The sequence below is a fragment of the Pantoea sp. XY16 genome (assembly GCF_025153065.1).
GTDB classification, from domain to species: domain Bacteria; phylum Pseudomonadota; class Gammaproteobacteria; order Enterobacterales; family Enterobacteriaceae; genus Pantoea; species Pantoea alfalfae.
This window is the reverse complement of sequence record NZ_JANZNP010000004.1, coordinates 1-230,686: the sequence shown is the minus strand read 5'-3', so window position 1 is coordinate 230,686 and position 230,686 is coordinate 1. Positions and strand designations below refer to the sequence as shown.

The following is a 230,686-nucleotide window of genomic DNA, read 5'->3' as shown; positions in this document are numbered from 1 at the left end:
GAGTCATCCCTGACTGCTCGACCCGCGCGATTACGCACCTCATCCATGAGGTGTGCCCGTAGCCGGGCCAACGCGTTGCGTTGTTCAAAAACGCTCCCGGCGTTTTTGTCCATGGCGCAGGACGCTTTCCTCTTCTGACCCGGTTCCCTGCGCATTAAACTTTTGTATTGCTGTCAGTTTCACCCGGATTAGGGTTTCTCTGCGATTGAAAGGGCCATGGCGGCCCTTTCGTCTGACTGCACTATGGATTCAGACGACGACGGGTACGACCCGAGCTGAGATAATCCGCGATATAATCCTGCGAAATTTCCCCGCTGTAGCGCCCCTCTTCATCAACAATCGGCATCCAGACCGTGTTGTGCTCATAGAGTTTCGACAACACCACTCGCAGGTTCTCTTCGGCTTTACCGGTCACCTTAAAGGTATGCAGCTTCTCTTCACAGCGGCCGCTAACGTTACGCGCCTCACGACGCTTCACGAAGCCCAGCGGTTTGCCATCCTCATCGACAACTGTAATCGACCGCATGTCGTTATCATCCATCATGCCAAAGGCTTCATCCAGCGGCGTCGAGCGGCGCACGGTGATGGTCGGCTGCTGATCGGTTACGTCACCCGCCTGCACCAGTAACAGACGCTTAAGCGTGCGGTCCTGACCGACAAACGAGCCAACGAAATCATTGGCTGGCGTCGCGAGCAGTTCATCCGGACTGGCGCATTGCACGATCCTGCCCTGACCAAATACCGCGATGCGATCGCCGAGTTTCAGCGCTTCATCGATGTCGTGACTCACCAGCATCACGGTTTTCTTAAGCTGACGCTGCATGTCGAGAAACTCGTTCTGAATCACTTCACGGTTAATCGGGTCGACAGCACCAAACGGCTCATCCATCAGCAATACCGGTGGATCCGCCGCCAGCGCACGAATGACGCCGATACGCTGCTGCTGACCGCCAGACATCTCACGCGGATAGCGGTGCAGGAACTTTTTAGGGTCCAGTGCCACCATGCTCATTAATTCCGTGGCGCGCTCATGACACTGCTTCTTATTCCAGCCCAGCATGCGTGGCACAACGGTAATGTTCTCTTCGATAGTCATGTTGGGAAACAGGCCAATCTGCTGGATCACATAGCCAATGTTGCGGCGCAGGGTGGTGGTGTCCTGAGTACTGGTATCTTCGCCATTGATCAGGATCCGACCACTGGTGGCCGGAATCAGACGGTTAATCATCTTCAGCGTGGTGGTTTTGCCGCAGCCTGATGGACCCAACAACACGCACATCTCACCGGCTGGCACATGCAGGCTGACGTTATCGACGGCTTTATTAGTCGTGCCGTTTTTCTGGGTAAAGGTTTTCGTCAGGTTTTCCAGCGTAATCATTATCGAATCCCCTTTGGAGTCAGCGCCTGCTGCAAACGGTGCAGCAGCCAGTCAAGAAAAATAGCCAGCAGACAGATCATCAATGCGCCGGCAATTAACATACGAATATCACTGCCACTGATACCATCCAGCAGCAGCTGGCCCAGACCGCCCGCGCCAATCACGGCGGCAATCGCCATCACGCCAACGTTCATCACCACAGCGGTTCGGATGCCACCAAAAATCACCGGTAGCGCCATCGGGATTTCAACCCAGCGCAGACGCTGCCAGAAGGTCATGCCAATGCCGCGACCCGCTTCACGCAGACCGTCCGGCAGATTCTCCAGCGCGGTATGGGTATTACGCACAATCGGCAGCAGCGAGTAGAGGAACACGGCGGTAATGGCTGGCAGCGCACCGATGCCCTGACCGATCAGCGAAAACAGCGGGATCATCAGACCAAACAGCGCAATGGTCGGGATAGTCAGTACTACGGTAGCGATACCGAGGATCGGCGTTGCTAACCATCTGACGCGCACGATCAGAATGCCCAGCGGCACGCCAATCACAATGGCCAGACCGACCGCAACCAGCACCAGCCAGCTGTGCTGCCAGCTCAGAGTGAGCAGGGTGCTCCAGTTATCCATGATGTAGTGAAGGGTATCCACAGTGCCTCCTTACAGCATGTTTTTGGATTGAAGGAAATCACGTGCCACTTTTTCCGGTGACTGATGATCGATATCGACCCGCTTGTTCAGCTCGGTAATCGCCTCATTGGTGATCTGTGCAGAGAGCTGATTAAGGGCACTATCCAGCCCTGGATGACTCGCCAGCACATCCTGACGCACGACCGGCGTCACGTTGTAGCTCGGGAAGAAGTGTTTATCATCCTCCAGCACTTTCAGGTTAAAGCCCTTAACCCGGCCATCGGTGGTGTAGATCAGACCGGCATCCACAAATTCGTCGCGAATGGCGTTATAGACCAGGCCCGGATCCATCTGACGGATCTGCGGGCGATCCAGCGCCAGGTTATAAGTCTTCTGCAGCGGTTTCAGGCCGTCTGAACGACCTGCAAACTCCAGGTCCAGTCCCAGTCGCCAGTTGTGGTCCGGGTCAGACTGACGAACCTGTTCCACTTTCGCGACCAGCTGTGACATCGTAGTGATGCCCTCTTTTTTGGCCCGCTCCTGAGTCATGGCAAAGGCGTAGGTGTTGTTCATCGGTGCCGGGTTCAGCCAGACCAGCCCCAGTTTTCCGTCCAGTTTTTTCACCGTCTCATAGGCCTGTTGTGAAGACATCGGCTGGCTGATGTGGTTGAAGATAATCAGTGACGTACCGGTATATTCCCAGACCATATCAATCTGCTTATTCAGCAGCGCGTTACGGCCAATGGTGGTGGCGATATTACGTTTGGGCACCACCTCAAAGCCTTTTTTCTGTAGCCACAGCACCGTCATCGCTGACAGGATATGCTGTTCGGTAAAGCTCTTGGTCGCCATCACCAGCGGAGCCGCCGCCTGTGCCGTCTGGCTAAGCAGCAGCGTCGCGGTCAGCGCGACAGCGCTTTTCTTAATCCACTTCGTTAGCATTGCAAAGCTCCTTGTGGTCAGGCCGCAGCGTGCGGACTCAGAAAGCGGCCCAGCGCGGCCAGCATCATATCCAGAACCAGTGCCACCAGCGCAGTAGCAACGGCACCCAGAATCAGTGTCGGAAAGTCATTCAGATAGATACCCGGGAAGATCAGCTCACCAAAGCTGCTGGCACCAATCAGGAAGGCCAGTGGCGCGGTGCCGACATTGATGGCGGTGGCGATGCGCACGCCTGCCAGGATCACTGGCATCGCGTTGGGCAGTTCAACCTGACGCAGACGTTGCCATTTGGTCATGCCGATGCCGTTGGCGGCCTCAATCAGCGACGGAGGAACTGCGCTCAGACCGGAGAAGGTGTTGCGGACGATGGGCAGCAGCGACGCCAGAAACAGCGCAATCAGCGCCGGACGGTCGCCAATCCCGATGATAACCATCGCCAGTGCCAGTACCGCGAGCGGTGGCAGAGTGTTACCGACATTGAAAATCTGCATCACATACTCGGCCCAGCGACGCGCAAACGGGCGACTGAGCAGGATGCCGCTGGGAATACCGACCAGCAGAGCGAACAACATTGACCAGAAAACTAAGAAGAGGTGTTGCTGCCCGAGATAAAGCAGATCGACTTTACGTGCGACCAGCTGATCCCAGCCTAAGCCCCAGATCAGTACTGCGATCACCGCGACCACTGCAAGCAGTGCCAGACCGGCGCGTCGGGCCAGTGAAGCATTTTGCATAGGAGAATCTCCCTGATGACGATCTCAATTGTTATAACAACCATAAACAGCCCGACAGGTGCGACAAAAACTGCCGCCGCGCCCAAAACAGAAACTGCGATAAAATGTAGATAAAATGACTGTTTATCCACTCTTTTTCAGTAAATACCGAACAAGATGGGGTAATGCTATAGCAGGCCTTTTTTGCACAAGCCAGCTTTTAAGCCATCTATCAGGCAGATAGAAACAGGTTAAAAGTGTGTTAAAGCCGCGTAGCCGCTGGGCTAATGCAACAATAAAAAATATTCATCGACTTTAGGTGACACCGTCACAGATGGCGCAGAAGATGCGCACGCGCGGGAAACTGCTTTGGCTGTTTTTGAGCTAGCCTTGCAGATTAAAAAAGGAACCCTATGACTGAAAGCGCACAACTCCAGACCGGGCATCGCCACTGGATCTTAATTGCCTGCATGCTGGCAATGTTTATGGCGGCCATTGAAGTCACTATTGTGGCCACTGCGATGCCGACCATTATTGCTGACCTTGGCGGTTTTTCTCAGTTTGGCTGGGTCTTCTCAATCTATCTGCTGACGCAGGCGGTCAGCGTGCCGCTTTACGGGCGGCTGGCGGATATGGTGGGTCGGAAAACGATGTTATTTGTCGGCACCGCCATCTTCCTGGTGGGATCGGTGCTGTGTGGCTTTGCCCACACCATGACCTGGCTGATTCTTTTCCGGGCGTTTCAGGGCCTGGGAGCGGGCGCGATTATGCCGCTCAGCTCCACCATTGTGGCCGACATCTATTCACCGCGTGAACGCGCCAGCGTGCAGGGCTGGCTCTCCAGCGTGTGGGGTGTGGCGGCGATAGTCGGGCCATTGACCGGCGCCTGGCTGGTGCAGCACTTTAGCTGGTCGGTGATTTTCTGGGTCAATCTGCCGATAGGCCTGATCAGCATGCTGATGCTGGCGCGCTGGTTACCGGCGCACCAGAAGGAGGAGACAGCGAAGCCGCTGAATCTGGCGGGCAGCAGCTGGCTGATGCTCTGCGTGACCGCGTTGCTGATTTCGCTGTTGCAGGCTGAACAGCTTGGCGTCTGGCTGGTGCCGTTCCTGCTTTTCTCCCTGTTCGCGGGCTGGCAGCTTAAACGCCATGAGCAGCGTTCAGCGGCACCGCTGTTTCCGCTAATCATCTGGCGCAGCCGGCTTATTGTGGCGGGCAATGCGGGCAACCTGATTATCGGAGCGGCTATGATGGGCATCAGTGCGTTTCTGCCCACCTGGATTCAGGGGATACACGGCGGCTCACCGTTACAGGCGGGCAGTGTGCTGGCGATGATGTCAATTGGCTGGCCGCTGGCCAGCACGCTGAGCGGCAGGCTGATGCTCCACACGTCCTACCGCTTTACCGCCCAGCTCGGCGCGCTGTTGCTGGTCGCTGGCAACGCCTTGCTGCTGTTCCTGCAGCCCGCCAGCTCCCTCTATCAGGCAGGCTTCACGGCGTTTCTGATTGGCACCGGCATGGGGATGACCACTACCACCTTCCTGGTCTCTGTGCAGAACCAGGCGGACTACCAGATCCGCGGGATCTGTACCGCGTCTATCATGTTCAGCCGGATGATCGGGTCGGCGGTGGGGACGGCGATTATGGGCGCGGTGCTGAATCTCAATCTGCAGTGGCGACTACCGCAGGTGCAGGATCCGGTACAGCAGGTCATGTCTGAATCCAGTCGTCAGCAGTTACAGCCGGAAAACCTGCAGCAGATGGTGGCGGCGATAGCCGTCTCACTGCACTGGGTGTTCGTAGTCGCACTGGTCATTGCGCTGTTTGCGGTGGGGGTGGCATGGATGATGCCGCGTCAGCGGCCGGAACAGGCGGACTAGCTGGCAGGGCGACAGGATGTCGCCCTGGTTTGACGTTGACTACTGTGCTGGCGCGTCCTGAGAACTGCCGGCACTGGCAGGGACGCTGGCTTCATCGTCACGGCCTGTTCGCTTGTAAACAATCTTCTGTGTGTCGTTTTCACAATGTCCGACGACCTGACCGCCCGCCTGATCAACCTGATCGTTGGCAACAACGTCGAGACTAAAACCTGATTCAGGCACACCGTTCTGAATGATTTTCTGACTGATATCGGCTTTCACCGATTCACAGGATGCCTGCGCCATCAGCGGCAGAGATAAAAACGCCGCGCTTAACAAAACCCTCTGTAGCTTCATCACGTCTTCCTTATGTTAGTCGTCCGTCATTACTATAGCTCAAATTTACGGCGCTACCGGGCGACCTGAACGGCGATCCAGGCAACGCAGGGTGTTAGGTTCCCAGTACGCGTTGAGATTGAGGCTCTGCTCGCACTTGTCTCGGGTATCAAAGGCGCGGTCGGTTTTATCAAACTCTTTTTCGACGCGGGTGTTTACTTTGTTGCGCAGCATACGTGTGTCATTCCATTGCTCTTTGTCCTGACGCGCTGCTTCATTGCTCAGCGCAGAACTGCCATCTTCAATGATCAGACGGTTAGTATTCGCAGTGGCAGTCAACGCCGCGGTAGAGAGCAGCACCATCAGCACGGCAGGGATCATTTTTTTCATCACAATATCCTTTAGTTAACGCAAACATCGCCATCCGGGACGGCTGTTGCAGCGAGTTCTCATAGTATATCATCGCCGTTTCTTTGCTCACCAGCGGTGAGTCGTTTGTTTACGTTCAGGAGAGGTAAGGGTGCTGATTAAGACCGCCTTGCTGTTTTTTATAACCGCGCTGGCGGAGATCACCGGCTGCTTTCTGCCGGGGCTATGGCTTAAAAAAGGGGGATCGGCGTGGCTGTTACTGCCTGCCGCGGCCAGTCTGGCGCTGTTTGTCTGGCTGCTGACTCTGCATCCGGCTGCCAGCGGACGAGTGTATGCCGCCTACGGTGGCGTCTATGTGCTCACCGCACTGCTCTGGTTACGGGTGGTGGATGGCGTGAAGTTAAGTGCGTGGGACTGGAGCGGGGCACTGATTGCCTTTAGCGGCATGCTGATCATCGTCATGGGCTGGGGACGCGGTTAACGCCAGCCATCATGGCTGGCGCGGCAGAGGTTTACGGCTTATGTACTTTAAGACCCGCCAGCGTCTGGCTGACCGGCATCATCTCCAGACTATTGATATTGACATGCTTAGGCAGCGTGGCGACCCACCAGACTGCTTCTGTCACATCCTCTGGCGTCAGAGCAGTAGCGCCTTCATAGACCTGACCGGCTTTGTCATCATCGCCTTTGAAGCGCACGTTGGAAAACTCGGTGCCGCCAACCAGACCCGGCTCAATGTCGGTCACACGCAGCGCGGTGCCGTGCAGATCGGTTCGCAGGTTCAGGCTGAACTGGCGCACAAAGGCTTTGGTCGCCCCATAAACGTTGCCTCCGGCATACGGCCAGCTGCCGGCAATGGACCCGATGTTGATGATATGACCTGCATCCCGCTCCACCATCTGTGGCAGCAGGGCACGGGTCATATAGACCAGCCCCTTGGTGTTGGTGTCGATCATGTTTTCCCAGTCTTCCACGTTAGCCTTGTGCGCAGGCTCAATGCCCAGTGCCAGACCGGCGTTATTAACCAGCACGTCGATATTGCGCCATTCGGCCGGTAACTGTGCCACCGCCTCTTCAATAGCGGCACGGTTACGCACATCCAGCTGCACGGTATAAAGGTTGTCGCCCAGCTCATCCTTCAGCGCTTTCAGACGTTCAGCGCGTCGGCCGGTCGCAATCACTTTGTGACCGTTCTTAATAAAGCGGCGGGTGATGCTTTCACCAAAACCGGCAGTCGCGCCGGTGACAAAGATAATCATCTCACTGTTCCTTATGCCATTTTCAGAGTCGATGGCTTCACCATAGCATTTCATTTCTGCTTCTGCGCGAGGAAAAGCAGCCTGGCCCGTAAACGGATTTTAACGGGCATCCCGCTGCGCCTTTTCAGGGCAGTCTGCACCGCAAAAGGGCAGATTGTCAGGCAACAGGCCATACTCACATTAAGTCATCCGGGCAATATCGAATCGCAACCGTTTGCATCGGCTTCGCAAACGGTTGCGACGCTAACGAAGGCCACCTTTGTTGCGCAACGCTTAACTTTTGTCGATAGGGTTTTGATTTTAAAGGGTTTTGTTGTATTTCAGATCTGGCACGCAGGTTGCAAGATTTTTACAGAGATTCATCTGCAGATAATCAATCGCGCTTTCAGAAAGGACATACCATGCTATCAGCAACCGATATGGCGATACGCGCCAGCTTTTTTGACTTCACAGGCGTGGTGGATCATCCCGACGACCTGACCGGAAAGGCTCGCTATCTGGAGGATGGCCTGCTGCTGCTGCGTGACGGACACGTGGTTGGGCTGGATAGCTGGGAGAACAGCGAGGCGAGGCTGGCGGGTCAGCCTGTTACCGATATGCGCGGCAAACTGATTGTGCCTGGCTTTGTCGATACCCACATTCACTATCCACAGACGGAGATGATTGGTGCCTTTGGCGAACAGCTGCTGGAGTGGCTGAATCACTACACTTTCCCGGTTGAAGCGCAGTATCACTGCCCGGATCACGCCGCAAAGATGTCCGCCTTTTTCCTGCATCAGCTGCTCTCCAACGGCACCACCAGCGCGCTGGTGTTTGGCACCGTGCATCCGCAATCCGTCGATGCGCTGTTCAGCGCGGCCGAAGCCCTGAACATGCGGCTGATTGCCGGCAAAGTGATGATGGATCGCAATGCACCCGACAATCTCATCGAAACCCCGGAACAGAGCTACCAGCAGACGCGAGCGCTGATTGAGCGCTGGCACAAGCGTGGACGGCTGAATTATGCACTGACACCGCGCTTTGCGCCGACCTCATCCCCGCAGTTGCTGGAGAAAGTGCAGCAGCTGCGTCAGGCGTTTCCGGATACCTGGCTGCACACTCATCTCAGCGAAAACCCGCAGGAGGTTGCCTGGGTAAAAGAACTGTTCCCGGAGCGCGAGGGTTATCTGGATGTTTATCATCATTACCAGCTGACGGGTCGCCGCAGCGTCTTTGCGCACTGCCTGCATCTGGAAGAGCAGGAATGGCAGTGTCTGCACGATACCGATTCCTCCATTGCCTTTTGTCCTACCTCAAACCTGTTCCTCGGCAGCGGCCTGTTTAACATTAAACGCAGCTGGCAGCAGGGCGTGAAAACAGGCATTGGCACCGATGTCGGCGCAGGCACCACCTTTAGTATGCTGCAGACCCTGGGCGAAGCCTACAAGGTAGGCCAGCTGCAGCACTACCGGCTCAGCGCCGCCGAAGCCTTTTATCACGCCACGCTGGGCGGGGCGCACGCGCTGGATCTCGACCATGCAATCGGGAACTTCAGCGTCGGTAAAGAGGCGGACTTTGTGGTGCTCGATCCGGCGGTCTCTGCGCTTCAGCAACTCCGCATCGGCAACAGCAAAGACATCTGGGAAAAACTGTTTGTATTAATGACGCTGGGCGACGACCGCAACATTGCCCAGACCTGGGTCGGTGGTCGTCCGGTCTGGCAGCGCGATGCACAGGAGCAAGCCACATGATCCAGTTTCTGTTAAATAACCAGCTGGTCAGCGAAGACGCGCTCGACCCGAATCTCACGGTGCTCAACTACCTGCGCACTTGTCAGCATCGGCCTGGCACTAAAGAGGGCTGCGCCTCCGGCGACTGCGGTGCCTGCAGCGTCACGCTGGGTAAAGCTGTCGGCGGTGAGATGCAGTATGAAACGATCAATAGCTGCCTGACGCTGGTCTCCGCGTTACAGGGCAAACAGCTGATCACGGTTGAGGATCTGCGCCACGGTCGCGCACTGCATCCGGCGCAGCAGGCAATGGTCGACTGCCACGGCTCACAATGCGGATTCTGCACGCCAGGCTTTGTAATGTCGCTCTTCAGCCTGCAAAAAAAGTCAGCGGGCTGGGATCGGCATCAGGCGGAAACTGCGCTGGCGGGCAATCTCTGCCGCTGCACCGGCTACCGGCCAATCATGGCTGCGGCCGAACAGCTCTGCTCGCAGCCGGTCAATGACCAGTTCGATCACAGTGCCGCCAGCACCGTACAGCGGCTGGCGGCGCTGGCCACTCCCGAGATGCAGGAGATAGGCGTTGAGGGTCATCGCTGCTTTCTGCCAAAAACTCCATCCCAGCTGGCCGCAATCTATCAGGCACATCCCGATGCGAAGCTGATTGCGGGTGGCACCGATCTCAGCCTGCAGATCACCCAGCAGCATAAAAAAATACCGCTACTGATTGCACTTGAGCAGGTTGCCGCGCTGAAAGTCTGCAGCGAATTTGACGATCACTATCTGCTGGGTGCGGGCGCATCGCTACAGCAGGTTAGCGAGTTTCTTGCCAGCCGCATTCCCGGCGTCAGCGAGATGCTGCAACGCTTTGCTTCACTGCAAATCCGTTTGCAGGGGACACTCGGCGGTAACATCGGTAATGCATCACCCATAGGGGACGCGTCGCCGGTGCTGCTGGCCCTCAATGCCAGCTTGCTGCTGCAGCGCGGTGAGCAGCAGCGGAGCCTGCCGCTGGATCAGTTCTTTACCGGCTATCGCCAGACGCAGCTGGAAAAAGGGGAGTTTATCCGCGCTATTCGCATCGATAAAGTGACGGTGTCACCAGATTTTGTTGCCTGGAAAGTCTCTAAACGGCTGGATGATGATATCTCCGCCGTGTTCGCTGCCTTTAATCTGCAGATGGAACAGGGCGTGGTAAGTTCCGCCCGTATCGCCTTTGGCGGCATGGCGGCCACACCGCAACGCGCCCGGCAGTGTGAACAGGCGCTGGTCGGTCAGCTGCTGAGTTCCGTGACAGTGTCACGAGCAGCCGCCGCGCTGGCAGAAGATTTCCAGCCGCTTTCTGATTTCCGTGCCAGCAGTAACTACCGCCTTCAGGTGGCACGCAATCTGCTCCGCCGCTACTGGCATCGCCACAACGGCGAAATCACCTGCCTCGAGGTCTCCCGCTATGTCTCATAACCGTCCTGAACTCAACGAAGAGGTGATCAAGGCGCAGTATGCCGCGGATTTACAGAGCGGCGTGGGTCGCAGTCATCGTCATGAGAGCGCGGAAAAACATGTCTCCGGCGAGGCGCGTTTTATCGACGACAAGCCGGAATTGCCTGGTCTGCTGCACCTCTGTCCGCGCCTGAGTGAGCATGCTCATGCGCGCATCCTGCGCATAGATGTGCAGCCCTGTTATGCCGTGCCCGGCGTGGTGAGCGTATTAACCTGGCAGGATGTGCCGGGCATCAATGATGTCGGGCCGCTGGAGCCGGGCGATCCGCTGCTGGCACATGACAAAGTAGAGTACCTGGGGCAGATCGTGATTGCGGTGGCGGCGGAATCCCCTGACGCTGCGCGTCTTGGCGCGGCCGCGGCAGTGATTGAGTATGACGTGCTGGAACCGTTGCTGGATGTGGAGCAGGCGCTGGCGCAGGGCAGCTTTGTGCAGGAACCGCACATTCACCAGCGCGGGGATGCAGACGCGGCACTGGCACGCGCGCCGCATCGGGTCAGCGGATCGTTCCATATCGGCGGCCAGGAGCATTTCTATCTGGAAACCCAGACGGCAATGGTCATTCCTGGCGAAGATCAGCAGTTGCAGGTCTTCTCCTCAACCCAGAATCCCACCGAAGTGCAGAAGCTGGTGGCGGAAGTGATGGGCATCAGCCTGAATCAGGTGACCATCGATATGCGCCGGATGGGCGGCGGCTTTGGCGGTAAAGAGACACAGGCGGCCGGGGTTGCCTGCCTCTGCGCGATCGTGGCGCGTCAGACCGGCCGGGCGGCAAAGATGCGGCTCTCACGCCGCGACGATATGCGCGTCACCGGCAAACGCCATCCGTTCTTTGTACGCTACGACGCGGGCGTTGAAGAGGACGGGCGTCTGTGCGGCATCAGAATCGATCTTGCCGGCAACTGCGGTTATTCGCTGGATCTTAGCGGATCAATCGTCGATCGTGCCATGTTCCACGCCGATAACGCTTATTACCTCGGCGATGCGCTAATAACCGGCTATCGCTGCCGCACCAATATGGCCTCGAATACCGCCTATCGCGGTTTTGGCGGACCGCAGGGCATGGTGGCGATTGAACAGATCATGGATCATATCGCCCGCGACCGTGGACTGGACCCACTGGCGCTGCGCAAGCGTAACTATTACGGCAAGCAGGAGCGTAACATCACCCATTACCACCAGCAGGTAGAGGATAATCTGCTGGATGAGATCACTGAACAGCTGGAGCTGAGCAGCGACTATCAGGCACGGCGCGCGGAAATCACAGCGTTTAACGCCCGCAGTCCGCTGCTGAAACGCGGCCTGGCGCTGACGCCGGTAAAATTCGGCATCTCCTTTACCTCCAGCTTCCTCAATCAGGCGGGCGCGCTGATTCTGATCTATACCGACGGCACGGTGCAGCTTAACCACGGTGGCACCGAAATGGGCCAGGGACTGAACACCAAGGTGATTCAGATTGTTGCCGAAGTGCTGCAGATTGAAACCGATAAAATCCAGATTACCCCCACCGACACCGGCAAAGTGCCCAACACTTCGCCGACGGCGGCCTCCAGCGGCGCTGACCTTAACGGTAAAGCAGCGCAAAACGCTGCGGAAATCCTGCGCGACCGCATGACCGCCATGCTCTGCGAACTGCATCAGTGCGATGCGGCGGCGGTGAGCTTTCGTAATGGCGTAGTGCGCGCTGGCGAAAAGCATTATACCTTTGCCGAGGTAGCGAAGCTGGCGTGGCTCAATCAGGTGCCACTCTCTGCCACCGGCTATTATCGCGTGCCGGGGATTCATTACGACCGGCTGGCCGGGCGTGGCACGCCGTTCTACTACTACGCCTTTGGGGCTGCCTGCTGCGAGGTGGTGATCGATACTTTAACCGGTGAATCCCGCCTGCTGCGCGCCGATATTCTCCATGACGTCGGGGCCTCGCTGAACCCTGCCATCGACATCGGGCAGGTCGAAGGGGGCTTTGTGCAGGGCGTCGGCTGGCTCACCTGCGAAGAGCTGGTATGGAGTGACAAAGGCCAGCTGCTGACCGATGGTCCGGCAAGCTACAAAATTCCCGCCATCAGTGACGTCCCGGCAGATCTTCGGGTGACGCTGGTGGAGAACCGCAAAAACCCGAAAGACACAGTGTTTCACTCCAAGGCCGTAGGCGAACCGCCGTTTATGTTAGGGATAGCCGCCTGGTCTGCTCTGCAGGATGCGGTCGCCAGCGTCGCCGGTTACCAGCAGCACCCTGGGCTGGATGCGCCTGCGACACCGGAGCGGATCTTCTGGGGCGTGCAGCGCCTGACGGGAGTTGTTGATGATCTATCATGACTGGATCGGCGTGCTGCATCAGCTGCGTGAAAAACGCCAGAGCTGCGTATTGATCACCGTGCTCAGTGAGCACGGTTCGGTGCCGCGTGACAGCGGCAGCAAAATGGTCGTCACGCAGCAGGAGAGTTTTCTCACTATCGGTGGCGGTCATCTGGAGTTTGCGTGCATCGCTCAGGCCAGGGCGATGCTGCAGAGCGGGGCAACTGCGCCCCACATCGAGGATTTCAGCCTCGGCGCGCGGCTCGGACAGTGCTGTGGCGGCAAAACCACACTGCTGTTTGAGCCGCTGCTTCAGGCGCAGCCGGAAATTTACCTGTTTGGCGCGGGCCATGTCGGACAGGCGCTGGTGAATCTGCTGGCGACGTTACCCTGTCACGTAAACTGGATCGATAGCCGTCCGGCGCAGTTCAGCCACGTTCCCGCTGGCGTGATGACACTGCAGCCGGACGATCCGCTCGACTGTGTGACCCAGGCGCCTGCGGGCAGCTACTTCATCATCATGACCCATCATCATCCCCTCGACTTCGATTTGTGCGAGGCGGTGCTGAAGCGCGGCGATTTCCGCTATGCCGGGGTGATCGGTTCTGAAACGAAAAACCAGCGTTTCCGCTACAGGCTGGCAGGCAAGGGTGTGGCAAGCGAGCCGCTGGCGCGCCTGCGCTGTCCGATTGGCCTGCCGGACGTCAAAGGCAAGCTGCCCGCCGAGATTGCGGTGGCGATTGCCGGGGAAATCATCAGCGTGTATCAGCAGCAAATCGCCTGAGTTGCGCTTTCGCGGCAACCTGTCAGGATAAGACTTTGCGATGCCCACCAGGAGCGAACCATGAACGCCCGTCAGAATCCCTTCTTTAGCGTCAGCACACTGCCTTATCAGGCGCCTCCCTTTGACCAGATTGAGGAGCAGGATTTTCTGCCCGCGCTGCAGGCGGGCATTGAGGAGAAGCGTCAGGAGATCGAGGCGATCGCACTGAACAGCGACGCGCCCAGCTTTTTCAACACTTATGAGGCGCTGGAGAGGAGCGGACAACTGCTCAACCGGGTGAATCTGGTGTTCAGTGCCATGACCTCGGCGCATACCAGTCCGTATCTTCAGCAGGTGGATGAGGAGATTGCGCCTCAGCTTACCGCGCTCAACGATGACATCATGCTGAACCGCCCGCTGTTTTCGCGGCTCGATGCGGTCTATCTGCAGCGCGCTAAACTGGATGCTGAATCAAAACGGCTGGTCGAGGTGATCTGGCAGCGTTTCCAGCTGGCGGGGGCCAATCTGCCGGAAGCGCAGAAACAGCAGCTTAAGGCACTGAATCAGGAGGCGGCCCGCCTCAGCACCCGCTTCACCAACAGACTGCTGGCCGCCACTAAAGCGGGTGGGCTGGTCGTCGATGATCTGCAGAAGCTGGAGGGACTCTCACCGGCCGATCTGGCGGTGGCGCAGGCGGAAGCGCAGGCACGCGGACTGGAAAAGCGCTGGCTGTTGGTGCTGCAAAACACCACCCAGCAACCCGCACTTCAGAGCCTGGCCGATCGCGCAACCCGTGAAGCGCTGTTTAAGGCGGGCGTGACGCGCACGGAAAAAGGCGATGAGAACGACACCCGCGAGCTGGTATTACGTCTGGCGCAGGTCAGGGCGGAGCAGGCGCGGCTACTGGGATTTGCCAGCTATGCCGAGTGGAAGTTACAGGATCAGATGGCCAAAACGCCTAAGGCGGCGCTGGCGTTTATGCATAACATCGTGCCTGCCGCGCGCGGTCGTGCGGAGCGTGAAGCGGCGGCTATCCAGCAGACCATCGACCAGCAGCAGGGCGACTTTACCCTGCAGGCCTGGGACTGGCGTTTTTATGCCGAACAGGTGCGGCGTGCCCGTTACGATCTGGATGAGAGCCAGATTAAGCCCTACTTTGAACTGAATTCAGTGCTGCAGAATGGCGTGTTCTGGGCGGCGACGCAACTCTATGGCATCCGTTTCACGCCGCGACAGGATCTGCCCGTTTACCATCCCGACGTCCAGGTCTACGAGATTTTTGACGCCGATGAGACCCCCCTGGCGCTGTTTTACACCGACTTCTTTAAGCGCGACAGCAAAGGCGGCGGCGCCTGGATGAGCAACTTCGTCAACCAGTCTACGCTGCTCGACAGCAAACCGGTGATCTACAACGTCTGTAACTACACCAAGCCGCCAGCCGGTGAACCTGCGCTGCTGAGCTGGGACGACGTTATCACGATGTTTCACGAGTTCGGTCACACGCTGCACGGTCTGTTTGCCAGCCAGCGCTATCCGAGCCTGTCGGGAACGGAAACCCCGCGCGATTTCGTTGAGTTTCCTTCGCAGATCAATGAGCACTGGGCCAGCGAGCCAGCGGTGTTCCGAAACTATGCCCGTCACTATCAGACTCATGAGCTGATGCCTGCTGAGCTACATGAAAAGATCGTCCGGGCCGCGACGTTCAATAAAGGCTATGAGATGAGCGAACTGCTGGCTGCCGCGCTGCTGGATCTGCACTGGCACAGCCTTAACCGTGATGCCGCACCGCAAAGCGTAGAAGGGTTCGAGCAGCAGGCGTTGCAGAGCGACAATATGGCGCTGTCGGCGGTGCCGCCGCGCTATCGTTCCAGCTATTTCCAGCATATCTGGGGCGGTGGTTACGCCGCAGGTTATTACGCCTATATCTGGACGCAGATGCTCGCCGACGATGGCTATCAATGGTTTGCGGAGCATGGCGGACTGACCCGTGAAAACGGCGACATCTTCCGGCAGAAGATTCTGTCACGAGGTAACAGCAGCGATCTTAAAACGCTGTATGAAAGCTGGCGGGGCGCAGCACCTCAGCTTGAGCCCATGCTGAAGAATCGCGGTCTGGCGAATTGATAATTAAAAGGGCTGTCATGGTGACAGCCCCTGTTTTTTTGGTCAGCCCAGCGGGCCGCCTTCGATGGTTTCGCACATTCCGGCCAGCACTCGCTCACCGGTTTCGTTTTTCAATGACTGATACCACTCCGCCGTGACCGCCGGGTCGCGCGCATGAGTCACGTCACAGCGTTTGCGTGCCTTCAGCACCAGATCTTTTACCCGCTCAACCCGTCGCGCCTGATAGCGCAACAGGGCATCTTCTATACCCAGCGAATGAGAGGCCAGCGTCGCGGCCAGCACGACGGCATCTTCCATCGCCGCACAGCCACCCTGACCAATATCGGGCGTGGTGCTGTGGGCCGCATCACCAAGCAGCGCTACACGCCCTTTGACAAAGCGGCTGAACGGTTCAATGTCGTGGATCTCAACCCGGTTAGTGGTGTCGGGATGAATTGCCGCAATCAGTTGCTGCACCGGCTCCGCCCAGCCCTGGAAGTAGCCGGTCAGGTCCGCTTTCACCGTGCTGCGATCCTGCGGCAGTCCCTTCGGTAGCGGCACATCAAAGAAGAAGTAGAATCGATTGCCGCTGACCGGCATCAGTGAAACACGCTTACCGTCACCAACAAAGGTGGTCCACTGATCGGCGGGCGCAATATGTTCGTCTATGGTGACCAGGCCATTCCAGTTAACGTAACCGGCATAACGTCGTTCCAGCTTCTGCTCCAGCACATAGTCGCGGACGACGGAATGGGTGCCATCGGCGGCAATCAGAAAATCGCCGTGCGCCTGACTGTTGTCAGAGAAAGTGGCGATGACGCCATTTTCAGTCTGTTCGACCTGGATCACCCGCTTGCCAAACTGCACCCGTTCTCGTCCGAAGGTATCAATCAGCATCGCCTGCAGTTCTGCTCGTGCCACCGGACAGGGATATTCGCCCACCTGCTGCACCAGCGGAGCCATGCTGAAGCGGGTCAGGGGCGCACCGGTTGCGCCGTCGTGATAGGCCATATAGGCCATATTGCCGCCCAGGTTACGTAGCGCGGTTTTCATTCCCAGCGCATTCAGGCATTTAACGCCATTGGGCCAGATAGAAATCGCCGCGCCGACGGGTTTCATCGCCTGAACGGCCTCAAACACCTCAACGTCGATCCCGGCTTTCTCCAGCGCAATCGCGCTGCTCATTCCGCCAATACCGCCACCAATTACGATTGCTTTCATAATGCTCTCCTGTCTGCATGGAGAGACTCCTGCAACTTTTGTACCAGAGAGGTGGCTACGCTGGGGTTTGCTACAAAATTAAATTAAAACATGGATTTACTTTCATTCTTGCGGTGTGCGGCAGGCAACCTCTTTCTGATGTGATGCACTTAAATGTGGCAACTCAGGGAGCCAGAAGAGTGCAGATGTGATCAGGCTGCATCTTTTGTTTCATCATTTGTTTTATGGTCGCTATCAGGTTTCCGGGACATTCATCAGTCAGTGAGAGTCGACATCCCGTTATCCCGCGCCGTAAATTACTTTAAAAGTTGTAAACTAAATAACTATCTCGCTTTGATAACATTACTAACAAATAATTAAACATACACATAATAAATGGCGCAGGTATTGCCCGGGAAAACCTTGCCTTATTCAACAGGCAGTTGGGCTGAAACAATTAAACATACCTGTTAATAAAAAATGCAGATTCATAAAAAGACACAGTTATGACTGTTTTATCACCGGGCGCAATCATTAGCAAAACTGTGCAAGCCACAGCAGAAAGGGCTTTTAGGAAATTGCTCAGACTTATCCGCCGCGATCGCGTGATATAGATCACTCTGGACATAAAGGACTCTGGAAGACGATCATGAAAATTGGAATCACGAATAACCAGTATCCGGAGCAACGTAATATCTTAGTTAATCCGGATAACGACTATATAAATCTGAAAAAGAGCAATCTGTTCTATTTTATTAATCCGTTACGTACCCGATTGCTTAAAAAGAATAAAACCTTTGTCTTTCAGCCTGTGCCTTTTTCCGGGGCATCGCGGGCTGACATCCTTCATCTGTTCAACGAAGTCGCCATCACTCAGCAGAAGTGGGTCGCCTCGTTTGAAACCGAGCTGCCGCGCGTGTTGCCGGTAGCGGGTGTTGCCAAGCAGGATAACCCTGAGCTGCAACGGCTTATTCCTTATCTGTTAAAAGATAACTGTCTGGGGCTGATTGCCATCTCAGACGCTACGCTGAACATTCAGATGAAACTGTTCAAACCGGATGTTGCGCAGCAAATCCGCCGTAAAACCCTGGTGCTGCATCCGCCGCAAAAGCTGTTCGTTCAGCAAAAAACGCCGCGTCAGCCCGGTATTCTGAAGCTGATCTTTGCCGGTAATGAGTTCTACCGTAAAGGCGGGGCGGAAGTGGTGCTGGCAATCAGTGAGCTGATTGAAGAGCACCGGCTGGACGAGTCGCAGCTGGATCTGCAGCTGATTGGCGATCTCACCAAACGTCGTAATGTTGCTCACCGTCAATTCCAGGATGCTGATGCTTTTTGTCGCGACATTGAGAACCGCATCAAGCGCTATCGCTGCATTACGCATCATTCACAGATGGAAAACAGTGCGCTGATGCAGCTGTTCCGTCAGAGCGATGCCGGTTTATTACCGACCTGGCAGGAGACTTACGGTTTCTCCGTGCTGGAGATGCAGGCCAACGGCTGTCCGGTCATCACCAGCAACGTGCGTGCGCTGCCGGAAATCAATCCTGCCAATGCGGGCTGGGTCATTGCGAGTCCGCTGAATCCCGATCGCGAATACAGCATCACCTCGGCAGAGCAAAAATCGCAGTTGCGCCGGTCGCTGGTGGACGGGCTGAAATCGACGCTGCTCGCCATCATTGAACGTCCTGAAATATTGCAGGAGAAAGGGGACGCGGCCATTCTGCGTATCAAAGAGCAGCATGACACCCAGCGTTATATCGCCCGGCTCAATGATATCTACAGTCGTGGCGTGATGAATGTCACTCAACACCCTCCTGGGGTCTCAATTTGATGAGATTTCTCTGACGGCGCGCGCCAGACTGGCCATACTTAGTGCTGCGTACCTCAGGAGAAATGTTATGAAAATTATCCTCGCTCTGCTGCTGTCCGGATTACTGGGCAGCAGCGCCTTCGCTCAGCCTGCACCGATTTTTCCGGCCCGCGCGCCGCTGGTGCAGTTGACGCCCGTCGCTGACCGCTGCGATCTCTCCACCTGTCAGACCAATTGCTACGTAGAGCAATCCCATTGCAACACCCGGGATAGCGGTGCCTGTAGCTCAAAGGCTCAGATGTGCGTACAGGCCTGTTCCAGCCAGTGTAAATAATTCGATTCAGTGAAGAACGCTTAGTTAACAATGAAAAAGTCCTTTTTTTACCTTGCTTTATTTTCTCTCTCTGCCAGCTGTGTTGCCGCCGATCTCTCCTCACAGCAGGTCACTTCTCTGGTTAAAGCCGTGATCGAACCGCTGATGGAGCAGCAGGCGATCCCCGGTATGTCGGTGGCGGTGCTTTACAAGGGCCGGGCGCAGTTTGTGAACCTCGGCGTGGCCGATCTTGAGTCACGCCGCCGGGTTACGGAAAACACGCTGTTTGAACTGGGGTCGGTGAGTAAAACCTTTACCGGCACCCTGGCCGGAATCATGATCCGCAACGGCGAAATCCGTCTTAACGATCCGGTACAGAAAGTCTGGCCTCAGCTGACGGGTGAGCAGTGGCGTCCGGTGCGGATGCTGCATCTGGCGACCTATACTGCGGGCGGCCTGCCTCTACAGCTGCCCGATGAGGTGACCGATCAGGCTTCGCTGCTCCGCTTCTATCAGAACTGGCAGCCAGAGGCAGCACCCGGTCTGCAGCGCCAGTACTCTAACGCCAGTATCGGTCTGTTTGGCTCGCTGATGGTGAAGGGCGATTATGAGCAGGCGATGGAGCGACATGTGTTTCAGCCGCTGCGCCTGACGCGCACTTACATTACCGTGCCGCCGTCGATGATGCTGAACTACGCCTGGGGCTATAAAAATGGTCAGCCGGTTCGGGTTTCCCCCGGCATGCTGGATGCCGAAGCCTATGGCGTCAAATCCACCGCGCGTGACATGCTGACCTTTATGCAGGCCAACGTCGATCCCAACCGGTTGTCGGCGGGCAATGCCGTATTGCGCAATGCCATCCGCACCGCGCAGTCGCGCTATTTTAACGTCGGGAGTCTTTACCAGGGGCTGGGCTGGGAGATCTACGACTGGCCCGTCGATGCTGAGACGCTGCTCAAAGACAACGATAATGGCGTGGCGCTGAAACCGCGTCCGGCGACCCTGATCAATCCGGCCGGACCGTCGCAGAGCGCCAGCTGGGTGCATAAAACCGGCTCTACTAATGGATTTGGTGCCTATATCGCTTTTATTCCTGAGCAGAACAGCGGCATCGTGCTACTTGCCAACAAAAATTACCCCAATCCGCTTCGCATCCGCGTAGCGTGGCAGATTCTGCAGGCGCTCCGGCAGGGTACGGCTGAATAATACGCCTCACGCCTGCTCAGCCCGAGCAGGCTGGCACCCTCTGTTCATTTGCGCTAAAATGAAAATCAAATGAACAGGAGGGCTGCTATGTCCATCGCCATCTACACACCCGCTCAGCATCAGCACAACCGTTCGCTCCTGCACGCCCTGAACCTGCCGGAAACGCTGCCTGATGCACACCAGCGTATCGCAACAGGATTCAGCAGCGGCGTGCTGAAACGCACCGCGTCATTGTCCACCTTTGATGAGGGCTGGCTGTGCCGTCTGGCGGGCATCGATCGCACCACTTATAACCGTAAAGTCAAAGATCCGCAGCAGACCTTTTCGCCCGATCAGAGCGGACGGATCTATATGTTGATCCGCGTCCTTTCTGCCGCCAGCACCCTGTTTCGAGACGACAGAGAGCGGCTGGTGCAGTGGCTTGAAACGCCCGCCAAAGCGCTGGGCGGTAAAAAACCAGCCGAAATGACCACCACGGTGGTGGGCGCTGAAGCGGTGATTAACCTGATTGGTCAGCTTGAGCATGGCGTGATCACCTGATGGCGGTGCCTTTCTTTCGCCTGGTGAAGCGTGAGTATGCGATGACCGCCTTTGATGGGTTCGGTGCCCGTACTTATGGCGGGCGCTGGAATTCTGTGGGAACGATCTGTGTCTATATGGGATCGAGCCGGGCGCTCTGTGTGCTGGAGGCGCTGGTGCACCTCACCATTCAGGATCTGGCGCATGACTACACAATGCTGGCGATTAACGTACCGGAATCGCTGATCACAGAGCTTTCGCTGGCGGCGTTACCCGCTGACTGGCAGGCCGATCCTGCACCATCTTCTACCCGACAAATTGGTGATGACTGGCTCGCCAGCCCGGACAACGGCCTGGTGCTCAAGGTGCCGAGCACGCTGACGGGTGAATGGAACGCGCTATTCAATCCCCGTCATCCGGCGGCAGCGGGCATCATCAGTAAAGTGGTGGCAGAACCGTTTTTCTTCGACCCGCGCTTCCGGCTGCAACAGGACGCCGGTTCCCTGACCTCCCTGTAACATGAGTGATGCATCATGCTGACGACTGCGATTCCGATAACGCCTGCGCCGCACAGATCAATGCCAGATGGCTCAGCCCCTGCGGCATATTGCCTCGCCAGCTCTGACTGCGGACATCATACATCTCATTGAAGATATCGACGTTACCGTGGCCGTTCAGCGTATCAAGAATCTCCTGCATCGCCTGTTCCGCCTGGCCGGTCTCGCCCATCTCTGCCCATGCTTCTACCAGCCAGAAGGCGCAGGCGAGAAAGGTACTCTCTTCCTCTCTGACGCCGCTGTAGCGATAGAGCATGGCGCTGCCGTCGCCCAGCGCCTGCTGGATTGCGCGGTAGGTCGAAAGCATCCGCTGCGGATTAACCGCGTTGCCGTAGCCGTGAACCAGCGCCAGCGATGCGTCGAGGCGATCGTCACTGCCGGCGTAAAAGAGATAAGCCTGCTGTTGCTCTGACCAGCAGTGCGACTCAATCCAGTCGCGAATGCGGTCACGTTCCCGCTGCCAGCGTCCCAGCCAGGTCGGTTCGATATGCTGGCTTTCGGCCAGCGCGACCGCCCGGTCCAGCGCCATCCAGCAGGCCATCTTGGAGTGGGTGTAATGTTGCAGCTCCGGCAGTTCCCAGATGCCGCAATCTTTCTGCCGCCAGTGATCGGCGCAGCAGTTTGCCAGCTCACCCAGCATGCGCGAGGTGGTGATATCCAGTACGTGTCCCGCTTCAATAAAGTGCTGTGCGGTGACCAGCATGTCGCCATACATGCTGAGCTGCAGCTGGTCGCGGGCGTTGTTGCCAACCCGCACCGGCTGAGAGTTTTTATAGCCGCTCAGCGGCGGATAACGCTCGGCGGGCACCTCATCGCCATTCAGGGCATAGCAGGCCCGCAGTCTGACACCGTGACGCATAATGGTCTGCGACAGCCAGGAAAAGGCCGCCTTACAATCTTCCAGCGCCCCGATATAGACGAACGCTTTAATAATCAGGCAGGCGTCGCGCACCCAGGCGTAGCGGTAATCATAATTTTTCTCGCCGCCGATACCTTCCGGTAAGGAGGTGGTCGCGGCAGCGGCCAGCGCACCGGTCGGAGAGTACCAGAGAAACTTCAGCGACAGGGCAGAGCGCTTTACCAGTGCCGGATAGCTGCCAGCGTAACGCAGGCTCTCCACCCAGCTGGTCCAGCCGGTGTGACTGGTTTCGATCCGCTGATCGATAGCCTCCAGTGGCGGCACCGCCAGCGGCTCTTTTTCGGTCACCAGCAGCGCGCAGAGCGATCGGGAACCGGCCGTTGTGCGCAGCGTGGCGCAGACCTGCTCATCATCCAGCTCGGTTATATGAATATCTTCGCTGGTGCGAAACATCGCCATGATCTCCGCGATGTGAAATACCTTGCCTTTCTCATTGTCAGCCACCCAGGGCGAACGGGTTTCAGCGGCAGTGCCGAAACGCAGGGTGATCGCTAATTCCACCTCCCCGCTGACGCCCTCAATGCGACGCGCCAGTTCACACCACGGCAGACGGCCCGCCAGCGTGCTGTTGATTGATTCCGTCAACAGTACGCTGCCGCTGTCCGTTTCGAAACGGGTTTCCAGCACATTGCTGTTGTCACGGTAGCGGCGCGAAACCTGATAGGGCGTGCGCGGCACGATCTGAAAGTAGCCACCGAGTCCGGCATCAAGCAGGCGATCAAACAGCGGTTTCGCATCGAGATTAGGCGCGCACCACCAGTCAATAGCCCCATCCGGCGCGATCAGCGCCACCGAGCGGCCTTCACCAATGGCGGCATAATCACCCAGACCCGCAAAGCCATCTTCTCTGACCGGCGAATGAATGATCGGGTTTTGCATGGTCTGCTTCCTTATTTCACTGTAACGAGAATTCTTCTGTGGGCAAAAACGGGACAAAAAAATGGCCGCGTTATGCGGCCATCAGAGACAATTTACAGCGTGCCGGTGCCGCCATCAGAGCACCAGACCTGACCGGAGGAGTAGCTGCTTTCGGTTGAGGCCAGGGTAACGTAGAGTGGGGCGATCTCAACCGGCTGACCGGGACGGCCCATCGGTGAATCGGCACCAAACTGCTTCACTTTTTCCATCGGCTGTCCGCCGCTGGATTGCAGTGGCGTCCAGTATGGGCCTGGCGCGACTGCGTTGACGCGAATACCGTCGCCACCCAGCTGCTTAGCCAGCGATTTGGTGAAGGCAACGATACACGCTTTGGTCTGCGCATAGTCGAGCAGAATATCGCTGGGTTTAAAGGCCTGTACTGATGAAGTATTAATAATCGACGCACCGCGTGGCAGATATTCCAGCGCCGCTTTGGTGATCCAAAACATCGCATAAACGTTGGTTTTAAACGTTGCGTCAAAATCTTCCGTACTCAGAGTACGAATGGACTCATTAAATTGCTGACGACCGGCGTTATTCACCAGAATATCCAGACCGCCTAATTTATCAGCGGCGTCTTTCACCAGCTGCTGACAGAATTCTTCAGAACGAATGTCGCCGGCAATAGCGAAAACTTTACGGCCTTCCGCTTCGATTAATTTAATCACTTCATCGGCATCGGGCTGTTCTTCCGGCAGGTAGTTAATCACCACGTCTGCGCCTTCACGGGCATAAGCGATGGCTACAGCGCGGCCAATTCCGGAGTCACCGCCGGTAATCAGCGCCTTACGGCCGGTCAGTCGGCCAGTACCGCGGTAGCTGGTTTCACCGTGGTCGGGAACCGGGATCATCTTGCTGGCCAGGCCTGGCGCCTGTTGTGGCTGGTCCTCAAACGGAGGCTTAGGAAATTGATCCAGATCGAGCGTCTTGTTAGTTGGTGTAGCCATTGTATGCTCCTTGAACAGAGTTATCTGAGACATTAAGCCTGGCACAAATGTGATATTTGTCACATCTGACTGCTGATTCATTGAGCAGATAAAACCAGAAGAACTTAATAATGCAGATAAAGCGTAGTCAGGAAATCGATATTGTGTGCGGCACTGTCCGATTATTTTCAAAGGGGGCAGGAAATAAGTAAAGCGAAGCGTAAAACCGACTGGGGATTATTTCAGCAGGTGAAATGTTCCGGCTGAAAATAAACAAAGGGCAGTTAACCGCCCCGTACTGAACCCCGCCAGACCACATCGACCGGATATATTCTCCGCTCCTGCTGTTGGTCATTTTTGGGTGTTAGCGTTTCCGGTTGCGCTTCTTTCTCCACCAGCCAGGCAATCGCATCGCGGGCAAACTGCTCCACTGGCTGCGCAAAGGTGGTGAGGTTATACGAGGACCAGCCCGACTGCGGGATATTGTCATGCCCCATGATGCAGAGATCCTCCGGAATACGCAGTGCAAAGCGGTGACGCGCCTCATCCATAAAACCGCAGGCGAGCAGGTCGGTAGCACAGTAAACCGCATCCGGGCGAATGTTACGCGTCAGCAGACGCTGGGCCAGAATCTGGCCGCTTTCATAGGAGGTGGTGCCGAATCGCTCCACCTGAACTGTGATACCCGCTTTTTGCGCCGACGCCAGAAAATCGGCTTCGCGCTTCAGCAGACTCGGCGTGCCTGCCAGCGAATTGACAAAGGCGATGCGATTGCAGCCTGCCCGGACAAAGGCGTTAACCGCCATTTCGGCGGCAGGGCGGGAGTCGGGATTAATATTGAGCGTACCGGGCAGGGATTCGTCGCGGTTAATCAGCACCAGATGCTGACCGTGCTTGTAGCAGAGCCGGGTAATGCCGCTGTCCGGCATACCGGAAAGAATGATTGAGGCGTCGGCACGGAAATTAATCGCCTGTTGCAGTGCGTCGGAAACCCGCGCATCCGAGCGGTCGGTGTTGATCAGCATCGCCACTTTTCCCGCTTCCTGCAAATACTGGGTCATCCAGCGCACCAGGCTGGCACGGTAGGGCGTATCCACTTCGGAGGCGATTAAACAGACAATGCCGCTGCGGTTGCGTACGAGACCGCGAGCCAGATGATTGACGTGATAGCCCAGCTCTTCAGCCGCTTTCATCACCCGCTGACGGGTGGACTCCGACACGCTGGCACCTTGCGTAAAGGTGCGGGAGACCGCTGACCGGGAGACGCCTGCCCGGTCAGCGACATCCTGCGCACTCACTACTGCTTTAAGCTGCTGCATCTTTTGCCTCGCCCCTCTGTTGCCTGTACTGAGTCTGCCTGAAATTGCAAGGGTGTGCAAAGGGTGCCTGCTTGCGAGATGTTTCAAATTTGTGACAGACCCTGACAATTGCATAACAACTCAATTGACAGGGTCGCCGGGTCGCCGTACTACTTTGCTTACATCTTTGCACACATGTGCAAAAGCTGGCGCACATGCGTCATCCAGCCCCAGGAGAACACCATGCGTTATCCCTCTCTGCTCGCTGTTGTCATCATCTGCCCTCTGGTGCCGTTTGCTGCCTCGGCGGCGGGCCTTAATATGATCTGCTCTGCAGATGTGGTGGTGTGTGAACAGATGACCACGCTGTTCAGCCAGAGTCATCCCGACATCAAACTCAGCATGGTGCGGCTCTCTGCCGGTGAAGCTTATGCCCGTATCCGCAGTGAAGCGCGCAATCCCCGTACCGATATCTGGTGGGCGGGCACCGGTGACCCGCATATGCAGGCCGCCGAAGAGGGCTTAACCCAGGCCTACAAATCTCCTCTGCTCGATGAGCAGCAGCCGTGGTCACAGAAAGTCGCGGAGATCTCCGGGTATCGCACCGTGGGCGTCTATGCCGGTGCGCTGGGCTGGGGCTACAACACGAAACTGCTGGCGGTGAAAAAGCTGAAGGTCCCGGCCTGCTGGGCGGATTTACTCGACCCTGGCTTTAAAGGGGAAATTCAGATCGCCAATCCTAACTCCTCCGGCACGGCCTATAACACTCTGTCGACGCTGGTGCAGATCATGGGTGAAGACAAGGCCTTTGACTACCTGAAGAAGCTCAATGCCAACATCTCTCAGTACACTAAGTCCGGCTCTGCACCGGTTAAGGCCGCCGCGCGCGGTGAAACCACCGTCGGCATTGTTTTTATGCATGATGCCGTGGCGATGGAGGTGGATGGCTTCCCGATTAAGCCCGTCGCGCCCTGCGAAGGCACCGGCTATGAAATTGGTTCAATGTCGATCATTAAAGGCGCGCGCAATCTGGCTAATGCTAAAAGCTGGTACGACTGGGCGCTCAGCGCGGAGGCTCAGTCGCACATGAAAGAGGCGAAGTCGTTCCAGTTGCCTTCTAACCGCAAGGCGGAGATCTCTCAATACGCGCCGCGCTTCGAGAATATCAAACTGATCGATTATGACTTCAAAACCTATGGTGACTCGGCAAAACGCAAGGCGTTGCTGGGTCGCTGGGATAAAGAGATTGGTGCCAGCGCGCAATAACGGTGGTGTGCGCCCGGCCTGCTGAGCCGGGTCTGTGCCAGACCGCGGTGGCGTAAGCCTGATGTCCGCTTCCTGATGGAGGTGATTTATGAATGCGCACAATCGTCGCTTAACCGGCACGCTTCTGGCGGGGGCCATCGCGCTGACGCTGCTGCCCTGGTATAGCCTGGAGCAGGGCTTTTTTACGGGAGACTGGCTGTCTAGCCTGTGGGCCGATGAGAACAACACACCGGCGCTGGGGCAGCTCGCGTTACGCAGCTGGCTGGGGATCGCCGTCGCGCTATGGCTGCTCTCTGCGGCCAGCGTCTTTCTGCCGCCAGGCCGCTTCCGCAGCACGCTGCTGCTGCTGTTCAGCGTGGCGGGCATTCTGTTTCTGGTGCTGGAAGGGCATGCCATTGGGTTTAGTGGCTGGAACTGGCTGTGGCTGGAGAACCTCTTCGGGCCGCTGGCGCAGGGGCAACCGGCAATGGGTGCGGGCGCACTGCTGCTGCTGACCGTCTTTCTGCTCATCTTCGCCTTTGCCCTGGCGGAGCGCGGCGTGCTGAAAGGCGATGCCTTTGTGGTGGCGTCAATTGTGCTGCTGGTGGCGCTGGTTACGACCTTTGTGCTCTATCCGGTGCTGAGCCTGTTTGTTGCCTCGGTGCAGGATAGTGACGGCAGCTTTAAACCGGACGGGCTGATTGCCAATGTGCAGGATCCCGCCATCTGGAGCCTCGGCTGTTTCACCGGCGGCTCCTGCGGCACGGCCTGGCGCACGCTGGGACTGGCGCTGATGACCGCCAGTGGTTCTACGCTGCTGGGCCTGGCGTTTGCGCTGGCGGCCACGCGTACGGGGCTGCCCTATAAAAAAGCGCTGCGGATGCTGACCATATTGCCCATTATCACGCCGCCATTTGTTATCGGTCTGGCACTGATCCTGCTGTTTGGCCGCTCCGGCGTGGTGACAGCATCGCTGGCGACGCTGTTCGGTATCGAGCCGGGCCGCTGGCTCTATGGGCTGACCGGCATCTGGATTGCCCAGGTGCTGTCGTTTACTCCCATTGCGTTCCTGGTGCTGATTGGCGTAGTTGAGGGGGTCAGTCCGTCACTGGAAGAGGCGTCGCAGACCCTGCGCGCCAGCCGCTGGCGCACGTTCTCCCGCATCTCGTTGCCGCTGATGGCGCCAGGTCTGGCCAACGCGTTCTTAATCAGCTTTATCGAAAGCATGGCCGATTTCGGCAACCCGATGGTGCTGGGCGGCAGTCACGGCGTGCTCTCGACAGAGATCTTCTTCTCCGTGGTCGGCGCTCAGAACGACCCAAGCCGCGCGGCGGTGCTGGCGATGATCCTGCTGGGTTTTACCCTTGCCGCTTTTCTGGTGCAGCGCGTCTGGCTCTCAGGCAAAAGCTTCGCCACCGTAACCGGCAAAGGCGACGGCGGCCGTCATGTGATGCTGCCGCGTCCGGTGCGCTACAGCGTCTATGGCATGGTGATCCCGTGGGGACTCTTCACCCTGGTGATCTACGGCATGATCATGATTGGCGGCTTTGTGCAGTCCTGGGGGCTGAATAATAACCTGACGCTGGATCACTATATCCGCGCCTTCAGTGTCAGCGTGAATCAGGGGCAGCTGGTCTGGAGCGGCGTCGCCTGGAATTCCTTCTGGACCACGCTGGAAATCGCCCTGATTGCCGCACCGCTCACCGCCATTGTGGGGCTGCTGACTGCCTGGCTGATCGTGCGACAGAAGTTTGCCGGCCGTCAGACCTTTGAATTCATGCTGATGCTGAGTTTTGCCATTCCCGGCACGGTGATAGGTGTGAGCTATGTGATGGCCTATAACCTGCCGCCGCTGGAGATCACCGGCACCGCGATGATCCTGATCGCCTGCTTTGTCTTCCGTAATATGCCGGTCGGCGTGCGGGGCGGGATGGCGGCGATGAGCCAGCTGGATAAGAGTCTGGATGAAGCCTCACTGACGCTGGGCGCCAACAGTTTCCGCACGCTGCGCAAAGTGGTACTGCCGCTGCTCAAACCTGCGATCAGCGCCGCGCTCGTCTACGCCTTTGTGCGGGCCATTACCTCGATCAGTGCGGTGATTTTTCTGGTCAGCGCCCAGTACAACATGGCGACCTCTTATATTGTCGGGCTGGTGGAGAATGGCGAGTATGGCGTCGCGATTGCCTACTCCTCGGTACTGATTGTGGTGATGCTGCTGATCATTGGTCTTTTCCAGCTGCTGGTGGGCGATCGTCGCCTGCGCCGTGCAACCCAACCGGCGGTAATTGTTGCCGCACCCTCTGCATCTACTCTGACTCAGGAGAGAGCCGTATGACGACCATTAACGCCGGATCGGTGGTGTTTGAACATGTCGCGAAGCGATTTGCTGGTTTTACTGCAGTGCCGGATCTGTCGCTTACCGTAGAGCCGGGCACGCTGGTAACGCTGCTCGGGCCATCCGGCTGCGGTAAAACGACCACGCTGCGGCTGCTGGCCGGGCTGGAGCATCCTACCTCGGGGCGGATTCTGATTGGCGGCAAAGAGGTGACCCATCTGCCCGCTAATGAGCGCGACGTGGCGATGGTGTTTCAGTCCTACGCGCTGTTTCCGCATATGAACGCTATCGACAACATTCTTTACGGTCTGCTCTCTTCTGGCATGAACAAACGCGAGGCGCAAGACAGGGCGCGCGAGGGGCTGAAGCTGGTGGGGCTGGAGAGTCAGGGACAGCGGCTGCCATCCGAACTGTCCGGCGGACAGCAGCAGCGTATTGCGGTGGCCCGTGCGCTGGTGCTGGAACCGCAGGTGCTGCTGCTTGATGAGCCGCTGTCGAACCTCGATGAGCGTCTGCGCCGTCGGGTGCGCACCGATATCCGCGATCTGCAGCAGCGGCTCGGGTTTACCGCCGTCTACGTGACCCATGACCAGGAGGAGGCGCTGGCGGTCTCCGATAAGATTATTGTCATGAAAGAGGGAGATATTGCTCAGCAGGGCGCGCCGGAGACGCTTTACCATTCGCCCAATTCAGTCTTTATCGCTGATTTTATGGGTGAAGCCAATATTCTGCCCTGTGAAGTAGAACAGGCGGATGCAGATGACGCGCTGGTGCGGCTGGGTAATCAGCGCTTCCGGGTGCGGGGTGCCGGCGCTAAACCCGGCACTGCTCAGCTGGCGGTGCGGCCACAGTTTATTACGCTGTCCGGCGACGGTCAGGGTGCGTTGCAGGGTGAAGTGATCCACAGCACCTGGCTGGGCGATCATATCGAATATGAAGTCGCTACCGAGCTTGGCGCGCTGTTCATTATCGACCCGCAGATGGAACAGCGTCTGCCGCTCGCCGCCACGGTTGGCGTCAACTTTAAGCCGCAGGGTTTAGCCCTGATAGCCCGTTAATCTGATTAACCCGAGGAGTTCGCATGGAATCGCAGGAAATAATGGCGCGACTGGCGTTAGCGGAAGCCGTTGCCCGCGAAGGGGGCGCTACCGCGTTATCCTGGTTTAACCGCCGCGAGACGCTGGTAGTGGAGACGAAGTACGATTTGCAGGATGTGGTGTCGATTGCCGACCGGGAAGTGGAGCAGCTGATCGCCAGCCATATACGGGATGCGTTTCCCGATGATGGCTTCCTGGGCGAGGAGACGGGTCTGCAGGCGGGAACCTCTCACTATACCTGGGTGGTGGATCCGATCGATGGCACCAGCCCGTTTCTCAATGGGATGCCGAGCTGGTGTGTTTCCGTGGCGGTGCTGCGTGGCGATGTACCGGTCATCGGGGTGATTTTCGCACCCACCTATGAGGAGTGCTACGTAGCGGCACTGGGGCAGGGCGCGACGCTTAACGGGCGTCGTCTGCAGGTCGATGCCACACGCACGCTGCAAAACCACGTTACCGGCTTTGGTGCTAACAGCTATGTCAGTCCGCAACAGGTGGGCGAGATTGTGGCGGCGCTGTTGTCGGCGGGCGGTAACTTTATCCGCATCGGCTCCGGCGCGCTGATGCTGGCCTGGGTCGCGGCTGGTCGGGTCGTGGGTTACTACGAACCTTATATGCACGCCTGGGATTGCCTGGCGGGTTACTGCCTGGTGAAAGAGGCGGGCGGCTGGTGCCACCCGTTCAATACCGAAGGCGACCGCATCACTAAAGGGGCCCAGGTGCTTGCTGTGGCACCCGGCGCCGAAGCGGACCTCCGCCGCATTGCTGATTTGTAGGTCAGTGACCCTGTCACGCTGACTGTACTCAGGTCAGCGTGATGCCGCAGGGCTTAGCGTTTTCGTCAGATAGTGGCGCTGCATGCCGTCCTGCGGAAAATCGGGCAGGGACATCTGCTGCTGATAACCCTGTTTCTGATAAAACGGCAGCGCCTGAAAACTAAATGTATCCACCAGCGCAAAGAGACAGCCCAGTTTAACCGCTTCCTGCTCTGCCGCTTCCATCAGCGCACGCCCCAGACCACTGTCACGCAGCGTTTCGTCCACCCAGAGATAATCAATACAGAGCCAGTTTCCTTTGCGCGAGGCGATCAATCCGCCGCGTAACACACCTTCTGCATCTTTGTGAGAAACCGACAGCGGCCCCCAGTTCTCCCGACTGATAAATTGCCGGTTGTAAGCCCCTAATCCTGCCAGTAGCGCTTCCCGATCGTCGTCGTTTTGCTGATGGGTAAGGATAAATGTGCTCATCCTGTTCCTCTCTTATCCATGCGTTGTCTTTATCCCTCAAAAAGGATAAATTCAATTTTATCCTCTAAAAGGTATAATCTGTATATTATCCTCTTAAGGGTATAAAGTGCGCTTTATACCCTATCGGGGATAAACCCTCTGCGCTATGCTTACAGCCTGTGATTCTTTAGGAGTTACCCCATGATATACAGCCCGCTACAGCTGGCAAACCGGCTAAAGCTTATCCGCCAGCGCAACGGCTGGACCCAGAGTGAACTGGCGAAAAAGGTTGGCCTGAAACAGGCTACCATCTCTCACTTTGAAAATGCGCCTGACACTACCTCGCTGGCCACGCTGTTTAAGCTTTTACAGGCGCTGGAAGTGAGTCTGGACGTAGTGGAAAAAGAGGAGGCCAGTGCGCCTCAATTGCATGATGAGGATGCGTGGTAATGCAAAGGCTGATTGCGTGGATGAACGGCGAGCGGGTAGGCGTGCTCACCCGGCAGCGGAATGGCGCTCATGAGTTTCAGTATGACACCGGCTGGCTGAGTAACCCGCTATCCAGGCCACTGTCACTTTCTCTGCCGCTGCAGGTTAAGGCAATCACCTCACACGCCGTGATTAACTTCTTCGATAACCTGCTGCCAGATAGCCCGCTGATTCGTGACAGAATCGTGGCGCGTTACCAGATTAAATCCCGTCAGCCGTTTGACCTGTTGCAGGAAGTGGGACGTGACAGCGTCGGGGCGACTATGCTGTTGCCGCCCGATATGCCGCTGCCCGCGCTGCAGGCTCGCTATGAGGTGCTGGATGAAGCCCGGCTTGAGAGTGTGCTGTCAGCCTATCAGTCAGATATCCCGCTGGGGATGTTGCGTGAAGAGACTGACTTCCGCATTTCGGTGGCGGGCGCACAGGAGAAAACGGCGCTGCTGCTGACCGAAGAGGGCTGGAGCATTCCTGCCGGTGCCACGCCCACCTCGCACATCATTAAGCTGCCGATCGGTGAGATTAAACAGCCAGCCGCGACGCTGGATATGCGTGAAAGCGTAGAGAATGAGTATCTCTGTCTGGCGCTGGCCCGCGCACTGGGTATTGATGTGCCGCAGGCGACGATTATCCGGGCCGGTAAGATGCGCGCCCTGGCCGTTGAGCGCTTTGATCGCCGCTGGTCGCGCGACCGAACCCGGCTGATTCGTCTGCCACAGGAGGATTTCTGTCAGGCGCTGGGGCTGCCATCCTCGACCAAATATGCGTCGGACGGCGGGCCGGGCATTGCAGAAATAATGCAGATACTGATGGGATCGAGCAACGCCATTGAAGATCGCTATCGCTTTATGATGTTCCAGGTGTTTCAGTGGCTGATTGGTGCTACCGATGGTCACGCAAAAAACTTCTCGCTGTTTATTGAGCGCGGCGGCAGTTATCGACTGACACCCTTTTATGATGTGATCTCCGCTTATCCGGTGCTGGGCGGTACCGGCCTGAACAGGCGTGCACTAAAGCTTGCGATGGGGCTGCGTGCCACTAAGGGGAAGAAGACAGAAATCGACAAAATCTTTCCGCGCCATTTTATCGCCACGGCAAAAAGCGTCAGTTTTGATCGTGACAGTTTGCAGCAGATCTTCGACTTCTTCGTCCGTGAGTTTCCCAAAGCGGTGGTCTCAGTGCGCGAGGCCTTACCGGCCGATTATCCACAGCACATCGCCGACGCCATTTTCAGTCATTCACTGATTATGCTGGAGCGGCTGCGGCACAAAGAGTGATGGCGCTATAAGCTGGCACTATCCTGAAAAACCTCGCCTCCTGTGTATGGCTAAAAGCCTGTCGGCTAGGCTTATCTGACAGGCTTAACAGGAGAGTCATGGTATGAAGTGTCCGGGATGTGAAGGAGAGGCGTTTGTGTACGCCACGCGCGACGTCAGTCTTAATACGGGTAATCCCGAGGACGTTGTGCCGGATGTAAAGGGCGATCACTGCATCCGCTGTGGCGCGGTGATTATGAATGCCGGAACGTCGGAGTTATATCCCGAAAAGGCTGAAGCGCTGGAGAATGCCGGCGTGCCTGTTAAATGAGACAAAGAGCCCGCTTAGTGCGGGCTTTCGTTTTATTCATTCACCGCTTGAGAAACTCTTCAAAACGGGCCTGGTTATCCACCAACCATGCAGGCAAATACTCCTGCGTTACTGGCCGGATTACCATTTTGCGGGGGCGGTTCCAGATATCAATATTCTGCTCAACGCAGCGCCGAATATGATCGGGATTGTTGAACTCAGGGAGATTATTTTCTGTGTGAGAAATCGTCTCCATTTTCTCGCTTATACGCGCGTCGGTCATTACCCATGAGAAGTGCCAGCCAGCGTCTTCAATTGTTCTGGTACGCATCTTCAGTAGCTTCCAGCGCCACCAGCTGTCCCTGATTGGCGTACCCTTGCGTTTAACGTTGCGTAACAGCTCTGGCTGGCCTCTGAAAAAATGCTTCAGATTCTTCATAGTGGTCATCTTTGGCAGGCGGCAGAGACGGGCAGAGCCATCGTCATTAAAAACCTGAACGTTAAATTTATAATTATAGAAGTTATGGTACAGCGTCGTGCAGAGGTGGCGCGGGCTGAACTGCTTCAGGGCTTCAGGACGGGGGATTTCATCTACATCTGATACGATGATGATATCGTCGTCCTCAGCGAAGTCCAGACCGCGCATAATGGCGTTGCGCGCTATCGTCTCATTTTCCCACGGGTCGGATTCACCGGCTTTCACCATTGAGCTGCCAGACACGAAATCATGCTGATGGATCGTCGGTACTGAGTCATTAACGACGTAAATAATTTTCTCGCGAAATGCCGCAAACTTTTCGATATTAAAACTGAGTTTTTCTCGACGCTTGCCAGTAAAGGTATAGAGGGATTCAACAATGACGAACTTATCAACATGTTCATAAAGCGTATTCAGCCGAAGCTCAAGAAGCATGTCTTCATCGTAGTAAAGGAAACAATCGTAAATCATTGGCTAACAAACCTTCCTGGCATAATTTTCACATTATTTGAAACAATTATACCGCATGTTAAGCGTAAAATTACCTTTTCGTTACGTTATCTGTACTTTTTGATGCGGTTAAAAAGAAAATATGATCTCGGCCAAAAAATTACAAAATAATAAAGAATCTCTGTAAAACGTACTCCAGGCATCAGGCCAGTGTAAAAGTTTCAAACAGGTTGCTAATAAGTGATGCTTAAATATCAAACACCGTGCATGCTCACAAATTGAAGATAAAAAAAGCCTGCACAAGGCAGGCAAAATCGTTACAAGGGAATGTCCCTCTTTTGATAACACGCAACGAGTAAGTTGTGTGATGGTGGCACCGTACAGGAGAAACCTCAGGTTTACCCTGGAAACGGGAATCACAATCACATCAATCTGGCCACTGGAGTGCGTTATGGATGCCAATCGCTATGCCCTGAAAACAATCCCGTCACCGCCGGTCTTTCCCGGTGCTGCCAGCCCTGTGATATCTGATGAAACACTGCATCGCCGTCTGGCCGCCATTATTGAGCGGATGCAGCAGCAGCAGATTGCGCAACTGATTATCTATGCCGACAAAGAGCACGGCAGCAATTTTGAATATCTGGCGGGATTCATTCCGCGTTTTGAGGAGGCGCTGCTGGTGGTGAATCAGCAGGGCGAGCTTACCTATATCATGGGTAATGAGAACCTCAAGCTGGTGCCTTTTGCCCGCAATCCGGGACGCTGTCTGCATGCGCCGATCTTTTCGTTGCCCAATCAGCCGATGCATGGGGAGCAGCCATTGGATCAGCTGTTAACAGAGGCAGGCATTAAGGCGGATGAACGCACCGGGCTGGTGGGCTGGAAGCTGTTTACCGGCAGGCAGCAGGCGCTTTTTGATCTGCCGCAGTTCGTCTACGCTGCAGCGGCTCAGGCGGCGGGTGGCGATGTGCATCTGGTTAACGCCACCGGATTGTTTATCTCGCCAGACCTCGGTGCGCGTTGCGTTAACTGCGCCGATGAAGTCGCCTTTTATGAGGCTGGCGCCAATCTTGCGTCAACCGCGATGCTGGCTGCGCTGGATAGCGTAGCGCCGGGTGTGACAGAGAAGGCGTCAGGCGCACGGCTGAATGCAGAAGGGCAGCCAAACAGTGTCGTCACGATTGCCGCGACCGGCGATCGTTTCGCCCAGGCCCGGCTCTATCCGTCAGACAAACAGATTTCAACTGGCGACAAACTCTCACTGACGGTCGGCTATAAAGGCGGCCTGACCAGCCGCTCTGCGTATGTCGTCAGTGAGGCTTCTGAGTTACAGTGTCACGTTTCTGACTGGTTAGACCGGCTGGCGATCCCCTATTATCATGCTGTGGTCAGCTGGCTGGAGCAGTTGCGAATCGGAATTACCGGCGGCGAACTCTATACGCATATCGAAACGGTACTGCCCAAAGCGCAATATGGCTGGCATCTCAATCCAGGACATCTGGTGGCTGACGAAGAGTGGTTAAGCTCGCCCATCTATCCCGATTCAGCAGTGACCCTGAAGAGCGGTATGCTGTTGCAGATTGATATTATCCCATCGGTGCCGGGGTATGGCGGCTGCAGTATTGAAGATACGGTCGGACTGGCAGACGCCGCATTGCGTGATGAGCTGGCGAGCCGTTTTCCGGCGGTGTGGCAGCGTATGACCCGGCGCAGAGCCTACCTGACCGAGGTACTGAAAATCCGGTTGTCCGGGGAGGTGATTTTACTCTCGAACACGGTAGGCTATCTGCGCCCTTTCTTACTGGATAAGCATCGTGCGCTGGTGCGCCGGTAGAGAATGCACCGGCCGCCTCAGGCCGGTAATAATTTGTAAAATTTAACTGAGAGTAAAACCCAAACGCATCTGTCAGGATACGCGCCTCAGAAAGTTCCTGGTTGCTCTCATTCGATGAAATGGTTTACCAAAAACGCGGTTTTGTTTGCCTGCAAAACCTCCCTTGCCGCGTTTATCGCACTCTCTGTGGCGCTGTTACTCAACTTTGAAAAACCGGCCTGGGCACTAACCACCGTGTTTGTCACCTCACAACTCTATGCCGCCTCGACCGTCTCGAAATCGCTGTTTCGTCTGATGGGCACGCTGCTCGGCGGCATCTTTATTCTGCTAATCTATCCCGAAACCGTGCAGTCGCCGGTGCTGTTCAGCCTCTGTGTGTCGCTATGGGTGACGGTCTGCCTGTATCTTTCTCTGCATGACCGCACGCCGAAGAGCTATATCTTTATGCTGGCGGGTTACAGCGCGGCGATTATGGGCTTTCCCGATGTGGATACGCCATCTGCGATTATCAGTACCGTGATTTCACGTATTGAGGAGATCACGCTGGGGATCCTCTGCAGCACGCTGGTTCACCGGCTGGTGTTCCCGGTGTCGATGCACCATCTGCTGGGGCAGAGCGTCAATCTCTGGTTTCAGAACGCGCGCAAATTATGCGATGAACTGATTAGCGGGATGGCAAAGAACAAATCGCTGGAGCGGGAAGATATCCTGATCCAGATGGCGGGTTATCCACTGAGTGTTGAAACGCTGCTGACCCACTGTGTTTATGAGGGCGAAGCGGCGCGTAATGTCATTCGTCTGGTCAGCGTGCAGTATCAGCATCTGACCTATCTGCTGCCAACCCTGACCGCGATTGAGGCACGGCTGGGCGTGCTGGCCGAACTGAATATCCGTTTTCCGCAGTGCGTTACCGATGTATTTCAGGCGTTTCTGCTGTGGCTGCATCATGACCGCATTAATGATATCGCCGGACTGCGTGAGGCGATTGCTGCCAGTCAGGCCACCCTGGAAAATCAATGGCGGGCAGGGCAGCTTGCCACCGAAGAGAGTCTGCTGCTGATCGGCCTGCTGGAGCGGATGGCTAACTTTGTCCGTATTGCCGATGCCTTTGAGAACGTCAGTGCGCGCGCCGGGGATCTCTATAGCCATGGAGATGGGGCGGCGATCCGCAATATCCGCGAACACCGTCATATCGACAAGGGGCTGCTGAGACTCTCTGCGCTGACCGCTTTTCTGGCAACCTTTCTCTCCAGCCTGTTCTGGATTGGCAGCGGCTGGGCCGATGGCGCGAATGCACCTTTAATGGCGGCCATCATCAGCTCATTTTTTGCCGGCGTTGATTCCCCGGTAACGCCTATGAAACTGTTCGTGAAAGGGGTAATGATTGCCCTGGTGGTCAGTCTGTTCTATATCGCCTTTCTGATCCCGCAGGCTAACACGTTGCAGGCGCTGATGATCTGTCTGCTGCCGGGTCTGATGCTGCTGAGTCTGGTCATTGCTAACCCGGCGACCAATATGGTGGGGCTGAGTGTTGCCATTCAGATCCCTGGCTTTATCGGCCTGAGCCATCACTATGTCCCGAACCTGATCGTCACGCTTAATGCGGCCATCTCATCAATGGTGGGGATTATGTTTGCGGTGGTGCTGACGGCGCTGATCCGTAACAAACGACCGTCATGGATTGCCAGAAGAGCGGTGCAGCGCGGACTTCGCGATCTGTTAGGGTTTATCAAAATGGTGGAGCGCAATTCGGCCACGCTGCTGTCTCGCCAGCAATTTATTGCGCGGATGCTCGACAGGGTGAACGTGATTCTGCCGCGCAAACGGCTCGATCCGGTACCGGATATCGTGGTGGGGGGGTATCTGATTACCGAAACCTGGCTGGGTGCTAACTGCTATGATTATTATGCGCGCTATCGTGAGGTGCTTGAAAGCCATCGGATTGATAGCGGACAGATGTTTCACGAACTGGCGCTCTATCTGAAGCGCAAGATGAAGAGGCTACAGCTTGCGCCGCATCAGGATCTGCTGGATGAGCTGGACCTGTTACTGCTGCGGCTAGAGCCGATTGCCCGACAGGAGAGTGGTGCAGTTGCACCGCTAATCCATCTGTTTAATATTCGGGTATCACTATTTCCACATCAGCGCTGGCCAGATTAACCCGGTGTAACAGGGCTGGCTGGTGGGGCTAAGAGAGTGCTTGCCAGGACCAGAGCGGATGATCTGATTTTAGTTACATCATACATTAGCTCTTATTCAAATTAAGAATCAGGCAACGTGCTCGTATAAATTGTCTGGCAGGAAAATAAGGTCAGCAAAGTGGAAAGGTTGGCTGGTATAAATGGCCAGCAATGGCCTGAGCGTGAAGCGCAGGCATTATACCGCTTTTAATTCAGTCTGTTGCATTCGATTCTCTGGCCAGACACGCCTGGTTGAAACCAGTCATAAACGCGTCCTGCTGCGCCAGAAGCCTGCAATAAGAGCAGGGCGCGTGCATCTCACTGCAGGAAAGCAGGGTTGATGCAGGAAAAGTTCAGCGGCTTTCCTGCGGCTGGAGTTGATAAATCCACGCACTGTATTGCCGATTATCCTCGGCAGAAACGCAAACCTCGACGCGATCGTAACCATCTTCAAACGCATCCAGCATCGGCCAGTGGGCATCCAGCTGGTCGGAGAGAAACAGATAACCCGGCACGTCGGGGCCATGCTCATCCAGAACGATGCCCGGAAAATCAGCCGCTGCGCCCCAGCCGTGCTGATAGAAGGTACCGTTAACCGAACCGGCCAGCCATTCTCCGCCAATATTTTCCAGGATATGGGCATTCTCGCGGCCCGGACAGAGAGTGCCATAGACAAATAAGCGTTTCATTTTTTCTCGTTGTTGAAACAGTGGAAGCCAGCAACTCTAGCGCGGCTAAAATGGATTGTCTTGCGGAACCGCCTCATGAGCCTCTCAAAACGCCATGCACAGGTAAATTCTGCCTACTGCCAGCCCCATCAGATGCGCAGAATTCATGTAGCGACGCCCAGGACTGCCGCAAAAGGTCGGTTTTATGTGCACTCTGCCTGTTGGCAGATGGCACTCCCGTCCGGTTACTTCAAGATTGTCGTGTAATTAACCGGAATCCCCTGGTCATTGATCACCGCATAACTCACTGACTCACCGGGTTTCGGCGGAGTGTGACTGTCAATATAAGCATCAGATTGTGGGGCAAGAGTGAGATTTTTTATTGATTGCTGACCTTCAGAATAGACATTCAAGCTCATGAACCAGGGAGTAGGATTCGTTATGGCGATTTTATTTCCCTTTACCGCGAAACGGAGCTTTTCCGGATCGGTGGTCAGCGGGGCGTTTAGTCCCTCAGGCCGGATAAAGATTTTTAGCCGGATTCGTAGCGGTAACACCACTTTACGTTCAGCCGCGTTAAGCTCTTTTTTCAGCGCAGGGATCTGATAAATATTTAACCAGTAGAGGCTCTCTTTGTCCGCGGGCAGCCCCTGACGTGAAGTAAGTAACAGACGCAACGATCGCATTTCTTCCGGATACATTTTTACCACCGGCGGTATGACTATGACGGGTGTGATGCTGGCATCGGGTGAGAGAGTCAGGTCACCGTCATCCGTCCAGATTTGCAAATACGTTTCGTTTTCGCCGCTGTTGACGACGTTAACAGACTGGCTCAGATCCGATTGATTGAAAACGATCCGGGTTTTATCCACGTTGACCACCGCCCAGACGCTGAATGAGAGCAGGAAGCCAGATAGCACGACGACGTTACTGAAAACTGACCACAACCTGTAACTGCGCATTGACTGTTCCTGCTGTAATAGTTTGCCCGCTGAGCGCTTCAAGAGAGGCGGTGAAATCACCACTGTAAATATCAGCGCCTCCTGAGGAGATTTGCGACGTTAAATCTTTATAGGCATACCAGCCACGGCTGTTGCCCGCGCCCGTCACCGTTCTGTCAGGCAGTAAATTGAGCGCCATATTATGACTGTCATAAATTTTTATACCGACACCGGAGGCGGCAGCGCTGCTACCATAGTGGGTATCCAGCAGCCAGGTTAACCCGCCGCCAGCTGTAGTCAGCCCCAGATTTCTTGCCTGCGTCACCGCATTTGACTGGTTAACGAGAAAGCCCATAGCGACATTTGCTGACGTGATCGTCGATGTAGTGGTGCCGGAGATGGCACCGGACTCGCACTGGATAGTGATAGTAAAAGGAGCCTGACTTTTCCCGCCCGCGGCAAGGGTATTCACGCTTACGGTAGGCAGCAGCACCACCGAAGGATAATCCTGGACTTCGCATAGCGCGCCACGCACATAGGTGACATTTGAGAAGGTGCTCCAGGCGGCGGGCCAGTTACGATAAAAACCATACCAGTAAGAGAGACTATCCTGGCCCACTTTCAGATTATTGGTATCCAGCCCGGGTCCTTTAAAAGCAATATATCCGCGAGGTTGTGTCCAGTTGTCCACATAGCGATTGCTGTTGCTGGCGTAATAGCGCGTAGAGTCTATTTTAAACATTTCATACAGCACATTACTGAAAGCACTGGCCGGAATATAAATATAGGTGCCATCAGAATACCAGTCACTGGCCGTCAGCTGTCGGGCTTTCCAGTAGCGACTGTAATATTCGCCGGTTGTCAGGTTAGTTAGCCTGACGGCAACATTTGCAGCGACATCATAATAGGCACCGTCCACTTCAGAAGTAATATATTGACCGGCATAGGGGCTGTCGCCATTGGTGGCATACATCTCATACAAACTGTCTGCATCTGCCACGGCGCAGCGGTAAAGAATCTGGTTAGCTGAGTAGGGAACATTGCTGGCCGAAGACAGAAAGCTGCCTACCGAGCTGGCCAGCAGTGTGCCGGAGGGCTGGAAGGTCTTTCCGCTATTGATGCTGATTACAGATGGCAGGCCCACATTCCCTGAGCAGGTGTCGCAGGCGCCGGTCCAGTAGGCGGCGGTATAGCCTGCTGCAATCGCGCTTTGAGACAACGAGGATGTGGCGGTAACAACGCTGCAATTAGCCCAGGCGGGCATATTGAACAGCAATAAAAAGATATACAGGAAATAGTTTTCGATTCTCACACGTTTAACCCTTATGGCAGACAGCATCCAGGCGAACAATATCCTCATTGACGCGACCGGTTATTTGATAATTAACAAAGCATGTTTTGTTGCCCTTATATTCCCAGTTTACCTTTAAGGTTCCAGAGTCATGCGGTACACGTGCATATAATTGCCCACCCTGGCCCACAATACCTATCACGGTATTATCAGCATCACGGACCTCAGTGCCCATTGGCGGGATTTCATGATCTTCATTTTTGAGCGCGATTAAGACGGCCTTACCCTGCAGCGTGGCAAAATTAATTCGGGTAACGGAACCGGCATAGGGCACAACGCGCTGGCTTCCGCCGCTTAATTCGGCATCAGCATTCATATAGCGTGTATCAAGGCTGACGGTGTTGGCCTGATATGGCGTCAGCGACGGCAGAATAGCGTAACCAAAATGATCAATGACGGCACCCTGACCATTGCGTACGCTGGCGCCCTGGGCACCCTCCGCATGGATAAGCGCAAAAGTGTCGCTGGTATAAGGTCCGGCGGTGACGCCGCCGCGATGAATCAGCAACGTACCAGAAAGCCCTAATCCAGCCTGGCGATAATTATCCCCCTGACCATAATTCGCTCTGACCGCACCTGCGCGCGTATTCTGCTGAATATTTCCGCCGAACGAGACACGGTGGCCGCTGCTACTTTGCGTATTTTCGGTTCCGCCATACAGGGACCAGGATCGCTGATTATTCTCGCCAGATGAACCGGTCAGTGAGAGAGTCGAATTGCGCGTTTCTTTAGACTGGTTGTAGTTATAGGCCACTGAGGCAGTGTGATTGCCCCAGTTCAGCGGAACCGAGACATTCAGTGAAACGGTATTTTCGGTATATTTCTCGCGGTATGAGTTATTACCCTCGTCAAGGTTCAGCCCGAAACGATCGTAATTCCAGGTAGTACGCTGACGGGCAACGTTGAGACTGTAACTAATGTTATTCCAGCTGTTGCTGTAACCTGACTGAAGCTGAGTAATACGTGACCGGTTATTATAGTAATCCGCCGTGCTGCCGCTCAGGCTGATTAAGCCATAATCGGCCATAGACTGACTCAGGGTCACAGAAAAATTATTACGCTGATGCAGCGTATCTGAATAGTAACTGACGCCATTGTTCTGCTGGCGCCGAACGCCCAGCACATCCTGCAGATCGCGATAACCTCTGGTTGAGTAACGATAGGCGGCCAGGACCAGGTTGGTGCCGGTAGCAAAAGTTTTGCTGTAGCTCAGCTCGGCGCGCCATCCCGAAGCATTTCTGTTCTGTGCGACCTTTGCATCAGAAAAGGTGGTGTTTAATCCCACTGCGCCCACCGCCGAGGTCCAGACACCGCCAAGCAGCCAGGCCTGATAGTCCTGAGCCAGCCGCGCTCCTGCCGTAGCGGTCAGTCGGTTACTGATACCGCGCTGCAACAGCCCTTCGAAGAAGGTGTTATTAACTGAGTAGAATTGCCGTACCCGACCCAATGCAACCGAGTAATGCCAGTTTCCCGGCCTGACCGAATCAGGCACGGAGGCATAAGGAACGGTAAACGAGGACGTTTTGCCATTGGCTTCAATAATCTCAACATCGAGATCGCCCTGGCTTCGGGTATTGTACAAATCGTTGATAACAAAGGGACCAGGCGCAACGCTGGTCTCATAAATAACGCGATTCAGCTGCCTGACGATAACCCGGGCACTGGAGGAGGCCACACCGCGAATTTCGGGCGCATAACCACGCCGGCTTTGCGGACGCATCCTTTCATCGGTAGTGAGCTTAATACCATTATAAGAAAGGCTGCCAAACTGCGAACTTTCTGTATAACTGTCGCCCAGTGTCAGCAGACTGTTCAGCGGTTCAATGGGGCGCTGAAGCCAGGTTCTGACCGTTGTGTAGCGAACATCGCTGCCGGTAACGTTATTGTCGATAAACCGCAGATTGCCCTGATGGCGCAGCTGCCAGTTATCAATATTCGTGCCCGCCGTGATGCCACTCCAGAGATACTGGTATCTGTAACCAGAAGCGGTATTTTCCGTCCAGCTATAATTGGTGTTATGCCGGATGAAAAGGGCAGAGATCCCTTTATCCCATTCGGTGACGGGAATATTTCCCCTGGGCAGATGAATTAACTCCGCATCCTGAATGGTGAATTGCAGCCGCAGTGAAGCCTGATCAAATTGCCAGCGGGCCGCTGATGACCAGTAACGCAAGGGCTGACAGTCATCGCTGGCTGAAGATTTATTCAGTGACTTGAGGCTTAATGATTCAGCCACCGTCAGCGGGAGACAAGGTTCTATCGGCTGACCTTTCTCTGCTGATAGAAAGTTCAGGGTGACGCCGCTTTTAACCAGCTTATTGTTAACATAGATATCGACATAATAGTTGCCGGGGGCGATAGTCTGATGGTTAAACTGATCAATATTCTGGCCAAAGGCGGAACCTTTAAACAGTGAAGGATCGAAATAGTACTCATCAGCGTGTCCATACGTTGAAAAAGTAAATGATGCACAGAGAGGAAAAAAAAAGATGCGGATATTACCTGCCTGCAATCGGATAGTCTTCACTGACTTTAGCTCCCTGGTCATTCATTGCTGAAAGAGAAATCACGCTATTAGCTGATAAAGAGTGCGTTGTCGGTTTACACCTGACGATTTTTTTGGAAAAGGGCGCAATCATGTCGGCTTTGCAGGCTGTTTTTTTTCCTGCTGTTTTTATTGCAACTTCTGTAAGTGAGAGATACCAGGGTTGAGTGTTGTTGATTTCAACCCCCTCTTTTTGCATCGTTACTTTTACACTGTCGAAAACATTAACCGGCTGACCAATCGCTTTAGGACGATAAAAGAGTTTCATGCGGTTACGTAACATTAAAACAATACTGTTACGGCCTGATTCCGCCTGAATATTCCCAGGGGGGATCTGCAGAGAGTTGAACCAGTAAATCGTTTCGCGATCCTGTGGTAATGAGACCTTTGGCAGAAATCGGATTCTTAAAACCTGACCGGTCAGAGGCTGGATCCGAAACAGTGGTGGCGTGATAATAAAAGGCACGTCACTCTTATCGCCAGGTTGCGAATCCATATTGCCATTATCAAGCCAGGCCTGAATGACATAAGGCATATTATCGTTGTTCTTTAACTGAACATCGACGGAGAGAGCATCGCCCGGATAAATAATTCGGCTGCCAAGAATAGTGACGCTTGCCTGGACGTTATCCGAAATAAACGTCATCAAAAAAAACAGTATTACCATTTTTAATGGGAACAGCATAATGCGCGAATACATGTCGGATATCTCAAGCGTGGCGTGCGTATCTGGCTATCCGGATACGCACGAAAAATATTACTGGTAAGTCACGGCATATTGCAGTGATGCGGTAACGGTACCCGCCGTTGGCGTCCCTGTTGCGTAATAACGGGCAGAGTAGGTGGCAGAGCCAGAAGTTTCACCGGTCTGCAATGTCAGATCACCGCTGCCGGTATAACCGCTGGTCAGATTAACCACTGCATCTTTCGGATCTAGGATTTGTACCTCAACATTTTTTGCGGTTCCGGTGTTAGATAAATTACCGGCAGCGCTAACGTTATTCCCCACAAACACCGTCGAGATTTTGGTGGCCGAGGTACTGTCCCCGGCGCAGCCGCTAACGCCCACGGTGAAGGTGGTATCCCCCGCAGTTGCACCAGAGGCAGCAAGGTCCGAAGTACTGACCGTTGGAAGCAGCACGACAGGGGATGCATTGTTGCCATTTACGGAAACAGAACAGGTTTCAGTAGTAACTTCTCCCTGAAAATTGATGGTGTTATCTGAAGCTGCAAACACGCTGGCTGACACCAGTCCGGCACTGATTAACACAGCAAAATTAAGCGTTCTGAGTTTGGTGTTCATTAATACTCCTTTATCATAATTATGCGGAAAATAACTGATTGAGGCTGATGCCCATTTTCCGGCGAATGGCATCTTTGATGTTATAAACACGCTTGACTTCAACTCCCATTTCTCTGGCAATAATCGGCAGTGAAAGTCCGTTCATCGCCAGATCAAGGAACCGAACTTCATCCTGTTTAAGTGCATTTACTTTTTTCCTGACTTCGCCTTTTAAACCGAAATAACAGCCCTGGATTTGTCCGTTTATCTCCTCCAGGGACAGGTCGGCATAAATCACAGTTTGTATACGCAGGTCCTCTTTTTGCCAGTAAGCCGCAAGCGGCTCCATATGGCGATCACTGACGATAATCAGCATTAATCCGGTATGTTTTAAATACTCAATCCAGTTGCTATTGGTAAAGTACCTGACATTTTCCCTGGAGAAGTCAACGAATACACATCCTCTGCAAAAGAGGCTCTCATATTTTCCAGCGACCATGCTGAGTATGGATGAAGAGAAAAAATGATTCCCTCCAGGCCAGGTGGTAATTTTTTGCAACGGACATCTGTTATAAATGTCTGATGCGCGATGGGTGAGATCACAGCCATATTTACAACTGGCGCAGCGAATTTCCTCTCTGGTTATCTTTATCATAATATTTTGGCGTTGTTGCGAGAGTTGTGATTATTTTATCGATAAAAATCTCCGCGTTTCAAGGCGATGAAAATTATCCGCTATTTTCTTCATTCGGATTTTTCTTAAGGAGCCACCTCCACGGGCGGGAGTAATATTTGTTGAAAATTCGGGAAAAAAAGGGCGACGACGCCTTCAGCAGTGCTGAGAGACCAGGATTTTTTTACGTCCGTTAGGAATATTTCGCAAATAACGCCACTTTGATCAATAAAAATTCCGCACTCAAAGCTAAATGTGAGCGAATTTTGTTCAGTGGCCGATTTTGTCTATAACGGCCACTATGATGGCATTGATAAATGATTTTTTACTAGCTCTATCAGGACTTACTCCCTTTTTCATTGAAACGAGCTGCCTTTTAAATGGGTTTAATAAAAAGATTAGCGACGATATTTATCGTTCACATCCCATTTAATTAAGAATACTCCTGGTAACAAATATGTTAATTGACGCACTTGCTATAAATATTGATCTAAATCAGTTATTTAGCGCATGAAAACATCACTCTTTTTGGCAGTGTCATTAAAAGAAAAGAGATCTATATTTATTTCTTTCCCGGGCGTTATCATTCAGAATTTGTATGCGAAGAATCATCTTTGCTGTGCGAAATTTACGTTTCTCTTTTTTGTCAGATTATACAAGATAGTTATTGGATGACGGGACAGAGCAGGGACGTTACGTCTCATTTTGCGTGTCGCTGATAGTACTGAAAACAACCGGATGTCACTGACTTTTATTTTCAAGGCTCAGGGCAAAAGCATCACTGCGCCACGGTGACTGCCTTGCAATCGAAACGCGAATAGCCAGTATGAGTCCGGCTGACCAGACAGCCAGCAGAAAGCTGACTCAGGCTTTCTTGCTTATTACAGGATGAACCTGGCAAGGAACGGAGTGAAGAAAGCGTAGTTACACGTGGACGCGTTTACGACAACTTAGTGGTTTGCACGGCAGACTATGAGGATGAACATAAAGCGGTGATGTATAGACGCCTCTACAGCATTTTTGTGGCCGACAGCCCTGATGAATGCGCTAATTTTCACGTAGCGACGTCACTGCTTAAGTTGTGCAAAGCACCTGAGCAGAGAAACGGTCAGAATACGCAGCAGTGCATTCAGCCAGCCGCAAAGGGCGAAGCCGTCATCGCATCGTCCGACTGCACATTTTCGACATCAGATTTGTTGGTAAGAGGATAGCGTGTAGCGTCACTGAAGAAGCTGTCCCGCCGGGAAAGCCATGCTGAATAAGTAGCATCACATTATTTCAGTTTCGGAACAGAGTAAGCGACAGTAACAAGGCCAGGCAGACATTGTGATCGTTTCTGACAGATTTTGCTGTAAAGAGGAAAACCGTCAGGATCAGCCCAAAATGGTGAGCAGACCATACAACAGAGCATCACGCTTCCGGCCATAATGAGTATGCGCATAATGTATATTATGTTAAATGATAGAGATTATTGCAGGCTTAACTGCGGGTCCGATGTTCCCTGCTTTGCTTCAACCCTGAATCATTAGGTTCATTCTGTCCCTGAGGGTCTGTAAATCGCGATTGGCAAGCGTGCCATTTCACTGTTCTGAAATCGCACCGCCACTGCCACCTTACCTGTCGGGCCTGAACACATTGATTGTTTTCTTTCTGCACCGAAAGCAACCACAATTCCGGAGGTCGCACAGCTATCCATCAATCATAAGTCAGTGTGAATTGCGTCGCGGCGTTCGCATCCCCTGGCTTTACGTTTTTCACGTCAGTTGAAACATAATCAGCCCAGAAATCCAGGGTGGCATCTCCGTTTGCATCGATCACGGCAGACGGCGTATCCCCACCCATCGGGATACGATGATGCTGGCTGTCCAGAATCTCAATCGCCACACCGGAAGCGGCATTCTCATCGCTGCTATCAATGGCCAGTAACGTATTGTCATTGGTATCTTTAGTGCCGGTGAACGTCAGTTTTGCATTGTCGGCAGTACAGCCGGTCAGATGAAGACTAAACGGCACCGGTTTGGTTGTCTGCCCCGTTTTAACCAGCTGCTTAGTCTGCCATTCGCCGAGGTCAACGGGTTTATTGACGTCGCCTGGATCGACCGTACAACCGACCGCGACGACGGTTGCTGTAAGGCGAATATTAATTTGTGCCAGCGCATCGGCTGCCACCGACTGCGAGGTATAAAAAAGTATCGCTGCACCACCGGCCATCAGGATGATTTTTGGCAAAATAGTGCGACCTGACTGATTCATAGCCATTATCTTCCCGCCTTAATCAAAATCGACCCGAAGATAGCCTTCGGAGGTAAATCTGCCTTCCGCTGGCTTATTGCCGGTAATGCTGACGGGCCAGGCCGTAATGGGAACGGTTGCAGAGGCATTGCCATCAAGCTGAAAAGGGATTTTACTCTCCGCATTATTGGGAATTAAGGGTTTACTGTCTTTATCGGCCAGAACGAAACCGAGATCCGGGTTATCCGAGACAATCGCATTGCTGGCGACATTGTTCGCCTCAAGCCTTAAGGAGAGCATGGCTTGCGCATCAATATTTTTACATGAAATACCAATATTGCGGGTCTGCGGATTTACACCGGCGGGTTTATTGCCCGCGCCTGCAGCGGCAAACGCAGAGGCACCAATATTACCAAAATCAATCGTAATGATTTTATCTGGCGAAAATTCACAATTTTGCGGAATGGTAATTTGTCCGCCAATAGTTACGCTGGCGATAGCCTCACCGCTGACCTGAATGCCCTGCTGCGTATTTAAGTAGGTCTGTAGCGCCAGAACGCTGAATTGTGAGAAGCCGATAAAAGGTTTTCGGATCCTTAACGAGATCTTTCCGCTGTTGCCGGTTCCCCAGCCACTGCTCATCTGGCTCCGGTTCATCGGTAATTTATTTGACACATCATAAAAAGGCACCTGTGGAAACGTTTGACTGTTCCCGCCTACAAAAACCTGAAACGATGCATCAAGATAGTCGTTGAGTTTATACCACTGCGTGTCGCCGATTTTTTCTGAGGGCTGAAGCGGACTGACCGCTGTCGCATAGGCTTCGGCTGTAAAAGGATAAGGGGGTTCATCACAATGGCCGGTATACGATCCCTGCCCCTGAAAATCTTCCGCATCGGTAATAATAGCCCCCGCTTTATCCTTATCTTTATCTGAAATATCCTTCTGGATATTATCAATTACAAAATTGTGCGTTCCACCCTGTGCGGTGCAGTGGTAACTGTAGCCAAAGGCAGGCGCGCTGCCTGCCAGTAATGATAAATATAAAAGCACTGAAGCAGACAGTGCTGACTTTCTGTGCATTAGTCCCGGCAATAGAGTCATTTATTATTTTTCACCATAGCAATACAGTTAAGTGTCATACGCGCGACAGGTAATTTTTCACTTTCTGCAGGCAGCTCATAAGGAATCATGCAACTATCCGACGAGCCGCTTCCCCATATCACAGAAAGCGTGCCTTTAGGTTTAATCCCTGTCATATAGACGTCGCCAGTGTCACCAACAATACTGGTCGCACCGGTGATTTTATCGGTCACTGAAGCCCCAAAGGGAACGGGACGACCGTTGTGCATCAGACTGAAAATTGCGCGTAATCCGACATGGGCAGTGTACTCCGCCCGCACGATCGCGCCTTCCGTTGGCACCACTTCGCGGACGGTATCGTCAAGATCGGTGTGCATATCCAGGCTTTTTACATCCAGCGCGACCCGGTTACTGCGATAAACCGAGGCATACGGCATGACCGCATAGCCCCGCCAGTCAGTACTGATGCCGGTTTCATTCTCGACATGCACACCTTTAGCACCCGGCGCTTTGATCAGGACATTGGTATCCCCAAGTGGCTCACTGAACGTGATGCCGTTGGCATGGGCGATGATCCCGCCTGAAACGTCCCAGTTCATCGCGTGGTTGCCATTACTGTAACTGTAACCCCCGCTCGCTCTGGCATCTGACCCGTCCCAGCTGACGTTCATATTACCGCTGTCGCCATTTCGGTTACTGTGTCCCTGCATGATGCTATAGCTGAGGTTATTGCCCTGCAGCAATGTGCCGGTCACCCCCGTCTGCATCTGGGTAACCCCATCCTGATCGCGGTTAGCCTGGGCCGTCGCATACATACTGTTGAGTGCTTCATGCTCGGCCATGTCATGGCCCAGCCAGCGTCCGAATGGAATCGAGATGTTCAGCGAGATAAGCCGGTCGGTTTGCGGCATCCCCTTGCTGCGGCTGAGCGCATAGGAGAGATTGTAATTAATGCCGTGCCAGCCGCTGGAGAAACCAGCCTGATACCATTCATCGCTGCCGCTGCTATTCCAGTAGTCCTGATGTGTGGCGGTTAGACTTAGCGAGCCCCAGTCGCTGATCTGCTGGGCAACGCTCAGCTGAAAGCGCCCTTTTTTGCTGTTCATAAGATTGTGGTAACTGACGGGTTCAAGCTGCGGACTGCGCCCGTCCCCCCTATCTTTCCATTCATTCTGATATCCGTTCATCGCTTCCCATGCGGTTTCACCCAGCGTGTAGAAGCCGCGCGTTGAGTAGCGATAACCCAGCAGTTGAAATGTGGTGCCGGTATGATTCAGCGATTTAGCATAAAGAAACCGGACAGACTGGCCATTATGCGTACTGCCATCCGCCAGTTCACTGCGGGCAGCGGTGATATCAACAGAGACTGCACCCCAGTCACCGAGATTGCGTCCCAGCCCCGTGAGAACCGAGAGGTAATTTCTGGCAATCTGGCTCCCGCCATACAGCGTTGTGCCATTGCTGAGACCTCTGGCAAGCGTGCCCTGAGCAAATAAAGGATCCTCCTTACCTGCCAGACCGCTCCGATAACGACCTGCAACCAGATCATATTTTGTTCGCCCCTCGCGCTGCAGCAGCGGCACGGTAGAATATGGCACAACAAATTTTTGCACTGCACCGGCATCGTTTTTAATCGTAACGTCCAGGTCACCGCTGGATGATGTGGCATTCAAATCCGTAATTTCAAATGCACCGGACTGCACAATATTCTGGTAAATCACATAACCATTTTGCCGCACCGTAATCTGCGAGCGCCCTGATGCAATGCCACGAATCACCGGCGCATAGCCCTGTTGACTGTTTGGGTACATCGCATCTGAGGAGTAGAGCCGTACGCCGCGAAATCCCAGGCTATCGTAGATATCACCTGAGCTGCTGCTGTCTCCCAGAACCAGTTCACTTTTAAACGGAATGATGGTGCGTTCCGCAAAGGTGGAGATATTCTGCCACTGGCTTTGATGATAGCCATCAGCATAATCGGAGTGGTTCCAGGCACCGTTATTTCTGAGCCGCCATGCTCCGATATTCAGACCACTGGTAAGGTTCAGATAATAGCTATTGTTTCTGTCACCTTTACTGCCGGTGAGCGTGTAATTCAGCAGCGCCGCATTGATACCTTCGTCCCACTCCTCTGGCGGAATATAGCCTTGCGCACTGTTTCTCAGCGCAGCCTGAGGAAAGGTCAGCATCAGGCGCTGGGAGGCAAAATCATAATATGAGGCGGCACCCGGAAAGCTTTTCGCGAGATCGATGCACTGATCCTGATTATCCGTCGCCTTTAACGCCGTCAGATTTTCAGTATGAACGCCCAGCCGTTTCATCCATGCTACAGTCACGCAGGGTTGCAATCCTGTCCCGTCCTGTTTCACCGCTTCAGATGCAGGGCTGACCTGAGGCTGAGAAGCAACGGCAACAAAGCGCATCGGACTGGTGGTCACAAACTCATCGTTGCGCCAGATATCAACACGATAAACGCCGGGAAGTTGTCCTGAACCGTTTTCGAAGCGAGAGAGATCGGCAACTTCATTGCCATCTTTCGTCAGAAAGGCCGGGTTAAACCAGTCCTGAGCCTGAGCCGAACCGGATAGCGCGACAAACAGGGCAAGAGCTGAATACCGAAAAGAGGGCATCTTCTCCTGAACCGGCCTGCTAAATACCGAGTGGCGCATTATCGTGTCCCTGAGCGTTTAAAAAAGATGAAATCGTGGCAAGCGATTAATGCGTGCCGCTGGTTTGTGGCGCGGTGATAGCACCATAATCATTTATGGTCTGGTAATGAACGCTTCCTGAGACGCCTCGTGGTAATGAAAGCGCGAGCTGACCAAACGGGGCAACCATGCTGTTTTCAAGCTTCTTATTTCCCACGCTGATATTGACCAGCGATTGATAATAGGGCGTTGGATTATTAATGGTGAGCTGCCCTTCTCTTTCCTGAAACCCGATTTTTTTCGCCGATTCCACTTCGCTAATCGGTAAGCCATCCGGCCGCATAAAAAGCTTCATTCTTGACAAAACCGCCAGTTGCAGGGTATTCCCCCCGCTCATCGCCTCTTTATTAACCGCCGGAATCGCTTTTACGTTCATCCAGTAAACTTTTTCACGATCTTTGGGCAGGGCCGCGCCGGTATAAACAATACGCAGATTGTTTTCACTTTTTGGTGCCGCGGCAAACAGCGGTGGCGTGACGATAAAATCATTTACCCGCTGCCCTTTTTCATCCTCCACCCATGCCTGAATAAGATAGCGCTCATGACTGTCGCTATTGGTGACTGATAGCGATGTCTGATGGTCACTTTCCGGGTAAATAATACGGGTGGCCCCTGGCGCAATACCGCCAGCATGAGCCGTATTTACTACACAGGCAGCCAGCATGGCCGCAGAGATTAATGATTTTTTCAGCATGATTACTTGACCTGATTAAGGGATTCAGATTAGGGGTACGCGATATTCAGACGAACTTCACTGTGCAGCTCTTCAGGATGAACACGTACAGAAGAGGCGAGATAACGTGCGATAAAATGGATCTCCGTATCCTTTCCACTCGCCTGACGTAGCACCACGGGTGCCCCATCCGGTTTAATCTGTTTCCCTTGTGGGCCAGAGATTAATAATCCTACATGACTATCTTCACTACTCTGGCTGACGTTTTCCGTACTCTCATCATCGGACAAAACCTGAAAGAGGTTCGGCATTTGCGGGTTCGCCCTTCCTGAAAAGGAAATATTTACGCCGCTGCTGATTTCACTTTTGCAGTCAGCTAAGTGAACCGTAAAGGGCCGCGCCGCGGTGGTGATATCACCAGGCTGCTTAAATCCGTGCAACGTAAACTGACCCATATCAACGTGCATATCCACATTATCTGAGGTGACTACGCAGGCCCCGGAAATAACCTTGCCGTGAATATGTAATTTCCCACTTGTTATTTCAGCAACGTCATTTTTCATAGCGCCATATCCGGCGAAAGAAGTCAGCAATAAGCCAACAGACAAGGTGATAAAATCATAACGCATCATCAATTCAGCCTCTAAGAAATGCCCATTCGGCCCGTTCAACAACCGGACGAAATGGGCACAGAACTTAGTTGTACTGCATGATGAAATTCGCGTCAGCGTTCGCATCACCCGCGGTTGCTACGCCGGTTGACTTATATTGCGCAGCAAATTTAAGGATATTTTCGCCATTAATCAGTGTGGTTTTATCAGTGAAGGTAGAACCATCCAGTTTCACCACGGCAGAACTGTTATCCAGAATCTGAATACCGATGTTGGTAGCAGTTCCGCTGTTAGACGATGAAAGGTCCTGGTCTACTGCCAGGAGTGTTGGATCTGTCGCATCTGCACGGCCAGAGAAAGCAACCGCTGCGGTAGTCACTACAGAGGTATCGCAGTCTTCCAGTTTAATCTGGAAGGGTACAATCGAGCCAAGCACGCCAGCACTTTTGAAATGGTGAGTGGTGTATTCGCCCAGTTTAACTTCCTGGTCGCTGGTGTCGGTGCTTACTGAGCAAGGTGCAGCAACAAGCTTACCTTTGAAATGGACCGTGCCGCCATTAACAGTAATTGGAGTAGTCTCAGCATGGACTACACCTGCAAATAAAGCGACTGCTGTGCTCATGGCGACAGCCAGTTTTTTCATTTTCATTTTATATCCCTTGATTAAAGTTTCTGTAACTACACAACATAACTTCACGCTTCTCCCGGTTATTCCGCCCCGTGAGAGTCATGAGTGCCCTGCTTCTGCGCCTTATTTAAGTCGCAGAGAAAGATCAAGTATTACGCTGTTGTTCATTAAACGGACTCTTTCAAAAATGAATCTAAAAATCTGTTTAATCTGCACGAAACAGTTACGCCATACAGCATCAGCATCTTCTTAAATACATTTAACCTAATCAAACCGGCGAGCTATCCCTTTTCACGCAACAGGGAAGTCACGATTTAAATAATTCTATTCTGATAGCCTGATGGTCCAGAGTATAAGGCCGGCGTTTAAAGATAACAATCATCACCCCTTAACTCCGTTTAAAGATGACGAGCAAAAAAAACAGAAAATTTAAATACAGCAATCGCCACAGGCTAATTAATAGCCAGTCCGGGTTTATTATAAAACAGCAGGTTAGATAAACATGCATGCCAGATGAATGCTAATGTTATGAATATAAATTTTAAAAAAAACAAAAGCCCGAAATTAATTTAACCAGATATTTACCCATCTCGTTTCTGAAGGGTTTAACTTCTTAAACCAGATATAAACACAAGCCATTGACAATCTAAGAAATTCACAACCACTTCAAATCAAAAATAAGAATCATTACCACAACCAGAAAGTTACACAGAAAGATAAATAGCCAGAAAAGGACACTGTTTCATTATTAATTTAAACCTGACATCTACGGATTGCCGGAGCAGCGTTAATAATTATCAAATCGGGTAAGGCAGATGAACCCGGGAACAGCTCAGGTTAAGAGCAGCAGAATTATGTGGGCGCTGAACGCGAGGCATCATGACGAAACAGGAGGATGGGGATTTTGCCGGTTAATCGCAGAGCGCATCAACGGTGAACATCCGGAACAGAACAGATGCCGGCAGGATATCCTTTGTCCTGCCGGCAGTTTATGGTGATGTTATTCGCTGTCGGCTAGTGCCCCGCCTGAACAGAGGCTTTGTTGATCGCATCCTGCAGCATCGATTCCATCGCGCCTCCCGGGAAAATCGTCACCGTATCTGCGGTCGCACCTGACAGAGGCATCACAACGATTCCTGGCGTACCCTGAAAGCCTGTATTTTTCGCCAGAATATCCGTGCGGGACAGTGTGTCGAGCATATCGTTATTTTTTAACTTACCGGCACTGGCTGCAGAAGCGGCTTGAGTGACATCCTTTTGTGTCAGCGCGCCCTCAATATGACCACTGGCAAATAGCGCATTGTGATACTTCATATAGGCATCACCGCCTCTTTGCTGCCAGATTCGTAAACCGGTTTCAGCCGCCTGGAAAGACGGTTTCCAGCGATAGCCAAAAATGGGCCACTCTCTAAAGATAAAGCGTACCTGGGGATTCGCTTTCATCAGTGACTGAATAACGGGGGCCTGACGGGCACAGACGCTGCACTGATAATCGAAGAATTCTATAACCGCGACTTTAGCGTTCTCAGGCCCAATAGCAGGTACCGTTTTATCATTCAGCATTTCATCCTGATGTTTAATTGCCGCAGTGGTCATCGCTTTCATCTGCTCGTCATACTGAATTTTCTGCAGTTTCTGATCCACTTCAACCAGTAATTCCGGATGCTTCAGCAGCCAGGCTTGTGCTATCTCGCCAATACGGGCTTCCTGTTCAGGTGTAAACAGCGGTTCGTCGGCGGCAGCTTGAGTCCGGGCAGGCTTTTGCGAGGTGTTTTCGTCTGTGGCCTGCTGCTCTGAGGTTACTGCCGGATGTGGCTCACTCATTTCTGCCCCGGAAGATGAATCAGCTGTCGGTTTTGTAGCCGGTGACGGTTGATTACTGTCCGATTGGGGCTGAACCGGTGCAGAAGTCTCAGCCTGCTGCGTTGCCGGCGCTGAACCGGATGCAGCTTCTGGCACCGTTGCGACGGATTGCTGCTCTGATATTGCCGGGCTGGATGAAGTTGTCGCTAAAGAACCAGCCGGTTGCTGCGATGCAGCAGCGGTTGTTGTCGCGGCTGGTGCTTCAGTACTGGCTGGCGATAGCGGGCTCGTCTCCGGTTGCGAAACCGCTGCTGCTGCAGGTGCAGGCTGGGTATTCACCGGCCTATTTAAGGCGGGATCGGCAGTCGATGACTCCGTCGCCATTGCCGTTGAAACATCAGTAGCGCCTGCCAGTAACATAAGGGCCAGCGCCAGTTTACTCATTCTCATTGCTTGTCGTCCTGAATAGGGTTGTTTATGTGGTATGGCGATAGCCATCGTCCTGATGCCTTCTGATAATGATTACCGGCATTGCCAGGAAGGGATTCTCTGCGCTGCCATGCCGGATCAGGACAGCAGGAGTAATAAAAAAGAGCGGCGCTACTCTGGGTGCAGCGCCGCTCTGGCTATTTTCATTAGTGAAGCCTGTAACTTATTGACTCACGTCATATAAAGACAATTCATACCCGTTAACGCCCTGCTTTCAGGACAGAATTGAGAAGTGGTTTAACATGAACTTTTATTCTGGTAAGCAATGCCTGCACTGAAGCAGATCTGAGGTTTATATTTGATATTTGTATGATGTAACTAAAAAAGTGTGTCTTTTCTCAGAAATTTCACATTTCCTGTGGCTGAATATCTCTTTGCCCTCAGGCGCATTACTCTTTCTGAACTGTCACCCGACTTCAACCAATCAATAAAGGAAACATTGATGAAAACTTCATATGCTTTGATCGCAACATTACTGATGACCTCTGGCGCATCCGCTATCGCAGCTCAGCCTGCTACCGCTAAAAATCCACTGAGCGTGCACGTTCTTAATCTGCAAACCGGCCAGCCAACAGCCGGTATTGAAGTTGAACTGGATCAGAAGCAGCAGGATAACTGGGTGAAACTGGCGTCAGGCGTCACCGATAACAATGGTCGCATCAGCGCCCTGTTCCCGCAGGACAAAACGGCCAGCGCGGGCAGCTACCGTGTCGTGTTTAAAACCGGTGACTTTTATAAAAAAACCAATCAGAAAACCTTCTTCCCTGAGATCCCGGTTGAGTTCAACATGGACGCCAGCGGTGAGCACTACCATATCCCGTTACTGCTGAGCCCGTTTGGTTACTCAACCTATCGCGGCAACTAATTTGCCCAATCCGGCACTCAGGTGCCGGATCCTCACTCTTCTGCAACCCGCGCCGGAAAGCACGCCACCAGCCAGTCGATAACCCCCCGTAACCGTTGCTTCACGTGCCGGTTTTGCGGATAAACCCGATGAAACGAATAACCCGCTGGACGCCAGTCGCGCAGGATCTCCACCATGTCACCCTGCCGCAAAATTGATGACAGCGAATAGCTGAACGTCTTAATGAACCCTGCCCAGCCAGTCCCGCGGCCAGATGCCCGTTACTCTCATTGACGCCAATACGATGCGCTCTGGTGATCTTAACTTTCACTCCCTGACGTTCGAACCGTAACGAAGCTTCCGCGACAAACTCCCGGTTCAGCCAGACCTGCACAGTACAGCCTGGCTGAACCATTAACGTATCAGTCCCTGCTTCAGAACCCGCAGGGATTGCTGCAATCTACCCGTTACCCGGTACGTAGTCATAAAATGTCACGTTGCATTAACCCCGGTCTCTCCAATCCCCCGCTATAGTTATTGCCTGTCACGTCAGTCATAAAACCATGGAGATAACATGAGCCAACTTTTTTCCACTGTCTCGCTGGGCGAACTTACGCTGGATAATCGCATTGTGATTGCGCCGATGTGCCAGTACTCCGCTGAAGCAGGCAATGCCACCGCCTGGCATCGTATCCATCTTGGCCAGCTGGCCTTTTCAGGCGCAGGTCTGATGATTATTGAAGCCACCGCCGTAGAGGATATTGGCCGTATCTCTCCCGGCGATTTGGGCTTGTGGAATGATGACAATGAAGCTGCGCTGAAAACGGTGCTGGAAGATGTGCGCCGCTACTCCTCTATTCCGGTGGGCATTCAGCTCGGCCATGCGGGCCGCAAAGCGTCGTGTGCCGTACCCTGGGAAGGCGGTAAGCAGATTGCACCTGAAGCCGGCGGCTGGCAAACCGTGGCACCGTCCGCACTGAGCTACAGCGCGGATGAAGTGAAGCCGGTTGCCATGAGCACTGACGATCTGGCGCGGGTAAAACAGGCCTTTGTCGATAGCGCCCGACGCGCGGTGCGTCTGGATATTGAGCTGATCGAAGTCCATGCCGCACACGGCTATCTGCTGCATCAGTTCCTGTCGCCGCTGTCGAATCAGCGCAGTGATGAATATGGCGGCTCGCTGGAAAACCGTATGCGCTTCCCACTGGAGGTGTTCAAAGCCGTCCGTGAAGCCGTACCCGCGTCCGTGCCGGTAGGCGTGCGTATTTCTGCTACGGACTGGGTCGAAGGCGGCTGGGAAATCGAGCAGTCGATCGCCTTTTCACGTGAGCTGGAAGCGCTGAACTGCGCCTATATCCACGTCTCAAGTGGGGGTCTGTCGGAAGATCAGAAAATCAGCGTGGGGCCTAACTACCAGGTGCCGTTCTCACGCGATATCCGTGAACAGGTGTCGATTCCGGTGATTGCGGTTGGCCTGATTACTGAACCGCAGCAGGCGGAAGGTGTGCTTCAACAGGGCGATGCCGATCTGGTCGCACTGGCGCGCGGTATTCTCTACGATCCACGCTGGCCGTGGCACGCTGCGGCTGTGCTGGAAGGCAAAGTCCAGGTTCCGCCGCAATATCTGCGTTCTGAGCCACATGATGTTAAAGGCATTCTGACGCAGGATCAGTAAGCTTTACGGGCAGAACACATAGACGTTGCTCTGCCCGCTTTCTTATAAGATACCTTTGAGTCGCAGATGCTGCAGCAGCATGATGGTTTTAGCATCCACAATCCTGCCCTGATCGATGGCCTGTAACGCCTGATCAAAATCGAGAGCCAGCACCTCGATATCCTCACCCTCTTCCGCAATTCCGCCGCCTTCGCCGCTGCGGTGCTGATCGTCATACTCAGCAATAAAGAAATAGAGCTTCTCCGTCACCGAGCCGGGGCTCATAAAGGCTTCAAACACCTTCTGAACATGGCTGACGCGAAAACCCGTCTCCTCTTCCGCTTCGGCAACAATACGCGCTTCGGGCGAGGCGTTATCAAGCAGACCGGCGGCCGCTTCAATCAGAAAGCCATCATGTCCATTCAGGAAAACCGGAAAGCGAAACTGACGGGTCAGCACCACCGTACGTTTGTCACGGTTGTAGAGCAGGATCACTGCGCCGTTACCGCGGTCATAGGCTTCACGGCTCTGCTCCTGCCAGCGGCCGTCACGGCGCAGCAGCGAGAAGGTATATTTCTTCAGGGTATACCAGTTATCTGACAGCAACTGCTCATTGATGATGCGCACGCGGGGATGGTTCTGCTGCATGATGCTCTCCAGTATAGTAGACAGCTATCACGCTATCATGCAAAATCGTGCAACTTCAAGAAAAAACATGCAAAGGCCAGTCATGCTATCCCGCCAGCGAAAACAGACGATTCTTGCCCTGCTCGCCCAGGAAAAACAGGTGCAATCGCGCGACCTCAGCCAGCGCTTTGGCCTCTCCGAAGACTCTATCCGCCGCGACCTGCGTGAACTGGCGGCTGAAGGCTTATTGCAGCGGGTGCATGGCGGCGCCCTGCCGGTTTCCGCTGCGCTGGCCACCTTTGAAACGCGCAAAAGCGTGCAGACCGCCTCAAAGCAGGTTATCGCGCAGAAGGCAATCTCGCTGATCCAGCCGGGACAGATTGTGCTGATTGATGGCGGGACCACCAGCGCGGAACTGGTGCGACAGTTACCCGCAGCGCTGAGCTTTACCGCCGTCACCCACAGTCCCAGCGTGGCGCTGGCATTAGCCGATCATCCACTGGTGGAGATCATTATGGTTGGCGGGCAGCTCTATAAGCATTCAGTGGTGACGGTGGGCGCATCAATGCTGGAATCGATCAACCGCATTAATGCCGATCTCTTTTTTATGGGCGTGACCGGTGTGCATCCGGCGGCCGGGCTGACCACCGGCAATTACGAAGAGGCGACGGTGAAGCGTGCGCTGGCAGGACGTGCAGCAGAAACCGTGGTGCTGGCATCAGCCGAAAAACTGAATTCCGCCTCCGCCTTTGCCATTGGCGATCTGTCACTGGCCAGCACGCTGATTGTAGAAACGCAGCCGGACAACGCGCTGCAACTGGCGCTGAGCCAGCAGGGTGTGACGATCATCTGAGTTCGTAGCAGGCGTGCAGCGCAAGATGCGGGCCTGTCAGCGGTCGCCGTGCCGCGGGAAACTGCAGGGCAACCGGCGTCATTGAGCTTTGCGCCAAAGCCACCGCAATGGCTCCCTGCTGATACGCCTGCTCGGCGGCTGCCGCAATCAGTGCAAAGTATCGTGTTGTGTCCCCCGCTTTAAACGCCGCCCACGCGCCCTCCACCAGCACAATCTCTGTCTGGCTGCCCCGCTGGCAGAAGAGCGTCCGCGTCGCCGCCAGTGTTGATTCTGCCGCACAGAGCGCGACTGTGCGCCCTGCCTGCCGCTGCAGCGCCTCCGCTAACATCCCGTCGGTGCGCATAACCCGATCCTGCGCGCTGAAATCACCGGCAACCGGCCCCAGCGTCGAGCAGGTGATCAGCACCGCATCGAACTGCGGCAGCAGCGTTTCAATCATTTGGGCAATACGGCGGCGTAACCCAGTTGTCATCCCGCCGCTGCATTCCGCTTCTGCCAGCAGCGCAGGCATTACCAGATGATTCAGCGGCGACGTCTCATATGCCAGTGCGCTGGCGGCATCATCAAATATTGCGATATTACTGGCCGCGGTGTGAAAGCAAAGAATGTTCAGGGTGAGCTCCGTTACACGTCAGATTGCGGATTGCCAGGCTGCATGCTGGATAACAACACGATAACCATCCTTGTCGCTAAATGTCACGCCCCGTTGATCCCAGTAAGGATTAAGTGCAGGAACCCGCAGAAATCCTGCCTCATCCATACAGGCACATCGGGCCAGCCAGTCAGGCCGTTGCGGAATGTAGAGCACCAGCAGGTCCTCATCCGTTGGCGATGGCCGGACGGGATGCGTGTGACAGAGCGTGAATTCGAGATGCCAGCCCAGCCCTTCAGCGCCCAGCATCACGCCACTGAACCCCTGATGATCGGTAAACTCACCGATTTCTTGCAACCCCAGCCCGTGGCAATAGCTCTGACTGCTTTGCGTCAGGTCTGTCACCGGTCGGGCAATACGCAGATGCTGGATAATCATGGTTCTCTCCCTGTAAAATTCCCTGATATTTATCACAATCTTCAGAGCTACCCGTGACGCCGGATGCGCAGCAACTTCCCATGTCCATAAATTGAAGGCATAAAAAACCCGCTTTAGCGGGTTTGGGAGGGAGCTGACAGTCAACCCGCGTTTGCTTCGCGTAATGCGTGTCATACCGCACCGCTGAAGACTCGCCTGCCCGTTTTTTTGCAAGCGGATGTGAACAGCCGTCAGTCTGAACCCGCGACATGAATGGTCCTGCATCCGCGGTGTCCCCGCGGTTAGCACCTTATGCGCTGTTATCGGTAAATCATGCTTACCGCTCACAGCGTTAAACGCATTCCCGCCGCTGTCATCTACACTTTCCCGGTATTCATATGGTGATGCCCTGAGCATTGCCCGGCTATAAAAGGATGACAATATGACTGAACAAGCAACCCAGAACCACGCCTGGTTACTGGCTTCACGCCCTCACGGTGAGCCGACCAAAGAGAATTTCCGCCATGTGGCCCAGCCCGTCCCGGAAATCAAAGAGGGTGAACTGCTGCTGAAAACCATCTATCTCTCGCTTGACCCCTACATGCGTGGCCGGATGGACGAGGGTAAATCCTACGCCGCGCCGGCAGAGCTGGATCAGCCGATGGTGGGCGGCACCGTCTGTCAGGTCGTCGAATCGAAAAACAGCGAGTTTAAAACCGGTGACTGGGTGCTGGCGCAGAGCGGCTGGCAGGAATATGCCGTCTCCGATGGCAAAGAGATTGCGAAGCTGGGCAACGATCTGCCACATCCGTCATGGGCGCTGGGCATTCTCGGGATGCCAGGCTTTACCGCCTATATGGGCCTGATGGATATCGGTCAACCAAAAGCGGGTGAAACCCTCGTCGTTGCCGCCGCAACCGGTCCGGTAGGCGCAACAGTTGGTCAGTTGGGTAAACAGAAAGGCTGCCGTGTCGTCGGTGTGGCGGGCGGTGAAGAGAAATGCCGTTTCGCGGTCGATACGCTGGGCTTTGATGCCTGCCTCGATCACCACAGTGCCGACTTTGAAGAGCAGCTGAAAAATGCCTGCCCGGATGGCATCGATATCTACTTCGAAAACGTCGGCGGCAAAGTGTTTGATGCCGTGTTCCCGCTGCTGAACACCGCTGCGCGCGTGCCGGTCTGTGGTCTGGTCTCGGCTTACAGCCAGCGTGAGCTGCCGGAAGGCCCGGACAGAACCTCACTGATCATGGCGGGCATTCTGAAGCGCCGCATCCGTATGCAGGGCTTTATCATCTTCCAGGATTACGGTGACCGTTATCCGGAGTTCCTGGAGGCGATGCGTCCGCTGGTGGAGAGCAAAAAAATCCACTATCGCGAGCACATGATTGAAGGGTTAGAGAACGCGCCACAGGCGTTTATCGATATGCTGAATGGCAAAAACTTCGGTAAAACCGTGGTGAACGTCGGCGCCTGATGACGTTAGCGTGCCAGGTCATTGACGTGGCACGCCATTAATCAGTGCGGCTGCCGGGAAACGTGTTCGGCAGCTGCACGATTTGCCGCACTCACCGCTTCTGCCAGCGTTACCCCGCTACTCAGGCGCTGACACAACACGCCGACAAAACAATCCCCGGCACCGTGGGTGCTGACCAGTGTCACCTTCTGCGCCGCCAGTGTATGCGTCTCTCCCGCCTCGCTGTAAGCCACACCATGTTCACCAGCGGTAACCACCACTCTGGCAAACCGGCTGGCCAGCGATTCTGCCGCTGAGCGCGCCGACGTCAGATCCTGCACGCTAATCCCGCACATATCGCGCGCTTCAATGGCGTTCACCACCAGCAGATCGATACAGTTTTCAAACGCGGCTGACAACGGCCGGGCGGGCGCGGCATTGACGCAGACCGTAATCCCCCGCTGCTGTGCCGCCTGGGCCGCACAGAGGTTCACCGCTTCCGGGACTTCATTTTGCAGCATCAGCAGCGACACCTCCTGCCAGAAACCGGGTTGCACAAAGGTCTCCAGCGGGATCTGCTGATTGGCATTGGAGACCACCACAGCACCGTAATCTCCTTCGGCATCGGTAATCGCCACGCTCATCCCGGAGGGAAGCGCATCAATGATGCTGACGGCGGTGCAATCGACCCCCGCCTGCTGCAGATGATCCAGCAGGAATTGCCCCTGCTGATCGCGCCCCACTGAACCGGCAAAGCGCACTGTGGCACCCGCGCGTGCCGCTGCGACGGCCTGATTACCTCCCTTGCCACCAAACTTATAGTGACAGGCGCTGCCCATCACGGTTTCGCCTTTTTCCGGGCGATGGTGTGCATCCAGCATAATGTCGTAGTGAAGACTGCCGGTGACTGCAATTTTGCTCATAGCTAGAATTCCCGCAGATCCTGAACCGCATGCTGGGTTTTCATCAGGTTCTTCTCCGCCCGCTTCAGATCTTTCTTGGCGATAGCGACAAACAGCGCATCCAGAATATTGAGTTGGGCGATGCGTGACGCGGCGTTTTCACCCAGCAGATGCGATCCCTGAGAGGTTGAATTGAGGACCACATGCGCACTCTGCGCGATCGGGGATTCGGCATAGTTGGTAATGGCGATAACCTTCGCGCCATTCCTTCCCGCCAGTCTGACCGGATCGTTCACCGCACGCGTAGCACCCGAATGGCTGATGGCGATAACCACATCGTCATCAGATAACACGGCGGCAGACATCAGCATGATGTGGGCGTCGTCATAGGCAGTCGACTTAATGCCAATCTTCAGCATCTTGTGTGACAGGTCCCGCGCCACGGCGGCAGAACCGCCCACGGCGTAGAGATCGATATGACGCGCTTTAAAGATAATGTCCGCCGCACGATTGAATTCAGAAACATCCAGAATCGATAAGGTCTCTTCAATCGCCTGGATAGAGGTTCTGAAAACTTTGGCCAGCAACTGCTCCGATGAATCATCCGGCTCAATTTCCGCATGCAGCCCTGCCACTTCAGACTGGTTATAATAAATCAGGCCACTTCTGAAATGCCTGAAGCCGGTGAAGTTAAGTTTTTTGGTAATCTTAACGATCATCGCTTCAGAGACATTATTCTCCCGCGCAATCTCCTTTAATGAGGATTGCTCGGTAATGTCGGTTCGGGCAATTATCGCCTCAGCTACCCGACGTTCTAACGGCGTCAGCTGGGGCAAACGCATACGAATCTGAGCGCCAATGGCTCGCGGATCTTGCTTCATTACTTGCCTCGGGTCGCCCGGTCAATCAACATCGCTATGATAATAATAAGGCCGGTAGCGAGCAATTGGTAAAAGGCCTGAATGTTCAGTAAGGTCAAGCCATTACGTAACGCACCGAGGATAACCACGCCGATCAGCGTCCCGAAGATACTGCCCTTGCCGCCCATTAACGACGCACCGCCAATGGCCGCCGCCGCAATCGCATCCAGTTCCCACAGGTTGCCGATGGTCGGTTCGGCAGCCCCCAGACGACCAATCAGAATCAGCGAGGCCAGTGAGGCCAGCAGGCCGGAGAAGATATAGACCGTGACCTTGGTGCGCTTAACCGGCACACCCGCGACCCGCGCCGCCTCTTCATTGCCGCCAATCGCCAGAATATATTCCCCCAGCGGGGTCTTATTCATCACCGTCCACAGCAGCAGTGCAATCACTGCCACAATCACAATCGGCGTGGGGATACCGAAAAGCGTACTGTTGATCAGGCTGCGAAATTCCAGCGGAATACCGAAGATGGGATTGCCGCCGGTGTAGATCAGCGCAATGGCCCGGAACAGCGACAGGCCGCCCAGCGTGACAATAAACGGCTGCAGTCCGGCATAGGCGATCAGCGTGCCGCTGAACAGTCCGCACATCGCGCCCACACCCAGCGTCGCGAGGATCGCCAGCGGCACCGGCACGCCCGATGCCATCAGGGTTGCACCCAGCACCGCAGAGAGCGCTGCAGTGGGGCCGACCGAGAGGTCAATCCCGCCGGAGATAATCACCAGCGTCATGCCCAGTGCGATCAGGGCGTTGATGGAGGACTGCTGCAGAATATTCAGCAGATTAGGCAGGGTGAAAAAGACCGGTGACAGAAACGAAAATGTCACCACGATAATCAGTAAGCCAATTAAGGTACCGGCATCACGCAGATTAAATTTAAGCCGCAGCGCAGGTCGGGTACCCGGCCCGGTAGATGTGTGAGTTGTCATAGTTATAACCTTAAATAGTGTCAGGTAAGCGGTCAGGCCGTCTGGTCAATATCTTTGATGGCATAACGGGCAATGTTCTCTTCGGTGATCGCGCTGCCGGTTAACTCTTTGGTTATCCGGCCCTCGCGCATCACCAGCACCCGATCGGAGATGCGCATGATCTCGGTCATTTCTGACGACACCACCACAATGGCTTTGCCCGCCTGGGCCAGTTTTTCAATCAGGTGATAGATTTCAGACTTGGCACCAATATCGATACCGCGCGTCGGCTCATCAAACAGAAACACATTGGCATCCGCCGCAACCCAGCGGCCGATGATCACTTTTTGCTGATTGCCGCCGCTCAGCGTGCCGATGGTTTTCTCAATGTCGAGCGGGCGCAGTTTCAGGTCGCCCATAACTTTCAACGCCTCGCGGTCCAGCCGGGCCTGGTTCATCAGCCCCGCCGACGTGAAGCGGTGCATCGACGGCAGCGCCATATTCATCTTCACCGCCCGCTCTTTGATAATGCCCTCTTTTTTGCGGTCTTCAGGTACCAGGCCAATGCCCGCCTTGATCGCCGCACGCACGTTGTGGTTCTTCACCGCGGCACCGTTGACGCTCACCGTGCCACGGGTGCGCCGGTCGATACCAGCAATCAACTTCAGCAGTTCTGTGCGCCCGGCACCCACCAGCCCGGCAATCCCCAGCACTTCGCCCGCACGAACGCTGAAATTGGCCGCCACCACCTCATTGCCACGCGTCAGATCCTCTACCCGCAGCACTTCGCGATCGGTGACAAATGCCTGATGGTCAAGCTTGTCGATCTTCCGTCCGACCATTTTGGCGACGATGCTCTCCTCATCCTCATCACTGATGTTGACCACCCCAACCTGCTTTCCGTCACGCATAATGGTGGCGCGGTCGCACACCCGGAAAATCTCATTCATCTTGTGCGAGACATAGATCAGCGAAACGCCGGTCGACTTCAGATCGCCAATCAGCTCCGCCAGCCGATCAAATTCGCGTGGCGTCAGGCTGGAGGTCGGTTCATCCATGGCGATGATTTTGGCGTCATCCAGCAGCGCCCGGGCAATCTCAACGATCTGCTGCTGCGATACCTTGAGGTTCCTGATCGGCGTATCGGGATCGATAGTGGGATCCAGCGTCTTCAGAATCAGGGTGGCCCGCGCCAGCTGGGCCTTTTTATCCACCCACCAGCCCCCGGCGCGGGTCAGCGGGCGACCCAGAAACATGTTCTGCGCCACGGAAAGCTCAGGCACATGCTGCAACTCCTGGTGGATCATCGCGATCCCGGCCTGACGGGCGCTGAGCGGACTGCGGATCTGCACCCGGTTTCCGTTGACGCAGATCTCTCCGCTGTCCGCGCCGCGAACGCCGGAGAGGATATTCAGCAGCGTCGACTTACCCGCGCCGTTTTCCCCAATCAGCGCGTGCACCTCGCCGGGCCGCACTGAGAAATCGACCTCCTGCAGCGCGGCGGCGTTACCGTAACTTTTGCTGATGCCACACATCATTAAGCGAAACTGTTCCATACCCGCTCCCGCAGACCTATTGTTGAGCCAGCAGCTGACGCAACCGGTTGTTGTCTTTGGTTGAGAACGCCTCAACATTCTCTTTGGTGATCAGCGCCTGAGGTGTCGAGACAACGCGCGACAGTTTCTGTCCGTTGATCAGCCTGATAATGACGTCCATCGCCACTTCACCGGTCAGCACCGGGAAACTGTCGACCGTGCCGGTCAGCTCGCCGCGCTTAATCGAGGCGTAGGCATCGGAAATACCGTCAGTGCCAAAGATGGCCACCTGTGACGCTTTGTTCTGCGCGCGTACCGCCTCCACCACGCCCAGTGCCATGGTGTCGTTGTTGGCGTAGAAGCCGATCAAATCAGGATGCTGCTGCAGAATGGTCGATGCGGCGTTAAAGGCCTGCTCGCGACTCCAGTTGGCGGGCACGCTGGCCACGATGGTGAACTTCCCGGCGCTGTCCAGCGTCTCTTTAAAGCCACGGGTGCGCTGTCCGGCGGCATAAACCCCTGGCTGCCCTTCAATTACCGCCACTTTGCCGCCCTGCGGATGGTGCTGAATAAACCACTTCGCCACCCGCACGCCATTATCCTTCTGGACGTTGCCGACGTAGTAGCGCGCATTCGGCATCACCGCATCATTAACGTTCACCACCGGAATATTTTTACTGTTGGCACTCTCCAGTGCAGGCTCCAGGTTGATATCGGTCTGCGGCGAAACCAGCAGGCCGTTAAAGCCCTGCGAGATCAGGGTTTCCGCAATGGAGAGCTGACCGAGCTGATCGTCTTCATTGGCTGCCGCCTGATAAGCGACAGTGAAACCATACTTTTTCGCCACGTTCTGATAGCCCTGGCCGAGTGAGCGCCAGTACTCATTGGTCAGGGTTTTCGATACCCCACCAATCTTCAGCGACTTATCGACTTTTGGCAGTGCGCCATATCTGGTGTCGAGCTGGGTCCAGTCGGTGCGATCCGGTTCAGTATCGGATTGCAGCGGTGCCAGTTCTGCCGCATAAACCGTGCTGCAGAGCAGTGAGGAGGCGATAAGAGCAAGCAGGCGTTTTTTCATTTTTTATTCTCAGGGTGTTGGGTAGAGGTGTGATGTTTTTATGATTAATCGGCTGTCAGCGCGCCAGCATGATGTCATTGACGATCTGCTGAGAGGCCACCGCATCCTGACGCCCGATGGCCGCCAGTAACGCCGCGTTGTCGTGCAGCTGGTCACACAGCCTCAGCAGACGGGTCACGGTCGCAATATTGCTTTCTGCCTCACGGATTGGGTCAAGACCGCTGGCATCCGGGAAGGTATCGAAGTAGTAGGCACCGCGGTAGCCATCACGCTGCATCTGCCAGAGAAACTCCAGTGTGGCGCGTGGGTTAACTGAGCCAACCATCAGGCCGTCATCACGCTTGCCCCAGCCGTCGTTAAGGTCCAGCCCCAGCAGCCGTGAGCGGCGCGCCACCATGGCGGCGGCGTAAGCCGGGATCTCATTGGCAAACAGGACATGAGCAAAATCCAGGGTGATCCCCAGGTTGGCGCAGCCCGCCTCTTCCACAGCCAGCAGACAGGTGGTGGCGTTGGGAAAGATGCTGTAGGCGCGTGGCTCATTGGGTTTATATTCGATGCTGACGTCAACGTCCGGTGCATACTCCGCCACTTCACGCACGGCGCTGACCGCATCCTCCCAGATTTTCTTATAGTCCGCCTGGAAGCAGTAATCGAAACCGTCCTGCCCCATCCACAGCGTCATCAGCCGTGAACCAAATTCCCGACCCGCGTCGATGCCGCGCTTGGTCAGTTCAATCGCTTCGCGACGCACTTTCGCGTCGGGATGGGTAAACGCGCCGATTTTGAACTGCGGCGCGTCCCAGCGCATCTGCATACCGTTAACGGCCAGACCCGCATCACTGATCGCCTGGCGCAGTGTGGCGATATCGCTGGTGAGATGTTGCGGATAGTTGAGGTCGAGATGCGTTAAGCCTTTGACCTTGCCTGCACGGGCAACCATCTGCAGCACAGAGGGCTTGCCCTGCTTATCGGGCCAGTAGAGGTGCGCCCCCGAGGCGAAAGAGTTAAGACGGGTAGCAAATTTCAGTTCCGACATGAGCATCAATCCTTCAGAGTGCGTATTGTGAAGTACTTTTCGTATTCACGATTAATTGTGAAGTCATATATTAATCTACGCCTCGCGGCTTAATGCGCAAGTCTGTCAGGCAGGAGAAATCGTTAAAGCGGGAGCGCTGTCACGAAATGGTTTCGATGCGTTATCAGATGGTGTGAATACGGAGATGAAAGAATTGAGATGAAATACAACAGGTTGTCGCGATAAGCCGGGCGTGAGATCTGACAGGCAGAGGTGTGAAAAAAGCTGAGCGCCGGGGCGGCGCTCAGCGGGTCAGGATTACTTCAGACGGAAAGCGACAACGCTGTCGCCCGCCGTGGTGCCGAGCGAGCCGTGGCCGCCCGCGGCAATCACCACATACTGCTTGCCATCTTTGCCCATAAAGGTGGATGGCGTGGCCTGCGCACCCGCGCTCAGTTCAGTCTGCCACAGCAGTTCGCCAGTGGTGCTGTCGTAAGCACGGAAGAAGTTATCTGCCGTTGCGCCGTGGAACACCAGATCACCCGCCGTCAGCAGCGGTCCGCCGTGCGCCACCATACCCATCGGGAAACCGAGCGGGAAGCGGCCAGGCAGGAAGCTGGTCTTGAGGTTTTTGGTGGTACCGACGCGACGCAGCCATTCAGTTTTGCCGGTGGTCAGATCCACACCGACCATCCGTCCCCACGGTGGCGCGATGCAGGGAATACCCAGACCCGACGCCATCTGCTGGATGTGGATAGCGTAATCTCCGTGGAAGTTTTCATTCCAGTACGGCGTGCCATCTTTGGTGAAAGTACGCTGGGTTTCGGTTTCCGGCGTGCGCTTAATCAGGTTGTATTTGTAGGCCAGGCGCACCGGTGCCGCAATCAGCATCTGACGCTGCGGATCAACAGCCACGGAACCCCAGTTAAACACCCCGATGTTGCCCGGGAAGATCAGCGAGCCCTTCTCGGTTGGCGGCGTCCAAGGGTTACCATCATAACGCAGCTCACGGAAGGTCGTGCGACAGGCCATCTGGTCAAATGGCGTAATGCCCCACATCGACTTCTCAGTCAGCGGCTGCGGAATGAAGTTCAGGCTGGAGACCGGCTGGGTCGCCGCGTACTGTTCGCCCTTAATGCCATCCGTGGAGACCTTAACCTGCTCTACCGGGTAAACCGGCTCACCGGTCAGGCGGTTCAGCACAAACAGGTTGCCGGTTTTCGTCGGCAGGATCACCGCCGGTTGCGGTTTGCCCTGATAGTTGATGTCCACCAGCGACGGCTGTGACGGGTTATCGCGATCCCAGAGGTCGTGGTTCGAACTCTGATAACGCCATTTGAACGCTCCTGTATTCAGATCCAGTGCCACCAGCGCATCACGGAATTTTTCAGTGTTGCTGGCGGGATCGCGTTCAAGTCCCACTTCATCCGGCGAGGCGTTACCAAACGGCACATAAACCAGGCCGTTTTTCAGGTCGGCGCTCAGGGTGGCCCAGGCGACCGGGGTATCCTGTGGATAGGTTGCGCCTGCGGCGACCGGTGCAGTGTTATCCGGATTAGCCGGATCGAAGTTCCACACCAGACGACCCGTAACGGCATCATAGGCACGGATCACACCCGATGGGTTGCCGCTGTTGAAGCCGTTATCCATCACCGAACCGCCAACGATCACCAGATTGCCTGCCACCAGTGGCGCGGCAGTCTGCATCAGCGCGTGCGGACGCACCTCGCCCATGTTGGCGCGCAGGTTTACCACGCCGTTGTCACCAAAGTCAGCACAGGCTTTACCGGTATCGGCATCCAGCGCCAGCAGGCGGGCATCGGTGGTCGCATTAAAGATACGTTTACGGCAGATAGCCGGGGATGCGCCTGTCTGCTGCTCCGCCTGTTGACCGGCATCGAAGTAGCTCACGCCACGACAGGTCTGGTGCTGCTGCAGATAAGAGCGGTTTTTATCCGGCGCTGTTTTCCACTTCACCGCACCGGTTTCCGGATCAAGAGCATGGACTTCATTGTGCGGCGTACAGAAGTAGAGCATGCCGTTGGCTTTCAGCGGTGTCGCTTCAAAGGTGTATTCAGTCGCATCATCACCCTGGCGCAAATCGCCGGTGTGATAGGTCCAGGCCACTTCCAGATCTTTCACGTTATCTTTAGTGATCTGCTTCAGTGCCGAGAAACGCTGGCCATCCGTCGTACCGCCATAGGCGTTCCACTCTTCAGTAGCACCGCCGGTCGCGGAACTATTACGTTGGGTGTTAATGGTGCCCTGTTGCGGCAGCGGATCGTAGAAGCAGAGGCCAATCACCAGCAGCACCATCAGCACCACTGAGCCGCCAAGGAAAGGATGGAAGCGACGCTGTCCCTGATAGAGAGGACGTACCACCCATGGCAGCGCCAGCCAGAGACCCAGCACGCCAAACAGGTCGCCGCGCGGGATCCACTGCCATTTGTCGAAGCCCACTTCCCAGATCGTCCAGAACAGCGTAACCCACATCAGCAGCGCATACAGCGTCAGTGCACTACGTTTGTTCATCATCAGCAGAATCGCGCTGAGCAGAACGCCCACACCCATCAACGCATAGAACGCGCTGCCTCCTGCAAGCAGAAGTTGTCCTCCCATGTAAATCAGGGCGATAGCAAATATCACCATGATTACGCTGGTTATTTTATTGATCATGATCCATCCTCGGGTCATTAGCGGTCATCAGAAAGTTAAGCTGGAAACATAAATTCAACGAGATTTTAACGTACATGAGAAATATGTAAAAACGTGTACAGGCGTAAATCATTAGTAATATTTATTAGAAATGTCGACTGCAGAGGCTTTACCACCGCTTTATTTACTTTCCTAAGGGCCAAATACGCGATATCCATCACAAAAAATTAACGATAGGCCGTGCGTTATCGCACCTTTTGTTCAAAGGTGAATAACTGACAGATCCGTTGCGCTTCATGAACGCCAGCTTAAGTCTGATCAAACAGGGGTAATAAGTGTCAAATAAGCCTAATGGTTTATTCACGCCGTGCTGCAAAAGCTCTTAATGCTATAAGCAGAAAACTTAATACACTGCAGTTTTAAACTGTCTGCTGATCAGTGCTCATGCGGTGTCAATGATTTTCAAAGTATTAATTCTGGCAGTTGACTTTAATCTGCCATTATTTTTTTAGCGCTTCATTTAATAAGAAACAGATTAATAATAAAAGGGATTCTGACCATGAAATCGCTTTCAGATATTCCGTAGCCTGACGCTGTTTCTATCTGTGATATATATCAGCACTGTTATAAGAATTTATCCGGCCAGCAGGCGGGATTTTCTCTGGCAGCAATAACCCAGGCAGGCTAACTATGTCCGCACTTCACAGTATTTATCGTAAGTTTCGTTTCCCGTTTAAATTTATTAATGCAGCCATTCGCTATCCTGCCGCGCAGGTACGGGTAAAGCGTTATTCCGTCATGTCGATAGAAGAAACTATCGATCTGCTATTACGTAAACCGCAATTATCACTGGCCCGTTACGGCGACGGGGAACTGGAGATGACCTGGTATAAAAACATTGGCTTTCAGCCATTTGACCCAAAACTGTCGGCAAGGCTCAAGGCGCTGCTGCTGCAGGCCCCCCAGGACAACCCGGACTGTCTGATTTGCCTGCCGGATGCTTTTCGCACCACCCGCAGTATGAAAAATGGATCGGCCCTGTTCTGGTTCTTCCATAAATCATTTTACTTTAAACATTATGATGCTCTGCTGAATCATCAGTACCAGTATGGCAATACCTCAGTGACCCGCCCTTATCACGATTATAAAAGCAAACAATTATCCAGGACGATATTCGATAAATTTAAACAGCTTTATCAGGGTCGCCGGGTATTAATTGTTGAAGGCAGTGGCACACGTCTGGGATTAGGCAATGATTTACTGGAGGGGGCCAGCGAAATTAAACGTATTACGACGCTGAACCGTAATGCTTTTTCCGTTTATGATCGTCTTTTCGATACGGTATTAGCGAATGCCGTCAACTTTGACCTGGTCTTAATTTCATTAGGGCCGACGGCAACCGTGCTGGCGTATGATTTAAGTCAGCGCGGAATTCGCTGTATTGATAGCGGCCATGTCGATATTGAATATGAGTGGATGCTGGCCAGTGCCACCAGCAAAGTAAAAGTGGCAGGAAAAAATGTTAATGAAGCGGGCGTGCTGCTGAGTGAACAGACAACAGTCGCTGATGCGACGTATCAGCGGCAGATGTTGCAGCACGTTGGCAAAATGCCACAGGATAAAACCACGGCTGAAGCGGACGTCGTGCTTATCCCACTGCCCCACGTCAGCAGCACGCATCATAACGCTGCCTGAGGTTCACCATCGACAGGCAATGACTGCACCGCATTGATGCGCAGGCGAATAATTAGCGGGATCAGCTAACCCTACACGGGGCGGGCTCAGCGGCCCGTACCCAGTGCTTGTCCGCTGTTTGCCGGATAAATGCCCTTTCCGGCATCAATTTTGCTTCTGCTCTCCTGAGACATTTAATCAGGAGAAGTGAGATGACAACCAGCCGTTACCGTTACACCATATTTTCACTGCTGTTCCTGATCGCCCTGATCAACTACATCGATCGCGGCGCCCTGTCATTTGCGGCCAACGCCATAGCGGCGGAGTACCACTTCAGCAAAGTCCAGCTCGGTGCCGTGCTGGGTTACTTTGGCTTTGGCTATCTGTTTGGTTCGCTGTGTGGCGGCTTTCTTGCCGACCGTATCGGCACGAAAAAAGTCTGGCTGCTGGCCGGCGTGCTCTGGTCGCTGCTGGAGATCGCCACCGCCTGGGCGGGTGAACTGGGCATGGCGCTGTTTGGCGGCTCCGCCATTATGGGCTTTGCTGCCCTGCGCATCCTGTTTGGTTTTTCCGAAGGCCCGGCCTATGCGCTGATGAACAAGGCGATTGCCCACTGGGCACCTGACAGCGAGCGTGGCTTCGCGTTGGGTATCGGCCTGCTTTCGACCCAGGTGGGTGCGCTGCTGACCGCCCCGATTGCGGTGGGCCTGCTGCTGCTGACCCATGACTGGCGGATGATGTTTATCCTGCTGGGTGTGTTCTCCCTGCTGGCGATGGCGCTGTTTGCCCGCACCTTCAGCGACAGCCCGGAGAAAAGTCCACATACCAACGCCGCAGAACGTCAGCTTATCCAGACAGGTCAGCGCCGCAGCGCGGGCGACAGTGTCCCCCTCCCCTGGTGGCGCTTCTTTACCAGCCGCACCCTGGTCTGCAACGCGCTCGGTTACTTTTCATTCCTCTACATCACCTTTACTCTGGTGACCTGGATGCCGAAATATCTGCAGGATAATTTCCATTACGACCTGCACTCACTGTGGTACGTCGCGATGATCCCGTGGAGCGGCGCCTGTATCACGGTGCTGTTGGGCGGTCGCATTGCCGACGCCCTGCTGGCCCGCTTCCGTAGCCTGCATCTGGCGCGCAATCTGTTTGCCGCCGTCACGCTGTGCGGCACTGCCTGCTGCTTTATGGCGATCCCCTATGTGCAGTCGGCTGCCGGGATTATTGCACTGATGACCCTGGGCAATGCACTGAATGCACTGGTGAACAATGTCTACTGGTCGGTGGTGATTGATGTCACCCCGAAAGCGTCGGTGGGCACCTACAGCGGCATGACGCTGGCGATAGCCAATCTGGCAGCGATTATCTCTCCGATGCTCTGCGGCTGGCTGGCGGAATATTACGGCTACAACGCAATGTTTACCGTCACCGCGCTGATCGCCTTTGGCAGTATGCTGGCAATGACGCTGCTGCAACCGGAGAAACCGCTGGTGGCAGAGGCGCAGACCGGCGCAGCGGATGTTTCAGCCGCCTGATTTCAGACAATCAGATTGTCTGGCACGACGGTCATCTGACATGCGGGCGATCACACCCACACAGACTGACAGCCCCTGAGCGCTGGTTGCTCAGGGGCTTCAGCGTGTCACTCTGCGGGATAAACTGACTGTTCAGGTGTGCCCCGGCGATCCCAGCGGCTGGCGATCAGCCATAACAGTGCCGTCGCAAACCAGCCGATGATCCACGAGACATCATTACCGGCAAAAATCCAGGTCAGCGATCCATGGTGCAGCGGATTATCGATAAACGGCAGTTGCACCAGCACGCCCAGAAAATAGACGGTAATACCGGCCAGGTTCCAGCGACCATAGCGTCCACCCGGCTGCGACAGTGCCGGGACATCAACCTTGCCCCTGGTGATCAGATAGAAATCGGTCAGGCTGATCGCGCTCCACGGCACAAAGAAAGCCAGCAGAAACAGCAGGAAGTGGGTGAAGGATTTCAGAAAGGCCGGCTCACTGACCAGAGCAATGACGCAGGCCAGCGTCACCATCAGCACCACAAACAGAATACGCCCGCCCCGACTCAGCGTGGTTTGCTGACGGAAGCCAGAGATAATGGTGGTCAGTGACATAAAACTGCCGTAGGCGTTCAGCGTGGTAAATGTGATTTTTCCAAAGCAAATGGCGAAATAAATCACCATGGCCATGGTCGCCGTGCTGCCCATGTTCACGATGTAACCGACCTCATTGCCTGCAAACGCACTTCCGGCAATGGCAGCAACAATCACCCCCAGCGTCATTGAAGCCTGCGTGCCAAGTACGGTGCCAAAAAAGACCGAGCAGAAGAGTTTCTTCGCGGAGACATCAGCTGGCAGATAGCGCGAATAGTCCGACACATAGGGACAGAAGGCAATCTGCCAGGAGGAAGAAAGGGAAACCGCCAGCAGGAAATTTGCCGGGGTAAAGTGCTGATTCTGCCACACGGCGGATAAGTCATGCGTGGTGAACAGCGTGATAAACAGATAAGCAAAAGCTAAAACGCCGATGACGCTCGCGACCTTCCCGAGCTGATGAATCATGCGATAGCCCAGCACCGCGATGATCACGATGAGCATGCTAAACAGGATCATCCCGGCTGAATTGCTGACATCGATAAGTTTAGCCAGCGCCTGTCCCGCTAGCACTGTCCCGCTGGCGGAAAATCCCACATACATCATGCACACCAGCACCAGCGGAATGACGGCACCAAACACGCCAAACTGCATACGGCTGGTGATCATCTGCGGTAAACCCAGACGCGGGCCCTGGATCGCATGCAAAGACATGATCGCTGCACCCAGAATCTGTCCCACAAGTAAGCCGATAAGCGACCACACGACGTCTCCACCCAGCACCACCGCCAGTGCACCCGTGACAATGGCCGTGATTTGCAGATTGCCACCGAACCAGAGCGTGAACTGGCTAAAGGAGTGACCATGACGCTCACGCAGCGGGATGTAATCAATGGAACGGGTTTCTGACAGGCGTGGTTTCTCTGCGCCTGAATAAGCTGATACAGATGATTTGACCGACATAGATTCCTCGCTGGAACAGTAAGAGACGCGTTAACTGAAAAAGTAATGTGCCCGGTTTCTGGTTGAAGATACATGTCTATACAATTAGCGAGAATGTCATGCGCCCTGGCAAGTTACAAGGCAACCGGTCATTGGAAAATGTGATGATATCGACAGGCCTGTCATGATGCGGGGCACGAAAGGATGAGGAAGCGCGGGGACCTGTTTCCGGGGATAACGCCCTTATGACGGAGCGTAAAACGGGAGTAAGGCATTTTGTTCAATCACCGCCACCGACAATAGCGATGATCGGGTAACGCGTGCGATGTCAGGCCTGTCCGTTTCAGAGTGTGCGGAAGAGGAAAAATCCTGACGGTTACCCTTCAGCAACCACTCGCTGACGATGACAGTCGGCCGGTTCCAGTTTTTGCCCCTGTGAGGAAATAACCTCCAGCCGCGCAAGCGGCTTTCCTTCCGCATTATCCAGCAGCACGGAGTGTGTCTCGCCTTTCTCAAACAGGTAACGCTCGCCCCACTGGCGCATCGCGACCACAACCGGAAACAGCGCACGGCCTCTTTCGGTCAGAACATATTCGCTGTAGGCACTGCCGTCGGAGGCTGGCGCAATCTCAAACACCCCTATCTCCACCAGCTGCTTCAGGCGTGACGCCAGGATGTTTTTCGCCAGCCCTAAATTCCGCTGGAAGTCACTGAATCTGCGGACGTCATCAAAGGCTTCACGCACGATCATCATGCACCAGCGCTCACCTATCGACTCCAGGGTTCTGGCGATCGGACACTCGCTGGTTCTCAAGGATTCCTGCTTAGCCATGCTCTTCTCTCACGCTGCCTGTCTCATGATGCCAGTTTAGCCACTCCGAAAAGGAGTGGCAAAAAAAAACCAGCCCGGTTAAAGATATCGCCAATCCAGTTTCAAATAAAAACCAGAAAGGAAAGCAACATGACCTGTACGATTGGCAAGGCGCATGATCCTGAAGCCGATTCGCCCCCAGCCGCGATCCCGGCGCTTTCGTCCCGGATGATCTTTTTGTTCTCACTCACCTCTGCGCTGGCGGTCGCCAATGTTTACTCGGCACAACCTCTTCTGGAGTCGATCGCCGCCAGCCTGCAGGTTTCCAGCGGCACCATTGGCACAGTGGTAACGGCTAAGCAGAGCGGCTACGCCCTTGGGCTAATCTTTCTGGTGCCGCTGGGCGACTGCGTGAACCGCAAAAAACGGGTGATTACCCAGTTGCTGTTTTCCGTGCTGGCGTTAATCACTGCTGCGGTTGCGCCAGACCTGATGACGCTGCTCTGCGCAATGCTGCTGGTGGGATTCATGGCGGTGGTCACGCAGCTAATGGTGGCGTGGGCCGCCATGCTGGCGTCACCAGAACAGCGCGGACAGGTGGTGGGCAGCGTGACCAGCGGCATCGTGATCGGCATCCTGCTGGCGCGCTTTGTTGCCGGAATGATTGCCGATCTGGCGGGCTGGCGTGCGGTCTATCTGACGGCCGCGGGCCTGTTACTGCTCATTTCGCTGATACTGGTGAAAGTGCTGCCCGCTACAACCGGCCAGACGCCGCGCACCGCTTACCCTCAGCTGTTACTGTCGGTGCGTCGGTTGTTCCGCACAGAACCGCTGTTGCGCAGGCGAGGCATCCTGGCGCTGCTGATTTTTGCGGCCTTCAGTATGCTCTGGTCCCCGATGGTGCTGCCGCTGACCGCCCTGTCGCTGACCGCCCTGTCGCTGACACACACTGAGATTGGGATGTTCGGACTGGCGGGCCTGGCCGGGGCGCTGGCGGCCTCCAGAGCGGGCACATGGGCTGATCAGGGACGGGGGCAACGCGCCACGGGATTCGCACTGGCGCTGCTGACCTTCTCCTGGCTGCCGATAGCCGCGCTGCAAAACGCGCTTCTGCTGCTGGTTTTAGGGGTGATCCTGCCAGACTTCGCTATCCAGACGGTGCATGTGATTAATCAGAGCCTGCTCGTGGCGGCCCGGCCCGAGGCGGCCAGTCGTCTGGTGGGTGCCTATATGTGCTTTTACTCGCTGGGTAGTGCGCTGGGCGCGACTGCCGCCACCCAGCTTTACGCCCTCTGGGGATGGCATGCCGTCTGCTATGCCGGTGCCGCGGTCAGCGCCTGCGCCTTTCTGTGCGGGTGCAGAGCAGGTCAATCATAAAATTACCCTGGTCTGCTGACCATTTTCCTTATTACCGATGACCTGGTGGCGTTCTCCGGGCGGGACAAAGCGCAGATCGGCGCGGTGCGTGATAGTTGCCCTGCGGGACAGGCGCCCCCTCCGGCGGGCGACGTCTGAACCTGCTGCCTGAAGACTTTGGTATACAACGCCCTGCCGGTTCATATAGGTTATTTCTCACAGCCACCCTGTTCCAGGAGGAGCACATGCCGGAGTATTGTTTTTTTAAAAAGGGTCACCAGATTACTGTGCTGGAGAGAAGCGACAGCGCGGGTATGGATCAGCTGTCACAGAGCGGCTACGAGAAACAGTTTGAAGAAGTCACCGCCCCTGATGAAAAGCGTGCGCTGGCGCGTTTTCATGATATTCGAAATGACGAGCAGCACCGGGAGAATGCTTTTGCCCGCGGCGAAGTGTTTGTCGTATTGACCCTGGGACTGCTTAGCGTGGCGGGCTGGCTCTTTTTTAAATAGGCCGGCACGCCCTCAGTCAGCGGGAGAATGGCCCGGGAGGATAATTAACCTTCGTGACGCTGGCAGAACGCTTCGATGTTACCGTGCTGAAAGTCGGGCAGATTCGCGAGCAGTTTCTCCAGTGGCCAGTTCCACCAGGCAATGCGCTGCAGGCGGGCGGCAATCGCAGGCGTAAACCGGACCCGCAATGGCCGGGCCGGAACACCGCCCACCACGCTGTAGGGCGCAACGTTTTTCGTTACCACTGCGCCCGCGGCCAGCACCGCGCCATCGCCAATAGTGACGCCGGGCAGCACAATGACGCCGTGCCCGATCCAGACATCATTGCCAATCACCACCCGATCGGCACGACGGGCAGCAAAGAAGCTCTGATCGCGCCGCGCGTCGGGATGATAATACTCCGGGCAGTAGGTAAAGCGATGCTGCGAGGCGCGGTCCATAGGATGATTCGGCGCACCGATACGCACCTGACTGGCAATGGCGCAGAAACGCCCTACCTGTGTGTCGGCCAGGCAGCAGTGCTCGCCGACATAGGAGAAGTCACCCAGCTCACTGTATTCCAGCGTGCTGTGCGCCAGGATCTCACACTGCTGACCCACGGTGGTTTCCCGCATCCGTACACTTTCATCAATCCAGGTGTGCGTTAATCGGGCGGGCATAGCGGCGGCAATGGACATATTACTCCCGGTCAGGATAAGCAACACCCCGGCGGCGTGCTTTTGCCGCACCACCATACCCACCTTTAATGACAGAGAATTGACACAGAAAAAAGGCGGAGTGGTTAGCTCCGCCTTGTTTCAAGTTCCGGTTAACCTGCGTGACCGGTCAGTTGCATAAGGGCAACGATGATCTGCAAGATGACCCGGATAAGATCCAGAATCAGCTTAGTCAGTTCCATCACTTTCCTTCTCCTTTTTCAGGAGCGCGCTGTTCGGCAACCAGGGCTTTGACTCTACCCGCCGGGCGCCTAAGCACATCTTTGTGGAGAGGGCTGAGCGGCACTCATGGTTAAAGCCACAGGCCAGCACCACCTGATGCCTGCCGGGATTTTAAAACCGTGCCCCTGGGAGCGGCCAGTCGACAATGAGGCGATGCTCAACACTCAACACATGTATAAACATACAGTATTTTGGCGAAACTTGAAATCCTTAGCCGCACATTTTACAATCTTGTTTGTGGAGAGTGCTGAGCACCTCGTTCGCAACGCGGTTACCAGCCGGGAAGCGAACAAAAAAATAAAGGATTTGGCGAGATGCCAAATCCTTTTTTTATGCCTGTTTTAGGGCGATAACTCAACCCGCGCAGAACTTACTTCGCGGCGCTGATACGCCAGATGGTGTTCCCTGCGTCGTCAGCAATCAGCACGCCGCCCTGTTTATCGCTGGCGAGACCCACCGGCAAACCACGGACCTGCTTTTCATCGTCCGTCAGGAAGCCTGAGACCACCGTCTGCGGCTGACCCACCGGCTTGCCGTTTTCGAACTTCACCCACACGACTTTGTAGCCATTCAGCGGCGTCCGGTTCCAGCTGCCATGCTCGCTGATAAACGCACCACCACGGTACTGCGGCATGTTGTCATCACCGTAGAACAACAGGCCCAGCGGCGCGACATGCGAACTCAGGGCATAATCCGGCTTGATCGCCTTCTCAACCAGGTCGGGACGCTGCGGTTCGGCACGGGTATCCACATGCTGACCAAAGTAGCTATAGGGCCAGCCGTAGAAACCTTTATCCTGCACCGAGGTCATGTAGTCCGGCACCAGATCGGAGCCGATTTCATCACGCTCATTGACAACCGCCCACAGCTTGCCGCTCTGCGGTTCCCACTGCAGGCCAGTCGGATTGCGCAGACCGCTGGCGTAAATACGGCTGGCACCGCTGGCCGCATCCACCTCCAGCACCGCTGCCCGGCGATACTCTGCGCCAATGCCGTTTTCGGTGACGTTACTGTTGGATCCGACACCGACATAGAGCTTGCTGCCGTCAGGGCTGGCTAACAGCGCTTTGGTCCAGTGGTGGTTAATCGGTCCGCCCGGCAGCTCCGTGACCTCTTCAGGTGCGGTGCGGATCTCCGTGTCCCCTTCGCGATAGGGGAACTTCACCAGGCTGTCAGCATTCGCCACATAGAGCGTATTCCCAATCAACTGCATGCCAAACGGCGAGTGCAGATTCTCGATAAAGCGGTGCTGCTCCCATTTGCCATTGACGTTGCGCAGCAGCGTAATGCGGTTGCCGCCTGCGCCGCCCTTACCTGACGCTTTCTGCACAATGCCCATAATCAACTGCTTAGGTCGGGTGATCGGTTTTGAGGGGCCGTTGGATTCCGCGACCAGCACATCATTGTTTGGCAGCACGTAGACCTGGCGCGGATGCTGCAGATTCTCAGCAATCTTTTCAATCTTCAGCCCGTCAGCCACTTTTGGCATTTCCCCGGCTTTCCACGGCGTCCCTTCCGGCACCTGCATCGGCGGCATAAAGAAATTCTGCGCCTGCGGCAGTTCGGGGTTCGGTCCGATCTGCTTTTGCGGATCGACCAGCGCACCATCATCACAGCCTGCCAGCAATGCGGTCAGGGTCAGCGCGAGCAGCGTTTTATGCGGTATGTTCATGGTGGCTCCTCCTTAAGCGCTACGCTGACGTAACGCAAGTTGCACATTCGCCAGCAGCAGCAGCGCTACTACCAGCGTCGAGAGCGTTACGCCCAACGGAATCACCGCGGCGGCATCACGGCTGTGAATAAATGCATTGACGATAGCGATGATGATGGCCACCAGCCAGAGCCAGAAATGGCCCTTTTCCGCGCTGTCACTGCCGCGAAACAGATAAACCAGTGCAATGAGACGTGGCACGATGGCCAGTATCAGTCCCAGCGCAATCAGCCAGCCTGCGGCATCCGTCCAGAACTGCACAAAGGTCTGCATGTAGAGAATGTCAAACAGCCAGGCCGCCACAAAAAAGCCCAGCGGTACCGGCTCCAGCAGAGCATACAGCGTCACGGCAAACGCCGATCTTCCCAGGGTATTGCGCATGTTTCTCTCCATTTTTAACGTGAATGCGGACCAGGTCAGATGTCGCGCTGCTCAGAGCAACCGACCCCGCGCCTGTAAAATATTAGTAAATCTGAAGAGAAACAGAGGGTTTATTCAGGAGGAATTGCAAATCAGGCGGATGACGTCCCTGTCATCGCCGGTCAGTCAGGGCTTATCAGCGGGTAAAGTGACCCAGTAGCCTGGCTGGTAAGGCAGCGGCAGAAACTTCTCATGGAACGTGCGGAAAGTGGCATCCGGATCGACATCGGCAAACAGATCGGGATGCAGCCATTTCGCCAGCGTCTGAATCGCCACAAACTGATACGGGCTGTCATAGAACTGATGCCAGATAGCGTGGACGTTGCCGTTGTGTGCCACCGGCAGGGTTTTAAAGGCATCGCGCATCATCAGCGCCTTAAGACGCGCCGTCGCGTCGGTGACATTGGCACCCGGACCGACGCCAACCCATTTGCCCACGGTGTTGTAGTTCTTCCAGTTCGCGCCGGTTACCACCACCACGTCCGGCTGGCTGGCGATAATCTGCTCCGGGTTAACGGTGCCAAAGGTGCCAGGGATCAGGTCTTTCGCGATGTTGCGACCGCCCGCGATCTCCACCATCTGACCAAAGTTTTCATTGCCAAACGACATGCAGCACTCGTCGCTGTAGCCGCCTGCGCGATCAATCATCACTTTCGGGCGGTAGCCGGTAAAGTTCTTCAGGCGCGAAGTCACAAGGTCAATCTGCTGCTGGCGGAAGGTGATAATTTCCTGGGCACGCGCCGGCTTGTTCACCAGTTCGCCCATGATGCGGATACTTTTCTCAGCATTCACCATCGGCGCTTCACGGAAATCGATAAACACCACCGGCACACCCACGGCCTGCAGTTTTTCAATCAGCTTGCCTTCATCAGTCGCCGCTTTCGACTCCAGATTCATCAGCACCAGATCGGGTTTCAGGGTTAATGCCTGCTCGACGTTGAAAGTGCCATCTTTCGCGCCGCCGAAGGTCGGTAATTTTTTAATTTCCGGATAGCGCTTTTCATAGGCCTGATAACCGTCCCAGTCCGCTTTGTGGAGATCATCACGCCAGCCAATCACCCGTTTAAACGGGGCGTCGGTATCAAATGCGGCCAGCAGATAGATCTGACGGCCCTCACCCAGAATGATGCGCTTTGCCTCCTGCGGCACCTCAACCTGACGGCCTGCGACATCGGTAATCATTTTGGCCGAAGCCGTCCCTGCCAGCGTGAGCATCCCCAGCGCTAAAAACCATTTTTTCATGATGAAAACCCGCACAAATGATAATGAGAATTATTAATGTAAAGCGGCGTTACTATCACCTAAAACGGCGTTCAGGGGAAGTCATCCGGTTAAATGTTTTTTGCGGCGAGGTTAATGAGTTAAGTGGCCATGAACCGGGATCCGGATCAGGGTAAAGCGCAGCGTGTTGCTGCTCACAAAACGGACAGCTTTCGTGAATATGCTCACAACACCCTGGGCGACTGCACACATATTAGCCATTAATCGTATCGATTTGGCCAATGCGTTAACGAATTGTGAAGGCTAGATTAAAAATGAAACAGCGTTTTAATAATCCATCAGGAAAGCCAGCCACAGGAGTATAACCGTGAAGATCAGCGCCATAGATGTCACCCTCTTTACCTATCCTACCCGGCGCGTTGCCGACAGCGCCGGCCACTCCCATCCCGGCCCGGAAAATGATGCGCAGATGGCGCTGTTGACCCTCAGCAGCGAGGATGGCGATTGCGGCTACGCCTTTGCGCCGCCTGAAGTGGTGCGATCTCATGTCGTTAACGCCTTCTTCCGCAAGGTGCTGATCGGTCAGAACGCCTTTGACCGCGAGCGGCTATGGCAGGATCTGGTGCACTGGCAGCGCGGCAGCGCCCATCAGCTCACCGAGCGTGCGCTCTCCGCTGTTGAGCAGGCGCTGTGGGATCTCATTGGGCGCAGGCTGAAACAGCCGGTGCATAAGCTGCTTGGCGGCTATCGCGAGAAGATCCCGTCTTACGGCAGCACCATGTGTGGCGACGAAATGAGCGGCGGTTTATCGACGCCGGATGAGTACGCACAGTTCGCGGAGAAGCTGGTGGCACGCGGCTATCGGGCAATCAAGCTGCACACCTGGATGCCCCCGGTCGCCTTTGCGCCCAGCCCGGCCATGGATATCAAAGCCTGCGCCGCGGTGCGTGAAGCGGTTGGCCCGGATATCGCACTGATGCTGGACGGCTACCACTGGTACAGCCGCAGTGACGCGCTGACCATCGGCAAGGCGCTGGAGAAGCTTAACTTCACCTGGTTTGAAGAGCCGATGGAGGAAGAGAGCATGGCCTCTTACGCCTGGCTGGCGGACAACCTCTCTATCGACGTGCTCGGCCCGGAGAGCCTGGGCGGCAAACATCACAGCCGTGCCGACTGGGTCCGTGCTGGCGCCTGCGACATTCTGCGTGCCGGGGCCAATGGCGTAGGCGGCATCTCCGCCACGATGAAAGTGGCCAGTCTGGCGGAAGCCTTTGGCATGGATTGCGAAGTTCACGGCAACGGCGCAGCCAGCCTGGCGGTAGTCGGGGCAATTCGTAACTGCCGCTGGTATGAGCGCGGCCTGCTGCATCCCTTCCTGGATTATGAGACGCCGCCTGCGTATCTCAACAGCCTGATTGATCCGATGGACGATCGGGGCTTTGTCACCCTGCCCACCCGCAGCGGGCTGGGAGAGGATATCAACTTCAGCTGGATTGAGACCCACACGCTGAACCGCTGGTAATGAAGTACGGCAAACAATAATAACCCCGTTGCCGCGTAGCCCTGATGATGCGGTAAACGGGAAAAACCTCTGACCTGCTGGACTTTACCTATGACCCTGACACAACGATGTGGCGCGTGGCTGATCACGCTGCTGGTGCTCACGGGCAGCGCGTCAATCCAGGCAAAGACCCCGGATGACCAGCTGATCGTCGGCATGAACATGAACAACCTGCTTACCCTGGATCCGGCCGCGATGACCGGCAACGAGGTGGTCGGTATTGTGGTGAATCTTTATGACGGCCTGGTGGAGCTGAATCCGCAGCAGCTCACCGAAGTACGCCCGGCGCTGGCGGAACGCTGGTCAGTCAGCCCGGATAACCGCACCCTGACCTTTCACCTGCGCGACAACGTCAGGTTTCACTCCGGCAATCCGCTCACCAGCGCCGATGCGGTCTGGTCTATGCGTCGCGTGCTGCATCTGAATCTGGCGCAGGCGTCGGTGTGGAAGTCCTACGGTTTCAGCCGCGACAATGTGGACCAGATGGTCACCGCCCCCGACGACCGCACGCTGGTGATCACCCTGCCTAAACCCAACGATCCGCAGCTGGTGATCTACTCGCTGGCGGCGCTGGGCAGCATGGTGGTGCTGGACCGCAAAACGGTGCAGCAGCATGAAGTCGATGGCGACTGGGGCAACCGCTGGCTCACCACGCATGAAGCGGGTTCCGGTCCGTTCCGGCTGGATGTCTGGCAGGCAAAAGATGTGCTGCGCATGAGTCGCGCGACAGACTACTGGCGCGGTGAGGCGAAGATGTCGCGGGTGGTGTTCCGTCACCTGCAGGAATCGCAGACCCTGCGGCTGATGATGCAGAAAGGCGATCTTGATATCGCCAGCAACATGGCGATCCCCGACGTGCGCGCCCTGCGTCACGATCCCGACCTCACTATTAATGCCGTCAGAAAAGGGACAATCTACTACCTGGCGATGAGCATGAAAGATCCGCACTTCGACAATAACAACGTGCGTGAGGCGGTCCGCTACCTGGTCGATTATCAGGGCATTAACAAAAGCCTGATGACCGGCTACGGCGAACTGCATCAGCGCCCGATACAGGCGGGGATGCCCGCCACGCTGCCCGATCCCGGTTACCGGCTTGATGTGCCGCGCGCCCGTGCGCTGCTGGCTGAAGCCGGCTATCCGGACGGCTTCGACACTACGCTGCGGGTGCTGGCCGATCAGCCGTTCCTGAATATCGCCATCGCCATTCAGTCAACGCTGCTGCAGGGCGGCATCCGGGCAAAAATCATTACCGGCACCGGCAACCAGATTTATGGCGCGATGCGCGATCGCCAGTTCAGCCTGCTGGTCGGACGCGGTGGCAGCGGCGTCGAGCCGCACCCCCACTCCAGCCTGCGCGCGCTGGTCTACAACCCGAACAATGCCGACAGCGCCCGGCTGACCAACTTCCAGGGCTGGCGAACCGGTTTCTACGACGCGCAGCTCAACCGCATGATCGATCAGGCGCTGGTGGAACGCGACAAAACCCGCCAGCAGCAGGCCTATTTCGCTATCCAGCAACGCTATGACCAGCTGGTGCCTGCGCTGATGCCGATTTCACAAATGCTCGACTCCGTGGTGGTCAGTAACCGTGTGCAGGCGTATCAGCCGCATCCTTCTGCAACGACCTTCCTGCGCGACGTCTGGAAAACGCCTGAAGCCCTGGCGGGAGGCACACCATGATGATGACCCTGACACGAAATCAGTGCCGCCGCATCAGCCATCGCGCGATGCAGGTGTTAATTACGCTGTTCGGCCTGCTGCTGCTGACCTTTTTTATTGGCCGGGTGATGCCGCTGGATCCGGTGCTGGCGATAGTCGGCCCCGACGCCGACCAGGCCACCTATCAGCAGGTCTACCACCAGCTTGGCTTTGATAAACCGCTGTGGGTGCAGTTTGGCATCTATCTCAATGCGCTGCTGCATGGCGACCTGGGCCACGCGCTGCTCACTGGCCAGCCGGTAGTGCATGACATTCTGCGCGTCTTTCCCGCCACGGTTGAGCTGGCCACGCTGGCAATTGTGATTGGCGCAGGGCTGGGCGTCCCGCTGGGCGTGCTGGCGGCGGCGCGGCGTAACAGCGTCATCGACTATCTGGTACGGATGCTCAGCCTGGCCGGTTACTCCACGCCGATCTTCTGGGTTGGCATGATGGGGCTGCTCCTTTTCTATGCCCATCTCGGCTGGGTTGGCGGTGCAGGACGTGTGGACTTCAGCCTGGATGGCATCGTGCCGCGCCGTACCGGCTTTATGCTGATTGATGCCCTGCTGGCGGGCAACGGTCAGGTGTTCCGGAATGCGCTGAATCATCTGGTGCTGCCCGCCTCGCTGCTCGGCTTTCACTCCATGGCTTACATCAGCCGGATGACGCGCAGTTTTATGCTCGCGCAGTTGTCGCAGGAGTTCATTCTGACCGCGCGGGTCAAAGGTCTGACCGAATGGCAGGTTATCTGGCAGCACGCGTTCCGCAATATCCTGGTGCAGTTGCTGACCGTAGTGGCGCTGGCCTATGGCTCGCTGCTGGAGGGTGCCGTGCTGATTGAAACAGTCTTCTCCTGGCCCGGTTTTGGTTCCTATCTCACGGGCAGCCTGATGCTGGGCGATATGAATGCGGTAATGGGCTGCGTGCTGGTGGTGGGTCTGATCTTTGTGCTGCTTAACCTGATCTCCGACCTGCTCTATCAGGTGTTCGATCCGAGGACCAAAGTATGACTATCTCGTTTGATGCTGCGTCTGTCAGTCCTTCCCGCGAGCGGCTGGCGCGCTGTCGGCGGTTTGCTGCCCGCTGCGGCACTTTCCTCTGGCGCATGGCCTGTAATCCCCTGACCGCCATCGGCGGTGGCATTGTGCTGCTGCTCTGCATCGTAGCGCTGTTTGCCCCCTGGATCGCACCGCATCACCCGCTGATTCAGGATCTGGACAACGCCCTGATGCCGCCCGGTGCGGCCCACTGGTTCGGCACTGATGAGTTTGGCCGGGATATCTTCAGCCGTCTGGTGTGGGGGGCGCGCATCACGCTCTACATCGTGCTGCTGGTCTCAGTGACCGTCGGGCCGCTGGGCCTGCTGCTGGGCGTGACCGCGGGTTACTTTGGCGGCAAAGTCGATGGCGTGCTGATGCGCGTCACCGATATCTTCATCTCCTTTCCCAGCCTGGTACTGGCGCTGGCGTTTGTGGCGGCGCTGGGTCCGGGTCTGGAGCATGTGGTGATTGCAATTACCCTCACCGCCTGGCCACCCATTGCCCGTCTGGCGCGCGCTGAAACGCTGTCGCTGCGCCAGGCGGACTTTATCTCGGCGGTGCGTTTACAGGGTGCGTCGCCGCTGCGGGTGCTCTGGAAGCACATTATTCCGCTCTGCCTGCCGTCGGTGATTATCCGCATCACCATGAACATGGCGGGCATTATTCTTACCGCCGCCGGGCTGGGATTTCTCGGGCTGGGCGCGCAGCCGCCGGACCCGGAATGGGGCGCGATGATCGCCAGCGGCCGCACCTACATGCTGGAGTGCTGGTGGGTGGTGACCGTGCCCGGTCTGGCGATCCTGATTAACAGCCTGGCATTTAACTTCTTAGGAGATGGCCTACGTGACCTGCTCGATCCCCGCAGTGAGTAACGCCTCGCCGTTGCTCGACGTGCGCGATTTGCACGTGAACTTTGTTAACGGACGCCAGATCACCCCGGCGGTGCGCGGCGTCTCCTTTCAGCTCGGACAGGAGAAGCTGGCGATTGTCGGCGAGTCCGGCTCCGGTAAATCGACCGTGGGCCGCGCCCTGCTGCACCTGCATCCGGCCAGGGCGCGCATTGAGGCGAGCCGGATGCAGTTTGGTGATATTGACCTGCTGCACGCCAGCCCGGCACAGATGCGCGCCATTCGCGGTAAACGCATCTCCATGATTATGCAGGATCCGAAATATTCCCTGAACCCGGTGATTCGGGTTGGCGAGCAGATCGCCGAAGCCTGGCGCAGTCACCATCGCGACCAGAAAGCGGCGGCCCGTCAGCGGGCGCTGGCGATGCTGGAAGAGGTGCAGATCCGCGATCCTGAACGGGTTTATCAGCTCTATCCTCATGAGATTTCCGGCGGTCAGGGGCAGCGGGTGATGATCGCCATGATGCTGATCACCGAGCCGGAACTGGTGATTGCCGATGAGCCGACTTCTGCGCTGGATGTCTCGGTTCGCCTGCAGGTGCTGGCGCTGCTGGACAATCTGGTGAAGGCGCGCGGGCTGGGGCTGATTTTTATCAGCCACGACATCAGTCTGGTGCGCAGCTTCTGCGATCGGGTGCTGGTGATGTACGCCGGACGCGTGGTGGAGTCGCTGGCCGCCAGTGAACTCGATCGCGCGCAGCATCCCTATACCCAGGGATTGCTGGCGGCACTGCCCGACCTTGATCACCGCCGTACACGCCTGCCGGTATTACAACGTCATGCCAGCTGGTTGACGGACTAAGGAGTACGTGATGATTGATGTGAAAAATCTCAGCCTGAGTTTTGGTGATGACGCTCGCCAGCGTCAGGTGCTGTTCGACGTAAATCTGCAGGTGAAACCGGGTGAAATTTTCGGGCTGGTGGGCGAGTCGGGATCGGGCAAAACTACGGTACTGAAGTGCCTGGCGGGACTGTTTACTCACTGGCAGGGTGAGCTGAGCATTGATGATCAGCCGCTGGCGCACCGCATCGATCGGGCGCGCTGTCGTCAGGTGCAGATGGTGTTTCAGGATCCTTATGGTTCGCTGCATCCGCGTCACACGCTGGGCGACATCCTTGAAGAGCCGTTGCAGATTCAGGGTATCGGGCAGCGCCAGCAGCGGGTGGTGGCGATACTGGATAAGGTCGGGCTGAATCGCGCCTGGCAGACACGCTATCCGCACCAGCTTTCGGGAGGCCAGCGTCAGCGCGTGGCGATTGCCAGGGCGCTGATTTTAGAGCCACGCGTACTGCTGCTGGATGAGCCAACCTCCGCACTGGATGTCTCGGTGCAGGCGGAGATCCTGAATCTGCTCAGCGATCTGCAGCAGCAGGAGAACCTGACCTATCTGATGGTGACACACGATCTGGGCGTGGTGGCGCATCTCTGCCATCGCGTGGCGGTCATGCAACAGGGTAAGGTGCTGGAGACGCTGGATGTGCCGACGCTGGTGGCGGATCGCGCTGCGATGCCCTATACGCGGATGCTGGTCGAGGCGAGTCGCCACAACCCTCCGGCGCTTGCGCAGCAGAGGTGAAGAGCAATGGACGCCGAGAGAAAATAAAAAAGGCCGGTCAGACCGGCCTCGTGAAATCGGATGGCTTAGTGCGTCAGCTGACGCACAAACGCAACGATCTCCTGATTTTTGCCATGCTCAGACAGGCACTGCTGGAAACGCGGGCCGCTGACCGCGGTACGCACCAGTTCAGGATCGATAGCGCGCAGGGTGTCGAGATAGTTATCTTTAATTACCGCAGCCTTAACCTGATTCAGCAGACCGGCATTGCGTACCTGCGGCTCTTTACGCTCTGGCGGATAGCCATTGCCCTTCTCACCGGTGAACGCTTTTTCAAAGATAAAGCGCAGATTCAGTTCTGCGCCCCAGCCAAACCCTTTGGCAAACGGCAGCGCCAGTGCGTTACCGTTGTTAATCTGGGCAAACAGGTAGGCATCCGCCGGATCGATACAGTAGCCGCAGTTGACGCCCGGATGGATGTTAAGTGACATCAGCGCGCCCTGCCCGGTGCCGCAGCCCGCGACCACGAAATCCACGGCCTGGCTGTTGAGCAGTATGCTGGCCTGAATACCGAGGTGAATGTAGGTCAGATGGTGATCCTGCTCATCGCTCATACCGACGTTGAAGACCTGATGGCCCAGCGGCTGTGCGACGCCTTCCAGTTCTTTCAGCACGGTAACGTTTTTAGCGGCCTGGCTGTTTTCCATCATTAACGCGATTTTCATGATCTACCCTTATAAATTAATTGAAACACCGTTTCATTTTAGTGAAAAACCACTAAAGTGCATGAACTAATTCACCCGAGTGCTGTGAGATCCATCACAAAACGGTTACCGCAGCAGGGGCAACCGCAGGAGGATTGCGATGTTTATCTACCATAAAGAGCGACCATTGGAAGATCTGGGCAACGGCGTAACCCGCCGCGTGCTGGCGTACGGCGGCACCATGATGGCGGTAGAAGTGATTTTTGAGAAAGAGGCTGTCGGCCCGCTGCATCACCATCCCCACGAGCAACTGACCTATGTGCTGAGCGGACGTTTTGCCTTCACTATCAATGGTGAAACGCGTGAGGTGGGCGCAGGAGATACGCTCTACAAAGCGCCCAATGTGGTTCATGGCTGTGTCTGTCTTGAAGCAGGTGTGCTGCTGGATACGTTTACACCGCAGCGCGAAGATTTCCTCGCCGCTAAATAATTCACGCGGCCCAATGGGCCGCCTGTTTAACTGCCCAATGCTGTGTCTTTTCCCTGCCCGCCGGATTTAACTTAAAACCGGTACAATTTTTCTGAAATTCCGTTCACTCCTAACTGAATGATTAGCCAGCACTTCCTCTTCAGCCGCGCTGCGCTTAGCCCCGGCTTAAAAATCATTCAGGCAGATTCCTGTACAAAAACCGGATCGTTGTATAAGTTTAATAGCAACATCAGTGCGTTTTTTAACCCGAAACAGGACAATAATATGCCAATGCAAAACACCCTGACCCTGCCGGTGAACCATACCATCCCGGTCAAAAATGAGTTCACATCATCCTTTGCCGCCTCTGAGCAGGACAAACTCAATTTTCTGATTGAGGAATTACTGGAAGCAGGCAAAGAAAAAAGCTGCATGGAACTGCTGCGCCATCTGGCCTCTGCGGACAGTGCCGAAGAAGAAGCGTGCTGCCGCGAACTGTTGACGTTGCTGATGGCACAAAAATGATGCCTGTGGCTGGCTGTTCAGCGCAGCTTCACTACGCTTCGGGACGTTCATCGATATTCCGCACATACGCCTGACCGCATTCCGCCGTTCAGGCGTATTAGTGTCTGTGTAAACATTGCCTGGTGTTCTCAACACCATATTGCCCACAGCTACGGATGCTGATCCGGGTGGTCAATGCGGGTTTACTTACACGCCCCCAGCCTCTCATTGCTTATCCCTCCATGCTTTTGTTAGCCTGAATCGCGCATCGACGAGACGCGTCTTACATCGGCCGCACGGTTTATTCCCCGTCTGTTAAAGGAGTGACATGTTCATGACCTCTGCACCTGCCACACTGCATCTGCTGTGCGGCAAAATTGCTTCAGGAAAATCGACGCTGGCGGCTCAGCTGGGTGCGTTGCCCGGTTACGTCGTCCTCAGCGAGGATCAGTGGCTCGCCGCGCTTTACCAGGACGAGATGCATTCAGTGGCCGATTACGTGCGCGTTGCGGCAAAACTCAGGAAGGCGATGACGCCCCATCTGGTGGCGCTGCTTAACGCGGGTGTCCCGGTGGTGCTCGATTTTCCGGCCAACACCCGGGCAAATCGTGACTGGATGCGCTCGGTGATAGAGGCGTCCTCTGCTGATCATCGCCTGCATTATCTGGACGTGCCGGACGCACTGTGTAAATCGCGTCTGCACGCCCGTAATCAGAGCGGCGAACATGCCTTTGCTGCAACGGAGGAGCAGTTCGCGCTGATTACCCGCTATTTTGAACCGCCGCAGGAGGAAGAAGGCTTTCATCTGGTGCGCCACGTTTAACGTCTTCTGATATCAGGAGAGTCCGAGAGCGGCAAGCACGTCAGCAATCTCCCGACAATCGGCAGCAGAAAGCGGCAACAGCGGGCGCGGTACACAGTCGCGTTCAGTCAGCCCCAGCAGCCCTGCTGCGGCACTGATCACCCGGAAACTGCCGCCGTGATGGCGGAACAGTGCCCACAATGGCTGAAGACGATCGGACTGCGCTCTGACGCTCGCATAATCGCCTGCGGCTGCCGCATCGGTCATCGCTTTTGCGACGCGCGGAAACAGCCCGCCGCACACCGAATACCAGCCATCACAGCCTGCAATCAATCCGTTGGCGGCAGCGGCATCACCGCTGACGCCAACCGACACGGAAGCAGGCAGCGTGCCGCGCAGTTGCATGAGGCGATCATTCGCTACTGATTGCTCCGCCGGTACACCCGGAATTTTCACTGAACCCACACCAGGCAGTTCAGCGATACGGCCCAGCAGCGTATCCGAAAACGTAAAATGGGTTGTGCCCGGATTGTCATAGACGCAGATCGGCACCGAGGCGTAACGCGTTACGGTCTCATAGAGCGTGAACACTTCCTCCTCTTTCAATGCCTGATAACCCAGTGGCGGCAGTAATAGCGCGGCGGCACCCGCCTGCTGCGCATCTTCCGCCAGCGCCAGCACCTCGTCGGTGCTTACCGCACCCACGCAGATCATCACCGGAATCGAATCTGCATGTTCCACAGCCAGCGTTGCGATGCGCCTGCGCTGCGTGCGGGTCAGATACGCATAGCTGCCGGTTGATCCCAGCACACCAAGGGAGTCGACTTTTGCCTCCGTCAGCCTGCTCAGCAGCCGCAGAAAGGCCGCTTCATCGGGGTTACCCTCGGCAAAGGGAGTAAGGGGAAAGGCACTGAGTCCGCTGAACATATCATCTGCTCCATCGTAAGAATGCGTTGCCTGGCTGACGTTCGTCCGCACAGCCATATTTCGTTACGGGCCGAAGCATCGGTTGGCTCCGCCCGCTATTTTTGCGCCATCACCCTCTTTACTCTCGTCTGAAGGAAGATAGCGATGATTGTCGTACTGTTTGAAGCTGAAGCCCGCCCCGAACACCAGATGCGTTATCTGCAACTGGCCGCTGACCTGAGACCGCTGTTAAAGGACAGTGATGGATTTATCTCTATTGAACGCTTTCAGAGCCTGGGTGATGAGAGAAAAATACTCTCGCTCTCCTGGTGGCGCGATGACGCCGCGGTGCAGGCCTGGAAACATAACCTCTGCCACCAGGCCGCACAGCGTGAAGGCCGTGAAACCCTCTTTGCCGGTTATCGCATTCATATCGCCGCGCTGGTCAGAGAATATGCCTCACAACAGGGAGTAAATTAACATGTTCGATATTCATGTGATCCTGCAAAATAGTCCAGGCACCCTTTCCCGTCTCGCCACGCTGCTGGGCCGTAATGGAATCGGCCTGGAAGGCGGCGGCCTCTTCTCGTCTGGTGCGCAGAGCCATGCCCATTTTCTGGTTGCGGAAGGCGAACGGGCGCGTGCCGTGCTGGAAGCGGAGCGGATCACCGTCGAGGCGGTAAATGTCCCGTTGATTCGCAGGCTACCGCAGCAGCGTCCTGGCGAGCCTGGAGCGATATGGCTCGCCTGAGTTCAGAGACCCTTTGCCGCAAGACTCTGCACGGGCGGCTTCACACTGCCCGGAATCCCCTTATCTGCCCGTAACAGGCTTATGAATTCTGTCACATTTTCGCAAACTCACCTCAGAGCCGATAACACGCCGACAAAATCGGCAGTCTCTGTAACTTTATGAATCAAAATGCTTTTAAATAGTAACCCTATAAAATCATGCGGTGCGCACATTAATCATTGTCCTTTTTGCACTTATTTAGCGCCGGGCACTGATCCACTCTTCAGTCACAGGCGCGGCAAAAAGCGTCATACCTTACTGGAGTTACTGATGCAGACAACCTCACCCATGACTCACCGCGCCAGGATTGGCGCCATTTTTCGTGTGACCTCTGGCAATTTCCTCGAACAGTTTGATTTCTTCCTGTTCGGTTTTTATGCCACCTATATCGCCCATACCTTCTTCCCGGCCAGCAGTGAGTTTGCCTCACTGATGATGACCTTTGCCGTGTTTGGTGCAGGGTTCCTGATGCGCCCGATTGGCGCAGTGGTGCTGGGGGCGTACATCGATAAGGTCGGCCGTCGCAAGGGGCTGATCGTCACGCTCTCCATCATGGCGGCAGGCACCTTTATGATCGTGCTGATCCCCTCTTACCAGAGTATTGGCCTGTGGGCACCGCTGCTGGTGCTGATCGGCAGACTGCTGCAGGGTTTCTCCGCGGGAGCAGAGCTGGGCGGCGTGTCGGTTTATCTGGCCGAGATCGCGACGCCGGGCCGCAAAGGCTTCTACACGAGCTGGCAGTCGGGCAGTCAGCAGGTCGCGATTATGGTCGCGGCGGCGATGGGCTTTATCCTCAACGCGGTGCTGGAAGAGAGTGCCATCCGCGAATGGGGCTGGCGCATTCCGTTCCTGTTTGGCTGTCTGATTGTGCCATTTATTTTCGTGCTGCGTCGCAAGCTGGAAGAGACGCAGGAGTTCAGCAATCGTCGCAGTCATCCTGATGTGAAACAGGTGTTCCGCATTCTGCTCAGTAACTGGCAGGTGGTGATTGCCGGGATGCTGATGGTCGCGATGACCACCACGGCGTTTTACCTGATTACGGTTTACGCGCCGACTTTTGGCAAGAAAGTCCTGCTGCTGAGCGCCTCTGACAGCCTGCTGGTAACGCTGCTGGTGGCGGTATCTAACTTCATCTGGCTGCCGATTGGCGGCGCGATCTCTGACCGCTTTGGCCGCAAACCTGTCCTGGTTGCCATGACCCTGCTGGCAATCGCCACCAGCTATCCAGCCCTGAGCATGCTGGCGGCGGCACCGGGCTTTTTCATGATGCTGGGCGTGCTGCTGTGGCTTTCAATGATTTATGGCCTCTACAACGGCGCGATGATCCCGGCACTGACCGAAATCATGCCAGCGGAAGTGCGCGTGGCGGGCTTCTCGCTGGCCTATAGCCTGGCAACGGCGCTGTTTGGTGGCTTTACCCCGGTGATGTCGACCGGCCTGATCGAGCTGACCGGCGACAAAGCTTCGCCAGGTTACTGGATGAGTTTCGCAGCTGTCTGCGCACTGGGCGCAACACTGTATCTCTATCGCCGCACCCGCAGTGCCGTCTCACCTGTCCATAAAACCGTTAGCTGAGGAAATGAAAATGAAACTGAAAACGATGTCGCTGTACGCTGCCCTGCTGTTCAGCGTGGCGGGCAGCGCCACGGCGCAGGCGAAAGAGCTGACGGTAATGATCTCCGGCGGATTTAAAGCGGCATGGGATACGCTCTCGCCACGCTTTGCCGAACGTGAAGGGATCACCATTAACACGGTTGCCGGTCCGTCAATGGGCAAGACGCCACAGGCCATTCCGGCGCGGCTGGCGCGCGGTGAACCGGCCGATGTGGTGATTATGGTCGGTGATGCGCTAAGCGATCTGCAAAAAAAGGGGGCGACGCTGCCGGGTTCACGGGTTGAGCTGGCGGACTCGCGCATCGGTGCGGTGATCAAACAGGGTGCCACGCCAGTGAAAATCGGCAGCGAAAGCGCACTGCGTACCACCCTGCTGAACGCCTCTTCTATCGCCTACTCTGACAGCGCCAGTGGCAAATATGTGAGCAGTCAGCTCTTCAGCCGACTGGGCATTGAGGATCAGGTGAAAGCGAAGGCGGTCAAGGTTGAGCGCATTCCGGTGGCCTCCGAGGTCGCGGCCGGTAAATACGCCATCGGCTTTCAGCAGGTCAGTGAGCTGCTGCCGGTATCAGGCGTTACTTTTATTGGCGAACTGCCGGACACGCTGCAGTACACCACCCGCTTTGCCGGTGCCGTAGTACGCAGGTCAGCGCAGCCCGACGAGGCGGCGAAGCTGCTGCACTGGCTCGCCTCGCCTGAGGCGCAGCAGGCAGTGCACGCCAGCGGCCTGCACAGCGTAATGGCGTCAAAACCCGCTAACGTCGCTGATACTGTTCAATAATCAGATTCTCCAGTTCGCTGGCGATATGCGACAGCGTCCGGCCATTCTTGCGCAGCAGTCCCACGGTGCGTTTCACCTGCGGATCGGTTAACGGCACCGCCATCAGCAGGGCGTGATCGTAGCCTGGCATCGACATGGCGGGGACGGCAGCAATGCCCAGCCCCGCCTCAACCATCCCCAGCATGGTGGTCACGTGCCGGGTTTCGCAGATACAGGACTTCTCCGGCATAACCGCCTGCAACGCCAGATCCAGCAGGTTGCGATTGCCGGAGGTTTTATCCAGCCCAACCCACTCATACTGATAAAACGCCTGCCAGCTCAGACTCTTTTTGCCGGCTATCGGATGGTCACGCCGACAGGCCGCCACATAAGGATCGTCCATTAGCGGCTGGAAGTGCACATCCGGCTGTGACCGGCTGGAAAAACTGATGCCGAAATCGGCCTGACCGCCAATCACCGCGTCATAGACGTTGGCCGCACTGCTGTCGACCAGTTTGACTCGTACGCGGGGATAGCGCGCCTGAAACAGCCGGATGATGTTAGGCATAAAGTAGTAGGCAGCTGACGGCACACAGGCGACGGTGATCAGACCGGTGCGGGCTAAGCTCACTTCACTGAGATCGGCCATCACCTCTTCAAAATCAGCCAGCAGCTTTTCCGAGCGCTGAGCAAACGCATGCCCCTTCAGCGTCAGCGTGACGCGGCGCGTGGTCCGCTCAAACAGTTTGATCCCCAGCGTAGTTTCCAGCTTGTCGATCCGGCGGCTCAGCGCGGACTGTGAGAGGCAGATCGATTCCGCCGCCAGACGAAAATTGCCAAACTCCACCAGCGCGCGAAATGCGTAGAGATCGTTGAGATCGAAATTAACCGGCATACATTCCTCTTCCCCTAAACCGCATCAGGCTTGTCATCATCGTTTTCATCGCCTTCTGTCTGGCTGAAATCGCTAACGAATTTGCTGAGCAGCTGTTCCAGCATCTCGCGGTCGCTCTCTGGCCAGTGGAGGAAAATGCGCTGATAAACCTGCACCCGTTGCGCATCGATTTTATCGGTCATCGCCCTGCCAGCCGCAGTAATTGCGGCTTCGTTGATCCTTTTGTCCTGACGGTTTTTCTGCCGCACGACCAGCCCGGTCTCCTCTAATTTCGCTACCTGACGGCTGACCGTGCTGTAATCACGACCCACCCGATCGGCGAGTTCGCCCACGCCGATTGGCCCGAACCGGCTGACCTGAACCAGCAGTGGAAACAGTGCCCGATCCAGCTCAATACCCGCCGCTTTAATCATCGCCATATCGCGCTGAGGCCGGTTAAGCGCGCCCGCAATTGTCAGCAGACAATCATGCAGCGCATCGTATTTATGTGTATTTTGCACACTTTTCATTGACGCCATCCAGAGGCAGGAATAATGTGTGTACTTTACACCCATTAACTCCTGAACAGAAGGATGATAAACAATGAAAGCAGCAATAATCGGGCAGGCAGGCGCACAACCCCACTACGGCGACATGCCGGAACACCAGCCCGGTGAGCATCAGCAGCGGGTGACGGTCAACGCTGCGGCACTCAGCCAGCTGGCAAAGGCCCGCGCGGCAGGCACCCACTACAGCTCTGTGGCGCACTATCCTTTTATTCCCGGCATTGACGGTACCGGATATCTCGACACGGGCGAGCCGGTCTATTTTCTGACGTTTAACGCCGCGGCGGGCAGCATGGCCGAGCGAACTGTGGTCAACAGTGAACATATTATTCCACTGCCTGCCGGTCTGGATGTGGTACTGGCTGCCGCTCTCGCGAATCCGGGCATGTCCTCCTGGGCGGCGCTGACCCGTCGGGCGGCACTGCGTCCTGGCGAGACCGTGCTGATAAATGGTGCCACCGGCACCTCGGGACGTCTGGCGATCCGCATTGCCCGTGCGCTGGGCGCAGGCAGAATCATTGCCACAGGCCGTAACCGGGAGACTCTGGAACAGCTACAGAGTGAGGGTGCTGATATCATACTGACGCTGGATGCATTATCGGCAGAGCTTCCTTCTCTGATGGCGGAAGGCGTTGATGTGGTGCTGGATTATCTGTGGGGTGAGAGTGCACTGGCGATCATGACGGCGGCGGTACGCGGTGGTGACAAGGTGGTTCGGTTTGTCCAGATTGGTTCGCTAAGCGGACAGGAGATTTCTCTGCATAGTAAACTGCTGCGTTCATCCGGCTTAACGCTGATGGGAAGCGGGCTGGGCAGCGTGCCAGACCGTGAGCTGATCGCCTCAATAGGGGAAATGCTGTAGGCTGCCGCGTCACATGGATTTTCCATCCCCTTCCAGTCGCGGCCACTCAGTGAGGTCGCTGAGGCCTGGCAGAGCGACGACAGCCGCTACCGCACGGTCTTTACCCTTCCGATGTAACGGACGTCTCCACCTCATGCAGAAATCGACCCGGATAATCGGGTTGGATCGCGTGCTGGCTGCTGTAGCGGCCAAACAGCTTATAGCGGTTTAACGCGATGCGGTCGTAGGCAAAATTACTGATCGCGTCGGGAAAGTGGCGCAGCACCGCCAGCCCGCGCCACGGGGCAGGCAAATGCTGCATCACGCGGAACACCGCCTGCGCCCGCAGCCAGTGTTGATTACCGTCAATGTAGACAATGGTGCTGATGTTATCTTCCGGCATACCGGCCCAGCGCAACAGCGCTTTGCCCTGCTCGCTCTGTACTGAGGCAAAACGGACCTGCCGCGCCAGATGGTGACGCAGCAGAAACTGAACCCAGCCGTTACATAGTTTACAGACGCCGTCATAGAGCACGGCGCTTTCACCGGTTTGCAGATACGGGGGTAACGACATCCTGCAACTCCTCACTCATCTGATGATGAGCTGAAGTGTAGCGGGTTCTGGTCAGTTGCTGGTGCAGCCAGCGGATAACGGCCGCAAGATCCTGAGCGCAGGCATCCACTTCACACACCGGCCCCAACGCCATCGGACTGGCCTGGTGCGCCAGCTGGCGCAGCTCCGGCAGATACTCAGCCCCCGGATGACCTGGCAGCCGCTGCGACAGTCGCGCCTGATAGCGCGCCACCGCCACCTCCGGCTCAATCCTGAGCCACAGTTCGAGCGCCTCATCGACACCCGCCTGTTTCAGTCCCTGCTCCAGCAGCGCGCGCGGCTGAAAACCAAACCAGGCATCAATCAGCCAGATCTGACTGACGGGTGCCTGGTCGACGATGTTCCAGATCGCCTGATAAGCCGCGCAGCCCAGTTGCCGGTTGCGCTGGCGATCGACTGGGGAAAAAACCTGCATAAACGGCTCTTTCAGGCTGTCGAGTGTCAGCACCGGCCAGCCAAAATGTTGTGACAGCGCGTGCGTCAGGGTGCTTTTACCCGATGCCGGAATACCGTTAATCAGCACCACGCGTTTGAGGGGGGTATTTTGCGTCATAGAATGTCGATAACCTCCGCCACGCTGCTGGCCTGACGTAACCGGACCAGCGTCTCCTCATCCTCCAGCAGCGACACAATCGCGCGGATCCCCTCTTCGATATGCGCGTTGCTGTCGCGCGCGCCAAACATAATCACGATGTCCGCCTTGTCACTGCCTTCAAACGAGATCGGCTCATTCAGCAGGATCAGACTGAAACAGTCGCGGATCACCCCCGCTTCCGGTCGCGCATGGGGAATGGCGATCCCCTCCTCAAACACATAATAAGCGCCATGGGCCAGCGTATTAGCGATCACGGCATCAGGATAGGTGGCATCGAGATAACCGCCGCTGACCAGCGGTTCGGCAGCCAGCGCGATAACCTGACGCCAGTCCGTGGCGTCAATCCCAATCTGAATAGCGTTTGCCTCTTGCAATAACTGCTTAATCGTCATCAGCTCTCCTTAAATCGACTGGCGAACCACATTGCGTAATTCATCGATTTTGACAAACAGCGCATCAATTTCATTGCGGTAGCGACGGCTTTTCGCAAACAGGCTTAATGCACGATTATATTCCAGCATTAATTGTTTTTGCGTTTCGCCATCACGCGGATTAATCGCCAGCTGCTGCTCCAGTTGCGTTATTTTCTCGCGACTTAATTCCGCCAGATGATCCTGCTGCTGCTCGCTGGGTGGTTCCGCAGCCTGAGACTTTTTGAGGAATCCAAACATAGGCTCTCCTGCCCCGCATAATATTGGGGTGGCTAATATAAACTGAGAATAAAAGATCGTTAACGCATTAAGCCGGTGATGGCGGCACGTGTCATTACCGGAATAACTGCATTTTCTCTACCAGTACATTGGTTACTGCATCATTGGCCGGTACCAGGAAATTACGCACGCTGTCATTGACCTTGCCTTTTTCAAAGGTCGATTTGCACTGCGCTACCCACTGCACGTTCATTTCGGTGCCGACATTCACCTTCTCAATCCCGCTGCTGACCGCCAGCCGCATATCTTCATCGCTGACGCCGGTGCCGCCGTGCAGCACCAGTGGCGTATGCGTTGCCGCCGTAATATCCGCCAGTCGCTGATGCTGAATATGCGCTTTACCGGTGTAAAGGCCATGTACGGTGCCGATAGAGATCGCCAGCATATCGACGCCCGTCTCTTCGACGAAACGGCGAGCATCTTCCACGGGCGTGAACGCTATCGCCTCCATCTCTACGCATTTACCATCTTCCGACCCGCCAATGGCACCCAACTCAGCCTCGACCGAAACATTGTGTGGCCGCGCCATATCGATGACCCGGCGGGTATTCGCAATATTCTCGTCAATGGGCAGATGGGAGCCGTCATACATGACAGAACTGAATCCGGCATCAATCGCTGTCTGAATCGCGGCTAAATCGAAACAGTGATCCAGATGCAGACAGGTCGGCACATTCATACTCTCTGACAGCGATTTAATCGCATCAACCAGCAGCTTGTGGCCAAGATATTTCGCCGTGCCTGTAGAGATCTGAATCATTAACGGGCTGTTGGTTTTCTCTGCCGCTTTAAAATAGGCGGGCAGCATCTCCAGACAGTGAAGATTAAAAGAACCGACCGCTTTAAAGTCACGCTGTTTGGCCAGCTGTAACAGATCGGCGAAGTTATAAAGTTTCATGGATTTTTTCCTCCTGAGGTTTGGTCGATTTGCCATTAACAAACCAGGCAAGCGCGGTAACAAAGGCAATAAACAGGGCGACGAACAGCCAGTTATTCTGGAAGGCATGGCCGAGCACCAGGCCGGTACTGATTACGTCGGAGTCACTGAAGGTGACGCCGGTAAAGCCGTAGCTCTCCAGCATCGGCACCAGGATGGCAGGCAGAATGGTGATAAAGAGTCCATGGACGAAGCCGCCGATCATTGCGCCGCGCCGTCCGCCCATGGCATTACCAAATACGCCGGCGGTGCCACCGGCAAAGAAGTTGGTCAGCAGGCCAGGCAGGATCATCGCCAGACCCAACATCGGGAAGACCAGCATGCCGACGATGGAACCAAGTGTGGTGGCAAGGAAGCCAACGATCACCGCGTTCGGGGCGTACGGAAACATCACCGGACAGTCCAGTGCCGGTTTCGCATCCGGCACGACGCGCATCGCGATACCCCGGAAGGCAGGCACCAGCTCGTTCAGCAGCAGACGGACACCGCTGTAGAGCACGAAGACCCCGGCCACGAACTGAATCGACTGCATAAAGGCGTACATCAGGTAGTTCATGCCGTTGCTGTACTGGGCAATGAAGGCCGGACCGGCTGCCACGGCGGGAATCAGGTACATCGGCACCATCACCAGCGCCATCGACAGATAGGTATCCTGCAGAAACTTAAAGTTATCGGGCAGCTTCAGGTCTTCGGTGGAGCGCGATCCTTTGCCAACCACTTTGGCGACCGCCGCCGTGACCAGATAACCGATGGTGCAGAAATGACCCAGGGCGACATCGTCAGAGTCGGTGATGCGCCGCACCACCGGCTGCGCCAGCGCGGGCATCACGACCGCCATGATTCCGCCAAAGATACCGCCGGTCAGGATCAGCGGTAGCCCGGTCAGCCCCGCTTTATAACCGATCACCGCGCCAATGGTCGCCATCCACAGCAACGCCTGGCCGGTCAGGAAGATGTATTTAAAGGGCGTCAGTCGCGCGACGATGATATTGACGATAAAGATCACCAGCAGCGTCAGCGCGACTTCAGACCCCAGCTCACGGTTAGCCAGCCCGGCAATGGCGGCCACATCGGTGATATAGCCGCGCATGCCAAAGCCATGGGTAAAAATAGTATTGAGGAACGTCAGGGTGCCTACAATAATATTGATACCCGCCATCATAATTAAAAAGCCGAGCAGGGTTTTAAAGGTGCCTTCCACCACCTTGCCTGCCGATTTTTTTTGCAGCAGCAGACCAATCAGGGCAATAAAGGCGATCAGAATCGACGCCTGCCCCAGCAGATCTTTTACCAGAAAGTCGATCACACTATTCATGGGCGGCGACCTTCTGATTGCGTTCTTTTAAAAAGGCCAGGATCTTCTGCTCAATTTCCGCTTTATCGGTGAGCCGGTTAAGAATTATGACCCGTTTAATCTGCTCCGGACTGGCGTCGGCGTTTAAAACATCGGCAAACGCTTTTTGCGTCAGGATCATATCTGACTTAAAGGCATTCGCTTCTGAAATGGTGGTGTGATCGATATCGGCCTCAATCTCCAGTTTTTTTAATACCGCTTTTGCGCTCATCTCAATCGCAAAACTGGAACCTAATCCACAACCACAGACACATAATATTTTCAGCATGGTTTTTCCTCACACTATATTGAGTTGTTTAGCGAGTTTGTAATGGTGCCCGTCAATATCGACCAGGCGTTTTTGCATGCTTATTAAATCAATCGGGATTGGTTTATTGCTGCCATTAATAATGACCGCTTTATTCCGCATGCCTGACTGAATACAACGCACCACTTCACTGGCTATAATGGTGCCCTGAAAGATCTCTTCGCAGGTGGGATCACCATTGCGCAGCCCGTAACCCATAATGGTTTTACGGATGCGCACGCCAATGAGAGGTTCAAGCTGTTTGATTAAGGTGTCGATCGCCCCCTGAAAACCGGGCGAATATTCACGGGTGTAGCCTTCCGAACAGAGGATGACTACGCTATTCTGCGCTGCCAGCCGCCCGGTGATGCGCTGCGCCAGTTGTGGCAGCGGGATCTGGCACTCCGGAATTAACGCAATATCTGCGTTAGATTTAATCGCGGATTGCAGCGTTAATTCGCCGCAATAGCCACCGAGCAACTCCAGCATAAAAACCCGGCCCGGTAAGGCGCGGCCGGTATTGCGCAGTTTCGCCACCTCTTTTAATACCTGCTCGCAGGCGGTGGAGAATCCCAGCGTGTAATCACTGCCGAAAACATCATTATCGATGGTCATGCCGACGCCAAAACAATTCACGCCATACGCCGACAGGGTATGGAGAAATTGCAGCGACCCGTCTCCGCCCGCCATAATTAATATGTCAATCCGGGCACTTTTCAGCTGGCGTGCAATTAACTCATATTCGCTGCGCACCAGTTTCTTTTCAGTGCGCCCCGATTGCATAACCGGAATAGAGGCGATGGAAAAGTCGAGCAGATCGCGCTGGCTGATCTCACGATGATGATTTTGCAGCAGGCCGGGAATACCGCCATCAAATATCACCATCTCCGCCTGTGCCATACGCCCAATCTGGAAGACAAAATTATTAATGCCGGTCACGTCACCGCCACTGATCACCATTCCAATTCGCATCACCCTCACCTCGCTGGCTTACTCTGCTGAAGGTTATTCTTCCGGTTAGCGGGGTTGCTATTTGCAGAGGAGATCACAGTTACGCGCGGTTTTTCTCAGACAGGAATATTGACAGGGCAATTCACACTCCTTTATTTGTGATTTAACTCACACTATTCCAACTTATTGCGCTTAAGGCGAATCGATATAAATCATTGGGTTAGCGGATGACGGGGGTGAGCTGGCCAGAAAGCAGGAGGAGGTAAAATCGGTCATTCACGTGGCGTTGCAGATTTGTGACTTTCACCTCATTTTTCCCGGTTTCACAGAACAGAAACCGCAATTAAGATGCAAAAAGAAAATCTGCAAGCCGATTCAGCATCGCTGTTGCGAACAAGTCGTATTCTTCGGTATAACCTTTCTATGTAGACAGAACAGGTAGCCTGACGATAATGATTTTTAAGGAAAAACCTCCACGCTTTTTCTGAGGGGTGACTTTCTCTTCTGCGTCCGACGCTGCTATTCCGCACGGCAAAACCGACGTTCACCGTGACGACAAACCGGTTCTCTGTGACCCCATTTAACCAGGATCAGACGCATGGAAATAGCTATCCGTACCCCTCTCATTCACTCCCTGCCACTGAGTCAGCTCAGCGGCAGCAACGTCTGGCTGAAAATGGAATCGGCGCAGCCGACCGGATCCTTTAAGCTCAGAAGCGCAGGCCATATCTGTCAGTACTACGCTGCACAGGGCGCTAAGGCGTTTGTCAGCTCCTCCGGCGGCAATGCGGGTATTGCTGTGGCGCACAGCGGCCGCAGGCTGGGGCTCCCGGTCACGGTGGTGGTACCTGAAACGACCCCGGCGCGCGCCAGACAGCTTATCGAACAGGAAGGTGCCAGGCTGATCGTACACGGCAGCGTCTGGAGTGAGGCCAACGCGTACGCTTTATCGCTGGCGTCGCAGGAACATATCTACATCCATCCCTTTGACAATCCGCTACTGTGGGACGGTATCAGTACGCTGGTCGATGAAGTGATTGATGAAGGGTTACGTCCCGATGCGGTAATCCTCTCCGTGGGCGGAGGCAGTCTGCTCTCCGGCATTGCCCAGGGTCTGGAAAAGCATCAGCTCAGCCATATCCCGATTTATGCGGTTGAAACTGAGGGAACCGCGTCGCTTAACGCTGCGCTGGAAGCCGGGGAGCGGGTCACGCTGGACCGGGTCAGCGGTATCGCCACTACGCTGGCAGCCAGTCAGGTGTGTGAAAATGCGTTTAACGTGGCACGCCGCGCAGATGTCAGGGGAAAGGTTGTGAGCGATGATGAAGCTGTGAATGCCTGTCGCCGCTTCCTGGACGATCATCGTGTTCTGACAGAGCCAGCCTGTGGCGTCTCATTATCGATGCTGTATGACGGGAAAATCGGCTTTAAATCGGATGATAACGTGCTGGTTATCGTCTGTGGCGGGGCGTCTGTCACGCTGGAGAGTCTGCAGAGCTGACGAATTAAAGGGAAAAACGATGGCGCAGCCAGAGGGGCTACGCCATCCGTTGATTACTTCGCGTAAGCTTCGGTAGACAGCGTCAGCGTAACGTCGTCGCTTACCGCAGGGACATATTTGTCCAGCTTGAAGTCAGAACGCTTGATGGTGCCGGTGGCGTCAAAACCAATCGCCTGCTTCTTGACCATCGGATGCTCGCCCTGCTTGTTCAGCGTCGCGTGCAGCGTAACCGGTTTGGTGATCCCTTTCAGGGTCAGGTTACCTTCAACGTCAAATTTATTGTCGCCCTTCGCCACCACTTTGATGCTGTGGAAGGTCGCTGTCGGGTATTTGGCGGTGTCGAAGTATTCGGTACCTTTGAACTCTTTGGTCAGCGCCGTGACGTGGCTGTCGATTTTGCTGACTGGCAGGGTCACGTCAACGCGTGAGGCCTCCGGATGATCTTTATCGAACACCAGAGTACCGGTTGCGTCCGGGATATCCGCGGTAGGATTTGAGAAGCCAAAGTGGTTCCAGGCAACAATTACCGACGTATGCTCAGGGTTCAGCTGGTAGTGCATCGCCTCAGCCTGAGATAACGGAGCGTAGAGGGTAGCAGCGGCTAACAGGGGCAGTGCAATGCGTTTGATGTTCTTCACGGTCAATTCCTTATGCGGACAAAAGTGAATTGAGTGTGGTCCAGTTTTCCCGGAATAGACAGTGAAGAGATTTGTCGGTAATTTTCAAATAAATTCAGCAACCTTAAAACCGGTCACTACGTATTCCCGCCGGTAAACAGCACCCGCCAGCGGCGGCGATCCTGAATCAGCGTGCGGTGCAATTGCAGTAAATCTGCAAGGGTCAGCGCCGCAATCTGCGTCGCGTCCGGTTCTGCCAGGCCATTTTCACGGCGTAGCAGGGCCAGTGGCTGCTCAACCTGCTGGCTCAGCAGTCGCGCTTTCAGGGCCACAAGATCACATTCCGCCAGCGTCTCGTTCAGTGACCGCAGGAAGTTACGGCAGTAGCGCAGTAGTGACAGCGCACTGTAATCGGGCGACTGTAGCGCAAATAACACCCCCTCTTCATCAGCGCAGCGCATATAGCGGCTGCTGACCACGTAACCTATTGGCTGCTCAACGCGGTAGCGCTGGAAAAAACGTGGCTCGTAGATGAGCGCCAGTGCGCGCAATGCAGCCAGCTGTTCAGGACGCTGCAGCGGAATAAACAGCAGCAGCGCGTTGTCTGCACTGGCGTGTGGAAGGCGCGTCATGCCGGTCTGCGTGGTCATACGCTTGGGCGGCGTGTCCGGGTTAACCGGCAGCGACAGCGCGCTCAGCCGTCGGGCAATGCGTGAATGCAGCGCGGCGTTGCCGCCCTTCAGCGCCGCCCGCCAGCACCCTGGCGTAACATTGGCTGCCAGCTGATAAGGCAACTGTCGCAGCAACGCACGGATAGCGATGCTTTCGACAGGCGATGGCAGATTTGCCTCAACCGGCAATGCCAGGGCAGAGACAATCTGGCTCAGCGTCTGGTCAGTTACCGCCTCATCCTTTGTCAGGCGGAGCGTCAGTTGCCACACGCCCTCTGTTTCCTGCCAGCTGCCGTGCCCCCCCTGATGACGCAGCGCCGCAAATAGCGGACGCAACCGCCGGCCCAGCGTTTCTCCCGTCTCCGCAGTAAAGGTTGACCAGAACTCCGGTCGCAGGATAAGCGTTGCCTGCGGGTCATCTGACTGATGATGCGGCAATGCCACCGCCTGCGCGGGCAGCGGCGCAGGCGTCGCAGTGATGTCGGGCGGATAGAAGGTGAAACGGGCAGCGGGCAGCGTCTCATCCGGGGCTGGCTCACAGGCAGTCAGCGCCAGAGTGAAGCCCTGCGTGACGATGTGTTCCCTTGCCGGTTGTGACGTACAGCACAGCACGGTGCCAGACGCATGGGTGAGTTTCTTCAGCAATGGCTGCAGCGCAGGCAGCCTTTCATCAGGTGCGAAGCCGATAGCGCGCTGACGCAATTGCTCCAGTGGTGACAACGTCACAAAGTAGTGATGTGCAAGCTGATGATAGTGCTGATGTTGCTGATTATTCGTCTGGCGCAGCGCATCGATGTAACCATTAACCAGATGATTTACCCTCGCAGGCTCGCTGGTTTCGATACCCAGCGCCAGCCAGCACGCATCTTCAGCCTGATAAATCCATTTCAGCTCCAGCGCCTCCGCCAGTCCCTGCTCACGCAGAGTAGCCAGCAGCGAGCCGGGCGCTTCATCCAACAGAAATTCACGCCATAACGTGACACCGTCACTGTTATCCAGCAGCCAGGTGCGCCACAACGCTGCCTGGGCAGTCTCTGCCAGCTGCCAGCCGGTATCGCTGTTGAGCTGCGGCGGTGCCAGATCCTGCTGCCACTGACCGGCAGGCAGCGCGGCGGCAAACTGACGCGCCAGCTCTTCCAGCGCATCCAGCGACTGCGGTCCCTGCAGCCAGAGCCGCATATTACTGGCAACGTAGTAGCGCTGGTGAAACTGGCGCAATGCCCGTTGCAGCGCCGACAGCTCATTGCCAAAGCTCGCCCGGCTGCCGATATGAAAGCGCTGAAATTCAGCGGGGGTTGCTGCGGCGTGCAGCAATGCCGCTTCGATGCGGGATGGCTCATGACGCTGCAACAGCCGATATTCCGCGTCGATGACCGCCACTTCCTGCGCAATCGCCTGATTATCAAGCAGCGGAGAGACCAGCATATCCTGCAGTCTTGCCAGACCGTCTGCCAGCAGTGACGGCGTGGCCTCAAAGAAGTACGCGCTGCGCCGGGCCAGCGTGGTGGCATTAACCCTGCCGCCCTGCGTCTGGATCCAGCTCATCAGCCGGCCCTCGTCGGGCCAGCCGGTGCTGCCGGTGAACAGCAGATGCTCCAGCAGATGCGCCAGTCCGGGCCAGCGATCCGGCTCGTCGTGACTCCCTGCCCCTATCTGAATCAGGGCGGCGGCCTGGCTGGCATCAGCCTGATGCACCAGTTCAACCATCAGACCGTTTATCACCAGGCCGCGCGGGGTCATCAGAGGTTCCGGGTTTTGTAGATCAGTTGCGAGTTGCTGCGGTTGCGGAACTGCAGCTGACCAATTTTAATGTCGCTGCAATCCGCCTCACGCCGGGCCTCAAGGATTTTGCCGTGATGCGGTGATTTGCTGCAGACCGGATCGGTGTTGTCAGCATTACCGGTCAGCATAAACGCCTGACAGCGACAGCCACCAAAATCTTTCTCTTTCTCATCACAGGAGCGGCACGGCTCCGGCATCCAGTCAAAACCACGATAGCGGTTGAAGCCGAACGAGTTGTACCAGATATCGTCCAGGCGCTGTGTCAGTACCGACGGAAATTCTACCGGCAGCTGGCGCGCACTGTGGCACGGCAGCGCGGTGCCCTCTGGTGTGACGCTGAGGAAAATGGCACCCCAGCCACCCATGCAGGGTTTAGGTCGCTCTTCGTAGTAATCCGGCGTGACAAACAGCAGATTGGTCAGATTGCCGGTGGTGCTCATCCGCTCGCGGTAGCGCCTGACCACCGCTTCCGCCTGAGCGATCTGCTCACGCGTCGGCAGCAGGCCTTCGCGGTTGAGCTGCGCCCAGCCGTAGAACTGACAGGTTGCCAGCTCAACGTCATCCGCTTCCAGCTCAATGCAGAGGTCAATGATCCTGTCAATCTGGTCGATATTATGGCGATGCAGCACAAAGTTCAGCACCATCGGATAGCCGTGCGCTTTTACCGCTTTCGCCATCTCCAGCTTCTGCTGAAACGCTTTCTTCGACCCGGCCAGCGCCGCATTCAGGGTTTCGTCACTCGCCTGGAAGCTGATCTGGATATGATCCAGACCGGCCTCGCTGAACGCATCCAGCTTCTTCTCCGTCAGGCCAATGCCCGACGTGATCAGATTGGTGTAGAAGCCGAGATCGCGCGCCGCTTTAATGAGCTCTGGCAGATCTTTACGCACCAGCGGTTCGCCGCCGGAGAATCCGAGCTGGACGCTGCCCATGGCGCGCGCCTGACGAAAGACCTCAATCCACTGTTCCGTGGTCAGCTCCTTCTCCTGCTGTGCGAAATCCAGCGGGTTGGAGCAGTAGGGACACTGCAGCGGACAGCGATAGGTCAGCTCGGCCAGCAGCCAGAGCGGCGGATTCACGCCAGGTTTATGCGGGGTCACGGAACTGTATCCACTTCTGTTCATGGGCTGACTGCAGGAACTCTAAAACGTCCGGCCCCACACCGCCCGCCTCAGGGAACCGGCTATCCAGCGTTGCGATAATTGCGGCGATATCCTGTTTGCCATCCACCAGCTCAAGAATGGCGGCGGCGGTTTCGTTCAGCTTCGCCATGCCTTCGGGATAGAGCACCACATGGGTATCCTGGGCAGCTTCCCACTGCATGCGGTAGCCGCGACGAAACGCGGCAATCGAGTTTTCATTCATCTGTTATACCAGTCGAGTGGTGTGCCACGCCGCCTTGTCGGTGACGGTGTGATAAGGCGGACGTTTCAGCTCATAAGCCATGGTCATGGCGTCAAGCATGCTCCATAAAATATCGAGCTTAAACTGCAAAATTTCCAGCATCCGGTTCTGCGTTTCGGCGGTGGTGAAGTACTCCAGCGCCAGTGCCAGGCCATGCTCCACATCGCGGTTCGCCTGACCCAGGCGGCTGCGGAAGTAGAAGTAGCCCTCTTCTTTGATCCACGGATAGTGCTGCGGCCAGCTGTCGAGTCGTGACTGGTGGATCTGCGGGGCGAACAGCTCGGTAAGTGAACTGCAGGCCGCCTCCTGCCAGTTAGCGCGGCGGGCGAAGTTAATATAGGCATCGACCGCAAAGCGTACGCCCGGCAGCACATGTTGCTCAGACAATAATTCTTCGCGCGTCAACCCGACCGCCTCGCCCAGCCGCAGCCAGGCCTCAATGCCGCCCTCTTCGCCGTTACTGCCGTCGTGGTCAAGGATGCGCTGCACCCATTTACGGCGGGTAGCCGGATCGGGGCAATTCGCCATGATCGCCGCATCTTTCAGCGGAATAGTGGTCTGGTAATAGAAGCGGTTCGCCACCCAGCCCTGAATCTGCTCGCGCGTGGCCTGACCGTTATGCATCGCGATGTGATACGGGTGATGAATATGGTAGAAAGCGCCTTTGTCGCGCAGGGCCTGTTCAAAAGCCTGCGGCGACAGCGTGTCAGTAATCTGCATGATTTAGCCCTGAAGGTGGATCGCCATTCCGTCCCAGCTCACCTCTATTCCCTGCTCCGTCAGAAACTGACGCTGGGGTGACTGCTCATTGAGGATCGGATTAGTGTTGTTAATGTGGATCAGAATTTTACGTTTTGCCGGCAGCGACGCCAGCAGCGCCATCAGCCCTTGTTCTTCCGCCAGCGCCAGATGCCCCATCGCCTTGCCGGTGTTGTTACCCACCCCGGTGGTCAGCAGTTCATCATCCTGCCAGACGGTGCCGTCAATCAGCAGGCAATCCGCTTTTTGCAGCCACGGCAGGATCACCGCATCCGGTTCGCCCAGACCTGGCGCGTAGAGCAGCGTCTGCCCATTCGCCCGGTTTTCAATAAACAGCGCCACGTTATGACCGGGCAGCGGCCGGTCGCGATACGGCGAGTAAGGCGGTGCATTACTGATAATAGGAATCGCGGTGAACTGCAAATCGGTGCAGACATCGACGCTGAACGGGGTCAGTGGCGCAATCGGCCGGTGCTGTAAACCGCCGTTCCAGTGGGTCAGCATCGGAAAGATCGGGAAGCCGGTGCTGAGGTCGGCATGCACTTCCGGCGTACACCAGACCTGATGCGGGCAGCCCTCACGCAGGCTCAGCAGCCCGGTGGTGTGATCGATCTGGCTGTCGGTCAGGATAATTCCCCCGATCGCCGTGCCGCGCAGTACGCCCTTGCGGGTCAGTTCTGGCGTGTACAGGATCTGCTGGCCGATGTCAGGTGACGCGTTACATAACACCCAGTCTTCGCCGTTATCACTGAGGATAATCGACGATTGTGTGCGTGCCTGAGCCTGAATGGTGCCATTACGCACGCCGTGGCAGTTGGCGCAGTTACAGTTCCACTGCGGAAACCCGCCACCCGCGGCTGAGCCGAGGATTTTGATAAACATAGAGGACAACCAGAAGTTGAAAAAAATGCCCGCTCAGAGGGCGGGCAGAACGATTAACGGTTGGAGATGTAAAGAGTCACTTCCAGACCGAGACGCATATCAACGAAAGTTGGTTTTTTCCACATGAGTTACTTCCTCTTGGTTAACAGTAAATGTGCTGTCTGAAATCGGCGTGACGGCTGTTAAATGAGAACACCGTAACAATTTCCAGGCAGATGTTGCGCCAATGGCGCGTCGGGATCAAGCCCGGAACATAAGGAAATTGTTATCACAGCCCGGTCAGATGTAAAACCCGCTGCCAGTTTCCCCATGCCAGCTTCTCTGTCAGTCTCTGATCATAGCCCGCTTCCTGAAAAGCGGCGAGCAATCGCGGCATTCCGCTGACATCGCCCAGCGCGGCCGGAGGGGTAATCCCGTCGAAATCAGAGCCAAAGGCCACATGGTCGCTGCCCATTATCTTCAACAGGTGATCACAATGCTTAACAATTTCTGTTAATGGCGTTTCAGAGTCGCGTTTTCCATCGGCGCGCAGAAACGCATTGCCAAAGTTAATGCCAACCAGACCGCCGCTGTCGCGGATCGCTACCAGTTGATCGTCGGTCAGATTGCGCGGCTGTGGGCAGAGGGCGTGCGCGTTGGAGTGGCTGGCGACCAGGGGCGCACGGGAAAGCCGGGCGGTGTCCCAGAACGCATTGGTATTCATGTGCGACACGTCGATCATCATCTTCAGGCTACTCGCCTGCTGAATCAGCTTTTCACCGACGGCGGTCAGCCCCGGCCCGGTATCGGGCGTGCCGGGAAACGAGCCACTGACGCCTTCACCAAAGCGGCTGCGCAGATTCCAGAATGGCCCGATACTGCGCACACCCGCCTGCCAGAAGGCGTGCAGCTGCTCGCCCTCTTCGTCCAGCGCATCGGCACCTTCAATGTGCGCCACCATCGCCAGCACGCCTTCCGCGCGGCAGGCGGCAATCTCGTCACTGCTGAGGCAGAGTCGCGCCCGTCCGCCTGGTGCCTCGGCCAGCTGCCTCAGGATATCGAGCTGCTGCCACATGATTTGCAGCGGTTCATACGGCTCATCGGCGCGGGCCGGAACAGTGCTGGCAATGTACGCCTGCGGCGGCACAAAAATCGCAAACAGCCCGCCGCCCATCTCGCCCTGCTGAATGCGCGGATAGTCGAGGTGGCCCCATTCAATGCCCTGATAAAACGCCTGCACGGGTGCATCGCGATGATGCAGCCAGAGGTTAAGCAAGAGATCATTGTGGCCGTCAAAAATCAGCATAAGTGTTCACCCGGATAAACAGGTGACCATGCTAACCCTGCCCGGCGGATTCACCAAACCAGAGCGCACGCAGGGCAACACAGGTCATGCAGGTCATGCAGGTCATGCAGGTCATGCAGGTCATGCAGGTCATGCAGGGTATTGTCACTTTTGCGCGTCAGGTTGTCAGCCTTGCGCGCGCGGACCCGGAGCCGTGTCGGCAGACTGATAAAAAAACCACAGGAGACTCCTATGCTGACCCGACCCGCTGATAAATATCGTCCCTCCCCGCTGATCACCCTGCCCGATCGCCAGTGGCCCTCACGCCAGCTGACCCAGGCGCCGCGCTGGCTTTCCACCGATTTGCGTGACGGCAATCAGGCGCTGGCAGAACCGATGGATCGGGAACGCAAAATGGCCTTCTGGGATCTGCTGCTGCGCTGCGGGTTTCGGGAGATCGAGGTCGCCTTTCCCTCTGCCTCGCAGACGGATTTCGGTTTCGTCCGCGACCTGATTGAGCAACAGCGTATCCCGGAGGATGTGACGTTACAGGTACTGACTCAGGCGCGGGAAGACCTGATTGCCCGCACGTTTGTGGCGCTGCAGGGCGTCCCGCGCGCCATCGTGCATCTTTATAACGCCACCGCGCCGCTGTTTCGCGAGCGGGTATTTAAGCAGAGCAAAGCGGAAATCGTGGCGCTGGCCACCGCTGGTGCACGGCAGATCCGCGCCGAATGCGAGGCGCAGCCGGACACCCACTGGACCTTTGAATATTCACCAGAGACCTTCTGCTTTACCGAGCCGGAGTTTGTGCTGGAGATCTGCGAGGCGGTAGCCGATGTCTGGCAACCGGACGCGCAGCGCCCGATGATCATTAACCTTCCCGCCACGGTAGAGGTCAATACCCCCAACGTTTATGCCGATCAGATTGAGTATTTCTGCCGTCACTTCAGCCGCCGTGATGCCGTCTGCATCAGCGTGCATCCGCACAACGATCGCGGCACCGGCGTCGCCTGCGCAGAACTGGCGCTGCTGGCGGGCGCTGACCGGGTCGAGGGCTGTCTGTTTGGTAACGGTGAACGCACCGGCAATGTGGACCTGGTGACGCTGGCGCTGAATCTCTATACCCAGGGCGTTTCGCCCCAGCTCGATTTCAGCCAGATGCATGAGGTGATTGAAGTGGTAACCCGCTGCAACCAGCTGCCGGTTCATCCGCGCCATCCCTATGCGGGCGAGCTGGTCTTCACTGCCTTCTCTGGTTCTCATCAGGATGCAATCAAAAAAGGGTTTGCCATCCGCGCTCAGCAGCAGGAAACAGAGTGGCAGATGCCTTACCTGCCGCTGGACCCGGCCGACATTGGCTGTAGCTATGAGGCGGTGATCCGCGTCAACAGCCAGTCGGGAAAAAGCGGGGCCGCCTGGCTGCTGGAGCAGAATCACGGGTTACAAATGCCGCGAGCGCTGCAGCAGGATTTCAGCCGCTGTGTTCAGCAGGAGACTGACCGGCACGGCGGAGAGATGACGCACTACGCGCTGTGGCAGCTCTTCTGCCGCCAGTATGGCGTAACGCAGCCCGCGTTGGCATTACAACGGGCTGACAGCCAGAGTGACAGCGGCGGGCAGACGCAGATTAGCGCCAGCGTGGTGTATCAGACACAATCGCTGATGCTGACCGGCAGCGGCAACGGCTGGCTGTCGGCGGCGGTCAGTGCCCTGCGCAGCGCGTTTGATCTGCATCTGACCATCGAGGACTATCACGAGCATACGCTGGGACGGCGCAGTGACAGCCGCTCGGTGGCCTATATCAGCTGCGTGGATGCCCGTGGCGCGCGAGCCTGGGGAGTGAGTATCGACAATGACGCTGCCCGCGCCGCGATGCAGGCGCTGCTCAGCGCAGCAGGCCAGTTTCTGCAGGCGAAAAGTAGTCCGTCGGAGAGGCGCCCAGCAGACGACGAAACATCGCACTAAACGCGCTGGGGCTTTCATAGCCCAGCTCCAGCGCCACCCGCAGTACGGAGTCGCCCTGCGCCAGTCGCGTCAGGGCGATAGCCAGGCGGGCGCGGCGCACCCAGTCGCTGAACTGCAGGCCGGTTTCGCGCATAAAATGGCGGGCCAGAGTGCGGCCCGAAACATTCAGGTGGGCGCTGGCGCGCAGCAGCGTCCAGCTTTCACCGGACGTCTGCTGAATCAGCTCGCACAGGGCCTGTAAACGGGGGCTGTCGGGCGTCGGCAAGGCAAATGGCAGCACCTCCATGCCGCGGATTTCATCCAGAATCAACTCCATCACCCGCTCGGCCCGACTGCCTGCGGCGTAACGATCTGGCAGGCTCAGCGCCGTGACAATCAGTTCGCGCAGCAGCGGTGAGATTTGCACCACCTGACAACTGGCGGGCAGATCGGCGCGCGCCAGCGGATCGATAAACAGCGTGCGCGCCGCCACACTGCCGGTAATCTGCAGCGCATGACGGGTAAATGCGGGCAGCCAGACGCCGCGACTCGGCGGCACAATCCAGCTGCCATACTCCGTCTCCACCCGTACCACGCCGCTCAGGGTGTGGATCAGCTGGGCACAGGCGTGCTGGTGCCAGGGTTCGCTGGCACCGTGCAGGTAATCGTGTGCCAGCGGCACCAGCGGACGCGTGCTGAAGTCAAAATGTTGCTGACTCATTGCGCCTTCAGGTAGCGGTAGATCACCGCCAGGTCCTCTTCACCGTGTCCGGCCTCCACCGCCTGCTGCCAGAGCTGGGCGATATTCTCCAGCGCCGGCAGCGGCGTCTCTGCGGCATCCAGCGCCAGGCGGGCATCTTTCAGCGCCCAGACCAGATGCATCTGCGGCGTGAAGTCGTCGCTGGCGATCATCCCGAGCTTCATTTTTGCATACGGTGCGGCCAGCGGACCGCCCTCCAGCACCTGCCAGAGATCGTCGGTAGAAAAGCCGAACGCCTCCGCCAGCCGGGTGCTCTCTGCCAGGCTCTGCATCATGCCAATCAGCCAGCTATTGATGACCAGCTTCATGCGGGTGCTTTTGCCCGCCTCGCCCAGCCACTTTGTCTCTTTGCTGATGGCGGCAAACACCGTTTCTGCCGCCTGGGCACGGCTCTGATCGCCACTGGCCAGCACCAGAATCTGTGCGTTTTCTGCGGGTGCTTTGGTGCCGGAAACCGGCGCGTCGATGAACAGCAGATCCGGTCGTTCCGCTGTGAAAAAGGCGATCAGCGCATCGGTTTTTTCCACGCCGATGGTGCCCATCTGACATAGCGTCGCACCCTGCTTAAACGCCGCTTTGGCCTGATGCAGCACCTGCTCTGTGGTGTCACCGTCGGAGAGCATGGCGATTACCACATCTGCCTCGCGTACCGCCTCTGCCGGTGAATCAGCCAGCTGCAATCCGGCGCCCAGCAAATCCTCGCCGCGCGCGCGGGTACGGTTCCAGCCGTGTACGCGAAAGCCTTTTTTCAGCAGGTTGGCGGCAAATGCATGCCCCATTGCGCCTAATCCCAGAACCGCCACTTCAGGTTGTTTCATGCTGACTCCCATAAGTTTGTGTCTGCATCCGTCAATGCTGGATGCCTTATTACTGCAAAAGATGGATTCCAGCCTGGCGGTAAACAGAGAAAAAATCCAGCGTGAAACGGTGTACCCCGGCACCCCGAAGCCTTACCCTATGCGGCAATTGTTCCACCTGGTTCATTTATGCTTCTCTTTTCAGGCCTCTGATAATGAAAATACTCTCTCTGCGGCAGGCGACGCTGCTGATGTTGCCTGCCATTTTGCCGCTGCCGCTGCTGGCAGCAGACAATGACAATACCCTGGTCGTCACGGCCGCCCCGCCAGAAACGGGCCTTAACGAGTTTGATACCCCCGCCGCCCTGAGTGTGGTCAGCGGCGACGATATGCGTCAGGCTGCGCCGCGCGTTAACCTGTCGGAAAACCTCAGCAGCGTGCCGGGTCTGCAGATCCAAAACCGCCAGAATTACGCCCAGGACCTGCAGCTGTCGATGCGTGGCTTTGGCTCCCGCTCAACCTACGGCGTACGCGGGCTGCGCATCTATGTGGATGGCATCCCGGCCACCATGCCGGACGGTCAGGCGCAGACCTCCAATATTGATATCGGCTCGATTGATCATGTCGAGGTGCTGCGCGGCCCCTTTTCTGCGCTCTATGGCAACGCATCGGGCGGCGTGATCAATGTGACCACCCAGCAGGGTCAGCAGCCGGCCACGCTGGAAGCGAGCAGCTGGTACGGCAGTTACGGCAGCTGGCGCAACAGCGTTAAAGCCAGTGGCGCAACCGGTGACGGCACGCACGCCGGGGATGTGAACTACACCGTCTCCGCCTCACGCTTTACGACCCACGGTTATCGCGATCACAGTTCTGCGCAGAAAAACCTCGGCAACGCCCGGCTCGGCGTGCGCATCGATGATGTCAGTACCCTGACGCTGCTGTTTAACAGCGTGCACATTGACGCCCAGGATCCCGGCGGCTTAACCGAAGCGCAGTGGCGTGACAATCCGCGCCAGGTGGTCAGTAACGTTACGCTTTACAACACCCGTAAAACGGTCGATCAGACCCAGGGCGGCCTGCGTTATCAGCGCCAGATGAGTGAAAACGATGACCTCAGCGTAATGCTCTATGCAGGAGTGCGTGAAACCACGCAGTTCCAGTCCATTCCTGCCGCCGTTCAGCGTAATCCCTCTCATCCAGGAGGCGTGATCGACCTTACCCGCCACTATCAGGGCGTCGATACGCGCTGGACCCATCGCGACACGCTGCTGTCGATGCCGGTGGCGGTGACCGGCGGACTCGACTACGAAACCATGACCGAGCGCCGCAAGGGTTATGAAAACTACACCGTCAGCAGCGGCGTAACGCAGCTGGGCGAACAGGGCAATCTGCGCCGCAACGAGCGCAACCTGATGTGGACGCTCGATCCTTATGTGCAGACCAACTGGCAGCTCACCGATAAACTGTCGCTGGATGCAGGCGTGCGCTTCAGCACCGTTAACTTTGATTCCAATGACTTCTATATCCGGCCCGGTAACGGTGACGACAGCGGTGAGGCGCGGTATCACAAGTGGCTGCCCGCGGCGGCGCTGAAATATGCGTTTGACCCGAGCTGGAACGCGTGGATCTCCGCCGGACGCGGCTTTGAAACGCCGACCATTAATGAGCTCTCTTACCGCTCGGATGGCGCGACCGGCCTGAACCTGGGGCTGAAACCGGCCACCAGCGACACGCTGGAGATCGGCAGTAAAAAACGCATCGGCAATGGCCTGGTCAGCGCGGCGCTGTTCCAGACCGATACCCGCGATGAGATTGTGGCGGATACCAGCAGCGGCGGACGAACTACCTATAAAAATGCCGGTCAGACCCGCCGCCGCGGTCTGGAGTTAAGCCTGGATCAGCAGTTTGCCTGGGACTGGCGGCTGAAGATGGCCTATACACTGCTGGATGCGCGTTATCGCAGCAACGCCTGCGGCAGCGATAGCTGTGACGGCAACCGCATTCCGGGCATCGCGCGAAACATGGCGTACGCCGGACTCGGCTATCTGCCGGAACAGGGCTTTTACGCCGGCAGTGAAGTGCGTTATCTGAGCCAGATCGCCGCTGAAGATCAGAACAACGTGAATACCCCGTCTTACACCGTGGCGGCCGTAAACAGTGGCTATAAGTGGCTGGTGGAGAACTGGACGCTGGATCTGTTTGGCCGGGTCGATAACCTGTTTGACCGGCACTACGTGGGTTCAGTGATTGTGAATGAGAGCAATGGTCGCTACTTCGAGTCTGCGCCGGGCCGCAACTATAGCGTCGGTGTGACGCTGGGTTACGCCTTCCGTTAAAACTATCCGGGCCACCATTGCGGTGGCCCGGATCATACCGTCATACGCTTATCAGGCACGGGATTTTAGCTGCGCCACAATATCCTCACAGCTGCCGGATTCACCCAGGCGCGGGAATATCAATTTTACGCTGTTGTTGTGCGTATCCATGTTGAGATCGGTCATCGCATCGGTCGCCAGCGTGACGTTGTAACCTAATTCATACGCCTGACGTGCCGTCGACTCCACGCCGATGCTGGTCGCAATACCGCAGATCACGACCTGAGTAATGCCGCGCTTTTGCAGTTCCTCATGTAGCGCCGTGTTATGAAACGCGCCCCAGGTTTTCTTGGTGATGGTGAGATCATTCTGCTGCGGCGTCATCGCCGGAACCAGCGTGGCCCAGTCGTCAGGCAGATCGCCGTTGTGACGCGCCTGCTCGTTACGGCCAGGTGCCCCACCGGCCACGTTAACCAGCACCACCGGCAGGTCGTGCGCGCGAAATGCCTCAGCCAGATCGGCACAGCGTTCGATCACCGGCTGCGGCTCATGGACCAGAGGCAGCGCTACAATGCCATGTTGCAGGTCGATAACAATCAGCGCAGTTTTTGCATCAAGTGTGGTTACAGCCATGTTGGATCCTCAGGTTCAATAGTCAGTGAGTCGTTGCAGCAGAGGGAGAACGTCGATCAGTTGTTGCTGCTCTGCCGGACTGAGCCGCGCATCCAGTGTCCTGACCAGCCAGTCATCGCGCATTGCACGACTCGACGTAATTACCGCCAGGCTCGATGCGGTGGGCAGATAGCGTGTTTTACGGCCATCATGGGGATCGGGCTCGCCCGTTATCAGTTCTGCCGCCACTAATCCGGCGACGGTCGTCCCCATTGACTGGGTGCGCACGCCCTCGGCGGCGGCCAGTTGCGTCACCGTCATCGCCCCGTCGCGCACCAGATGCCCCAGCACCGCCACCTGCGACCAGGTGAGTTCGCCAGGCGGTGCCGATTCGCGCAACCGGCGACCCAGCTTGCCCACCAGCATGCGCAGCGTGGCAGCAGATTCAGTCAGATCGCGCATTTCCCGTCTCCATCGATAAGCGAAAGTATAAAGATACGAAGGTAAACTGTGTAGTTTGCTCAGGTATCAATTTGTAACGTCCGGGCGCTGCAGATAGTGAATCAGGCTGTGAAAGCGCAGCGGCGTGCTGAGCGGGTTGCGGTAGCTGTGCGGCACGTCGGCGCTGAACTGAAACGCCTCGCCTTTTAGCAGACGCCGCCAGCGATCGTTGACCCCCAGCAACAGTTCGCCCTCAATAACCACCACCTGCTCCACGCAGCCCGCTTCATGTGGCGAGGAATGGCTCTGCGCGCCCGCGGCCAGCTCCACCGCCAGCAGATCAAATCGCAGTTGCGGATCGTAAGGCAGCACGGAGCGTACCGACATGTCAGCGTTGGGCTGACTGAATCCCGATATGGTGCCGGAAGGCAACGCGCTCCCGTCGATAAAAAAGGAAAAGGGCACGTTAAACCCGGTAGCAATCTTCCACAGCGTCGCCACCGTCGGACTGGATTCACCCCGCTCAATCTGCCCCAGCATCGCTTTACTGACGCCGGTTCGCTCCGCCGTCAGCGTCAGGCTCCAGCCATTGGCCTGGCGCAACTGTCTGAGCGCACCGCTCAGGTGTTGCTGAAAATCTGCCATTTTTTCTCCTGAGTTCTCGTCACCCTGGCAGGTGACGTTATGCCGATAGTGTAACACTTGTGCGTTATAGCGCACTATGCGAACATGTGCGCTATAACGCACACCTTAAATTGAGTCTGACCATGACGAGAGCCGAACCGTCCCGTTTTACCCTGCCGATGCTGGTCTCCGGCTTTGTTGCTGTGCTGGTGGGCTACAGCAGCAGCGGCGCGATTATTTATCAGATGTTTCAGGCGGCGGGCGCTTCACCGGCGCAGATTGGTGGCTGGCTGTCAGTGCTGGGTCTTGCGCAGGGGATTGTCTCGCTGGGTCTTTCACTGCGCTACCGCATGCCGGTGCTGGCCGCCTGGTCCACGCCCGGTGCCGCGCTGCTGGCGACCAGCTTTCACGGCGTTACGCTGAATGAGGCGGTGGGCGTGTTTGTTTTCGCAAATCTGCTGATCGTGGTGTGCGGCGTGACCGGCCTGTTTGCCCGGCTGATGAACCATATTCCCGCCTCGCTGGCGGCGGCGATGCTGGCCGGTATTCTGTTGCGCTTCGGGCTGCAGACCTTTGCCGATTTGCAGAGCAACTTTGTGCTGTGTGGCAGCATGTGCCTCGCCTGGCTGCTGGCCCGTCGCTGGCTGGCACGCTATGCCATTCTGGTGACGCTGATGGTAGGGATTGCCGTGGCACTGGCCCAGCATGCCATCCATTTTCCCCCGCAGGCGATGATGCTGGCACTGCCGGAGCCGGTGATGCCGCACTTTACCCTGACCACGCTGCTGGGGATCGGCGTGCCCTATTTCCTGGTGACCATGGCGTCGCAGAATGCCCCTGGCATCGCGACGTTACAGGCGCACGGCTACCGTCCGCCGGTCTCTTCTCTGATGAGCTGGACCGGTGTTACAGCGCTGCTGTTGTCGCCTTTTGGAGGCTTTTCGGTCTGCGTGGCGGCGATTACGGCGGCGATCTGCATGAGCGATGAAGTCGACGCTAATCCGCAGCAACGCTGGCGTGCCGCTGCGCTGGCCGGGGTCTTTTATCTGCTGGCGGGCGCGTCCGGTGCGCTGATTGCCGTGCTGTTCAGTGCGCTACCTGCGGTGCTGATTGAGGCGCTGGCGGGTCTGGCTCTGCTGGCTACCCTGGGCGGCAGCCTGCATCGCGCACTCGATGTGCCTGCCGAACGCGACAGTGCGCTAATCACGTTTCTGATCACCGCATCAGGCGTCTCTTTGCTGGGTATTGGCCCTGCCTTCTGGGGACTGATCGGTGGCGTTATCGCTCACCTGGTGCTGGTGCGTAAAACCGCCTGATTGCGTGATAGCTGCTGAAATATCGGTTATTTTTCCGCCCGCCGGTGAAAAAAACACTGGATTTACCTCCTTTTCTGCCGTTTGATTTGTCATTGCCCCGCGTAAAATCAACCTAATCGTCGATAACACGCGATTTTCTGCCTCAGACAACGACCGATAAGGGCCCAACAGGTGGCAAAAACTTTTCTGCGCAGCGGTAATTTAGATGCAGTTCTGGCATTAGGTGAAAATGGCCAGCCGGTCTATGCCTCAGCATTGCAAATTCGTGAAACCCTGCGCCTGCGCCGTCAGAGCGCACTGGCAGATTGCCTGGCCATTCCTCAGGCCAATGAACGGGGCGACCGCCTCGACTGGTATGCCCCTTTCAGCGGCCGGGTGAAATCCTGGCTGGGCGCCAGCGATCATGAACGTCGGGTGGCACTGCAGCAGCTTACCGCCTGCCAGCAGGATATGCAGGATCTCAGTACGCGCGCGCGCGCGGCAGAGAACCCGTCGATGCGGCTGTTTGGTGCGCTGCTGAGCAAAACCCTGCAATTCCCCGATCAGCAGTATGTTTATCTGGTTGATGGCAAACCGGTCATTACCTTCTGGGGCTTTGTTGATGCCCAGGCACGCAGCCGTGACGATGCGCTGGCCTGCCTGCGCGACACGCTGGAAGAGAATCTGCCGGTGACGCTGGTTGAACCGCTGCCTGAGCTGCCTGCCGCACCTGTTGCCGTCGAGCCGGTCATCGTCGCTGAGCCTGAACCTGCACCTGAACCTGAACAGGAGCCGCTGCCAGTCGCGGCAGCCGTTGCGCCTGAGCCGGTTGCACCTGTAGCGGCTCGCCGTCGTTTCCGCGTCTGGTATCTGTTACCGCCGGTGGCGATTGCTGCCGCCGTAACGGTGGCCGTGCTGCTGCATCGTCCTGAACCTGTCGCCACACCGGTGGCATCAACGAAGCCAGCCGCCGCCCCTGCGGTTGTTTCAGCGCCCGCCGCGGTTTCTACTCCTGCCTCTGCGGCGAGTCAGGCCCCGGCAGCGGCCACACCTGCCGCTACACCGGCAGCAGCGACACTTGCGGAGACAGCAACAGCTGAGAAACAACCCGAGTCGCAGCCGCAAAAACCAGCCAGCGCTGGCACGACCGAAGCCGCACCAGCCGCTTCATCTGCTACCCTTGCCAGTGCAGTGACCCCGCCGGTTCCGGCTAAGCCTGATGATTTGATTGTCACGCCGGACGCCGTGCGCGAAGGTCAGGTACAGGTGATTGATGGCCGCTGGCGTGTGACTATCGACCAGATGCCGACGCCGACCGGTAAGCCGCCGGTGATGCGCTTCCAGTTTAAAAATGGCAAAGGCAGCGTGCAGGTTGCCCAGGGTAATACCACCTGTAAAGCTGATGTCAGCGCCGCCATGACCAGTGCCGGTAACCTGGTGATTGAGAGCCGCTACACGGCGAAGTGTCAGAACAGTTCGCGCTACCGTATGCCACTGCTGGTCTGCCATGCGAGTATGGGCGCCGCCGTGTGTGAAGCACAGTATGCTGAAGACCGGGTATTCCCGATGACGATTAAGCGTGAGAGTAAATAACGATGCTGGCTCCCCTGATCGATGACAAACAAAAAATTTCGCTGATTGAAAACAGCGGTGTGCAGTTTCTGGATTTTGGCCTGCAACTCTCAGCTACCCAGGCACGCCGTCAGTTTGTGCGCCAGACCGCTAACGGCCCGCTGCTGCGCCTGAACGTCGATGGCAACAGCGGTAAATTCATGCTCTACCCGGAAGATGGGGGCGCTGCTGAAGTGGTGCGACCGGAGTCGGATATCGCCCTGGCAGACTCACTCACACTGCTGTCAGCCTGCTGGCTGCCGCTGCCGATGCTGCGCTGCGCCAGCGGCCGTCGTTTTATCGGCGGCCCGGAAAACTGGGCGCGGATGCGTCTGGTGGCCCTGCCCGCGCCCGATGCGGCAGGCAATACCCATCGCGTTACCCTGGCCTTTGATACCCGCTGTGTAGCGGAACAGGATGGCGGCGAACAGCTCGGCCTTAGCGCTGCCGATGCGCAGAACGGCGTGACCTTTGCGCTGGCCTGGCACAACTACGAGCTGGGCGATTTTCTTGACCTGACCTGGGTTGACGGCTGGCTGCGAGAATCCTTTACCGACCGTGTTTCCGATCGCCGCGAACAGGCAATTAATCAGGCCCTGCGCGAGTTTGAGTATCAGGCGCACTACCTCAATCTGCTGGAACTGATGGGCGAGCAGCTCGACCTCAGTGAGATCCATATCCAGGCCGCCACGCTACAGACCCCGGCGGTCAACGTCGATATCATTCTGGATGTCGGCAATTCTCATACCTGCGGCATTCTGGTGGAAGATCACCCGGAAGAGAGCAACGGCCTGAAGCAGACCTATGAGCTGCAGCTGCGCGATCTCTCGCAGCCGCATCAGGTGTATAACGAGCTGTTTGACAGCCGTCTGGAGTTTGCTGAGGCGCGTTTCGGCAAAGCCAGCTTCTCGCTGGAGAGCGGTCGTGAGCAGGCCTTTATGTGGCCTTCCCTGACGCGCGTGGGACGCGAAGCAAGCCGTCTGGCGCTACAGCGTGTGGGTCTGGAAGGCAGCACCGGCCTCTCCAGTCCACGTCGTTACCTGTGGGATGAAGCCCGCTATCAGCCAGGCTGGCGTTTTAACACCCCTGGCGATCAGGCTGAACCCCTGGCTTATGCCGCACCCTTTACCACCCTGCTCAACGACGAAGGCCAGCCGCTTTCCTCACTGGCACCCGACGATCGTCTGCCGGTCTTTTCACCGCACTATAGCCGCAGTTCGCTGATGACCTTTATGCTGTGTGAGCTGCTGGCACAGGCGCTGATGCAGATGAACAGTGCAGCACAGCGTCAGCGTATGCCGCAGAGCCACGCGCCGCGTCAGCTGCGCCATGTGATCCTGACGCTGCCGTCAGCGATGCCGAAGCCGGAGCGCGAAATTTTCCGCCGCCGGATGCAGGAAGCGCTGGCGCTGGTCTGGAAAGCCGAGGGCTGGCTGGCGGACGACGATGACCTGTCACCTTCTCTGCCGCGTCAGAACCCGAAACCGCTGCCGGATGTGCAGATGGAGTGGGATGAAGCGACCTGTGGTCAGATGGTCTGGCTGTTTAACGAAACCCAGGTCAACTTTGCTGGTCGCGCCGAAGACTTTTTCAGCAGCATGGCCCGTCCTGATCGCCCGCGCGAGGCCGACGAACTGCCAGGCAAAAGCCTGCGTATCGCCTCAATAGATATCGGCGGCGGCACCACCGACCTCGCCATCACCCAGTATCGTCTGGATGATGGTCAGGGCAACAACGTCAAAATCACGCCGCGTCTGCTGTTCCGCGAAGGCTTTAAAGTGGCGGGCGACGACATCCTGCTGGATGTGATTCAGCTATGGATTTTACCGGCGCTGCAGCAGCATCTGCAGAAAGCGGGCCTGACCCTGGCGGAACCGCTGATGAACAAGCTGTTTGGTCACGACAGCCGCATGGACGGTCAGGCGACACTGCGTCAGCAGGTTACCTTACAGCTGTTTATTCCACTGGCGCAGGCGGTGCTTGAGCGTTACGAAAACTGGGATCCGCTGGAGAGCCATGCGGAGATCAATGCGCTGTTTGGCGAGCTGGTCGAGCAGCCACCGGGCGAGGCGGTGCTGGCGTTTGTTAACGGCGAAATTCAGCGCGAACTGGGCGGTAACAGCCGCTTTGACCTGCTGCAGGTGCCTCTGGTGGTGAGCCTGTCGCTGCTGCATGGTGAGTTTATGCAGCACCGCATGGCGATTATTCCGGCGCTGCGCTCCATGTGTGAAGTGGTGTCGCTCTATCAGTGTGACGTACTGCTGCTGACCGGTCGTCCGTCGCGCTTCCCGGGCATTCAGGCGCTGGTCCGTCATCTGCAACCGCTGCCGGGCAGCCGTATTCTGTCGCTGGAAGGCTATCACACCAGCGACTGGTATCCGTTTAACAAACATGGCCGCATCGACAACCCGAAATCTACTGCAGCAGTCGGCGCGATGCTCTGCCTGCTGGCGCTGGATCTGCGTCTCAGCAGCTTCTGGTTCCGCGCCGGGGATTTTGAACCCTATTCGACCATTCGCTACCTGGGTATGCTCGATGAAAATCAGGCGCTGACGGACGAGAACCTCTGCTACAGCGAAATTGACCTCGACGATCCTGGCTATGCGCTGGATAAAAAAAGCAGTTTCCGTATTCGCGGCAACGTCTGTCTCGGTTTCCGTCAGCTGGATAATGAACGCTGGCCCGCCTCGCCGCTTTACAGCCTGACGCTGAACGACGCCACGCTGGCGCGTAAAGTAGCCGGTGAGAGCGTGCTGCGTATTCGTCTGGCCGTCAAAGCCGGTCCCGACGCCGCCGGCCCGGAAAGTCTGGTGCTGAGCGATGCGCGCCTGGACGATGGCACCCGCGTGCCGCTGGAGCAGTTAAGTCTGAAGCTGAATACCCTGTCGGCGACCGGCAATGCCAATGCGCAATACTGGATTGACAGCGGGAGCGTGTGTAAACGATGAAAGCGTTAAAACCCCGTCAGCCACAAACGCTGGCAAAACGTCTTAGCCTGTTGCAGGACGCCCTGAATAACAGCCTGAACTGGATTGAGACCACACGTGAGCAGTCGCCGCGTCTGGCGCTGGAAGCCGAAACCCTGACGCTGCAACTGCGCCAGGCGCGCGTGCAGACTCAGGCGCTGGCGCAGCAGGTGGCGCGTCCGGTCACGCTGGCGCTGTTTGGCCAGTCGCAGGCAGGTAAAGCCTGGCTGCTGAACGAAATGGTGGCCGATGCACAGGGCCAGTTAGTCACCCGCATGGGTGATAAACAGCTGAGCTGGTTTCAGCATATCAATCCCGGCAACCTCGATTTTGCGACCGCCACTCGCTTCAGCCATCAGCGCGAACCGCTGTCAGGCGAATGGCCGGTTGAACTGACGCTGCTGAGCGAAGCGGAACTGGTGCGGCTGATGGTCGCCTGTGCCAGAACGTCCACGCCCGACACCGCGCAAATCGACAGCACCCTGCAGCGCCTGCAGCGTCATCGTCTCACCACGCCGCTGGCCGGTCTGGAAGGCGACGCGCTGGTCACACTCTGGTCCTGGTGCCGCCGTCGCCCGCACCACGATGCACGGCTGGATCGCCATTTCTGGCCACAGGCCGTTGAGCTGGCGCCCTGGCTCAGCGTTGACGACCGGGTGCAGCTCTTTTCACTGCTGTGGCCTGCTCAGCCAGCCCTGAATGAGATGCTGCGTACCCTGCTGCATCTGCGTCACCAACTGCGTAACAGCAGCCGGGTACTCGCGCCGCTGAGCCTGCTGACCGATGCGTCACTGCTGCCTGCCGAGCAGCTGATTGTGCCCGCCAGTGAGCAGGATCAACAGCAGTCAGTAGAAGTCTGCCCGATGAACGGTAACCGCATCGGCAAGGCGCAGAACGTGCCGCTGGGGCTACTGGCGCTGCTGACGCTGGAGGTACTGGTCCCGCTGAGTTCCACACCGCGAACCGCGCTTTATGATGATGCCGATATGCTGGAGCTGCCCGCGCCGGGTCAGTCCAGTGATGCGGCAACGCAGGAAGATCGTCAGCGCCTGCAGCAGCAGGATCCGCTGCGAGCACTGCTGCTGGAACAGAAACGCGCCCTGCTGCCTGGCTTCTATGCTGCGCGGCAGGCGATTGATCTGTTGCTGGTCTGCACTGCCGCCAGCCAGCGTCAGGATGCTGACCTCGCCAGCGAAACGCTGCGTGAATGGCAGCGCCACCAGCCTGCCCAGGAATCTGCAGAGAAACCGCGTCTGATCTGGGCGATTACTCCTTTCGATGCCCGTCATCAGCAGGTCAATGTCGATGAAGCCGTTCAGCGTCAGATGGGACAGCCCGGTCAGCACTGGGGGTCGATGCTGGCACTGGATCGCGCAGGCGTCGATCGCATGGCGAGCTGGTTGCTGGACGAAATGCAGCCGGAAGCGCGCCGCGACATGTTGCTGGCTCAGCTGGCGCAGATCCAGCACACCGTGGTGGAGCGACGTCTGCTGCCCTGGACCGAAGCGGGGGCCAGCCCGGAGCAGGCGGCACGCAAACAGAATATCGCCGACACGCTGCTGAAGTGTTTGCAGCATCGCACCGGTCTGCATGGCGAGCTGCTCGAGCGCCTGCAGCCGCCGCGTGAAGCACTGCGCCAGCTCTGGCTCAATCAGTCGGCCCAGCCAGGCAGCAAACTGGCCACAATTCAGGCACCGGAAAATCAGTTTGGCATCGGGTTTGAATTTGATCTGTTCAGCGAAAGTCCGGCGGAAGCGCCGGTTCAGCCGCGTCAGAGTCTGCAGAGCGCTCAGCAGTATCCGCGTCAGGTGCTGCTACTGTGGCTGGATCATCTGCGCCAGTTGCCGGAAAATCGCAGCCTGCTGGCATTACTTAACGTCGACAAGGCGACGATGGAGTGGCTGGTTGAAGAGCTGATTACGGCCGGTTTCCGCACCGATATCGCGCAGAAACTGCAGCAGGCGTTGCATGAGCCGGATACGCAGAGCGTCAGCTATGAATCACGCGCCGATCGTCAGGTGACGCGGGCGATGACAGTGCTGGGGGATTTTGTGGCCTGGCTCGGCTTTTTACAGCGTCCTGAATCCGAACGTCCGGCCAGCCGGGTTAACCGGGGTCAGGCAATTTTCTCCCGTCCTCCGGCACCCAGCGTCAGCTTCAGTGCCGGTCAGCGCCTGACCAAACTCTCTGCTGCTCCGGCCAACCACACCGCCTACTATATTTACGACTGGCTGGTGGGGCTGAATCAGGTGATTATTGAAAACAATGGTTATACCGGCGGCGGCGACCTGCCGGTGGCGGCCCGTGAAGCGCTGATTGCTCTTCTTAAGCCCCTGCGCACTTAATCGATAATCAGGCGCAGTTCGCCCTCCAGCGACTGCGTCGCCTCTTCCAGCAGCGCCAGCACCGGCGCTAAATCCGCTTCATGCGCAGCATAGTGCTGCAGCCAGACCGTAGCAGGCAGCGCCATGCCGCCCGTCAGCCAGTCCCATAACGCATCCAGATTATGGCCGAAGCGCTGCGGGCAGCCGCTCTGCTCAGCAAACTGCTGATAAAAGGCCGCACGCGTGGTGAGCTGACGCAGGTCGAAGGTCAGGTTAAGCATAATCAGGGCACCTGTCTGAAGCTGCGGTAGTGGTCGGTGGAGAGGAACACCAGCCCGTCAGAGGAGTATACCAGGCGGTCGGCGTCGCGGTGACCGCAGCGATAATTCACATCCGCTTCATACCACTGACGGCCCGCACGCGCGGGAAGCCGCTTTTCACGGTTGGTAAAGCGATCGCCGCCGATAGCTCTGCCCGGCAGTACCTCGCACAGATTACCTGTGGCCGGATTCCAGCCACGCTTACGCGCATCACTTTTAGTGAGGTAGTAGTCCGGTAATTGCTGGTGCTGCAGCACCCAGCGCGCCACGGTATGGGCGTCAGTCAGGGTGGCGATATCTGCCTGAGAAGGGGCTGAAACAGTGTTCAGATAAGGTTTAAGGCCGTAGAAACAGGCCGCGAGGACAAGGAAAAGTCCAATCCAGAGTTTTTTTGACATGATGGCATCCGAGACAACAGGACGCAGATAATACCAGTTTTGTGCGCTGAGAAAAGCGCGGGCCAGACAAGCTGGCCCTGGCGAGGTTATGCGGCGTGCGATTCCCCGCTGTGACGACGCCATGCACCCGGCGCGACACCATACTGACGTTTGAAGCTGCGGTTAAAGGACTGCTGGGAGTCGAAACCTAACGAGATCGCCACATTGAGAATCGGTTCATCGGTGCTGGTCAGACGATCGGCTGATTTCTTCAGCTTCTTAACCCGGATGTATTCACCCAGTGGATAACCGGTGTGCTCTTTAAACATGCGCTGCAGGTGCCATTTGGAGTAGCCCGCGCGCTCTGAAACGGTATCCAGATCCAGACGTGCTTCGATGTTGTTATCAATCCAGTCGATTAAATCGTGAATAAAAGCATCACTCATCATTCCAGTCTCTCCTGTCGCCATGGCGAAAAGTATTAGTATCAGTTGCAGTTACACTTAAGGGTGGCTGACTATGCCATTTAATGCAAGTTTTATTAGTACATTAAATGCCGCACTGTTTATAGGGTTTTAGCGCAACTGGTCAGGCTTTCATCGCTCTGCCCCAAACCGCACATAAAGTGTATCTGTTATTCTTGCAGTTGCCCGCGACGCAAGCCTACACTCCCTGCGATTAATTGCAATATTAAAAGTTGCAAATATTGGCCTGCAGGTCGTCTTTTATATCTATCGCGGAATAACAACAATGATTACGAACCGGGTTCGTCAGGGTTTAACCCTCTTAGGGATGGTACTGCTCATCACGCAACTGAGCGGCTGCGATAAAGGTGTGGCGCAAAACGCCCCGCCACCACCGCCTGAAGTGAGTGCCGCGCCGGTGCTGATCAAGCCGGTCAGCCAGTGGGACAATTTCAATGGCCGGGTTGAAGCGGTGCAGAGCGTACAGCTGCGGCCGCGCGTCTCGGGTTATATCGACGCCGTTAACTATCGTGAAGGCGATGAGGTCAGAAAAGGTCAGGTGCTGTTTACCATCGATGACCGCAGCTACCGCGCAGCGCTGGAGCAGGCCAAAGCGGAACTGGCGCGGGCGCGCAGTCAGGCCAGTCTGGCCCGCAGCGAATCAGGTCGCAGCGAGAAGCTGATCGGCACCCAGGCGATTTCCCGCGAGACATGGGAACAGCGTCGCTCAGCCGCCAGTCAGGCGCAGGCCGATGTGCTGGCCGCTGAAGCTGCGGTCGATATGGCGCAGCTGAACCTCGACTTTACCCGCGTCACCGCACCGATTGATGGCCGTGCCAGCCGGGCGATGATCACCGCCGGTAACCTGGTGACCGCCGGCGACAGCGCCAGTGTGCTGACTACGCTGGTGTCGCAGCAGCAGATGTATGTCTATTTCGATGTCGATGAGAACACCTTCCTGAACTATCAGGCGATGGCGCGTCAGGGCCAGCAGCGCCATGCGCTGCCGGTTGAGATTGCGCTGGTCGGCGAACAGGGTTTCCCGCACCAGGGCAAAATTGATTTTCTGGATAACCAGCTGACCGCCAGTACCGGCACCATTCGTATGCGCGCCCTGCTCGACAATCAACAGCGGCAGTTTACGCCTGGCCTGTTTGCCCGCGTACGTCTGCCCGGCAGCGCACAGTTTGAGGCGGTGCTAATCGATGATAAAGCGGTATTGACCGACCAGGATCGCAAATATGTCTACGTGGTGGATGGTGAAGGTAAAGCGCAGCGGCGCGATATTCAGCCCGGCGCAATGGCAGATGGCCTGCGTATCGTTAAATCGGGTCTGCAATCCGGTGACAAGGTGATCATCGCCGGTCTGCAAAAAGTCTTTATGCCCGGCATGCCGGTCACAGCTCAGCAGGTCGCCATGCGTGCGGCAACCGCTCAATAATTCGAGGCCGCTATGGACTTTTCCCGCTTTTTTATCGACCGGCCTATTTTTGCTGCGGTGCTGTCGATCCTGATTTTTGTCACCGGCATGATTGCCATTCCGCTGCTGCCAATCAGTGAGTACCCCGACGTCGTGCCACCCAGCGTGCAGGTGCGCGCCGAGTATCCTGGCGCTAACCCGAAAGTGATCGCGGATTCCGTGGCAACGCCGCTGGAAGAGGCGATCAACGGCGTCGAAAACATGATGTACATGAAGTCAGTGGCCGGTTCGGACGGCGTGCTGGTGACAACCGTTACTTTCCGTCCGGGCACCGATCCCGATCAGGCACAGGTACAGGTGCAGAACCGCGTGGCACAGGCGGAAGCCCGTCTGCCGGAAGATGTGCGTCGGCTGGGCGTGACAACCCAGAAGATGTCGCCGACGCTGACGCTGGTCGTGCACATGTTTTCACCGAACAATACCTACGATTCGCTCTACCTGCGTAACTACGCCACGCTCAAGGTCAAAGATGAGCTGGCGCGCCTGCCGGGTGTCGGTCAGATCCAGATTTTTGGCGCAGGCGAATATGCGATGCGCGTCTGGCTTGATCCCAGTAAAGTTGCGGCGCGTGGCCTGACGGCCGCTGACGTAGTGACGGCGATGCAGGAGCAGAACGTGCAGGTCTCTGCCGGTCAGCTGGGCGCGGAGCCTCTGAAAAAGCAGAGTGACTTCCTGCTGTCGATCAACACCCAGGGACGACTGGAGAGCGAGCAGCAGTTTGGCGATATTATCCTGAAAACCTCAGAAGATGGTTCGCTGGTGCGGCTGCGCGATGTGGCGCGGATTGAGATGGGATCAGGCAGCTATGCCCTGCGCTCGCAGCTCAATAACAAAGATGCGGTCGGTATCGGCATCTTCCAGGCTCCGGGCGCTAACGCTATCGATCTCTCCAATGCGGTTCGCGCCAAAATGGATGAGCTGGCAACCCGCTTCCCCAACGATGTCAAATGGGCTGCACCTTACGATCCAACGGTGTTTGTCCGCGACTCGATTAAAGCGGTAGTGCAGACCCTGCTGGAAGCGGTAATCCTGGTGGTACTGGTGGTGATTCTGTTCCTGCAGACCTGGCGCGCCTCGATTATTCCGCTGCTGGCGGTGCCGGTTTCGGTGGTCGGTACCTTTAGCGTGCTCTATCTGCTCGGCTTTTCGCTGAACACCCTGAGCCTGTTCGGGCTGGTACTGGCGATCGGTATCGTGGTGGATGACGCCATTGTGGTGGTGGAGAACGTCGAACGTAACATTGAGATGGGACTGTCTCCGCGCGCCGCCGCCCATCAGGCAATGCGCGAGGTCTCCGGGCCGATCATCGCCATCGCGCTGGTGCTGTGCGCGGTGTTTGTGCCGATGGCGTTTCTCTCTGGCGTGACCGGGCAGTTTTATAAGCAGTTCGCCACCACTATCGCGATCTCCACGGTGATCTCGGCGATTAACTCGCTGACGCTCTCGCCCGCGCTGGCGGCGATGCTGCTGAAAGGACATGATGCGCCGAAAGATCGGCTGACGCGAATCATTGATGCCCTGTTCGGCTGGCTGTTCCGTCCGTTTAACCGCTTCTTCCAGCGTAGTGCGCACGGTTATGAATCGCTGGTTGGCCGCACGCTGCGTCGCCGTGGTGCGGTATTTGGCGTCTATATCCTGTTGCTGGCCGGTGCTGGTTTTATGTTCCACACCGTGCCGGGTGGCTTTATCCCAACCCAGGATAAGCTCTATCTGATTGGCGGCGTGAAGATGCCGGAAGGCTCCTCACTGGCCCGCACCGATGAAGTGATTCGTAAGATGAGCGAAATCGGTATGCAGACCGAAGGCGTCGCCTATGCGGTGGCCTTCCCCGGCCTGAATGCGCTGCAGTTCACCAACACCCCGAACAGCGGCACGGTGTTCTTTGGTCTGAAGCCGTTTAATGAGCGCAAACATACGGCGGCAGAGATCAACGCGGAGATTAATGCAAAAATCGCGCAGATCCAGCAGGGCTTTGGCTTCTCGATTATGCCGCCGCCGATTCTGGGACTGGGTCAGGGCTCTGGCTATTCGCTCTATGTGCAGGACCGTGCCGGTCTGGGCTATGGCGCGTTGCAAACGGCAATTAATACGCTGTCGGGCAGCATCATGCAGACGCCAGGGATGCACTTCCCTATCTCCTCCTATCAGGCCAATGTTCCACAGCTTGATGTGCAGGTTGACCGGGATAAAGCCAAAGCTCAGGGCGTGTCGCTGACCGCACTGTTCAGCACGCTGCAGACCTATCTCGGCTCGTCATACGTGAATGACTTTAACCGCTTTGGGCGCACCTGGCGCGTCATGGCGCAGGCGGATGGGGAGTTCCGCGACAGCGTCGAAGATATTGCGAACCTGCGTACCCGCAACGACCGCGGTGAGATGGTGCCGATTGGCAGCATGGTTAACATCACCACCACCTACGGCCCCGATCCGGTGATCCGCTATAACGGCTATCCTGCGGCGGATTTAATTGGCGATGCCGATCCACGCGTGCTCTCTTCGGCGCAGGCGATGAGTCAGCTGGAAGCGATGTCCGGCCAGCTGTTGCCGAACGGCATGAACATCGAGTGGACCGACCTGAGTTATCAGCAGTCAACCCAGGGTAATACCGCGCTGATTGTCTTCCCGATGGCCGTCCTGCTGGCGTTCCTGGTGCTGGCGGCGCTGTATGAGAGCTGGACGCTGCCGCTGGCAGTAATCCTGATTGTGCCGATGACGATGCTCTCTGCGCTGTTTGGCGTCTGGCTGACCGGCGGTGACAACAACGTCTTCGTGCAGGTCGGACTGGTGGTGCTGATGGGCCTCGCCTGTAAGAACGCGATTCTTATCGTGGAGTTTGCGCGTGAGCTGGAGATTCAGGGCAAAGGGATTATCGAAGCGGCGCTGGAAGCGTGTCGCCTGCGTCTGCGTCCGATTGTGATGACCTCAATCGCCTTTATCGCCGGTACGATCCCGCTGATTCTGGGTGAAGGTGCGGGTGCAGAAGTGCGCGGCGTGACCGGGATTACCGTCTTCTCTGGCATGCTCGGCGTGACACTCTTCGGTCTGTTCCTGACGCCGGTGTTCTACGTCGCCCTGCGCAAGCTGGTGACGCGCCGGTCAGGTGATGCCGAAACCGTGACGGCGTAAACACTCAACATTAAAAGGGGCGATCGGATGATCGCCCCTTTTTTTGTCTGTGACTGGCAACATGTTGATTAGCGCCGCTTCAATCTTTCATTCAGCGTTTCAATGATAAACGCATTCAGCGAGGTTTCATTTTGCGCGGCAGCCTGAGACAGGCGCTCTCCCATCGATTCAGGATAGCGCAGCGTAAAGGTCTTAATTTTTTCCTGCTCAGCATAGGGATTAATGCCGGAGGCTGCACAATCTTCCAGGTATTCGCGCAGCGAAATCTCGCCCTCTTTGTACAGCCCCTGTACGCTGTCAGAGACAAAATCACAGTAGCCTGACAGGCCAGTAAAACGCCCACGGAACATGTGGAGTTCAGGAACATAGGTGATCACGGCGGGTTGCCCGGCGACGGTGATTGATGAATTTGAACGATTATTCATAAGGATCGACTCCAATACTTTCCAGCCATTCACGCAGATTAATAACAGCCCCTCTGTCGGTGTCTGGCGAAGGATGCGGCCGGTGAAAACGCGCTATTCTTCCTCTGAGAAGAAAACGCACCCGTGAACCACTGCCTTCTTTAATCTCACCACCCAGAGCCCTGATAATGACTCAACTGCCTGCCATTTCAGTCCGGACGGCGGCGGCATTTGAAAAACCTGCTCCAACGTTTCACGCTGTTTTTTCCGTAAGTCCCTGACAACGGTGTTCATCCTGACCTTCGCGACTTCACCCAGTGAAGTCATTTTATTACGATACGGTAAGAGGTCAAGATGGAATTTACGGAGAGAAGGCCTGTGTTGCAGGTTTGGGAAAGAAGTGGCTCAGAAATGGACGTTCAGCAGGCATAAAAAAAGCCGCTAATCAGCGGCCTTTTTTGCAGAGTTCTTCACTCTCTTCGGGTTCAGGTTCCGGCACGGCGGTGCAGTTGCTGGTATCGCGTTTCTTCAGTTCGTTCAGTGCGTCTGCCACGGTGCGTTTTGCCAGCACATCCAGCGACGCCTGCTCGGCTTCATCGGCTATCGACTTAAAGTACCAGCAGAGGTTGGCACTGACCAGACAGCGCGGCGCGACGTCAGGGCGCGCAGCCCAGATTTTTTTGTCTTCAATCACTGAGACATAGATATCCCGCAGGGTGATTTCCGCCGCAGGACGGCCCAGATGAATCGAACCGGTTCGGCCCAGCGTAGAGACGATAATGCCGTCACGGGTCAGCGGGACCATTAATTTTCGAATGAAACTGGGATTCGCTTCAAGCCCGTAGGCCAGAATCGCGCTGGTAGAGCGTTTACCCATTTGCTCCGCCATCGCTACGCTCAGAACCATTTGCAAAGCTGTCGGGAAGCGGTAATCAAGCATTTCTTTATCCTGAGTTGCGGTGCATCTTATTGTTTTATTGCCGCATAAGTGAACAATCAATGAGCAATAAATATAACAAACACTGTTGCTTTTTTGAAGCAAGCCCACGGTGACAAGGCACGTATTCACCAAAGGCTGAGGCCTGATAGCACAAGGTGCTTACCCTGTTCTTTGTCCTTATTCTGCTGAACACGGAGAACAGTGCGATCATGCGGTGGTGACCGACGCCGCCGGTAATCGCTGCTTTAGCGCCATAACCAGCACCACGTTAAAGATTGCTAAAGCGCAAAGCAACCACAGCGTCGCCGATGCACCCATCTTTTCAAACACATATCCACCCATCAGCGGTGTCAGTGCCTGTCCCATTAATGCCGGGCGGGCCATTTTACCCACTACAATCGCGTAAGACTCTGGTTTGACCATCGCCAGCGGTAAAGTTCCGCGCACGATGGCGCGTAAGCCATTTCCTGCGCCATACAGCACCATGCTCAGCAGCGCCATCTGCGGAAAAAGTGCCAGTAATAGCAGGCCCAGCGCCACCAGCCCGACAGAAAAAAAGGTAGTGCGGATCGGATGACTGCGTTTAAAGGCGATATCGACGAGTCGGGATCCCACCTGGCACGGGCCAAGTACGGCGCTGATCGCCAGCGCCGACGTCAGCGTATGGCCACTCGCCTGCAACAGCGCGATAAGCTGCACAGAAATCGCCGTCATGATCACAGACGCGAGAGTAAAAATGGCGCACAGCAGCCAGAACAGCGCAGGTTCAATCTCCGGCATGGCAGACTGTTTAACCGCCCTTTTTGCAGGCGGCTTAGCATGGCTCGCCGGTAAGGCAAACAGATAGGCAGGCAGCACGCAGATCACCATCATTGCCGCAATAATCAGTGACGCATCCCGCCAGCCAAATCCATGAATCAGTAACGCTGTGCCGGGCCAGACGAGCGTGGTACAGAAGCCTGAAATCAGCGTAATACCGGTGATCGCTGAACGTGCCTGACCGCCATAGCAGGTGCCGAGTGTGGCAAACAGGGCATCATAAAGGCCCATCGCCATACCGATGCCGATGATCACCCAGGCAAACAGAAACAGCGGCAGCGAGTCGCTGACCGCCATTATCACCAGCCCCACCGCCATTACCAGACCGCTTAACGCCAGTAACAGACGACCGCCGGTACGGGCGATAATCCTGCCAGCCAGCGGTGACAGCAGGCCTGACACCAGTATTCCCGTCGAGAGCGCGCCGTAGATCCACTGCTGTGACCAGCCTGTCTCAGCCGCAATCGGATTCGCCATCACCGCCATCAGGTAGAATGACCCGCCCCATGACAGGATCTGCACCAGGCCCAGGGTGAAAATGGCGGCGATACCGGGTTTGTTGTTCTGATTCACAGGCAATCTCTTGGTTAGCAGGCGAACCGTTTTTATAACATGTTCCGCGATAAGCCAAAATGCGTGATGCCCTTTTGACTGGATAGCTACGCAGGCCGCACGGTTTTAAGTAAAATACTTTTAGTATGTTGTAACTATATGGTGCTTGCATCCTCGCCAGGCTTCTGCCACATTGTGAACGTTGTAACTATGGAGGCACGACATGACGCGCTACGACTTAGTGGCTGATATGCATCAGTGTGTAAACGACCTGGAACTGGCGCTGGGCGAGTTGCGTCAGCAGATTGAGGCGCAGCCTTTGCTGATCGCCCGCATCTTCAGCCTGCCGCCGGTGGTGAAAGGCCGTGAACATGAAGCGATAACTCAGATTGCCGTTGAACAGCATCTCGGTGAGAGCGCGTTGAAGATGGCACTTGATCATTATTGCCGCCTGTTTATGCAGCATCAGTCCGAACAGCTCAGCACCAAGGCTGCCGTTCGCTTACCCGGCGCGCTCTGTATTGAATGCGATGCGCAGCGGGAAGCGGAGATCGGCTCGCTGGTCGACCTCATCAACCAGTTGAAAGCCCGGCTGGAGCAACTGATCACGGTAGACTCGGGCCTGCCGAGCGAAGCGCGTTTTGAGTTCGTCCACCAGCACCTGCGCGGCCTGATTACCCTGAATGCCTATCGCACGATCACCCTGCTCAGCGCCCCTGACAGCCTGCGTTTCGGCTGGGCCAACAAGCACATTATCAAGAATCTTAAGCGTGAAGAGGTGATCGCCCAGCTGGAAAAAAGCCTGAAGTCGGGACGCGCGAAGGCACCCTGGTCACGCGAACAGTGGGCGGAAAAAGTGCAGGAGGAGCTGGCAAGCGTGCGTGCCCTGCCCGCCTCGGCACGGCTGAAAATCAAGCGCCCGGTGAAAGTCCAGCCGGTGGCACGCGTCTGGCGCGCGGATGAACAAAAACAGACCCAGCTGGCCTGCCCTTCACCGATCCTGGTGATCTGTCGCGATCGCAGTCAGGTTCCGGTATTGGGCGAGCTGCTTAATTACGACGCCGATAACATTACGCATCGTCATAAGCCCGCCGCTGAACCGCTTAATCTGCTGATACCCCGACTGCATCTGTGGGTCGATTGCCCGATATAAAAAAAAGGCCAGCATTCGCTGGCCTCTTCTTCATCGCTGACATTACGACTTCATGCTGCCGACCATCTCTTCCGGACGAACCCAGGCATCAAACTCCTCTTCGGTCAGATACCCCAGCTTCAGCGCCGAACCCTTCAGCGTCAGCCCCTCTTTGTGCGCCTTCTTGGCAATTTCAGCCGCTTTGTCATAGCCGATGTGGGTGTTCAGCGCGGTCACCAGCATCAGTGATTCGTTGAGCAGTTGATCGATGCGCTCACGCACCGGCTCAATGCCGACGGCACAGTGATGGTTAAAGCTGTCCATGCCATCCGCCAGCAGGCGAATCGATTGCAGGAAGTTATGGATCACCATCGGACGGAAGACGTTAAGCTCAAAGTTACCCGACGCGCCGCCCATGTTGATCGCCACGTCGTTTCCCATCACCTGACAGCAAAGCATGGTCATCGCTTCACACTGCGTTGGGTTAACTTTGCCCGGCATGATTGAGCTGCCAGGTTCGTTTTCCGGAATGGCGATTTCGCCAATGCCGCAGCGCGGGCCGGAAGAGAGCCAGCGTACGTCATTGGCAATTTTCATCAGCGAGGCGGCAAGCCCTTTTAGCGCGCCATGCGCATGCACCAGCGCATCACAGGTTGCCAGTGCCTCAAACTTGTTGGGTGCGGTGACAAATGGCTGCTGCGTCAGATCGGCCAGCGCATTCGCCACGCGCACTGCATACTCCGGATGGGTGTTCAGACCGGTGCCTACGGCGGTTCCGCCCAGCGCCAGCTCCGCCACGTGCGGAATGCTCTGTTCGATATGCTTCAGGTTGTGCTCCAGCATCGCTACCCATCCGGAAATCTCCTGGCCCAGCGTCAGCGGCGTCGCATCCTGCAGGTGAGTACGACCAATCTTAACGATGTCTTTAAAGGCGTCAGACTTCTGGCTCAGCGTCTTTTTCAGTACCTGAATCTGAGGTATTAACTGTTCGCGCAGGGCGATCACGGCGGCAACATGCATCGCCGTCGGGAAGACGTCGTTGGAGCTCTGGCTCTTGTTCACATCGTCGTTAGGATGGACCAGGCGCGACATCCCGCGCTCCCCGCCGAGGATTTCACTCGCGCGGTTTGCCAGCACCTCATTCATGTTCATATTGGTCTGGGTGCCGGAACCGGTCTGCCAGATCGCCAGCGGGAACTCGTCCGCATGCTTATCCGCCAGCACTTCATCCGCCGCGCTGACAATCGCATCCGCGCGGTCAGCAGGCAGTAGCCCCAGATCGCGGTTTACGCTGGCCGCGGCGCGCTTGGTCAGTGCCAGCGCATGCACCAGCGCGGTCGGCATTTTTTCGGTTGAGATACGGAAGTGTTCCAGTGAGCGCTGCGTCTGCGCGCCCCACAGTTTGTCTGCCGGTACATCGATGGGGCCCATTGAATCTTTCTCAATGCGATTGGCTGCCATGAATACGTCTCCTTCACCTGTTTTTTAAAAGAATGATCGCCCGTTCTGTCATCGCAATCGATAACCCGGCGGTCAGGATACTGATATACAATAATTTAACATTATCAGAGCTTAGCGTCCTTTTGCGCTGGATATGTATTTTTACCGGTAGTTTCTGCTTTAATAGCCGCAATAATTTCCCGTGATAAAGGGTTACACAATGCAAAAAATGAATAACTCGCTGCAAAATTACGCATGGGGCAGCAAAACAGCGTTGACTGAGCTGTATGGGATTGCCAATCCCGAGGGCCTGCCGATGGCAGAGCTGTGGATGGGCGCACATCCGAAAAGTCCCTCTATCGTGATGGATCAGGGCAACGCGCGTTCGTTACGTGACGTGATTGATGCGGCGCCCGCCGCGATGCTGGGCGACGCGGTGGCACAGCGCTTTGGTGAATTGCCGTTCCTGTTTAAAGTGCTGTGTGCCGATCAGCCGCTGTCGATTCAGGTCCATCCCAGCAAACGTGCGGCCGAAGTGGGCTTTACCCGTGAGAATGCGGCGGGGATTCCGCTGACGGCCGCCGAGCGCAACTATAAAGATGCAAACCACAAGCCGGAGCTGGTCTATGCGCTGACGCCGTTTCAGGCAATGAATGGCTTTCGTACGCTGACGCAGATGGTCTCACTGCTCGAGCCGGTTGCAGGTGCACATCCTCAGATTGCCCATTTTCTGCAACATCCCGATCGGGAGACGCTTGCTGCGCTGTTCTCGACCCTGCTGTCACTGGAGGGTGAGGCGAAATCGCTGGCGCTGGGCGTGCTGAAATCCGCACTTGATGCGCAGCAGGGCGAGCCGTGGGAAACCATCCGCATGATTGCGGCTGAATATCCTGACGACAGCGGCCTGTTTTCACCGCTGCTGCTGAATGTCATCACCCTGCAGCCCGGCGAGGCAATGTTCCTCTACGCTGAAACCCCGCACGCGTATCTGAAAGGCGTAGCGCTGGAGGTGATGGCCAACTCTGATAACGTATTACGAGCCGGTTTAACCCCGAAATATATCGATATCGACGAGCTGATGGCCAACCTGAAGTTTGAGGAGAAGCCTGCGAGCTCGCTGCTGACGGAGCCAGAGCAACAGGGCAACATGCTGCTCTTCCCGATTCCGGTGGAAGATTTTGCCTTTGCCATCCATAGCCTGAATGCAGAACCGCAATCGCTGGCGCAGCAGAGCGCTGCCCTGCTGTTCTGCATCGAAGGCCAGGCGGTCATCGCCAAAGGCGATCAGCAACTGACGCTAAAACCGGGTGAATCCTGCTTCATTGCCGCCAGCGAATCGCCAGTAACGGTCGCCGGTACGGGCCGACTGGCACGGGTATTTAACGACTTAGGGCAGCGCGGCTGACGGAATCTCTGTTAACTGCTATTATTTCAACCTATTAGCTTTTAAACGCCTGCGGGCGTTTTTCTTCGGTCGCTGGGGTAAACCTGCGGCATAAGCGGACTCAAGGATAAGGACGAATCAGCAATGAAAAAGACCAATGTTGCCGTAGGTGTCATCATCGCACTGGGCGTAGTCTGGACTGGCGCGGCGTGGTTCACCGGCAAGCAAATTGAAAGCCACAGGGATGAGCTGGTGCAGAACGCCAATGCACAGCTGAACGCTTATGCCCCTAACAGTCGACTGAAGATCAGCTATCAGGACTATCAGCGCGGCGTGTTCAGCAGCAAGGTGAATCTGGTGGTTCAGGCCAATTCGCAGACGGAAGATAATCCGCTGCTTAAGCCGGGTCAGAGCATCATCCTGAATGAAACCATCGATCATGGCCCTTTCCCGTTTGCGCAGCTCAGGCATTTCAATCTGATCCCGAGCATGGCATCTGTTCATACCGAGCTGGCTAACACCGATGCGGTGAAGAAGCTGTTTGAGCTGACCGGCAATAAATCGCTGATTAACGCAGACACCCGCATCGGCTACAGCGGTGCTACCGATACCGCACTGCGTGTCCTGCCGGTTGATTATCAGAATGCGCAAACCGGCGAACGTTTTGCCACCAATGGCGGCACTTTCAACATCAGCGCCGATAATAAAGGCGATAAAGTGTCGCTGGACAGCGATGTGGATAGCCTCGCGCTGACCAGTAAAAATGAGATGGGCCAGCCGGTACTGTTCACTGTCAATGGTCTGAAGCTGAGCGGTAACACGCACCTCAGCCCCGAAGGCGTACGCATCGGCGATCAGTCGGTCGGTATTGAGAAGGTAAATGCCAGCATCAATGGTCAGGACGCCCTGACGCTGCACAAAATGAAAGGCACCTCCTCTTTCGACAACAGCGCCGGTAAAATTGGCGGCGATATCGACTACAAGGTTGAAAGCGTTCAGCTGCAGAAGCAGGACTTTGGTCAGGCAGCGCTGAAAATGAAGCTGTCACAGTTTGATGCGCAGGCGGTCAAAGCGTTCTCCGATCGTTATAACCAACAGATGCAGGAACTGCTGACCCAGCCTGGCGTTGCAGAAGATCCTATCCGCTATCAGGCAGGCATACATCAGATTCTGATAACCAATCTGCCGATGCTGCTGAAAGGCTCGCCATCCATCAGCATCGCTCCGCTGAGCTGGAAGAATGACAAAGGTGAAAGCACCTTTAATCTGACGGCCAGCTTCAATGACCCTTCTGCTGTTACCGGTGAAGCCCAGACTCTGAGCGCTATGGTTGATCGGGTACTGAAAAGTCTGGACAGCAAGCTGGTCATCAATATGCCGATGGCAACCGAAACCATGCATAAAGTGGGTCTGGCTGAAGGTTATCAGGCCGACGACGCGCAGAAGCTGGCGGATCAGCAGGTTAAAGGTCTGGCGGCGATGGGTCAGATGTTCCGCCTGACTCAACAGCAGGATAACAACATCGTGACCAGCCTGCAGTACACCAACGGTCAGGTGAACATGAACGGCGACAAGATGACGCTGGAACAGTTTCTGTCCCGTTATATGCTGGGTATGCCGACCAGCGAAGGCATGCCGCAGTAAGCGCTGTCTTCCACCAAAGGCGACCTGCGGGTCGCTTTTTTTATGCCTGACCGCTGCGGAAGTGAGTTTGCCCGCCAGTTATGGGTAATTAAGCAGCATCCGGCGCGGCTGTTGCGCAAATAGCTGGCGCTGTTGCGCAAGATATTTTTATAATGCTCTGCACTTCACCGACAACTCAGCGAGTGCGCCATGATCAATTCTAAAATTCCTCTGACTGATATTCACCGCCACCTTGATGGCAACATTCGTGCACAAACCATTCTTGATTTAGGCCGCCAGTTTAATCTCGCCCTGCCCGCATCAACCCTGGAGACGCTGCGTCCGCATGTGCAGGTTGGCCAGAATGAACCTGATCTGGTGAGCTTCCTGCAGAAACTCGACTGGGGCGTGAAAGTGCTGGGCGATCTGGATGCCTGCCGCCGCATTGCGCAGGAAAATGTCGAAGATGCCGCGCGCGCGGGCATTCATTATGCTGAACTGCGTTTTTCGCCCGGTTATATGGCGATGACCCACAATCTGCCAATTGCCGGTGTGGTGGAAGCGGTCATTGACGGCGTGCGCGCAGGCCGTCAGCAGCACGATATCGACGTGCGTCTGATTGGGATTATGAGCCGGACCTTTGGCGAAGATGCCTGCCTCAGCGAGCTGGAAGGTCTGCTTGCCCACCGCGATCATATCACTGCGGTCGATCTTGCGGGTGATGAGCTGGGCTTCCCGGGCAGCGAGTTCCTGAGTCACTTTACCCAGGCGCGCGATGCCGGTTTCCGCGTTACCGTGCATGCGGGCGAAGCAGCTGGTCCGGAGAGCATCTGGCAGGCGATTCGTGAGCTGGGCGCAGAACGTATCGGTCACGGCGTGAAAGCGATTGAAGATCGCGCGCTGATGGATTTCCTGGCGGAGCACCATATTGGTATTGAGTCCTGCCTGACCTCCAACATCCAGACCAGCACCGTGCCTTCACTGGCGCAGCATCCGCTGAAGACCTTCCTTGAGCATGGCATTCTGGCGACCATCAATACCGATGATCCCGCGGTTCAGGGCATTGAACTGGCGCATGAATATCATCATGCCGCACCGGCTGCCGGTCTGAGCGCGGCACAGATCCGTCAGGCGCAGGAGAATGGTCTGACGATTGCCTTCCTCAGCGACGCTGAGAAAGCGGCTATTCGCGCTCGCGTGCAGTAATCCTGAAGCGTAGCGACAAAAAACGGGCCGGATAACCGGCCCGTTTTTATGGTAACGAGGTATAGATCTTTTCGCTGTGGGACCGAGCCTGCGCAGAGACTACGGTCAGATCGGAAAGACGCAAAAGCCGTCATCCGTGACACGCTCGGCCCACGCAATTACGCACCTCATCCCTGAGGTGCGCCCGTACCGGGCCAACGCGTGGGACGCTTTCCTCTTCTGACCGTAGTCCCTGCGCGCTAAACAGATTTATTGCTGTCTGATTCACGCTACGGGCTTGTTAGCAATCTGACAGGCTGGTACCCAGCCCGTATTGCACCTACAGATTAAACGCGCTTCAGCGACAGCGTCTGGCGTTTCTCGGCGGATTGCAGACCCAGCTCGATCAGCTCCATCACCTGAATCGCCTCTTCCGCCGTCACCGGATTATTACCGCGTCCGGCAATCGCATCGCGGATGCCTGCATAGTAAGCAGGATAGTTGCCCGGCTGGGTCAGCTGGGTCGTTTCGGTCAGGGAATCTCCGTCAACCAGCGTCAGAGTACCATCACGCATGTCATAGCCCCAGTCTGCCTGCGGCGGGAAATCACCTGACTTCAGGCGATCTTCCTGCGGATCCAGACCATATTTGACGTAACTGCCGCGCGTGCCGTGGACGGTATAACGCGCAGATTCCGCTGCCACCAGCATGCTGGCGTGCAGCACGACGCGGCGCTGCGGATAGGTCAGCGTGGCGTGGAAGTAGTCGGTGGTCTGCGCACCCGGACGCATTTCGGCCAGATCGACATTGATGGCGACCGGCGGGCCAAACAGCTGCAGCGCCTGGTCCAGCAGATGCGGTCCCAGGTCATACCAGATTCCGCTGCCTGCGCCCTTCATTTCACGCCAGCGATTACGCACTTCCAGACGGAAACGGTCAAAATGCGATTCGAAGTAGCGCACGTCACCCAATGAACCTGCTTCAAGCAGGGATTTCAGCGTCAGGAAGTCACTGTCCCAGCGTCGGTTGTGGAACACCGACAGCAGCACCCCTTTGGCTTTCGCCAGCGCATCCAGCTCACGTGCCTGTGACAACGTCACGGTAAACGGCTTATCGACCACCACATGTTTACCGGCGTTCAGCGCCGCTTTAGCCAGCGGGAAGTGGGTATCATTAGGGGTAGGAATAACAATCAATTGCAGAGTCGGGTCGTCCAGCAGCGCCTGAGGATCGGCCACCACCTTTACGGCGGGCCAGTCGGCGTGAACTTTGCTGGCGTCGCTACTGGAAATGGCGGCCAGTTCGACGTCCGGCGTTCCCGCAATCAGCGGGGCATGAAACGTTTTACTGGCAAAGCCGTAGCCGATCAGACCAACACGTAATTTATCGCTCATTTGGATTCCTCTCAGAGCCTGTATGGCAGGCTCTTAGTTGATAACCTGATTGATTTAAGACTATTAACCAGGTGAGGACAAGGCGGAATCCCCCGAAAAAACTAGGAGATAGCACTTCGCGCCAGGGGCCAGGCCGTCTGCGCCGCCAGGCTGTCGTGCGCATCCTGATTGCGACGGCGGAAGTCGCTGGGACTGACGCCAACACGCTTGCGGAATACCCGTGAGAAGTAGAGCTGGTCATCGTAACCCACTTCACGTCCTACCGAGGCGATAGGTTCCTGGGTAGTCTGCAGCAGCAGTTTGGCGCGGATAACGCGCTGATCTTCACGCCAGCGTAGCAGATTCACACCCATCTGCTCGCGGAACAGGTGCGCCAGCCGCGACGGTGAAAGACAGACGTGACGTGCCACCTCTTCAATCTTCACCTCGCTGGCGAGATGATTGGTCACATACTGGCAGGCTTCAATCACGCGCGGATCGCGGATTAGCTGATGGCTGCGCGGATCTTCTTCAACGGCGCGCAGCAGCAGTCGCTCCAGCAGGTTCATCGCCAGCTCTTCCGCAAAGCGACGGCCCGAGTTATGGGTTTGTTCGATACTGGCAAACAGGCGGTCGAACTCGCCGCGCAGCGATTCCGGCAGCAGCAGTCGTCCCACGCCCTCCTGCTCATCCTGCCAGCGCAGCCAGTCGTGCCAGTAGGCGCGTGGACGGAAATAGACCCAGCGGTGGAACCACTGCGGGCTGTCCGGCGCGCGGCCATAATAGTGAGCGGTTTTTGGCTGAAACAGCAGCATTTCGCCCGGTTCGCAGTCAAATGCCCGCTCGCCGTCGAATACCCGCCCTTTGCCTTTGATGGTGAGGTTCAGAATGTAACCTTTCATGCCGTGCGGGCGATCGATAAAGAAATCGAGCGGGCCATCAGCGGTGATGGGCGTCAGCCCCGCCACCAGCCAGGCATTGAATGAATAGCCCGGCAACAAGGGGTTTTGCTGCTCGGCCGGTAATTCGCGGTGATACATAGCGTCCTCACTCAGTCTGTTATTGTTCGGATAGCCCGCAGAGACCTTTGCCTCTGCGGGCCAACGGCTCGATCAGTCAGGCTTTTTTCTGTTTGTAACGGTCAAAAATCACCGCAGCTAACAGTATCAGACCGCGCACCACATACTGTGAGAATGGCGAGATATTCAATAAATTCATCGCATTCTCGACGGTGCCGAGAATTAACACCCCTGCCACCACGTAGGAAATCTTGCCGATGCCGCCTTTCAGTGACACGCCGCCCAGTACGCAGGCAGAAATCACCACCAGCTCATAGCCGATGGAGGTCATTGGCTGACCACTGGTCATACGTGACGCCAGGATGATGCCCGCGGCCGCCGAAACCAGACCGGAAAGAATGAAGATGATGATACGGGTTCGCACCACCGGCACACCGGCCAGTCGCGCGGCCTCTTCATTGCCGCCAATCGCCAGGGTATTACGGCCAAAGGTGGTTTTGTTAAGCAGGAAGCCGAAGATCAGCATGGTAGCCAGCGTCAGCCAGATGGGCGCAGGCACGCCAAGCCAGTTGGCAAAACCGAGTTCAAAGAAGCGCTCATCTTCAATCCCGACTGCTTTACCGTCAGAGAAGATATAAGCCAGGCCGCGCACGATTTGCATCGTCGCCAGCGTGGTGATCAGCGCATTGATCTTGAGTCGGGCAATCACAAAACCGTTGATAAAACCGGTGATCATGCCGAGCACCAGACCGGCCGCTACACCAATCCACAGGCTTTCGGTCATGTTGATCACCACGGCGGTCACAACACCTGCACAGGCGATAACTGACGCAACCGACAGGTCAAAATCCCCGGAGGCCAGACAGAACAGCATGCCGCAGGCGACCATGCCGGACATCGACATCGCCAGCCCTAAGCCTTTCATATTGATAAACGAGCCGAAGTTCGGCACAAAAATCGCACAGACAATAAACAGCAGTGCAAATACCACCAGCATGCCGAAGTTGTCCCAGATGCGACCTAACTGCAGGCCGCCGCGTGAAGCGGGCTGCGGCGTATTTGAGGTCGTGGATGAAGCCATGATGATCTCCTGTCAGGCCACGGCGGCCGCTTGAGTGGTTTTGGGCATCGCCAGGCTCAGCGTCTGCTGCTCCGTGGCGTCGTCGTGCAGCAGTTCACCGGCAATGGCACCTTCACGCATTACCACGATGCGGTCGGCCAGGCCCATGACTTCCGGTAAATCGCTTGAGGCGAACAGCACCGCAATACCCCGGTTCGCCAGTTGATAAATCAGGTTGTAAATTTCATGTTTGGCACCGACATCGATGCCGCGCGTTGGCTCATCCAGCAGGATCACTTTCATATCCTCAGAGAGCCAGCGTCCCAGAATCGCCTTCTGCTGGTTACCGCCGGAGAGGTTCATGATCAGCTGGTCGGCGCTGGGCGTTTTGATGTTCAGCGAGCGGATATGACTGTCGGCGTTTTTGTTTTCCCAGCCGTTTTTAATCAGACAACCGGCGGTGAGATTGTGACGACGGGCGCTGATGTTGATGTTGTCGCGCACCGAGTGCACCGGAATAATGCCTTCGGCTTTGCGGTCTTCCGGACAGAGCATGATGCCCGCGCGGATGGCATCGATAGGCTCCCGCAGCGGCAGCGGTTTACCGTCCAGGATCACCTGACCGCCGCGCAGCCGCGTGCCGCCAAATAATCCTTTCAGCAGTTCACTGCGTCCGGCTCCGACCAGGCCAAACAGCCCGACGATTTCACCGGCATGAACTTTCAGCGAAATTGGCGTCCGCACGCCCTTCGCTTCAACCTTGTCCAGCTCCAGCCGCACTTCGCCTTTGGCCCGCGGTGAGTAGCCATAGATATCACCCAGGTTACGTCCCACCATCGCCTGCACCAGATCGTCATGATGAGTGTTGGCCATGTCAGTAAAGGTCCGCACGTAGCGACCATCTTTGAAGACGGTGATGGCATCGCTGAGGGCAAAGATCTCCTCCATGCGGTGAGAAACGTAGAGCACCACCCGGCCCTCCTCGCGGAGCTGGCGGATGACGCGGAACAGGTTGTCGATTTCACGCGCTGACAGGGAGCTGGTTGGCTCATCAAAGGCGATAATGCGCGCGTTGCGCGCCAGCGCTTTGGCAATCTCCACCATCTGCCACTGCCCCAGCGACAGGTATTTCAGCGGCATATCGGGATCGATATCCATGCCGAGATTTTTCAGCTGCACGCCCGCCTCAAAGCGCATCAGCTTACGATTAACCAGCCCGTGCTTGTGCGGAATCTGACCGAGGTAGATGTTCTCCGCCACGCTCATTTCCGGTACCAGATGCAGCTCCTGGTAAATAATGGCAACGCCCGCGTCCAGCGCATCTGTGGTGCGCTGAAAGCTCATTGGCTTGCCTTTAATACGAATCTCACCGCCGCTCGGCTGATAACTGCCGCTGAGTATTTTTAACAGCGTCGATTTGCCTGCGCCGTTTTCGCCCATCAGCGCATGGACTTCACCGCCCCGGCAGTCGAAGGAGATATCCTGCAACGCTTTCACGCCAGGGAAGGTTTTACTGATGCCATGAAACGACAGAAATGCTGAATCAGTGTTCATGTTGGTCCTCACTCTTTCGCGCCACCGGCCTGTTACGGCGGGCGGCGCGAAATCGGCTATTAAGGATGCCAGGCTGCGGACAGCCCGACAGGCTCAGGGTTACATCAGTCCTTTTTTCGCCAGTTCAGTTTTGAAGTTGTCACGGGTGATCAGCACCACATCGGTAACTTCGGTGAATTTCGGTGGCTCTTCACCTTTGCTGACCCAGTTGTAGAGCATCTGGCTGCTTTTATAGCCATGGATATCCGGGCTTGGCAGCAGCGAACCGTAGAAGCCAGTCGCCTTGTCTTTCGACAGTTCACTGATGGCATCGACGCCGTTGATGCCGATACCGATGACGTCAGCCGCTTTAAAGCCCTGGCCTTCGGTGGCACGCACGCCGCCCAGCACGGTGTTGTCGTTCATGCCGACAATCAGCCAGTGTTTAACTTCAGGATGCTGCACCAGCAGGGAGTTACCTGCGTCAAACGCGCCTGGGATATCGTTAGATTTGGTTGGCACCTGGTAGATCTGCGCTGCCGGGAAACCTGCGGCTTTGATCGCGTCCATTGAGCCGCCGGTACGGCGACGTGCGGTATCAAGTTCATTCGCGGTAATCGCCATCACGCCAGTGGTTTTTACATCCCAGCCGCGTTTCTGCATCTCTTTATAGAGTTCCTGACCCTGACGCTCACCAATTTTGGTGGCCGCCATCATCACCAGTGGCACGGTGTCCATGGGTTTACCTTTCGCGGTGACGAACTGGTCATCCACAGCGATGACTTTCAGACCATAGCCCCGCGCTTTTGCCATGATGGCAGAGCCAAGTTTCGGATCGGGGGTACAGATAACAAAACCTTTCGCGCCATTGGCCGCCAGGCTGTCGATGGCATTCAGGGTTTTTTCACCATCCGGCACGGCAATTTTGATGACATCAAAGCCAAGATCTTTGCCCGCTTTGTCGGCGAATTTCCATTCAGTCTGGAACCAGGGTTCCTCTGGTTGTTTGACTAAAAAACCCAGCTTCATGGTCTCGGCGATAGCGGATTGTGACATAACCGCTGCCAGGCCGATGGCCGCGAATGCTTTAGTGAATTTATGCATGATGCTCTCCGGTACCAGGTTATTTTTCGCTGCTAATAACGAATTGGTGTAAACGCTACCAGTTAATTTTCTTATGTGGGTACAGCCATAAATCAGTGCGTTAGGCTGGCATGTGCCGACAGACTGTCCAGACGCTGGGCTAGTTTTAGCGGTATTAGCGAAGAAAAATGTAGAGCGGTATCACACATTAAAATCACGACAAAATGATCCATATATTCAGCAAATTTAACCGGACCTTAACTTTTGCAATGGATCACAAAATCACTGCCGATGACAGAAAAGTGCATATTATCAGCCAGCGATGACTAACTGATTTGGCGCGCCGAACCCAGGATACAGGAGTTAACTAACTACAGGAGATTCCGATGCGTGCTGGAGCCATCACCCTTGGGCTGGACTTTGGTAGTGATTCGGTGCGTGCGCTGGCCGTAGATTGTCATAGCGGCAAAGAGCTGCAGAGTGCGGTGTGCAGCTACCCGCGCTGGCAACAGGGCTTATACAGCGATCCGCACACTAACCGTTTTCGTCACCATCCACAGGATTACATCGACGCGATGGAGCAGGCGCTGCTCGGCGTGCTGAATGCACTGAGCGACGATCAACGCGCCGCCGTAGCCGGCATTGGCGTTGACAGCACCGGGTCAACCCCGGCGCCAATTGACCGCGACGGCAACGTGCTGGCGCTGCGCCCGGAGTTCGCGGAGAACCCCAACGCGATGTTTGTGTTGTGGAAAGATCACACGGCGATAGAAGAAGCAGAAGAGATTAATCAGCTGTGTCACAGCGGCCGCTTCGAGGATTACAGCCGCTATATCGGTGGCATTTACTCCTCGGAGTGGTTCTGGGCGAAGATTCTGCACGTGTCGCGTGAAGATGCGGCCGTACGTGAGGCCGCGGTCTCCTGGGTCGAACTGTGCGACTGGGTACCCGCCCTGTTAAGCGGCACGACCGCGCCAGATAAGCTGCGCCGTGGCCGCTGTGCGGCCGGGCATAAAGCGCTGTGGCACGGCGACTGGAACGGCCTGCCCGATGTCGATTTCCTTAATGCGCTCGACCCGCTGTTAACCCAGCAGCTCGACTCCCCGTTATTCAAGGATACCTGGACCGCGGATCTGCCGGTCGGCACGCTCAGTCCGGAATGGTCACAGCGTCTGGGCCTGATGCAGACCGTCACGCTCTCCGGTGGCGCGTTTGACTGCCATATGGGCGCAGTCGGTGGCGGAGCTAAACCCTATACCCTGGTGAAAGTGATCGGCACATCCACCTGCGACATTCTGATTGCTGACGCAGATAAAGTCGGCGATCGCGCTATTAAAGGCATCTGTGGTCAGGTCGATGGCAGCGTCGTGCCAGGCGCTATCGGACTGGAGGCGGGTCAGTCTGCTTTTGGTGATATCTACGCCTGGTTCAGCCGTTTACTGGGCTGGCCGTTACAGCTGGCGGCGCAGCAGCATCCTGAGCTGAAGCCTCAGCTGGCTGAGATGCAAAAGAATCTGATTAAGGATCTGACCGAGGCCTGGGCTGCCAATCCGCAGCTCGACCATCTGCCGGTGGTACTGGACTGGTTTAACGGTCGCCGCACGCCAAATGCCAATCAGCGGCTGAAAGGGGTGATTACCGACCTGAATCTGGGCACCGATGCCCCCGCGCTGTTTGGCGGTCTGGTCGCGGCAACCGCGTTTGGCGCACGTGCCATTATGGAGTGCTTCGAGCAGCAGCAGATTCCGGTTGAGAGCATTCTGACACTCGGTGGCATCGCGCGGAAATCCCCGGCGATTATGCAGGCCTGCTGCGATGTGATGAACCGCCCACTGGATATCGTCGCCTCTGACGAGTGCTGTGCGCTGGGTGCGGCCATTTTCGCCGCCGTCGCCGCCGGTGTTCACGCCAGCGTACCGGATGCACAGCAGGTCATGGCCAGCCCGATTGCCGTGACGCTGCAGCCCGATCCGGCGCGCGTCGCCCGCTATCAACAACTTTATCAACGCTATCAACAATGGTGCGTGACGGCAGAACCACAATACGCCGCCCGCCCCGCTTCCGCTAAGTGAAGGAGTGGTTTTATGGAACAGTCAAATAACTACAGCGTGTGGTTTGTCATCGGCACGCAGCACCTCTACGGGCCGGAGACATTACGCCAGGTTGAAGAGAATGCACGTCAGGTCGTCGAGGGGTTGAATCAGGCCGGTTTACCCGTGCGTCTGGAGCTGAAACCGCTGGTGAAGTCACCGGATGAAGCCCTGGCCCTGTGCCGCGACGCCAACTATGACAAGCAGTGCGTCGGGATCATTACCTGGCTGCACACCTTTTCCCCGGCCAAGATGTGGATTGGCGGCCTGAGCGTGCTGAATAAGCCGCTGCTGCAATTCCATACCCAGTTCAATGCGGAGATCCCGTGGGACAGCATGGACATGGACTTTATGAACCTGAACCAGACCGCGCACGGCGGCCGTGAGTTCGGTTTCATCGGCGCGCGCATGGGCCTGCAGCACAGCGTGGTGACCGGTCACTGGAAAGACAGCGCCAGTCAGCAGCGTCTGGGCAACTGGATGCGTGCAGCGCTGGCAAAACAGGCCAGCCAGCAGCTGAAAGTCGCCCGTTTTGGCGACAACATGCGTGAAGTGGCCGTGACCGAAGGCGATAAGGTCGCCGCACAAATTCAGTTCGGCTATTCCGTGAATGGCTGGGGTGTAGGCGATCTGGTTGAGGTGATCAATGGCGTCAGCGATGGAGACGTAAATGCGCTGATCGACGAGTACGAAAGCCTTTATCGCTTTACTGATGTCGCTGCGTCTGGCGGCGAAAAACGTCAGAACGTGCTGGATGCCGCGCGCATTGAGCTGGGTCTGAAGCGTTTCCTGGAAGCGGAAGGCTGCCACGCCTTCACCACTAACTTCCAGACGCTGCACGGCATGACGCAGTTGCCCGGTCTGGCGGTTCAGCGTCTGATGGGTCAGGGCTATGGTTTCGCCGGCGAAGGTGACTGGAAAACTGCTGCGCTGCTGCGCATTTTCAAAGTGCTGGCAGGCGATCGCAAAGGTGGCACCTCATTTATGGAGGATTACACCTATCACTTCTCACCAGGCAACGATCTGGTGCTTGGCTCGCACATGCTGGAAGTCTGCCCGTCGATTGCCATTGAAGAGAAGCCTTTAATCGATGTGCAGTTCCTGGGTATTGGTGACAAAGCCGATCCGGCACGCATGATTTTCTCCACGCCAGCCGGTCGTGCGGTTAACGCCAGCGTGATTGATATGGGCGATCGTTTCCGTCTGCTGGTTAACGTGGTGGATGCTATCGAACAGCCGAAACCGCTGCCGAAGTTGCCGGTTGCCCGCGCACTGTGGAAAGCGCAGCCTTCACTGGCGACCGCTTCCGAAGCGTGGATTCTGGGCGGCGGTGCGCACCATACGGTGTTCAGTCAGGCGCTGACGCTCGACGATATGTATCTGTATGGTGAGATGAATGATATCGAAGTGCTGGTGATTGATGAGCACACCACCTTGCCAGCATTTAAAGATGCGCTGCGCTGGAACGAAGCGTATTACCGGTTGAAACGTTAATAGGTGATTGGTGCTGCCTTTCTTTGATTGGTAGCGTGCCTAAGTGATTAAAAAAGACCGACGCAGGAATTAATTCCGCGTCGGTTTTGATAAAAACTGTGCTATTCAGTCGGGAATGGCGGGCGTTACGTAAAGTCGCCGTAAATACATCCCTGTAGGCTCGGCCGCCGCATCCATGCGGCGGACGCTTTACTCCACTGCCCGCCATCCCCTCCTTTTTGTTGAGTCTGAGCGAATATTTCAAAGCTCAGAGCATCAAGCGTATTAGCAATAACTTCATGCGTCAGATGTTTCACTCAACCGCCTACGATTCCTTCCTTTTTGATAGCTCAGTGCAAGTTGTTAAAAGCCATGATCAAACCCAACCGGGAAGGAATGGTATGCCTGAAGAGCAAAGCGTCCGCGCCAGGGATGGCGCGGCCGATCCGCATGGATGCGGGAATTCTTTGCGATCAGGCATACCTTTCCTGACCTTGCACACAAATCCCATAGCGATTGTATTTCCGGACATACAAAAGAGCGCTTTAGTCTTTGCTATAACGCTACTCTTTCACCATCTTGCACTTTCCCCCACCAGCCTGTATCGCTACATACCTGATAAAACAAGGTTAAAGCGCCATGCAAATTACCGATCTGAACCAACATCCCGACTACGCCCCACAAACCGCACAACTGTTGCACACTGAATGGTCACATCTTCCTGCATGGTCGGATCATCACACTATCCTTAAGCGTTTAACAAAACGGAATCAGACCGGCTCGGCGGAATTTACTCTCGTCGCCACATCGGACGGTGAAACGGTTATCGCGACCTGTAGTGTCATCCGTTATGAACTGGACGACATCGCGGTAAGGGAATACTGGATAGGTGAAGTGGTGACGGACAAGAAATACCGGGGCCGGGGCGTGGCGAAAGCCTTGATCCAGCAGGCGATTGTCCGGGCAAAACAACAGCAGATTGGCGAGCTCTGGCTCTATACACCCGATCAACAGGCATACTATCAGCGTTCAGGATGGCAGGCGGTGGAACAGCGGCAGGTAGCGGGTGAAGCGGTCACGGTGATGGTACTGCATCTGGCACAATAAATGGCGGCTCCTGAGAGCCGCCATTCAGCCATTTATTCAGGTAGGGATTCGCTTAACCGGCGCGTTCTGCTGACGATCCCAGATCACCGTCAGTAACCGCTGCAGGGCGATAAACGCAAATAGCAGGATCCCGATGGCGATCTTGGTCCACCACGAACTCAGCGTGCCGTCGAAATTAATCCAGGTCTGAATCAGCCCCTGAATCAGCACGCCAAACAGCGTGCCCAGCACCGTACCGACACCGCCCGACAGCAGCGTGCCGCCAATCACCACCGACGCAATCGCATCCAGCTCCACACCCAACCCGGCCAGCGCATAACCTGCCGAGGTATAGATCGAAAACACGATGCCAGCCAGCGTCGCCAGCGTGGTGGAAAGCATATAAATCTTAATGGTGGTGGCTCGGGTTGAAACACCCATCAACTGAGCCGACGTCATATTGCCGCCGATGGCGTAAACCCGGTTACCAAACCGCGTGCGGTGCGCCAGAATAATCCCGCCCAACACCACTACCAGCATAATCACCGCCAGCAGACTAAGACGCCCTCCGCCCGGCACTTTCCACGCCAGACTGGAAAGCAGGGTGTAAAACGGATGATCGATAGGAATCGAGTTTTCCGACACCAGATAACTGCAGCCGCGCAGGAAAAACATCCCCGCCAGAGTAATGATAAAGGCCGGGATCTTCAGCGCATCGATCAGCCAGCCCATCATGGCGCCGAACAGCGCGCCCAGTGACAGAATCAGCGCAAACGCCAGCAACGGATCGACATGGAAATCGCCAATCGCCCGCGCCAGGAACACGCCGGTAAAGGCAATGACTGCGCCAACCGACAGATCGATACCACCCGACAAAATCACAAAGGTCATGCCGACGGCGATAATCCCGAGGAAGGCGTTGTCGGTCAGGATATTGCATATCACCCGGGTAGAGGCAAAGCCGGGAAACTGACTCAGACAAAACAGGTAACCCGCCACAAACACCAGCAAGGTGATCATCAGCGGAAGATGACGTTTAATCATGTCGGGCGTCTCCGTTTCAACATCGCAATAAACCGCGGTGACTGCAGCAGCAGCACACACATCACTACTACCGCTTTCACCACCTGATTCAGCTCCGGCGGGAAGCCGGAAAGCAGAATCCCGGTATTCATCGACTGAATAATCAGTGCGCCAATCAGCGACAACACCAGATTAAAGCGGCCACCCATCAGCGATGCACCGCCAATCACCACGGCGAGAATCGCATCCAGCTCCAGCCACAAACCGGCGTTATTGGCATCCGCACCGCGAATATCCGCCGCAACAATCAGACCCGCAACAGCGGCACAGACGCCACTGAGCGCATAGGTGGACATCACCACCAGCCAGCCCGTCACGCCCGCATTGCGGGCAGCGCGCAGGTTAATCCCCACCGCTTCGATAAACAGACCCAGCGCGGTCTTGCGCGTCAGCAGCCAGACGGCCAGCGCCACCACCAGCGTGATCCAGACCGGGACCGGCAACATCCACAGCGAGCCGTTACCAAACCAGCCGAGACTGTCACTATCGAATGTCACAATCTGCCCCTGCGTAATCAGCTGAGCGATACCACGCCCGGCGACCATCAGAATCAGCGTGGCAACAAACGGCTGAATACGCAGCAGCGCCACCAGCACCCCATTCCATAACCCACAGGCTAAACCGGTTCCCAGCGTGCAGAGAATAATGAACGGCACACCGTGTCCGGCGACGGTCAGTGTGGCGGCGGTCGCGCCCGCTATCGCCATCACCGCACCCACGGAAAGATCGATGCCGCCAGTGGCGATCACCAGCGTCATGCCAATTGCCAGCAGGGCAACCGGGGCCGCACGATTAAGAATATCGATCGGGCTGCCGAACAGGCGACCATCCTGCAGGTGCACGGCAAAAAAGTTATTGGCTACCAGACTGTCGATCAGCAGCACCAGCAGCAGCGCGGCGATTTGCGGCATCCCTGGCGGAAACTTCAGCTTACGACGTGGTGGTTTTTCAGATGTCATAGGCGACTCAAGCATGTTTTGCTCCTCCGTCCGCGATAGCATTGACGATCGACGCCACCGAAAGCTGCTCCAGCGGAATTTCTGCCACCTGCTTCAGATCGCGCATGATCAACACCCGATCGGCATAACCGACCAGCTCTTCGAGTTCAGAGGAGATCACCAGCAGCGCCAGACCATCGGCGCACAGGGATTCAATTAAACGGATAATCTCGGCGTGTGCGCCTACATCAATGCCGCGCGTCGGTTCGTCGAGGATTAAAAACTGCGGTTTAGTCACCAGCCAGCGCGACAGCAGCACCTTCTGCTGGTTGCCGCCCGATAACAGCTCTACCGGCTGCTCGGCGTGTGGCGTGCGAATGCCCAGGCTCTTAATAAAACGGTCAGCAATCGCCTGCTGCTCGCGCTTCTTAATTGGCCTTAACCAGCCGCGCTGCGCCTGCAACGCCAGAATAATATTTTCGCGAACGGAGGCTGCGCCAATAATCCCATCCGTCTTCCGATCCTCCGGGCAAAATCCCATGCCAAGCTGTGAGGCTTTCGCCGGGTTGGTAATGCGCTGCACTTTGCCTTTGATCTTCGCGGTTCCGCGATCGGCCCGACGAATACCAAACAGTACTTCAGCGGTTTCTGTGCGGCCAGATCCCAGCAGCCCGGCCAGGCCGACGACTTCACCAGGACGCACCGCCAGGTTGAAGGGTTCGATGGTGCCCTTCCTGCCGTAATCTTCAAACGACACCACCGGCTGATTACTGCGCAGCGTGCTGCCCTGACGCTGTAATGCAGTCTCCAGCAGTTCGCGACCCAGCATCAGCTTAATCAGCTCAATCTGCGGCAGCGTGGCGGTATCACGGGTGGCGATAAACTGCCCGTTACGCAGCACGGTAATCCGGTCAGTAATGCGGTACACCTGGTCGAGAAAGTGGGTCACAAAAATCAGGCTCATCCCTTTGGCTTTTAGCTGCGCCATCAGGGTAAACAGCATTTCGACTTCGCTGGCATCCAGACTCGCGGTTGGCTCATCGAGGATGAGCACCTGCGCCGAAAGATCCACCGCGCGGCAGATGGCAATAATCTGCTGCATCGCCACCGAGTAGTGGCCCAGTGGGCGCGTCACGTCGAGGGAAAAACCGTAGTTCCGCATCAGCGCATCGGCATCGCGTACCATGCGGCGACGGTCGATCATGCCAAAGCGACGCGGCTCACGACCAATATAGAGGTTATCTGCCACCGACATGTTCGGCAGCATATTCACTTCCTGATAAACGGTACCGATGCCCATCTCCTGCGCCTGTGCGGTGTTATGCGGGGTAATCGGTTCACCATTGAGGGTAATCGTTCCGGCATCACGGCTGTAAACACCGGTCAGCACTTTTATCAGGGTCGATTTCCCCGCACCGTTTTCCCCCAGCAGCGCCATGATCTCCCCTTTGCGAATATCAAAGGAAACATGACTCAGCGCTTTAACGCCGGGAAACCCTTTGCTGACGCCGCTGATGGATAACAGCGGTGTTTCATTTTGCGTGGTCATTCTGCTCACTCCGCCTCACGTCATGAAAAACCGCCCCGTAGGGCGGTCTGCGGCTGGTCTTTGGCAGGTCTGTGGATCAGTAACCCATACCCTTTTTCTTATCCAGTTCCGCCTGCGCGTCAGCAGGCAGGAACAGCTTCGACTCGGTCTTGATGACTTTAGGCGGCAGCGTGCCATCTTTTTTGAATTTCTCAAGGGCATCAAATGCCGGACCAGCCATGTTCGGTGTCAGCTCCACGTTGGCGTTGGCTTCCCCTGCCAGCATCGCTTTGTAGATATCCGGCACACCATCAATCGAGCCGGTCAGAATGTCTTTGCCTGGTTTCAGGCCGGCTTCTTTAATCGCCTGAATGGCACCGATCGCCATATCATCGTTATGCGCGTAAACCATGCAGATGTTTTTGCCGTTGTTCTCAGCCTTGATAAAGCTCTCCATCACCTCTTTACCCTTACTGCGCGTAAAGTCACCGGACTGCGAGCGGATCACTTTAATGTTTGGATGGTTGCTGATCGCTTCAGCAAAGCCTTTCTTACGATCGATTGCCACGCTGGCACCGACAGTACCCTGCAGTTCCACCACGTTACACTGCTTGTCACCCACGGTTTTCACCAGCCAGTCGCCAATCAGTTTGCCTTCCAGCACGTTGTCCGCCGTCACTACGGCCTGATAGAGCGATTTGTCTTTCACCACGATGGCGCGGTCAAGCAGGTAAACCGGGATTTTGGCATCTTTGGCTTCTTCCAGAACCGGCTCCCAGCCGGTCTGTACGACTGGCGCGATGAAGATGGCATCAACGCCCTGCGCAATAAACGAACGTACTGCCTTGATCTGATTCTCTTGTTTCTGCTGCCCGTCGGCGATTTTCAGGGTGATTCCGCGTTTTTTGGCTTCGCTTTTCGCCACGCTGGTCTCTGCCGAACGCCAGCCAGATTCCGAACCTACCTGCGAGAAGCCCACCGTCATATCTGCAGCGAGCACCGGGCCGGTTAACGCGGCGCTGACCAGCGTGGTCAGAAGTAAACGTTTCCACATAGTTTTTAATCCTCTGAAAGGCGTTTGCTATTTAGGGTAGAGAGCCTGCTTAGACTGGACTAAAAAAGCGTGCATAATGGCGACACACTTCACAAATCAGAGCAATTTAAAGGAGTTACGTGCAGCCAGACGGGTTCGCTGGTCACAGCGTTATGGATAAAACGACTGAGTAATAAAACAATGTCCGTTAAATAATTGTAATAAACAGAATCGCTTATGCTTAACGTCACTGGAAACGATTACAGACAGGCGTACTAAATGGGTTATCCGGCCTGCGATGAACAAAAAATGGGATTTGTGATTGCCCGCACAGTCGTTTGCGCGTGCTGATTGGGCGCGAAACGTTTCTATGCGCGTGGTTTCAAAAGGATTATTTCTTCTGACCGGAAATTGTCAGAAAGGAGGCATTGTTGCATTGGCTGGCCTGAAGGAATGCAAAATGATATTTAAAATACGCGTTCAACGATGTATTCCGGCATGGATTTGTGTGAGCTAATGCCATATTTACTATCATCGCGCGGGCAGGCTGGCACTGACTGCGATAAAAATAGCAGATTTGGACTTTTAATAGCTGATAAGGTGCTTTAGTCTGATTTTCGCCTTTTTTAACCGGCCCGATCTGGACAGCCCTGGCTTGCCCCCTATACTGAGCACTCCTTTGTACTTCTATCTGTTATGGCAATGATGACTGCGCACGATTACCTGCTTAAGTTCCGCAAAGTAAATAATTCAGACAGTCTGGAAAAGCTTTTCGATCACCTTAACTACTCCCTTACAAATGATATGGAAATCATCAATATGTATCGGGCTGCCGATCATCGTCGTGCCGAACTGGTTTCTGGCGGACGATTATATGATCTTGGCTGTGTCCCTAAAACGGTGTGGCGCTACGTGGTCTGATATCCGGCTGATTAATCGCTCTCTTTACCTCTGACCTTGTCCGGATGGGCGTGCCCCTCTGGACATGTTATTCTGCTGCGCTTCGACTCCCCGAGACAGGAATAACCACGATGAATGAACAGGTTGCTGCGCCGCGTATTGGTGGCTGGCTTTTGCTGCCGCTGGCCTGGCTGATAATGACCCTGTTAACCACCGTTCTGGTGCTGGCGATGTATCTGACCCCCCTCTTTAATCCGGAATGGCGTGTGGCGCTGTTTTCACACGGCAGCACCCTCCTTTCTTACTGGGCCATCTCGCTGCTTACTGCCGTGGCGGTCTGGGCCTACAGCCTCTGGATCAGCTGGCTTTTTTTTAAGCGCTCGCGCCGTTTGCCGCGCCACTATCTGCTCTGGCTGCTCATAACCGTGCTGCTGGCGCTGAAAACCTTTGCTTTTACGCCGGTTGCCGATAGCCGTGCTCTTCAGACGTTACTGCTGTCACTGCTCGCGGCGGCGGTATTTGCACCCTATTTCAAACGTTCAAAGCGGGTAAAAACCACCTTTATCGCGCCGTAACGCTGTGAGTTATGTCAGGAATTTAATTCTGAGTGCGGTCTGCCGCCTTGCGGGAGGCGCGGATATTGAGATACGCCGCGCTATCAATGATAATAAGCCGCTTTCCGGCTCCCAGGCGAAAAAATGACCGATTATCTGCTTCTCTTTGTTGGCACCGTGCTGGTGAATAACTTCGTCTTAGTGAAGTTTCTCGGCCTCTGTCCTTTTATGGGCGTTTCCAAAAAACTGGAAACGGCGATTGGCATGGGCCTCGCCACGACATTCGTGATTACGCTGGCCTCTATTTGCGCGTGGCTGGTCAACCACTTGATCCTGCTGCCGCTGGACCTGGTCTATCTGCGCACCATGGCCTATATCCTGGTGATCGCTGTCGTCGTGCAGTTCACCGAAATGGTGGTGCGTAAAACCAGCCCGTCGCTCTATCGCCTGCTGGGTATCTTCCTGCCGCTGATCACCACTAACTGTGCAGTGCTGGGCGTGCCTCTGCTGAGCGTTAACCTTAACCACACCTTTATGCAGGCCGCGCTGTATGGTTTCAGTGCCTCTATCGGCTTCTCGCTGGTCATGGTGCTGTTCGCGGGAATGCGTGAGCGACTGGTGCTGGCCAACGTGCCTGCGCCGTTCAAAGGCAACTCCATTGCCCTGATTACCGCAGGCCTGATGGCGCTGGCGTTTATGGGCTTCAGCGGTCTGGTGAAATTCTGATGACCGCGATCTGGATTGCTATAGCTGTATTAAGCGCCCTGAGCCTGGTGTTTGGCGCCCTGCTGGGTTACGCCTCGCGCCGCTTTGAGGTCGAAGAAGATCCTATCGTTGAGCAGATTGATGCCATTCTGCCACAGAGCCAGTGTGGCCAGTGCGGCTATCCGGGCTGCCGACCCTATGCCGATGCGGTCGGCAACAACGGAGAAGCAATCAATAAATGCGCGCCGGGCGGGGAGCAGACCATGCTCAAGCTGGCTGCGCTGCTTAACGTTGAACCGCAGCCGATTGATGGCGATGAAACGGCGAAAGAGCCGGTGCGCACCGTGGCGTTTATCGATGAAGCCAACTGCATTGGCTGCACCAAATGTATTCAGGCCTGTCCGGTTGATGCGATTGTCGGCGCAACCCGCGCCATGCACACTGTGCTGAGCGATGTCTGCACCGGCTGCGATCTCTGTGTCGCGCCCTGCCCGACTGACTGTATTGAAATGCGTCCGGTCGCCACCACGCCAGCTAACTGGAAGTGGGATTTGAATACCATTCCTGTACGGGTGATCCCGGTAGAAACTCATGCTTAATCTGTTTAACTTCCTGAAAAAAGAGAAGGTCTGGGATTTTCAGGGCGGCATTCATCCGCCCGAAATGAAAACCCAGTCCAACGGCACGCCGCTCAGCGAACTGCCGTTGCCGCACCGTTTTATTATTCCGCTGAAACAGCACATCGGACATGAAGGTGAGATCTGCGTTGCGCCCGGCGACAAAGTGCTGCGCGGTCAGCCCCTGACCTTTGGTACCGGCCGTATGCTGCCGGTCCATGCACCCACCTCTGGCGTAATTGAGGATATCGGTCAGCATATGACCGCGCACCCTTCTGGTCTGTCCGAACTTTGCATCTTCCTGACGCCCGATGGTGAAGACCGCTGGATGCCGCTCGATCCGCTGCCAGACTACCGTCAGCATCCGCGCGCCGACATCGTGCAGCGAATTCATGATGCGGGCATCGCGGGGCTGGGCGGCGCGGGCTTCCCGACCGCCACCAAACTGAAAGGCGGCCTGCGCGGGGTTAAAACCCTGATTATTAATGCGGCGGAGTGTGAACCTTACATCACCGCTGACGATCGCCTGATGCAGGATTACGCCGCCGAAGTGCTGGAAGGCAGCCGCATTCTCGCCTGGGTGTTACAGGCTGAACGGGTACTGATTGGCATTGAAGATAATAAACCCGAAGCGATCGCCGCACTGAAACAGGCGCTGGGCAGCGAGCGCGATCTGCAAATCCGGGTGATCCCGACCAAATATCCTTCCGGCGGTGCCAAGCAGCTGACCCGCATTCTGACCGGCATGGAAGTGCCGCACGGCGGACGCTCAACCGATATCGGCGTGCTGATGCAGAACGTCGGTACCGCCTGGGCGGTTAAACGGGCCATCATCAATGGTGAACCGATCACCGAACGCGTCGTGACGCTGACCGGCGAGGCGATTGCCCAGCCGCGTAACGTCTGGAGTCGTCTTGGCACGCCAATCAGCCATCTGCTGCATCAGGTGGGTTTCACGCCTGCACCGCGTCAGATGGTGATTATGGGCGGTCCGCTGATGGGCTTTACCCTGCCATCGCTGGATGTGCCGGTGGTGAAGATTACCAACTGTATTCTTGCGCCCTCTGCCAGTGAGATGGGCAATAACGACGAAGAGCAGTCCTGCATTCGTTGCTCTGCCTGTGCCGATGCGTGTCCGGCTAAGCTGCTGCCGCAGCAGCTTTACTGGTACAGCCAGGGCGGCGATCACGATAAAGCGCGTGCACATCATATTGATGACTGCATCGAATGCGGTGCCTGCGCCTATGTCTGCCCGAGTAATATCCCGCTGGTGCAATATTACCGTCAGGAAAAAGCGGAACTGCGCGCCATCGATCTGGAAGCGAAACGCACGCTGGAGGCCAAAGCCCGCTTCGAAGCGCGTCAGGCGCGCCTGGAGCGTGAGAAGCAGGCCCGTGAAGCGCGTCATGAAGAGGCGAAACAGCGAGTTGCCCGCACCGATACCAGCGAACTGACCGCAGCCAAAGCGCGGGTGAAAGCCCGCCAGGCCGCTGAACCGGATGAAGCGTCGCTTGAAGCGCAGCGTGAGGCCCGCCATGCGCAGGCGCGTCTGCGTCAGGCAGAGGCTCAGGCTGAAACCCAGCCGGTGACGCGTCAGTCAGTCGATCCGCGTAAAGCGGCGGTTGAAGCGGCTATTGCTCGGGCAAAAGCGAAGAAAGTTTCACCGGCTGATACGGCTGCTGACGCCAGTGTCGATCCGCGTAAAGCCGCCGTCGAGGCCGCTGTAGCGCGCGCCAAAGCGAAGAAAGCGGCACAGGCTGAAGGCGCTGATGCGACGACGCGGGCTGTATCGGAGAGCGTTACAGAGGCCGCGTCGGACGCCGCCGTAGAAACCGATCCGCGTAAAGCCGCCGTTCAGGCGGCTATCGCCCGCGCCAAAGCGAAGAAAGCGGCACAGGCAGAAGGCGCTGATGCGACGGCTCCGGCTGTAGCGGAGAGCGTTACTGACGCCGTATCAGACGCCGCCGTAGAAACCGATCCGCGTAAAGCCGCGGTTCAGGCGGCTATCGCCCGTGCTAAAGCGAAGAAAGCCGCGCAGGCTGAAGGCGCTGATGCGACGGCTCCGGCTGCTTCGGAGAGCGTTCCAGAAGCTGCGTCGGACGCTGCCGCTGAAACCGACCCGCGTAAAGCCGCCGTTCAGGCGGCTATTGCCCGCGCTAAAGCGAAGAAAGCCGCTCAGGCTGAAGGCGCTGATGCGACGGCTCCGGCTGTAGCGGAGAGCGTTACTGACGCCGTATCAGACGCTGCCGCTGAAACCGACCCGCGTAAAGCCGCCGTTCAGGCGGCTATCGCCCGCGCCAAAGCGAAGAAAGCCGCGCAGGCAGAAGGCGCTGATACGACGGCTCCGGCTGCTTCGGAGAGCGTTCCAGAAGCCGCGTCGGACGCCGCCGTAGAAACCGATCCGCGTAAAGCCGCGGTTCAGGCGGCTATCGCCCGCGCTAAAGCGAAGAAAGCGGCACAGGCTGAAAGTGCGGCGGATGCCGCGTCACGTGACGCCGCAGCGCTCGCCACCGCCGCACACTTTGCGGTAGAGAACGCGGAACAGGCGCAGGAGCAGGCAAATAACGCCAATGCTGAACCTGAACAGGCACCTGAACTGAATCAACCCGATGATGCGCGCAAGGCCGCTATTGCCGCCGCCATCGCCCGTGCCAAAGCGCGTAAAGCGCAGTCGTCTACGACGCTTGAGGATTAAATGGCTTTTCGTATCGCAAGTTCTCCCTATACCCATAACCGCCGAAGTACCGGCAACATCATGCTGCTGGTGGTGCTGGCGGCGGTGCCCGGTTTTGCTGCACAGTGTTATTTTTTTGGCTACGGCACCGTTTTACAGGTCTTACTGGCGACCCTTACCGCCTGGCTGACAGAGGCGGCGATCCTGCGTCTGCGTAAAGCACCGGTTGCCAGCACCCTGGCGGATAACTCGGCGTTGCTGACCGCCATCCTGATCGGTATCAGCCTGCCGCCGCTGGCACCCTGGTGGCTGGTGGTCATTGGTACCCTGTTTGCGGTGGTCATTGCCAAACAGCTCTATGGCGGACTGGGCCAGAACCCGTTTAACCCGGCGATGGTTGGCTATGTGGTGCTGCTGATCTCCTTCCCGGTGCAGATGACCAGCTGGTTGCCGCCTGACATGCTACAGGCGATTAAACCCGGACTGATGGACAGTCTGAGCATGGTGTTCCAGGGCCACACGGTGGCGGGTGACACCATGCAGCAGTTGCAGCTGGGTGTGGATGGCATCAGCCAGGCGACCCCGCTGGATACCTTTAAAACCGGCTTACGTGCCGGCCACAGTGCCGAACATCTGCTGGCGCAGCCGATTTACAGCGGCGTGCTGGCCGGGCTCGGCTGGCAGTGGGTGAACGTCGGTTACCTGGCGGGCGGCCTGTTCCTGCTGTGGAAGAGTGCGATTCGCTGGCATATTCCGGCCGCCATGCTGCTGTCACTGGCGTTCTGCGCCACACTGGGCTGGTTCTTCTCCCCGGAATCGCTGAACAGTCCGCTGATTCACCTTTTCTCCGGTGCCACCATGCTGGGCGCGTTCTTTATTGCCACCGACCCGGTGACCGCCTCAACGACTAACCGTGGCCGCCTGGTGTATGGCGCGCTGATTGGACTGCTGGTCTGGCTGATCCGCAGCTTTGGCGGCTATCCCGATGGCGTGGCGTTTGCGGTTCTGCTTGCCAACATCTGCGTGCCGCTCATCGATTACTACACCCAGCCGCGCGTTTACGGCCATCAGAAGGATTAAGCGATGCTGGAGACGATTCGTAAAAATGGCGTCACGCTGGCGATTTTCGCCGCGATTACCACGGCCGCTACCGCGGTGGTGAATACGGTCACCAAACCAACGGTGGAGCATCAGACCCAGTTACAGCAGAAAAGTTTGCTGGACCAGGTGGTGCCGGTTGAGCTGTATGACAACAACATTCAGCAGGATTGTTACGTTGTCACGGATGCAGCACTGGGCAACAATGCGCCGCATCATCTCTTCCTGGCACGTAAAGGGGGCCAGCCGGTCGCGGCTGCACTGGAGACAACCGCACCTGACGGCTATTCTGGTGCGATACAGATGCTGGTCGGTGCCGATTTCCAGGGTAAAGTACTGGGCGTGCGGGTGATTGAACACCATGAAACGCCTGGCCTTGGCGATAAGATCGAACTGCGCATCTCTGACTGGATCAACAGCTTTAATGGCAAAGTGGTGCAGGGTCCGGCGGATAAAGCTTTTGCAGTTAAAAAAGATGGCGGCGATTTCGATCAATTTACTGGCGCCACCATTACCCCACGCGCGGTGGTCAATGCGACGAAACGCACCGCACTATTGATGAAAACGCTTCCGGAGAGACTCTCTTCGTTACCGGCATGTGGAGACACAAATGAGTGAAGCTAAAAGTCTGCTGGTTGGTGGATTGTGGAAGAATAACTCAGCACTGGTACAGTTGCTGGGCCTCTGCCCGCTGCTGGCGGTAACGGCGACGGCGACGAACGCGCTGGGTTTAGGTCTGGCTACCACGCTGGTGCTGACCCTGACCAACAGTTTCATTTCCGCCTCGCGCCGCTGGGTGCCGTCGGAAATCCGTATTCCGATTTATGTGATGATCATCGCTTCGGTGGTGAGCTGCGTGCAGATGCTGATCAACGCCTATGCCTACGGTCTCTATCAGTCGCTGGGAATTTTTATCCCGCTGATCGTGACCAACTGCATCGTGGTGGGCCGTGCTGAAGCCGTCGCCTCTAAAAGCAGCATCCCGCTCTCGGCGCTGGATGGCTTCGCCATCGGTATGGGCGCAACCTGCGCCATGGTGGTGCTGGGTTCGCTGCGCGAAATCATCGGCAGCGGCACGCTGTTTAACGGTGCCGACCAGTTGCTTGGCCCGTGGGCAAAATCGCTGCGTATCGAAGTGGTGCATTTCGACTCGCCGATGCTGCTGGCCATGCTGCCGCCTGGCGCGTTTATCGGCCTGGGCATGATGCTGGCGGCCAAGTACCTGATCGATCAGAAGATGAAACAGCGTGCAGCGCTGCGTGCTCAGGCGGCTGAAACCGCGGCCCCTCAGGGCGTAGCCGGGAAAGCGGTGTGAATCAGACCAAACGCACCGAAATCCTCCACCGGCTGCAGCAGAACAATCCGCATCCGACCACCGAGCTGAACTTCAGCACGCCGTTTGAGCTACTGATTGCGGTGCTGCTCTCGGCGCAGGCGACCGATGTCAGCGTGAACAAAGCCACCGCGAAGCTCTATCCGGTGGCGAATACGCCTGCCGCGATGCTGGCGCTGGGCGTGGATGGCGTAAAGGAATACATCAAAACCATCGGCCTGTTTAACAGCAAAGCGGAGAATGTGATTAAGACCTGCCGCATTCTGCTGGAGCAGCACAACGGCGAAGTGCCGGAAGATCGTGCAGCGCTGGAAGCCCTGCCCGGTGTTGGCCGTAAAACCGCCAATGTGGTGCTCAATACCGCCTTTGGCTGGCCGACGATCGCCGTTGATACCCATATTTTTCGCGTCAGCAATCGGACAAAATTTGCGCCGGGTAAGAATGTGGAAGAGGTCGAGCAGAAGCTGCTGAAGGTAGTTCCGGCAGCCTATAAGGTTGACTGTCACCACTGGCTGATACTGCACGGCCGCTACACCTGCGTGGCACGTAAACCGCGCTGCGGCGCCTGCCTGATTGAAGATCTCTGCGAGTACCCCGACAAAGTCGAGTGATTTGATAACTGACCCGCTGCGGCGGGTTTTTTATTATCTTGCTGTGCCCGCTGCATGACCTCTCCTGCGCGATCCGCCTTTTCACCACGCTTTCCGACGCGCCTGAATACCGGCACAGTTTGTCGGGTTGTTACATTGATGTTGATGATGGAAAATCGCCGCCCCTGATGATAAGAAAAAGTTATGACACGGTGAGTAACGTAATGAAGAAAAGCCCTTCTGCTGGAAGGCATCGTCTGCGCCTGCTTCTGGCACGCCTCTGGCCGCATCCGCTGGCAGTCAGTAAAAAACATGTGGTGATCGCCGGACTGGGTGCGGGCATTGGCCTGGTGCTGACCAGCCTGCTGAGCCACTGGATGCTGGGCGAGCTGAACCTCTGGTTTGTCGCCCCGGTTGGCGCATCAGCAGTCCTGCTCTTTGGTTTGCCTGCCAGTCCGCTGGCGCAGCCGTGGGCAATCGTTGGCGGCAACAGCCTGTCCGCGCTGGCAGGCGTCACTGTCAGCCAGCTGATTCCCGATCCGGCCATCGCCTGCGGTGTCGCGGCCTGTGTGGCGATCCTGCTGATGTTCCAGCTGCGCTGTCTGCATCCGCCCGGCGGCGCAGTGGCGCTGACCGCTATTCTGGGCGGGCCTTCAGTGCAGCAGCTGGGTTATCACTTTGTCCTGACGCCGATTCTGCTTAACTCACTGACGCTGGCTCTGCTGGCCCTGCTGTTAAATAATCTGGCCGGTCGTCGCTACCCCCATCCGCTGGCGCCTCAGGAAGTTAAACCCGAGCCGGTTGCCATGCCGGTCCCGCTCACGCGTGCCGATCTGCATCAGGCTTTACAGGGCGGCGAACTGCTGGATATTGACGAAGATGATTTGCAGGCGCTGCTGCTGCGCGCTGAAGAGATTGCGCAGCGCCGTCAGTTTAGCGGCTGAAGTCTGACCGCTGCTGGCGCATCCTGTACTGTCGGCATATTCCGCGTGGCCGACTGACACACACAACGTTGATCGCTGCCACAGTTTTGCTCAGCCGCTTCGCCTCACCTTTCGAGTAACATCTTGATAACACAGCCACCCAGGCCGGACGCCCATCCGGTCCTGGGCGGATGCCCATAGAGCTCGCCTTTTCAGCGCCCTACACTTTGCTCTTCTTTACGTTTCTCATGAGGAAGAACGATGGATAGCGCCTTATCCCCGCAGCACGATGAGCTGATCGCCTCCGCCATCAAAAAATTCTTCACCCATATCATCCCAATGCTGGTGGTGATGCTGATCATTAATCAGATCGACCGCGCCAACATTGGTTTTATTAAAGCCGAGCTGCGCACCGATGCCGGGATCAGCGCAGCCGCCTTTGGTCTGGGTGCGGGCCTCTTTTTCATTGGTTATGCGCTGTTTGAAGTGCCGAGCAATCTGATGATGAAGCGATTTGGCGCACGCGTCTGGCTGACACGCATCATGATTACCTGGGGATTCGTGGTGGTCCTGACCGGATTCGTCACCTCACCCATTCAATTTTACCTGCTGCGCTTCTTACTGGGCGTCGCCGAAGCGGGCTTCTTTCCCGGCGTGCTGTTCTATTTCCGTCAGTGGGTGCCCAATGCCTGGCGCGGCCGGGCCACTGCAATGGTCCTGAGCGCCACGGCTGGCGCCTTCCTCTTCTCCGGGCCGATCACAGGCGCTATCCTGATGATGCATAATTTTCTGGGAATAGCGGGCTGGAAATGGGTGATGTTTCTCGAAGGTGGTGCCTCGGTACTGATCGGGATCCTCGCCGCCTGGGTACTGGTGTCGCGTCCTGCTGATGCGCGCTGGCTGAGTGACGCGGAGAAACAGGCGCTGGTGCAGCAACTGGATAGTGAAGAGGCGCAGCGTGACGCGCTTAATCGTGAGCCGGGAAAAATGTCGCTGTTACGCAATCGCAGCCTGTTGTTCTTCTGCGCAATCTTCTTCACCATGACCATGACCGGTTACACGCTGGTGTTCTGGCTGCCGCAGATTATTCAGCGCATTCAGGGCTTCAGCAGTTTTGGTATCGGCATTCTCACCGCCGTGCCGTGGCTGTGCGCCATTATCGCCATCAACCTGCTGAGCCGCTTTTCAGATCGCCACCGTGACAGACTCGATAAAGCGCTGGGCGTCGCCATGCTGGTCGCGGCCTGCGGCACTTTTATGGCGACGTTAGGTTCCCCGTGGTTTGGCTTCCTGGCGATGATCGTGGCCTGCATCGGCTCAAAAGTCAGCGCCACCTTTTTCTGGCCGATGCCGCAGGGAGAACTGCCCGCCTCGATTGTCGCGCCGGGTATTGCGCTGGTGAATTCTGTTGGCAATCTTGGCGGTTTTTTCGCACCGACGGTGTTTGGCTATCTGGAGATGAAAACCGGCTCCACTACCGGCGGCCTCTATGCCCTGACCAGCGTCTCGCTGCTGACCGGGTTGTGGCTGCTGCTGCGCCGCAGGCCATCCCCGCCTTCCCTTGATCCTATGGAGAATCACCATGTCAGACAGTCCAGTCATTAAAACAATGCGTGTGGTGCCGGTCGCCGGGTATGACAGCATGCTGCTGAACATTGGTGGCGCGCATAACTGCTACTTTACCCGCATCCTGGTAATCCTGACCGATTCCGCTGGCCGTACCGGCGTTGGCGAAAGTCCCTGTCACGCTTCGACGCTGGCGCTGCTGGCACGTTTTCGACCGCAGATTGAGGGCAGCGAGCTGCTGCGGCTGAATGCGACAATCGCCACGCTGTTTGCGAGTGATGCACGACATCAGCAGACCGCGCATACCGATGACATCCACATTCCGCAGATGAACCCGGAGAAGTTCTACAACGCCACCGCAGCGATTGAAGCCGCGCTGCTTGATCTGATGGGCCAGCACCTGAATCTGCCGGTTGCCGAGTTACTTGCCAGCGGCAGGCAGCGCGATCGGGTGCCGGTGCTCGGCTATCTGTTCTATATCGCCGACCGCAACCTGACCAGTATGAACTATCAGGCAGGCCAGGCCGGCGGTGATGCCTGGCTGCAACTGCGCCATGAAAAAGCAATGGATGCGCAAGGCGTCGTGCGGCTGGCTGAGGCCGCAGCGGAACGCTATGGCTTCCGCGACTTCAAACTCAAGGGCGGCGTACACCACGGTGAAGTGGAGGTCGAGACGGTTAATGCCCTGCTGGCGCGTTTTCCGCAGGCTCGTGTCACGGTCGACCCTAACGCCAGCTGGTCGCTGGACGAAGCCATTTATTATGGTAAACAGCTGGCGGGCCGCATTCCCTATCTGGAAGATCCCTGTGGCGCAGAGCAGGGCTACTCCGGCCGGGAAACGCTGGCCGAGTTTAAACGGGCCACCGGTATTCCGGTCGCCACCAATATGATCGCCAATGACTGGCGACAGTTGCAGCATGCGTTACAGCTCAATGCTATTGATATTCCGCTGGCCGATCCGCACTTCTGGACGATGCGCAATGCGCATACCGTGGCACAGCTCTGTCAGGAGTGGGGGCTGACCACCGGCTGCCATTCAAACAACCATTTTGATGTCTCACTGGCGATGGTGGCGCATCTGGGGGCGGCTGCACCCGGCGATCGCCTGACGGCCTTTGATACACACTGGATCTGGCAGGATGGACAACAGCTGACGCAGCATGCGCCGCAGATTCGGGATGGGCATCTGGAACTGCCAGAGGGGCCAGGGCTGGGTATTACCCTGAATATGGAACGAGTCGAAGCGGCACATGCACTCTACAATTCGCTGCCGGATAAAAATCGTAACGATGCGCTGGGCATGCAGTTTCTGATTGATAACTGGTCGTTTAACGCCAAACGCCCGGCGTTGCTGCGCTGATGACGGCCATCCTGTGACAGCGTCACAGGATGGCCGCGTTTAACGTTGTGCCAGCGCCGCCTGCATCCAGGCAATGACCAGGGGAGACTCTTTCTCCTGTAGTGCCGCGCGCTCTGACTGGAACAGCGTCGCGACGAAGAAAGGATGATCTGGCAGCTCCACACCGCGTACGTCACCTGCTTCATCCCAGGCGGTAATACGCAGGGTGTTATCACCCAGCGCCGCACTGAATTCGGGGTTGACGCCAAAGTTACAGTGATAGCCTTCATCGCTTTCCAGCATGCCGTAGGCCGTAGCAATACCCGAACCAGGTTCGAATCTAACCGCGCCGCGCTGTTCCACCAGCGAGCAGCTCAGCGGGGCTATGACCATGCGCCCACCGGTGTCGGTTTCGGCATGACTGGCATCGTGCCAGCCCAGTACATTGCGTGCATACTCGATGACCGCATACTGGAATCCCCCGCAGGAGCCCAGGAAAGGCTTTCCACTTTCCCGCGCCCAGCGAATGGTATCAAAAACGGCCTCATCATTATGATAGGGACTGCCCGGCACCACCCAGACTGCGTCACTGCGCCTGAGATCGGATTCAGCGAGTTTTTCGCTGGCAACCCATTCAGCTTCAACCGCTATGTTCAGCCAGCGGGCAGCACGTTCAATAGCAAGAGGAATGGCCTGATGGGCAACCGCATCCGCGCGGTAGTCACCAGCCAGAGATAAGCGCAGGGGAGACGACATTGGAATGATCCTTTCCGGAGAAATGGAGAGGTTACAGGAATGTTAATTTCAAGTCGAGCGGCCTGACAGTCGCGTCATAATGCTGCCACTCAGTACAGGGAGCATCATGCCTTCATCACAGTCTGCTTCTCTTTTCTTCAGCGAAAACTTTTTTGCAGGTTTATGCTGCCGACAGGCTTTTTAGCTTTCCTGCGCAGCAACGCAATCGGTTTCTTCTTTTGCTTTCTGAATTAAATCGCTGGTTTGTGCTCTCGATCAGCAATTGTATGCTTTGCCGCCAGATGAGACACGTTAACGTTTACTTTTTCGTCACATTGCCTGAATAATGGCCTGAAACCTCCTGTAAATGCTGCTGATAAAATCTGCGGCAAACGTTTCATCTGAATTACTCTTCATTAGCAGTTAATGTTAAATTCATCCAGCGCCTCACTCGCATTCAGTTGATTTATACTGATATACTCTTTTCCATCAATATTAAAACCTGATCAACAGTTTGTTATAAGGTTTTTAACTCTGGATTATCAGCTCAGGCAGGTTGTCAGAAAATTCTTGCCCTGCCGCCCGTAATCAGCCAAATTAGTCGCCGCTTTTCCCTTCTAATAACAATCTCGCGCATGAAAAACTCACATGACGCGGACTTAATTGCTGTCCCGAAACAGGGTATGAAAAAACTGAGGTACATGTGTCAACTGCAAACAAACACACTGATGAGGCTGTCAGTCTCAATGCGTTTAAACAGCCGAAGGCGTTCTACTTAATCTTCTCGATTGAGTTATGGGAACGTTTTGGCTTCTATGGCCTGCAGGCCATTATGGCGGTTTACCTGGTGAAGCAACTGGGATTGTCTGAATCAGACTCCATCACCCTGTTCTCTTCATTCAGCGCGCTGGTTTATGGACTTGTCGCCATTGGCGGCTGGCTCGGCGATAAAGTGCTGGGCACGAAACGTGTGATTGTGCTGGGCGTGCTGGTGCTGGCGCTGGGTTATGCGCTGGTGGCATTCTCCGGTCATAACGTCAGCATCGTCTATATCGGTATGGCAACGATCGCCGTGGGCAGCGGCCTGTTCAAGGCGAACCCCTCTTCTCTGCTCTCCACCTGCTACGAAAAAGATGATCCGCGTATCGATGGTGCCTTCACCATGTTCTATATGTCGATCAACATCGGTTCACTGTTTTCGATGATGCTCACCCCGTGGTTAGCGGCGAAATATGGTTACAGCGTTGCCTTCTCACTGTGCGTTATCGGTCTGATCATCACCCTGTTTAACTTCCTGTTCTGCAAACGCATGGTCAAGGATTACGGTTCTAAGCCGGACTTTGCACCGTTGCAGGTTGGAAAACTGCTGATGACCCTGGTTGGCGTCGTGGTGCTAATCGCGCTGGCGAACTGGATGCTGCATCATCAGGTCATTGCACGCCTGGTGCTGGCGGTCATTGCGCTGGGTATCGTGCTGGTGTTTGCTAAAGAAGCCTTTGCACTGCAGGGCGCGGCGCGTCGTAAAATGATTGTGGCCTTCCTGCTTATGGTCGAAGCGATTCTCTTCTTCGTGCTCTACATGCAGATGCCAACGTCACTCAACTTCTTTGCTATCCGCAACGTTGAGCACACGATTTTCGGCATTACCTTTGCGCCCGAGCAGTTCCAGGCGCTGAACCCGTTCTGGATCATGCTGGCCAGTCCGCTGCTGGCGGCGCTCTACAACAAGCTGGGCGATAAGCTGCCTATGCCGCACAAGTTTGCCTTTGGTATGGTGCTCTGCTCCGCGGCGTTCCTGGTGCTGCCGGTGGGCGCGAAGTTCGCCAGCGATGCCGGTATCGTTTCTGTTAACTGGCTGATCCTGAGCTATGCATTGCAGAGTATCGGTGAGCTGATGATCTCCGGCCTCGGCCTGGCGATGGTGGCACAGCTGGTGCCTCAGCGTCTGATGGGCTTTATCATGGGCTCCTGGTTCCTGACCACCGCAGGCGCGGCGGTCATTGCCGGTAAAGTGGCCAACCTGATGGCGGTGCCGGAAAACGTTACCGATCCACTGATTTCGCTGGCGACCTACAGCCGCGTATTCCAGCAGATTGGTATCGTGACGGCGGTGATCGCCCTGCTGATGCTGATTACGGCGCCGATGCTGAACCGCATGGCGCAGGATCCTGACGCGAAAAAATAACGTGCAGGCGTCATCGCTGCCGTGATACGAATCAGCCGGGCTCTGCCCGGCTTTTTTTATTGCTGACCCTTTCCCCTCATCGATCCCTGATCCTTATCACTGGTAATTCCACCCTGAGCCTTTACTATGCTGTGATCCCATTGCAACAAGGAGTACATGGTCATGAAACTGTTTTGCAAAGCAGGAGCCTGCTCTCTTTCTCCCCATATTGTCATGCGCGAATGCGGTCTCGATTTCACTCAGGTGAACGTTGATCTGGCCACAAAACGCACTGAACGGGGCGATGATTTCCGCCAGATTAACCCTAAAGGTCAGGTGCCCGCGCTGCTGCTCAGCGACGGCACCGTGCTGACGGAAGGCGTTGCCATTGTGCAGTACCTGGCAGATCTCAAGCCCGATCGTCATCTGCTGGCACCGGTCGGCAGCCTGACGCGTTATCACACCGTGGAGTGGCTCAGCTACATCGGCAGTGAGCTGCACAAAAGCTTCGGGCCGCTGTTTCGCCCGGGTTACTCCGATGAGGTGAAAGCGCAGACGCGCAGTCAGCTGGAAGCGAAATTCCGCTATGTCGATGCGTCACTGCGTGACAAACAGTGGCTGATGGGGCTGCATTTCAGCGTGGCGGATGCCTATCTGTTTGTGGTGACGCGCTGGGCAAAAGCGCTGGGACTGGATTTGTCCGGCTTTACGGCGCTGGAGTCGTGGTTTGATCGTGTTGCGGAACGTCCTGCGGTGCAGGCGGCGCTGAAAGCGGAAGGCTTAGCCTGAGTGAACAGGGCCGGTCAACCGGCCCTGATGCATTACAGCTTTTCTGCCGTGAAGTGCTGCGTTGGACTGGCGATGGCATCCTGGGCCGCCACCAGCTGCAGCTCATACTCGCCCATTTGATGGGTTTTCAGCATCACCTCATAGACCGCCGCAGTGACGTGCTCCAGCGCATCCTGCAATGATTTGCCGTGCAGCAGATTCACCAGCAGCAGACCGCTGGTAAGATCGCCTACGCCGACCGGCTGACGCACACCGAAATCGACCAGCGGACGGCTGATGTGCCAGGCGTCTTCCGCCGTCACCAGCAGCATCTCAAAGCGATCGCTGCGACGACCGGCGCGCGCCAGATGCTTCACCAGCACCACGCGTGGTCCCTGGGCAATCAGCGCCCGCGCAGCGTCGACTGCCGCGTCGACGTCGGTGACAGTGCGTTCGCTCAGCATCTCCAGCTCAAGCAGGTTCGGGGCGATGATGTCGCTGGCCGGCATCGCCATTTTACAGTGAAACTCCGCCACGCCGGGTGCCACGATGCAGCCTTTCTCGGGATGACCCATCACCGGATCGCAGAAGTACCAGGCATCTGGATTAGCCGCTTTGACCTGCTGAACAATCTGCAGAATCTGCTCACCCTGCTCTGCCGAACCCAGATAGCCGCTCAGCACCGCGTCGCAGGTCTTCAGACGGTCAATATCTGCGATGCCTTTAACGATGTCAGTTAAATGCGTGGCAGGCATCACCGTGCCGGTCCAGTGACCATATTGCGTATGGTTGGAAAACTGCACGGTGTTCAGCGGCCAGACGTTTGCTCCCAGACGGCGCATCGGAAACTCAGCCGCCGCATTACCGGCGTGACCAAAAACAACATGCGACTGAATCGCTAAAATATTTTTCACTTGTTTGCCCTGTCCTGCCTTGCCATAAAAAAGGGCCGGAAACCGGCCCTGAAATCTTACTGCCAGTTAATCAGGCAGTAATGTTTCTTACCGCGACGCAGCAGCGTAAAGCGGTTAAACAGTTTGTCGCTGTCGCTGAAGCGGTATTCCGCGTCAGACTGCTTTTCACCATTCAGAGAAACGGCATTGGAGCCGATCATGGTGCGTGCCTGACCGCGAGACGGCACCAGCTCGGCTTTCACCAGCGCCTGCTGCAGATCGTCGTCAGCGCCCAGTACGATAGTGGGCATACCATCCTGCGCCAGCTGTTCAAAATCGGCTTCGGTCATGTCGCTCACGGAGCCAGAGAAGAGGCTGGCCGTGATGCGTTTTGCCGCCGACAGACCCGCTTCGCCATGCACCAGACGCGTTACCAGCTCAGCCAGCACATACTGCGCACGTGGCGCGGTGCCGCTGTTTTTGTCCTCCTCTTCCAGCGCGTTGATCTCTTCAATGCTCAGGAAGGTGAAGAACTTCAGGAAGCGATAGACATCGGCGTCAGCGGTGTTGATCCAGAACTGATAGAACTTGTACGGGCTGGTTTTCTTCGCATCGAGCCAGACTGCGCCGCCTTCCGTTTTACCGAATTTGGTGCCGTCAGACTTGGTGATCAGCGGAACGGTCAGACCAAAGACCTGGTTCTGATGCAGACGGCGGGTCAGGTCGATACCGGAGGTGATGTTACCCCACTGATCGGAACCGCCAATCTGCAACGATACGCCGTGACGCTCGTTCAGGCAGGCGAAATCATAGCCCTGCAGCAGATTGTAAGAGAATTCGGTAAAGGAGATGCCCTGATCGTCACGGTTCAGACGCTGCTTCACCGCTTCTTTATTGATCATCTGGTTAACGGAGAAGTGTTTACCGATGTCACGCAGGAAGGTCAGCACGTTCATGCTGCCAAACCAGTCGTAGTTGTTGGCGGCGATTGCGCTGTTGCTGCCGCAATCGAAGTCGAGGAATGGCGCCACCTGCTGGCGGATCTTCTCAACCCATTCGTTGACGGTGTCGCTGGTATTAAGTTTACGCTCTGCGGCTTTGAAGCTCGGGTCGCCAATCAGGCCGGTTGCACCCCCGACCAGCGCCACCGGCTGATGGCCGGCATCCTGAAAACGCTTCAGGCAGAGCAGCGGTACCAGATGGCCCAAATGCAAGCTGTCAGCAGTGGGGTCAAAGCCGCAATAGAGCGAAATTGGCCCCTGCGCCAGTTTCTCTGTTAACGCGTCTTCATCCGTCACCTGGGCGATAAGGCCCCTCTCCTGCAATTGTTGTATCAGGTTACTGCTGGTCATTACTGACTCCAAATTGATCAGACTGCACCTATGCTGGTACACAGCTTTCCGCTGAGTTGCGGAATCGAAAAAAATGAGGGCTATAGCATAAAGCGCTGACGCCTTCTGTGCCAGCGCTGATAGGGGGAAATCATGCAGATTCAGGGTGCCAGACGGTCGATTTTCCAGCCATCGCGATCGCGCTGATAGATGAAACGATCGTGCAGGCGATGTTCGCCGCCCTGCCAGAACTCCACTGTGTGAAATTTCACGCGGTATCCACCCCAGAAGCTGGGCAGCGGCACATCACCCTGCTGGAACTTCTGTTTCAGTTCCAGAAACTTCCCTTCCAGAATGCCACGGGCCGAAATACGGCTCGACTGCTTCGACACCCAGGCTCCAATCTGACTGTCGCGCGGGCGGCTGTGGAAATATTTCAGCACCTCCAGCGGCGACAGTTTCTCCACTTCGCCCAGCACCATCACCTGACGCTCCAGGTAGTGCCACGGGAAGTGCAGGGAGATACGTGGATTGTGCGCCAGCTGCAGCGCCTTGCGGCTGCCAAGATTGGTGTAAAACACCATGCCCTGCGCATCGAAGTGCTTCAGCAGCACGATACGCTGCCACGGCTGGCCCTGCTCATCCACGGTGGCCACGGTCATTGCCGTGGGATCGGGCAGTTTTGCTTCACACGCCTGGCTCAGCCACTGTTCAAACAGCGTAATCGGATCATCCGGCAGATCCTTACGACGCAATCCGCCGCGGGTATATTCACGCCGCAGATGGGCAATGGTGTGTAGCGTTTCGCTGTCGCTCATAATGCTCGCCTATTCAGATAAAGAGTCAGCTGGCAGGTTGCAGCTCACAATCGTTCACGACGATTTTATCGTTACGTTCGATAAATGCGCCGTTTCCTTTGGACCAGAACACATAGGTGTTGTCGCTGTAGCGTGCGCCGGAAGCCGATACCGTCTGCTTCAGCGTCAGGGGCTGGCCATCCATGATGAAGCTCACCTGCTCGTTCGCCTCATCCAGTGTCACGGTCAGGGGCAGGGTTCCACAGCGATAATGCAGGGTCTGCGGCAACGGTGGCTGTTTATGCATCAGACTACAGCCCGACAGCAACAGCACCGCGGCAACGGTCAATCCTTTCAACATAAGCGGGTCTCCTTCACGAGTGAAGCTGGCATTATAAGAAGGATTTTGCGCGAAGTAAGTGGGAATCCGCGCCAATCTGGTGGATGCTGTCATGCCGCCTGAATTATTCCGCATTTTCAGGCGGTTGTCTGAATGCACAGACCGCGTTCTCAGGCTACGCTCTATAGATCTTAAGCGAGGAAAACAAATATGAAATTTGATAACGAAGATGCATTTAAGCTGGCTGTGGCGTTTATGAACCACAAAGAGAATGCCACCGTCGCCAGCAGCTACTTTAAAACCTTTATCGACACCTACCAGAAATTTGATCGCTGGCTGAGCGCATCCGATCCGGTCAGCGCCATGAAAGCGGAAAAAGCGGCAGCCAAAGCCGGCGAAGACTCCATTCTTTGATCCCCTTCTTCACTGGCCCGATAGTCATCAGGGTATCGGGCCAGCGGATATAAGCAGCCGTTAACGCTGGTGCAGACGATTACTCCTATGGCGACGCTGGCTTTAACGAAGAATATCTGCTCCGGCTGCCGTGCTTATTTTCCACCCTGACCTCACTTTTATTCAGGCCATGTAATGCCTCTGCTGAAACGGCATAAACAGCCGTGCACATTTGCAATAAATGCTATTCCCCACCGTCATTCCCGTGAATAATCGCTACACCCCCCTTTTTTGTCTAAAAAACCGGCAGCGAAACGTGACAGGGTCAGCAAACTCTATAAAGCCGTCTATGCTGTAAACGTCTGGTTATACTTCATGGAGTTAAAAAAAATGAAAATGAAATCCCTGTCAGCCATTGCTTTGCTGGCGCTTTCTTTAGGTACGCTTGCAGGCTGCGCCTCGAATCAGTCAATTAAGACCACTGATGGCCGTACCATTGTCACTGATGGTAAACCGCAGATCGATTCAGATACTGGCCTGGTTTCTTATCGCGATGCTCAGACAGGAAAAACTGAGCAGATCAATCGCAATGAGATCAGTAATATGAGTGAACTCGACAACTAATATAAGGTGAATAAGATGAAAAAAGCGCTGATTTTACCTCTCGCCGCATTGATTGGTATGACCGTATTAACCGGCTGCACCCGTACCAGTTATGCGATTCAGACTAATGATGGACGTACCATTATTAGTGATGGCAAGCCTTCTGAGTCAGATGCCGGTCTGCTGGCCTACACCGACGCCAATGGCGTGAAGCAACAGATTAATAAAGCGGACGTTAAAGCGGTTTCTGAAGTACCGAAGAAATAAACCGGGCACTATCGTTCATTTAATAAAGCCGCCTACGGGCGGCTTTATTTTTTCCTGTGCTTAGCGCAACATGTGGTACGAACGAAGCTTCCCGCCACCTGCCGATTCGAATCAGAAATATCCGTTATGTTATAGCCATAATATGGCAGTCAACATGACAGTAATCGTGATTCACCTGCTTATTACTTATCTGAATTTCAGGCAACCCCTACCCTTTTTAACCAGCTTAATAGCTCAAGCTCTTTTACCCGTAAAACAGAACTCTGTTTTTATTCTTTTTTATTAGAGGCTTATCGCTTCGCTTAAAGGTTCATTTTATTTTTTAATCATTTCAACTGTGTTTATCGGCGGTTTCCGATCTTTTAGTCCGGATGACCTTTAACTAGACTATTCATATCGTTATTCAATCAGGAGGTCGCTGATGGTTTACCATGATAAAACAATCGGTCATATCATTCTTGGTGAAGCCGCCATTAATCTGGCGTTTGAAGAGCAGGAGATCACGCTGGTATCACTGATTCGCCAGCTGGCTGAAATGGCTGAAAACGAACGCAGCGATGAGCGCGTCGCGCAGATTGCTGATACACGCAACTGGCTTAAAGGCTTTATCGAGGCCTCAACGCGCGACCGCGCCGAATTAAACTGGCTGGTTGAAACCGGACAGGCGCCGGTTTACCTTAAAGATTACCGCTAATGTGCTAAAGAATGTCCTGTCGGTTCAGGGTGCCAGGCCTCGCCTGGTGCCACTCACCACTCCGCGGCATCACGCCAGTTTTTGCATTTTTTCTGTTTATCGCCAGAAGCTATGCAGATCGCACGAAAACCACCGGTCCTGCGCTGAAATAGCTATACAGATTCGATTTTTTTGTATAACTTTGGCGCAAGCCGATCGTTTTTCCATCACCTCACAGGAAATTATCCATGTACCCGAACCAGAGACTGCCGCGGACGGCAGACGATATTGCCCGTTATTTTAATGCGGCAAGCCTGCCCTCACAGCAGGAAACGCTGGGTCAGGTGGTGGTGGAAATTCTGCATGCAGGCGGGAACGTAAACCGTAAATCGATCTGCACCAAACTTCTCCGTCGGCTGGAGACAGCGTCCACGCAGGAAGAGGAGCGTCATTACCGTGCCCTCATCAGCCTGCTGTTTGGCCGTTAAGCAGCGGACGCTCTCTGCCAGCGACTTCTGTCAGCGCGTCAGGGCTCTCCGCTTTCCGTCACCTGCTGTTGCAGCGGATGTTTCACTGCGCGGGTTTCAAATCCCCCCTGTGCAGCAAAGACAGAGCAGCCAATAGCGGCGACGAGTGTCAGTAAGATTGAGGTTTTCACGAAGCAGGCCTTAATTTTCTACGCTACAGAATAAAGCGTAAAAGCCTGGCACATAAACAGCGTCGGGAAAAGCGCACTGCAGACTTTTTCTGTCCGAAAAACGTGGGCGGGGAAATGCCGGTTTACTGATGCCCCTCCCCGTAATGATTACCCCAGCACTTTCAATGCCAGCGCCAGCGTCTGCTGTTCGTTGGTCACATCGCTGACCTTGCCTGCAACCCGCATACCGTATGCCATGCAGAGGATTAAACCGGCTGCCGCTTCACTGTCCAGTGTGTTATCGATTGAGCCATCCCGTTGCCCCAGCTCCAGCAGCGAGACCAGGAAGCGCTGATTACGCTGAACCACCTCATCAATGCGCTGCCCCAGCGCCTGATCCATCGTCTGCAGCGCAATGGCGCTGGCAACGACCAGACAGCCGCGCCGCCCTTCGATGGCGCGCGCCGAGTCAAGATAGAACTGCAATAGCTCGGTTATTTTTTCCCGTCCGCTGACACAGGGTGCCAGACGACGGCGCAGCTCGGTATTTCTGAGCAACAGATAACGTTCAAACACCTGCAGAAAGAGCGAGCGCTTATCTTTAAAGGCCTTGTAGATGCTGCCAGCAGAGAGGTTCATCGCCTCACCCAGATCGCTTATTGATGTGGCGTGATACCCTTTTTGTCGGAAAACGATCATGGCGTGATCCAGAGCCTGTTCAATATCGAACTCTCTGGGACGTCCCCGCTCTTTGTTTTTTTGCGCTGTCGCTGTCATGATCATTGTTACCGGTCTGGTAAGGACGTTCCTGTCAGAATCAGCCCGGATTCTATCCCAGGCATGGGTAACAAGTATAGATAGCGGCCTGACACTGACGCCTGTCCGTTTCTGTCGCCTGATGATCAAGGGGAGTAACCGGTTGTACCCTGCAACCCGGCAGAGGTTACAGAGCAAACCGGTCACGATTTACTCAGATAATAACGCGGTCTCTTTGCGGCGATCTGCCCGTTGCTGCGTGTTTATTTTAATCAGCCATAACATAGACTGCTTAATAAGCAGGCTGGCGTGGTGCTCATTGTCAGCAAAACATAAAAAGAGTCGGGTTTTTATAGTGCTGTTGCCGTCGACCACATAAATCTCATCGTCGTCATGGTGGCGGGATTGAATGATTGCTGTGAAATGTATTGCAGGCCAGAGCATGACTCTGGCTTCAAACGCTCTGAAACCCACTATATTTACGTGGTTATTTTTTTAAAATGCCCGATGAAAAACTACTCATCGGGCCAGGCAAAGCATCACTTCCTGTCACTTTAATCGCGTGATAAAAAAGCGTATAACAGCTGCTGCTACGTCAGCAACAGAGGAAGCCGGACCCGCGCCTACTTAACCGCCGCCACCGGCAAATCCGTTACCCGCGTGGTATAGGCAGGTGACAGCATCTCGCGCTTCATTGCCCAGGCCTTGTTGATCCCCTGCCCGGCAAACCAGAGTTTTCCGCTGCCGATTTTATTAATTTTATCAATCAGCTGCATCAGCTCCTGGCTGTTGCGGCGCGGCTGATGCTCGTCAAACAGATCAAGCTGGGCCACGCCCTGACTGAAAAAATCCCCCAGCACGATGCCCGCCTTGATATAGCGATGCCCCTCAATCCAGATGTTATCCAGACACGCCATCGCAACGCCGACAATATCGCGCGTGTCCTGTGTCGGGATGACCAACTGGCCGGTAGACTGATTACCATAAAAGGGTTCATCCGTAGCATGCGGGCTGGTACGCACAAAGACCCCCACCTGACGGCAATACTGGTTACCGCGGCGTAGCTTCTCTGCCGCACGCTCAGCATAGGCACAGACGGCTTCACGCATCTGGTCATAATCGGAGATGCGGCTGCCAAACGAACGGGAACACATGATTTGCTGCTTATCCGGTGTCACTGACTCCAGTTCCAGGCAGGATTCGCCACGCAGTTCTCTGACGGTACGCTCCATCACCACGCTGAACTGTTTGCGAATGGATTCGGTGCTTTGATCGGCCAGATCTTTCGCCGTCATAACGCCCATGGCGTTGAGCCGTTTGCCGATCCGGTGCCCTACGCCCCAGACGTCAGCCACATCAATCAGCGCCAGCAGCTTTTTCTGTCGTTCGGGGTCCGACAGATCGACAATGCCGCCGGTTTTGCTCCACTTTTTGGCCGCAAAATTCGCCAGCTTAGCCAGCGTTTTGGTCTGTGCAATGCCGACGCCGACGGTCAGATGGGTCTCTTTGCGGATCCGTTCTTTAACCTGCCGGCCAAAGGTCTCCAGCGCCATGCAGTTCTGCACGCCGGTAAGATCCATAAACGCCTCGTCGATCGAGTAGATCTCCACCGAGGGAGCCATCTCTTCGAGGATGGTCATCACCCGCTCACTCATGTCGGCATAGAGCGCGTAATTTGAGCTGAAGACCTGTACCGCATGACGCGTCAGCTCTTCACGCATTTTAAAATAGGGTGCACCCATTTTAATGCCGGCTTTTTTTGCCTCGGCGCTGCGCGCAATCACACAGCCGTCGTTATTCGACAGCACCACCACCGGTTTGCCTTTCAGATCGGGCCGGAAAACGGTTTCGCACGATGCATAAAAGCAGTTCACATCGACCAGCGCGAACATGGTCAGTGCGTCGATTTAATAACAAAGGTCACAACACCAAACACTTCCAGCGCATCTTCGGTCTGGATAGCGATCGGTTTAAATTTGGTGTTCATCGGCATCAGTTGCAGGCAGGGATGAAGCTGAAGACGTTTAACGGTAAATTCACCATCGACGGCGGCCACCACGATATCGCCGTGTGAGGCGGTGAGCGAGCTGTCGACCACCAGCATATCACCATCGTTAATGCCCGCCTCAATCATCGACTCGCCGCTGACGCGGACAAAATAGGTGGCACTGGGATGCTGCACCATCAGCGCATTGAGATCGATACGTTGTTCGACATAATCCTGCGCCGGGGAGGGAAATCCGCACGGCACACGTTCGATATAAAGCGGTAAAGGCATAACGGCGCGAATGTCCGCAGGTTTAATGAATTCCACAATTTCACTCCTTGCTCAGATTACTGTATATAAATACAGTAATAGCTAATCCCCCTTTTAATCAAGTGACACGGAACATTTTTAAGCAAAGGAGTTGATGGTAATACACTTTTTTAATCCTCTTTTTTCTCACTGCTGTGAGAGTAAGCGGAAACGGGTTACTTTTGCCGCAGCACGGGAATATCAGCGTTTTTTCTTTCAGTAACTAATCTTATAAATTCACCCGCTGATTATTTTTACTTAAGGAAAATCTGACAACGTCTCTGTGGCATTCGCCGAGGTTTGAATATTCAGAGCGGGCTGGTTATTCTGCCTTTTTTAAGGCATGGAGGGGTTATGACAGACGACGATAGAATTAAACATCTGGAAGAAGCCGTTGCGCAGTTAACGGTTGAGACCACGGTATTAAAAGCGATACTCGGTCAGCAAATTGCGCTCAATAATCTCAACTACAAAGGGAAATTTGACGATGTGCTGGCCGCGCTGGCGAAAGAATATGCCGAACGTGGTCTGGAGGAAGGCAATAATCAGGCAATCCATGACGCCCTGCGTCAGTATATTAAATATGAGCCACCCACGATGGAATAGGACTCTCCGGCAGCGTCCGCTCACCGGACGTTACCGGCTCCTGAACACTGCCATCCCCTGCCCCGTCCCGGCAGCCGTCTGAGACGTTGCGGATTAGCCTTTAAGCCTGGCTATCACTCTCCAGCGCATCCTGAATCGCATCGGCCAGATTACCAATTTCATTCGCCACGGCCTGCAGGTCCCAGGAGGCTTTTGAACCGGTTGCTGACGTTGAAGCGCTGACGGATTCCTTTGCCACTGACAGCGCCGCTGCCACAGCCACTGAACGTTTATGTTGTTCCTGCGTCACGCCCGCAGGCGGAATCGCAAAATAGTCGTGAACCATGATCATTTCCTTGTGATGAATAAGGGCTCAACCTTAGCCTTCTGCATCAGGCGTGGGAAGTGAATTATGTGGCATGACCTGTCAGGCGGACAGGATTGCAGCAGCTGTGTTGCGTTGTCCGCTTTTCCTGCGCAAAAAAACCTGTACGGGCTGTACAGGTTTTTTGCAAAAATGTCTGCCTGAACGGCTATTGTATCGTTTTACAGGACGGCAGAAAAATAGCTGGCACTCACCAGCAGACGTTATCATCTTATGGGAAATCCCTGTTAATTCACTGAATAATATAACATAAAGAGTGAAAGCCTCGCTTTGTCCTGTGTGCCATCTTTCCCTCAACACATCTGACCAGTGATCTTTTGTCAAATTTTATTGTACAACTTTGCCATTTTTGTATAACTTTACCTCGTGATGTTAAATCACTTGTAACGAGCGTGCTTTGCACCGCATCTGAAGGTGTTGTGGATTTCCACCTTCAGATGCAATTTTTTTGCGTCAGCCGGTTACCGGATCTGAATCAACGCATTCCTTCCCAATTTCTTATGAGGCCTGACATGCAAACAACGATGAATACAGAGTCTCAGATTTCTGATTACTTCATGAACTCTGGTACAGCGCTGACCACAGAAAAACAGGTGATCGCCGCAGTTCATGCTGAACTTGCGCGAGCCAAAGCCCATGTCTCCGATAAAGACATTGTGCTGGGTCTGATTCACCGCCTGGAGAGCGAGCGCGACATGGTTAAGCAGGATATTTACCGTCAGGCTCTTGAACATGTTCTGCAGCGTGCAACGGCCACCAGCGAAAGCTAAAAACCTGTGTCTGTCATGACGGAACGCGAATTAGCACGGATGCTTTTCCACTACGGAATCGGCCCCTTTTAAAGGGGCTTTTTTATTTCTGCTGCACTGCATCACCCGCTTCTATATTCACCTCCCGTACTGCCTGCCCTGCCGGACCAGATATAGCTCTACTATTTACCGTTTTTGCCGCTTATTTCACCTTAAATTGCGATTAATTGCTCTCGGTTCGCTTTATTTATCCGATATCTGTGTCCAGGCTTTTTCTGCATCTACTGCAAACACAGACGAGGAAAATAATCATGTTTCATCATTCATCAAAACTTCAATTCCCGGTTCGTGTAGAGAAGCCCGATCCAGAGTTTGCCATGCTGTTACAGCAGGCCATCGGCGGCGTCGAAGGTGAGATTCGTGTAGCGATGCAATACTTTTTCCAGGCGATGGGCGCGCGGGGTGATGTGCGGATTCGGGATCTGCTGATCTCCACCGCCACCGAAGAGCTGAGCCATATCGAAATGCTGGGCTACGCCGTGGCGCTGAACCTTGAAGGCGCACCGCTCTCTTACCAGGAAGCGTCAGCCAAAGACCCGGTGGTTAATGCCATTCTGGGCGGCATGAACCCACGCCATATCCTCTCTTCCGGTCTGGCTGCGATGCCGGTGAATGCCAACGGCATGCCGTTCGACATGAGCCACATCTACGCCTCCGGCAACGTGGCGGCCGATATGCTGGCTAACGTCACTGCAGAAGCCACCGGCCGCGTACTGGCTACCCGGCTCTACAACATGACCGAAGACAAAGGGATGAAGGACTTCCTCTCCTTCCTGATCGCCCGTGACACGATGCACCAGCAGCAGTGGCTGGCGGTGATCGAAGAGATGGGTGGCCTGAACGCATCGCTGCCGATCCCGAACAGCTTCCCGCAGGAACATGAGGCGCAGGAGCACTCGTACTACTGCCTGAATACCTCACTGGACAAACCGCTGCCGGAAGGTCGCTGGAGCAGTGGCCCGGCTTACGATGGTCATGGGCAGTTCAGCGCGAAGCAGCAGCCCGAGATTCTGGGTGATGAGCCGCTGCTGGGCAATGCCCGTCCCGGCTCCGGTGCACAGTCAGAGCAGATTGATGGCGTTACGCCACCGAAACCATAATTACCCGCCTGTCAGGGACCAATGCCCTGACAGGTTTTTCCATTTTTTACGGAGGAGAAGTCATGTCATCCACTCAGCGTCCACAACCCCCATTCACAGAGCAGCAGCAGACGTGGCCTGGCAGCACCGCCGCGATGCAGCCACAGCCCGATCATGGTGAAGAAAGTTATCAGGGTTCAGGCCGTCTGGCGGGTAAAAAAGCGATTATTACCGGCGGCGATTCCGGCATTGGCCGGGCCGTGGCGATTGCTTTTGCCCGGGAAGGTGCTGACGTGCTGATCTCTTATCTTGATGAGCATGAGGATGCGCAGGATACCGCCCGACTGGTTGAGGCCGCCGGTCAGAAAGCCGTCCTGGTGCCCGGCGACATTACCGATGCGTCACACTGCAACGCGCTGGTTGATAAAGCCGTTGAAGCCTTTGGTGAGATTAACATTGTGGTGAATAATGCGGCGTATCAGATGACGCGCGACTCGCTGGATGCGATCAGCGACGACGAGTTTGATCGGACGATGAAGACTAACCTGTACGCGATGTTTTACATCACTAAAGCGGCCACAAAACATATGCCTGCAGGCGGGTCGATCATTAATACGGCTTCGATCAATGCTGACCAGCCGAAACCGAAACTGCTCGCCTACTCCGCCACCAAAGCCGCCATCGTTAACTTCTCCGGTGGCCTGGCCGCCTTGCTGGCGGAAAAAGGCATCCGAGCCAATGCGGTTGCGCCCGGCCCCATCTGGACACCGCTGATCCCGTCGACCATGCCGGTTGAACAGGTGAAGACCTTTGGCAGTGAAGTACCGTTGCAGCGTGCCGGTCAGCCTGCTGAGCTGGCGCCAACCTATGTGATGCTGGCCAGTGATGAAGCCAGCTACATTTCCGGGGCGACCATCGCCGTCACGGGCGGCGTGGCGATTATTTAACGTTTGCCGATTCCCTGGTCGCTTCGGCCAGGGGATTCTCTATCAGCTTCTGCGTTATTCCCCACTGATAAAGCGGCTCCCGCGCCAGATTCTTCATTTTCACTTCGCACATGATGTCGAAAGCGTGGAACGACAGCGCCCAGCCATTCAGCGTCGGATTGAAAAAGAAGTCGGAGTGCGCCCGCAGTTTGCTTTTGCTCACGCCCAGTTGCTGCTGATCGGGCCAGCCCGCCTGCGGAATAATCCCCTCCTGCGAAATCGAATAGTGCAGCACCGGCCGCACGCCGCGCCATGAGTCGATTACTCTGGCAACGCGCGCATCATCCGGCTGAATAAACTCACTCTCTTTTACCCAGTGATGGTGGATATCCAGCACGACCGGACAGAGGGGTGCCGCCTGCAGCACATCATCCAGCGAGCAGGAAATCTCATCATTCTCCACCGTCAGCATCAGTCGCGCTTCCGGGCTGAGCTGATTAAATGAGTGTTTAAAGCCGTCGAATCCCGCCTTACCATTCATATGAATGTTGATTTTAAAATCCTGGAAGGTTTTGCCGTAGCCCATCAGACAGGCGCAGAGCGTGTGATACTCCACATCTTCCAGGGCTCGCACCACGACATCGGGATTGTCGGAAGCCAGCACGGTATATTGGCCCGGATGGAATGAGAGCCGGATGTCATGCGCCCGCGCCAGCTCACCACAGCGGGCAAACAGCGGGTAGAGTTCAGGCAGGAATTCCGCAAACAACGGCGTCGCTTCGGGCACCGTATAAAGCGGCAGCAGATCGCTGCCGATACGCATCATTCGCAGCGGCGCGGGTAACGTGGCCAGATGCTCAAGCGTCAGGTAGAGATTATTGAGATTGGTAACGGTGATCTCATGAACCAGCTGGTGACGTTCAGCGTGCGGTAAACTCAGAAATCGTTTACGGGTAGTCGCGCGAAACGGGAAAAACTGTTTGCCGTCGCTATTGAGATACTTACATGCAAAGCCTAATTTCATGACTGCTCCTGATTGATGCTTATCAGAAGTGTAACAGGCCTCTGGCGACCAGCCAGTCGCGGGCCACAGAGGCAGAGTGAATAATGACAGGGAGAGAGACTATGCAGGGTCACGCGATCCAGCGTATCGCTATCGACGCAGCTGAACGGCTGCCCGCCGCCGAATCGGGCTATCCGTTCGGGCCGGAACATCAGGTTTTTAAAGTGTGTGGGAAAGTGTTTTTACTGCTGACCGAACTGCGGGGCGTGCCGATTATCACCCTGAAATGCGAACCGCAACAGGCGGAGCTGCACCGGGTGATCTATCCCTCGATTACCGCCGGTTACCATATGAATAAGCGCCACTGGATTACGGTTTATCCCGGCGACGGCCTGTCGCCAGGCCTGATTCAGCAGCTGGTTGAGGAGTCATATCAGCGGGTGGTGCGCGGCATCCCTGCCTCACGCCGCCCGGTGTGGGTGGGATAAAGGCGGCGAAAGGTAATAATGAAAACCCGCCCTGACCAGCACGCCATCAGCCCCCGCCCCGGCACTCAGTGGTGCAGCATCTCATCCAGCACCTGTGCGTTCGACATCTGGTAAGGGTAATAGGTTGGCCAGTTGTCCATCTCCGCCAGCAGGGCCTGCTGAGAGGCGTTACCCATAAAGATATGGAAATGGGCGGACTTACGCGGCCCGATGGTGTGATCGCTGAACTGCACATATTTCGGGGCGGTGCTGCTGGCGTCCTGACACTCGAACAGATAGCGCACCCCTTTCTTCCCGGACGTGTAGGTCAGGATTTTGTGCCCTGAATAGTGATAGTGGCAGGCGCTGCTCTTATCGCCGACATGGAACTCCATCACGCCATTTTCGATGCCAATGGTATCGACGTCGGTGGCGTAGCCTTTGCGATAATAGGCCTTGTACTGTTCTGCCGTTTTACTGTTGTCCTGCTGGGCTTTCTTCTGCCAGACCGGGTCCAGCTCGCCACTTTTCAGCAGCGGATAGACCGACTGCCAGATTCCGTCCCAGTCAGAGAGCGGACGATCTTTTACATCGCTGTCAGCGAAAATGCCTTCAGCCGCCTTCTGCTCCATCGCTGACAGCGGTTTTCCATGGGCATGCGTACCATGTGCCAGCGCCTGCTGACTGATTAACAGCGTGCCTGCGATTCCTATCCATTTACCTGCATGATTTTTCAAAGCCCGATCCCCGATTCATGTAACAGGATGAAATGTTATGATATAACATTTCACAATTCAACCTAAATCTGCCTGTCGCCCTATTAATTTTTTTAATGTTCACAGTCATCTTCTGGTGCATAGCCTTCTCCTGTCGCAGAGCAATCTGACGGGGTTGTAAAGCGCGTTGCCAGCACAGCAGGCGCGAGCTGACAGGCCGCTAAGCCAGACGGCACAAGGTGTAAATAAGCGAAACGATAATCAGCAGTCAGCGATAAGCCCGGTTTTGCTGTCGGATGAAAAAGGCGCTGTCACTACAGTTAAATGGCCGAATTAACCTCAGCATTGTTCAGGTTGTTCTATATTTAGTGTCGCCGAACGTAAAATACCAGCTGGAGCATGAATTAATGTCGAAAGAAACTGAGAAGAAACCCCTGAGCGAACGCGCACCGACCACCGGCCCGGAATCATCAGAGCCGGGGCTGGGATCGCTGGCACCGAAAGATGGTTCGCATCTGCCCCCAGCCGAACCGACCCCGCCAGGCAAGCAGCCTACCGCCCCAGGCAGCCTGAAAGCACCACAGACGCACAACGCCAAACTTGACCAGCTTGAAGCCAGCCGTAAAAACGGCACCGACCGCGCCCTTACAACCAACCAGGGCACACGCATCGCCAACGATCAAAACTCACTGCGTGCCGGTTCGCGCGGTCCGACGCTGCTGGAAGACTTTATTATGCGTGAGAAGATCACGCACTTTGACCATGAGCGTATCCCGGAGCGCATCGTGCACGCCCGTGGCTCTGCCGCACATGGCTATTTTCAGCCTTACCGCTCCCTGAAAGATCTGACCAAAGCGCAGTTCCTCAGCGATCCCGAGCAGACCACGCCGGTTTTCGTGCGTTTCTCTACGGTTCAGGGCGGTGCCGGATCGGCTGATACCGTGCGTGATATTCGCGGTTTCGCCGCCAAGTTCTACACCGAAGAGGGTGTCTTTGACCTGGTCGGCAACAACACGCCGGTATTCTTCATTCAGGATGCGCACAAATTCCCTGACTTTGTGCATGCCGTGAAGCCAGAGCCACACAACGAAATCCCGCAGGGCCAGAGTGCCCATGATACCTTCTGGGATTATGTCTCTCTGCAGCCGGAAACCATGCATAACGTCATCTGGGCGATGTCAGACCGCGGCATTCCGCGCAGCTATCGCACCATGGAAGGCTTCGGTATCCACACCTTCCGCCTGATTAACGCCGAAGGCAAAGCGACCTTTGTCCGTTTCCACTGGAAGCCGGTGGCGGGTAAAGCCTCGCTGTTGTGGGACGAGTCGCAGAAACTGACCGGTCGCGATCCCGATTTCCATCGCCGCGATCTGTGGGAAGCGATTGAAGCGGGTGATTTACCGGAATATGAGCTGGGCCTGCAGCTGATCCCGGAAGAAGATGAGTTCAAATTCGACTTCGATATTCTGGATGCCACCAAGCTGATCCCGGAAGCACTGGTGCCGGTGGAAATTGTCGGCAAGATGGTGCTGAACCGTAACCCGGACAACTTCTTTGCCGAAACCGAGCAGGTGGCGTTCCACCCTGGCCATATCGTGCCGGGTCTGGATTTCTCCAACGATCCGCTGCTGCAGGGTCGCCTCTTCTCCTATACCGACACGCAGATCAGTCGTCTGGGCGGACCGAACTTCCATGAGATCCCGATCAACCGACCGACCTGCCCGTACCATAACTTCCAGCGTCAGGGCATGCATCGTCAGGATATCGACACCAATCCGGCAAACTACGAGCCGAACTCAATCAACGACAACTGGCCGCGCGAAACCCCACCTGCTGCAACAGGCGGCGGCTTCGAAAGCTATCAGGAGCGGGTTGAGGGCCACAAAGTGCGCGAGCGCAGCCCGTCATTCGGCGAATATTATTCCCAGCCGCGCCTGTTCTGGAACAGCCAGACTGAAGTCGAGCAGCAGCACATCATCGGTGCTTACTCGTTTGAGCTGAGTAAAGTGGCGCGCGCCTATATTCGTGAGCGTGTGGTCGATCATCTGGCACGCATTGATACCAGACTGGCGCAGGGCGTGGCGGATAACCTCGGACTTGCCCTGACTGATGAGCAGCTCAATCTCCAGCCACCGGCTGCGGTGAACGGCCTGACCAAAGATGACAGCCTGAGCCTTTACGCTATCCCGGATGGTGAGATTAAAGGTCGTCAGGTGGCGCTGCTGCTGAGCGATGGTGTAAAAGCCGCTGATGTGCTGGCGATTTTGCAGGCGCTGAAAGCGGAAGGTGTGCATGCCAAACTGCTGGCGCCGCATATGGGTCAGGTGCGCGCGGATGACGGCTCTGTGTTGCCGGTTGATGCCACCTTTGCCGGCCTGCCTTCTCTGACCTTTGATGCGGTCATCGTACCGGATGGCAATATCGATGCCCTGCTGTTAAGCGGCGATGCCCGTTATTTCCTGCTGGAAGCCTACAAGCACCTTAAGGTGATTGGTCTGGTGGGTAACGCGCGTCGCTTTAAAGCGCAGTTCGGTCTGGAAGATGCCGATCAGGAAGAAGGTATTGTGCAGGGCGACTCGGCGGAGAGCGCACTGATGTCAGAGTTCACGCAGGCGATGAAAGCGCACCGCGTCTGGTCCCGTAGCCAGAAGGCACAGTCCGTTCCGGCCTGATGCGTTGAGTGAATAAAAACCGCCTCCAGGGGCGGTTTTTTTATGCTGAAAACCGGAGCACTGTCGCATGCGCGGTGATCCGTCAGACGTTCCATTATCAGAAGGTCTGCCAGTTCTCATTATCCATCACAGCGACAGGCTGACGTTTTGGCACAACAATCGCCTTCGCTACCGGTGCGGCAGAGAACGCCGTATGCAGCGTGCCGGTTTTAAATACCGATACCGTTTTACGCAGGTAGCTCGCCTGCTCTTCCAGTGAGGCGGCGGCAGTGGCTGACTCCTCCACCAGCGCGGCGTTCTGCTGCGTCACGCCATCCATCTCAGAAACCGCAATGCAGACCTGCTCAATGCCACGGGTCTGTTCCGTCGAGGAGGCGGCGATCTCTTCGATCAGCTGCGTCACACGGCTCACCGACTTCACGATGCTCTCCATCGCGGTGCCCGCCTGCGCAGCATGACCGGCACCGGTTTTGATGCGCTCAGCTGAGCGGTCGATCAGTCCGCGAATTTCCTGCGCGGCGCTGGCGCTGCGTCCGGCCAGCGAGCGCACTTCACCCGCCACCACCGCAAATCCACGACCCTGTTCACCGGCACGCGCGGCTTCAACCGCAGCGTTCAGCGCCAGAATATTGGTCTGGAAGGCGATACTGTCGATAATGGCGATAATACCGGCGATCTGATTCGAGCTTTCGCTGATCTGATCCATGTTGGCGATCACCCGGGCAACGGTCTCACCGCCCTGCAGAGCCGTAGCTGATGCCTCTTTCGACACCGTGGTCGCCTGCTGCGCATTGTCTGCGTTGAGTTTCACCGTCGAGGTAAGCTGCTCCATGCTGGCGGCGGTCTGTTCCAGCGCGGCTGCCTGCTGTTCGGTACGCGAGGAGAGATCGGTGCTGCCGGCGGAAATCTCCGCTGCACCCGTGAAGATCGAGCGGGTGGCGTCATCGACCGAGGTAATGGTGACCACCAGCGCATCGCGCATCTGCTGCAGCTCCTGAATCAGCTGGCCCATCTCGTTGCGGCCCTCGTGCTGAATATCAGAGGTTAAATCACCGGCCGAGATAGCGCGCATATGCGCGGTCAGCCTGGCCAGCGGGTTAATCAGCAGCTTCTGCAGTCCCATCCAGACTGCCACACCAATCACAGCCGTAATCAGGCCGATAGTCAGCAGCGCCCAGAGCGCGTCGGTCAGGCTGCGCTGGTTGTGCAGAGAGGTATCTTTCATGAGCTGGATGTTCACCGCACGCCAGGCTTCATAGGCCGTGTCGAGCTGGTCCTGCGCCGCCTGTGCTTCGAGATTGCCGTACGCCGGGTAGTTGCCCTGCTTCAGAAAGGTAATGGAGGCCAGCATGGTGTCACGCATCTGCTGATAGGCAGTCTGAACCTGCGTTGACTGGGCTTCGCCCTGTCCTGCTTTACGCGGCATCGCCTGCCACGCTTTAAAGTCTGCATCCGCTTTTTCCGCTGACTGACCTGCCTGTGTTAGCAGCGCAGCCATCGCCGCAAGGGATTTTGGGTCCTGCTGATTTTTCAGGAAGCGGATCGCCACGCGGTTGATGGTGACGCGGGTTTTTATCAGGGTTTTTACGGCATCACTCAGGTGCTGCTGCTGCAGCGTCAACTGCTCGGCCGCCACAAAGTTTTTGTCGGCTTTGGATACGCCGTTGTAGAACAGAAATCCGGTCAGGGTCAGTAACGTAATAAAGACGGCAAGCACCGCCAGAATACCGTGAGTTATTTTAAGATTTTTAAGCATGTCCGCAGACTCATATCAGAGAAGATAAAGCTGTTATCGGCCAGCGAGGCATTTATCTGAGCACAGTCGCTGAGAAGCTTGCTCTCCGCAACACGCCGGATGCAGCCAGCCCGTCGTACTGCACTGAAAAAAGGGGGCGACGGGGCCTGAACGCATTCCGCGCTTAACAAGCAACCCCATGCTGTGGTTGAATTCGCCCCTTACATTTTTCGCACGTGGTTAACATGCATTACATTCAGAGTCTGATGAGTTTTATTGAGGGAAACCGGGTGCTGTCGATCGGCTTCAGCCTGCTGCTGCTGATTATGGCCGGGATGGTCACTCACCTGATCTGCAAATTTTTCATCGTCAAAGTGATCAGGAAGGTCTTTTTCAGCGGTCATAAAAAAGACGTTCCGCTGGATAAAGATGTCCGCCTCTCTCAGAAGCTGTCAAATTTTGTGCCGGTGATTGTGGTCTACAATTTCCTGCAATTTATGCCGGGCCTGCCTGAAAACCTGAAAGTGGCGATTCAGACCATCTGCGGCATCCTGTTTTTTGTCTATCTCTCGATCTTCTTCAACGAAGTGCTGGAGATTGTTAACAACTCCTACTCACGCAAATCGAAGCGCAAGAATCACTCGATCAAGGGCTATATCCAGATTGGCAAAATCCTGGTGCATATTATTGCCGCGATCATGATTCTGGCGATTATGTCCAACAAGTCGCCCGCGATTATCATCTCCTCGCTGGGTGCGGTCGCCGCGGTGCTGATGCTGATCTTCCAGCATACGCTGCTGTCGCTGGTGGCGAATATCCAGCTCTCCTCCAACGATGTCCTGCAACTGGGTGACTGGATTGAGATGCCGGACAGAAATATCAGCGGCGAGGTGATCGATATTGCGCTGCATACCATCACCATCCGCAACTGGGATAACACCATTTCGCGCATTCCGACCAAGAACTTCCTGACCGAAACCTACACCAACTGGCAGGCGATGTTCTCCTCGGGCGCACGCCGCATCATGCGCAGCTTTTATCTTGATCAGAAATCGATCACTTTTGTAAATCAGGAGATGCTGCAGGCGATGAGCCAGATCCGCATCGCCAGCGAATCAATTACTGAGCTGCTGGATGGACGGGATATCAGCGCCGTTGGCGACCGCTGGTTTATGGAGAACGGCATCACTAACCTGATGGTGTTCCGTAAATTCCTGACCGCCTGGCTGGCGCAGCGTGATGATATTAAGAAAGAGATGTATATCGTGGTACGGCCACTGAAACCGTCGCCGGATGGGTTGCCGGTGGAGATCTACTGCTTCACCTCATCCATTTTCTGGGCCGATTATGAAAATACCCAGGCGGCGATTTTTGAGTATATTTTTGCCATGGCCCGCCACTTTGAGCTACAGATTTACCAGCATCCGGCAGGGTCTGATTTCGCCCGTCTGGCGCAGCCGCGTCCCGTCAGCGGGGATGCAGAGCCAAACGGCATGCCGTAACCGGTGACCTGCTGGGGCAGTCCCGCACCGCCACAGCAGCTCACTGAGGCTCAGGTCATTAGCTCTTACTCAGCGCATAGTTCAGCACTTTGTCATTTTTCATCTGCACGGTCAGCGTCTGCCCCTCGGTGGTGTTCAGCGTGCGCGCCTCGCTGTAGGTCCACTTCAGCAACCGCTGACCGTCCGGATAAGGCGTCTCACTGTCAGGCTGACCAAACAGCGCGATCAACTGGGCTTTAGTCGTCTGACCGGCATGAATTTGCTGCAGATTACGGCTGTCCAGCCGGTGCCCGACCCGGTTAGAACAGGCGGAAATCAGTAGCAGCAGCGTGACTAACAGAACGCGTTTCCTCACGTAATATCCTTTTGATATGTTCAGTGTCGCAGGTCCTCCAGCGTGACCGGCGCGCTCGCGCTTAAGCTTATAGCGAATCCGCGCCATCCGGCAGGGTTTTCTGAACCTGCCTTCCATGATTTCCCCCTGTCAGAGGCCGATTCCAGGCAATTAACGCAAATTAATGCGCCTGAACCGCCTGCCGCCCTGCGACTGCAACATCTTAGTCTATGATTACTCTCTGTATGCCGCGTGGAAGCGGTCTCACTTTTCCCTTCCCGACGCACCACGCTGAATACCAGTCCAGCTTCCTGGCTGAAGAGGCGCGCCAGCCCACCTGGCATCCGGGTCTCACTGATAGCTTTACGATTTTTTGACGCTTGCGTCATCGACATCCTATTCGCGCGATGGTCACCATCGCGTAATTCCAGGCTAAATGAGGCAACTGAATGGAATCCAAATCTTTTTCTAAAAGTTGGGGCGCTGAACGGGTTGCCAGTGACGAGGTGCGTTTCCGCCTCTGGGCAACCGGTCAGCAACGCGTGACGCTGCGTCTCGCCGGTCAAGACATTGAGATGACACCGCAGGCTGACGGCTGGTTTGAAGCCCAGGTCGCCGGTGTGGCGGCGAATGCCGAATATGATTTTGTGCTGGCAGATGGCACGGCAGTGCCCGATCCCGCCGCCCGCGCCCAGAAAGCGGAGGTCAACGGTCCCTCACTGGTGATCGATCCTGACGCGTATCAGTGGCAGAACATGGGCTGGAAGGGTCGTCCATGGACAGAGTCAGTGGTCTATGAATTGCACATCGGCACCTTTACCCAGGAAGGCACCTTCCGGGCGGCGATTGAGAAACTGCCAGTGCTGGCTGAGACCGGCATCACCATGATTGAAGTGCTGCCGGTGTCGCAGTTTGGCGGTAATCGCGGCTGGGGCTACGATGGCGTGCTGCTCTATGCACCGCATGCCGCCTACGGATCACCCGATGATTTCAAAGCTTTTATCGATGCGGCGCACGGTCACGGCCTGTCGGTGGTGCTGGATATCGTGCTGAACCACTTCGGCCCGGAGGGCAACTATCTTCCGCTGCTCGCGCCAGACTTCTTCCATAAAGAGCGGCAGACGCCGTGGGGCGCCGGTATCGCCTATGACGTTGATGCAGTACGCCGCTATATCGTGGAAGCACCGCTCTACTGGCTGCAGGAGTTTAATCTGGATGGCCTGCGCTTTGATGCCATCGATCAGATTGATGACCCGAGCGAAAAGCATGTGCTGGTTGAGATTGCCGAGCGCATCCGCGCCACCATCACCGATCGCCCCATTCATCTCACCACGGAAGATTGCCGCAACGTCACTTTCCTGCATCCGCGCGACGAAAACGGAGACGCTCCGCTGTTTACCGGCGAATGGAACGATGACTTCCACAACGCCGTGCATGTGCTGGCAACCGGTGAAACTCACGCCTATTACCAGGATTTCGCTGACCAGCCGGCGCAGCGGGTGGCGCGGGCGCTGGCAGAAGGCTTTGTCTATCAGGGCGAAATCTCAAAGCAGTCGGGTGAGCCGCGCGGCGTGAAGAGCAGCAGTCAGCCGCCGGTCGCCTTTGTCGACTTCATCCAGAACCATGACCAGACGGGCAACCGTGCGCAGGGCGAAAGGCTGGTCTCGCTGGCGGGTGCAGAGCGGACGCAGGTGCTGCTGGCCATGTTGCTGGTCTCGCCACACATTCCGCTGCTGTTTATGGGCGAAGAGTATGGCGAAACCCGACCGTTCCTGTTCTTCACCGATTTCCACGGCGATCTGGCTAAAGCGGTGCGTGAAGGTCGCGCCCGCGAGTTTGAAGGCCATGCCGGTCACGGCGAAACCGTGCCGGATCCTAACGATATCACCACCTTTGAACAGTCGAAACTCGACTGGCCGCGTACAGAAACGCCTGAAGGTCAGCAGTGGCTGGCGCTGACGCGTCATCTGCTGGCGCTGCGTCAGGAACATATTGTGCCGCTGCTACAGACCGCTGGTGGTGACGCCGGGCAGATAGTGAAAACAGCAGACGATTTCCTGGCGGTGCGCTGGGACTTCCCGCTGGGCACGCTATCACTGGCGCTGAACGTTGGCGACAGCACGCAGCCAATCCCGGATTTGCCGGGTGAAACGCTGTTTGCCTGGCCGCAGACCGCAACCGAACTGATTCCCAACGCTATCGTGGTGCGTCTGGCTAAGAGAGAAGCAGAATGACTATTCCAACCGCAACGTACCGCATCCAGTTCCGCAATGGCATGACCTTTGACCGTGCGGCGGCGTTGGTGCCCTACCTGAAACAGCTGGGCATCAGCCATCTTTATGCCTCGCCGATCTTCAGCGCTACCGCTGAATCAACCCACGGCTATGACGTGACCGACGTTAACCAGATTGAGCCGTCGATTGGCGGCCGGGAAGGTTTTGACCGCATGGTGGCCGCGCTGAAAGCGGCCGGGCTGGAGCTGATCCTCGACATCGTGCCTAACCATATGGCCGCCTCGCTGGAGAACCCGTGGTGGCGCGACGTCATTGAGCATGGCCAACAGAGTCGCTATGCCACTTATTTCGATATCGACTGGTCACGCCGCCTGACGCTGCCGTTCCTCGGTGACACGTTTGAGGCGGTGCTGGAAAACGGTGATATCAGCGTGCAGCGCGATCCGCAGACCGGTAAACCGGCGCTGGCCTACTTTGACAATTTCTATCCGCTGAAACCTGAGACCTGGCAGGATCGTGAAGAGGCGGTACTCGCCCTGCGCGATGCCGCAGAGATTGCCGAGCTGCACGACCAGCAGCCGTGGCGACTGATGTCATGGCGCGACGCACCCAACGATCTCTCCTACCGCCGCTTCTTTGAAGTGACCGGTCTGGTCGGCGTGCGCGTGGAAGACAAGGCTGTCTTTGATGCCGCTCATCAGCTGATCCTCGAACTGGTCCACAGCGGCGCGGTGCAGGGATTGCGCGTCGACCACGTGGATGGTCTGGCCGATCCGCGCGGCTATCTGGAGCAGTTACGCCAGGCTGCCGGTCCCGACTGCTATCTCACCGTGGAAAAAATTCTTGGTGACAATGAACAGTTGCCGGACGAGTGGCCGGTCTCCGGCACCACCGGTTATGAGTTTATGGCTGCACTCGCTAATCTGCTGGTCGACAGCGATCGCCTGAGCGGACTGCGTAAAGCCTATCAGGCCGTGATTGGCAAAACCGTCGACATGAAAGCGGAGCTGCGTGCCGCTAAGCTGCTGATGGCCAACCGCAACTTTGCTGGCGAATTTAACCGCTTACTGCAACTGGCACTGAAGATTGCTGAGGCAGAAGGCACGACTCAGCCGGAAGCAGAGCTGAAAAATGCCCTGCGTGAGCTGCTGGTCGCGTTCCCGGTTTACCGCACCTATGGCACGCCGGAAGGCCTGACGCCAGCCGATACCGCGCTGCTGGACCAGGTGGTCAGCCAGGTCAAAGCCAGCGAAGACGCGCCCGACACACAGGCGCTCGACTTCCTGACCCGCATTCTGCGTGCAGAGGTGGGCAACGCGGCTCGTGACGATGCCACGCAGTTCCGCACCCGCTTCCAGCAGCTGACTGGTCCGCTGATGGCGAAATCCGTCGAGGACACCCTCTTCTTCCGCCAGCATATGGCGCTGGCGCTGAATGAAGTCGGCGCTGAGCCGCTGGCGCGCCACTTCTCGCTGGATCAATTCCATGCGGAAATGCAGGCGCGGCGCGAACATCAACCCGATGCGCTGTCGGGCACCTCAACGCACGACACCAAGCGCGGTGAAGATGCCCGTGCGCGGCTCTATACCCTGACCGAAGCGCCACAGCGCTGGGCGGCGTGCGTGAGCCGCTGGCGGGAGATGAATAGGGATCACGTCGTACGCCTGAAAGATGGCCCGGCACCGGAACCGGCGGTTGAGTGGATGCTGTATGAAGCGCTGGCCGGCGTCTGGCCGACCACCCTGCAGCCGCAGGATGCGGAAGGTCTGGCGGCGCTGGAAGCCCGCTTTGTGGTCTATGTTGAGAAAGCGATGCGTGAAGCCAAACTGCGCACCGACTGGGCCGACAATAACGATGACTATGAAGAGGCGGTGCTGAGCTATGCCCGTCATCTGCTTGCGCCCGGCAACAGCACCTTCCTGACTGATTTCTGTCAGTCGCTGCAACCCTTTATGCGCGCCGGACTGGTCAACAGCCTTACCCAGACCGTTGTAAAACTGACCGCACCTGGCGTACCCGATATTTATCAGGGCAGCGAGGCGCTGGACTTCAGCCTGGTTGATCCCGATAACCGCCGCGAACCCGACTTTGATGCGCTGGCGGCGATGCTTAACGCGCCACAGCACGATGACAGTGAGACGCACTGGCTGCGCGGTCAGGTCAATCAGCAGGCGATTGTAAAGCTGTTAACGCTGCGTCAGCAGCAGCCTGCGCTGTTCCGCCACGGTGACTACCTGCCGCTGTCCGCAGAGGGCGCGCAGCAGGATAACGTGCTCGCCTTTGCCCGCACCCATGAGGATCAGGCGGTCATCGTGATTGTCTCACGCCGGGTTTTTAACGCATTGCCGGAGAATCTCGATCATCCGTCTGAGGCGCGCTGGGCTGATACGCATATCGCCCTGCCCGCGGCACTCGGTCAGCGCGGCTATCAGGATGTGCTGAGCGGTAAAACCCTCAATGCAGGCGACCCGCTGCCGCTTACCGCACTGGCGTCACAGTGGTGCGCCGTGCTGGTGGCACAGTGAAGTCAGAAAGAATTTGTTTATTACGCGTCAATCTGTTCATTGAATAACGAGGCATAAATGTCAAACAGTCAGCGTTTTGAAATTACGGCGGGTTACAGCCATTTGCTGGGGGCCAATTTTGATGGCCAGGGCGTGAACTTCGCCCTGTTCAGCGCCCACGCCGAGCGGGTTGAACTCTGTCTGTACGATCCCAGCGGCAAAACGGAAATTGCCCGGCTGGAGCTACCGGAATATACCCATGAAGTGTGGCACGGCTACATTCCAGGTCTGAAGCCCGGCGCGCTCTATGGCTATCGCGTCTATGGCCCTTATGACCCGGAAAATGGTCACCGCTTTAACCCGAACAAGTTGCTGCTCGACCCGTACGCCCGTGAACTGGCGGGCGACATCGCCTGGAACGAGGCGCACTTCGCGTACGATCTCTACCATGACGATAAAGATCTGACGTTCGACACCCGCGACAGCGCGCCGTTTACGCCAAAGTGCCGGGTGATCGACCCTGATGAATTCGACTGGCAGGATAAAAACCGCCCGAATGTGCCGTGGCCGAAAACCGTCATCTATGAAACCCACGTGAAAGGCTTTACGCAGCTCAACACCGCACTGCCACCTGAAATGCGCGGCACCTTTGACGGCATGAGCCACAAATCGACCGTTGACTACATCAAAAGCTTAGGCATTACGTCGGTCGAATTGCTGCCGGTGCACTGGTTCCCGGACGATCAGCACCTGCTGGATAAGGGGCTGAAAAACTTCTGGGGCTACAACACGCTGGGCTTCTTTGCGCCCGCGACCCGCTACTTCGGGCCGCGCGGCATTCAGGGCTTCCGTGACATGGTGCGTGCCTTCCATGATGCCGGTATTGAGGTCATCCTCGACGTGGTCTACAACCACACCGCCGAGGGCAATGAACTGGGGCCGACGCTATCATTTAAAGGCATCGATAACTTCTCCTATTATCGTACGATGCCCGACCAGCATCGTTACTACATCAACGACACCGGCACCGGCAACACCGTGAACACCTCGCATCCGCGTGTGCTGCAGATGGTGCTCGATTCACTGCGCTACTGGTCTGAGTCGATGCATATCGACGGTTTCCGTTTCGACCTCGGTACGATTCTGGGGCGCGAACCGGATGGCTTTGACCCGCGCGGCGGCTTCTTCGATGCCATCATGCAGGACCCGATCCTGTCGCAGAAAAAGCTGATTGGTGAACCCTGGGATATCGGTCCGGGCGGCTATCAGGTGGGCAGCTTCCCGCCAGGCTGGGCAGAATGGAACGATCAGTATCGCGATACGGTGCGTGACTACTGGAAAGGCAACAACGTCTCCACAGACTTTGCTGCCCGCCTGCTGGGTTCCGGCGATCTCTACGATCAGCATGGTCGGCGTCCATGGGCCAGCGTCAACTTTATCACCGCGCACGACGGCTTCACGCTAAACGATCTGGTGTCGTACAACGACAAACATAACGATGAGAATGGTGAAGACAACAACGATGGCCACAACGACAACCGCTCTTACAACTATGGCGTTGAAGGCCCGACCGATGACGAAGGCATTAACGCGGTGCGCGAGCGACAGAAACGCAACTTCCTCGCCACACTGATCTTCTCCCACGGCACGCCGATGCTGCTGGCAGGCGACGAGTTTGGCCGCAGCCAGATGGGCAACAACAACGGCTACTGCCAGGACAGCGAAATCTCCTGGGTACACTGGGATAACCTGCCGGAATCTGCCGAGGCGCTGCGCGAGTTCACCCGTCAGATCCTGACATTGCGTGCTCAGCAACCGTTGCTGCGCCGTGAAAACTGGCGCGACGGCATGGATATCAAGTGGTTTAACGCCGGTGGCGGCTTCCAGCAGAGTGAGCAGTGGGATGAAGGCTCAACGTTGGGCGTCTATATCGGCCGGCCGGATCTGCAGACCGAGGAAGGCATCTGGCATGACGTCCTGATGCTGCTTAATCCGTTCGAAGGCAATGTGCCCTTCCGCATTCCACAGTTTGGCGAAGGCGGCTGGGTGCTGGAGCTGACCACCAGCGACGTGACAAAGCGGGGACTGGTGATCACCAAAGAGAAGGATTTCGAGCTGGAAGGACGCAGCTTTGCCCTGTTCAGACGTCCCTAGTCACTGAACAGGTTAAAAATCAGGCATCAGGCGCAGCGCATTTCGCGCTGCGCTTGTTTTTTTGCAGATCGTTGCCAGGCTTAACCGGTTGTTAACAGTAAGAATTGATGCTGATAAGGAGGCATAATGTCCAGATTTACACAGAAGGTTGTGGTTGTGACAGGTGCCGGATCCGGCATTGGCGAAGCCAGCGCAAAGCGCTTTGCTGAAGAAGGGGCATCCGTGGTGCTGGTAGGACGCACCCGACAGAAACTGGAAGAGACGCTGGCCGAAATGACGGCGGGCGATCATCTGGTGGCTGCCTGCGACGTCTCAGAAGCCGAACAGGTTAAACAGCTGTCAGAAACGGTGCTGAAGAAGTATGGCCGTGTAGATGTGCTGGTAAATAATGCGGGCGTTATCGTTCAGGGTCGCATCCATGAAGTCGACCTCGACGCATGGAAAACCCTGATGAAAACTGACCTCGACGGCGTTTTCCACGGTGTTCACTACTTCATGCCAGCGCTGCTGAAGAGCAAAGGTAACGTCGTCAACATTTCCTCCGTTTCCGGCTTAGGCGGCGACTGGGGTATGAGCATCTACAACGCAGCTAAAGGGGCGATTACCAACTTCACCCGTGCGCTGGCGATGGATTACGGTGCGGATGGCGTGCGGGTCAATGCTATCTGTCCCGGATTCACCTTTACCGATCTCACCGAAGATGCCAAACAGGATCAGGAACTGCTGGAGCGTTTTTACGATCGTATTCCGCTGCGCCGTGCCGGTGAAGCGGATGATATTGCTCGTGCGATTCTCTTTATTGCCAGCGATGAAGCCAGTTATATTACCGGCGTCAATCTGCCGGTTGATGGCGGAATTACCGCCTCAAATGGCCAGCCTAAGCAGGCATAAGTATCAGGGCAGCGTATTACGCTGCCTTTTTTATTCTGAACGCCCCGCCCTGTTAATTCCTTTTATTCTCTTTTACTGCTGCCATTTAATTTCAGCAATCAATGTTTTGGCGTGTGGCGGGTTGGCGTTGCCGCCCGGGCCGGTTTAATTGCCGTGCTGGTTGTGGTCGGGCAAATAAAGGTGCTCAGACAGGCATTACACAATATGGCATTAGCGTGATGGACTTTCGCCACCGCCAGCGCCTGCTGTCGGGTATAAAGCGAACCAATAAAAACGCGTTTATCGTTCTTTGACAGATTTACGCAACCTTCTTTGTGTAAAATCCATCCACCCATGGGACGCGGGCACAGATAATAATAGCTGGCTTTGAGCATGGTAGTCATCCTGATAGTTGCTGTATGTATCGTAAAAAACGAACCAAAATTCGTAAGAGTTTTTATTTGTAATCTGAAGCTTTATTAAACTAACTGAGAATTATCCCTAAAACCACTTTATTGCGTCACTCAAACCGACTTTGAGAATATGCCCTTTTCAGCCACGATTATCGCTTCAGTCATTCAGCGCGCTTAAACTTCCCGCCCCGCTTTGCAGCCCCGCTTTCATTTAGGGTTCTAATGCATCAATAAAAAGCCAGCAACCCTAATAATCGTTATAAAACAGTCATTTATTTGAAATTTCACTATAACCAGCCTGATATGTCACGGCCGTTATGATTAGAGCCACAACAAACGATATTACTCGCCGCAGGAGTACTTATGAGTATTGATAAACTGAGGCTGAAAAAGTGTGAAAGCGGCAGAGCGCCTCTCTTTTAGCGAAGCGCTGATACAGGCAGAGTCAGGGGTTTATCAATACCGGCGGGAGTAATTAACCGTAACTGGCTTGAAAAAGTAAAACGATCGGTTTACTTTTAAGGAATGAAAAAGAGAGACGATATTCTTCAGGCCGCCGAGCGGCTCTTCTATACCCATGGCTTCCACGCCACCAGTACCGATCAACTCTGTCGCGAAGCGGGCGTCTCAACACGCACGCTTTATCATCATTTCGCCTCTCGCGAAGCACTTACCGCCGCGGTGCTTGACGCCCGCGAGCAGCGCTTTATGGCGGAACTGTTGCCAGCGCAACAGCCTGAGGCAATCGCGCATCTGTTTGCAGTGCTGAATGAGTGGACGGTAGTAAACGGCGCGCGTGGCTGCTTCTTTCTGAAAGCCTGGGGAGAGTATGCCGAGCGGGATAGTGAGCTGGCATCGCAGGCACTGACCTTTCGCGCCACGATGCGTGCTTACATTACGCAATGCGTGACGCATCTGCGCGGCGGCGTTAATCAGCATCTGAGTGATGCCATCTGGATACTCTTTGAGGGGGCGATTACCACAGCGCTGATTACCGGTCCTGACGCTGTGCGGCAGGCGGAACAGGTCGCCAGCCAGTTATTGCAGAGTGGTGCGGTCTGATGAGGTCACCCGCCACGCTGGCGCTGACAGGCTTTAGCCTGATTGCTGTGACTTACGGCATGGCGCGCTTCTCGTGGGGGTTAATGCTGCCTTCGATTTCAGCAGATATTCCGTTCAGCCCGCAGCAGGCGGGATTATTGTCAGCCTGCAGCTTTGTGGCCTACTGCCTCACTATTCTCACCGCAGCCGCACTGGCAGACCGCTATGGTGCCCGACTGACCGCGCTGCTGGCGGCCCTGAGTGCAGCATCAGGGCTGCTGCTGCTCGCCTGTGCCTCCTCACCACTACTGCTGGCGACAGGACTGTTTGTTGCAGGATTGAGTTCAGGGCTGGCATCGCCCGCTCTGGCCGCGGCAGTCAGTAACCGGATTGCGGTTGCCGATCAGCCGCGCATCAATACCCTGATCAACGCCGGCACCAGCGCAGGTATCATTCTGACCGTGGTGATCCTGAGCGTGCTGCCTGGCGGATGGCGGGCCGCCTGCCTGCTGTTCGCCCTGCTGTCACTGGCCTGTCTGCTGCCGGTGATGCGCGTGCTGTCGGTTCATGGGGCTGGTCGCGCCGCCCGCGTCACCCGCTGGTACCAGCGTCTTTACCGTCGCGCGATGCGGCGGCTGATGGGCATAGCGTTGATGTCGGGTCTTGTCAGTGCGGCCTGGTGAAGCTTTGGGTCGGCGCTGCTGCGCCAGCATGTCGGCGTTGATGCAGAGACCGCCCGTTTACTCTGGCTGGTTGCCGGAGGTGCAGGCATTGTGGGTGCCGCAACCGGCCCGGTCGCTGCCCGTATCGGGCTGAACGCGGTTTACCGGCTGTCATTGTGCGGAATGGCATTGCCACTGCTGGTTCTGGCCTTCAGTCACGGTGAATCTGCCGGTTTACTGATTGCGGTGGCCTGCTGCGGCGCAGGTTACGTCACGCTGTCGGGCGTGTTGCTGGTGTGGGGAGCACAGGCCACAGCTGAAGAGCCCGCGACAGGCGTCGGTATCCTTTTTTTTATGCTGGCAGCTGGTCAGGTCGCAGGATCGCTGCTGTTTGGTCAGCTTTACGCCGCGCTGGGTGCCATTACGGCATTAACGCTGTTTGCACTCAGTGCCCTGCTCCTGCTGTTTATTACACCGTCGCAGAATAGTAACGCATCAGATAAATAAGACGTTAATAATTAAAAGCAGCATAAAGCCGGGGAGTTAACTGGTTATATTATTTGCCAGACAGCGTAAAACAGAACTGTACGGTTCATCAGGAATAACCATGTCACTTTATAATTAAACGGATAAAGGCAGCACCGACGCTTTTCAGATCGCGCGGATATTTTTAATTCGTGGATTGACCTTCTGCTGAAGCAAATCTTCATCGGGCCCCAGATAATATGGCACCGCACACTGCTTACCATCTTTGGTGAAAATAATCTGATTATCCTGCAGGAATAACGCTGTGAAATGGCCCAGCACAACCCCATTTAATTCGAAGCAGTGATTTCGTGCTGCACGCAGCCCCTGCTTACTATTCAGAAAATCAACAAATCGCATCACGCTGCGCCTCCCGTGAATTATTAACCCTATCGGAACGGCACAGATAATAGCCTTAACCACGGCATGAATCATCCGGCTAACGCTGTTTTCAGAATAGGCTTAACCGCCATTCAGTAGCGGGACTCAACCGGCAGGAATGAGTCTCTCTTTTTCGCCAGGAATAGTCCTGGAGGAAGCGCCCATAATAAAATTGCTAATGCGCACGAGAATTACATTGCGCGCTATGAGCGCCCGCTATACCGTTGTTTTCCAACAGGTGCAGACGATAAGGGCAAAACCCCATGATGGAAATTTTTGATGCAGATGAACGCCATATCCCGGCGATTCAGCAGATCTACGCCTGGCATGTCCTTAACGGCACCGGCTCATTTGAGACCGTGCCCCCTGACGCTGCAGAGATGGGCGAGCGAATGCGTAAGATTCAACAGGCAGGGCTGCCGTGGTTCATTGCTGTCAGCGACGGCGACGTACGTGGATTTTGCTATCTGGCACCTTATCGCCCGCGCTACGCCTACCGGCATACGCTGGAAGACTCGATTTATATCGATCCCGGCTTTCAGAAGCGTGGTGCCGGCTCACGTCTGTTAGAGCATGCCATTGCCTGGGCTGAGCAGGCAGGGTTTCGTCAGATGATCGCCAACGTGGGCGACAGCGAGAACCAGGGGTCGATTGCCGTGCATCAGGCAGCAGGTTTTGAGATGACAGGCATCCTGCGTTCGGTGGGTTTCAAACAGGGCCGCTGGCTGGATACCGTTTTCATGCAACGTTCTTTGGGAACCGGCGATACCACGCCGCCAGTTGATTAAAATAATAGCGTAAGAATAAGAAAGTCATACTGGCCCTCGTTTTCCCCAGGAGAAGCTTCTGGTAAAGTGCCTTAACAAAAAAATAAAAAAGTCGGGAAACCTTTATGTTGTCGACAATCATCTATCGCAGCCACCTCACTGAAAATGTGCAGCTCGAGACCCTGAATGATTTGGCGCGGAAAGCAAATAAAATCAACAAATCGTCCAATGTCACCGGAATTTTACTGTTCAATGGCACGCATTTTTTCCAGCTTCTGGAGGGTCCGGAGGCGGCAGTAAAGGCGGTCTATAGCCGGATTTGCCAGGATCCGCGCCACCATAATCTGGTCGAACTGCTGCGCGATTACGCCCCGGCGCGACGTTTTGGTCATGTTGGTATGGAGCTCTTCGATCTGCGGCTCCACGATCAGGAAACCGTGCTGGAGTCAGTGCTGGAAAAATGCACCACGAAATATCAGATGACCTATGCCGATCGCGCACTGCAGTTCCTGCGCACCTTTGTTGAAGCGCGCGAAAAAGAGAACTATTTCGAGATCCCTGCCGCCAGCTGCTGGACGTTTATTCGTAACGAGACAGAGCAGCGCGAAGGCGATGCGGCGCTGGTGGCTACGAATGAAGTCAGCTTTGCGTTTCAGCCTATTGTTGATCCCTTCGCCTGCGAGATCGTTTCGCTGGAAGCACTGTTGCGCGGTCCGCAGGGAGAATCGCCGCTCGACTATTTTGCCCGACTGACACGCGAAGAGCTTTATCAGGTCGATCTTCGGTCAAAAAAGATCGCCTTTGCTCAGGCGAAGAAGCTGGAGATTAAGGGGATGACCCTGTCGATTAATCTGTTGCCGATGACCCTGGTGGAAGTGCCCGACGCCGTCCCCTTTTTGCTGAATGAGATTGCGGCCCAGGGACTGGTGCCAGAGCAGGTCATGGTTGAGTTTACCGAGAATGAAATCATCTCGCAGCCGGAGGCATTTGAAGCCGCCATCAGGCAGCTGAAAGCAGCCGGCATCAGCCTGGCGCTGGATGATTTCGGTGCCGGTTTTGCCGGGCTGTCGCTGCTGACCCGCATTCAGCCCGACAAGATTAAGATCGACCGCGCCATCATCTCTGACGTGCATAAAAGTGGGCCCAAACAGGCAATCATTCATGCCATTCTGAAATGCTGCGCCTCACTGGAGATTGGCGTTATCGCCGAAGGCATAGAACAACCGGAAGAGTGGATGTGGCTTGAAGCCGCGGGCGTGACCCAGTTTCAGGGCTTCCTGTTCTCTAGGCCTGAACTGAATGGCGTTGCGGCCGTCGCCTGGCCGGAGCTGATTTAACCCCTGCGATTTGGATGAATTTACGCTTCCCTGCCTTGCTGGATCATCCGGCTGCTGCTAAATAATTAACAGCGCCGGAGGATCATCTTTCTGTCATCTTCCTGCGTCACAGTCAGTCATAACCCCCATCAGTGATTAAATGTTTAGCAGTCAGATGTTCAGTGTTAGGCCAGCGCTACGCGCCATTACGTGCGACGTGACTCCAGGGACAGCATTTGAGGAACTGAATGAAGCAAATCATCCGCGGTGATAAAGAACCCTCCCATATCCTGGCAGCGACCCGTGCGCTCGAAGCGCACTACGCCCGCTACGGAGAAGGTAATAAGTACCATCCCATCATCTATTCCATCGCCTACCGCAGCCGGTTTTATCAGGTTGAGGTGATTACCCGACGTGAAACCATGGTTGCCACGGTGATCACCGGGGTTCGTAATCTGACGCATCTCTCCGGCGCCGCCTGACGGCCGCCTGTAACATCAGGGGGCAGAACACTTGCCCCCGTACTCCTGCTTAGCGTCGATAGAGAGCGTTAGCCGGATAGATTGCGCCAATTACGCTTTTCTCCCGTGCGCCTGTCACCGCAGGCAGATTGCCCGGCAGGCCGGAGAGCGTGCGAAATGCCAGCCAGGCAAACGCCAGCGCTTCCATGTCATCACCACTGATACCCGCCGCATCGGTGGTCGCCACTTCCGTTCCGGGAAGGTGCGCCGCCAGCCGCGCCATCAGCAGTGGATTGCGACTGCCGCCGCCGCACACCAGCAGACGATCGCAGCCATCATTGAGTAACACCTGCTGTGTGATGGTGATGGCGGTCAGCTCCACCAGCGTGGCCTGCACATCCTGCGGTGCCAGACCCGGGAAATAGCGCAGATGCTGCTCCAGCCAGCCCAGGTTGAAGTGTTCGCGCCCGGTACTCTTCGGCGGCGGCAACGCAAACCAGGGTTCACGTAACAGCGCCTCCAGCAGTGCCGGGATCACCGAGCCGCTGCGCGCCCACTGCGCATCTTTGTCATACGGCTGTCCCTGATTCCGCCAGATCCAGGCGTCCAGCAGCATATTGCCGGGACCGGTATCGAAGCCGCGTACCGCCTGTCCCGGGATCAGCAGCGAGAGATTGGCGATGCCACCAATATTCAGCACCATGCGGCGTTCCGTGGCATCCATCAGCAGCGCCTGATGAAAAGCGGGCACCAGCGGCGCGCCCTGCCCGCCCAGCGCCATATCACGACGGCGGAAATCGCCCACCACGGTGACGCCGGTTGCCGCGACAATCTGGTTATTGTCACCAATCTGCAGCGTATTCGGCGCGTCACTCTGGGGCTCATGCCAGACGGTCTGACCATGACAGCCAATCGCCGTGATATCGCTGGCATCCAGCGACTCGCGCTTCATTAATGTCACCACGGCTTCTGCAAACAGCTGGCCGAGGCGGGTATCAAGCTGACCGAGCTGTGACAGCGTCAGGGATTGTCCCTGGCAAATCCCCAGAATGGCCTGACGCAGTGCAGATGGCATCGGATGGCAGTAACTCGCCTGCTGCGCCACCATATTCCCATCAATGGCGGCCAGCACCACATCCACGCCATCCAGGCTGGTGCCTGACATTACCCCGATATAGCGTCCTGATTTCATAACCATTCCTTACTTCCGGCGGGAAGTGCGATTCATCTGCGGCTAGCCTGACAAATAATGATCGCTAATTCTATGATTAAATTCTTTTTATCCGATCGTGCTAACCAGTTACGTTACGGGACTATTTTTAAACGACGATTGAATTATTGTTGATCTTACATAGTCTATGCTTCGTCCAACCGTGTTTTATTCGGACAGGGATTAATTTGCCAGTTTTGTGTCTTATACTGTGTGCAGGATACAGCGATAAACGTGGCGCCTTCTCGACTAAAGGAGTTTCAAATGATTAAGCGTGTAATTGTGGTCGCTCTGGCCGGTGCGATGCTGGCAGGTTGTAGCAATACCAGTACGCTGTCGGGTGATACCTACAGTGCCAGTGAAGCGAAGCAGGTGCAGAGCGTGTCGTACGGTACTCTGGTCTCTGTGCGTCCGGTGAAAATCCAGGGCGGTGATGAGAGCAACGTTATCGGTGCAATCGGTGGTGCGGTACTGGGTGGCTTCCTGGGTAACACCATTGGTGGCGGTACCGGACGTAGCCTGGCGACAGCCGGTGGTGCGGTGCTGGGCGGCGTAGCAGGCCAGGGCGTACAGGGCGCAGTCAATAAAGCTGATGGCGTTGAGCTGGAAATCCGCAAGGATGATGGCAACACCATCATGGTGGTTCAGAAGCAGGCTGCCTCACGTTACTCCGTTGGCCAGCGTGTAGCGATGGCGTCCAACGGCAGCCAGGTGACGGTTTCACCTCGCTAAGGCTGCAAAACAAAAAACCGACGCGCAGGCGTCGGTTTTTTTATTTCTCTTTGTGCTGAAGTTCGAGAATGTTTTTCTCAAGCCGGGCGATCAGCGTCACCATCTGACTGATCTCTTCCCGACTGATGCCGGACAGAATGTCATCCCGCGTCTCATCAATCACACTCTCAACCTGTTCGATAATCGGCTCAGCCTGCTGCGTGAGCTTAATGCGCTTGGCACGACGATCGTTGGCGCAGGTCGACCGGGTAATCAGTCCTTTCTCTTCCAGCTGATCCAGCGTCCGCACCAGAGAAGGCTGTTCAATACCAATCGCCTTGGCTAACTGAATCTGCGACTGTTCGGGCGGCAGTTGATGAATATTATGCAACGTCACCCAGTGAGTCTGAGTCAGCTCAAGCGGCTTGAGCCGCTGATCAATCAACGCGCGCCAGATGCGCACCAGGCGAGATAAATCCGTTCCGAGGGGCGTATCCATTTCATCTCCTTATAATTAGCTTGCTAGCTATCAAGCCAGATTTTACACTATTCTGCGAGTTTACAGGACAAATTACAAATCCCGGACCAGGCTACGATTACGCGGCAGCGCGTTCAGTCTGCCGTTTGGGTTAACGAAGGATGTTATCACGTGCTCACTCCTGCTTTTTCAGGTGCGAAACCGCTAACCGATCTGGTCGTGGGCGCCTCGCTTTTTTTCCCGCCGATATTTAAAGCGGTACTGCTCGGCTTCTTTTTCTGGCTGCTGATTCACCCGCTGGTGCGCGGCTGGATCTACTCCGGCGATGTCTGGCATCCCACCCTGTTTGATCTCTCTCTGTTTGTGCTGTGCGTTACCGCCGCACTCTGGCTCATCGGTCACGGATAATCGATATGAAATTTAACGCGGCAAAATATTTCTCAACGCTGATTGTGTTTGCGCTGGCGCTGCTGGCTGCTGGCTGGCTGTGGAACTACTACATGCAGTCGCCCTGGACGCGTGACGGGAAAGTACGGGCGGAGCTGGTGGATATCACGCCCCAGGTGTCGGGCCGGATTACGCAACTAAAAGTCAAAGACAATCAGTTCGTGCATCAGGGCCAGCTGCTGTTAACGCTGGACCCGGTGCCATGGCAGATTGCGCTCGACAACGCTGCCGCTCAGCTCAGCAAAGCGCAGGCGGACCTGGCGAAAGCGCAGCACGAATATCACCGGCGCAGCAGCCTGCCGCGCAACATCATCTCCGCCGAGGATCTTGATGCGGCACGCTTAAGCGCGGAAGCCGCCGCCGCCAGTGCCAAAGCCGCGCAGGCGGAGCTGGAGCGGGCGCGCTGGAATCTGCAGCAAACGACGCTTACTGCACCGACTGATGGCTGGATCACGAATCTGACACTTCGTCCCGGCAACTATGCGACAGCGGGATCGCCCCTGTTTGCGCTGGTCGACAGCCACTCTTACTACGTCTTAGGCTATTTCGAAGAGACCAAGCTGCGCCATATTCACACAGGCGCGGCGGCGCAGGTGGTGCTTTACAGTAATGGCATGCAGCTGCAGGGCCAGGTGGACAGCATTGGCCGCGCTATCTATGACCAGAGCATTGAGACTGACAGCGGCCTGGTGCCCGATATCAAACCCAATGTGCCCTGGGTACGGCTGGCGCAGCGGGTGCCGGTGCGCATTCGTCTCGATACGCTACCGGTTGATGCCAATCTGGTGGCAGGCACCAGCTGCACCATCACCATCCAGCCATGAATGTTCAGTGGCTGGCCTGGGATCAACTGCCCTGGATTAAGGCGAACGCCGGTCAGTGGCGCTATGCGTTGCGGAATGCTATCGCGATGTGTCTGGCGCTGAGCATCGCCTATGGCCTGGATCTTGATGAACCTTACTGGGCAATGACCTCTGCTGCGGTGATCAGCTTTCCTACCGTTGGCGGCGCAATCAGTAAAAGTCTTGGCCGCATCGTTGGCAGTCTGCTTGGGGCGAGCGCCGCGCTGCTGATTGCCGGACATACCCTGAATGAACCCTGGCTGTTTACCTTTGCGATTGCCGGCTGGCTGGCGTTGTGCACTGGCATTGCAAACCACTACCAGAACAACGTTGCCTACGCCTTTTCGCTGGCGGGCTACACCGCCGCTATTATCGCCTTCAGCAGCGTCAATATCACTGATATCACCTCACTATGGACGATCGCCCAGGCACGCGTTTGTGAGGTGATCTCCGGTATTCTTTGCGCTGGATTGATGATGATGGTGCTGCCGAGCACCTCCGATGGCGAAACGCTGATTACCTCCCTGAAACAGATGCATGCGCGATTGCTGGAACATGCGGTGTTACTGCTGCAGCCCTCGACCAGCGACACCATTCGCACCGCACATGAAAACGTCATCAGCCAGATCCTGACCATGAACCTGCTGCGGATTCAGGCGTTCTGGAGCCACTACCGCTTTCGCCGACAGAACAACGTCCTGAACTATGTGCTGCACCAGCAGTTGCGACTCACCAGCGTGCTCTCCAGCCTGCGCCGCATGTTGCTGAACTGGCCCGACGCGCCAGAGGCGCTGTTTGAGGCGCTGCAGCAACTGCTGGCGGAGCTGGCGAAACCGGCGTGTGATAAATATCGTCTGGCGCAAATCCTGCGTAGCGTGACGCCTGCGGCAGAGGGGGACTACCGGCAGCGCGCCTTTTGTCAGCGGCTGCGCTACTTCTGCTGGATGTACCTCAACGTGCTGCGCTGGATCCGCCTGCTGGATCGCGCCGATGCCGATACCCGCTTTCAGCCGCCGCCGGTTCCGGCGCTGGCGCGTGACAGTGACAGTGCCGAAGCGGGCTGGAGCGCCCTGCGCACCTTCTGTGCGATTGTACTGGGCTGCGCCTTCTGGATTAATACGCAATGGTCTTCCGGGGCCTCGGCGCTCACTCTGACCGCCATTGCCTGCGTGCTCTATGCCTCTGCCCCTTCACCCGGCGGCAGCGTCACGCTGCTGCTGAAAACGCTGCTGTGGCTGTTTGCATTTAGTTTTGTGATGAAGTTTGGCCTGATGGTGCAGATCGGTCAGCTATGGCCGTTTTTACTGTTTCTGTTTCCGCTGCTGGTGACGCTGCAACTCTTCAAACTGCAGCAGAAACAGCGCGCCGGGATGTGGGGACAGTTCATCGTCTTTATGGGCTCGTTTATCGCGGTGACTAATCCGCCCACCTGGGATTATCAGGACTTTTTTAACGATAACATCGCCAAAGTCTGCGGAGTGCTGCTCGCCTGGCTGGCGTTTCAGATTTTGCGGCCCAGCTCCGATGCGCGACGCAGCCGGCGGCATATCCGGGCGCTGCGGCTGGCATTTCTCGATCAACTGCGGCAACGGCCACGGCTCAGCGAGAGCCGCTTTGAATCGCAGATTTACCATCGCATCAGCCAGCTCAGTCACAGCCGGGATGAGCAGGCGCGTGTCTGGTTACTGCGCTGGGGAGTGGTGCTGCTTAACTGCTCGCATATCGTCTGGCAGCTGCGTGAATGGCGCGCCGGTTCGGCAACGCTGATGGCGTTTCGCGATAACAGCCTGCAGAATTTGCAGCAGATTATCAGCAGCCGCGGCGTACGGCACATTTCGCTGGATCAGATGCTGACGGAACTGGAAGCGACGATTACCGCGTTACTGGCCCTGAAAAACAACGAGGCCAGCGAACTGGCGGGGATTATCTGGCGGTTACGCTGTTCACTGGCACAGCTGAAGCAGGCTGTGCCGGAGTGATTACTGGCAATACTGCTGCTGTTGCCGGTTAAAATCATCCTGCAGCTGTTGCAGCGTTTTATGGCCCTCAAAACGGGTTTTATCCATCTCGGTCATCGGTTCAATCACCAGCGCTTTCTCATCAGGTGAAAAGATAAAACGGCGTGTCAGTTCAGTGCCGGTGAAACTCTGACCATGAATGCCACCGCACACCATAGTCATGGTGCGGCGATAGATCGTGGTGTCAGTAAAATTGGTTTCAGTTGCGCTGCGAAAGACCTGATCGCATCCCTGCGCTTCCAGCTTGCGCACCATGTGGCGGCTGAGCCATTCACGACCTTTAGCAATCTTTTCACAGGTGACCCGCATCGGACTGGTATCGATGGTGCGCTGAAGCTCCCGTCCGGTTTCAGTGACCAGTTGCGTATCATTGGGTTTATCGCATCCCACCAGCAGCAGACACAGCAGTAATGCGCCCTTGAATTTCATTTTCCTGCTCCTTTCCCCATCACGCTTTCTTACCTGAATCAATATCATAGGGGGGAAATGTCAGGGATGGTATAACAATTCATAAACAGGCGGGATAAAAAAGGGCGGCTATCGCCTGCCGCCCGGAAATTCAGATAACGCCGCAGGCATAACGCGCTCCGCCGCCGCCCAGCGGGGCAGGATGATCGGCATGATTATCCCCGCCAGCATGCACCATCAGCGCTTTACCCTTGATCTCTTTCAACGACTTCAGCCGTGGTGCCAGCACCGGATAGGAGGCGTTGCCTTTCTCATCGACATAAATCGCGGGCAGGTCGCCCAGATGCCCTTCAGCATAGGGCCCCAGATGTTTGCCGCTGTTAGCCGGATCAAGGTGACCGCCTGCCGCACCGGCAGCGACCACTTTGCCTTCAGATTCGCCTGGCTCACAGCTGCCTTTAGCATGGACATGAAAACCGTGAATGCCCGGCTTCAGTCCCTGCAGTTCCGGCGTAAACTGCAGACCATACTGGGTCTCGTCAATCTTAACGGTGCCCAGCGATTTTCCTGTTCCTTCAGCGGTAACCTGATGGATTGTAACCTGCTCGCTGGCAGCCTGTGCTGAGCCGCAGGCGATTAGGGCAAAAAGCGCAACTGCTTTCATTTTCATGGTGACTCCATTTGTATCCCAGGGTTTGAGATAAGTCTGGCCGCTGTTGCACTATTTTGCCGAAGATTGACGCAGTTTTACGCTTCAGGGCACATCAAATCCCAGCGCCGCTTTGCGAATACGGAACCACTGCTGCCGGGACAGGGACAAATTCAGTGACCCGGCGGCTTCGCTGACCCGCGCCGCTTTGCCTGAACCAATGATGGGCAGCGGTTGCGACGGCAGCATCAGTATCCAGGCATAAACCACCTGTTCCAGACTGGTCGCACCGGTTTCCTGCCGCACCACCTCCAGTTCATTACGCAGTGGCTGGAAGTGAGGATCGTTAAACAGGCGTCCGCCGCCGAGACAGGACCAGGCCATCGGACGAATGCGCAGTTGCTGGCACTGATCCAGCGAGCCATCCAGCAGCACGCTTTGCTGGACGGGTGAAATCTCCAGCTGATTCGTGACCAGCGAGAACGGCAAACGGGATTGCAGCAGTGAAAACTGGGATGGCGTGAAATTCGAGACGCCAAAATGCAGCACTTTGCCGCTTTGATGAAGTGCCATAAAGGCTTCGGCCACTTCATCGGCCGACATCAGCGGATCGGGGCGATGGATCAGCAGCAGGTCGAGACGATCGGTATGGAAATGACGCAGTGAGTTTTCAGCACTCTGCAGGATATGATTTTTGTCGGTAATGTAGTGCCCAATCTGATGTTCAGGCCGGGCGCGGGTAGCGATGCCGCACTTGGTCACAATCTGAAGCTGATCGCGCAGTCCGGAAGCCAGCTTCAGCGCCTCACCAAAAGCCGCCTCACATTGGTAGTCGCCGTAAATGTCCGCATGATCAACGGTAGTAATGCCGAGCCTCAGATGGTGCTCAATAAACGCAACCCGCTCCTGCGGCGACATGCCCCACTCCATCAGACGCCAGTACCCCATAACCAGCGGTGAAAAATCGGGGCCCTGTAAAGCGATGGCCTGCGGTTCTAACATGGCGTTCTCCCTGTTGCGCGTTGGCTGTAATTAATGTGTCAGAGAGTATAACGGAAAGCGGAAAGTCGTCAGAATAACTCCGGCTGTTGTGGCTCAGGTGGCTCCTCACCTTTCTGCTGCCGCTGCAGGCGCAGACGACGCTGCTGACAGAGACGAATGACCTCCCGCTTTTGCGCATCGCTGAAGCGCAGCCAGTTGAACCGCTCATCGCGGCTGCGTAAACATCCCAGGCAGTAGCCGCGCGCATCCGTCTGGCAGATGCCGCGACAGGGGCTGGGAACCGGGAAAAACTCAAGCTGCTCGGCCACCATGACTCCGGATTCACAGAATAAACAGTCCAGTAAAAAGCGTAGCCTGGTTGCGCAGGAATTAAGCCATGCCCCGTCAGAATTATCCTTTTCTTGAGCGGGTGCATGAACACTCTGTGCCAAATGCCCGGTGCCGCGTTGCATTAGACCAACCGGTCTACTACTCTCTCTGCCATGAATAAGACGCTACAACGCAATGAAACCCGCGAACACCTGCTCCAGACAGGTGAACAGCTCTGTCTGCAACGCGGCTTTACCGGAATGGGCCTTAGTGAACTGCTGACTCAGGCGGCGGTGCCGAAAGGGTCCTTCTACTATTACTTCCGATCTAAAGAAGCGTTTGGTGTGGCGTTACTGGAACGCTACTTTGTGCGTCACCTGCAGGATGTGGAGTTACAGCTCAACCAGACAGACGGCACGCCGCGTGAACGTCTGCTTAACCATTTTCGTGCTGCCGTTGAGCTGTTTGTGCAGCAGGGTCACATCGTTGGTTGTCTGGGCGTGAAAGTTTCTGCTGAGGTGTGCGATCTCTCTGAGCCGATGCGTGATGCACTGCAGCAGGGTGCAGCAAAGATTACCGCGCTTTATGCCCGGACGCTGATTGCCGCAGAGCAGCAGGAGTCGCTGAGCCTGCCGCAGCCCCCCGCGCAGATGGCTGAGTTGCTGTCGCTGCTGTGGCTGGGCGCCAGCCTGCAGAGCAAAATTTCCCGCGAGGCGCAGCCACTGCGTCTGGCACTGAGTACCATCGAACAGTGGCTTAAAAGCCACTGATTTTTAAAAAACGTGTTTGTAGACGACTGGTCTACTAATCAGGAGCTATTATGGCGAGTACCCAGCTGTTTCGTCCGCTGAAAGTTGGCGCAATTACCGTCCCAAACCGCGTATTTATGGCACCGCTGACCCGTCTGCGCAGCATTGAGCCAGGCGACATCCCTACCCCGATGATGGCGGAGTATTACCGTCAGCGCGCCAGCGCCGGTCTGATCATCACCGAAGCAACCCAGATTTCTTTCCAGGCAAAAGGCTATGCCGGTGCGCCAGGCCTGCATACTCAGCCACAGATTGCCGCATGGAAAGTGATTAACGAAGGTGTCCATCAGGCGGGCGGTCACACCGCAGTACAGTTATGGCACACCGGCCGTATCTCGCATAACAGCGTGCAGCCGGAAGGCAAAGCACCGGTCGCGCCATCAGCCATTGCTGCGGGTACGCGTACGTCACTGCGTGCTGAAGATGGCAGCGTCTATCGCGAAGACACGTCTGTACCGCGCGAACTGACCGTGCCAGAGATCCAGCAGATCGTAGCCGATTTTGGTCAGGCTGCGGCGAACGCACGTGAAGCAGACTTCGACCTGCTTGAGCTGCACTCCGCGCATGGCTACCTGATGCATCAGTTCCTGGCGCCGGGTTCAAACCAGCGTACTGACGAATATGGCGGCAGCATCGAAAAACGCGGTCGCTTTGCGCTGGAAGTGGTCGATGCGGTGATCGCTAACTGGTCAGCCGATCGTATTGGTATCCGCGTCTCGCCTATCGGCAGCTTCCAGAATCTGGACAACGGTCCGGACGAAGAAGAAGCGGCGCTGTGGTACATCGGCGAGCTGGCAAAACGCAACATCGCCTATCTGCATCTCTCAGAGCCAGACTGGGCCGGTGGTCAGCCTTACACCGACGCATTCCGTCAGAAAGTGCGTGATCTCTTCCCGGGTGCCATCATTGGTGCCGGTGCCTACACCGTTGAGAAAGCAGATGATCTGATTGGTCGCGGTCTGATCGATGCGGTTGCGTTTGGTCGTGATTACATTGCTAACCCGGACCTGGTTGAGCGTCTCCAGCAGGATGCCCCACTCAACCCACAGCGTCCGGAAAGCTTTTACGGCGGCGGCGCGGAAGGTTATATCGACTACCCGACGCTGTAATCCGTTTGGGCTGCCGTCCGGGACGATGACGGCAGCCATTATTCAATGGCGATTTTCGTCGCTATACTTAGCGCCTGGGTCATCCGGCGATGGCGTTTTATTTAAAAGAGGATGTTATGCGTTTACTTCATACCATGCTGCGCGTTGGCGATCTGCAACGTTCAATCGATTTCTACACCCGTGTGCTGGGCATGCGCGTGCTGCGTCAGAGTGAAAACACCGAATATAAATATACCCTGGCATTCGTGGGCTACACCGACGAAAGCGAAGGTGCGGTGATCGAGCTGACCTACAACTGGGGCGTTGATAAATATGACCTCGGTAATGCTTATGGTCATATCGCGCTGGGCGTCGATGACGCAGCAGCAGCCTGCGAACGTATCCGCAAAGATGGCGGCAATGTGACCCGTGAAGCGGGCCCGGTCAAAGGCGGCTCCACCATTATTGCCTTTGTTGAAGATCCCGATGGCTACAAAATCGAACTGATCGAAAACAAAGATGCCGGTAACGGCCTGGGCAACTAAACCTGCCTCTCAGCCTGCCTGATCAGGTGGGCTGAATCCCCTTCTCTGCGCTTCATCTGCTGCACCCGGCCCTGTTTTTTGCCATAATACGCGCTGCCCTTTTTCTGCAACGAGATCCTGATGTCTGAATCGAATTCCCCTAATGCACTCAATCAACGTTTCCGTGGCTTCTATCCGGTGGTGATCGACGTTGAAACCGCGGGTTTCAATGCGCAAACCGATGCGTTACTGGAGATTGCCGCTATCACGCTGAAAATGGATGAAGAGGGATGGATTCAGATTGATCAGACGCTGCATTTCAACGTCGAACCCTTTGTCGGCTCGCTTTTGCATCCGGAAGCGCTGGCCTTTACCGGTATCGATCCGAGTAATCCGCTGCGCGGCGCAGTCAGTGAATATGAAGCACTGCATGCCATTTTCAAAATGGTCCGCAAGGGCATTAAAGACAGCGGCTGCAATCGCGCCATTATGGTGGCGCACAATGCCACGTTTGATCTGAATTTCATGTCGGCGGCAGCAGAACGTGCCAGCCTGAAGCGCAACCCGTTTCACCCGTTTGCCACCTTTGATACTGCGGCCCTGAGCGGACTGGTGCTGGGTCAGACGGTGCTGGCGAAAGCCTGTATTGCGGCGGGAATGGAGTTTGACAGTACGCAGGCGCATTCTGCGCTCTATGACACTCAGCAGACAGCGACACTGTTCTGCGAGCTGGTAAACCGCTGGAAACGGTTAGGCGGCTGGCCACTGCCCTTCGCCGAGGGCGACGCAGACGCCTGCGCCTCCGCATAAGGGATGCCACAATGAAAAAGGCCGACATGATGTCGGCCTTTTTTTATTCTGCTTCTTTAAACTTTTCTGCAGTCTCTTTGATCAGTGTCTGCAGCTCACCACGTTGTAACATCTCAACGATGATATCGCATCCACCAACCAGCTCACCATCGACCCACAGCTGCGGAAAGGTCGGCCAGTTAGCGAATTTCGGCATCTCGGCACGAATGTCCGGGTTCTGCAGAATATCCACGTAAGCAAAACGCTCACCGCAGGCTGACAGCGCCTGCACCGCCTGTGCAGAGAAACCGCAGCTTGGCAGTTTCGGGGAACCTTTCATGTACAGCAGGATCGGGTTTTCTGCGATCTGGCGCTGAATTTTTTCTACAGTACTCATAATTGCCTTCCTTAATTCGTTACTTCGTGTTTGTTTATTGTAGCGACTTCGCAGCGTGACTGAAAACGAGATTTTACCGCTGTCCGATTAAATCGCCATCATTGTTAAGTTCCGCCTCGGGACGCCTGAATGCCTGATTATTAACAGCTGGTAACAGTTTAATAATTCGTAATAATTTCGTCGAGATAAGATGCTGAAAATGTTCATTTTCAGCGCGATTGCATGGGTTGCAAAGATTAATATTAAAAGGCATTACAGTTTTTAAAAGAACTGGACTAGAATGGCCTGGGCACTGATCCTGGATCAGATTAATCTCAACTTTGTCGCGGTGCGTAGTGGCCCTGACAACTTAACTAATCAACGGACTATGCGTTTAATCATTACGCTTTTCATGCTGGCCTTTGCGCAACTGTTTTTCAACGTCGCTGCTGCTTCCCCGCACACGCCGGTGAACGTCAGTACGCATAAAGCAGAAAAAAAGAGTGCGCGCGATGATGAGCGCCGCAAGCGTCGCCAGGTAAAAACGGTGACCAAAAAAACTCGCCTCAGCCCTGTTCAAAAACTCAAAACGAAAAAACAGAAAAAAGTCGAACTCACTGCTAAACAGACGCCTGCTAAGAAGACCTCGCTTAAAACCGCCCGTATCAGCAAAAGCAAAGAAAAAAATAAAGAAAAAAAACGCTATGGTCATCAGCGCCTGCTGAAAACCGCTGAGGTCACCACCAGCGAACCTGGCACGATTAAAATGAGCAAATCACACCGTCAGCGCTACCAGAAAGCGCGAGAAACCGCGATGACGAAGCTGATGGGACAGCTGGGTAAACCGTATCAGTGGGGCGGCACCTCACCACATACTGGTTTCGATTGCAGCGGTCTGGTCTGGTATGCCTATAAAGATCTGGTGAAGTTTAAGATCCCGCGTACCGCTAACGAGATGTATCACCTGCGTGACGCAGCACCGATTAAGCGTGAATCGCTGGAGAAAGGCGATCTGGTCTTCTTCCGCATTAACGGTCGCGGTACGGCGGACCACGTCGGCGTTTACCTGGGCGATGGCAAGTTTATTCAGTCGCCACGTACCGGCAAAGATATTCAGATCAGTGCATTAGGCGAAGATTACTGGCAGCGCCACTATATTGGTGCCCGTCGGGTGATGACGCCGAAAACCATTCGCTGAGCAGCACTACAGTCCGAAAAAAGCCGGGATTATCCCGGCTTTTTTTATTAGTGCAGAATGGCGGTAAAACTGAAAGCCACAATCATCAGCAGACAGCCGACAGTGGTCATTAACGCCAGTTTAAGATCGGTACTCATTGTTTGCTCCTTAGTCACACACTTTGTAGGGATATGGCATTTTCCCACAGGGTCCGGTAAAAATCTCGTTTTATCCGTTCAGCCTTGTTAGAATCTCGCCTTTGTTGCGCAACGCGTGCAACCCTGATTCCGTTTGCGCATCTTTTGAGGCGTTTTTTCTCCGCCAGAAGCCTGTTTACCGGCCAGAAAAGCCGCATTTTTGCGGAAAAAACCCTGAGCAGACGCAAACGTTTAACATTACGCTTATCATAGAGTTAGGTAAGCACTGGAGTCCGATTTTCATGGCAACAATTAAAGATGTGGCGAAACGCGCTGGCGTCTCAACGACCACCGTTTCGCACGTCATCAATAAAACCCGCTTTGTCGCTGAAGAGACGCGCGAGGCGGTCTGGCAGGCAATTAAAGAATTGCACTACTCGCCGAGCGCTGTAGCACGCAGTCTGAAAGTAAACCACACCAAGACGCTGGGTCTGCTTGCCACCTCCAGCGAAGCGCCCTATTTCGCTGAAATTATTGAGGCGGTTGAAAATCACTGTTTTGATAAAGGCTATACGCTGATTCTGGGTAATGCGCATAACGACCTGCAAAAACAGCGCGCCTACCTCAGCATGATGGCGCAGAAGCGTGTCGATGGCCTGCTGGTGATGTGCTCTGAGTATCCGGACGATCTGCTGCAGATGCTGGAAGAGAACCGCAATATCCCGATGGTGGTGATGGACTGGGGCGAATCGCGCGCCGACTTTACCGATACGGTTCTCGATAATGCCTTCCAGGGCGGCTATCTGGCGGGACGCTATCTGATTGAACGCGGACACCGCGATATCGGTGCCATTCCGGGTCAGATGGAGCGCAATACCGGCGGCGGACGCCATGCCGGTTTCCTGAAGGCACTGGAAGAAGCGGGAATTCAGCCGCGCGCGGAGTGGATTGTGCAGGGTGACTTTGAGCCAGAGTCGGGTTATCAGGCGATGCAGCAGATCCTGTCGCAAAAGCAGCGCCCGACCGCCGTCTTCTGCGGCGGCGACATCATGGCGATGGGGGCCATTTGCGCCGCCGACGAGACGGGTCTGCGCGTGCCGCAGGATATTTCGGTAATCGGTTATGACAATGTGCGCAACGCACGCTATTTCGCCCCTGCCCTGACCACGGTGCATCAGCCTAAAGCCCAGTTGGGTGAGAAGGCGCTGGATATGCTACTCGACCGCATCACCAGTAAGCGCGAAGTGTCACAAACGATTGAAGTCCATCCGACGCTGATTGAGCGCCGTTCAGTGGCCGATGGTCCGTTCCGCGACTATCGCCGCTAATCCTCGCTTAACCACTCCTGATTAAGCGTTTGCGCATCACCCAGATAGCTGAGCAACCAGCCTGTCGCCGGTGATGCGCGATCCTCGGCCCAGCTAACGCAGCAGGGGCTGTCCGGAAATGCTACCGGAAGCGTTAGCTCCACCAGCTCGCCACTGTCGAGCAGTGGCCTGGCCAGATGCCCCGGCACCATCGCCACGCACAAGCCCGCCTGCACGCATTCCAGTCCGGTTTGCCACTCCGGCACCACCAGCCTGCGCTGGTTATCCAGCGTCCATGTCATACGACGCGGCAGTGCGCGTGATGTATCTTCCAGCACCAGGGACGGCCAGCTACGCAGCGTGTCGTCATCTATCTGGCTCGCCTGCGTCAGCGGATGATCGGGCGCGACCACGCAGCGCCAGTTGAGCGTACCCATATCGCGAAACGCAAACCGTCCGCCCACCGGAATTGCCTGTGTGGCCCCAATCGCAACTTCTACCCGGCCATCGGCCAGCGCATCCCAGACACCATTAAAAACTTCATAGCTGATGATCAGCTCCATATCGGGGAAGTGGCGATAGAAATCTTTGACCAGCTGCCGGGTGCGCTGAGGTTTGGCGATACGGTCAACGGCAATGCTGAGCTGCCCGCGCCAGCCATTGGCCAGCTGCTGACACTGCCGCCGTGTAGCAAGCATTTTTTTGATGACGCTGCGCCCTTCCCGGACAAAATGTTCGCCTGCTGGCGTCAGCACCACTTCACGATGCTGGCGTTCGAACAGCGGCACCGCCAGCCAGTTTTCCAGCTGACGCACTGTATAGCTGATGGCAGAAGGTACCCGATGCAGCTCCTGCGCGGCTGCGCTGAAGCTGCCCCCTCGGGCAACCGCGTCAACGACCTCTAATGCATATTCTGACCACATAATCTGCCTTCAAAAATTTTAACAGCAACCGGCAAATATTACCGTTTCACAGCGGCAAACGCACCTTTTACACTCTGCCGCGTTTATCCTGCAAAAATGAGAATGAGATGCTGTCGAATAAAGGATTTATGCCCTATCTTGCCCTGCTGAGCATGCTCGGATTTTTAGCCACTGACATGTATCTGCCCGCCTTTGGTGCGATGCAGCACACCTTTAATACCTCGCCCGGCCTGATTAGCGCCAGTATGAGCCTCTTTCTGGGAGGCTTTGCCGTGGGTCAGCTTTTCTGGGGACCGCTCTCCGACCGCATCGGCCGTAAGCCGGTGCTGCTGGCCGGACTGACCCTGTTTGGCGTCGGCTGTGCGGGCATGCTGTGGGTGAATGATATTACTCTGATGCTGGCGCTGCGCTTTGTGCAGGCCATTGGCGTCTGTGCTGCCGCCGTGAGCTGGCAGGCATTGGTGGTGGATCGCTACCCCGCCGCGCGCGCCAACAAAGTCTTTGCAACGATTATGCCGCTGGTTGCGCTCTCCCCGGCGCTGGCCCCGTTGCTGGGTGCCTGGCTGATCGGTCACTTCCACTGGCGTTCGATTTTTCTGGTGCTGACACTGATTGCGGTGGCGTTGATTCTGACCACCCTGCGTCTGCCCACAGTACGCCCGGAAGCACGCGAAAAAGGAGCACAGCCCGGCTTTCTCACCCTGCTGAAATCCCGGGTCTACAGCGGCAACGTGCTGATCTACTCTGCCTGTTCTGCCAGCTTCTTTGCCTGGCTGACCGGATCGCCGTTCATTCTGGCGGATCTGGGTCTCTCGCCCGCCGATATCGGCCTGAGTTATGTACCCCAGACCCTCGCCTTTTTAATCGGTGGATTTGGCTGTCGCGCCCTGCTCAACCGCTTTAACGGCGCACAGCTGCTCCCCTGGCTGTTAGGCGTCTACAGCCTGAGCATTCTGGCGCTGTTTGCTGTTGCACTTGCAGGCAACAGTACGCTGGTGAGCCTGATGGTGCCGTTCTGTGGGATGGCGCTGGCTAACGGCGCAATTTATCCGATTGTGGTTTCCAGTGCGCTGACGCCCTTCCCGCACGCCACCGGTAAAGCGGCCGCATTGCAGAACACCTTACAACTCGGACTCTGCTTCGCTGCAAGCCTGGCAGTCTCTGCCGGATTAACCCAGGCGCTGTTTACCACTACGCTGATAATGACGGTAACGATTCTGCTGGCGCTACTCGGTTACGCCATGCAGCGTACCGCAAGCGCACAATCTGTTGTTGCCTCTCCGCAACCTGCCTGCCAGGATAACCAGTGACACATTGACTTTTTCGTTAGCATCCTAACAATAAGTCATTGAATATTGACCCGCGTGAGAATATACTCATTCGGGTCAACAAACCTGTAATAAATCAATAATATACTAACGTAATAATCTGATTGGCACCCTGTTGCCGGGACGGTATTCGCGCGCGTTATTCTTAGCCTGACCGACCTGCTGCAGGCTATTCCAGTCCTCTGTATCACACAGTCAACCGGTGTGCGGAATCATCCGTACCGTTTCTCAATGCCTGACAAAATTGACTACTCTTTGTTCAGGTTCAGATTGGACAGGTGGTGGAAAAGCTATGAGTTCATCTTATGCAGAAGCAGTGAGCCCTGAAGAAAACCATTGGTATCGCATCGTCCACGAAATGCTGGAAAAAGCGGATATTGAAATTAATGGTTCACGTCCCTGGGATATTCATATTAATCATCCCGGCTTTTTTAAGCGTGTTCTGCAGGAAGGATCGCTTGGGCTCGGTGAGAGCTACATGGATGGGTGGTGGGAGTGCGACCGGCTGGATATTTTCTTCCATCAGGTGCTTAAACATAAACTCGATCAGCAACTCCCGCATCACTTTAAAGATACGCTGCGCATCGCCGCTGCCCGCTTAACCAATCTGCAGTCGAAAAAGCGGGCCTGGATTGTCGGTAAAGAGCATTACGACCTGGGTAACGATCTCTTTTCACTGATGCTTGACCCCTATATGCAATATTCCTGTGGCTACTGGAAAGAGGCCACGACCCTGGCGACGGCGCAGGAAGCCAAGCTGGATATGATTTGCCGTAAATTAGCGCTGGAACCGGGAATGTCGCTGCTGGATATCGGCTGTGGCTGGGGCGGACTCGCGGAATTTGCCGCACGTCATTATGGCGTTAAAGTGCATGGCGTGACGATTTCCGCCGAACAACAGAAACTGGCGCAGCAGCGCTGTAGCGGATTAGATGTCACGATTCTGTTGCAGGATTATCGCGGTCTGAATGAGCAGTTTGATCGCATCGTTTCAGTAGGCATGTTCGAGCATGTCGGGCCAAAGAATTACGCCACCTATTTTGATGTGGTTGATCGTAATTTAAAACCTGACGGTATTTTCCTTCTTCACACCATTGGCGCGATTAAAACCGATATGAGCGTCGATCCCTGGATTGACAAATATATCTTCCCTAACGGCTGCCTGCCTTCAGTGCGTCACGTGGCGGATGCCAGCGAGCCGCATTTTATTCTGGAAGACTGGCATAACTTCGGGGCCGATTACGACAAAACGTTGATGGCCTGGCATGAGCGCTTTTTGCAGGCCTGGCCGGCGCTGGCAGACAACTATGGCGAACGCTTTAAGCGAATGTTCTCCTATTATCTCAATGCCTGTGCCGGTGCCTTCCGGGCGCGCGATATTCAGCTGTGGCAGATTGTGTTCAGCCGCGGTGTTGAGGGTGGATTACGGGTGGCGCGATAGGGAGTATAAAAGCTGGTAATTACGAAGGCGCTTTCCCGGCCGAAGACCTGAAAAGAAAGGTCTGTTTTGCTTTAACAGGGAGCGTTGCGCACGAAACGGGGTCAGATCGGAAAGTCGCAAAACCCGTCATCCCTGACATGTTCGGCCCGCGCGATTACGCACCTCATCCCTGAGGTGCGCCCGTTAACGGGCCAACACGTTGCGTTGTTCAAAAACGCCTGGCGTTTTTGTCCATAGCGCGAGACGCTTTCCTCTTCTGACCTGATTCCCTGCGCCCTGAACTTTTATAATGCTGACAGATTAAAACCGATTTGGCTGCCTGCAGCGCTTACACGCCTTTTATTCATTCTCGGAGGCTGAATGGCCGGTCAGCATGCTCATTGCTGCCGCGGCATCGCGCTGTGCTAACACCCGCTCAACGGTCTCTACAATTGCCTGCGTGTGCGGATCGATCTCAATATTGACCCGGTCGCCAAACGTCTTCGTGCCCAGAGTGGTGCGCTCCAGCGTTTCCGGGATCAGATAGACACAGAATTTAGTCTTTGTCACATCGCCTACCGTCAGGCTGATGCCGTCGATACCGACAAAACCTTTATGCAGGATATATTTCATCTGCATTGGATCCTGGATTTTAAACCAGACTTCGCGATTGTGTTCTGACTGGATAATCTTGCAGATTTCAGCGGTGGTCATAATATGACCTGACATCAGATGACCGCCTATTTCATCGCTGAATTTCGCTGCACGCTCAATATTAACCACATCGCCCTGACGTAAATCGCCAAGGTTAGTGACCCGCAGCGTCTCTTTAATTAAATCAAAACTGACGCAATCGCCTTCAATAGCCGTTACGGTTAAACAGCAACCGTTATGGGCAACAGATGCGCCCAGCGCCAGGCCCGGTAAGAGTTCTTCCGGCAGTCGGACAGTGTGGGTACGAAACAGTTCTTTTTCTTCAATGGACACGATTTCTGCGGTGCCCTGCACAATACCGGTAAACATAGTCTTTGCCTCTGCGAAGTTTACGCTAGTTTATCACAGCTCCGGTAGGCTGTTAGAATTCAGCCCGCGCCGCCTCTGTAATCTGTGGCAAAACGCATTGTGTGACAAAGATTGGCGAATTCTGTTACCCCGGTTACACTGGTTCGCGCTATTCCCAAGGGCTTTTCTGCCCTTTTAATTCATTTAATAAGTCAGGTGTTAACGTGCAGAAGTATTTAACAGAAGCGCGTCAATTGCTGGCCCTTGCGATTCCGGTCATCCTTGCTCAGGTGGCCCAAACCGCAATGGGATTTGTGGATACCATTATGGCCGGCGCAGTCAGCGCCACGGATATGGCCGCCGTTGCTGTCGGCACCTCTGTCTGGCTTCCGGCCATCCTGTTTGGTCATGGTCTTCTGCTTGCATTGACGCCCACCGTTGCGCAACTCAACGGTTCAGGCCGCCGCGAACGCATCGGCGAACAGATCCGCCAGGGCTACTGGCTCGCCTTTTTTGTCTCACTGCTGATTATGGTGCTGCTGTGGCACGCCGGTTATCTTATCCGGGCGATGCATGACATCGATCCCGCGCTGGCGCTTAAAGCCGAGGGCTATCTGCATGCCCTGCTGTTCGGCGCGCCAGGCTATCTCTTCTTTCAGGTGCTGCGTAATCAGTGCGAGGGGCTGTCGAAAACCAAACCCGGCATGGTGCTGGGCTTTCTGGGCCTGATGTTTAACATCCCGCTGAACTATGTCTTTATCTACGGCCACTTCGGCATGCCCGCGTTGGGCGGTGTCGGCTGCGGCGTGGCAACGGCATCGGTCTACTGGGTGATGTTTATCTGCATGCGCTTCTGGGTGCGCCGGATGGGCAGCATGCGCGATATCCGTATGGAGAGCCGCTGGTCGCCGCCTTCGCGTCCGATTCTGAGCCGTCTTATGACGCTGGGATTGCCGGTGGCACTGGCGCTGTTCTTTGAGGTCACGCTATTTGCCGTTGTGGCCCTGCTGGTTTCACCACTGGGGATCGTGAATGTGGCCGGTCACCAGATCGCGCTGAACTTCAGTTCACTGATGTTTGTATTACCGCTGTCGCTGGGCGTCGCAACCACCATCCGCGTCGGCTATCGTCTGGGTCAGGGTTCTACCGAGCAGGCAAAAGTCGCCGCCTGGACCGCCCAGGGCGTGGGCATCAGCATGGCAGCGCTGACCGCGATTTTTACCGTGACGTTTCGTCACCAGATTGCCCTGCTCTATAACGACAACCCTGAAGTGGTCACACTGGCGGCGCAGTTGATGCTGCTGGCAGCGATTTATCAGTTCTCGGACTCGATACAGGTGATTGGCAGCGGGATCCTGCGTGGGTATAAAGACACAAGGTCCATTTTCTTTATTACCTTCATCGCTTACTGGCTGCTGGGACTGCCCGCCGGGTATCTGCTGGCGCTGACTGACTGGCTGGTGCCCCGGATGGGGCCAGCAGGCTTCTGGTGCGGCTTTATTATCGGTCTGACCTCGGCGGCAGTCATGATGATCTGGCGCATCAGACGCTTACAGCGGTCACCTGCGGAAATCATTCTGGCGCGCGCGGCGCGATAACCGTAAAAGCGGGTTAATTATGGCCCGCGATGACGAAAAAAACGACGGTTAGCACAGTTGCTGCTCAGTCATGGCGAAAAAACTATTTTCCCCTTGCCAGGCTTCTGCGCTGCCGTTAATATTCGTCCCCGCTGTCGCCCTGACAGCATGTTGCGCTCTTAGCTCAGTTGGTTAGAGCACCACCTTGACATGGTGGGGGTCGATGGTTCGAGTCCATTAGAGCGCACCA

At 56.0% G+C, this 230,686-nt stretch carries 216 protein-coding genes, 1 tRNA gene and 5 pseudogenes; 110 read left to right on the top strand and 112 right to left on the bottom strand.

Going from position 1 to position 230,686, the window contains the following annotated elements:
• Positions 1-241 precede the first annotated feature (241 nt).
• The 4 genes from osmV to N1689_RS05690 are packed head-to-tail and all read right to left on the bottom strand — an operon-like array spanning position 242 to position 3,680.
• Positions 242-1,378, bottom strand: coding sequence for an osmoprotectant ABC transporter ATP-binding protein OsmV (osmV, locus tag N1689_RS05705; protein ID WP_222924011.1), 1,137 nt, complete (start codon positions 1,376-1,378; stop codon positions 242-244).
• The gene (gene osmW / locus N1689_RS05700; RefSeq protein ID WP_010244802.1) at positions 1,378-2,025 is read right to left on the bottom strand and encodes an osmoprotectant ABC transporter permease OsmW; all 648 of its coding nucleotides are present in this window, start codon (positions 2,023-2,025) and stop codon (positions 1,378-1,380) included. The genes osmV and osmW overlap by 1 nt, the downstream gene beginning before the upstream one ends.
• Positions 2,026-2,034: 9 nt before the next feature.
• Positions 2,035-2,946 (bottom strand): glycine betaine ABC transporter substrate-binding protein, encoded by a 912-nt coding sequence (locus N1689_RS05695; RefSeq protein WP_161735898.1) that lies wholly within the window; start codon positions 2,944-2,946, stop codon positions 2,035-2,037.
• 17 nt (positions 2,947-2,963) lie between these two features.
• Entirely contained in the window at positions 2,964-3,680 is a 717-nt protein-coding gene (locus N1689_RS05690; RefSeq protein ID WP_222924012.1) for an ABC transporter permease, read from the bottom strand.
• 392 nt (positions 3,681-4,072) lie between these two features.
• Between N1689_RS05690 and N1689_RS05685 the strand changes: the two genes are divergently transcribed.
• Positions 4,073-5,539: an MDR family MFS transporter gene (locus N1689_RS05685; RefSeq protein WP_260058230.1), complete on the top strand. Its 1,467-nt coding sequence runs from the start codon at positions 4,073-4,075 to the stop codon at positions 5,537-5,539.
• 39 nt (positions 5,540-5,578) lie between these two features.
• On the opposite strand, the gene N1689_RS05680 is transcribed toward N1689_RS05685, so the two are convergent.
• Positions 5,579-5,875, bottom strand: coding sequence for a DUF1161 domain-containing protein (locus N1689_RS05680; protein ID WP_161735904.1), 297 nt, complete (start codon positions 5,873-5,875; stop codon positions 5,579-5,581).
• 45 nt (positions 5,876-5,920) lie between these two features.
• On the bottom strand, positions 5,921-6,244 hold the full coding sequence (locus N1689_RS05675) for a DUF1283 family protein (RefSeq protein ID WP_013357904.1): 324 nt from the start codon (positions 6,242-6,244) through the stop codon (positions 5,921-5,923).
• A gap of 133 nt (positions 6,245-6,377) precedes the next feature.
• On the opposite strand from N1689_RS05675, the gene N1689_RS05670 reads away from it, so the two are divergent.
• Entirely contained in the window at positions 6,378-6,704 is a 327-nt protein-coding gene (locus N1689_RS05670; RefSeq protein ID WP_260058455.1) for a YnfA family protein, read from the top strand.
• 31 nt (positions 6,705-6,735) lie between these two features.
• Here N1689_RS05670 and ydfG read toward each other — a convergent pair whose 3' ends face one another.
• Positions 6,736-7,482, bottom strand: a complete 747-nt coding sequence (ydfG, locus tag N1689_RS05665) for a bifunctional NADP-dependent 3-hydroxy acid dehydrogenase/3-hydroxypropionate dehydrogenase YdfG (protein WP_260058453.1) — start codon at positions 7,480-7,482, stop codon at positions 6,736-6,738.
• A gap of 401 nt (positions 7,483-7,883) precedes the next feature.
• Here ydfG and guaD point away from each other — a divergent pair, with 401 nt between their 5' ends.
• Genes guaD through dcp form a run of 5 tightly spaced genes read left to right on the top strand, consistent with a single transcriptional unit; the run spans position 7,884 to position 15,873 of the window.
• On the top strand, positions 7,884-9,212 hold the full coding sequence (gene guaD, locus N1689_RS05660) for a guanine deaminase (protein WP_260058229.1): 1,329 nt from the start codon (positions 7,884-7,886) through the stop codon (positions 9,210-9,212).
• Entirely contained in the window at positions 9,209-10,651 is a 1,443-nt protein-coding gene (gene xdhA, locus N1689_RS05655; protein WP_260058227.1) for a xanthine dehydrogenase small subunit, read from the top strand. Before guaD ends, xdhA begins: the two co-directional genes overlap by 4 nt.
• Positions 10,641-13,007 (top strand): xanthine dehydrogenase molybdopterin binding subunit, encoded by a 2,367-nt coding sequence (xdhB, locus tag N1689_RS05650; RefSeq protein WP_260058225.1) that lies wholly within the window; start codon positions 10,641-10,643, stop codon positions 13,005-13,007. Before xdhA ends, xdhB begins: the two co-directional genes overlap by 11 nt.
• Positions 12,994-13,770: a xanthine dehydrogenase accessory protein XdhC gene (gene xdhC / locus N1689_RS05645; RefSeq protein WP_253421955.1), complete on the top strand. Its 777-nt coding sequence runs from the start codon at positions 12,994-12,996 to the stop codon at positions 13,768-13,770. The genes xdhB and xdhC overlap by 14 nt, the downstream gene beginning before the upstream one ends.
• Positions 13,771-13,830: 60 nt before the next feature.
• Complete coding sequence (gene dcp / locus N1689_RS05640) at positions 13,831-15,873, top strand: peptidyl-dipeptidase Dcp (RefSeq protein WP_260058223.1); 2,043 nt, start codon at positions 13,831-13,833, stop codon at positions 15,871-15,873.
• 42 nt (positions 15,874-15,915) lie between these two features.
• Here the strand turns inward: dcp and hpxO are convergent, their stop codons facing one another.
• Entirely contained in the window at positions 15,916-17,073 is a 1,158-nt protein-coding gene (gene hpxO / locus N1689_RS05635; protein WP_260058221.1) for an FAD-dependent urate hydroxylase HpxO, read from the bottom strand.
• A gap of 628 nt (positions 17,074-17,701) precedes the next feature.
• Between hpxO and N1689_RS05630 the strand changes: the two genes are divergently transcribed.
• The 5 genes from N1689_RS05630 to N1689_RS05610 all read left to right on the top strand — a co-directional run bounded on the left by N1689_RS05630 (position 17,702) and on the right by N1689_RS05610 (position 21,418).
• The gene (locus N1689_RS05630; protein ID WP_260058220.1) at positions 17,702-18,883 is read left to right on the top strand and encodes a glycosyltransferase family 4 protein; all 1,182 of its coding nucleotides are present in this window, start codon (positions 17,702-17,704) and stop codon (positions 18,881-18,883) included.
• Positions 18,884-18,950: 67 nt separating this feature from the next.
• Complete coding sequence (locus N1689_RS05625; protein WP_161734815.1) at positions 18,951-19,196, top strand: hypothetical protein; 246 nt, start codon at positions 18,951-18,953, stop codon at positions 19,194-19,196.
• A gap of 30 nt (positions 19,197-19,226) precedes the next feature.
• Positions 19,227-20,381 (top strand): class C beta-lactamase, encoded by a 1,155-nt coding sequence (gene ampC / locus N1689_RS05620; protein ID WP_260058218.1) that lies wholly within the window; start codon positions 19,227-19,229, stop codon positions 20,379-20,381.
• 87 nt (positions 20,382-20,468) lie between these two features.
• Positions 20,469-20,921, top strand: a complete 453-nt coding sequence (locus N1689_RS05615) for an antitoxin Xre/MbcA/ParS toxin-binding domain-containing protein (RefSeq protein WP_161734809.1) — start codon at positions 20,469-20,471, stop codon at positions 20,919-20,921.
• Positions 20,921-21,418 carry an RES family NAD+ phosphorylase gene (locus tag N1689_RS05610; protein ID WP_222924021.1) on the top strand — a complete coding sequence of 166 codons (498 nt, stop codon included), beginning with the start codon at positions 20,921-20,923 and terminating at the stop codon, positions 21,416-21,418. Before N1689_RS05615 ends, N1689_RS05610 begins: the two co-directional genes overlap by 1 nt.
• 13 nt (positions 21,419-21,431) lie before the next feature.
• On the opposite strand, the gene N1689_RS05605 is transcribed toward N1689_RS05610, so the two are convergent.
• The 3 genes from N1689_RS05605 to N1689_RS05595 all read right to left on the bottom strand — a co-directional run bounded on the left by N1689_RS05605 (position 21,432) and on the right by N1689_RS05595 (position 25,539).
• Positions 21,432-23,255 carry a glycoside hydrolase family 15 protein gene (locus N1689_RS05605; protein ID WP_260058216.1) on the bottom strand — a complete coding sequence of 608 codons (1,824 nt, stop codon included), beginning with the start codon at positions 23,253-23,255 and terminating at the stop codon, positions 21,432-21,434.
• A gap of 92 nt (positions 23,256-23,347) precedes the next feature.
• Complete coding sequence (locus N1689_RS05600) at positions 23,348-24,241, bottom strand: SDR family oxidoreductase (RefSeq protein WP_260058215.1); 894 nt, start codon at positions 24,239-24,241, stop codon at positions 23,348-23,350.
• A gap of 263 nt (positions 24,242-24,504) precedes the next feature.
• Positions 24,505-25,539 carry a LacI family DNA-binding transcriptional regulator gene (locus N1689_RS05595; protein WP_260058213.1) on the bottom strand — a complete coding sequence of 345 codons (1,035 nt, stop codon included), beginning with the start codon at positions 25,537-25,539 and terminating at the stop codon, positions 24,505-24,507.
• Positions 25,540-25,761: 222 nt separating this feature from the next.
• On the opposite strand from N1689_RS05595, the gene N1689_RS05590 reads away from it, so the two are divergent.
• The 4 genes from N1689_RS05590 (at position 25,762) to N1689_RS05575 (ending at position 30,971) form a co-directional block, all read left to right on the top strand.
• Positions 25,762-26,784, top strand: a complete 1,023-nt coding sequence (locus N1689_RS05590) for an ABC transporter substrate-binding protein (RefSeq protein ID WP_260058212.1) — start codon at positions 25,762-25,764, stop codon at positions 26,782-26,784.
• An 88-nt stretch (positions 26,785-26,872) separates the two neighbouring features.
• Positions 26,873-29,098 (top strand): iron ABC transporter permease, encoded by a 2,226-nt coding sequence (locus N1689_RS05585; RefSeq protein ID WP_260058210.1) that lies wholly within the window; start codon positions 26,873-26,875, stop codon positions 29,096-29,098.
• The gene (locus N1689_RS05580) at positions 29,095-30,156 is read left to right on the top strand and encodes an ABC transporter ATP-binding protein (RefSeq protein WP_161734788.1); all 1,062 of its coding nucleotides are present in this window, start codon (positions 29,095-29,097) and stop codon (positions 30,154-30,156) included. Before N1689_RS05585 ends, N1689_RS05580 begins: the two co-directional genes overlap by 4 nt.
• Before the next feature lie 23 nt (positions 30,157-30,179).
• Positions 30,180-30,971: an inositol monophosphatase family protein gene (locus N1689_RS05575; protein ID WP_161734785.1), complete on the top strand. Its 792-nt coding sequence runs from the start codon at positions 30,180-30,182 to the stop codon at positions 30,969-30,971.
• A 33-nt stretch (positions 30,972-31,004) separates the two neighbouring features.
• Here N1689_RS05575 and N1689_RS05570 read toward each other — a convergent pair whose 3' ends face one another.
• Positions 31,005-31,442 (bottom strand): N-acetyltransferase, encoded by a 438-nt coding sequence (locus N1689_RS05570; protein ID WP_161734783.1) that lies wholly within the window; start codon positions 31,440-31,442, stop codon positions 31,005-31,007.
• A 180-nt stretch (positions 31,443-31,622) separates the two neighbouring features.
• Between N1689_RS05570 and hipB the strand changes: the two genes are divergently transcribed.
• The 3 genes from hipB (at position 31,623) to N1689_RS05555 (ending at position 33,494) form a co-directional block, all read left to right on the top strand.
• Positions 31,623-31,871: a type II toxin-antitoxin system antitoxin HipB gene (gene hipB / locus N1689_RS05565; RefSeq protein ID WP_161734780.1), complete on the top strand. Its 249-nt coding sequence runs from the start codon at positions 31,623-31,625 to the stop codon at positions 31,869-31,871.
• Positions 31,871-33,184: a type II toxin-antitoxin system HipA family toxin gene (locus N1689_RS05560; RefSeq protein ID WP_161734778.1), complete on the top strand. Its 1,314-nt coding sequence runs from the start codon at positions 31,871-31,873 to the stop codon at positions 33,182-33,184. The genes hipB and N1689_RS05560 overlap by 1 nt, the downstream gene beginning before the upstream one ends.
• Before the next feature lie 103 nt (positions 33,185-33,287).
• Complete coding sequence (locus N1689_RS05555) at positions 33,288-33,494, top strand: type II toxin-antitoxin system MqsA family antitoxin (RefSeq protein WP_099257387.1); 207 nt, start codon at positions 33,288-33,290, stop codon at positions 33,492-33,494.
• 40 nt (positions 33,495-33,534) lie between these two features.
• Here N1689_RS05555 and N1689_RS05550 read toward each other — a convergent pair whose 3' ends face one another.
• Positions 33,535-34,422, bottom strand: a complete 888-nt coding sequence (locus N1689_RS05550; RefSeq protein ID WP_161734776.1) for a benzoate transporter — start codon at positions 34,420-34,422, stop codon at positions 33,535-33,537.
• Between the two features lie 430 nt (positions 34,423-34,852).
• On the opposite strand from N1689_RS05550, the gene N1689_RS05545 reads away from it, so the two are divergent.
• Positions 34,853-36,235 carry a Xaa-Pro peptidase family protein gene (locus N1689_RS05545; RefSeq protein ID WP_260058204.1) on the top strand — a complete coding sequence of 461 codons (1,383 nt, stop codon included), beginning with the start codon at positions 34,853-34,855 and terminating at the stop codon, positions 36,233-36,235.
• 114 nt (positions 36,236-36,349) lie between these two features.
• Positions 36,350-38,395 (top strand): FUSC family protein, encoded by a 2,046-nt coding sequence (locus tag N1689_RS05540; RefSeq protein WP_161734770.1) that lies wholly within the window; start codon positions 36,350-36,352, stop codon positions 38,393-38,395.
• 373 nt (positions 38,396-38,768) lie between these two features.
• Here N1689_RS05540 and N1689_RS05535 read toward each other — a convergent pair whose 3' ends face one another.
• The 14 genes from N1689_RS05535 to N1689_RS05470 form a co-directional block, all read right to left on the bottom strand.
• A complete protein-coding gene (locus N1689_RS05535) occupies positions 38,769-39,104 on the bottom strand; it encodes a gamma-glutamylcyclotransferase (protein WP_253421917.1) in 336 nt (111 codons plus the stop codon).
• Between the two features lie 224 nt (positions 39,105-39,328).
• Complete coding sequence (locus N1689_RS05530) at positions 39,329-40,045, bottom strand: fimbrial assembly chaperone (protein WP_161734764.1); 717 nt, start codon at positions 40,043-40,045, stop codon at positions 39,329-39,331.
• Entirely contained in the window at positions 40,011-41,288 is a 1,278-nt protein-coding gene (gene stbD, locus N1689_RS05525; protein ID WP_260058452.1) for a fimbrial usher protein StbD, read from the bottom strand. Before stbD ends, N1689_RS05530 begins: the two co-directional genes overlap by 35 nt.
• A 52-nt stretch (positions 41,289-41,340) precedes the next feature.
• Positions 41,341-43,923: a fimbrial outer membrane usher protein gene (locus N1689_RS05520; RefSeq protein ID WP_405038453.1), complete on the bottom strand. Its 2,583-nt coding sequence runs from the start codon at positions 43,921-43,923 to the stop codon at positions 41,341-41,343.
• Entirely contained in the window at positions 43,874-44,620 is a 747-nt protein-coding gene (locus N1689_RS05515) for a fimbria/pilus periplasmic chaperone (RefSeq protein ID WP_260058200.1), read from the bottom strand. The genes N1689_RS05520 and N1689_RS05515 overlap by 50 nt, the downstream gene beginning before the upstream one ends.
• Before the next feature lie 57 nt (positions 44,621-44,677).
• Positions 44,678-45,223 carry a fimbrial protein gene (locus N1689_RS05510; RefSeq protein WP_260058199.1) on the bottom strand — a complete coding sequence of 182 codons (546 nt, stop codon included), beginning with the start codon at positions 45,221-45,223 and terminating at the stop codon, positions 44,678-44,680.
• A gap of 19 nt (positions 45,224-45,242) precedes the next feature.
• On the bottom strand, positions 45,243-45,761 hold the full coding sequence (locus N1689_RS05505) for a LuxR family transcriptional regulator (protein WP_237566717.1): 519 nt from the start codon (positions 45,759-45,761) through the stop codon (positions 45,243-45,245).
• 1,809 nt (positions 45,762-47,570) lie between these two features.
• A complete protein-coding gene (locus N1689_RS05500) occupies positions 47,571-48,134 on the bottom strand; it encodes a fimbrial protein (protein ID WP_161734753.1) in 564 nt (187 codons plus the stop codon).
• A gap of 12 nt (positions 48,135-48,146) precedes the next feature.
• On the bottom strand, positions 48,147-49,211 hold the full coding sequence (locus N1689_RS05495; RefSeq protein WP_161734750.1) for a fimbrial protein: 1,065 nt from the start codon (positions 49,209-49,211) through the stop codon (positions 48,147-48,149).
• Positions 49,208-51,820, bottom strand: a complete 2,613-nt coding sequence (fimD, locus tag N1689_RS05490; RefSeq protein WP_260058196.1) for an outer membrane usher protein FimD — start codon at positions 51,818-51,820, stop codon at positions 49,208-49,210. Before fimD ends, N1689_RS05495 begins: the two co-directional genes overlap by 4 nt.
• A gap of 85 nt (positions 51,821-51,905) precedes the next feature.
• The gene (locus tag N1689_RS05485; protein WP_161734744.1) at positions 51,906-52,592 is read right to left on the bottom strand and encodes a fimbria/pilus periplasmic chaperone; all 687 of its coding nucleotides are present in this window, start codon (positions 52,590-52,592) and stop codon (positions 51,906-51,908) included.
• Positions 52,593-52,621: 29 nt separating this feature from the next.
• Positions 52,622-53,203 carry a fimbrial protein gene (locus N1689_RS05480; RefSeq protein ID WP_260058194.1) on the bottom strand — a complete coding sequence of 194 codons (582 nt, stop codon included), beginning with the start codon at positions 53,201-53,203 and terminating at the stop codon, positions 52,622-52,624.
• Positions 53,204-53,267: 64 nt separating this feature from the next.
• On the bottom strand, positions 53,268-53,831 hold the full coding sequence (gene fimA, locus N1689_RS05475; RefSeq protein ID WP_161734739.1) for a type 1 fimbrial major subunit FimA: 564 nt from the start codon (positions 53,829-53,831) through the stop codon (positions 53,268-53,270).
• Between the two features lie 993 nt (positions 53,832-54,824).
• A complete protein-coding gene (locus N1689_RS05470; protein WP_260058192.1) occupies positions 54,825-55,634 on the bottom strand; it encodes a thioredoxin domain-containing protein in 810 nt (269 codons plus the stop codon).
• Positions 55,635-55,711: 77 nt separating this feature from the next.
• On the opposite strand from N1689_RS05470, the gene N1689_RS05465 reads away from it, so the two are divergent.
• Both N1689_RS05465 and uraH read left to right on the top strand, forming a co-directional pair.
• On the top strand, positions 55,712-56,017 hold the full coding sequence (locus tag N1689_RS05465; RefSeq protein WP_260058191.1) for a hypothetical protein: 306 nt from the start codon (positions 55,712-55,714) through the stop codon (positions 56,015-56,017).
• A gap of 527 nt (positions 56,018-56,544) precedes the next feature.
• Positions 56,545-56,967 carry a hydroxyisourate hydrolase gene (gene uraH, locus N1689_RS05460; protein ID WP_222924034.1) on the top strand — a complete coding sequence of 141 codons (423 nt, stop codon included), beginning with the start codon at positions 56,545-56,547 and terminating at the stop codon, positions 56,965-56,967.
• A 32-nt stretch (positions 56,968-56,999) separates the two neighbouring features.
• On the opposite strand, the pseudogene N1689_RS05455 reads toward uraH, so the two are convergent.
• A pseudogene (locus N1689_RS05455) lies at positions 57,000-57,298 on the bottom strand (LysR family transcriptional regulator); the annotation flags it as partial.
• Between the two features lie 222 nt (positions 57,299-57,520).
• Between N1689_RS05455 and N1689_RS05450 the strand changes: the two are divergent.
• On the top strand, positions 57,521-58,621 hold the full coding sequence (locus tag N1689_RS05450) for an NADH:flavin oxidoreductase/NADH oxidase (protein WP_161734727.1): 1,101 nt from the start codon (positions 57,521-57,523) through the stop codon (positions 58,619-58,621).
• A 42-nt stretch (positions 58,622-58,663) separates the two neighbouring features.
• On the opposite strand, the gene N1689_RS05445 is transcribed toward N1689_RS05450, so the two are convergent.
• Positions 58,664-59,248: an NUDIX domain-containing protein gene (locus tag N1689_RS05445; protein WP_161734724.1), complete on the bottom strand. Its 585-nt coding sequence runs from the start codon at positions 59,246-59,248 to the stop codon at positions 58,664-58,666.
• A gap of 82 nt (positions 59,249-59,330) precedes the next feature.
• On the opposite strand from N1689_RS05445, the gene N1689_RS05440 reads away from it, so the two are divergent.
• Positions 59,331-60,080, top strand: coding sequence for a DeoR/GlpR family DNA-binding transcription regulator (locus N1689_RS05440; protein ID WP_260058451.1), 750 nt, complete (start codon positions 59,331-59,333; stop codon positions 60,078-60,080).
• On the opposite strand, the gene N1689_RS05435 is transcribed toward N1689_RS05440, so the two are convergent.
• Together N1689_RS05435 and N1689_RS05430 are read right to left on the bottom strand one after the other, a co-directional pair.
• A complete protein-coding gene (locus N1689_RS05435) occupies positions 60,073-60,552 on the bottom strand; it encodes a glutamate racemase (RefSeq protein ID WP_260058189.1) in 480 nt (159 codons plus the stop codon). The two genes, N1689_RS05440 and N1689_RS05435, sit on opposite strands and share 8 nt — an antisense overlap.
• Positions 60,553-60,711: 159 nt before the next feature.
• The gene (locus N1689_RS05430; protein WP_260058188.1) at positions 60,712-61,110 is read right to left on the bottom strand and encodes a VOC family protein; all 399 of its coding nucleotides are present in this window, start codon (positions 61,108-61,110) and stop codon (positions 60,712-60,714) included.
• Between the two features lie 421 nt (positions 61,111-61,531).
• On the opposite strand from N1689_RS05430, the gene N1689_RS05425 reads away from it, so the two are divergent.
• On the top strand, positions 61,532-62,563 hold the full coding sequence (locus N1689_RS05425) for an NADP-dependent oxidoreductase (RefSeq protein ID WP_161734715.1): 1,032 nt from the start codon (positions 61,532-61,534) through the stop codon (positions 62,561-62,563).
• Positions 62,564-62,604: 41 nt separating this feature from the next.
• Here the strand turns inward: N1689_RS05425 and N1689_RS05420 are convergent, their stop codons facing one another.
• The 7 genes from N1689_RS05420 to N1689_RS05390 all read right to left on the bottom strand — a co-directional run bounded on the left by N1689_RS05420 (position 62,605) and on the right by N1689_RS05390 (position 71,579).
• Complete coding sequence (locus N1689_RS05420; RefSeq protein WP_260058187.1) at positions 62,605-63,465, bottom strand: PfkB family carbohydrate kinase; 861 nt, start codon at positions 63,463-63,465, stop codon at positions 62,605-62,607.
• Between the two features lie 2 nt (positions 63,466-63,467).
• Complete coding sequence (locus N1689_RS05415; protein WP_161734709.1) at positions 63,468-64,325, bottom strand: MurR/RpiR family transcriptional regulator; 858 nt, start codon at positions 64,323-64,325, stop codon at positions 63,468-63,470.
• On the bottom strand, positions 64,325-65,296 hold the full coding sequence (locus N1689_RS05410) for an ABC transporter permease (protein ID WP_260058185.1): 972 nt from the start codon (positions 65,294-65,296) through the stop codon (positions 64,325-64,327). Before N1689_RS05410 ends, N1689_RS05415 begins: the two co-directional genes overlap by 1 nt.
• Positions 65,297-65,328: 32 nt before the next feature.
• Positions 65,329-66,831 (bottom strand): sugar ABC transporter ATP-binding protein, encoded by a 1,503-nt coding sequence (locus tag N1689_RS05405; protein ID WP_253421902.1) that lies wholly within the window; start codon positions 66,829-66,831, stop codon positions 65,329-65,331.
• 16 nt (positions 66,832-66,847) lie between these two features.
• Positions 66,848-67,888 (bottom strand): substrate-binding domain-containing protein, encoded by a 1,041-nt coding sequence (locus N1689_RS05400; RefSeq protein ID WP_161734703.1) that lies wholly within the window; start codon positions 67,886-67,888, stop codon positions 66,848-66,850.
• 55 nt (positions 67,889-67,943) lie between these two features.
• The gene (locus N1689_RS05395; RefSeq protein WP_260058184.1) at positions 67,944-68,924 is read right to left on the bottom strand and encodes a TIM barrel protein; all 981 of its coding nucleotides are present in this window, start codon (positions 68,922-68,924) and stop codon (positions 67,944-67,946) included.
• 297 nt (positions 68,925-69,221) lie between these two features.
• A complete protein-coding gene (locus tag N1689_RS05390) occupies positions 69,222-71,579 on the bottom strand; it encodes a membrane-bound PQQ-dependent dehydrogenase, glucose/quinate/shikimate family (RefSeq protein WP_260058183.1) in 2,358 nt (785 codons plus the stop codon).
• A 669-nt stretch (positions 71,580-72,248) separates the two neighbouring features.
• Here N1689_RS05390 and N1689_RS05385 point away from each other — a divergent pair.
• Together N1689_RS05385 and N1689_RS05380 are read left to right on the top strand one after the other, a co-directional pair.
• Positions 72,249-73,253 (top strand): GT-D fold domain-containing glycosyltransferase, encoded by a 1,005-nt coding sequence (locus N1689_RS05385; RefSeq protein ID WP_260058182.1) that lies wholly within the window; start codon positions 72,249-72,251, stop codon positions 73,251-73,253.
• Between the two features lie 191 nt (positions 73,254-73,444).
• A complete protein-coding gene (locus N1689_RS05380) occupies positions 73,445-74,767 on the top strand; it encodes an MFS transporter (RefSeq protein ID WP_260058181.1) in 1,323 nt (440 codons plus the stop codon).
• 107 nt (positions 74,768-74,874) lie between these two features.
• Here N1689_RS05380 and N1689_RS05375 read toward each other — a convergent pair whose 3' ends face one another.
• Complete coding sequence (locus tag N1689_RS05375; protein ID WP_260058180.1) at positions 74,875-76,305, bottom strand: cytosine permease; 1,431 nt, start codon at positions 76,303-76,305, stop codon at positions 74,875-74,877.
• A 355-nt stretch (positions 76,306-76,660) separates the two neighbouring features.
• Positions 76,661-77,116 carry a helix-turn-helix domain-containing protein gene (locus N1689_RS05370; RefSeq protein ID WP_161732337.1) on the bottom strand — a complete coding sequence of 152 codons (456 nt, stop codon included), beginning with the start codon at positions 77,114-77,116 and terminating at the stop codon, positions 76,661-76,663.
• A 129-nt stretch (positions 77,117-77,245) separates the two neighbouring features.
• Between N1689_RS05370 and N1689_RS05365 the strand changes: the two genes are divergently transcribed.
• Both N1689_RS05365 and N1689_RS05360 read left to right on the top strand, forming a co-directional pair.
• A complete protein-coding gene (locus tag N1689_RS05365; protein WP_260058179.1) occupies positions 77,246-78,472 on the top strand; it encodes an MFS transporter in 1,227 nt (408 codons plus the stop codon).
• A gap of 224 nt (positions 78,473-78,696) precedes the next feature.
• Complete coding sequence (locus N1689_RS05360; protein ID WP_161732341.1) at positions 78,697-78,963, top strand: hypothetical protein; 267 nt, start codon at positions 78,697-78,699, stop codon at positions 78,961-78,963.
• A 44-nt stretch (positions 78,964-79,007) separates the two neighbouring features.
• Here N1689_RS05360 and N1689_RS05355 read toward each other — a convergent pair whose 3' ends face one another.
• The 4 genes from N1689_RS05355 to N1689_RS05340 form a co-directional block, all read right to left on the bottom strand.
• On the bottom strand, positions 79,008-79,640 hold the full coding sequence (locus N1689_RS05355; protein ID WP_253421887.1) for a DapH/DapD/GlmU-related protein: 633 nt from the start codon (positions 79,638-79,640) through the stop codon (positions 79,008-79,010).
• A gap of 631 nt (positions 79,641-80,271) precedes the next feature.
• Positions 80,272-81,573, bottom strand: a complete 1,302-nt coding sequence (locus tag N1689_RS05350) for a sorbosone dehydrogenase family protein (protein ID WP_161732345.1) — start codon at positions 81,571-81,573, stop codon at positions 80,272-80,274.
• Positions 81,574-81,585: 12 nt separating this feature from the next.
• Complete coding sequence (locus N1689_RS05345) at positions 81,586-81,993, bottom strand: DUF2231 domain-containing protein (protein ID WP_013357848.1); 408 nt, start codon at positions 81,991-81,993, stop codon at positions 81,586-81,588.
• Between the two features lie 165 nt (positions 81,994-82,158).
• Entirely contained in the window at positions 82,159-83,274 is a 1,116-nt protein-coding gene (locus N1689_RS05340) for an ABC transporter substrate-binding protein (RefSeq protein ID WP_222924039.1), read from the bottom strand.
• A gap of 346 nt (positions 83,275-83,620) precedes the next feature.
• On the opposite strand from N1689_RS05340, the gene N1689_RS05335 reads away from it, so the two are divergent.
• The 6 genes from N1689_RS05335 to N1689_RS05310 all read left to right on the top strand — a co-directional run bounded on the left by N1689_RS05335 (position 83,621) and on the right by N1689_RS05310 (position 90,040).
• On the top strand, positions 83,621-84,775 hold the full coding sequence (locus tag N1689_RS05335) for a mandelate racemase family protein (RefSeq protein ID WP_260058176.1): 1,155 nt from the start codon (positions 83,621-83,623) through the stop codon (positions 84,773-84,775).
• A gap of 90 nt (positions 84,776-84,865) precedes the next feature.
• A complete protein-coding gene (locus N1689_RS05330) occupies positions 84,866-86,497 on the top strand; it encodes an ABC transporter substrate-binding protein (RefSeq protein WP_161732352.1) in 1,632 nt (543 codons plus the stop codon).
• Complete coding sequence (locus tag N1689_RS05325; RefSeq protein ID WP_222924041.1) at positions 86,494-87,525, top strand: ABC transporter permease; 1,032 nt, start codon at positions 86,494-86,496, stop codon at positions 87,523-87,525. Before N1689_RS05330 ends, N1689_RS05325 begins: the two co-directional genes overlap by 4 nt.
• On the top strand, positions 87,522-88,427 hold the full coding sequence (locus N1689_RS05320) for an ABC transporter permease (RefSeq protein ID WP_161732354.1): 906 nt from the start codon (positions 87,522-87,524) through the stop codon (positions 88,425-88,427). The genes N1689_RS05325 and N1689_RS05320 overlap by 4 nt, the downstream gene beginning before the upstream one ends.
• Positions 88,399-89,265, top strand: a complete 867-nt coding sequence (locus tag N1689_RS05315) for an ABC transporter ATP-binding protein (protein ID WP_161732553.1) — start codon at positions 88,399-88,401, stop codon at positions 89,263-89,265. The genes N1689_RS05320 and N1689_RS05315 overlap by 29 nt, the downstream gene beginning before the upstream one ends.
• A 10-nt stretch (positions 89,266-89,275) precedes the next feature.
• On the top strand, positions 89,276-90,040 hold the full coding sequence (locus tag N1689_RS05310) for an ABC transporter ATP-binding protein (RefSeq protein WP_260058175.1): 765 nt from the start codon (positions 89,276-89,278) through the stop codon (positions 90,038-90,040).
• Positions 90,041-90,105: 65 nt separating this feature from the next.
• On the opposite strand, the gene N1689_RS05305 is transcribed toward N1689_RS05310, so the two are convergent.
• A complete protein-coding gene (locus tag N1689_RS05305; protein WP_161732358.1) occupies positions 90,106-90,744 on the bottom strand; it encodes an RpiB/LacA/LacB family sugar-phosphate isomerase in 639 nt (212 codons plus the stop codon).
• A gap of 139 nt (positions 90,745-90,883) precedes the next feature.
• Between N1689_RS05305 and N1689_RS05300 the strand changes: the two genes are divergently transcribed.
• The 3 genes from N1689_RS05300 (at position 90,884) to N1689_RS05290 (ending at position 92,519) form a co-directional block, all read left to right on the top strand.
• Positions 90,884-91,213 (top strand): cupin domain-containing protein, encoded by a 330-nt coding sequence (locus N1689_RS05300; RefSeq protein ID WP_222924043.1) that lies wholly within the window; start codon positions 90,884-90,886, stop codon positions 91,211-91,213.
• Positions 91,214-91,477: 264 nt separating this feature from the next.
• Entirely contained in the window at positions 91,478-91,717 is a 240-nt protein-coding gene (locus N1689_RS05295; RefSeq protein WP_013357838.1) for a hypothetical protein, read from the top strand.
• A 307-nt stretch (positions 91,718-92,024) separates the two neighbouring features.
• Positions 92,025-92,519 carry an ATP-binding protein gene (locus N1689_RS05290; protein ID WP_222924044.1) on the top strand — a complete coding sequence of 165 codons (495 nt, stop codon included), beginning with the start codon at positions 92,025-92,027 and terminating at the stop codon, positions 92,517-92,519.
• 12 nt (positions 92,520-92,531) lie between these two features.
• On the opposite strand, the gene N1689_RS05285 is transcribed toward N1689_RS05290, so the two are convergent.
• Positions 92,532-93,425, bottom strand: coding sequence for a dihydrodipicolinate synthase family protein (locus N1689_RS05285; protein WP_260058173.1), 894 nt, complete (start codon positions 93,423-93,425; stop codon positions 92,532-92,534).
• Between the two features lie 144 nt (positions 93,426-93,569).
• Between N1689_RS05285 and N1689_RS05280 the strand changes: the two genes are divergently transcribed.
• The 4 genes and pseudogenes from N1689_RS05280 (at position 93,570) to N1689_RS05265 (ending at position 96,589) form a co-directional block, all read left to right on the top strand.
• Positions 93,570-93,884 (top strand): antibiotic biosynthesis monooxygenase, encoded by a 315-nt coding sequence (locus N1689_RS05280; protein ID WP_161732365.1) that lies wholly within the window; start codon positions 93,570-93,572, stop codon positions 93,882-93,884.
• A gap of 1 nt (position 93,885) precedes the next feature.
• A pseudogene (locus tag N1689_RS05275) lies at positions 93,886-94,143 on the top strand (amino acid-binding protein); the annotation flags it as partial.
• A 321-nt stretch (positions 94,144-94,464) separates the two neighbouring features.
• A complete protein-coding gene (locus N1689_RS05270; RefSeq protein ID WP_405038435.1) occupies positions 94,465-95,769 on the top strand; it encodes an MFS transporter in 1,305 nt (434 codons plus the stop codon).
• Between the two features lie 10 nt (positions 95,770-95,779).
• A complete protein-coding gene (locus N1689_RS05265) occupies positions 95,780-96,589 on the top strand; it encodes a substrate-binding domain-containing protein (RefSeq protein ID WP_222924046.1) in 810 nt (269 codons plus the stop codon).
• On the opposite strand, the gene N1689_RS05260 is transcribed toward N1689_RS05265, so the two are convergent.
• Together N1689_RS05260 and N1689_RS05255 are read right to left on the bottom strand one after the other, a co-directional pair.
• Entirely contained in the window at positions 96,564-97,463 is a 900-nt protein-coding gene (locus tag N1689_RS05260; protein WP_161732369.1) for a LysR family transcriptional regulator, read from the bottom strand. The genes N1689_RS05265 and N1689_RS05260 overlap by 26 nt on opposite strands.
• A gap of 14 nt (positions 97,464-97,477) precedes the next feature.
• Positions 97,478-97,972 (bottom strand): MarR family winged helix-turn-helix transcriptional regulator, encoded by a 495-nt coding sequence (locus tag N1689_RS05255; protein ID WP_260058170.1) that lies wholly within the window; start codon positions 97,970-97,972, stop codon positions 97,478-97,480.
• A gap of 73 nt (positions 97,973-98,045) precedes the next feature.
• On the opposite strand from N1689_RS05255, the pseudogene N1689_RS05250 reads away from it, so the two are divergent.
• A pseudogene (locus N1689_RS05250) lies at positions 98,046-98,987 on the top strand (zinc-binding alcohol dehydrogenase family protein).
• On the opposite strand, the gene N1689_RS05245 reads toward N1689_RS05250, so the two are convergent.
• The 8 genes from N1689_RS05245 to N1689_RS05210 all read right to left on the bottom strand — a co-directional run bounded on the left by N1689_RS05245 (position 98,971) and on the right by N1689_RS05210 (position 104,316).
• Positions 98,971-99,423: a thiol-disulfide oxidoreductase DCC family protein gene (locus tag N1689_RS05245; protein ID WP_260058168.1), complete on the bottom strand. Its 453-nt coding sequence runs from the start codon at positions 99,421-99,423 to the stop codon at positions 98,971-98,973. The pseudogene N1689_RS05250 and the gene N1689_RS05245 overlap by 17 nt on opposite strands.
• On the bottom strand, positions 99,392-100,015 hold the full coding sequence (locus N1689_RS05240; RefSeq protein ID WP_260058166.1) for an ATP-binding protein: 624 nt from the start codon (positions 100,013-100,015) through the stop codon (positions 99,392-99,394). The genes N1689_RS05245 and N1689_RS05240 overlap by 32 nt, the downstream gene beginning before the upstream one ends.
• Positions 100,012-100,449: a PTS sugar transporter subunit IIA gene (locus tag N1689_RS05235; protein ID WP_033732648.1), complete on the bottom strand. Its 438-nt coding sequence runs from the start codon at positions 100,447-100,449 to the stop codon at positions 100,012-100,014. The genes N1689_RS05240 and N1689_RS05235 overlap by 4 nt, the downstream gene beginning before the upstream one ends.
• A 9-nt stretch (positions 100,450-100,458) precedes the next feature.
• Positions 100,459-100,728, bottom strand: coding sequence for a hypothetical protein (locus N1689_RS05230; protein ID WP_222924048.1), 270 nt, complete (start codon positions 100,726-100,728; stop codon positions 100,459-100,461).
• A gap of 94 nt (positions 100,729-100,822) precedes the next feature.
• Positions 100,823-101,665 (bottom strand): class II fructose-bisphosphate aldolase, encoded by an 843-nt coding sequence (locus tag N1689_RS05225; RefSeq protein ID WP_260058165.1) that lies wholly within the window; start codon positions 101,663-101,665, stop codon positions 100,823-100,825.
• A complete protein-coding gene (locus tag N1689_RS05220; RefSeq protein ID WP_222924050.1) occupies positions 101,652-103,019 on the bottom strand; it encodes a PTS sugar transporter subunit IIC in 1,368 nt (455 codons plus the stop codon). The genes N1689_RS05225 and N1689_RS05220 overlap by 14 nt, the downstream gene beginning before the upstream one ends.
• A complete protein-coding gene (locus tag N1689_RS05215; RefSeq protein WP_013357820.1) occupies positions 103,012-103,326 on the bottom strand; it encodes a PTS sugar transporter subunit IIB in 315 nt (104 codons plus the stop codon). The genes N1689_RS05220 and N1689_RS05215 overlap by 8 nt, the downstream gene beginning before the upstream one ends.
• A gap of 9 nt (positions 103,327-103,335) precedes the next feature.
• On the bottom strand, positions 103,336-104,316 hold the full coding sequence (locus tag N1689_RS05210) for a 6-phosphofructokinase (protein WP_260058163.1): 981 nt from the start codon (positions 104,314-104,316) through the stop codon (positions 103,336-103,338).
• A 577-nt stretch (positions 104,317-104,893) separates the two neighbouring features.
• Between N1689_RS05210 and N1689_RS05205 the strand changes: the two genes are divergently transcribed.
• Positions 104,894-105,796: a pyridoxal-phosphate dependent enzyme gene (locus N1689_RS05205; protein WP_161732385.1), complete on the top strand. Its 903-nt coding sequence runs from the start codon at positions 104,894-104,896 to the stop codon at positions 105,794-105,796.
• 53 nt (positions 105,797-105,849) lie between these two features.
• Here N1689_RS05205 and N1689_RS05200 read toward each other — a convergent pair whose 3' ends face one another.
• The 8 genes from N1689_RS05200 to N1689_RS05165 all read right to left on the bottom strand — a co-directional run bounded on the left by N1689_RS05200 (position 105,850) and on the right by N1689_RS05165 (position 113,196).
• On the bottom strand, positions 105,850-106,434 hold the full coding sequence (locus tag N1689_RS05200) for a YceI family protein (protein ID WP_260058161.1): 585 nt from the start codon (positions 106,432-106,434) through the stop codon (positions 105,850-105,852).
• Positions 106,435-106,550: 116 nt separating this feature from the next.
• The gene (gene pqqF / locus N1689_RS05195) at positions 106,551-108,824 is read right to left on the bottom strand and encodes a pyrroloquinoline quinone biosynthesis protein PqqF (protein WP_260058160.1); all 2,274 of its coding nucleotides are present in this window, start codon (positions 108,822-108,824) and stop codon (positions 106,551-106,553) included.
• A complete protein-coding gene (gene pqqE / locus N1689_RS05190) occupies positions 108,824-109,990 on the bottom strand; it encodes a pyrroloquinoline quinone biosynthesis protein PqqE (RefSeq protein ID WP_161732391.1) in 1,167 nt (388 codons plus the stop codon). Before pqqE ends, pqqF begins: the two co-directional genes overlap by 1 nt.
• A complete protein-coding gene (gene pqqD / locus N1689_RS05185; protein WP_161732393.1) occupies positions 109,953-110,231 on the bottom strand; it encodes a pyrroloquinoline quinone biosynthesis peptide chaperone PqqD in 279 nt (92 codons plus the stop codon). Before pqqD ends, pqqE begins: the two co-directional genes overlap by 38 nt.
• 3 nt (positions 110,232-110,234) lie before the next feature.
• Positions 110,235-110,990, bottom strand: a complete 756-nt coding sequence (gene pqqC, locus N1689_RS05180) for a pyrroloquinoline-quinone synthase PqqC (RefSeq protein WP_161732395.1) — start codon at positions 110,988-110,990, stop codon at positions 110,235-110,237.
• A gap of 3 nt (positions 110,991-110,993) precedes the next feature.
• The gene (gene pqqB, locus N1689_RS05175) at positions 110,994-111,911 is read right to left on the bottom strand and encodes a pyrroloquinoline quinone biosynthesis protein PqqB (protein ID WP_260058156.1); all 918 of its coding nucleotides are present in this window, start codon (positions 111,909-111,911) and stop codon (positions 110,994-110,996) included.
• Between the two features lie 53 nt (positions 111,912-111,964).
• The gene (pqqA, locus tag N1689_RS05170) at positions 111,965-112,036 is read right to left on the bottom strand and encodes a pyrroloquinoline quinone precursor peptide PqqA (protein ID WP_010245082.1); all 72 of its coding nucleotides are present in this window, start codon (positions 112,034-112,036) and stop codon (positions 111,965-111,967) included.
• A 143-nt stretch (positions 112,037-112,179) separates the two neighbouring features.
• Positions 112,180-113,196: a dipeptidase gene (locus N1689_RS05165; protein WP_260058155.1), complete on the bottom strand. Its 1,017-nt coding sequence runs from the start codon at positions 113,194-113,196 to the stop codon at positions 112,180-112,182.
• A gap of 231 nt (positions 113,197-113,427) precedes the next feature.
• Here N1689_RS05165 and leuA point away from each other — a divergent pair, with 231 nt between their 5' ends.
• Positions 113,428-115,143 carry a 2-isopropylmalate synthase gene (gene leuA, locus N1689_RS05160; protein WP_260058154.1) on the top strand — a complete coding sequence of 572 codons (1,716 nt, stop codon included), beginning with the start codon at positions 113,428-113,430 and terminating at the stop codon, positions 115,141-115,143.
• Here the strand turns inward: leuA and N1689_RS05155 are convergent.
• Together N1689_RS05155 and N1689_RS05150 are read right to left on the bottom strand one after the other, a co-directional pair.
• The gene (locus N1689_RS05155; protein ID WP_260058153.1) at positions 115,064-115,843 is read right to left on the bottom strand and encodes a helix-turn-helix domain-containing protein; all 780 of its coding nucleotides are present in this window, start codon (positions 115,841-115,843) and stop codon (positions 115,064-115,066) included. The two genes, leuA and N1689_RS05155, sit on opposite strands and share 80 nt — an antisense overlap.
• Positions 115,840-116,700, bottom strand: coding sequence for an NAD(P)-dependent oxidoreductase (locus N1689_RS05150; RefSeq protein WP_253421857.1), 861 nt, complete (start codon positions 116,698-116,700; stop codon positions 115,840-115,842). The genes N1689_RS05155 and N1689_RS05150 overlap by 4 nt, the downstream gene beginning before the upstream one ends.
• Between N1689_RS05150 and N1689_RS05145 the strand changes: the two genes are divergently transcribed.
• Positions 116,699-116,977, top strand: a complete 279-nt coding sequence (locus N1689_RS05145) for a hypothetical protein (RefSeq protein ID WP_222924057.1) — start codon at positions 116,699-116,701, stop codon at positions 116,975-116,977. The two genes, N1689_RS05150 and N1689_RS05145, sit on opposite strands and share 2 nt — an antisense overlap.
• On the top strand, positions 116,895-119,015 hold the full coding sequence (pqqU, locus tag N1689_RS05140; protein WP_260058152.1) for a TonB-dependent receptor PqqU: 2,121 nt from the start codon (positions 116,895-116,897) through the stop codon (positions 119,013-119,015). Before N1689_RS05145 ends, pqqU begins: the two co-directional genes overlap by 83 nt.
• Before the next feature lie 51 nt (positions 119,016-119,066).
• On the opposite strand, the gene N1689_RS05135 is transcribed toward pqqU, so the two are convergent.
• The 3 genes from N1689_RS05135 to N1689_RS05125 form a co-directional block, all read right to left on the bottom strand.
• Entirely contained in the window at positions 119,067-119,627 is a 561-nt protein-coding gene (locus N1689_RS05135; protein ID WP_260058151.1) for an isochorismatase family protein, read from the bottom strand.
• 15 nt (positions 119,628-119,642) lie between these two features.
• Positions 119,643-120,068 carry a MarR family winged helix-turn-helix transcriptional regulator gene (locus tag N1689_RS05130; RefSeq protein ID WP_222924060.1) on the bottom strand — a complete coding sequence of 142 codons (426 nt, stop codon included), beginning with the start codon at positions 120,066-120,068 and terminating at the stop codon, positions 119,643-119,645.
• A gap of 66 nt (positions 120,069-120,134) precedes the next feature.
• The gene (locus tag N1689_RS05125) at positions 120,135-120,692 is read right to left on the bottom strand and encodes a helix-turn-helix domain-containing protein (protein ID WP_161732409.1); all 558 of its coding nucleotides are present in this window, start codon (positions 120,690-120,692) and stop codon (positions 120,135-120,137) included.
• Positions 120,693-120,814: 122 nt separating this feature from the next.
• On the opposite strand from N1689_RS05125, the gene N1689_RS05120 reads away from it, so the two are divergent.
• The 4 genes from N1689_RS05120 to N1689_RS05105 all read left to right on the top strand — a co-directional run bounded on the left by N1689_RS05120 (position 120,815) and on the right by N1689_RS05105 (position 128,888).
• Positions 120,815-121,987, top strand: coding sequence for a benzoate/H(+) symporter BenE family transporter (locus N1689_RS05120; RefSeq protein WP_222924061.1), 1,173 nt, complete (start codon positions 120,815-120,817; stop codon positions 121,985-121,987).
• Positions 121,988-122,158: 171 nt separating this feature from the next.
• Positions 122,159-123,559 carry an SrfA family protein gene (locus tag N1689_RS05115; RefSeq protein ID WP_260058150.1) on the top strand — a complete coding sequence of 467 codons (1,401 nt, stop codon included), beginning with the start codon at positions 122,159-122,161 and terminating at the stop codon, positions 123,557-123,559.
• A gap of 2 nt (positions 123,560-123,561) precedes the next feature.
• Positions 123,562-126,525 (top strand): virulence factor SrfB, encoded by a 2,964-nt coding sequence (locus N1689_RS05110; RefSeq protein WP_222924063.1) that lies wholly within the window; start codon positions 123,562-123,564, stop codon positions 126,523-126,525.
• The gene (locus tag N1689_RS05105; RefSeq protein WP_260058149.1) at positions 126,522-128,888 is read left to right on the top strand and encodes a virulence factor SrfC family protein; all 2,367 of its coding nucleotides are present in this window, start codon (positions 126,522-126,524) and stop codon (positions 128,886-128,888) included. The genes N1689_RS05110 and N1689_RS05105 overlap by 4 nt, the downstream gene beginning before the upstream one ends.
• Here the strand turns inward: N1689_RS05105 and N1689_RS05100 are convergent.
• The 3 genes from N1689_RS05100 to N1689_RS05090 form a co-directional block, all read right to left on the bottom strand.
• Positions 128,885-129,148, bottom strand: a complete 264-nt coding sequence (locus N1689_RS05100; protein ID WP_161732419.1) for a barstar family protein — start codon at positions 129,146-129,148, stop codon at positions 128,885-128,887. The genes N1689_RS05105 and N1689_RS05100 overlap by 4 nt on opposite strands.
• 2 nt (positions 129,149-129,150) lie before the next feature.
• On the bottom strand, positions 129,151-129,585 hold the full coding sequence (locus N1689_RS05095) for a ribonuclease domain-containing protein (RefSeq protein WP_161732421.1): 435 nt from the start codon (positions 129,583-129,585) through the stop codon (positions 129,151-129,153).
• An 86-nt stretch (positions 129,586-129,671) separates the two neighbouring features.
• Positions 129,672-130,013 carry a helix-turn-helix domain-containing protein gene (locus tag N1689_RS05090; RefSeq protein WP_013357796.1) on the bottom strand — a complete coding sequence of 114 codons (342 nt, stop codon included), beginning with the start codon at positions 130,011-130,013 and terminating at the stop codon, positions 129,672-129,674.
• Positions 130,014-130,314: 301 nt separating this feature from the next.
• Here N1689_RS05090 and N1689_RS05085 point away from each other — a divergent pair, with 301 nt between their 5' ends.
• Both N1689_RS05085 and oqxB read left to right on the top strand, forming a co-directional pair.
• Positions 130,315-131,469 carry an efflux RND transporter periplasmic adaptor subunit gene (locus tag N1689_RS05085; protein WP_222924065.1) on the top strand — a complete coding sequence of 385 codons (1,155 nt, stop codon included), beginning with the start codon at positions 130,315-130,317 and terminating at the stop codon, positions 131,467-131,469.
• A gap of 12 nt (positions 131,470-131,481) precedes the next feature.
• Entirely contained in the window at positions 131,482-134,634 is a 3,153-nt protein-coding gene (oqxB, locus tag N1689_RS05080) for a multidrug efflux RND transporter permease subunit OqxB (protein WP_222924066.1), read from the top strand.
• A 68-nt stretch (positions 134,635-134,702) separates the two neighbouring features.
• Here oqxB and N1689_RS05075 read toward each other — a convergent pair whose 3' ends face one another.
• From N1689_RS05075 to N1689_RS05060, 4 genes and pseudogenes are all read right to left on the bottom strand, one after another.
• Positions 134,703-135,059 carry a type II toxin-antitoxin system HicB family antitoxin gene (locus tag N1689_RS05075; RefSeq protein ID WP_161732427.1) on the bottom strand — a complete coding sequence of 119 codons (357 nt, stop codon included), beginning with the start codon at positions 135,057-135,059 and terminating at the stop codon, positions 134,703-134,705.
• A pseudogene (locus tag N1689_RS05070) lies at positions 135,052-135,332 on the bottom strand (type II toxin-antitoxin system HicA family toxin). Before N1689_RS05070 ends, N1689_RS05075 begins: the two are co-directional and overlap by 8 nt.
• A 151-nt stretch (positions 135,333-135,483) precedes the next feature.
• Positions 135,484-135,978, bottom strand: a complete 495-nt coding sequence (locus N1689_RS05065; protein ID WP_161732429.1) for an Rrf2 family transcriptional regulator — start codon at positions 135,976-135,978, stop codon at positions 135,484-135,486.
• Between the two features lie 207 nt (positions 135,979-136,185).
• Complete coding sequence (locus N1689_RS05060) at positions 136,186-137,370, bottom strand: MFS transporter (protein ID WP_260058148.1); 1,185 nt, start codon at positions 137,368-137,370, stop codon at positions 136,186-136,188.
• A 202-nt stretch (positions 137,371-137,572) separates the two neighbouring features.
• On the opposite strand from N1689_RS05060, the gene tus reads away from it, so the two are divergent.
• A complete protein-coding gene (gene tus / locus N1689_RS05055; RefSeq protein ID WP_161732433.1) occupies positions 137,573-138,502 on the top strand; it encodes a DNA replication terminus site-binding protein in 930 nt (309 codons plus the stop codon).
• Between the two features lie 42 nt (positions 138,503-138,544).
• On the opposite strand, the gene fumC is transcribed toward tus, so the two are convergent.
• Positions 138,545-139,942: a class II fumarate hydratase gene (fumC, locus tag N1689_RS05050; RefSeq protein ID WP_260058147.1), complete on the bottom strand. Its 1,398-nt coding sequence runs from the start codon at positions 139,940-139,942 to the stop codon at positions 138,545-138,547.
• A gap of 199 nt (positions 139,943-140,141) precedes the next feature.
• Here fumC and manA point away from each other — a divergent pair, with 199 nt between their 5' ends.
• The 3 genes from manA to add all read left to right on the top strand — a co-directional run bounded on the left by manA (position 140,142) and on the right by add (position 144,134).
• A complete protein-coding gene (gene manA / locus N1689_RS05045; protein ID WP_260058146.1) occupies positions 140,142-141,326 on the top strand; it encodes a mannose-6-phosphate isomerase in 1,185 nt (394 codons plus the stop codon).
• Between the two features lie 123 nt (positions 141,327-141,449).
• Complete coding sequence (locus N1689_RS05040) at positions 141,450-142,949, top strand: YdgA family protein (RefSeq protein ID WP_260058145.1); 1,500 nt, start codon at positions 141,450-141,452, stop codon at positions 142,947-142,949.
• A 189-nt stretch (positions 142,950-143,138) separates the two neighbouring features.
• Positions 143,139-144,134, top strand: coding sequence for an adenosine deaminase (gene add, locus N1689_RS05035; protein ID WP_260058144.1), 996 nt, complete (start codon positions 143,139-143,141; stop codon positions 144,132-144,134).
• A 326-nt stretch (positions 144,135-144,460) separates the two neighbouring features.
• Here the strand turns inward: add and N1689_RS05030 are convergent, their stop codons facing one another.
• The 5 genes from N1689_RS05030 to N1689_RS05010 form a co-directional block, all read right to left on the bottom strand.
• Positions 144,461-145,507, bottom strand: a complete 1,047-nt coding sequence (locus N1689_RS05030; protein ID WP_260058143.1) for an oxidoreductase — start codon at positions 145,505-145,507, stop codon at positions 144,461-144,463.
• 101 nt (positions 145,508-145,608) lie between these two features.
• Positions 145,609-146,526 carry an arabinose operon transcriptional regulator AraC gene (gene araC, locus N1689_RS05025; protein WP_003853440.1) on the bottom strand — a complete coding sequence of 306 codons (918 nt, stop codon included), beginning with the start codon at positions 146,524-146,526 and terminating at the stop codon, positions 145,609-145,611.
• A gap of 76 nt (positions 146,527-146,602) precedes the next feature.
• Positions 146,603-147,586 (bottom strand): L-arabinose ABC transporter permease AraH, encoded by a 984-nt coding sequence (gene araH / locus N1689_RS05020; protein ID WP_013357784.1) that lies wholly within the window; start codon positions 147,584-147,586, stop codon positions 146,603-146,605.
• 12 nt (positions 147,587-147,598) lie between these two features.
• Entirely contained in the window at positions 147,599-149,119 is a 1,521-nt protein-coding gene (gene araG, locus N1689_RS05015) for an L-arabinose ABC transporter ATP-binding protein AraG (protein ID WP_161732444.1), read from the bottom strand.
• 99 nt (positions 149,120-149,218) lie between these two features.
• On the bottom strand, positions 149,219-150,202 hold the full coding sequence (locus tag N1689_RS05010; protein WP_003853437.1) for an arabinose ABC transporter substrate-binding protein: 984 nt from the start codon (positions 150,200-150,202) through the stop codon (positions 149,219-149,221).
• Between the two features lie 365 nt (positions 150,203-150,567).
• Here N1689_RS05010 and N1689_RS05005 point away from each other — a divergent pair, with 365 nt between their 5' ends.
• The 3 genes from N1689_RS05005 to N1689_RS04995 all read left to right on the top strand — a co-directional run bounded on the left by N1689_RS05005 (position 150,568) and on the right by N1689_RS04995 (position 154,851).
• On the top strand, positions 150,568-152,253 hold the full coding sequence (locus N1689_RS05005) for a ribulokinase (RefSeq protein ID WP_260058141.1): 1,686 nt from the start codon (positions 150,568-150,570) through the stop codon (positions 152,251-152,253).
• 12 nt (positions 152,254-152,265) lie between these two features.
• Positions 152,266-153,765 (top strand): L-arabinose isomerase, encoded by a 1,500-nt coding sequence (araA, locus tag N1689_RS05000; protein ID WP_260058140.1) that lies wholly within the window; start codon positions 152,266-152,268, stop codon positions 153,763-153,765.
• Between the two features lie 618 nt (positions 153,766-154,383).
• Entirely contained in the window at positions 154,384-154,851 is a 468-nt protein-coding gene (locus tag N1689_RS04995) for a GNAT family N-acetyltransferase (RefSeq protein WP_260058139.1), read from the top strand.
• 36 nt (positions 154,852-154,887) lie between these two features.
• Here the strand turns inward: N1689_RS04995 and yjfF are convergent, their stop codons facing one another.
• The 4 genes from yjfF to ytfQ all read right to left on the bottom strand — a co-directional run bounded on the left by yjfF (position 154,888) and on the right by ytfQ (position 159,433).
• Positions 154,888-155,874 carry a galactofuranose ABC transporter, permease protein YjfF gene (gene yjfF / locus N1689_RS04990; RefSeq protein WP_161732452.1) on the bottom strand — a complete coding sequence of 329 codons (987 nt, stop codon included), beginning with the start codon at positions 155,872-155,874 and terminating at the stop codon, positions 154,888-154,890.
• Positions 155,871-156,887 carry a galactofuranose ABC transporter, ATP-binding protein YtfT gene (gene ytfT / locus N1689_RS04985; RefSeq protein WP_253421811.1) on the bottom strand — a complete coding sequence of 339 codons (1,017 nt, stop codon included), beginning with the start codon at positions 156,885-156,887 and terminating at the stop codon, positions 155,871-155,873. Before ytfT ends, yjfF begins: the two co-directional genes overlap by 4 nt.
• Entirely contained in the window at positions 156,880-158,400 is a 1,521-nt protein-coding gene (locus N1689_RS04980; protein ID WP_161732456.1) for a sugar ABC transporter ATP-binding protein, read from the bottom strand. Before N1689_RS04980 ends, ytfT begins: the two co-directional genes overlap by 8 nt.
• Positions 158,401-158,476: 76 nt before the next feature.
• Positions 158,477-159,433, bottom strand: coding sequence for a galactofuranose ABC transporter, galactofuranose-binding protein YtfQ (gene ytfQ / locus N1689_RS04975; RefSeq protein ID WP_150009958.1), 957 nt, complete (start codon positions 159,431-159,433; stop codon positions 158,477-158,479).
• 684 nt (positions 159,434-160,117) lie between these two features.
• Between ytfQ and ydgT the strand changes: the two genes are divergently transcribed.
• From ydgT to N1689_RS04915, 12 genes are all read left to right on the top strand, one after another.
• Positions 160,118-160,333 (top strand): transcription modulator YdgT, encoded by a 216-nt coding sequence (ydgT, locus tag N1689_RS04970; protein WP_033782999.1) that lies wholly within the window; start codon positions 160,118-160,120, stop codon positions 160,331-160,333.
• Positions 160,334-160,443: 110 nt separating this feature from the next.
• Positions 160,444-160,887 (top strand): DUF2569 domain-containing protein, encoded by a 444-nt coding sequence (locus N1689_RS04965; protein ID WP_161732458.1) that lies wholly within the window; start codon positions 160,444-160,446, stop codon positions 160,885-160,887.
• Positions 160,888-161,010: 123 nt separating this feature from the next.
• The gene (rsxA, locus tag N1689_RS04960; RefSeq protein WP_003853423.1) at positions 161,011-161,592 is read left to right on the top strand and encodes an electron transport complex subunit RsxA; all 582 of its coding nucleotides are present in this window, start codon (positions 161,011-161,013) and stop codon (positions 161,590-161,592) included.
• The gene (rsxB, locus tag N1689_RS04955; RefSeq protein ID WP_033786241.1) at positions 161,592-162,170 is read left to right on the top strand and encodes an electron transport complex subunit RsxB; all 579 of its coding nucleotides are present in this window, start codon (positions 161,592-161,594) and stop codon (positions 162,168-162,170) included. The genes rsxA and rsxB overlap by 1 nt, the downstream gene beginning before the upstream one ends.
• On the top strand, positions 162,163-164,883 hold the full coding sequence (gene rsxC, locus N1689_RS04950; protein ID WP_260058136.1) for an electron transport complex subunit RsxC: 2,721 nt from the start codon (positions 162,163-162,165) through the stop codon (positions 164,881-164,883). Before rsxB ends, rsxC begins: the two co-directional genes overlap by 8 nt.
• Positions 164,884-165,942, top strand: a complete 1,059-nt coding sequence (gene rsxD / locus N1689_RS04945) for an electron transport complex subunit RsxD (protein WP_222924080.1) — start codon at positions 164,884-164,886, stop codon at positions 165,940-165,942.
• Positions 165,943-165,945: 3 nt separating this feature from the next.
• The gene (rsxG, locus tag N1689_RS04940) at positions 165,946-166,578 is read left to right on the top strand and encodes an electron transport complex subunit RsxG (protein ID WP_161732464.1); all 633 of its coding nucleotides are present in this window, start codon (positions 165,946-165,948) and stop codon (positions 166,576-166,578) included.
• Entirely contained in the window at positions 166,571-167,275 is a 705-nt protein-coding gene (locus N1689_RS04935) for an electron transport complex subunit E (protein ID WP_161732466.1), read from the top strand. The genes rsxG and N1689_RS04935 overlap by 8 nt, the downstream gene beginning before the upstream one ends.
• Positions 167,272-167,904 carry an endonuclease III gene (nth, locus tag N1689_RS04930; RefSeq protein ID WP_161732468.1) on the top strand — a complete coding sequence of 211 codons (633 nt, stop codon included), beginning with the start codon at positions 167,272-167,274 and terminating at the stop codon, positions 167,902-167,904. The genes N1689_RS04935 and nth overlap by 4 nt, the downstream gene beginning before the upstream one ends.
• Positions 167,905-168,107: 203 nt before the next feature.
• Positions 168,108-168,827: an HPP family protein gene (locus N1689_RS04925; RefSeq protein WP_161732470.1), complete on the top strand. Its 720-nt coding sequence runs from the start codon at positions 168,108-168,110 to the stop codon at positions 168,825-168,827.
• Between the two features lie 240 nt (positions 168,828-169,067).
• Positions 169,068-170,411, top strand: a complete 1,344-nt coding sequence (locus tag N1689_RS04920; RefSeq protein ID WP_161732472.1) for an MFS transporter — start codon at positions 169,068-169,070, stop codon at positions 170,409-170,411.
• A complete protein-coding gene (locus tag N1689_RS04915; RefSeq protein ID WP_161732474.1) occupies positions 170,389-171,732 on the top strand; it encodes an enolase C-terminal domain-like protein in 1,344 nt (447 codons plus the stop codon). Before N1689_RS04920 ends, N1689_RS04915 begins: the two co-directional genes overlap by 23 nt.
• 39 nt (positions 171,733-171,771) lie before the next feature.
• Here N1689_RS04915 and N1689_RS04910 read toward each other — a convergent pair whose 3' ends face one another.
• Entirely contained in the window at positions 171,772-172,467 is a 696-nt protein-coding gene (locus N1689_RS04910) for a CTP synthase (protein ID WP_161732476.1), read from the bottom strand.
• 682 nt (positions 172,468-173,149) lie between these two features.
• Between N1689_RS04910 and dtpA the strand changes: the two genes are divergently transcribed.
• A complete protein-coding gene (gene dtpA / locus N1689_RS04905; protein WP_161732478.1) occupies positions 173,150-174,631 on the top strand; it encodes a dipeptide/tripeptide permease DtpA in 1,482 nt (493 codons plus the stop codon).
• Positions 174,632-174,793: 162 nt separating this feature from the next.
• Positions 174,794-175,399, top strand: a complete 606-nt coding sequence (gstA, locus tag N1689_RS04900) for a glutathione transferase GstA (RefSeq protein WP_161732480.1) — start codon at positions 174,794-174,796, stop codon at positions 175,397-175,399.
• 32 nt (positions 175,400-175,431) lie between these two features.
• On the opposite strand, the gene pdxY is transcribed toward gstA, so the two are convergent.
• The 4 genes from pdxY to N1689_RS04880 all read right to left on the bottom strand — a co-directional run bounded on the left by pdxY (position 175,432) and on the right by N1689_RS04880 (position 178,760).
• A complete protein-coding gene (pdxY, locus tag N1689_RS04895; RefSeq protein WP_161732483.1) occupies positions 175,432-176,292 on the bottom strand; it encodes a pyridoxal kinase PdxY in 861 nt (286 codons plus the stop codon).
• A gap of 56 nt (positions 176,293-176,348) precedes the next feature.
• A complete protein-coding gene (gene tyrS, locus N1689_RS04890) occupies positions 176,349-177,623 on the bottom strand; it encodes a tyrosine--tRNA ligase (RefSeq protein ID WP_161732485.1) in 1,275 nt (424 codons plus the stop codon).
• A 140-nt stretch (positions 177,624-177,763) separates the two neighbouring features.
• Positions 177,764-178,420: a pyridoxamine 5'-phosphate oxidase gene (gene pdxH, locus N1689_RS04885; protein ID WP_260058135.1), complete on the bottom strand. Its 657-nt coding sequence runs from the start codon at positions 178,418-178,420 to the stop codon at positions 177,764-177,766.
• A gap of 25 nt (positions 178,421-178,445) precedes the next feature.
• Entirely contained in the window at positions 178,446-178,760 is a 315-nt protein-coding gene (locus tag N1689_RS04880) for an MliC family protein (RefSeq protein WP_161732489.1), read from the bottom strand.
• A gap of 189 nt (positions 178,761-178,949) precedes the next feature.
• Between N1689_RS04880 and N1689_RS04875 the strand changes: the two genes are divergently transcribed.
• The 5 genes from N1689_RS04875 to ycgZ all read left to right on the top strand — a co-directional run bounded on the left by N1689_RS04875 (position 178,950) and on the right by ycgZ (position 181,163).
• On the top strand, positions 178,950-179,153 hold the full coding sequence (locus N1689_RS04875; RefSeq protein ID WP_061062381.1) for a hypothetical protein: 204 nt from the start codon (positions 178,950-178,952) through the stop codon (positions 179,151-179,153).
• Between the two features lie 369 nt (positions 179,154-179,522).
• A complete protein-coding gene (locus N1689_RS04870; RefSeq protein WP_010245442.1) occupies positions 179,523-179,756 on the top strand; it encodes a YgdI/YgdR family lipoprotein in 234 nt (77 codons plus the stop codon).
• 15 nt (positions 179,757-179,771) lie between these two features.
• Complete coding sequence (locus tag N1689_RS04865; RefSeq protein WP_010245445.1) at positions 179,772-180,002, top strand: YgdI/YgdR family lipoprotein; 231 nt, start codon at positions 179,772-179,774, stop codon at positions 180,000-180,002.
• 421 nt (positions 180,003-180,423) lie between these two features.
• Positions 180,424-180,696: a hypothetical protein gene (locus N1689_RS04860; protein WP_260058134.1), complete on the top strand. Its 273-nt coding sequence runs from the start codon at positions 180,424-180,426 to the stop codon at positions 180,694-180,696.
• A gap of 227 nt (positions 180,697-180,923) precedes the next feature.
• Complete coding sequence (ycgZ, locus tag N1689_RS04855) at positions 180,924-181,163, top strand: regulatory protein YcgZ (protein WP_161732493.1); 240 nt, start codon at positions 180,924-180,926, stop codon at positions 181,161-181,163.
• A 38-nt stretch (positions 181,164-181,201) separates the two neighbouring features.
• On the opposite strand, the gene N1689_RS04850 is transcribed toward ycgZ, so the two are convergent.
• The 4 genes from N1689_RS04850 to umuD all read right to left on the bottom strand — a co-directional run bounded on the left by N1689_RS04850 (position 181,202) and on the right by umuD (position 184,382).
• Positions 181,202-181,333: a hypothetical protein gene (locus N1689_RS04850; RefSeq protein WP_260058131.1), complete on the bottom strand. Its 132-nt coding sequence runs from the start codon at positions 181,331-181,333 to the stop codon at positions 181,202-181,204.
• 147 nt (positions 181,334-181,480) lie between these two features.
• Positions 181,481-182,095 (bottom strand): TetR/AcrR family transcriptional regulator, encoded by a 615-nt coding sequence (locus N1689_RS04845; RefSeq protein WP_161732495.1) that lies wholly within the window; start codon positions 182,093-182,095, stop codon positions 181,481-181,483.
• Positions 182,096-182,691: 596 nt separating this feature from the next.
• On the bottom strand, positions 182,692-183,960 hold the full coding sequence (umuC, locus tag N1689_RS04840) for a translesion error-prone DNA polymerase V subunit UmuC (protein WP_161732497.1): 1,269 nt from the start codon (positions 183,958-183,960) through the stop codon (positions 182,692-182,694).
• A gap of 2 nt (positions 183,961-183,962) precedes the next feature.
• Positions 183,963-184,382 carry a translesion error-prone DNA polymerase V autoproteolytic subunit gene (umuD, locus tag N1689_RS04835; RefSeq protein ID WP_013357748.1) on the bottom strand — a complete coding sequence of 140 codons (420 nt, stop codon included), beginning with the start codon at positions 184,380-184,382 and terminating at the stop codon, positions 183,963-183,965.
• Between the two features lie 336 nt (positions 184,383-184,718).
• On the opposite strand from umuD, the gene N1689_RS04830 reads away from it, so the two are divergent.
• Positions 184,719-184,970, top strand: coding sequence for a hypothetical protein (locus N1689_RS04830; protein WP_161732499.1), 252 nt, complete (start codon positions 184,719-184,721; stop codon positions 184,968-184,970).
• A gap of 100 nt (positions 184,971-185,070) precedes the next feature.
• On the opposite strand, the gene N1689_RS04825 is transcribed toward N1689_RS04830, so the two are convergent.
• Positions 185,071-185,295 (bottom strand): hypothetical protein, encoded by a 225-nt coding sequence (locus N1689_RS04825; protein ID WP_033732545.1) that lies wholly within the window; start codon positions 185,293-185,295, stop codon positions 185,071-185,073.
• Positions 185,296-185,846: 551 nt separating this feature from the next.
• Here N1689_RS04825 and N1689_RS04820 point away from each other — a divergent pair.
• The 3 genes from N1689_RS04820 to N1689_RS04810 all read left to right on the top strand — a co-directional run bounded on the left by N1689_RS04820 (position 185,847) and on the right by N1689_RS04810 (position 188,169).
• Entirely contained in the window at positions 185,847-186,104 is a 258-nt protein-coding gene (locus tag N1689_RS04820) for a biofilm development regulator YmgB/AriR family protein (protein ID WP_161732559.1), read from the top strand.
• Between the two features lie 290 nt (positions 186,105-186,394).
• Positions 186,395-187,243 (top strand): manganese catalase family protein, encoded by an 849-nt coding sequence (locus N1689_RS04815; RefSeq protein WP_161732501.1) that lies wholly within the window; start codon positions 186,395-186,397, stop codon positions 187,241-187,243.
• 62 nt (positions 187,244-187,305) lie between these two features.
• Complete coding sequence (locus N1689_RS04810; RefSeq protein WP_161732503.1) at positions 187,306-188,169, top strand: glucose 1-dehydrogenase; 864 nt, start codon at positions 187,306-187,308, stop codon at positions 188,167-188,169.
• Here N1689_RS04810 and N1689_RS04805 read toward each other — a convergent pair.
• Positions 188,162-189,172 (bottom strand): UV damage endonuclease UvsE, encoded by a 1,011-nt coding sequence (locus tag N1689_RS04805; protein ID WP_222924089.1) that lies wholly within the window; start codon positions 189,170-189,172, stop codon positions 188,162-188,164. The genes N1689_RS04810 and N1689_RS04805 overlap by 8 nt on opposite strands.
• Before the next feature lie 101 nt (positions 189,173-189,273).
• Between N1689_RS04805 and N1689_RS04800 the strand changes: the two genes are divergently transcribed.
• Positions 189,274-189,639, top strand: a complete 366-nt coding sequence (locus N1689_RS04800; protein ID WP_150012898.1) for an MmcQ/YjbR family DNA-binding protein — start codon at positions 189,274-189,276, stop codon at positions 189,637-189,639.
• 65 nt (positions 189,640-189,704) lie between these two features.
• On the opposite strand, the gene zinT is transcribed toward N1689_RS04800, so the two are convergent.
• On the bottom strand, positions 189,705-190,355 hold the full coding sequence (gene zinT, locus N1689_RS04795; RefSeq protein ID WP_161732510.1) for a metal-binding protein ZinT: 651 nt from the start codon (positions 190,353-190,355) through the stop codon (positions 189,705-189,707).
• A 386-nt stretch (positions 190,356-190,741) separates the two neighbouring features.
• Between zinT and katE the strand changes: the two genes are divergently transcribed.
• Positions 190,742-193,006, top strand: a complete 2,265-nt coding sequence (gene katE / locus N1689_RS04790) for a catalase HPII (protein WP_260058127.1) — start codon at positions 190,742-190,744, stop codon at positions 193,004-193,006.
• 97 nt (positions 193,007-193,103) lie between these two features.
• On the opposite strand, the gene N1689_RS04785 is transcribed toward katE, so the two are convergent.
• Positions 193,104-194,762: a methyl-accepting chemotaxis protein gene (locus N1689_RS04785; RefSeq protein WP_260058126.1), complete on the bottom strand. Its 1,659-nt coding sequence runs from the start codon at positions 194,760-194,762 to the stop codon at positions 193,104-193,106.
• Between the two features lie 224 nt (positions 194,763-194,986).
• On the opposite strand from N1689_RS04785, the gene N1689_RS04780 reads away from it, so the two are divergent.
• On the top strand, positions 194,987-196,243 hold the full coding sequence (locus tag N1689_RS04780; RefSeq protein WP_161732516.1) for a mechanosensitive ion channel family protein: 1,257 nt from the start codon (positions 194,987-194,989) through the stop codon (positions 196,241-196,243).
• Between the two features lie 58 nt (positions 196,244-196,301).
• Here N1689_RS04780 and N1689_RS04775 read toward each other — a convergent pair whose 3' ends face one another.
• Entirely contained in the window at positions 196,302-196,598 is a 297-nt protein-coding gene (locus N1689_RS04775) for a hypothetical protein (RefSeq protein ID WP_161732518.1), read from the bottom strand.
• A 428-nt stretch (positions 196,599-197,026) separates the two neighbouring features.
• Here N1689_RS04775 and treZ point away from each other — a divergent pair, with 428 nt between their 5' ends.
• From treZ to N1689_RS04755, 4 genes are all read left to right on the top strand, one after another.
• A complete protein-coding gene (treZ, locus tag N1689_RS04770; protein ID WP_222924093.1) occupies positions 197,027-198,811 on the top strand; it encodes a malto-oligosyltrehalose trehalohydrolase in 1,785 nt (594 codons plus the stop codon).
• Complete coding sequence (gene treY / locus N1689_RS04765) at positions 198,808-201,336, top strand: malto-oligosyltrehalose synthase (RefSeq protein WP_260058122.1); 2,529 nt, start codon at positions 198,808-198,810, stop codon at positions 201,334-201,336. The genes treZ and treY overlap by 4 nt, the downstream gene beginning before the upstream one ends.
• A 57-nt stretch (positions 201,337-201,393) precedes the next feature.
• Positions 201,394-203,469 carry a glycogen debranching protein GlgX gene (gene glgX, locus N1689_RS04760; protein WP_161732524.1) on the top strand — a complete coding sequence of 692 codons (2,076 nt, stop codon included), beginning with the start codon at positions 201,394-201,396 and terminating at the stop codon, positions 203,467-203,469.
• Positions 203,470-203,595: 126 nt separating this feature from the next.
• A complete protein-coding gene (locus tag N1689_RS04755; protein ID WP_150038030.1) occupies positions 203,596-204,360 on the top strand; it encodes an SDR family NAD(P)-dependent oxidoreductase in 765 nt (254 codons plus the stop codon).
• 98 nt (positions 204,361-204,458) lie between these two features.
• Here N1689_RS04755 and N1689_RS04750 read toward each other — a convergent pair whose 3' ends face one another.
• Positions 204,459-204,734, bottom strand: a complete 276-nt coding sequence (locus N1689_RS04750) for a hypothetical protein (protein ID WP_033732518.1) — start codon at positions 204,732-204,734, stop codon at positions 204,459-204,461.
• A 543-nt stretch (positions 204,735-205,277) separates the two neighbouring features.
• Between N1689_RS04750 and N1689_RS04745 the strand changes: the two genes are divergently transcribed.
• Complete coding sequence (locus N1689_RS04745; RefSeq protein WP_161732526.1) at positions 205,278-205,814, top strand: TetR/AcrR family transcriptional regulator; 537 nt, start codon at positions 205,278-205,280, stop codon at positions 205,812-205,814.
• A pseudogene (locus N1689_RS04740) lies at positions 205,814-206,962 on the top strand (MFS transporter). The gene N1689_RS04745 and the pseudogene N1689_RS04740 overlap by 1 nt, the downstream one beginning before the upstream one ends.
• 144 nt (positions 206,963-207,106) lie before the next feature.
• Here N1689_RS04740 and N1689_RS04735 read toward each other — a convergent pair.
• Positions 207,107-207,403: a hypothetical protein gene (locus N1689_RS04735; protein ID WP_237566675.1), complete on the bottom strand. Its 297-nt coding sequence runs from the start codon at positions 207,401-207,403 to the stop codon at positions 207,107-207,109.
• A gap of 224 nt (positions 207,404-207,627) precedes the next feature.
• Between N1689_RS04735 and N1689_RS04730 the strand changes: the two genes are divergently transcribed.
• The 3 genes from N1689_RS04730 to N1689_RS04720 all read left to right on the top strand — a co-directional run bounded on the left by N1689_RS04730 (position 207,628) and on the right by N1689_RS04720 (position 209,926).
• The gene (locus N1689_RS04730) at positions 207,628-208,149 is read left to right on the top strand and encodes a GNAT family N-acetyltransferase (RefSeq protein ID WP_161732561.1); all 522 of its coding nucleotides are present in this window, start codon (positions 207,628-207,630) and stop codon (positions 208,147-208,149) included.
• 104 nt (positions 208,150-208,253) lie between these two features.
• Complete coding sequence (locus N1689_RS04725; RefSeq protein ID WP_161732530.1) at positions 208,254-209,465, top strand: diguanylate phosphodiesterase; 1,212 nt, start codon at positions 208,254-208,256, stop codon at positions 209,463-209,465.
• Positions 209,466-209,692: 227 nt separating this feature from the next.
• Positions 209,693-209,926, top strand: a complete 234-nt coding sequence (locus N1689_RS04720) for a DUF4060 family protein (RefSeq protein WP_013357724.1) — start codon at positions 209,693-209,695, stop codon at positions 209,924-209,926.
• 49 nt (positions 209,927-209,975) lie between these two features.
• On the opposite strand, the gene anmK is transcribed toward N1689_RS04720, so the two are convergent.
• Positions 209,976-211,097: an anhydro-N-acetylmuramic acid kinase gene (gene anmK / locus N1689_RS04715; protein ID WP_161732563.1), complete on the bottom strand. Its 1,122-nt coding sequence runs from the start codon at positions 211,095-211,097 to the stop codon at positions 209,976-209,978.
• A 282-nt stretch (positions 211,098-211,379) separates the two neighbouring features.
• On the opposite strand from anmK, the gene slyB reads away from it, so the two are divergent.
• Positions 211,380-211,847 (top strand): outer membrane lipoprotein SlyB, encoded by a 468-nt coding sequence (slyB, locus tag N1689_RS04710; protein WP_161732532.1) that lies wholly within the window; start codon positions 211,380-211,382, stop codon positions 211,845-211,847.
• Positions 211,848-211,887: 40 nt separating this feature from the next.
• Here the strand turns inward: slyB and slyA are convergent, their stop codons facing one another.
• Positions 211,888-212,325, bottom strand: a complete 438-nt coding sequence (gene slyA, locus N1689_RS04705; protein ID WP_010245551.1) for a transcriptional regulator SlyA — start codon at positions 212,323-212,325, stop codon at positions 211,888-211,890.
• 150 nt (positions 212,326-212,475) lie between these two features.
• Here slyA and N1689_RS04700 point away from each other — a divergent pair, with 150 nt between their 5' ends.
• The 3 genes from N1689_RS04700 to N1689_RS04690 are packed head-to-tail and all read left to right on the top strand — an operon-like array spanning position 212,476 to position 215,572.
• A complete protein-coding gene (locus N1689_RS04700; protein ID WP_013357721.1) occupies positions 212,476-212,712 on the top strand; it encodes a DUF1656 domain-containing protein in 237 nt (78 codons plus the stop codon).
• A 5-nt stretch (positions 212,713-212,717) separates the two neighbouring features.
• Positions 212,718-213,575 (top strand): HlyD family secretion protein, encoded by an 858-nt coding sequence (locus N1689_RS04695; protein WP_161732534.1) that lies wholly within the window; start codon positions 212,718-212,720, stop codon positions 213,573-213,575.
• On the top strand, positions 213,572-215,572 hold the full coding sequence (locus N1689_RS04690) for an FUSC family protein (protein WP_161732536.1): 2,001 nt from the start codon (positions 213,572-213,574) through the stop codon (positions 215,570-215,572). The genes N1689_RS04695 and N1689_RS04690 overlap by 4 nt, the downstream gene beginning before the upstream one ends.
• On the opposite strand, the gene N1689_RS04685 is transcribed toward N1689_RS04690, so the two are convergent.
• The 4 genes from N1689_RS04685 to N1689_RS04670 all read right to left on the bottom strand — a co-directional run bounded on the left by N1689_RS04685 (position 215,573) and on the right by N1689_RS04670 (position 217,978).
• The gene (locus tag N1689_RS04685; protein ID WP_161732538.1) at positions 215,573-216,040 is read right to left on the bottom strand and encodes a hypothetical protein; all 468 of its coding nucleotides are present in this window, start codon (positions 216,038-216,040) and stop codon (positions 215,573-215,575) included. It lies immediately after the preceding gene.
• A 130-nt stretch (positions 216,041-216,170) separates the two neighbouring features.
• On the bottom strand, positions 216,171-216,689 hold the full coding sequence (gene sodC / locus N1689_RS04680) for a superoxide dismutase family protein (protein WP_161732540.1): 519 nt from the start codon (positions 216,687-216,689) through the stop codon (positions 216,171-216,173).
• Positions 216,690-216,773: 84 nt separating this feature from the next.
• Entirely contained in the window at positions 216,774-217,670 is an 897-nt protein-coding gene (locus N1689_RS04675) for an aldo/keto reductase family oxidoreductase (RefSeq protein WP_161732542.1), read from the bottom strand.
• A 68-nt stretch (positions 217,671-217,738) separates the two neighbouring features.
• Positions 217,739-217,978: a DUF1289 domain-containing protein gene (locus tag N1689_RS04670; RefSeq protein WP_107320176.1), complete on the bottom strand. Its 240-nt coding sequence runs from the start codon at positions 217,976-217,978 to the stop codon at positions 217,739-217,741.
• Positions 217,979-218,152: 174 nt separating this feature from the next.
• On the opposite strand from N1689_RS04670, the gene N1689_RS04665 reads away from it, so the two are divergent.
• The 4 genes from N1689_RS04665 (at position 218,153) to rnt (ending at position 221,210) form a co-directional block, all read left to right on the top strand.
• Positions 218,153-218,749, top strand: coding sequence for a TetR/AcrR family transcriptional regulator (locus N1689_RS04665; RefSeq protein ID WP_161732544.1), 597 nt, complete (start codon positions 218,153-218,155; stop codon positions 218,747-218,749).
• A gap of 50 nt (positions 218,750-218,799) precedes the next feature.
• A complete protein-coding gene (locus tag N1689_RS04660) occupies positions 218,800-219,897 on the top strand; it encodes an alkene reductase (protein WP_161732546.1) in 1,098 nt (365 codons plus the stop codon).
• 116 nt (positions 219,898-220,013) lie between these two features.
• Complete coding sequence (gene gloA / locus N1689_RS04655; protein ID WP_008926200.1) at positions 220,014-220,421, top strand: lactoylglutathione lyase; 408 nt, start codon at positions 220,014-220,016, stop codon at positions 220,419-220,421.
• Between the two features lie 120 nt (positions 220,422-220,541).
• Positions 220,542-221,210, top strand: a complete 669-nt coding sequence (rnt, locus tag N1689_RS04650; RefSeq protein ID WP_161732548.1) for a ribonuclease T — start codon at positions 220,542-220,544, stop codon at positions 221,208-221,210.
• A gap of 43 nt (positions 221,211-221,253) precedes the next feature.
• On the opposite strand, the gene N1689_RS04645 is transcribed toward rnt, so the two are convergent.
• Positions 221,254-221,589, bottom strand: coding sequence for a Grx4 family monothiol glutaredoxin (locus tag N1689_RS04645; protein ID WP_170933470.1), 336 nt, complete (start codon positions 221,587-221,589; stop codon positions 221,254-221,256).
• 364 nt (positions 221,590-221,953) lie between these two features.
• Here N1689_RS04645 and N1689_RS04640 point away from each other — a divergent pair, with 364 nt between their 5' ends.
• On the top strand, positions 221,954-222,763 hold the full coding sequence (locus tag N1689_RS04640; RefSeq protein WP_161736478.1) for a C40 family peptidase: 810 nt from the start codon (positions 221,954-221,956) through the stop codon (positions 222,761-222,763).
• A 47-nt stretch (positions 222,764-222,810) separates the two neighbouring features.
• On the opposite strand, the gene N1689_RS04635 is transcribed toward N1689_RS04640, so the two are convergent.
• Entirely contained in the window at positions 222,811-222,900 is a 90-nt protein-coding gene (locus N1689_RS04635) for a YnhF family membrane protein (protein WP_095707274.1), read from the bottom strand.
• A 281-nt stretch (positions 222,901-223,181) separates the two neighbouring features.
• Between N1689_RS04635 and purR the strand changes: the two genes are divergently transcribed.
• Positions 223,182-224,207, top strand: coding sequence for an HTH-type transcriptional repressor PurR (gene purR, locus N1689_RS04630; protein WP_260058113.1), 1,026 nt, complete (start codon positions 223,182-223,184; stop codon positions 224,205-224,207).
• Here the strand turns inward: purR and punR are convergent.
• Positions 224,204-225,109 (bottom strand): DNA-binding transcriptional activator PunR, encoded by a 906-nt coding sequence (gene punR, locus N1689_RS04625; protein ID WP_161736477.1) that lies wholly within the window; start codon positions 225,107-225,109, stop codon positions 224,204-224,206. The genes purR and punR overlap by 4 nt on opposite strands.
• Before the next feature lie 107 nt (positions 225,110-225,216).
• Between punR and punC the strand changes: the two genes are divergently transcribed.
• Together punC and cfa are read left to right on the top strand one after the other, a co-directional pair.
• Positions 225,217-226,419: a purine nucleoside transporter PunC gene (punC, locus tag N1689_RS04620; RefSeq protein WP_161736476.1), complete on the top strand. Its 1,203-nt coding sequence runs from the start codon at positions 225,217-225,219 to the stop codon at positions 226,417-226,419.
• 310 nt (positions 226,420-226,729) lie between these two features.
• A complete protein-coding gene (cfa, locus tag N1689_RS04615) occupies positions 226,730-227,878 on the top strand; it encodes a cyclopropane fatty acyl phospholipid synthase (RefSeq protein ID WP_260058112.1) in 1,149 nt (382 codons plus the stop codon).
• A 339-nt stretch (positions 227,879-228,217) separates the two neighbouring features.
• On the opposite strand, the gene N1689_RS04610 is transcribed toward cfa, so the two are convergent.
• Positions 228,218-228,880 carry a riboflavin synthase subunit alpha gene (locus N1689_RS04610; protein ID WP_161736474.1) on the bottom strand — a complete coding sequence of 221 codons (663 nt, stop codon included), beginning with the start codon at positions 228,878-228,880 and terminating at the stop codon, positions 228,218-228,220.
• Positions 228,881-229,083: 203 nt separating this feature from the next.
• On the opposite strand from N1689_RS04610, the gene N1689_RS04605 reads away from it, so the two are divergent.
• Both N1689_RS04605 and N1689_RS04600 read left to right on the top strand, forming a co-directional pair.
• Positions 229,084-230,457, top strand: a complete 1,374-nt coding sequence (locus N1689_RS04605; RefSeq protein ID WP_222924105.1) for an MATE family efflux transporter — start codon at positions 229,084-229,086, stop codon at positions 230,455-230,457.
• Positions 230,458-230,609: 152 nt separating this feature from the next.
• Positions 230,610-230,686, top strand: a tRNA-Val gene (locus N1689_RS04600).

Coding starts and splice junctions, on each gene's coding strand:
- leuA (WP_260058154.1), top strand. CDS start 113,428: ATGCTGACCCGACCCGCTGATAAATATCGTCCCTCCCCGCTGATCACC.
- N1689_RS04675 (WP_161732542.1), bottom strand. CDS start 217,670: ATGTTAGAACCGCAGGCCATCGCTTTACAGGGCCCCGATTTTTCACCG.
- N1689_RS05330 (WP_161732352.1), top strand. CDS start 84,866: ATGACCCTGACACAACGATGTGGCGCGTGGCTGATCACGCTGCTGGTG.
- N1689_RS05680 (WP_161735904.1), bottom strand. CDS start 5,875: ATGAAGCTACAGAGGGTTTTGTTAAGCGCGGCGTTTTTATCTCTGCCG.
- slyB (WP_161732532.1), top strand. CDS start 211,380: ATGATTAAGCGTGTAATTGTGGTCGCTCTGGCCGGTGCGATGCTGGCA.
- N1689_RS05285 (WP_260058173.1), bottom strand. CDS start 93,425: ATGTTCAGCGGACTCAGTGCCTTTCCCCTTACTCCCTTTGCCGAGGGT.
- N1689_RS04805 (WP_222924089.1), bottom strand. CDS start 189,172: ATGAAATTAGGCTTTGCATGTAAGTATCTCAATAGCGACGGCAAACAG.
- yjfF (WP_161732452.1), bottom strand. CDS start 155,874: ATGATTAAACGTCATCTTCCGCTGATGATCACCTTGCTGGTGTTTGTG.
- N1689_RS04640 (WP_161736478.1), top strand. CDS start 221,954: ATGCGTTTAATCATTACGCTTTTCATGCTGGCCTTTGCGCAACTGTTT.
- N1689_RS05415 (WP_161734709.1), bottom strand. CDS start 64,325: ATGAAGCAAGATCCGCGAGCCATTGGCGCTCAGATTCGTATGCGTTTG.
- stbD (WP_260058452.1), bottom strand. CDS start 41,288: ATGCCCGCCTGGGCTAATTGCAGCGTTGTTACCGCCACATCCTCGTTG.
- N1689_RS05310 (WP_260058175.1), top strand. CDS start 89,276: ATGATTGATGTGAAAAATCTCAGCCTGAGTTTTGGTGATGACGCTCGC.
- N1689_RS05150 (WP_253421857.1), bottom strand. CDS start 116,700: ATGAAACAACCTGAAGTGGCGGTTCTGGGATTAGGCGCAATGGGGCAT.
- punR (WP_161736477.1), bottom strand. CDS start 225,109: ATGTGGTCAGAATATGCATTAGAGGTCGTTGACGCGGTTGCCCGAGGG.
- N1689_RS04660 (WP_161732546.1), top strand. CDS start 218,800: ATGGCGAGTACCCAGCTGTTTCGTCCGCTGAAAGTTGGCGCAATTACC.
- N1689_RS05010 (WP_003853437.1), bottom strand. CDS start 150,202: ATGCATAAATTCACTAAAGCATTCGCGGCCATCGGCCTGGCAGCGGTT.
- rsxG (WP_161732464.1), top strand. CDS start 165,946: ATGCTGGAGACGATTCGTAAAAATGGCGTCACGCTGGCGATTTTCGCC.
- ydfG (WP_260058453.1), bottom strand. CDS start 7,482: ATGATTATCTTTGTCACCGGCGCGACTGCCGGTTTTGGTGAAAGCATC.
- N1689_RS05675 (WP_013357904.1), bottom strand. CDS start 6,244: ATGAAAAAAATGATCCCTGCCGTGCTGATGGTGCTGCTCTCTACCGCG.
- N1689_RS05530 (WP_161734764.1), bottom strand. CDS start 40,045: ATGCGCAGTTACAGGTTGTGGTCAGTTTTCAGTAACGTCGTCGTGCTA.
- N1689_RS04755 (WP_150038030.1), top strand. CDS start 203,596: ATGTCCAGATTTACACAGAAGGTTGTGGTTGTGACAGGTGCCGGATCC.
- slyA (WP_010245551.1), bottom strand. CDS start 212,325: ATGGATACGCCCCTCGGAACGGATTTATCTCGCCTGGTGCGCATCTGG.
- N1689_RS05030 (WP_260058143.1), bottom strand. CDS start 145,507: ATGAGCGATAAATTACGTGTTGGTCTGATCGGCTACGGCTTTGCCAGT.
- N1689_RS05300 (WP_222924043.1), top strand. CDS start 90,884: ATGTTTATCTACCATAAAGAGCGACCATTGGAAGATCTGGGCAACGGC.
- N1689_RS05360 (WP_161732341.1), top strand. CDS start 78,697: ATGCCGGAGTATTGTTTTTTTAAAAAGGGTCACCAGATTACTGTGCTG.
- N1689_RS05125 (WP_161732409.1), bottom strand. CDS start 120,692: ATGGCAGATTTTCAGCAACACCTGAGCGGTGCGCTCAGACAGTTGCGC.
- N1689_RS04745 (WP_161732526.1), top strand. CDS start 205,278: ATGAAAAAGAGAGACGATATTCTTCAGGCCGCCGAGCGGCTCTTCTAT.
- N1689_RS05245 (WP_260058168.1), bottom strand. CDS start 99,423: ATGTCGTTACCCCCGTATCTGCAAACCGGTGAAAGCGCCGTGCTCTAT.
- N1689_RS05135 (WP_260058151.1), bottom strand. CDS start 119,627: ATGGCTGTAACCACACTTGATGCAAAAACTGCGCTGATTGTTATCGAC.
- umuC (WP_161732497.1), bottom strand. CDS start 183,960: ATGTTCGCGCTGGTCGATGTGAACTGCTTTTATGCATCGTGCGAAACC.
- rsxC (WP_260058136.1), top strand. CDS start 162,163: ATGCTTAATCTGTTTAACTTCCTGAAAAAAGAGAAGGTCTGGGATTTT.
- N1689_RS05545 (WP_260058204.1), top strand. CDS start 34,853: ATGGATGCCAATCGCTATGCCCTGAAAACAATCCCGTCACCGCCGGTC.
- N1689_RS05105 (WP_260058149.1), top strand. CDS start 126,522: ATGAAAGCGTTAAAACCCCGTCAGCCACAAACGCTGGCAAAACGTCTT.
- N1689_RS05690 (WP_222924012.1), bottom strand. CDS start 3,680: ATGCAAAATGCTTCACTGGCCCGACGCGCCGGTCTGGCACTGCTTGCA.
- araA (WP_260058140.1), top strand. CDS start 152,266: ATGGAACAGTCAAATAACTACAGCGTGTGGTTTGTCATCGGCACGCAG.
- glgX (WP_161732524.1), top strand. CDS start 201,394: ATGTCAAACAGTCAGCGTTTTGAAATTACGGCGGGTTACAGCCATTTG.
- N1689_RS04910 (WP_161732476.1), bottom strand. CDS start 172,467: ATGTCGTCTCCCCTGCGCTTATCTCTGGCTGGTGACTACCGCGCGGAT.
- N1689_RS04880 (WP_161732489.1), bottom strand. CDS start 178,760: ATGTTGAAAGGATTGACCGTTGCCGCGGTGCTGTTGCTGTCGGGCTGT.
- N1689_RS05110 (WP_222924063.1), top strand. CDS start 123,562: ATGCTGGCTCCCCTGATCGATGACAAACAAAAAATTTCGCTGATTGAA.
- pqqF (WP_260058160.1), bottom strand. CDS start 108,824: ATGACCCCGCGCGGCCTGGTGATAAACGGTCTGATGGTTGAACTGGTG.
- N1689_RS05130 (WP_222924060.1), bottom strand. CDS start 120,068: ATGCGCGATCTGACTGAATCTGCTGCCACGCTGCGCATGCTGGTGGGC.
- N1689_RS05355 (WP_253421887.1), bottom strand. CDS start 79,640: ATGTCCATTGCCGCCGCTATGCCCGCCCGATTAACGCACACCTGGATT.
- N1689_RS05390 (WP_260058183.1), bottom strand. CDS start 71,579: ATGATCAATAAAATAACCAGCGTAATCATGGTGATATTTGCTATCGCC.
- N1689_RS05615 (WP_161734809.1), top strand. CDS start 20,469: ATGTCCATCGCCATCTACACACCCGCTCAGCATCAGCACAACCGTTCG.
- araG (WP_161732444.1), bottom strand. CDS start 149,119: ATGAACACTGATTCAGCATTTCTGTCGTTTCATGGCATCAGTAAAACC.
- N1689_RS05085 (WP_222924065.1), top strand. CDS start 130,315: ATGATTACGAACCGGGTTCGTCAGGGTTTAACCCTCTTAGGGATGGTA.
- N1689_RS05425 (WP_161734715.1), top strand. CDS start 61,532: ATGACTGAACAAGCAACCCAGAACCACGCCTGGTTACTGGCTTCACGC.
- xdhB (WP_260058225.1), top strand. CDS start 10,641: ATGTCTCATAACCGTCCTGAACTCAACGAAGAGGTGATCAAGGCGCAG.
- cfa (WP_260058112.1), top strand. CDS start 226,730: ATGAGTTCATCTTATGCAGAAGCAGTGAGCCCTGAAGAAAACCATTGG.
- N1689_RS04780 (WP_161732516.1), top strand. CDS start 194,987: ATGCATTACATTCAGAGTCTGATGAGTTTTATTGAGGGAAACCGGGTG.
- N1689_RS05585 (WP_260058210.1), top strand. CDS start 26,873: ATGAATGCGCACAATCGTCGCTTAACCGGCACGCTTCTGGCGGGGGCC.
- rsxB (WP_033786241.1), top strand. CDS start 161,592: ATGACCGCGATCTGGATTGCTATAGCTGTATTAAGCGCCCTGAGCCTG.
- N1689_RS05145 (WP_222924057.1), top strand. CDS start 116,699: ATGCTGACTCCCATAAGTTTGTGTCTGCATCCGTCAATGCTGGATGCC.
- N1689_RS04720 (WP_013357724.1), top strand. CDS start 209,693: ATGAAGCAAATCATCCGCGGTGATAAAGAACCCTCCCATATCCTGGCA.
- N1689_RS05215 (WP_013357820.1), bottom strand. CDS start 103,326: ATGCTGAAAATATTATGTGTCTGTGGTTGTGGATTAGGTTCCAGTTTT.
- N1689_RS05575 (WP_161734785.1), top strand. CDS start 30,180: ATGGAATCGCAGGAAATAATGGCGCGACTGGCGTTAGCGGAAGCCGTT.
- N1689_RS04610 (WP_161736474.1), bottom strand. CDS start 228,880: ATGTTTACCGGTATTGTGCAGGGCACCGCAGAAATCGTGTCCATTGAA.
- N1689_RS04750 (WP_033732518.1), bottom strand. CDS start 204,734: ATGCTCAAAGCCAGCTATTATTATCTGTGCCCGCGTCCCATGGGTGGA.
- N1689_RS04635 (WP_095707274.1), bottom strand. CDS start 222,900: ATGAGTACCGATCTTAAACTGGCGTTAATGACCACTGTCGGCTGTCTG.
- N1689_RS04800 (WP_150012898.1), top strand. CDS start 189,274: ATGCAGGGTCACGCGATCCAGCGTATCGCTATCGACGCAGCTGAACGG.
- N1689_RS05630 (WP_260058220.1), top strand. CDS start 17,702: ATGAAAATTGGAATCACGAATAACCAGTATCCGGAGCAACGTAATATC.
- N1689_RS05040 (WP_260058145.1), top strand. CDS start 141,450: ATGAAAAAGACCAATGTTGCCGTAGGTGTCATCATCGCACTGGGCGTA.
- fumC (WP_260058147.1), bottom strand. CDS start 139,942: ATGGCAGCCAATCGCATTGAGAAAGATTCAATGGGCCCCATCGATGTA.
- N1689_RS05255 (WP_260058170.1), bottom strand. CDS start 97,972: ATGAAAAGTGTGCAAAATACACATAAATACGATGCGCTGCATGATTGT.
- N1689_RS05470 (WP_260058192.1), bottom strand. CDS start 55,634: ATGAGTGAGCCACATCCGGCAGTAACCTCAGAGCAGCAGGCCACAGAC.
- N1689_RS04810 (WP_161732503.1), top strand. CDS start 187,306: ATGTCATCCACTCAGCGTCCACAACCCCCATTCACAGAGCAGCAGCAG.
- N1689_RS05385 (WP_260058182.1), top strand. CDS start 72,249: ATGTCCGCACTTCACAGTATTTATCGTAAGTTTCGTTTCCCGTTTAAA.
- guaD (WP_260058229.1), top strand. CDS start 7,884: ATGCTATCAGCAACCGATATGGCGATACGCGCCAGCTTTTTTGACTTC.
- N1689_RS05120 (WP_222924061.1), top strand. CDS start 120,815: ATGACGAGAGCCGAACCGTCCCGTTTTACCCTGCCGATGCTGGTCTCC.
- pqqC (WP_161732395.1), bottom strand. CDS start 110,990: ATGCAGATTACTGACACGCTGTCGCCGCAGGCTTTTGAACAGGCCCTG.
- N1689_RS04875 (WP_061062381.1), top strand. CDS start 178,950: ATGAAATTTGATAACGAAGATGCATTTAAGCTGGCTGTGGCGTTTATG.
- N1689_RS04730 (WP_161732561.1), top strand. CDS start 207,628: ATGGAAATTTTTGATGCAGATGAACGCCATATCCCGGCGATTCAGCAG.
- N1689_RS05065 (WP_161732429.1), bottom strand. CDS start 135,978: ATGCTTGATTACCGCTTCCCGACAGCTTTGCAAATGGTTCTGAGCGTA.
- N1689_RS04925 (WP_161732470.1), top strand. CDS start 168,108: ATGAAGAAAAGCCCTTCTGCTGGAAGGCATCGTCTGCGCCTGCTTCTG.
- tus (WP_161732433.1), top strand. CDS start 137,573: ATGACGCGCTACGACTTAGTGGCTGATATGCATCAGTGTGTAAACGAC.
- N1689_RS04870 (WP_010245442.1), top strand. CDS start 179,523: ATGAAAATGAAATCCCTGTCAGCCATTGCTTTGCTGGCGCTTTCTTTA.
- uraH (WP_222924034.1), top strand. CDS start 56,545: ATGAAAACTTCATATGCTTTGATCGCAACATTACTGATGACCTCTGGC.
- N1689_RS05510 (WP_260058199.1), bottom strand. CDS start 45,223: ATGAACACCAAACTCAGAACGCTTAATTTTGCTGTGTTAATCAGTGCC.
- N1689_RS05410 (WP_260058185.1), bottom strand. CDS start 65,296: ATGACAACTCACACATCTACCGGGCCGGGTACCCGACCTGCGCTGCGG.
- N1689_RS05365 (WP_260058179.1), top strand. CDS start 77,246: ATGACCTGTACGATTGGCAAGGCGCATGATCCTGAAGCCGATTCGCCC.
- add (WP_260058144.1), top strand. CDS start 143,139: ATGATCAATTCTAAAATTCCTCTGACTGATATTCACCGCCACCTTGAT.
- N1689_RS05605 (WP_260058216.1), bottom strand. CDS start 23,255: ATGCAAAACCCGATCATTCATTCGCCGGTCAGAGAAGATGGCTTTGCG.
- gloA (WP_008926200.1), top strand. CDS start 220,014: ATGCGTTTACTTCATACCATGCTGCGCGTTGGCGATCTGCAACGTTCA.
- fimA (WP_161734739.1), bottom strand. CDS start 53,831: ATGAAAATGAAAAAACTGGCTGTCGCCATGAGCACAGCAGTCGCTTTA.
- N1689_RS05320 (WP_161732354.1), top strand. CDS start 87,522: ATGACTATCTCGTTTGATGCTGCGTCTGTCAGTCCTTCCCGCGAGCGG.
- N1689_RS04690 (WP_161732536.1), top strand. CDS start 213,572: ATGAATGTTCAGTGGCTGGCCTGGGATCAACTGCCCTGGATTAAGGCG.
- N1689_RS04725 (WP_161732530.1), top strand. CDS start 208,254: ATGTTGTCGACAATCATCTATCGCAGCCACCTCACTGAAAATGTGCAG.
- N1689_RS04685 (WP_161732538.1), bottom strand. CDS start 216,040: ATGAAATTCAAGGGCGCATTACTGCTGTGTCTGCTGCTGGTGGGATGC.
- N1689_RS05430 (WP_260058188.1), bottom strand. CDS start 61,110: ATGATTATCCAGCATCTGCGTATTGCCCGACCGGTGACAGACCTGACG.
- N1689_RS05515 (WP_260058200.1), bottom strand. CDS start 44,620: ATGTATTCGCGCATTATGCTGTTCCCATTAAAAATGGTAATACTGTTT.
- N1689_RS05540 (WP_161734770.1), top strand. CDS start 36,350: ATGAAATGGTTTACCAAAAACGCGGTTTTGTTTGCCTGCAAAACCTCC.
- N1689_RS05625 (WP_161734815.1), top strand. CDS start 18,951: ATGAAAATTATCCTCGCTCTGCTGCTGTCCGGATTACTGGGCAGCAGC.
- N1689_RS05270 (WP_405038435.1), top strand. CDS start 94,465: ATGCAGACAACCTCACCCATGACTCACCGCGCCAGGATTGGCGCCATT.
- N1689_RS05095 (WP_161732421.1), bottom strand. CDS start 129,585: ATGTCAAAAAAACTCTGGATTGGACTTTTCCTTGTCCTCGCGGCCTGT.
- N1689_RS05350 (WP_161732345.1), bottom strand. CDS start 81,573: ATGAACATACCGCATAAAACGCTGCTCGCGCTGACCCTGACCGCATTG.
- fimD (WP_260058196.1), bottom strand. CDS start 51,820: ATGCCCTCTTTTCGGTATTCAGCTCTTGCCCTGTTTGTCGCGCTATCC.
- N1689_RS04695 (WP_161732534.1), top strand. CDS start 212,718: ATGAAATTTAACGCGGCAAAATATTTCTCAACGCTGATTGTGTTTGCG.
- N1689_RS05420 (WP_260058187.1), bottom strand. CDS start 63,465: ATGAGCAAAATTGCAGTCACCGGCAGTCTTCACTACGACATTATGCTG.
- N1689_RS05235 (WP_033732648.1), bottom strand. CDS start 100,449: ATGACGATTAAGCAGTTATTGCAAGAGGCAAACGCTATTCAGATTGGG.
- sodC (WP_161732540.1), bottom strand. CDS start 216,689: ATGAAAATGAAAGCAGTTGCGCTTTTTGCCCTAATCGCCTGCGGCTCA.
- N1689_RS05400 (WP_161734703.1), bottom strand. CDS start 67,888: ATGAAAAAACGCCTGCTTGCTCTTATCGCCTCCTCACTGCTCTGCAGC.
- gstA (WP_161732480.1), top strand. CDS start 174,794: ATGAAACTGTTTTGCAAAGCAGGAGCCTGCTCTCTTTCTCCCCATATT.
- rsxA (WP_003853423.1), top strand. CDS start 161,011: ATGACCGATTATCTGCTTCTCTTTGTTGGCACCGTGCTGGTGAATAAC.
- N1689_RS05370 (WP_161732337.1), bottom strand. CDS start 77,116: ATGGCTAAGCAGGAATCCTTGAGAACCAGCGAGTGTCCGATCGCCAGA.
- oqxB (WP_222924066.1), top strand. CDS start 131,482: ATGGACTTTTCCCGCTTTTTTATCGACCGGCCTATTTTTGCTGCGGTG.
- N1689_RS05685 (WP_260058230.1), top strand. CDS start 4,073: ATGACTGAAAGCGCACAACTCCAGACCGGGCATCGCCACTGGATCTTA.
- N1689_RS05695 (WP_161735898.1), bottom strand. CDS start 2,946: ATGCTAACGAAGTGGATTAAGAAAAGCGCTGTCGCGCTGACCGCGACG.
- N1689_RS04980 (WP_161732456.1), bottom strand. CDS start 158,400: ATGACCACGCAAAATGAAACACCGCTGTTATCCATCAGCGGCGTCAGC.
- N1689_RS05445 (WP_161734724.1), bottom strand. CDS start 59,248: ATGCAGCAGAACCATCCCCGCGTGCGCATCATCAATGAGCAGTTGCTG.
- ydgT (WP_033782999.1), top strand. CDS start 160,118: ATGACTGCGCACGATTACCTGCTTAAGTTCCGCAAAGTAAATAATTCA.
- N1689_RS05305 (WP_161732358.1), bottom strand. CDS start 90,744: ATGAAAATCGCGTTAATGATGGAAAACAGCCAGGCCGCTAAAAACGTT.
- ytfT (WP_253421811.1), bottom strand. CDS start 156,887: ATGCTTGAGTCGCCTATGACATCTGAAAAACCACCACGTCGTAAGCTG.
- N1689_RS05280 (WP_161732365.1), top strand. CDS start 93,570: ATGATTGTCGTACTGTTTGAAGCTGAAGCCCGCCCCGAACACCAGATG.
- N1689_RS05480 (WP_260058194.1), bottom strand. CDS start 53,203: ATGATGCGTTATGATTTTATCACCTTGTCTGTTGGCTTATTGCTGACT.
- N1689_RS05345 (WP_013357848.1), bottom strand. CDS start 81,993: ATGCGCAATACCCTGGGAAGATCGGCGTTTGCCGTGACGCTGTATGCT.
- N1689_RS05210 (WP_260058163.1), bottom strand. CDS start 104,316: ATGCGAATTGGAATGGTGATCAGTGGCGGTGACGTGACCGGCATTAAT.
- N1689_RS05230 (WP_222924048.1), bottom strand. CDS start 100,728: ATGTTTGGATTCCTCAAAAAGTCTCAGGCTGCGGAACCACCCAGCGAG.
- N1689_RS05205 (WP_161732385.1), top strand. CDS start 104,894: ATGGAAATAGCTATCCGTACCCCTCTCATTCACTCCCTGCCACTGAGT.
- N1689_RS05265 (WP_222924046.1), top strand. CDS start 95,780: ATGAAACTGAAAACGATGTCGCTGTACGCTGCCCTGCTGTTCAGCGTG.
- anmK (WP_161732563.1), bottom strand. CDS start 211,097: ATGAAATCAGGACGCTATATCGGGGTAATGTCAGGCACCAGCCTGGAT.
- N1689_RS05380 (WP_260058181.1), top strand. CDS start 73,445: ATGACAACCAGCCGTTACCGTTACACCATATTTTCACTGCTGTTCCTG.
- pqqE (WP_161732391.1), bottom strand. CDS start 109,990: ATGAACAGAAGTGGATACAGTTCCGTGACCCCGCATAAACCTGGCGTG.
- N1689_RS04865 (WP_010245445.1), top strand. CDS start 179,772: ATGAAAAAAGCGCTGATTTTACCTCTCGCCGCATTGATTGGTATGACC.
- tyrS (WP_161732485.1), bottom strand. CDS start 177,623: ATGACCAGCAGTAACCTGATACAACAATTGCAGGAGAGGGGCCTTATC.
- pqqD (WP_161732393.1), bottom strand. CDS start 110,231: ATGAATGAAAACTCGATTGCCGCGTTTCGTCGCGGCTACCGCATGCAG.
- N1689_RS05220 (WP_222924050.1), bottom strand. CDS start 103,019: ATGAATAGTGTGATCGACTTTCTGGTAAAAGATCTGCTGGGGCAGGCG.
- xdhA (WP_260058227.1), top strand. CDS start 9,209: ATGATCCAGTTTCTGTTAAATAACCAGCTGGTCAGCGAAGACGCGCTC.
- N1689_RS04785 (WP_260058126.1), bottom strand. CDS start 194,762: ATGCTTAAAAATCTTAAAATAACTCACGGTATTCTGGCGGTGCTTGCC.
- N1689_RS05260 (WP_161732369.1), bottom strand. CDS start 97,463: ATGCCGGTTAATTTCGATCTCAACGATCTCTACGCATTTCGCGCGCTG.
- N1689_RS04665 (WP_161732544.1), top strand. CDS start 218,153: ATGAATAAGACGCTACAACGCAATGAAACCCGCGAACACCTGCTCCAG.
- osmV (WP_222924011.1), bottom strand. CDS start 1,378: ATGATTACGCTGGAAAACCTGACGAAAACCTTTACCCAGAAAAACGGC.
- N1689_RS05550 (WP_161734776.1), bottom strand. CDS start 34,422: ATGATTTACGATTGTTTCCTTTACTACGATGAAGACATGCTTCTTGAG.
- katE (WP_260058127.1), top strand. CDS start 190,742: ATGTCGAAAGAAACTGAGAAGAAACCCCTGAGCGAACGCGCACCGACC.
- N1689_RS05325 (WP_222924041.1), top strand. CDS start 86,494: ATGATGATGACCCTGACACGAAATCAGTGCCGCCGCATCAGCCATCGC.
- N1689_RS04815 (WP_161732501.1), top strand. CDS start 186,395: ATGTTTCATCATTCATCAAAACTTCAATTCCCGGTTCGTGTAGAGAAG.
- N1689_RS05225 (WP_260058165.1), bottom strand. CDS start 101,665: ATGAAACTTTATAACTTCGCCGATCTGTTACAGCTGGCCAAACAGCGT.
- N1689_RS04860 (WP_260058134.1), top strand. CDS start 180,424: ATGGTTTACCATGATAAAACAATCGGTCATATCATTCTTGGTGAAGCC.
- N1689_RS05340 (WP_222924039.1), bottom strand. CDS start 83,274: ATGAAAAAATGGTTTTTAGCGCTGGGGATGCTCACGCTGGCAGGGACG.
- dcp (WP_260058223.1), top strand. CDS start 13,831: ATGAACGCCCGTCAGAATCCCTTCTTTAGCGTCAGCACACTGCCTTAT.
- N1689_RS05535 (WP_253421917.1), bottom strand. CDS start 39,104: ATGAAACGCTTATTTGTCTATGGCACTCTCTGTCCGGGCCGCGAGAAT.
- N1689_RS05520 (WP_405038453.1), bottom strand. CDS start 43,923: ATGACCAGGGAGCTAAAGTCAGTGAAGACTATCCGATTGCAGGCAGGT.
- hipB (WP_161734780.1), top strand. CDS start 31,623: ATGATATACAGCCCGCTACAGCTGGCAAACCGGCTAAAGCTTATCCGC.
- N1689_RS05435 (WP_260058189.1), bottom strand. CDS start 60,552: ATGACAACTGGGTTACGCCGCCGTATTGCCCAAATGATTGAAACGCTG.
- N1689_RS05240 (WP_260058166.1), bottom strand. CDS start 100,015: ATGACGCAAAATACCCCCCTCAAACGCGTGGTGCTGATTAACGGTATT.
- N1689_RS05100 (WP_161732419.1), bottom strand. CDS start 129,148: ATGCTTAACCTGACCTTCGACCTGCGTCAGCTCACCACGCGTGCGGCC.
- N1689_RS04995 (WP_260058139.1), top strand. CDS start 154,384: ATGCAAATTACCGATCTGAACCAACATCCCGACTACGCCCCACAAACC.
- ampC (WP_260058218.1), top strand. CDS start 19,227: ATGAAAAAGTCCTTTTTTTACCTTGCTTTATTTTCTCTCTCTGCCAGC.
- N1689_RS05295 (WP_013357838.1), top strand. CDS start 91,478: ATGCCAATGCAAAACACCCTGACCCTGCCGGTGAACCATACCATCCCG.
- N1689_RS05570 (WP_161734783.1), bottom strand. CDS start 31,442: ATGAGCACATTTATCCTTACCCATCAGCAAAACGACGACGATCGGGAA.
- rnt (WP_161732548.1), top strand. CDS start 220,542: ATGTCTGAATCGAATTCCCCTAATGCACTCAATCAACGTTTCCGTGGC.
- purR (WP_260058113.1), top strand. CDS start 223,182: ATGGCAACAATTAAAGATGTGGCGAAACGCGCTGGCGTCTCAACGACC.
- N1689_RS05290 (WP_222924044.1), top strand. CDS start 92,025: ATGTTCATGACCTCTGCACCTGCCACACTGCATCTGCTGTGCGGCAAA.
- N1689_RS05450 (WP_161734727.1), top strand. CDS start 57,521: ATGAGCCAACTTTTTTCCACTGTCTCGCTGGGCGAACTTACGCTGGAT.
- N1689_RS04845 (WP_161732495.1), bottom strand. CDS start 182,095: ATGATCATGACAGCGACAGCGCAAAAAAACAAAGAGCGGGGACGTCCC.
- treZ (WP_222924093.1), top strand. CDS start 197,027: ATGGAATCCAAATCTTTTTCTAAAAGTTGGGGCGCTGAACGGGTTGCC.
- treY (WP_260058122.1), top strand. CDS start 198,808: ATGACTATTCCAACCGCAACGTACCGCATCCAGTTCCGCAATGGCATG.
- N1689_RS04935 (WP_161732466.1), top strand. CDS start 166,571: ATGAGTGAAGCTAAAAGTCTGCTGGTTGGTGGATTGTGGAAGAATAAC.
- N1689_RS05155 (WP_260058153.1), bottom strand. CDS start 115,843: ATGAGTCAGCAACATTTTGACTTCAGCACGCGTCCGCTGGTGCCGCTG.
- N1689_RS05500 (WP_161734753.1), bottom strand. CDS start 48,134: ATGGCTATGAATCAGTCAGGTCGCACTATTTTGCCAAAAATCATCCTG.
- pqqU (WP_260058152.1), top strand. CDS start 116,895: ATGAAAATACTCTCTCTGCGGCAGGCGACGCTGCTGATGTTGCCTGCC.
- N1689_RS05405 (WP_253421902.1), bottom strand. CDS start 66,831: ATGGAACAGTTTCGCTTAATGATGTGTGGCATCAGCAAAAGTTACGGT.
- N1689_RS05590 (WP_260058212.1), top strand. CDS start 25,762: ATGCGTTATCCCTCTCTGCTCGCTGTTGTCATCATCTGCCCTCTGGTG.
- N1689_RS05165 (WP_260058155.1), bottom strand. CDS start 113,196: ATGCTGATTTTTGACGGCCACAATGATCTCTTGCTTAACCTCTGGCTG.
- N1689_RS04920 (WP_161732472.1), top strand. CDS start 169,068: ATGGATAGCGCCTTATCCCCGCAGCACGATGAGCTGATCGCCTCCGCC.
- punC (WP_161736476.1), top strand. CDS start 225,217: ATGCTGTCGAATAAAGGATTTATGCCCTATCTTGCCCTGCTGAGCATG.
- hpxO (WP_260058221.1), bottom strand. CDS start 17,073: ATGAAAGCAATCGTAATTGGTGGCGGTATTGGCGGAATGAGCAGCGCG.
- N1689_RS05495 (WP_161734750.1), bottom strand. CDS start 49,211: ATGACTCTATTGCCGGGACTAATGCACAGAAAGTCAGCACTGTCTGCT.
- N1689_RS05560 (WP_161734778.1), top strand. CDS start 31,871: ATGCAAAGGCTGATTGCGTGGATGAACGGCGAGCGGGTAGGCGTGCTC.
- pqqB (WP_260058156.1), bottom strand. CDS start 111,911: ATGTTTATCAAAATCCTCGGCTCAGCCGCGGGTGGCGGGTTTCCGCAG.
- N1689_RS05600 (WP_260058215.1), bottom strand. CDS start 24,241: ATGGCTACACCAACTAACAAGACGCTCGATCTGGATCAATTTCCTAAG.
- N1689_RS05090 (WP_013357796.1), bottom strand. CDS start 130,013: ATGATGAGTGATGCTTTTATTCACGATTTAATCGACTGGATTGATAAC.
- N1689_RS04825 (WP_033732545.1), bottom strand. CDS start 185,295: ATGGTTCACGACTATTTTGCGATTCCGCCTGCGGGCGTGACGCAGGAA.
- pdxH (WP_260058135.1), bottom strand. CDS start 178,420: ATGAGCGACAGCGAAACGCTACACACCATTGCCCATCTGCGGCGTGAA.
- araC (WP_003853440.1), bottom strand. CDS start 146,526: ATGTATCACCGCGAATTACCGGCCGAGCAGCAAAACCCCTTGTTGCCG.
- N1689_RS04820 (WP_161732559.1), top strand. CDS start 185,847: ATGCAAACAACGATGAATACAGAGTCTCAGATTTCTGATTACTTCATG.
- N1689_RS05440 (WP_260058451.1), top strand. CDS start 59,331: ATGCTATCCCGCCAGCGAAAACAGACGATTCTTGCCCTGCTCGCCCAG.
- araH (WP_013357784.1), bottom strand. CDS start 147,586: ATGGCTTCATCCACGACCTCAAATACGCCGCAGCCCGCTTCACGCGGC.
- N1689_RS04965 (WP_161732458.1), top strand. CDS start 160,444: ATGAATGAACAGGTTGCTGCGCCGCGTATTGGTGGCTGGCTTTTGCTG.
- N1689_RS05580 (WP_161734788.1), top strand. CDS start 29,095: ATGACGACCATTAACGCCGGATCGGTGGTGTTTGAACATGTCGCGAAG.
- rsxD (WP_222924080.1), top strand. CDS start 164,884: ATGGCTTTTCGTATCGCAAGTTCTCCCTATACCCATAACCGCCGAAGT.
- N1689_RS05075 (WP_161732427.1), bottom strand. CDS start 135,059: ATGAATAATCGTTCAAATTCATCAATCACCGTCGCCGGGCAACCCGCC.
- manA (WP_260058146.1), top strand. CDS start 140,142: ATGCAAAAAATGAATAACTCGCTGCAAAATTACGCATGGGGCAGCAAA.
- N1689_RS05610 (WP_222924021.1), top strand. CDS start 20,921: ATGGCGGTGCCTTTCTTTCGCCTGGTGAAGCGTGAGTATGCGATGACC.
- N1689_RS05005 (WP_260058141.1), top strand. CDS start 150,568: ATGCGTGCTGGAGCCATCACCCTTGGGCTGGACTTTGGTAGTGATTCG.
- N1689_RS05485 (WP_161734744.1), bottom strand. CDS start 52,592: ATGCTGAAAAAATCATTAATCTCTGCGGCCATGCTGGCTGCCTGTGTA.
- ytfQ (WP_150009958.1), bottom strand. CDS start 159,433: ATGTGGAAACGTTTACTTCTGACCACGCTGGTCAGCGCCGCGTTAACC.
- N1689_RS05395 (WP_260058184.1), bottom strand. CDS start 68,924: ATGTCGGAACTGAAATTTGCTACCCGTCTTAACTCTTTCGCCTCGGGG.
- N1689_RS05595 (WP_260058213.1), bottom strand. CDS start 25,539: ATGCAGCAGCTTAAAGCAGTAGTGAGTGCGCAGGATGTCGCTGACCGG.
- xdhC (WP_253421955.1), top strand. CDS start 12,994: ATGATCTATCATGACTGGATCGGCGTGCTGCATCAGCTGCGTGAAAAA.
- N1689_RS04915 (WP_161732474.1), top strand. CDS start 170,389: ATGTCAGACAGTCCAGTCATTAAAACAATGCGTGTGGTGCCGGTCGCC.
- N1689_RS05555 (WP_099257387.1), top strand. CDS start 33,288: ATGAAGTGTCCGGGATGTGAAGGAGAGGCGTTTGTGTACGCCACGCGC.
- ycgZ (WP_161732493.1), top strand. CDS start 180,924: ATGTACCCGAACCAGAGACTGCCGCGGACGGCAGACGATATTGCCCGT.
- N1689_RS04830 (WP_161732499.1), top strand. CDS start 184,719: ATGACAGACGACGATAGAATTAAACATCTGGAAGAAGCCGTTGCGCAG.
- N1689_RS05375 (WP_260058180.1), bottom strand. CDS start 76,305: ATGTCGGTCAAATCATCTGTATCAGCTTATTCAGGCGCAGAGAAACCA.